General features: G+C 71.8%; 205 protein-coding genes, 1 tRNA gene, 1 pseudogene and 1 riboswitch (2 of these 208 only partly in view). Of the genes and pseudogenes, 124 read left to right on the forward strand and 83 right to left on the reverse strand.

Annotation, left to right across the window (positions count from 1 at the left end):
- From ABZT47_RS15970 to mscL, 4 genes are all read right to left on the reverse strand, one after another.
- Positions 1–1289: the 5' portion of a cellulase family glycosylhydrolase gene (locus tag ABZT47_RS15970; RefSeq protein ID WP_354841641.1), read on the reverse strand. 382 nt of this gene lie to the left of the window's left edge; the window shows 1289 of its 1671 coding nt (coding positions 1–1289); it begins with the start codon at positions 1287–1289; its stop codon lies beyond the left edge, outside the window.
- Between the two features lie 563 nt (positions 1290–1852).
- A complete protein-coding gene (locus tag ABZT47_RS15975; protein ID WP_354841644.1) occupies positions 1853–3325 on the reverse strand; it encodes a serine/threonine-protein kinase in 1473 nt (490 codons plus the stop codon).
- 10 nt (positions 3326–3335) lie between these two features.
- On the reverse strand, positions 3336–4343 hold the full coding sequence (locus ABZT47_RS15980; protein ID WP_354841646.1) for a LacI family DNA-binding transcriptional regulator: 1008 nt from the start codon (positions 4341–4343) through the stop codon (positions 3336–3338).
- A 774-nt stretch (positions 4344–5117) separates the two neighbouring features.
- Positions 5118–5546 carry a large conductance mechanosensitive channel protein MscL gene (mscL, locus tag ABZT47_RS15985; protein WP_354841649.1) on the reverse strand — a complete coding sequence of 143 codons (429 nt, stop codon included), beginning with the start codon at positions 5544–5546 and terminating at the stop codon, positions 5118–5120.
- Positions 5547–5814: 268 nt separating this feature from the next.
- Between mscL and ABZT47_RS15990 the strand changes: the two genes are divergently transcribed.
- Positions 5815–6585 (forward strand): DUF6082 family protein, encoded by a 771-nt coding sequence (locus ABZT47_RS15990; protein WP_354841652.1) that lies wholly within the window; start codon positions 5815–5817, stop codon positions 6583–6585.
- Positions 6586–6614: 29 nt separating this feature from the next.
- Here ABZT47_RS15990 and ABZT47_RS15995 read toward each other — a convergent pair whose 3' ends face one another.
- Together ABZT47_RS15995 and ABZT47_RS16000 are read right to left on the reverse strand one after the other, a co-directional pair.
- A complete protein-coding gene (locus tag ABZT47_RS15995; RefSeq protein WP_354841655.1) occupies positions 6615–6839 on the reverse strand; it encodes a DUF397 domain-containing protein in 225 nt (74 codons plus the stop codon).
- 105 nt (positions 6840–6944) lie between these two features.
- A complete protein-coding gene (locus tag ABZT47_RS16000; RefSeq protein WP_354841658.1) occupies positions 6945–7790 on the reverse strand; it encodes a helix-turn-helix transcriptional regulator in 846 nt (281 codons plus the stop codon).
- 383 nt (positions 7791–8173) lie between these two features.
- Here ABZT47_RS16000 and ABZT47_RS16005 point away from each other — a divergent pair, with 383 nt between their 5' ends.
- The 4 genes from ABZT47_RS16005 (at position 8174) to treZ (ending at position 15071) form a co-directional block, all read left to right on the forward strand.
- Positions 8174–8485: a hypothetical protein gene (locus ABZT47_RS16005; RefSeq protein ID WP_354841660.1), complete on the forward strand. Its 312-nt coding sequence runs from the start codon at positions 8174–8176 to the stop codon at positions 8483–8485.
- A gap of 423 nt (positions 8486–8908) precedes the next feature.
- Positions 8909–11014 (forward strand): glycogen debranching protein GlgX, encoded by a 2106-nt coding sequence (glgX, locus tag ABZT47_RS16010; protein WP_354841663.1) that lies wholly within the window; start codon positions 8909–8911, stop codon positions 11012–11014.
- 54 nt (positions 11015–11068) lie between these two features.
- Complete coding sequence (gene treY, locus ABZT47_RS16015; RefSeq protein ID WP_354841666.1) at positions 11069–13294, forward strand: malto-oligosyltrehalose synthase; 2226 nt, start codon at positions 11069–11071, stop codon at positions 13292–13294.
- Positions 13295–13346: 52 nt separating this feature from the next.
- A complete protein-coding gene (gene treZ, locus ABZT47_RS16020; protein ID WP_354841669.1) occupies positions 13347–15071 on the forward strand; it encodes a malto-oligosyltrehalose trehalohydrolase in 1725 nt (574 codons plus the stop codon).
- A 79-nt stretch (positions 15072–15150) separates the two neighbouring features.
- On the opposite strand, the gene ABZT47_RS16025 is transcribed toward treZ, so the two are convergent.
- Both ABZT47_RS16025 and ABZT47_RS16030 read right to left on the reverse strand, forming a co-directional pair.
- Positions 15151–15690, reverse strand: coding sequence for a sigma-70 family RNA polymerase sigma factor (locus ABZT47_RS16025; protein WP_354841672.1), 540 nt, complete (start codon positions 15688–15690; stop codon positions 15151–15153).
- 164 nt (positions 15691–15854) lie between these two features.
- Positions 15855–16850, reverse strand: a complete 996-nt coding sequence (locus tag ABZT47_RS16030; protein WP_354841675.1) for a MerR family transcriptional regulator — start codon at positions 16848–16850, stop codon at positions 15855–15857.
- Between the two features lie 122 nt (positions 16851–16972).
- Between ABZT47_RS16030 and ABZT47_RS16035 the strand changes: the two genes are divergently transcribed.
- Both ABZT47_RS16035 and ABZT47_RS16040 read left to right on the forward strand, forming a co-directional pair.
- Positions 16973–18259, forward strand: a complete 1287-nt coding sequence (locus ABZT47_RS16035) for a deoxyribodipyrimidine photo-lyase (protein WP_354841678.1) — start codon at positions 16973–16975, stop codon at positions 18257–18259.
- Positions 18260–18562: an MTH1187 family thiamine-binding protein gene (locus ABZT47_RS16040; RefSeq protein ID WP_354841681.1), complete on the forward strand. Its 303-nt coding sequence runs from the start codon at positions 18260–18262 to the stop codon at positions 18560–18562.
- Between the two features lie 46 nt (positions 18563–18608).
- On the opposite strand, the gene ABZT47_RS16045 is transcribed toward ABZT47_RS16040, so the two are convergent.
- The 4 genes from ABZT47_RS16045 to ABZT47_RS16060 all read right to left on the reverse strand — a co-directional run bounded on the left by ABZT47_RS16045 (position 18609) and on the right by ABZT47_RS16060 (position 22375).
- A complete protein-coding gene (locus ABZT47_RS16045) occupies positions 18609–19337 on the reverse strand; it encodes an FMN-binding negative transcriptional regulator (protein ID WP_354841684.1) in 729 nt (242 codons plus the stop codon).
- An 87-nt stretch (positions 19338–19424) separates the two neighbouring features.
- On the reverse strand, positions 19425–20567 hold the full coding sequence (locus ABZT47_RS16050; protein ID WP_354841686.1) for an ABC transporter permease: 1143 nt from the start codon (positions 20565–20567) through the stop codon (positions 19425–19427).
- Positions 20564–21559: an ABC transporter ATP-binding protein gene (locus tag ABZT47_RS16055; protein WP_354841689.1), complete on the reverse strand. Its 996-nt coding sequence runs from the start codon at positions 21557–21559 to the stop codon at positions 20564–20566. The genes ABZT47_RS16050 and ABZT47_RS16055 overlap by 4 nt, the downstream gene beginning before the upstream one ends.
- A gap of 3 nt (positions 21560–21562) precedes the next feature.
- On the reverse strand, positions 21563–22375 hold the full coding sequence (locus tag ABZT47_RS16060) for an ABC transporter permease (RefSeq protein ID WP_354841692.1): 813 nt from the start codon (positions 22373–22375) through the stop codon (positions 21563–21565).
- 64 nt (positions 22376–22439) lie between these two features.
- Here ABZT47_RS16060 and ABZT47_RS16065 point away from each other — a divergent pair, with 64 nt between their 5' ends.
- Together ABZT47_RS16065 and pgm are read left to right on the forward strand one after the other, a co-directional pair.
- Positions 22440–23459 carry a winged helix-turn-helix transcriptional regulator gene (locus ABZT47_RS16065; protein ID WP_354841695.1) on the forward strand — a complete coding sequence of 340 codons (1020 nt, stop codon included), beginning with the start codon at positions 22440–22442 and terminating at the stop codon, positions 23457–23459.
- Positions 23460–23566: 107 nt separating this feature from the next.
- A complete protein-coding gene (gene pgm / locus ABZT47_RS16070) occupies positions 23567–25216 on the forward strand; it encodes a phosphoglucomutase (alpha-D-glucose-1,6-bisphosphate-dependent) (protein WP_354841698.1) in 1650 nt (549 codons plus the stop codon).
- Between the two features lie 261 nt (positions 25217–25477).
- Here the strand turns inward: pgm and ABZT47_RS16075 are convergent, their stop codons facing one another.
- Positions 25478–26125: a hypothetical protein gene (locus ABZT47_RS16075; protein ID WP_354841700.1), complete on the reverse strand. Its 648-nt coding sequence runs from the start codon at positions 26123–26125 to the stop codon at positions 25478–25480.
- A gap of 172 nt (positions 26126–26297) precedes the next feature.
- On the opposite strand from ABZT47_RS16075, the gene ABZT47_RS16080 reads away from it, so the two are divergent.
- Both ABZT47_RS16080 and ABZT47_RS16085 read left to right on the forward strand, forming a co-directional pair.
- Entirely contained in the window at positions 26298–27023 is a 726-nt protein-coding gene (locus tag ABZT47_RS16080) for a response regulator transcription factor (protein WP_354841702.1), read from the forward strand.
- A 10-nt stretch (positions 27024–27033) separates the two neighbouring features.
- A complete protein-coding gene (locus ABZT47_RS16085; protein ID WP_354841704.1) occupies positions 27034–28932 on the forward strand; it encodes a HAMP domain-containing sensor histidine kinase in 1899 nt (632 codons plus the stop codon).
- Positions 28933–29066: 134 nt separating this feature from the next.
- Here ABZT47_RS16085 and ABZT47_RS16090 read toward each other — a convergent pair whose 3' ends face one another.
- The 5 genes from ABZT47_RS16090 to ABZT47_RS16110 all read right to left on the reverse strand — a co-directional run bounded on the left by ABZT47_RS16090 (position 29067) and on the right by ABZT47_RS16110 (position 34977).
- Entirely contained in the window at positions 29067–29744 is a 678-nt protein-coding gene (locus ABZT47_RS16090) for a uracil-DNA glycosylase (protein WP_354841707.1), read from the reverse strand.
- A gap of 103 nt (positions 29745–29847) precedes the next feature.
- Positions 29848–30750 carry a carbohydrate ABC transporter permease gene (locus ABZT47_RS16095; protein ID WP_354841710.1) on the reverse strand — a complete coding sequence of 301 codons (903 nt, stop codon included), beginning with the start codon at positions 30748–30750 and terminating at the stop codon, positions 29848–29850.
- On the reverse strand, positions 30747–32051 hold the full coding sequence (locus tag ABZT47_RS16100) for a sugar ABC transporter permease (RefSeq protein WP_354842354.1): 1305 nt from the start codon (positions 32049–32051) through the stop codon (positions 30747–30749). The genes ABZT47_RS16095 and ABZT47_RS16100 overlap by 4 nt, the downstream gene beginning before the upstream one ends.
- A 257-nt stretch (positions 32052–32308) precedes the next feature.
- On the reverse strand, positions 32309–33634 hold the full coding sequence (locus ABZT47_RS16105; protein ID WP_354841712.1) for an ABC transporter substrate-binding protein: 1326 nt from the start codon (positions 33632–33634) through the stop codon (positions 32309–32311).
- An 83-nt stretch (positions 33635–33717) separates the two neighbouring features.
- On the reverse strand, positions 33718–34977 hold the full coding sequence (locus ABZT47_RS16110) for an ABC transporter substrate-binding protein (RefSeq protein ID WP_354841715.1): 1260 nt from the start codon (positions 34975–34977) through the stop codon (positions 33718–33720).
- Positions 34978–35109: 132 nt separating this feature from the next.
- On the opposite strand from ABZT47_RS16110, the gene ABZT47_RS16115 reads away from it, so the two are divergent.
- The 4 genes from ABZT47_RS16115 to ABZT47_RS16130 all read left to right on the forward strand — a co-directional run bounded on the left by ABZT47_RS16115 (position 35110) and on the right by ABZT47_RS16130 (position 39879).
- Positions 35110–35616 carry a PadR family transcriptional regulator gene (locus ABZT47_RS16115; RefSeq protein ID WP_354841717.1) on the forward strand — a complete coding sequence of 169 codons (507 nt, stop codon included), beginning with the start codon at positions 35110–35112 and terminating at the stop codon, positions 35614–35616.
- A gap of 33 nt (positions 35617–35649) precedes the next feature.
- Positions 35650–36420, forward strand: coding sequence for an ABC transporter ATP-binding protein (locus tag ABZT47_RS16120; protein WP_354841720.1), 771 nt, complete (start codon positions 35650–35652; stop codon positions 36418–36420).
- Between the two features lie 156 nt (positions 36421–36576).
- Entirely contained in the window at positions 36577–38859 is a 2283-nt protein-coding gene (locus tag ABZT47_RS16125) for an FtsX-like permease family protein (RefSeq protein ID WP_354841722.1), read from the forward strand.
- A 165-nt stretch (positions 38860–39024) separates the two neighbouring features.
- The gene (locus ABZT47_RS16130; RefSeq protein ID WP_354841724.1) at positions 39025–39879 is read left to right on the forward strand and encodes an SAM-dependent methyltransferase; all 855 of its coding nucleotides are present in this window, start codon (positions 39025–39027) and stop codon (positions 39877–39879) included.
- A gap of 159 nt (positions 39880–40038) precedes the next feature.
- On the opposite strand, the gene treS is transcribed toward ABZT47_RS16130, so the two are convergent.
- Positions 40039–41727, reverse strand: coding sequence for a maltose alpha-D-glucosyltransferase (gene treS, locus ABZT47_RS16135; RefSeq protein WP_354841727.1), 1689 nt, complete (start codon positions 41725–41727; stop codon positions 40039–40041).
- Between the two features lie 304 nt (positions 41728–42031).
- Complete coding sequence (locus ABZT47_RS16140; RefSeq protein ID WP_354841730.1) at positions 42032–43771, reverse strand: asparagine synthase C-terminal domain-containing protein; 1740 nt, start codon at positions 43769–43771, stop codon at positions 42032–42034.
- A gap of 114 nt (positions 43772–43885) precedes the next feature.
- Between ABZT47_RS16140 and ABZT47_RS16145 the strand changes: the two genes are divergently transcribed.
- On the forward strand, positions 43886–46060 hold the full coding sequence (locus tag ABZT47_RS16145) for a hypothetical protein (protein WP_354841733.1): 2175 nt from the start codon (positions 43886–43888) through the stop codon (positions 46058–46060).
- Between the two features lie 181 nt (positions 46061–46241).
- On the opposite strand, the gene ABZT47_RS16150 is transcribed toward ABZT47_RS16145, so the two are convergent.
- On the reverse strand, positions 46242–46682 hold the full coding sequence (locus tag ABZT47_RS16150; RefSeq protein ID WP_354842357.1) for an ATP-binding protein: 441 nt from the start codon (positions 46680–46682) through the stop codon (positions 46242–46244).
- 598 nt (positions 46683–47280) lie between these two features.
- Between ABZT47_RS16150 and ABZT47_RS16155 the strand changes: the two genes are divergently transcribed.
- The 3 genes from ABZT47_RS16155 (at position 47281) to ABZT47_RS16165 (ending at position 49787) form a co-directional block, all read left to right on the forward strand.
- Entirely contained in the window at positions 47281–48126 is an 846-nt protein-coding gene (locus tag ABZT47_RS16155) for a helix-turn-helix transcriptional regulator (RefSeq protein WP_354842361.1), read from the forward strand.
- A gap of 48 nt (positions 48127–48174) precedes the next feature.
- Complete coding sequence (locus tag ABZT47_RS16160; RefSeq protein WP_354842363.1) at positions 48175–48354, forward strand: DUF397 domain-containing protein; 180 nt, start codon at positions 48175–48177, stop codon at positions 48352–48354.
- A gap of 479 nt (positions 48355–48833) precedes the next feature.
- On the forward strand, positions 48834–49787 hold the full coding sequence (locus tag ABZT47_RS16165) for a hypothetical protein (RefSeq protein WP_354841736.1): 954 nt from the start codon (positions 48834–48836) through the stop codon (positions 49785–49787).
- 29 nt (positions 49788–49816) lie between these two features.
- Here the strand turns inward: ABZT47_RS16165 and ABZT47_RS16170 are convergent, their stop codons facing one another.
- Positions 49817–50449 (reverse strand): Uma2 family endonuclease, encoded by a 633-nt coding sequence (locus tag ABZT47_RS16170; RefSeq protein ID WP_354841739.1) that lies wholly within the window; start codon positions 50447–50449, stop codon positions 49817–49819.
- Positions 50450–50629: 180 nt separating this feature from the next.
- Here ABZT47_RS16170 and ABZT47_RS16175 point away from each other — a divergent pair, with 180 nt between their 5' ends.
- The 4 genes from ABZT47_RS16175 (at position 50630) to ABZT47_RS16190 (ending at position 52777) form a co-directional block, all read left to right on the forward strand.
- The gene (locus ABZT47_RS16175; RefSeq protein ID WP_354841742.1) at positions 50630–50971 is read left to right on the forward strand and encodes a VOC family protein; all 342 of its coding nucleotides are present in this window, start codon (positions 50630–50632) and stop codon (positions 50969–50971) included.
- Between the two features lie 176 nt (positions 50972–51147).
- Positions 51148–51576 carry a hypothetical protein gene (locus ABZT47_RS16180; RefSeq protein ID WP_354841745.1) on the forward strand — a complete coding sequence of 143 codons (429 nt, stop codon included), beginning with the start codon at positions 51148–51150 and terminating at the stop codon, positions 51574–51576.
- Entirely contained in the window at positions 51570–51803 is a 234-nt protein-coding gene (locus ABZT47_RS16185) for a helix-turn-helix transcriptional regulator (protein WP_354841747.1), read from the forward strand. The genes ABZT47_RS16180 and ABZT47_RS16185 overlap by 7 nt, the downstream gene beginning before the upstream one ends.
- On the forward strand, positions 51800–52777 hold the full coding sequence (locus ABZT47_RS16190; RefSeq protein ID WP_354841750.1) for an NAD(P)-dependent alcohol dehydrogenase: 978 nt from the start codon (positions 51800–51802) through the stop codon (positions 52775–52777). The genes ABZT47_RS16185 and ABZT47_RS16190 overlap by 4 nt, the downstream gene beginning before the upstream one ends.
- Before the next feature lie 46 nt (positions 52778–52823).
- Here ABZT47_RS16190 and ABZT47_RS16195 read toward each other — a convergent pair whose 3' ends face one another.
- On the reverse strand, positions 52824–53291 hold the full coding sequence (locus ABZT47_RS16195) for a VOC family protein (RefSeq protein ID WP_354841752.1): 468 nt from the start codon (positions 53289–53291) through the stop codon (positions 52824–52826).
- Between the two features lie 361 nt (positions 53292–53652).
- Between ABZT47_RS16195 and ABZT47_RS16200 the strand changes: the two genes are divergently transcribed.
- Positions 53653–54501 (forward strand): helix-turn-helix transcriptional regulator, encoded by an 849-nt coding sequence (locus tag ABZT47_RS16200; RefSeq protein ID WP_354841755.1) that lies wholly within the window; start codon positions 53653–53655, stop codon positions 54499–54501.
- Between the two features lie 153 nt (positions 54502–54654).
- On the opposite strand, the gene ABZT47_RS16205 is transcribed toward ABZT47_RS16200, so the two are convergent.
- From ABZT47_RS16205 to ABZT47_RS16225, 5 genes are all read right to left on the reverse strand, one after another.
- Positions 54655–58320 carry a S8 family serine peptidase gene (locus ABZT47_RS16205; protein WP_354841758.1) on the reverse strand — a complete coding sequence of 1222 codons (3666 nt, stop codon included), beginning with the start codon at positions 58318–58320 and terminating at the stop codon, positions 54655–54657.
- A 298-nt stretch (positions 58321–58618) separates the two neighbouring features.
- Entirely contained in the window at positions 58619–59047 is a 429-nt protein-coding gene (locus ABZT47_RS16210; RefSeq protein ID WP_354841761.1) for a VOC family protein, read from the reverse strand.
- Between the two features lie 61 nt (positions 59048–59108).
- Positions 59109–60050 (reverse strand): hypothetical protein, encoded by a 942-nt coding sequence (locus ABZT47_RS16215; RefSeq protein WP_354841764.1) that lies wholly within the window; start codon positions 60048–60050, stop codon positions 59109–59111.
- Positions 60051–60181: 131 nt separating this feature from the next.
- Entirely contained in the window at positions 60182–60445 is a 264-nt protein-coding gene (locus ABZT47_RS16220; RefSeq protein WP_354841767.1) for an SDR family oxidoreductase, read from the reverse strand.
- Positions 60446–60513: 68 nt separating this feature from the next.
- Positions 60514–61473 (reverse strand): NADP-dependent oxidoreductase, encoded by a 960-nt coding sequence (locus tag ABZT47_RS16225; protein WP_354841770.1) that lies wholly within the window; start codon positions 61471–61473, stop codon positions 60514–60516.
- Positions 61474–61632: 159 nt separating this feature from the next.
- On the opposite strand from ABZT47_RS16225, the gene ABZT47_RS16230 reads away from it, so the two are divergent.
- The 9 genes from ABZT47_RS16230 to ABZT47_RS16270 all read left to right on the forward strand — a co-directional run bounded on the left by ABZT47_RS16230 (position 61633) and on the right by ABZT47_RS16270 (position 73354).
- Positions 61633–62016: a helix-turn-helix domain-containing protein gene (locus tag ABZT47_RS16230; protein ID WP_354841774.1), complete on the forward strand. Its 384-nt coding sequence runs from the start codon at positions 61633–61635 to the stop codon at positions 62014–62016.
- Positions 62017–62160: 144 nt separating this feature from the next.
- Positions 62161–62682, forward strand: a complete 522-nt coding sequence (locus ABZT47_RS16235; RefSeq protein WP_354841777.1) for an SRPBCC domain-containing protein — start codon at positions 62161–62163, stop codon at positions 62680–62682.
- Between the two features lie 81 nt (positions 62683–62763).
- Complete coding sequence (locus tag ABZT47_RS16240) at positions 62764–64281, forward strand: phosphotransferase (protein ID WP_354841780.1); 1518 nt, start codon at positions 62764–62766, stop codon at positions 64279–64281.
- Between the two features lie 5 nt (positions 64282–64286).
- Positions 64287–65045 carry an anticodon-binding protein gene (locus ABZT47_RS16245; protein ID WP_354841782.1) on the forward strand — a complete coding sequence of 253 codons (759 nt, stop codon included), beginning with the start codon at positions 64287–64289 and terminating at the stop codon, positions 65043–65045.
- 127 nt (positions 65046–65172) lie between these two features.
- The gene (gene lysA / locus ABZT47_RS16250) at positions 65173–66555 is read left to right on the forward strand and encodes a diaminopimelate decarboxylase (protein ID WP_354841785.1); all 1383 of its coding nucleotides are present in this window, start codon (positions 65173–65175) and stop codon (positions 66553–66555) included.
- Entirely contained in the window at positions 66552–67970 is a 1419-nt protein-coding gene (locus ABZT47_RS16255) for a homoserine dehydrogenase (RefSeq protein ID WP_354841788.1), read from the forward strand. The genes lysA and ABZT47_RS16255 overlap by 4 nt, the downstream gene beginning before the upstream one ends.
- Before the next feature lie 135 nt (positions 67971–68105).
- Positions 68106–69380 (forward strand): family 2 glycosyl transferase, encoded by a 1275-nt coding sequence (locus ABZT47_RS16260; RefSeq protein WP_354841791.1) that lies wholly within the window; start codon positions 68106–68108, stop codon positions 69378–69380.
- A gap of 43 nt (positions 69381–69423) precedes the next feature.
- A complete protein-coding gene (locus ABZT47_RS16265; RefSeq protein WP_354841794.1) occupies positions 69424–71334 on the forward strand; it encodes a glycosyltransferase in 1911 nt (636 codons plus the stop codon).
- A gap of 349 nt (positions 71335–71683) precedes the next feature.
- Complete coding sequence (locus tag ABZT47_RS16270; protein ID WP_354841797.1) at positions 71684–73354, forward strand: glycosyltransferase; 1671 nt, start codon at positions 71684–71686, stop codon at positions 73352–73354.
- Positions 73355–73398: 44 nt separating this feature from the next.
- On the opposite strand, the gene ABZT47_RS16275 is transcribed toward ABZT47_RS16270, so the two are convergent.
- Positions 73399–74427 (reverse strand): methyltransferase domain-containing protein, encoded by a 1029-nt coding sequence (locus tag ABZT47_RS16275; protein WP_354841800.1) that lies wholly within the window; start codon positions 74425–74427, stop codon positions 73399–73401.
- A 302-nt stretch (positions 74428–74729) separates the two neighbouring features.
- Here ABZT47_RS16275 and thrC point away from each other — a divergent pair, with 302 nt between their 5' ends.
- The 23 genes and pseudogenes from thrC (at position 74730) to ABZT47_RS16390 (ending at position 100524) form a co-directional block, all read left to right on the forward strand.
- Entirely contained in the window at positions 74730–75788 is a 1059-nt protein-coding gene (gene thrC / locus ABZT47_RS16280) for a threonine synthase (RefSeq protein WP_354841803.1), read from the forward strand.
- A gap of 228 nt (positions 75789–76016) precedes the next feature.
- A complete protein-coding gene (gene thrB / locus ABZT47_RS16285; protein WP_354841806.1) occupies positions 76017–76955 on the forward strand; it encodes a homoserine kinase in 939 nt (312 codons plus the stop codon).
- A gap of 451 nt (positions 76956–77406) precedes the next feature.
- Positions 77407–79470, forward strand: a complete 2064-nt coding sequence (gene rho / locus ABZT47_RS16290) for a transcription termination factor Rho (protein ID WP_354841809.1) — start codon at positions 77407–77409, stop codon at positions 79468–79470.
- 555 nt (positions 79471–80025) lie between these two features.
- Positions 80026–81318 carry a sensor domain-containing protein gene (locus tag ABZT47_RS16295; protein WP_354841811.1) on the forward strand — a complete coding sequence of 431 codons (1293 nt, stop codon included), beginning with the start codon at positions 80026–80028 and terminating at the stop codon, positions 81316–81318.
- A gap of 296 nt (positions 81319–81614) precedes the next feature.
- Entirely contained in the window at positions 81615–82262 is a 648-nt protein-coding gene (locus tag ABZT47_RS16300) for a response regulator transcription factor (RefSeq protein ID WP_354841814.1), read from the forward strand.
- Positions 82263–82816: 554 nt separating this feature from the next.
- Positions 82817–83035: a 50S ribosomal protein L31 gene (gene rpmE, locus ABZT47_RS16305; protein ID WP_354841816.1), complete on the forward strand. Its 219-nt coding sequence runs from the start codon at positions 82817–82819 to the stop codon at positions 83033–83035.
- Positions 83036–83155: 120 nt separating this feature from the next.
- Complete coding sequence (gene prfA, locus ABZT47_RS16310) at positions 83156–84208, forward strand: peptide chain release factor 1 (RefSeq protein ID WP_354841819.1); 1053 nt, start codon at positions 83156–83158, stop codon at positions 84206–84208.
- A gap of 82 nt (positions 84209–84290) precedes the next feature.
- On the forward strand, positions 84291–85145 hold the full coding sequence (gene prmC, locus ABZT47_RS16315) for a peptide chain release factor N(5)-glutamine methyltransferase (RefSeq protein WP_354841821.1): 855 nt from the start codon (positions 84291–84293) through the stop codon (positions 85143–85145).
- 58 nt (positions 85146–85203) lie between these two features.
- Positions 85204–85836: pseudogene (locus tag ABZT47_RS16320) on the forward strand (L-threonylcarbamoyladenylate synthase); the annotation flags it as partial.
- A gap of 653 nt (positions 85837–86489) precedes the next feature.
- Positions 86490–88484, forward strand: a complete 1995-nt coding sequence (locus tag ABZT47_RS16325) for a hypothetical protein (protein WP_354841824.1) — start codon at positions 86490–86492, stop codon at positions 88482–88484.
- A 16-nt stretch (positions 88485–88500) separates the two neighbouring features.
- On the forward strand, positions 88501–88878 hold the full coding sequence (locus ABZT47_RS16330; RefSeq protein WP_354841827.1) for a hypothetical protein: 378 nt from the start codon (positions 88501–88503) through the stop codon (positions 88876–88878).
- A gap of 792 nt (positions 88879–89670) precedes the next feature.
- On the forward strand, positions 89671–90894 hold the full coding sequence (gene glyA, locus ABZT47_RS16335) for a serine hydroxymethyltransferase (protein WP_354841830.1): 1224 nt from the start codon (positions 89671–89673) through the stop codon (positions 90892–90894).
- A gap of 61 nt (positions 90895–90955) precedes the next feature.
- Complete coding sequence (locus ABZT47_RS16340) at positions 90956–92194, forward strand: MraY family glycosyltransferase (protein ID WP_354841832.1); 1239 nt, start codon at positions 90956–90958, stop codon at positions 92192–92194.
- A 209-nt stretch (positions 92195–92403) separates the two neighbouring features.
- Positions 92404–92832: a hypothetical protein gene (locus tag ABZT47_RS16345; protein WP_354841835.1), complete on the forward strand. Its 429-nt coding sequence runs from the start codon at positions 92404–92406 to the stop codon at positions 92830–92832.
- 289 nt (positions 92833–93121) lie between these two features.
- Positions 93122–93913 carry a F0F1 ATP synthase subunit A gene (gene atpB / locus ABZT47_RS16350; protein WP_354841838.1) on the forward strand — a complete coding sequence of 264 codons (792 nt, stop codon included), beginning with the start codon at positions 93122–93124 and terminating at the stop codon, positions 93911–93913.
- Positions 93914–94004: 91 nt separating this feature from the next.
- Positions 94005–94238 carry an ATP synthase F0 subunit C gene (gene atpE / locus ABZT47_RS16355; protein WP_354841841.1) on the forward strand — a complete coding sequence of 78 codons (234 nt, stop codon included), beginning with the start codon at positions 94005–94007 and terminating at the stop codon, positions 94236–94238.
- Between the two features lie 32 nt (positions 94239–94270).
- Complete coding sequence (locus tag ABZT47_RS16360) at positions 94271–94810, forward strand: F0F1 ATP synthase subunit B (protein ID WP_354841844.1); 540 nt, start codon at positions 94271–94273, stop codon at positions 94808–94810.
- Positions 94810–95619 (forward strand): F0F1 ATP synthase subunit delta, encoded by an 810-nt coding sequence (locus ABZT47_RS16365; protein WP_354841847.1) that lies wholly within the window; start codon positions 94810–94812, stop codon positions 95617–95619. Before ABZT47_RS16360 ends, ABZT47_RS16365 begins: the two co-directional genes overlap by 1 nt.
- Before the next feature lie 40 nt (positions 95620–95659).
- A complete protein-coding gene (gene atpA / locus ABZT47_RS16370; RefSeq protein WP_354841849.1) occupies positions 95660–97309 on the forward strand; it encodes a F0F1 ATP synthase subunit alpha in 1650 nt (549 codons plus the stop codon).
- A gap of 3 nt (positions 97310–97312) precedes the next feature.
- Positions 97313–98215, forward strand: a complete 903-nt coding sequence (locus ABZT47_RS16375) for a F0F1 ATP synthase subunit gamma (protein ID WP_354841851.1) — start codon at positions 97313–97315, stop codon at positions 98213–98215.
- 9 nt (positions 98216–98224) lie between these two features.
- Entirely contained in the window at positions 98225–99652 is a 1428-nt protein-coding gene (gene atpD, locus ABZT47_RS16380; RefSeq protein ID WP_354841854.1) for a F0F1 ATP synthase subunit beta, read from the forward strand.
- A gap of 52 nt (positions 99653–99704) precedes the next feature.
- A complete protein-coding gene (locus ABZT47_RS16385) occupies positions 99705–100106 on the forward strand; it encodes a F0F1 ATP synthase subunit epsilon (RefSeq protein ID WP_354841857.1) in 402 nt (133 codons plus the stop codon).
- Positions 100107–100137: 31 nt separating this feature from the next.
- Positions 100138–100524, forward strand: coding sequence for a DUF2550 domain-containing protein (locus ABZT47_RS16390; RefSeq protein ID WP_354841859.1), 387 nt, complete (start codon positions 100138–100140; stop codon positions 100522–100524).
- Positions 100525–100750: 226 nt separating this feature from the next.
- On the opposite strand, the gene ABZT47_RS16395 is transcribed toward ABZT47_RS16390, so the two are convergent.
- The gene (locus ABZT47_RS16395) at positions 100751–101341 is read right to left on the reverse strand and encodes a cob(I)yrinic acid a,c-diamide adenosyltransferase (RefSeq protein ID WP_354841862.1); all 591 of its coding nucleotides are present in this window, start codon (positions 101339–101341) and stop codon (positions 100751–100753) included.
- Positions 101342–101517: 176 nt separating this feature from the next.
- Between ABZT47_RS16395 and ABZT47_RS16400 the strand changes: the two genes are divergently transcribed.
- Entirely contained in the window at positions 101518–101835 is a 318-nt protein-coding gene (locus tag ABZT47_RS16400; protein WP_354841865.1) for an STAS domain-containing protein, read from the forward strand.
- Between the two features lie 144 nt (positions 101836–101979).
- Here ABZT47_RS16400 and ABZT47_RS16405 read toward each other — a convergent pair whose 3' ends face one another.
- The 8 genes from ABZT47_RS16405 to nucS all read right to left on the reverse strand — a co-directional run bounded on the left by ABZT47_RS16405 (position 101980) and on the right by nucS (position 110801).
- Positions 101980–102588, reverse strand: coding sequence for a TetR/AcrR family transcriptional regulator (locus tag ABZT47_RS16405; RefSeq protein WP_354841868.1), 609 nt, complete (start codon positions 102586–102588; stop codon positions 101980–101982).
- Positions 102589–102668: 80 nt separating this feature from the next.
- Positions 102669–104156 (reverse strand): aldehyde dehydrogenase family protein, encoded by a 1488-nt coding sequence (locus ABZT47_RS16410; RefSeq protein WP_354841871.1) that lies wholly within the window; start codon positions 104154–104156, stop codon positions 102669–102671.
- A gap of 289 nt (positions 104157–104445) precedes the next feature.
- Positions 104446–105063: a response regulator transcription factor gene (locus ABZT47_RS16415; protein WP_354841874.1), complete on the reverse strand. Its 618-nt coding sequence runs from the start codon at positions 105061–105063 to the stop codon at positions 104446–104448.
- Positions 105060–106325 (reverse strand): sensor histidine kinase, encoded by a 1266-nt coding sequence (locus ABZT47_RS16420; RefSeq protein ID WP_354841877.1) that lies wholly within the window; start codon positions 106323–106325, stop codon positions 105060–105062. Before ABZT47_RS16420 ends, ABZT47_RS16415 begins: the two co-directional genes overlap by 4 nt.
- 158 nt (positions 106326–106483) lie before the next feature.
- The gene (locus ABZT47_RS16425) at positions 106484–107338 is read right to left on the reverse strand and encodes an ABC transporter permease (protein WP_354841880.1); all 855 of its coding nucleotides are present in this window, start codon (positions 107336–107338) and stop codon (positions 106484–106486) included.
- Complete coding sequence (locus ABZT47_RS16430) at positions 107335–108183, reverse strand: ABC transporter ATP-binding protein (protein ID WP_354841883.1); 849 nt, start codon at positions 108181–108183, stop codon at positions 107335–107337. The genes ABZT47_RS16425 and ABZT47_RS16430 overlap by 4 nt, the downstream gene beginning before the upstream one ends.
- 155 nt (positions 108184–108338) lie before the next feature.
- Positions 108339–109517, reverse strand: a complete 1179-nt coding sequence (locus ABZT47_RS16435) for a glycosyltransferase family 4 protein (protein WP_354841886.1) — start codon at positions 109515–109517, stop codon at positions 108339–108341.
- Positions 109518–110141: 624 nt separating this feature from the next.
- A complete protein-coding gene (nucS, locus tag ABZT47_RS16440; protein WP_354841889.1) occupies positions 110142–110801 on the reverse strand; it encodes an endonuclease NucS in 660 nt (219 codons plus the stop codon).
- 116 nt (positions 110802–110917) lie between these two features.
- Here nucS and ABZT47_RS16445 point away from each other — a divergent pair, with 116 nt between their 5' ends.
- The 4 genes from ABZT47_RS16445 (at position 110918) to ABZT47_RS16460 (ending at position 114431) form a co-directional block, all read left to right on the forward strand.
- On the forward strand, positions 110918–112390 hold the full coding sequence (locus ABZT47_RS16445) for a 3-hydroxybutyryl-CoA dehydrogenase (protein ID WP_354841892.1): 1473 nt from the start codon (positions 110918–110920) through the stop codon (positions 112388–112390).
- Between the two features lie 126 nt (positions 112391–112516).
- The gene (locus ABZT47_RS16450) at positions 112517–112747 is read left to right on the forward strand and encodes an ATP/GTP-binding protein (RefSeq protein ID WP_354841894.1); all 231 of its coding nucleotides are present in this window, start codon (positions 112517–112519) and stop codon (positions 112745–112747) included.
- 165 nt (positions 112748–112912) lie between these two features.
- A complete protein-coding gene (locus ABZT47_RS16455; protein ID WP_354841897.1) occupies positions 112913–113617 on the forward strand; it encodes an alpha/beta hydrolase in 705 nt (234 codons plus the stop codon).
- A 55-nt stretch (positions 113618–113672) separates the two neighbouring features.
- Positions 113673–114431: an SDR family NAD(P)-dependent oxidoreductase gene (locus ABZT47_RS16460; RefSeq protein WP_354841899.1), complete on the forward strand. Its 759-nt coding sequence runs from the start codon at positions 113673–113675 to the stop codon at positions 114429–114431.
- 18 nt (positions 114432–114449) lie between these two features.
- Here the strand turns inward: ABZT47_RS16460 and ABZT47_RS16465 are convergent, their stop codons facing one another.
- From ABZT47_RS16465 to mce, 3 genes are all read right to left on the reverse strand, one after another.
- Entirely contained in the window at positions 114450–115898 is a 1449-nt protein-coding gene (locus ABZT47_RS16465) for an AI-2E family transporter (RefSeq protein WP_354841902.1), read from the reverse strand.
- A gap of 182 nt (positions 115899–116080) precedes the next feature.
- The gene (locus tag ABZT47_RS16470) at positions 116081–117373 is read right to left on the reverse strand and encodes a DivIVA domain-containing protein (protein ID WP_354841904.1); all 1293 of its coding nucleotides are present in this window, start codon (positions 117371–117373) and stop codon (positions 116081–116083) included.
- 275 nt (positions 117374–117648) lie between these two features.
- Positions 117649–118077, reverse strand: a complete 429-nt coding sequence (gene mce / locus ABZT47_RS16475; protein ID WP_354841907.1) for a methylmalonyl-CoA epimerase — start codon at positions 118075–118077, stop codon at positions 117649–117651.
- A gap of 188 nt (positions 118078–118265) precedes the next feature.
- Between mce and ABZT47_RS16480 the strand changes: the two genes are divergently transcribed.
- Positions 118266–119456 carry an acetyl-CoA C-acetyltransferase gene (locus ABZT47_RS16480; RefSeq protein WP_354842366.1) on the forward strand — a complete coding sequence of 397 codons (1191 nt, stop codon included), beginning with the start codon at positions 118266–118268 and terminating at the stop codon, positions 119454–119456.
- Positions 119457–119769: 313 nt separating this feature from the next.
- On the opposite strand, the gene ABZT47_RS16485 is transcribed toward ABZT47_RS16480, so the two are convergent.
- The gene (locus ABZT47_RS16485) at positions 119770–120249 is read right to left on the reverse strand and encodes a MarR family transcriptional regulator (protein WP_354841910.1); all 480 of its coding nucleotides are present in this window, start codon (positions 120247–120249) and stop codon (positions 119770–119772) included.
- A gap of 109 nt (positions 120250–120358) precedes the next feature.
- Here ABZT47_RS16485 and ABZT47_RS16490 point away from each other — a divergent pair, with 109 nt between their 5' ends.
- Both ABZT47_RS16490 and ABZT47_RS16495 read left to right on the forward strand, forming a co-directional pair.
- A complete protein-coding gene (locus ABZT47_RS16490; protein ID WP_354841912.1) occupies positions 120359–121192 on the forward strand; it encodes an alpha/beta hydrolase in 834 nt (277 codons plus the stop codon).
- A gap of 53 nt (positions 121193–121245) precedes the next feature.
- Entirely contained in the window at positions 121246–122358 is a 1113-nt protein-coding gene (locus tag ABZT47_RS16495) for a CapA family protein (protein WP_354841915.1), read from the forward strand.
- 64 nt (positions 122359–122422) lie between these two features.
- Here the strand turns inward: ABZT47_RS16495 and ABZT47_RS16500 are convergent, their stop codons facing one another.
- Entirely contained in the window at positions 122423–122650 is a 228-nt protein-coding gene (locus ABZT47_RS16500) for a hypothetical protein (RefSeq protein ID WP_354841918.1), read from the reverse strand.
- A 177-nt stretch (positions 122651–122827) separates the two neighbouring features.
- On the opposite strand from ABZT47_RS16500, the gene ABZT47_RS16505 reads away from it, so the two are divergent.
- Together ABZT47_RS16505 and ABZT47_RS16510 are read left to right on the forward strand one after the other, a co-directional pair.
- Positions 122828–124099 (forward strand): histidine kinase, encoded by a 1272-nt coding sequence (locus ABZT47_RS16505; protein ID WP_354841921.1) that lies wholly within the window; start codon positions 122828–122830, stop codon positions 124097–124099.
- Positions 124096–124776, forward strand: a complete 681-nt coding sequence (locus tag ABZT47_RS16510; protein WP_354841924.1) for a response regulator transcription factor — start codon at positions 124096–124098, stop codon at positions 124774–124776. The genes ABZT47_RS16505 and ABZT47_RS16510 overlap by 4 nt, the downstream gene beginning before the upstream one ends.
- 36 nt (positions 124777–124812) lie before the next feature.
- Here ABZT47_RS16510 and ABZT47_RS16515 read toward each other — a convergent pair whose 3' ends face one another.
- Positions 124813–125505: a DUF4230 domain-containing protein gene (locus ABZT47_RS16515; RefSeq protein WP_354841926.1), complete on the reverse strand. Its 693-nt coding sequence runs from the start codon at positions 125503–125505 to the stop codon at positions 124813–124815.
- A gap of 31 nt (positions 125506–125536) precedes the next feature.
- Entirely contained in the window at positions 125537–127006 is a 1470-nt protein-coding gene (locus ABZT47_RS16520) for a hypothetical protein (RefSeq protein ID WP_354841929.1), read from the reverse strand.
- Between the two features lie 402 nt (positions 127007–127408).
- On the opposite strand from ABZT47_RS16520, the gene ABZT47_RS16525 reads away from it, so the two are divergent.
- Complete coding sequence (locus tag ABZT47_RS16525) at positions 127409–128029, forward strand: MarR family transcriptional regulator (RefSeq protein ID WP_354841931.1); 621 nt, start codon at positions 127409–127411, stop codon at positions 128027–128029.
- A gap of 100 nt (positions 128030–128129) precedes the next feature.
- On the opposite strand, the gene ABZT47_RS16530 is transcribed toward ABZT47_RS16525, so the two are convergent.
- Complete coding sequence (locus ABZT47_RS16530; RefSeq protein ID WP_354841934.1) at positions 128130–129851, reverse strand: S8 family serine peptidase; 1722 nt, start codon at positions 129849–129851, stop codon at positions 128130–128132.
- Between the two features lie 171 nt (positions 129852–130022).
- Here ABZT47_RS16530 and ABZT47_RS16535 point away from each other — a divergent pair, with 171 nt between their 5' ends.
- Both ABZT47_RS16535 and ABZT47_RS16540 read left to right on the forward strand, forming a co-directional pair.
- Complete coding sequence (locus ABZT47_RS16535) at positions 130023–130982, forward strand: tetratricopeptide repeat protein (protein ID WP_354841937.1); 960 nt, start codon at positions 130023–130025, stop codon at positions 130980–130982.
- A 398-nt stretch (positions 130983–131380) separates the two neighbouring features.
- On the forward strand, positions 131381–132790 hold the full coding sequence (locus tag ABZT47_RS16540; RefSeq protein WP_354841940.1) for an NAD-dependent malic enzyme: 1410 nt from the start codon (positions 131381–131383) through the stop codon (positions 132788–132790).
- A 128-nt stretch (positions 132791–132918) separates the two neighbouring features.
- Here the strand turns inward: ABZT47_RS16540 and ABZT47_RS16545 are convergent, their stop codons facing one another.
- On the reverse strand, positions 132919–133683 hold the full coding sequence (locus ABZT47_RS16545) for a hypothetical protein (RefSeq protein ID WP_354841942.1): 765 nt from the start codon (positions 133681–133683) through the stop codon (positions 132919–132921).
- Positions 133684–133860: 177 nt separating this feature from the next.
- Here ABZT47_RS16545 and ABZT47_RS16550 point away from each other — a divergent pair, with 177 nt between their 5' ends.
- On the forward strand, positions 133861–134439 hold the full coding sequence (locus ABZT47_RS16550; RefSeq protein ID WP_354841945.1) for a YqgE/AlgH family protein: 579 nt from the start codon (positions 133861–133863) through the stop codon (positions 134437–134439).
- Here ABZT47_RS16550 and ABZT47_RS16555 read toward each other — a convergent pair.
- Entirely contained in the window at positions 134432–135169 is a 738-nt protein-coding gene (locus ABZT47_RS16555) for a TetR family transcriptional regulator (RefSeq protein ID WP_354841947.1), read from the reverse strand. The two genes, ABZT47_RS16550 and ABZT47_RS16555, sit on opposite strands and share 8 nt — an antisense overlap.
- Positions 135170–135305: 136 nt before the next feature.
- On the opposite strand from ABZT47_RS16555, the gene ABZT47_RS16560 reads away from it, so the two are divergent.
- From ABZT47_RS16560 to ABZT47_RS16585, 6 genes are all read left to right on the forward strand, one after another.
- Entirely contained in the window at positions 135306–136877 is a 1572-nt protein-coding gene (locus ABZT47_RS16560) for an MFS transporter (RefSeq protein WP_354841950.1), read from the forward strand.
- A gap of 96 nt (positions 136878–136973) precedes the next feature.
- A complete protein-coding gene (locus ABZT47_RS16565; RefSeq protein ID WP_354841953.1) occupies positions 136974–137225 on the forward strand; it encodes a DUF3039 domain-containing protein in 252 nt (83 codons plus the stop codon).
- 239 nt (positions 137226–137464) lie between these two features.
- A complete protein-coding gene (locus ABZT47_RS16570; RefSeq protein WP_354841956.1) occupies positions 137465–138379 on the forward strand; it encodes a zinc metalloprotease in 915 nt (304 codons plus the stop codon).
- A gap of 301 nt (positions 138380–138680) precedes the next feature.
- Positions 138681–139361, forward strand: coding sequence for a hypothetical protein (locus tag ABZT47_RS16575; protein WP_354841958.1), 681 nt, complete (start codon positions 138681–138683; stop codon positions 139359–139361).
- Between the two features lie 237 nt (positions 139362–139598).
- A complete protein-coding gene (locus tag ABZT47_RS16580; protein ID WP_354841961.1) occupies positions 139599–141356 on the forward strand; it encodes a DEAD/DEAH box helicase in 1758 nt (585 codons plus the stop codon).
- Between the two features lie 119 nt (positions 141357–141475).
- Positions 141476–142051 carry a nicotinamidase gene (locus ABZT47_RS16585; RefSeq protein WP_354841964.1) on the forward strand — a complete coding sequence of 192 codons (576 nt, stop codon included), beginning with the start codon at positions 141476–141478 and terminating at the stop codon, positions 142049–142051.
- A gap of 153 nt (positions 142052–142204) precedes the next feature.
- Here ABZT47_RS16585 and ABZT47_RS16590 read toward each other — a convergent pair whose 3' ends face one another.
- Positions 142205–143491 carry a nicotinate phosphoribosyltransferase gene (locus ABZT47_RS16590; RefSeq protein WP_354841966.1) on the reverse strand — a complete coding sequence of 429 codons (1287 nt, stop codon included), beginning with the start codon at positions 143489–143491 and terminating at the stop codon, positions 142205–142207.
- 45 nt (positions 143492–143536) lie between these two features.
- Between ABZT47_RS16590 and clpS the strand changes: the two genes are divergently transcribed.
- The 5 genes from clpS to ABZT47_RS16615 all read left to right on the forward strand — a co-directional run bounded on the left by clpS (position 143537) and on the right by ABZT47_RS16615 (position 146229).
- A complete protein-coding gene (clpS, locus tag ABZT47_RS16595) occupies positions 143537–143827 on the forward strand; it encodes an ATP-dependent Clp protease adapter ClpS (RefSeq protein ID WP_354841969.1) in 291 nt (96 codons plus the stop codon).
- Complete coding sequence (locus ABZT47_RS16600; RefSeq protein WP_354841972.1) at positions 143824–144351, forward strand: DUF2017 domain-containing protein; 528 nt, start codon at positions 143824–143826, stop codon at positions 144349–144351. The genes clpS and ABZT47_RS16600 overlap by 4 nt, the downstream gene beginning before the upstream one ends.
- Before the next feature lie 9 nt (positions 144352–144360).
- Complete coding sequence (locus tag ABZT47_RS16605) at positions 144361–144771, forward strand: M67 family metallopeptidase (protein WP_354841974.1); 411 nt, start codon at positions 144361–144363, stop codon at positions 144769–144771.
- Between the two features lie 229 nt (positions 144772–145000).
- Positions 145001–145279 carry a MoaD/ThiS family protein gene (locus ABZT47_RS16610; protein ID WP_354841977.1) on the forward strand — a complete coding sequence of 93 codons (279 nt, stop codon included), beginning with the start codon at positions 145001–145003 and terminating at the stop codon, positions 145277–145279.
- A 2-nt stretch (positions 145280–145281) separates the two neighbouring features.
- Positions 145282–146229: a cysteine synthase gene (locus ABZT47_RS16615; protein ID WP_354841980.1), complete on the forward strand. Its 948-nt coding sequence runs from the start codon at positions 145282–145284 to the stop codon at positions 146227–146229.
- A 190-nt stretch (positions 146230–146419) separates the two neighbouring features.
- Here the strand turns inward: ABZT47_RS16615 and ABZT47_RS16620 are convergent, their stop codons facing one another.
- Complete coding sequence (locus tag ABZT47_RS16620; RefSeq protein WP_354841983.1) at positions 146420–148066, reverse strand: DUF3352 domain-containing protein; 1647 nt, start codon at positions 148064–148066, stop codon at positions 146420–146422.
- A 181-nt stretch (positions 148067–148247) separates the two neighbouring features.
- Between ABZT47_RS16620 and ABZT47_RS16625 the strand changes: the two genes are divergently transcribed.
- The 6 genes from ABZT47_RS16625 (at position 148248) to ABZT47_RS16650 (ending at position 154344) form a co-directional block, all read left to right on the forward strand.
- Entirely contained in the window at positions 148248–149039 is a 792-nt protein-coding gene (locus ABZT47_RS16625; protein WP_354841985.1) for a thioesterase family protein, read from the forward strand.
- Between the two features lie 197 nt (positions 149040–149236).
- Entirely contained in the window at positions 149237–150097 is an 861-nt protein-coding gene (gene murI, locus ABZT47_RS16630; protein ID WP_354842369.1) for a glutamate racemase, read from the forward strand.
- 204 nt (positions 150098–150301) lie between these two features.
- Positions 150302–151054, forward strand: coding sequence for an MBL fold metallo-hydrolase (locus ABZT47_RS16635; RefSeq protein ID WP_354841988.1), 753 nt, complete (start codon positions 150302–150304; stop codon positions 151052–151054).
- A 4-nt stretch (positions 151055–151058) separates the two neighbouring features.
- Positions 151059–151775, forward strand: a complete 717-nt coding sequence (rph, locus tag ABZT47_RS16640) for a ribonuclease PH (protein WP_354841991.1) — start codon at positions 151059–151061, stop codon at positions 151773–151775.
- Between the two features lie 5 nt (positions 151776–151780).
- Positions 151781–152395, forward strand: a complete 615-nt coding sequence (gene rdgB / locus ABZT47_RS16645) for an RdgB/HAM1 family non-canonical purine NTP pyrophosphatase (RefSeq protein ID WP_354842372.1) — start codon at positions 151781–151783, stop codon at positions 152393–152395.
- Between the two features lie 71 nt (positions 152396–152466).
- Entirely contained in the window at positions 152467–154344 is a 1878-nt protein-coding gene (locus ABZT47_RS16650; RefSeq protein ID WP_354841994.1) for a molybdopterin-dependent oxidoreductase, read from the forward strand.
- A gap of 133 nt (positions 154345–154477) precedes the next feature.
- Here the strand turns inward: ABZT47_RS16650 and ABZT47_RS16655 are convergent, their stop codons facing one another.
- Together ABZT47_RS16655 and ABZT47_RS16660 are read right to left on the reverse strand one after the other, a co-directional pair.
- A complete protein-coding gene (locus ABZT47_RS16655) occupies positions 154478–155140 on the reverse strand; it encodes a response regulator transcription factor (protein ID WP_354841996.1) in 663 nt (220 codons plus the stop codon).
- Positions 155137–156252 carry a histidine kinase gene (locus ABZT47_RS16660; protein ID WP_354841998.1) on the reverse strand — a complete coding sequence of 372 codons (1116 nt, stop codon included), beginning with the start codon at positions 156250–156252 and terminating at the stop codon, positions 155137–155139. Before ABZT47_RS16660 ends, ABZT47_RS16655 begins: the two co-directional genes overlap by 4 nt.
- Positions 156253–156467: 215 nt before the next feature.
- Between ABZT47_RS16660 and ABZT47_RS16665 the strand changes: the two genes are divergently transcribed.
- The 4 genes from ABZT47_RS16665 (at position 156468) to ABZT47_RS16680 (ending at position 160073) form a co-directional block, all read left to right on the forward strand.
- Complete coding sequence (locus ABZT47_RS16665; protein ID WP_354842001.1) at positions 156468–156905, forward strand: DUF6223 family protein; 438 nt, start codon at positions 156468–156470, stop codon at positions 156903–156905.
- A gap of 56 nt (positions 156906–156961) precedes the next feature.
- Positions 156962–157669 (forward strand): sulfotransferase family protein, encoded by a 708-nt coding sequence (locus tag ABZT47_RS16670; protein WP_354842004.1) that lies wholly within the window; start codon positions 156962–156964, stop codon positions 157667–157669.
- A gap of 1370 nt (positions 157670–159039) precedes the next feature.
- Positions 159040–159792, forward strand: coding sequence for a toxin glutamine deamidase domain-containing protein (locus tag ABZT47_RS16675; protein WP_354842007.1), 753 nt, complete (start codon positions 159040–159042; stop codon positions 159790–159792).
- On the forward strand, positions 159789–160073 hold the full coding sequence (locus ABZT47_RS16680) for a hypothetical protein (protein ID WP_354842010.1): 285 nt from the start codon (positions 159789–159791) through the stop codon (positions 160071–160073). Before ABZT47_RS16675 ends, ABZT47_RS16680 begins: the two co-directional genes overlap by 4 nt.
- Before the next feature lie 282 nt (positions 160074–160355).
- Here the strand turns inward: ABZT47_RS16680 and ABZT47_RS16685 are convergent, their stop codons facing one another.
- The 7 genes from ABZT47_RS16685 to bcp all read right to left on the reverse strand — a co-directional run bounded on the left by ABZT47_RS16685 (position 160356) and on the right by bcp (position 167944).
- On the reverse strand, positions 160356–162881 hold the full coding sequence (locus ABZT47_RS16685; RefSeq protein WP_354842013.1) for an FtsX-like permease family protein: 2526 nt from the start codon (positions 162879–162881) through the stop codon (positions 160356–160358).
- A 1-nt stretch (position 162882) separates the two neighbouring features.
- Positions 162883–163644 carry an ABC transporter ATP-binding protein gene (locus ABZT47_RS16690; RefSeq protein WP_354842016.1) on the reverse strand — a complete coding sequence of 254 codons (762 nt, stop codon included), beginning with the start codon at positions 163642–163644 and terminating at the stop codon, positions 162883–162885.
- 355 nt (positions 163645–163999) lie between these two features.
- Positions 164000–164692 carry a response regulator transcription factor gene (locus ABZT47_RS16695; RefSeq protein WP_354842018.1) on the reverse strand — a complete coding sequence of 231 codons (693 nt, stop codon included), beginning with the start codon at positions 164690–164692 and terminating at the stop codon, positions 164000–164002.
- Complete coding sequence (locus tag ABZT47_RS16700; RefSeq protein ID WP_354842020.1) at positions 164689–165870, reverse strand: histidine kinase; 1182 nt, start codon at positions 165868–165870, stop codon at positions 164689–164691. Before ABZT47_RS16700 ends, ABZT47_RS16695 begins: the two co-directional genes overlap by 4 nt.
- A 343-nt stretch (positions 165871–166213) precedes the next feature.
- Complete coding sequence (locus ABZT47_RS16705; RefSeq protein ID WP_354842023.1) at positions 166214–167371, reverse strand: hypothetical protein; 1158 nt, start codon at positions 167369–167371, stop codon at positions 166214–166216.
- Positions 167347–167420, reverse strand: a tRNA-Leu gene (locus tag ABZT47_RS16710). The genes ABZT47_RS16705 and ABZT47_RS16710 overlap by 25 nt, the downstream gene beginning before the upstream one ends.
- A gap of 50 nt (positions 167421–167470) precedes the next feature.
- A complete protein-coding gene (gene bcp / locus ABZT47_RS16715) occupies positions 167471–167944 on the reverse strand; it encodes a thioredoxin-dependent thiol peroxidase (protein WP_354842026.1) in 474 nt (157 codons plus the stop codon).
- A gap of 123 nt (positions 167945–168067) precedes the next feature.
- On the opposite strand from bcp, the gene ABZT47_RS16720 reads away from it, so the two are divergent.
- Positions 168068–168412, forward strand: a complete 345-nt coding sequence (locus tag ABZT47_RS16720; RefSeq protein WP_354842029.1) for a DUF3618 domain-containing protein — start codon at positions 168068–168070, stop codon at positions 168410–168412.
- Between the two features lie 30 nt (positions 168413–168442).
- Here the strand turns inward: ABZT47_RS16720 and ABZT47_RS16725 are convergent, their stop codons facing one another.
- The 4 genes from ABZT47_RS16725 to ABZT47_RS16740 form a co-directional block, all read right to left on the reverse strand.
- Positions 168443–169630 carry an amino acid deaminase/aldolase gene (locus ABZT47_RS16725; protein ID WP_354842031.1) on the reverse strand — a complete coding sequence of 396 codons (1188 nt, stop codon included), beginning with the start codon at positions 169628–169630 and terminating at the stop codon, positions 168443–168445.
- Between the two features lie 33 nt (positions 169631–169663).
- On the reverse strand, positions 169664–171139 hold the full coding sequence (locus ABZT47_RS16730; protein ID WP_354842034.1) for a hypothetical protein: 1476 nt from the start codon (positions 171137–171139) through the stop codon (positions 169664–169666).
- 217 nt (positions 171140–171356) lie between these two features.
- Positions 171357–172901 carry a glycosyltransferase family 39 protein gene (locus ABZT47_RS16735; RefSeq protein ID WP_354842037.1) on the reverse strand — a complete coding sequence of 515 codons (1545 nt, stop codon included), beginning with the start codon at positions 172899–172901 and terminating at the stop codon, positions 171357–171359.
- Between the two features lie 367 nt (positions 172902–173268).
- On the reverse strand, positions 173269–173670 hold the full coding sequence (locus ABZT47_RS16740; RefSeq protein WP_354842040.1) for an ATP-binding protein: 402 nt from the start codon (positions 173668–173670) through the stop codon (positions 173269–173271).
- A gap of 221 nt (positions 173671–173891) precedes the next feature.
- Between ABZT47_RS16740 and ABZT47_RS16745 the strand changes: the two genes are divergently transcribed.
- Both ABZT47_RS16745 and ABZT47_RS16750 read left to right on the forward strand, forming a co-directional pair.
- The gene (locus tag ABZT47_RS16745) at positions 173892–174713 is read left to right on the forward strand and encodes a helix-turn-helix transcriptional regulator (protein WP_354842043.1); all 822 of its coding nucleotides are present in this window, start codon (positions 173892–173894) and stop codon (positions 174711–174713) included.
- Entirely contained in the window at positions 174661–174858 is a 198-nt protein-coding gene (locus ABZT47_RS16750) for a DUF397 domain-containing protein (protein WP_354842046.1), read from the forward strand. Before ABZT47_RS16745 ends, ABZT47_RS16750 begins: the two co-directional genes overlap by 53 nt.
- 120 nt (positions 174859–174978) lie before the next feature.
- Here the strand turns inward: ABZT47_RS16750 and ABZT47_RS16755 are convergent, their stop codons facing one another.
- The gene (locus ABZT47_RS16755) at positions 174979–175185 is read right to left on the reverse strand and encodes a hypothetical protein (RefSeq protein ID WP_354842049.1); all 207 of its coding nucleotides are present in this window, start codon (positions 175183–175185) and stop codon (positions 174979–174981) included.
- Between the two features lie 185 nt (positions 175186–175370).
- Here ABZT47_RS16755 and ABZT47_RS16760 point away from each other — a divergent pair, with 185 nt between their 5' ends.
- Both ABZT47_RS16760 and ABZT47_RS16765 read left to right on the forward strand, forming a co-directional pair.
- Entirely contained in the window at positions 175371–175889 is a 519-nt protein-coding gene (locus ABZT47_RS16760) for a sigma-70 family RNA polymerase sigma factor (protein ID WP_354842052.1), read from the forward strand.
- The gene (locus tag ABZT47_RS16765) at positions 175886–176368 is read left to right on the forward strand and encodes a hypothetical protein (RefSeq protein WP_354842055.1); all 483 of its coding nucleotides are present in this window, start codon (positions 175886–175888) and stop codon (positions 176366–176368) included. The genes ABZT47_RS16760 and ABZT47_RS16765 overlap by 4 nt, the downstream gene beginning before the upstream one ends.
- A gap of 121 nt (positions 176369–176489) precedes the next feature.
- Here ABZT47_RS16765 and ABZT47_RS16770 read toward each other — a convergent pair whose 3' ends face one another.
- Complete coding sequence (locus ABZT47_RS16770; RefSeq protein ID WP_354842058.1) at positions 176490–177323, reverse strand: alpha/beta hydrolase; 834 nt, start codon at positions 177321–177323, stop codon at positions 176490–176492.
- A 96-nt stretch (positions 177324–177419) separates the two neighbouring features.
- Here ABZT47_RS16770 and ABZT47_RS16775 point away from each other — a divergent pair, with 96 nt between their 5' ends.
- Positions 177420–178070, forward strand: coding sequence for a TetR/AcrR family transcriptional regulator C-terminal domain-containing protein (locus tag ABZT47_RS16775; RefSeq protein WP_354842061.1), 651 nt, complete (start codon positions 177420–177422; stop codon positions 178068–178070).
- A gap of 64 nt (positions 178071–178134) precedes the next feature.
- Here the strand turns inward: ABZT47_RS16775 and ABZT47_RS16780 are convergent, their stop codons facing one another.
- A complete protein-coding gene (locus ABZT47_RS16780) occupies positions 178135–179256 on the reverse strand; it encodes a glycoside hydrolase family 11 protein (protein WP_354842064.1) in 1122 nt (373 codons plus the stop codon).
- 541 nt (positions 179257–179797) lie between these two features.
- Here ABZT47_RS16780 and ABZT47_RS16785 point away from each other — a divergent pair.
- Positions 179798–179992, forward strand: coding sequence for a hypothetical protein (locus ABZT47_RS16785; protein WP_354842067.1), 195 nt, complete (start codon positions 179798–179800; stop codon positions 179990–179992).
- Here ABZT47_RS16785 and ABZT47_RS16790 read toward each other — a convergent pair.
- The 7 genes from ABZT47_RS16790 to ABZT47_RS16820 all read right to left on the reverse strand — a co-directional run bounded on the left by ABZT47_RS16790 (position 179979) and on the right by ABZT47_RS16820 (position 187494).
- Positions 179979–181355 (reverse strand): L-serine ammonia-lyase, encoded by a 1377-nt coding sequence (locus ABZT47_RS16790; RefSeq protein ID WP_354842069.1) that lies wholly within the window; start codon positions 181353–181355, stop codon positions 179979–179981. The two genes, ABZT47_RS16785 and ABZT47_RS16790, sit on opposite strands and share 14 nt — an antisense overlap.
- 159 nt (positions 181356–181514) lie before the next feature.
- Positions 181515–181904: a glycine cleavage system protein GcvH gene (gene gcvH, locus ABZT47_RS16795; RefSeq protein ID WP_354842072.1), complete on the reverse strand. Its 390-nt coding sequence runs from the start codon at positions 181902–181904 to the stop codon at positions 181515–181517.
- Entirely contained in the window at positions 181901–182992 is a 1092-nt protein-coding gene (gene gcvT, locus ABZT47_RS16800; RefSeq protein ID WP_354842075.1) for a glycine cleavage system aminomethyltransferase GcvT, read from the reverse strand. Before gcvT ends, gcvH begins: the two co-directional genes overlap by 4 nt.
- Positions 182993–183127: 135 nt before the next feature.
- A riboswitch (glycine riboswitch) is annotated at positions 183128–183225 on the reverse strand.
- Between the two features lie 18 nt (positions 183226–183243).
- Positions 183244–183954, reverse strand: a complete 711-nt coding sequence (locus tag ABZT47_RS16805; RefSeq protein WP_354842077.1) for a gamma-glutamyl-gamma-aminobutyrate hydrolase family protein — start codon at positions 183952–183954, stop codon at positions 183244–183246.
- Between the two features lie 11 nt (positions 183955–183965).
- Positions 183966–184730 (reverse strand): 3-oxoacyl-ACP reductase, encoded by a 765-nt coding sequence (locus ABZT47_RS16810; RefSeq protein WP_354842080.1) that lies wholly within the window; start codon positions 184728–184730, stop codon positions 183966–183968.
- A gap of 66 nt (positions 184731–184796) precedes the next feature.
- Positions 184797–186146 carry an aldehyde dehydrogenase family protein gene (locus ABZT47_RS16815; RefSeq protein ID WP_354842083.1) on the reverse strand — a complete coding sequence of 450 codons (1350 nt, stop codon included), beginning with the start codon at positions 186144–186146 and terminating at the stop codon, positions 184797–184799.
- Position 186147: 1 nt separating this feature from the next.
- Positions 186148–187494, reverse strand: a complete 1347-nt coding sequence (locus ABZT47_RS16820; protein ID WP_354842086.1) for a glutamine synthetase family protein — start codon at positions 187492–187494, stop codon at positions 186148–186150.
- 144 nt (positions 187495–187638) lie between these two features.
- On the opposite strand from ABZT47_RS16820, the gene ABZT47_RS16825 reads away from it, so the two are divergent.
- Both ABZT47_RS16825 and ABZT47_RS16830 read left to right on the forward strand, forming a co-directional pair.
- The gene (locus ABZT47_RS16825) at positions 187639–188361 is read left to right on the forward strand and encodes a GntR family transcriptional regulator (protein WP_354842088.1); all 723 of its coding nucleotides are present in this window, start codon (positions 187639–187641) and stop codon (positions 188359–188361) included.
- A gap of 191 nt (positions 188362–188552) precedes the next feature.
- Positions 188553–189431 carry a hypothetical protein gene (locus tag ABZT47_RS16830; protein WP_354842091.1) on the forward strand — a complete coding sequence of 293 codons (879 nt, stop codon included), beginning with the start codon at positions 188553–188555 and terminating at the stop codon, positions 189429–189431.
- An 18-nt stretch (positions 189432–189449) separates the two neighbouring features.
- On the opposite strand, the gene ABZT47_RS16835 is transcribed toward ABZT47_RS16830, so the two are convergent.
- On the reverse strand, positions 189450–190040 hold the full coding sequence (locus ABZT47_RS16835) for a TetR family transcriptional regulator (RefSeq protein ID WP_354842094.1): 591 nt from the start codon (positions 190038–190040) through the stop codon (positions 189450–189452).
- Positions 190041–190127: 87 nt separating this feature from the next.
- Between ABZT47_RS16835 and ABZT47_RS16840 the strand changes: the two genes are divergently transcribed.
- Both ABZT47_RS16840 and ABZT47_RS16845 read left to right on the forward strand, forming a co-directional pair.
- Positions 190128–191384, forward strand: coding sequence for an FAD-dependent monooxygenase (locus tag ABZT47_RS16840; RefSeq protein WP_354842097.1), 1257 nt, complete (start codon positions 190128–190130; stop codon positions 191382–191384).
- Positions 191385–191508: 124 nt separating this feature from the next.
- A complete protein-coding gene (locus ABZT47_RS16845) occupies positions 191509–191703 on the forward strand; it encodes a hypothetical protein (RefSeq protein WP_354842100.1) in 195 nt (64 codons plus the stop codon).
- 134 nt (positions 191704–191837) lie between these two features.
- Here the strand turns inward: ABZT47_RS16845 and ABZT47_RS16850 are convergent, their stop codons facing one another.
- Positions 191838–192479: an alpha/beta hydrolase gene (locus ABZT47_RS16850; RefSeq protein ID WP_354842103.1), complete on the reverse strand. Its 642-nt coding sequence runs from the start codon at positions 192477–192479 to the stop codon at positions 191838–191840.
- A 295-nt stretch (positions 192480–192774) separates the two neighbouring features.
- Here ABZT47_RS16850 and ABZT47_RS16855 point away from each other — a divergent pair, with 295 nt between their 5' ends.
- Positions 192775–193695 (forward strand): TIGR03620 family F420-dependent LLM class oxidoreductase, encoded by a 921-nt coding sequence (locus ABZT47_RS16855; RefSeq protein ID WP_354842105.1) that lies wholly within the window; start codon positions 192775–192777, stop codon positions 193693–193695.
- A 156-nt stretch (positions 193696–193851) separates the two neighbouring features.
- On the opposite strand, the gene ABZT47_RS16860 is transcribed toward ABZT47_RS16855, so the two are convergent.
- The 3 genes from ABZT47_RS16860 to ABZT47_RS16870 all read right to left on the reverse strand — a co-directional run bounded on the left by ABZT47_RS16860 (position 193852) and on the right by ABZT47_RS16870 (position 198516).
- Positions 193852–195582: a High-affinity nickel-transporter gene (locus ABZT47_RS16860; protein WP_354842108.1), complete on the reverse strand. Its 1731-nt coding sequence runs from the start codon at positions 195580–195582 to the stop codon at positions 193852–193854.
- Positions 195579–196898: a tetratricopeptide repeat protein gene (locus ABZT47_RS16865; protein WP_354842111.1), complete on the reverse strand. Its 1320-nt coding sequence runs from the start codon at positions 196896–196898 to the stop codon at positions 195579–195581. The genes ABZT47_RS16860 and ABZT47_RS16865 overlap by 4 nt, the downstream gene beginning before the upstream one ends.
- Positions 196899–197124: 226 nt before the next feature.
- Positions 197125–198516, reverse strand: coding sequence for a DUF4331 domain-containing protein (locus ABZT47_RS16870; protein WP_354842113.1), 1392 nt, complete (start codon positions 198514–198516; stop codon positions 197125–197127).
- 333 nt (positions 198517–198849) lie between these two features.
- On the opposite strand from ABZT47_RS16870, the gene ABZT47_RS16875 reads away from it, so the two are divergent.
- The 11 genes from ABZT47_RS16875 (at position 198850) to ABZT47_RS16925 (ending at position 212518) form a co-directional block, all read left to right on the forward strand.
- Positions 198850–199695, forward strand: coding sequence for a MurR/RpiR family transcriptional regulator (locus ABZT47_RS16875; protein ID WP_354842116.1), 846 nt, complete (start codon positions 198850–198852; stop codon positions 199693–199695).
- A gap of 26 nt (positions 199696–199721) precedes the next feature.
- Positions 199722–200417: an SDR family oxidoreductase gene (locus ABZT47_RS16880; protein WP_354842119.1), complete on the forward strand. Its 696-nt coding sequence runs from the start codon at positions 199722–199724 to the stop codon at positions 200415–200417.
- A 106-nt stretch (positions 200418–200523) separates the two neighbouring features.
- Complete coding sequence (locus tag ABZT47_RS16885; protein WP_354842122.1) at positions 200524–201870, forward strand: formimidoylglutamate deiminase; 1347 nt, start codon at positions 200524–200526, stop codon at positions 201868–201870.
- A 243-nt stretch (positions 201871–202113) separates the two neighbouring features.
- Complete coding sequence (locus tag ABZT47_RS16890; RefSeq protein ID WP_354842125.1) at positions 202114–203055, forward strand: sigma-70 family RNA polymerase sigma factor; 942 nt, start codon at positions 202114–202116, stop codon at positions 203053–203055.
- A 251-nt stretch (positions 203056–203306) separates the two neighbouring features.
- Positions 203307–204620, forward strand: coding sequence for an ammonium transporter (locus tag ABZT47_RS16895; RefSeq protein WP_354842128.1), 1314 nt, complete (start codon positions 203307–203309; stop codon positions 204618–204620).
- Positions 204617–204955 (forward strand): P-II family nitrogen regulator, encoded by a 339-nt coding sequence (locus ABZT47_RS16900; protein ID WP_354842131.1) that lies wholly within the window; start codon positions 204617–204619, stop codon positions 204953–204955. The genes ABZT47_RS16895 and ABZT47_RS16900 overlap by 4 nt, the downstream gene beginning before the upstream one ends.
- 7 nt (positions 204956–204962) lie before the next feature.
- The gene (locus tag ABZT47_RS16905; RefSeq protein ID WP_354842134.1) at positions 204963–207326 is read left to right on the forward strand and encodes a [protein-PII] uridylyltransferase; all 2364 of its coding nucleotides are present in this window, start codon (positions 204963–204965) and stop codon (positions 207324–207326) included.
- A 169-nt stretch (positions 207327–207495) separates the two neighbouring features.
- Positions 207496–211134, forward strand: a complete 3639-nt coding sequence (locus tag ABZT47_RS16910; RefSeq protein WP_354842375.1) for a nitrate- and nitrite sensing domain-containing protein — start codon at positions 207496–207498, stop codon at positions 211132–211134.
- 40 nt (positions 211135–211174) lie between these two features.
- A complete protein-coding gene (locus ABZT47_RS16915; protein WP_354842378.1) occupies positions 211175–211588 on the forward strand; it encodes a roadblock/LC7 domain-containing protein in 414 nt (137 codons plus the stop codon).
- Positions 211588–211947, forward strand: a complete 360-nt coding sequence (locus ABZT47_RS16920; RefSeq protein ID WP_354842137.1) for a DUF742 domain-containing protein — start codon at positions 211588–211590, stop codon at positions 211945–211947. The genes ABZT47_RS16915 and ABZT47_RS16920 overlap by 1 nt, the downstream gene beginning before the upstream one ends.
- 13 nt (positions 211948–211960) lie before the next feature.
- A complete protein-coding gene (locus ABZT47_RS16925) occupies positions 211961–212518 on the forward strand; it encodes an ATP/GTP-binding protein (protein WP_354842381.1) in 558 nt (185 codons plus the stop codon).
- A gap of 169 nt (positions 212519–212687) precedes the next feature.
- Here the strand turns inward: ABZT47_RS16925 and ABZT47_RS16930 are convergent, their stop codons facing one another.
- On the reverse strand, positions 212688–213671 hold the full coding sequence (locus tag ABZT47_RS16930; RefSeq protein WP_354842139.1) for an SIS domain-containing protein: 984 nt from the start codon (positions 213669–213671) through the stop codon (positions 212688–212690).
- Positions 213668–214807, reverse strand: coding sequence for a hypothetical protein (locus ABZT47_RS16935; protein ID WP_354842142.1), 1140 nt, complete (start codon positions 214805–214807; stop codon positions 213668–213670). The genes ABZT47_RS16930 and ABZT47_RS16935 overlap by 4 nt, the downstream gene beginning before the upstream one ends.
- Before the next feature lie 153 nt (positions 214808–214960).
- On the opposite strand from ABZT47_RS16935, the gene ABZT47_RS16940 reads away from it, so the two are divergent.
- From ABZT47_RS16940 to ABZT47_RS16955, 4 genes are read left to right on the forward strand one after another with little or no spacing between them, the layout of a single operon-like run.
- Positions 214961–216097: a spermidine/putrescine ABC transporter substrate-binding protein gene (locus ABZT47_RS16940; protein WP_354842145.1), complete on the forward strand. Its 1137-nt coding sequence runs from the start codon at positions 214961–214963 to the stop codon at positions 216095–216097.
- Between the two features lie 10 nt (positions 216098–216107).
- Positions 216108–217046 (forward strand): ABC transporter permease, encoded by a 939-nt coding sequence (locus ABZT47_RS16945; protein WP_354842148.1) that lies wholly within the window; start codon positions 216108–216110, stop codon positions 217044–217046.
- Positions 217039–217812 carry an ABC transporter permease gene (locus ABZT47_RS16950; protein WP_354842151.1) on the forward strand — a complete coding sequence of 258 codons (774 nt, stop codon included), beginning with the start codon at positions 217039–217041 and terminating at the stop codon, positions 217810–217812. The genes ABZT47_RS16945 and ABZT47_RS16950 overlap by 8 nt, the downstream gene beginning before the upstream one ends.
- Positions 217809–218873 carry an ABC transporter ATP-binding protein gene (locus tag ABZT47_RS16955; protein ID WP_354842154.1) on the forward strand — a complete coding sequence of 355 codons (1065 nt, stop codon included), beginning with the start codon at positions 217809–217811 and terminating at the stop codon, positions 218871–218873. Before ABZT47_RS16950 ends, ABZT47_RS16955 begins: the two co-directional genes overlap by 4 nt.
- A gap of 47 nt (positions 218874–218920) precedes the next feature.
- Here ABZT47_RS16955 and ABZT47_RS16960 read toward each other — a convergent pair whose 3' ends face one another.
- Complete coding sequence (locus ABZT47_RS16960; protein ID WP_354842157.1) at positions 218921–219535, reverse strand: TetR family transcriptional regulator; 615 nt, start codon at positions 219533–219535, stop codon at positions 218921–218923.
- A gap of 133 nt (positions 219536–219668) precedes the next feature.
- On the opposite strand from ABZT47_RS16960, the gene ABZT47_RS16965 reads away from it, so the two are divergent.
- From ABZT47_RS16965 to ABZT47_RS16990, 6 genes are all read left to right on the forward strand, one after another.
- On the forward strand, positions 219669–220952 hold the full coding sequence (locus tag ABZT47_RS16965; RefSeq protein WP_354842159.1) for a glycosyltransferase: 1284 nt from the start codon (positions 219669–219671) through the stop codon (positions 220950–220952).
- Positions 220953–221026: 74 nt separating this feature from the next.
- Positions 221027–222457, forward strand: coding sequence for an aminobutyraldehyde dehydrogenase (locus ABZT47_RS16970; protein WP_354842162.1), 1431 nt, complete (start codon positions 221027–221029; stop codon positions 222455–222457).
- 309 nt (positions 222458–222766) lie between these two features.
- Positions 222767–225874, forward strand: a complete 3108-nt coding sequence (locus ABZT47_RS16975) for a nitrate- and nitrite sensing domain-containing protein (RefSeq protein WP_354842165.1) — start codon at positions 222767–222769, stop codon at positions 225872–225874.
- 5 nt (positions 225875–225879) lie between these two features.
- Positions 225880–226293: a roadblock/LC7 domain-containing protein gene (locus ABZT47_RS16980; RefSeq protein WP_203968521.1), complete on the forward strand. Its 414-nt coding sequence runs from the start codon at positions 225880–225882 to the stop codon at positions 226291–226293.
- A 143-nt stretch (positions 226294–226436) separates the two neighbouring features.
- Positions 226437–226778: a DUF742 domain-containing protein gene (locus ABZT47_RS16985; protein ID WP_354842385.1), complete on the forward strand. Its 342-nt coding sequence runs from the start codon at positions 226437–226439 to the stop codon at positions 226776–226778.
- Between the two features lie 13 nt (positions 226779–226791).
- Positions 226792–227355: an ATP/GTP-binding protein gene (locus ABZT47_RS16990; RefSeq protein WP_354842388.1), complete on the forward strand. Its 564-nt coding sequence runs from the start codon at positions 226792–226794 to the stop codon at positions 227353–227355.
- 150 nt (positions 227356–227505) lie between these two features.
- On the opposite strand, the gene ABZT47_RS16995 is transcribed toward ABZT47_RS16990, so the two are convergent.
- Entirely contained in the window at positions 227506–228303 is a 798-nt protein-coding gene (locus ABZT47_RS16995) for an ABC transporter ATP-binding protein (RefSeq protein ID WP_354842168.1), read from the reverse strand.
- A 9-nt stretch (positions 228304–228312) separates the two neighbouring features.
- Positions 228313–229021: the 3' portion of an ABC transporter permease gene (locus ABZT47_RS17000; protein WP_354842171.1), read on the reverse strand. 158 nt of this gene lie beyond the right edge of the window; only the last 709 of its 867 coding nucleotides appear in the window; its start codon lies off the right edge, out of view; it ends in the stop codon at positions 228313–228315.

Here is a 229021-nt window from a genome sequence, read left to right on the forward strand (position 1 = left end):
GGAGTGGGCGTGGGCGTCCTGGTCGGCGTCGGAGTGGGGGTCCCGGTGCCGCCGCCGACCGGCGGGATCAGGTAGGGCTGCAGGATGCTCTGCTTGGCCTGGTCGACCGTGGCCCAGTCGTCCTTCAGGATGCCGCCGGTGTCGCCGGAGTTGGGGTTCCAGGACCAGTAGGTGAAGGACATGCCGTTCACCCCGGTGCCGGTGTACTTCATCAGCTCCTGCAGCCACACCTTGTCGGTGTTGCTGGCCAGCGTGGTGCCGAACTCGCCCATCATGATCGGGGCGATGTTCTCCTTGTAGAGGTAGCCGAAGAACTTGTCCCAGATGGCGGGCATGTTGGCCGGGTAGTTCGGGTCGTCGAACCACGTCTGGTGGAACACCGAGGTCGCGTACTCGTGGGGGGAGTAGACCAGCCGGTTGGCCACGTTGAGCCGCACGGGGTAGTCCCTGGCCTTGGAGAGGTTGCCGCCCCACCAGCCGCAGGGCTCGTCGGGGATGTTGTCCCAGGCGTTGGCGTTGCCGCCGCTCGGGCAGCTCACGCCCTCGACGAAGATGAGCCAGTTGGGCTGCACGGACAAGATCGCGTTGCCGGCCCGCTCCGCGGCGAGCCGCCAGTCGCGGGCGGTGTCGCCGCAGCCCCAGCACGAGCCGGTGCTCTGGGGCTCGGTGCCGTCGGCGTGCGGCTCGTTGTGCAAGTCGGCGCCGATGACGGTGGTGTTGCCCGCGTAGTGCTGCGCCAGCGACTTCCAGTCGTTGATCCAGGTGCTCTCGGGGACGGCGCTGGTGTACCAGAGGGCGGTCTGGCCGGCCGAGGTGGGCCGGTGCCGGTCCAGGATGATGCGCATCCCCTTGACGCCCGCGTAGTCGATCACCTTGTCCAGGATCTGGATCGGCGACAGGCCGACCAGGTCGGGGTTGGAGTAGGTGTTCACGCTGGTGGCGACCGCGCCGGGCTTGATGGCGTCGTCGGAGAACGGCACCCGGATGGTGTTGTAGCCCAGGCTCGCCATGAGGTCGAGCTGGCTCTTCCACGGGTTGTTCGCCCACAGGCCGTGGAAGGTCTTGTTGTCGGTCTCCATGCCGAACCAGTTGATGCCGGTCAGCCGGACGGTGGCGCCGGTGCTGTCGACGATCTTGTTGCCGTTGGTGTGCAGGTAGCCGGTGCCGGTGCCGCCCGCCGCCGCGGCGGGTGCGGAGCCGAAGGTGACGGCCAGCACGGTGGTGGCGGCGGCGGTCGCGACCGCGGTGACGGCCGCCTTCCACCTCGTGCCGATCGATCGAGATGTCATCAGGTTTCCTTCACGACTGAGGGGAGCGCGACGGCCGCTTACGGCACGGCCGTTCTGTACGGCCAGGTCGCGCACGTCATGCTTCGGCGCGGTTTTCCGGCCCGTCAACCGGGAGCGGAGAAGGCGCCTCGCTGACCTGCGTAGCCCGTTGTAACTTTCATCGTGGAAGGAGTGCCTCTGAGGGCGAATCGGGGCCCAAGAGGGCCCAGAGTCTTGGGAGCGCTCCCACTTCGCTCCCGCCGTTGCCCCCTTCCAGCGGGCTTCCGGGCGCCGGCCCGGCCCCGTGTTGTCAAGACATCCTTGTCAAGATGGTGAACTCCGGCGGCGGGGCGGTGTTATTGCACACCTCACGGCGCGCGACGCACGGGCTTATCCGGAGAATATTGTTGTCCATAAAAGGCGGCTTTTATGGATTAGCCGGTCTGGTCGCCGAACGGCCGCCGGTGCGCGGGCCCGGCGGCCGTTCGGCGTACGGCGGACCACCCGACGCGGTGGATCACCGTACGCGGGTGACTCGGACGACGCGATGATCCGGAGCGCGGTGGTCCGGTGGACGCGGTGGCTCAGGCGCTGCGCTGGAGGGCGGCGCCGATCAGCGTCAGCCCACGGTCCAGCTCCTTGCGCACGTCCGGCGTGAGGCCCCCTTCGCGTTCCCGGTCGTCCAGCTTTTCGCGGACCTTCGTCAGCCCTCTGACCGGGTCGTCCGGCGACTTCAACAGGTTGTGCACCACCTGCCGCAGGTCGAGGGCGACGTCGGAGCGGATGGCCCCGAGGTACTCCCCGGCCTCCAGCGTGGCGTCGAAGCGTCCCACCGCCTGGGTGAGCGTCGGCGCGGCCGGCCGGGCGCTCGCCGGGACGCCCATACGCTGCCGCTCGGCCGCCGTCGAACGTGCCGGGACAGGCGGCGCCTTCGACGGTGCGGGCGGCTCGGGGGCGAGCCGGGTGAGGGTCGGGACCGGCGAGGCGCCCGCGCCGCGCCCGTCGCCGGAGATCGGCTCGTCGAGCGCGCCGGAGTGCCGGGAGGCGGACGCGCTCGCGGTCGGTGTCGCCGGCGCCGCGTCGGGCGGCCGGGTGGTGATCGACGCCGTGACGGGCGGTCGCCCGTTCGGCTGGATCCACAGCAGGGCCGCGGTCCAGGTGGCCAGCATGACGGCCGCGATGGAGGCCATCCGTGCCCGCCGCACCCAGGTCGCCGTCTCCCGACCGGCGGTCAGGAACGCGCTCAGCGAGGCGGTGAGCGTCTCGGCCACGTAGTGGGCCGTCGGCCGGTCGCCGGGGTCCTGGGCGAGGCAGCTCGCGCAGAGGTCGGCCACCTCCTGCGGCAGGCCGGGCGCGCGCGGGACGGGCGGCGGACCGGTGCGGTGCGCCGCCTCCAGCGCCTCCCACGTCGTCTCCGGGTAGGGGTGCTCGCCGGTGAGCATCGCGTACATCAGCACACCGAGCGCGTACACGTCGACGGCGGGATGGACGCTGGAGCTCGTGAGGCGTTCCGGCGCCACGTAAGGAGGCGTGCCGAAGTCGGCCAGCCTCTGGTCGACCTCCTCCCCGACGAACGCCGCGATGCCGAAGTCCAGGAGCTTGGCGCCCTCAAGAGTGAGCAGCACGTTCTCCGCGGTGACGTCCCGGTGGACGATGCCGCGCTGGTGGGCGGCCGCGAGCACCATCGCCACACGGGCTCCGATGACCGCCGCCTCCCGCCAGGGCAGGGGGCCCTCCTCGCAGATCCGCTCCGACAGCGGCCGCCCGTCGAGCAGGCGCATCACGACGTACGCGGCGAGCCTGCCCCGGGCGGTGACCGTCTCCCCGTAGTCGTACACCTCGATCGCGTCCGGGTGGATGAGGCGGGCGGTCGCCCGCGCCTCCCTCCGGATCAGGTCTCGCCCGCCGTGGTCACCGCCGACGCAGCCGTCGAGAACCTTGATCGCGACGGTACGGTGCAATGACTGGTCGAAGGCCCGCCAGATGGCGGACATCCCCCCGGAGGCGATCTGCTCGACGAGCCGATAGCGGCGCGTGAGCACATCGCCTTCCTGCATGCCCCCCGAATCAAGTTGATTCACGTACCACCAGCTCCGTGGGAAGTATGGGGTTGCCGTGCGGGACGTCATCCTCCGAAGTGATCGACATGAGCAGCATCCTCGCGGCGAGCACGGCCATCTCCTCGACCGGCTGCCGCACGGTGGTCAGCGTAGGCGAGGTGTGCCGGGCGAGGGGAGCGTCGTCGAACCCGACCACGGCCACGTCGTCCGGCACCCGCCGGCCCGCGCGCCGCAGTGCCTGCATGGCGCCGGCGGCCATCGGGTCGGAGGCGGCGAACACCGCGTCCAGGTGCGGCGACCGCTGAAGCAGCCACTGCATGGCGTGCGCCCCAGAGGCGTGGGTGAAGTCGCCGTAGGCGACCGGGACGTCGTTCATCCCCGCCGCGTGCAGCGTCCGCAGGAAACCGTCGAGGCGGTCGCGGGCGCCGGGCAGCGTGGGCGGCCCGGCGATCACGGTGATCGCCCTGCGGTTGGTGAGCAGCAGGTGTTCCGCCGCCTGGCGCGCCCCGTCCATGTTGTCCATGTCGACGAACGGCAGCTCGATGCCGTCCGGTGGACGGCCGGCGCTGCGCACCGCGATGCCGGACGCGGCCAGGGTGACGGCCAGAGGATGTCGCTCGCGGGCGCCCGCGAGCAGGACGCCGTCGAAGGAGCCCGTCACCAGCGGTGGGGCGGCGATCGTCGAGGTGGCCGGCGTGGCGTTCATCACGACGAAAGGCACCCCATAGCTGGTGAACACCTCGTCCGCCGCCGAGAGCAGCCGTGCGTAGAAGGGTTCGGAGAACATGCGCTGGGTGTGTTCGCAGATGACGGCCGCGACAAGCTGGTCGGACCGCCGGGCGGACGTTCCCCGCGGCGCGCGATGCCGTACGTAACCAAGACGTGACATGGCGTCGTGGACCTGACGGCGAGTGGAGGTGCTCACGCGGACGGAGCCGGTGAGCACTCGTGAGGCCGTGGCGGGGGAGACCCCTGCTTCGGCTGCTACCTGGGCAAGCGTGGGCTGGTCAGCCATCCGGCTTCCTCCGCTTTCAAGGTATATCGCGAAGGCGTGGGAGCGCTCCCATTACAATAACAGTGTTTCTTGCGTGTCAACAGATGTTTCCGGTAAATGTTCCACGCCCGGTCTGGAGGCGATGTTACGGACATATTCCATGCGAAGAAAGGTCCCTGTCAGAGATTCCTGTCCGGCAGGGGTCGGACGGGCCGCCCGGCGGGGCGGTGGCGGGGAGCGTCGTAGGCCACAGACCTGCTCAGCCACCCTCGGACATGCCTGTGGCCGCGCGGGCGAGAGGCCCGCGCGGGCGCAAGTGTTACCGCAGCGTTACCTCAAGTCTCTGGTGGGTGGTTGTTCCGTTCCATCCGGCCTGAGACGTCTATCGGCGTTAGTCGCTCTATGGGTGATATGGGCGGTTGGTTGCTCTAAGAGGGCTTTAGTGGCTGATGTCCTTCATGCCGCAGGCATTGGCGATCAGCTCGAAGAGGTCTCGAACGGGTCGCCGGCGGGATGGGCGTCACCGAAGAAGCGCCCGGCCCGGCCGGGCCACCCACAACCGGTGGTGGCCCACTCCTCGGCCCCGCGGGCCGGCTCGGTGCTCCTGCTGCGTGCGTCACCCGGCGTGTCCCCCACTCCAACGGCGCCAGGTACAGGATCGACACAGGGACGCTCGACCCGCCACGGGCGACACCAGGGTCAGATCACTCACAACCCCCACAACCCGCCGGCGATGCCCCCTATTCCTTCGAGGATGGGACGGGTCTCACGCCGATGGGACCACTCCGGCGGGTCTCACGCCGGCGGGCGGTCGTCGGCCGGGACGGTGACGAGTTCGGCGGTGCAGAAGGCGCAGCGGCGCGCCTCGACGGGGATGTCGCTCAGGCACTCGGGGCACTTCTTCTCGGTGCTCGCCTTGTCCCGGTCGAGGTAGGAGATCAGCCGGGTCATCGGCATCACCACGAGCCAGTAGATCACCGCGGCGATGATCAGGAAGGTGAGCAGGTGGTTGACGAAATCCCCGTACTTGAACTGCGCCCCGTTGAGGGTGAAGGAGTACTTGGAGAAGTCGGGGTTGCGTCCGCCGGTCACCGCGCCGATCAGCGGCGTGATCAGGTCGGCCACCAGCGCCTGCACCAGGCCGCTGAAAGTGGCTCCGACGACCACCGCCACGGCCAGCTCGACCAGGTTGCCGCGCATCAGGAACTTCTTGAATCCACCCATCTCAGGGTCCTCCGGGGGAGTGTCGTGAGCCACAGGTATCCGGTTACCCGGAGATCGTGATGCAAACCAAAGGTGATCGGCATTATTGCGAAGGAGGCGATCCCTTCCCGGGCGTAGTGTCATAATCGTCGATGTGCAGAGCGAACCACTAGGGGCGTAAGCGGCTACTCGATAGCATTTCTGTCGAGCGGCCAAGCGGGTAGCAGGATGGCAGGGCGGGATGGTGACGCGTGTGAGCAACATTCGGGCGGTTCGGAGTTGAGTGCGCATGAGTGTTCGCAAGGCGGTGCAGGCGTTCAGTGTGCCTGTCTTATGTGTGGTCGGCCTGCTGCTTGTCGTGGCATCCCCGGTCCTCATCGATGATCTGACCGCTATTGGCTCCATGCAAGAGCTGGACTGGGAGAGACTGAGTGCTATCGGAGAGACGTATGGCACAATTGCTGCATTGTTCTCTGCATTGGCATTTGTGGCTCTGACTATTTCGTTAGTCATTCAGGCCGGAGAGGCCAGAATCAACAGGATCCAAGTGGTGCGGGGCTATCATATGAAGTTGCTGACGATGGCGGCTGATGACACAAGTCTCTATATGACGATGGTTGGTCCATCAAAAGTCATAACCCCAGAGGAGGCTAAGCGACGTATATATGCGGCCCTGCAGATGAACTATTATCGAATGGCTTTCGAATCTCGAATTGTCCATGAGGAATCATTGCGTGGCGAGTGTCTGGCTCCTTCGTTTCGGCGGGAATTCATGCGCGAATGGTGGCGGGCTGGTCGGGATTCGTGGAGGCTGGGGACGCGGGGGACAAGAAGGGAGCGGAAGTTCTTCCGTATTGTCGAGGACGAGTATGCGAAGGCCGTAGCCGAGGCCCTGCAGATGAATCTACGTTCCTCTAGCGGAGGGTACCCGGTCGGTCGACGGCGTCAATCATCGACTTCACGATATGTAGTTTTGATGATCGCTCTCGGGAGTACGTTATACGCGGCGAAGAAGGCGGGAAAACTGCTGATACGAAAGACCGGAGACGGGCCATTGTGACCGCCTCCGGCTGTTTTCGCGATCTTTTGCTAATCGAGGAAGCGTTGCAGGTCGAACTCGCCCTTCTTGGCTCCGTCAATGAATGCCTGCCACTCGTCCTCGGTGTAGACGAGCACCGGACTGCTGGGATCCTTAGAATCGCGAATCGCTATGTGACCGCCGGTGGCGGCGACCTCGACACAATGTTCGGTGTTGCACTGGCTGGCCGAGCGCCATCGGACGCCGGTATCGTGCCATGATGATGAGAACCTCATGGATTCCTCTGATGGTCGTCGAAGTGACAGGATCACCCAAGAGGGCGTCCATATCCGGCATTATGCCATCAGAAGATCATCGAGGGGTCCGTTCGCCCCGCTTGATCAGGATCTGTATTTCTGCGACACTTCCTCGATGAGCGTGCGGGAGCCGTCTTGCCCGAGGCCCACGGTGCTCAGATGGCCGATGAGGTCACGGTAAGCCTGCAGTTCCTTCTCTTTACGGAAGTACTCGATTCGCCCCCCAACTTCCTGATATATGACGTCGGGAATGGGGTCGGCCATTTCTAGCATGGTAAAGGTCTGGTCGAGCCCCTTGTGGGCGCCCGCGCTGAAGGGGATGACCTGCAACGACATGCGGTGGCGCCCCGAGAGCTCCAGCAGGTGCGACAATTGTTCGTACATTACCCTCTCGTCGCCGACCCGGCGGTGGAGGGCCGACTCGTCGACGATGATGTGCAGGCGCGGCGGGTCTTTCTTGTGCAGGATGTCCTGCCGGCGCATCCGCAACTCGACGCGCTTGGCCAGGGTTTCGGCGCTTATTCTGCCCGCCACTCCCTTGATGATGGCGCGGGCGTAGCCGGACGTCTGCACGATGCCGGGAAATATGCCGGTGTCGTAAGAGAAGATCGCGACGGCGTCCGCCTCGTGGCCGATGTAGGCGCGGAATTTCTCGTCGGGGTATTCCTCCCACCACTCCGACGCGCGCGCCTCGCGGGCCATCGCTATCAGGACGGCCGCCTCGGCCGGGTCGGCGCCGTAGATGGCGCACAGGTCGCGCACGTCCCGCGGGATGACGCCGCGCGCGGCGGTCTCCAGGCGGCTGATCTTGGCCACCGAGCACTCGAGCCTCTGCGCCGCCTCTTTCATGGTGAGACCGGCGTCCATCCGCAGCGCGCGCAGCCGGGTGGCGACCTCATGGTGTCGGAGCGACGGATTGATCCCGGCCATGACCTGCTCACCTCGCCTCGGCGCGGTGATCGCCTTCTCGGATGCGCGGTCACCGCTGATGCCGAGTCTCCTCCGTACTGTTAGGGCGCACACTACTCATGCCCTATGGGCAGCAAGGTGTTCGCCGGAGATACTTTCCTGTGGCAATTGCCAATGGCGGTTGCTCTTGGCATCAACCCGGGTAAACGTAAGGTTAGCCCCTACAGAGAGGACGTCACTCCCTAAGAGCCGCCTCCTCGCGGGGTGGCCGTCCCCTGCGGGAGGGGGAGGGCCGGGCCGCGAGGCGGGCGGCGGACGGGTGGCGTTCCCGGGGGCGCGTTGAGGCCGGGTCCGGTGGTGGGGGCATCGACCGGCTCCCGACCACCGCGAGAGGACCGATCCCTATGAATGTGAGCCCCGCCGGGATCGCCACCACCCTGTGGACCCACATGCGCGAACACGCCCTCGCCCGTAACTGGGAGCTCAGCGACGCCTTCTTCGCTGAGATCGACGGCTTCGCGTGGGTGCAGGGATGGGCGATCGTCCGGCGCCGGACGCGCCACACCTACCGCGACCCCCGGTTCGACCGGGTGGTCGTGTGCTGCACCTGCGGGGGGAACGGCAGGGGGGAGAGCGGCCGTCCGTGCCGCACCTGCAAGGGGGAAGGGCTGCTCAACTTCTTCGAGCCGCCTCCGGCCGCCAGGAAGAGCGCCTGACCCGGTACGGCGCGACCGTGCCGGGGGCCTGACGCCGCTCCGGACCGCGCCGCCGGCCCGCCGGGTCGCCGTTCAGTCCGGCCGGATCGCCGCCCGCATGGGCCCTGCGGCGGCCGACTCCAGGTGTTCCTGTGGTCAGGGTTGTTTAATGTGCCGCGCCTGCGGCAGGTCCCCAGCCGTGACCGAGTCGTGTGACCGCCCTGTTACCGCCCGAGTGTCCCCGACGGCCTCGACCTGCGGGTCAAGTAGCCTGGCACGGACTGCGCGGATCGCACGGGTGACAGGGTCGGCGCGGCGTCGCGGACAGCAGGTCACATTCATACAGCGCACGATGTCCTCCTGTGAGAAGTGATCTGGCGCACTGAGCTGCGCTGGTCGGCATGGTCAGGAGAACATGGGGCAAATCCCTATCCGGGTGGTGACATGATCGAGATTTGGCCCGGCGACCCCTATCCGCTCGGGGCTACATACGACGGCGCGGGCACGAACTTCGCGCTCTACACCGAGGTGGGCGAGCGTGTGGAGCTCTGCCTCTTCGACGAGGACAACAAGGAGGAGCGCGTACCCCTCACCGAGTGCGAGGGTTTCGTGTGGCACGGCTACCTGCCCGGCATCGGCCCTGGCCAGCGCTACGGCTACCGCGTCCACGGGCCCTACGACCCGGCGCGCGGCCAGCGCTGCAATCCGAGCAAGCTGCTGCTCGACCCCTACGCCAAGGCGATCGAGGGGAGTGTGAAGTGGGACCAGGCCGTCTACGGCTACCGCTTCGGCGACCCCGACAGCCGCGAGGACACCGACTCGGCGCCGTTCGTGCCGAAGTCCATCGTGGTCAACCCGTTCTTCGGGTGGGGCCACGACCGGCCGCCCGCGACGCCGTACCACGACACGGTGATCTACGAGGCGCACGTCCGCGGCCTGACGATCCAGCATCCGCGCATCCCCGAGCGCATCAGGGGCACCTACGCCGCGCTCGGGCACCCGGAGATCATCGACCATCTGACGGGGCTCGGGGTGACCGCGGTCGAGCTGATGCCGGTGCACCAGTTCGTCACCGACGACACCCTCCAGCAGCGCGGGCTGACCAACTACTGGGGCTACAACACCATCGGCTTCTTCGCCCCGCACAACGCCTACTCCAGCTCCGGCGAGCGGGGCGGGCAGGTGCTGGAGTTCAAGGCCATGGTCAAGGCCCTGCACGAGGCGAACATCGAGGTCATCCTCGACGTCGTCTACAACCACACGGCCGAGGGCAACCACCTCGGGCCGACGCTCAGCATGCGCGGCATCGACAACGAGGCCTACTACCGGCTCGTCGACGACGACCAGCGCTACTACATGGACACCACCGGCACCGGCAACAGCCTGCTCATGCGCTCGCCGCACACGCTGCAGATGATCATGGACTCGCTGCGCTACTGGGTCATCGAGATGCACGTCGACGGCTTCCGCTTCGACCTCGCCTCGACGCTGGCCCGGGAGCTGCACGAGGTCGACCGGCTGTCGGCCTTCTTCGACCTGGTCCAGCAGGACCCGGTGCTCAGCCAGGTCAAGCTGATCGCCGAGCCGTGGGACGTCGGGCCGGGCGGTTACCAGGTGGGCAACTTCCCGCCCCGCTGGACCGAGTGGAACGGCCGCTACCGCGACACGATCCGCGACATGTGGCGCGGCGAGCCGGCCGCGCTGCCGGAGTTCGCCTCGCGGCTCACCGGCTCCAGCGACCTCTACCAGGACGACAGCCGGCGCCCCGCGGCGTCCATCAACTTCGTCACCTGCCACGACGGCTTCACTCTGCAGGACCTGGTGTCCTACAACCACAAGCACAACGAGGCCAACGGCGAGGGCAACCGCGACGGCACCGACGACAACCGGTCGTGGAACTGCGGCGAGGAGGGCGCCGCGGGCGTGGCCGTGGAGGCGCTGCGCGAGCAGCAGAAGCGCAACTTCCTCACCACGCTGTTCCTGTCGCAGGGCGTGCCGATGCTCTCCCACGGCGACGAGCTGGGCCGCAGCCAGCAGGGCAACAACAACGCCTACTGCCAGGACAACGAGATCAGCTGGGTCGACTGGTCCGACATCAAGGAGAACTGGCTGCTGCTGGAGTTCACCCAGCGGCTGGCACGGCTGCGGCGCGACCACCCGGTGTTCCGGCGCAGGCGCTTCTTCTTCGGCCGCGCGGTCCGCGGGTCGGGCGACGACCTGAGCGACATCGCCTGGCTCACCCCCGGCGGCGGCGAGATGGCCGACGCCGACTGGCACAACGGCTACGCCCGCTCGCTGTGCGTGTTCCTCAACGGGGAGGCCATCACCGAGCCCGACCGGCGCGGCCGGCGGGTCGTGGACGACTCCTTCCTGCTGATGTTCAACGCCCATCACGAGACCATCCAGTTCACGATCCCCAAGGACTTCGGCGACGCCTGGGTCCCGGAGATCGACACCGCGGTGCCCATCGCCATCGACACCAAGCTCTACCGCGCCAAGGAGGAGGTGCCGGTGGAAGGCCGATCGGTGCGGGTCCTGCGCCGCGCCTGACCACGCCGCGCCCGCTCCGGCATGCCCGACGAGACACCCGCGAAGGAACACGACGTGACCGAACCGGCCAAGCCCACGGCGACCTACCGGCTCCAGCTCACCCCCCGCTTCGGGTTCGGGGAGGCGAAGGCCCTGGTCGGCTACCTGACCGAGCTGGGCGTGAGCCACCTGTACCTCTCGCCGATCCTGCAGGCGGTCCCCTCGTCCGAGCACGGATACGACGTGACCGACCACACGCGGGTCAGGGCGGAGTTCGGCGGGGTGGAGGGGTTGCGGAGCCTGGCGGCGGCGGGCCTGCCCCTGGTCGTGGACATCGTGCCGAACCACATGACGGTGCCCGTCCCCGAGTCGGGCAACGCCCGCCTCTGGGACGTGCTGGCGCACGGGCCGCAGGCCGGTTCGGCGCGGTGGTTCGACATCGACTGGCAGGGCGGCGGCGGCAAGGTCGCCATGCCCGTGCTGGGCGACGAGACCGACCTGGAGGCCGAGGTGGTGGCCGACGGCGACGTGCTGCGCTACTACGACCACCTGTTCCCGGTGCGGCCGGGCAGCGACGGGCGCCTGGCCGACCAGCACTACCGGCTGGTGCCGTGGCGGCGGCCGCCCGGCTACCGGCGGTTCTTCGACGTTTCCTCGTTGATCGGCCTGCGAGTCGAGGACCCCGAGGTCTTCGAGGCGACGCACGAGGTGATCCTGTCGCTGGTCGCCGAGGGCGTGATCAGCGGGCTGCGGGTGGACCATCCCGACGGGCTGGCCGACCCGCGCGGCTATCTCGCCCGGCTGCGCGAGCTGGCCCCGGTGTGGACGGTCGCCGAGAAGATCCTGATCGACGACGAGCGGCTGCCGGACGACTGGGCGTGCGACGGCACCACGGGGTACGACGCGCTCAACATGGTGACCCGGCTGTTCGTCGACCCGGCGGGCGCCGAGCCGCTGCTGGAGCTGTTCGTCCGGCACACCGCCTTCCCCCGCGACTACGAGACGGTGCGCTACGAGGCCAAGAAGCAGGTGCTGGCCCAGTTCTTCACCGGGGAGGTCGAGCGGCTCACCCGGGAGCACCCCGAGCTGCGCGAGGCGATGGTCGAGCTGCTGGCCGCCATGCCCGTGTACCGCGCCTACGCGGTGCCCGGCGAGCGGCCGCCCGCCGAGACCGTCCGGCTTCTGCGCGAGGCGGGGGCGCGCGCGGCCCGGCACGCCGACCCGGCCGCCGTCGAGCGCGCCGTCGAGCTGGTCCTGTCCGGCCCCGCCGAGACGGTGACCCGCTTCCAGCAGACCTGCGGCCCGGTCATGGCCAAGGGGGTGGAGGACACCGCCCTGTACCGCTGGTACCCGCTGGCCTGTCTCAACGAGGTCGGCGGCGAGCCCGACCGGTTCGGCGTGCCGGCCGAGGAGTTCCACGCCTACTGCGCCGGCATGGCGCCGTACACGATGACCACGCTGTCCACCCACGACACCAAGCGCTCGGAGGACGTCCGCGCGCGGCTCGCGGTGCTGTCGGAGCTGCACCAGGAGTGGGCCGAGGCGGTCGCCGGCTGGTCCGAGCGGGTGTCCTTCGACCCCAAGCTCGACTACTTCGCCTGGCAGAACCTCATGGCGGCCTGGCCGATCAGCGTGGAGCGCTTCAGCGACTACCTGTACAAGGCGGCCAGGGAGGCCAAGACCTCCATCTCGTGGATCAGCCCGGACGCCGCCTACGAGAAGGGCGTGCGCGACTTCGCGGCGCGGGCGATCGACGTCTGCGGGCCGTCGGTCGCGGCCTTCACCGAGCGCGTCGACCGGTACGCCAGGGTCAACTCCCTGGGCCAGAAGCTCGTGCAACTGATGATGCCGGGCATCCCCGACGTGTACCAGGGCAGCGAGACCACCGACTTCTCGCTGGTCGACCCGGACAACCGGCGGCCGGTGGACTTCGCCTACCGGCGATCGCTGCCGGCGGCACCGGACACCGGTAGCTGGGACGCCGCCAAGTTCCTGGTGACCACCTCGGCGCTGCGGCTGCGCAAGCGGCTCGACGTGGCGGCCCCCTACGTCCCGATCTCCACCGGGGAGTCCGGCTCGGGACGCGACCACGCGATCGCCTTCGCCCGTGGTGACCGAGCCGTGGCGGTGGCCACCCGGCTGCCCGCCGGCCTTTCGCGCCGCGGCGGATGGGGTGGCGCCACCCTCACGCTGCCGCCGGGGCGCTGGCGCGACCTGCTCACCGGCGCCCGGCACACCGGCCGCATCCCATTCGCGCACCTTCTGGGGCGTTATCCCGTGGCGTTGCTGGAAAAGGAATAGCAGGCGAGCCCCGCCGATGCGGCGGGGCCGCGCCGAATCCACGGGGAGGAACATGTTCGAGGTCTGGGCGCCCACGGCCGGCCGCGTCGAGGTGGAGATCGACAGGTCCGAACGGCATCCGATGGTCCGCGGCGAGGGCGGATGGTGGTCGGCGGAGGTGCCGGGCGCGGGCCACGGCACCGACTACGCCTTCAGCGTCGACGGCGGCGAGGCGTTCCCCGATCCGCGCACCCGGCGCCAGCCGTACGGCGTCTTCGGGCCGAGCCGCGTCTACGAGCACGACCGGTACACCTGGGGCGACCGGGCGTGGCGGGGGCGCCAGCTTCCCGGTTCGGTGATCTACGAGCTGCATGTCGGCACCTTCACCCGCGAGGGCACCTTCGACGCGGCGATCGGCAGGCTGGACCACCTGGTGGCGCTGGGCGTCGACTTCGTCGAACTGCTGCCCGTCCCGCCCGTTCCCGGGCGCCACAACTGGGGCTACGACGGGGTGGACCTGTACGCCGTGCACGAGGAGTACGGCGGGCCGGACGGTCTCAAGCGCTTGGTGGACGCCTGTCACCAGGCGGGCATCGGCGTGCTGCTGGACGTGGTCTACAACCATCTCGGCCCCTCGGGCAACTTCCTCGCCCAGTTCGGCCCCTACCTCCACGAGTCGGCCTCCTCCTTCTGGGGGCAGGCGGTGAACCTGGACGGCGCGTGGTCGGACGAGGTGCGCCGGTACTTCATCGGCAACGCGGTGCAGTGGCTGCGCGACTACCACATGGACGGCCTGCGCCTGGACGCCGTGCACGCCTTCCACGACAAGCGGGCCGTGCACTTCCTGGAGGAGCTCGCGACCGAGGTGGACGGGCTGTCGGCCGCGCTCGGACGGCCGTTGACGCTGATCGCAGAGTCCGACATGAACGACCCCCGCCTTGTCACCCCGCGCGAGGCGGGCGGGTACGGCCTGGCCGCGGTCTGGGACGACGACGTGCACCACGCCCTGCACTCCGCGCTGACCGGCGAGCGCCACGGGTACTACTGCGACTTCGGGCCCATGGACGTGCTGGCCAAGGTGCTCACCTCGGCCTACCTGCACGACGGCACCTACTCCACCTTCCGCGGGCGCACCCACGGCCGGCCCGTGGACCGCCTGCGCGTCCCCGGGCACCGGTTCGTGTGCGGCCTGCAGAACCACGACCAGATCGGCAACCGGGCCATGGGCGACCGGATGCCGGCCGAGGCGCTCAAGGTCGGCGCGGGCCTGCTGCTGACCTCACCGTTCACCCCGATGCTGTTCATGGGCGAGGAGTGGGGCGCGAGCACGCCGTTCCTGTTCTTCACCGACCACATCGAGCCGCACCTGGCGCAGGGTGAGAGCGAGCGCAGAGAGCGGGAGTTCCTCGGGCACGGCTACGACGACTGGGGGTCCAAGGCGCCCGACCCGCAGGACGAGGCCACCTTCCACCGCTCCAAGCTCGACTGGGACGAGCCGTCGTCGCCGGCGCACGCCGAGTTGCTGGCCTGGTACCGCGACCTGATCGCCCTGCGCAGGTCGTGTCCCGACCTGGCCGATCCCCGGCTGGACCGGGTGGCGGTGGAGGTGAGCGAGGAGGGCCGCTGGATCGTGGTCCACCGCGGCGCGCACCGCGTGGCGGCCAACCTGGGGGACGCCCCGGTCACGGTCCCCGTCGCGAGCGGCGCCGTCCTGCTGGCCTCCGACCCCAAGGTGGGCTTCGCCGACGAGGGCCTGTCCCTGCCGCCGCACACCGTCGCCATCGTCCGTCCCGCCTGACCGGGCGGGACGTGCCGTCCCGGCCGGGCGTGGGGAGCCCGCCGGGCGCCGCGCGGCCCGTCAGGGGGTGGCCGGCGGTTCAGGCGGCGGCCGAGGACAGGATCGTCGACAGGCGGCGCAGGCCGCGCGCCGTGCGGGCCTTGACGGTGCCGAGGGGCACGGCGAGCCGTTCGGCGATCTCGCGCTGGGTGAGGTCGGCGTAGTAGGCCAGCTCGATCGCCTCGCGCTGCGGGCCGGGCAGCACGGCGAGCGCCCTGCGCACCTGGTCGCGGCGGCCCAGCGTGTCGGCCATGTCCCGGCCGTCCCCGCCGGATGGTTCGATCACGCTCTCCAGGGGGACGGTCGTGAGCGTGCGGACCCGCAGGTGGTCGATGGCGCGGTTGCGGGCGATGCCGAGCAGCCACGCCTCCAGGCTGCGGCCGGGGTCGTACCGGTGGCGCGAGCGCCAGACCTCGGAGAAGACCACCTGCCGGACGTCCTCGACGTCCTGCGGGGGGACGAACTTGCGCAGGTAGGAGGCGACCAGCCCGGCATGGGCGCGGTAGCACTCCGCCAGCGCGGCCTCTTCGCCTCGCGCCAGCCGTACGCCGAGCGTGCCCGCCATGACAACCCACCTCACGGTCGAAAACCTATTCATAACTTATTCAATGTGCCCATCGTCGCCCGCACAACCAAGAGCGGGCATGCGCGTTCCACGACTGGGCAAAGCCGGAGCCGCTGCTGTGGAGAGGTGACCCGGTCAGGGCCCGAGGGCGGCGCGGTCAGGGACCGAGGATGGCGGGGTCAGGGGCCGAGGACGGCGCGGATCCGCGCCTGCGCCTCGCGGAGCGAGGCGACGCGGGTGACGCCCGGCGGCAGCCCGCCGTCCCACCAGCCGGGGCCGCCGACGAAGATCCGGCTGGCCGGGCGCAGCGCCGGCAGGGAACGCAGCGGCGCGGGGTCGCCCGTCGTGCCGACCTGGGACCAGACGAACACCGCCAGCGGCCCGACGCGCCGCATCGCCTCGGCCAGCGCGGCGTAGGGGGTGCGGGCGCCGAGGACGCGCGTCTCCAGGCGGTAGGCGGTGGTCAGCGCGGCGGCGAGCGCGTGCACCGGCAGAGTGTGCTGCTCCTCCTCCGCGCAGGCCAGCAGGACGGGACGGGGGTGGATCGGCCGCTCGGGCCGCGCGGACCGCCGGATCAGCGCGCTCAGCAGCCGCTCGGAGAACAGGTGCTCGATCTCGATGCCGGCCCCCGATCTCTCCTGACGCCGGGTGATCGCCGCGAACACCGGCTGGACCAGCCGCTCCCAGGTCCAGACGACCCCCTGCCGATCCAGCGCGGCGTGCAGGCACGCGGTGACCGCGTGGTCGTCAAGGTTCAGCACGGCGCGGGACAGAGCGGTCACGCCCGGGACCGCCGTGTCCCGCGGCGGCGTCTGCGCGGCCCGTTCCTGGGCCGGTACGACCATGCCGGGGTGCCCCGGCGCCTGCGCGGCCCGCTCCTCGGGGGGTGCGGCCGTGCCGGGGTGCCGCAGCGCCGACCGTGCGGCCTCGGCCGGGGGGACGCCCGCCTTGACCAGCCGGCTCATCTCCTCAAGGCGCACCAGGTCGGCGGCGTCGTAGCGGCGGTGCCCGCCGGGGCTGCGGTGGCTCGGGCCGATGCCGTAGCGCAGGTTCCAGGTGCGCAGGGTGGGCGCCGGCACGCCCAGACGCCGGGCGACCGCGCCGATGCCGAAGCCCGGTGACGCCTCTTCCGGCGGCTCGCTCTCGGTGCCCCGCCGGCCGCTCTCGTCGTCCATCCGTCCGCCCGCCTCGCCGCCCGCCGCGGGCGGGGCAGCGGGGCGCCCTCCTCGCCTGGTACTTCGCAACGACGGGTGCCGCTGGACGCAACCGGCCGCGGTGATCGCGCGAAGGCACAGGTGTGGAGACCGTCATCGTGCTGCTCACCAGAGATCTTCGTGTGCACGACCACCCGGCGCTGGCCGAGGCCTGCGCGCGGGCCCGGTCGGTGGTGCCGCTGTTCGTGCAGGATCCGGCGATACGGGCGCGCGGCCGCCAGAGGTTCCTGAACGAGGCGCTACAGGACCTGCGCGCGTCGCTGCGCGAGCGCGGCGGCGACCTGGTGGTGCGCCGGGGCGACCCGGTGGAGGAGACGATGCGACTGGCCGCAGAGCTGGGGGCGGAGGCGGTGTTCACCTCCGCCGACGTCAGCGCCTACGCCCGCCGGCGCGAGCGCCGCCTGGCCGAGGCGTGCGCCGCCCACCGGCTGCTCCTGCGCCTGTTCCCGGGCGTCACCGTGGTGCCGCCCGGCGCGCTCCAGCCCACCGGCGGAGACCACTATCGCGTGTTCACGCCGTACTGGCGGGCCTGGTCGGGCGCCGCCCGCAGGCCCGTCCTGCCGGCGCCGGACGCGGTGAGCCTGGCCCCGGGCGTGGAGCCGGGGGAGCTGCCGCCTCCCGGCCCGCCGCACGGCATGCTGCCGGGCGGCGAGACGGCCGGGCGCGGGCGGCTGGAGCACTGGCTGGCGCACGGCCTGGCCGGGTACGCCGAGGGCCACGACGACCTGCCGCGCGAGCGGACCTCCATGCTGAGCCCCTACCTGCGCTTCGGGTGCGTGTCGCCGTCGGAGGTCGCCGCGCGCGCGGAGGGCCGGCACGGCGGCGACGCCTTCGTGCGGCAGATCTGCTGGCGCGACTTCTACTACCAGGTCGCGCTCGCCTTCCCCGACCTGCCGCGGCGCGACTACCGCGAGCGCCAGGTCGACTGGAACGACGACGGGGAGGCCGCGCAGGCGTGGCGCGAGGGCAGGACCGGGCTGCCGATCGTGGACGCCGGAATGCGCCAGCTCGCGGCCGAGGGATGGATGCACAACCGCGCCCGGCTCATCACCGGCTCCTACCTGACCCGGCGGCTGAAGGTCCACTGGCGCATCGGCGGCGAGCACTTCGCCGACCTGCTCCTGGACGCCGACATCCCCGACAACTGGGGCAACTGGCAGTGGGTGGCCGGCACGGGGAACGACACCCGGCCGAACCGGGTGCTCAACCCCGTCCGGCAGGCCAAGAAGTTCGACCCCGACGGCGAGTACGTCCGGCGGTACGTCCCCGAGCTGGCCGGCCTGCCGGCGGAGGCGGTCCACGAGCCGTGGAAGCTGCCCAGGCCGGTACCCGGCTACCCGGCGCCGCTGGTCGCCCTCGACAATGGATAGATGATCGTAGCCTTCTCGGTGACCCCCCTCGGCGTGGGCGAGGGCGTCGCCGAACCTGTGGCGCGGGCCGTCCGCGTCGTCCGCGAGAGCGGCCTGCCCAACAGCACCGACGCGATGTTCACCACCGTCGAGGGCGAGTGGGAAGAGGTGATGGACGTCGTCAGGCGCGCCGTCGAGGCCGTCGCCGAGGTCGCGCCGAGGGTGAGCCTGGTGCTCAAGGCGGACGTGCGCCAAGGGGTGAGCGACGCCATGACCTCCAAGGTCGCCTCCCTGGAGCGCCACCTGGAGCAGGGCACGGCCTGACGCGGCCTGACGAGGCCTGACGCGGCCGGGGGCGGCCGGGCAGGGGTCAGTCCTGGGCCGCCGCCTCGCGCAGAGCCGCCGCCTCCCGGGTGGTCTCCGCCTCGCGCATGGTCTCCGCCTCGCGCATGGTCTCCGCCTCGCGCATGGCGGCCGCCTCGCGCATGGCCCCGGCCGTCGCGCGGTCGGACTCCGAGCCGTCGAGCAGGCCGGCGACCACGCCCTCGACGTCGTCCCGGCCGCGGTTCTGGTTGAGCTTCCACTTGGCCTCGATGCGGGTGATGACGACCTCGACCCCCACGATGGCCCGCAGTTGCCCCTGGATGTAGGCGTCGGGGGCGTCGTCCACCGACCACGGCGCCGGGCGCCGCGACTCGTGCTCGTCGGTCAGGCGCCTGACCAGCGCCCCGGTCCAGGCGGGGTCGTCGTGGGCGACCAGCCGGCCGTAGACGTGGGCCGTCACGTAGTTCCAGGTGGGCACGACCCGGCCGTGCTCGCGCTTGGCGGCGTACCACGATGGGGACACGTAGGCGTCGGGCCCCCGGACGATCACCAGCGCCTCGGTGCCGCCGCCGGCGTGCCGCCACTGCTCGTTGTTGCGGGCCAGGTGCCCGAGCAGGGCCCCGTGTTCCCCGGCGGAGGGGTCGAACACGAACGGCACGAGGGTGGCGACCATGCCGCCGGGGGTCATGGTGATCAGGTCCGAGGCTCCGGCGCGCCCGAGCAGCTCGGCGACGGCGGCGGGGCCGGGGGCGGCGAAATGCCGGGGGATGTACATGGTCACTCCGGGCGTCGCGGGTGGTCGGGCGGAGCCGGCGGCCAGGGTGCCGGTGGGGGTGGACGGCGCCGATCGCTCTGGCCGCGATCAGAATAGTTTGAGGCGTCCCGTGCGCTGGGCGGTGGCCTCGCCCAGACGCAGCGCCACGACGGCGGCCAGCACCAGCAGCGCCGAGAGCGCGCCCAGCGCCAGCAGGTCGGGCGCCAGGCCGGCCAGAGTGCGCCCGTCGAGCAGGGCGCCTCGCACGACGACCAGGCTGCCGGTGAGCGGGAGCACCGAGCCGGCCGCCCGCACCCATCCCGGCAACGCGAACAGCGGCAGGCGCACCCCGGCGGCGAACCACATCGGGTCGTCCAGCAGCGTGTAGAGGAACGCCGAGTCCCGGGAGAAGATGAGCAGGGAGTTCAGGAAGGCCCCCCAGGCGACGGCCGGCACCAGCAGCGCGAGGAAGACCACGGCGTACATGGCCGGGTGGGCGACGTGGACCACGTCCAGCACGGTGAACATCGCCACCATGAAACAGGTGAACAGCCAGACGTTCTGCACCAGCGCGCCGAAGCCGTTGGCCACGACGATGGCCAGGCGGTTGGCGGGGGACAGGAACAGCAGCTCCAGCGTGCCGGTCACCCGTTCGAAGGAGAAGTGCCAGGCCGACTGCACCAGGGAGAAGAAGAAGGCGAACCCGAGCGTGCCGGTGGCCAGGAACGCCAGCAGCCGTCCGGGGTCGGCGGCGAGCGGCCAGCGCTCGGCGATCCCGGGCGTCGCCGCGAGCGGGCGCACCGTGTAGTAGGTGGCCGCGAGCTGCATCAGCGGCCAGATCAGCATCGAGAACACCACGAGCTTGCTGCCGAAGACGCGGCGGTGCTGCTTGAGCGCCTCGGCGGCGAACACCCTGCCCATGTGCCGGGCCGCCGCCACGGCGGAGATCCTCTCCGAATGGACGGCCTGCCCGTCGGCCGTGGTGCTCCTGAAGGGGGTGGCGTGCCCGTCTGAGGGGGTCTTCGCCGAGGGGCTCGTGGGCTCGTGCGCCGTGATCCTCTTCTGTCGGCGGCGGGGCGCCCGGATCACGGGGTGGCCTCTCTCGTGCGCGGGTCCGGGGTCGCCGGGCGGGCGCAGCCCGTACAGCAGGGCCTCGTGCGGGCGCAGGGCGGAGTGCGGCAGCGCCTCGCGTGGTTCGCGGTGCTCCTCGCGCGGTTCGCGCCGGTTCTCGCGCGGTTCGCGGTCGTTCATGCGGTGACCAGCCCGGCCTCGTCGTTGAGGGTGAGGATGGCGTCCTCCAGGGAGGGCTCGGCCACCTCCAGCCCGGCCAGGGTGCCGCCCGCGTCCACGATCGCCATGGTCAGCGGGCCGGCGATCTCGTCGGGATGGCTGAGCGAGACGGTCATGTCGCCGTTCTCGGCGACCTCGACGTCGGCGCGGGCGCCGAGCCGCCCGGCGAAGGCGGCCACGGCCGACTCCACCCGCGCGGAGTGCCCGGCGACGGTGACCCGCACCCGGCGGTGGCAGCCGGTCCGCGCGGTCAGCTCGGCGGGGCTGCCCTCCGTCAGGTGCCTGCCGTCCCCGATGACGTACACGTGCCGGCACAGCTCCTCGACCTCGGCCAGGTAGTGCGAGGTGAGCAGCACGCCCTTGCCCTCCCGGGCGAGCCGGGCGACCACGCGGCGCAGGTCGCGGGCGATGGGCGCGTCCAGGCCGAGGGTCGGCTCGTCCAGCAGCAGGTAGGCGGGGTCGTTGATCAGTCCGCGGGCGATGGACAGCCGCTGGGCCATGCCGCGCGAATAGCGTTCGACCACGGTGTCGGCGGCGGCGTCCAGCCCGACCAGGGCGAGCAGCTCGTCGATGCGGGGACGCAGCACGCCGCGCGGCACGTCGTAGAGCTGGCCGAAGTACCACAGGTTCTCCCGGCCGGTCATCCGGGCGTAGACCATGCGCTCGCCGCCCGCGATGAGGTTGATCCGGCGGCGCACCGCGTTCGGGTCCCTGAGCGGGTCGAGGCCGTCCACCCGCACGGTGCCGGAGGTCTGACGCAACAGTGTGGCGATGATCTTGATGGTGGTGGTCTTGCCCGCGCCGTTCAGCCCGAGCAGGCCGGTCACCCGGCCCGGCGGGATCGCCAGGGTCAGCCCGTCCACCGCGGTGGTGACGGCGCGGCCGGAGCGGCGGCGCACGATGCCGGCGCGGCCGGCGCGGAACTCCTTGCGCAGGTCCTCGGTCTCGATCATGGATCAGTAGCTCCTCTCCATCGCGCGCCGTTCGGCGCGCGGCAGCCACAGCAGTCCGGCGACGCCGTAGGCGCAGCCGAGGGCGAGGGCGACGGCGAGCCGGCCGGGCGGCGCGCCCGTTCCGCTGGTGAAGACGCCGCGCACGACGTCCATGGCCGCGGTGGTGGGCACCGGCTCGCCGAGCCACTGGAGTGCCGCCGGCAGGTCCTGGCGGGGGAAGGTGAAGCCGGACAGCAGGGCGATGGCGAAGAACACGGTGTTCTGCGTGATGTGCGCCTCGCCCGCGGCGATCATCGCGGCGCTCAGCACCATGGACATGCCGAACACCGCCACGGCCAGGGTGAGCAGCGCGGTCAGGGCGCCCGCGGCGCCGCTCGCCGACGGGCGCACGCCGAGCGCCAGCGCGCAGGCGAGCAGGACGGCCACCTCCAGGACGATGGCGGTGAAGGCGAACGCGGCGAAGCCGAGCAGGTAGGGCAGGCGGGCGGCGGGCGCGACCAGCAGCGCTCCCATCGTCCCCTCGCGCTGCTCCTGGATGAGGGCCTTGGCCACCCACAGGACGCCGTGCGTAGTGAACATGAACGCCGCGGCGCCGACGGTGATGTATCCGAGGTAGTCGGCCGAGCCGGTCGTGGCGGCGAAGTCGCCTGCCACCCGGCCGCCGCCGATGGCCGCGAGGCCGAGGTGGGCGAGGCCGACGGTGAACACGCCGAGCATGAGCGTGCCGACGAAGTACGACCACGGATAGGCGCGCCTGGTGATCGTCCAGGTGCGGAGAAAGGTCGCCCAGAGGACGCGTGCCGGGGGGCTGAGCATATAAGTCTCCTTTAGAAACTGATTAGTTTCTATCAGAGACCCGCTGAGGGCGTAAAGTGGCCGCATGGCACGGGAACCTCGCGGGCACGATCTCCAGTGCGCGATCGCGCAGGCCGCCGCGGTGATCGGCGACTGGTGGAGCCTGCTGATCGTCCGCGAGGTGACGCGGGGCCACCACCGCTTCGAGGAGCTGCTCGCCGAGCTCGGCATCTCCCGCAAGGTGCTGACCGAACGGCTCCGGCATCTCGTCGAGCACCAGGTGCTCGACCGGCGCCCCTACCAGAGCGGCCCGGCGCGGCATGAGTACGTCCTGACCGGCACCGGGCGGGCGCTCGCGCCGGTGCTCATCTCGATGCAGGACTGGGCCGACCGCTGGCTGCTCGCCGACGGCGCCCTCACCGGCACCGCCGAGCCCGACAGCGCCGAGGCCGGCCGCGTCCACGGCTTGCTCGGCTCCCGCGTCCCCCACCCGCTCGCTCTCCCTGCCACCCTCCCACCGCCGGACGCCCGGGTGCCCGCGGGCGCGTCCGGGAGGCCCGGCGGTGAGACGTCCCCGGTGCCGGCGGGTGCGTCCGGGAAGCCTGGCGGTGAGGCGTCCCCGGCGCCGCTCGACGTGGTGGCGGACGCCGCGGCCACGGTGCTGTTCGCCTATCCGGCGACCGGCGTTCCCGCGCCGCTGCCGCCCTACTGGGGCTCGCTGCCGGGCGCGGTCGGCTGCACGCTGGAGAACCGGCTGTTCCGCGACGTCCAGCCGGCCTTCGCCGCCGAGGGCGTCGCCGTCCACGGCGTCAGCACCCAGCGCCCCGACGAGCAGGAGGCCTTCGCGCGGGCCGAGGGGCTGACCTTCCCGCTGCTGTCGGACATGGACGCGCAGTTCGCCGCGGCGCTGCGGCTGCCGACCTTCCGCGCCGGGCAGACCCTCCGCCTCAAGCGCCTGATCCTGATCGTGGACCGCGCCCGGACGGTGCACCACGTGATCTATCCCGTGCTCGACATCCCCGCCGCCGTCGAGGAGGCGGGCCACGCGGCCATGAAGATCGTCTCGGCGGCGCGGGCGGGTGATGGGGCGCCGGGCGGCGCTTGAGTACCATCGGCCGCGAGGCGCCATCCATGAGCGGCGATTCCCGGATGAACGGGATCTCTCGCGGGTAGTGCCCCCCTGACCGTAGAGCGGTGAGACGAGGAGTTCTCATGGTGCACGAGCGCGCTGGGCAGCCGGCGCAGGCATCCGACCTGGTGGACGTGGCCCGTCTCGTGACGGCGTACTACAGCCTGCGCCCCGACCCCGGCCGCGCGGAGCAGCGGGTCTCCTTCGGCACCTCGGGTCACCGCGGGTCCTCACTGGCCACGGCCTTCAACGAGGAGCACATCCTGGCCACCAGCCAGGCCATCTGCGAGTACCGCGCGGCACAGGGCACCGACGGCCCGCTCTTCCTCGGCATCGACACCCACGCGCTCTCCGAGCCCGCCCGGGTCTCGGCCCTGGAGGTCTTCGCCGCCAACGGCGTGACCGTCCTGATCGACGACCGGGACGGCTACACCCCGACGCCCGCGGTGTCGCACGCCATCCTCACCCACAACCGCGGCCGCACCTCCGGCCTGGCCGACGGCGTGGTGGTCACCCCGTCCCACAACCCGCCCGCCGACGGCGGCTACAAGTACAACCCGCCGAGCGGCGGCCCCGCCGACACCGACGCCACCTCCTGGATACAGGACCGGGCGAACGCCCTGATCGCCGACGGCCTGAAGGAGGTCCGCAGGATCCCCTACACGCGGGCCCTGGCCGCCGACACCACCGGGCGGTACGACTTCCTCGGCGCGTACGTCGACGACCTGCCCTCGGTGATCGACGTCGAGGCGATCCGCGGCGCGTCGGTGCGCATCGGCGCCGACCCGCTCGGCGGCGCCAGCGTCGCGTACTGGGGCGAGATCGCCGAGCGGCACGGGCTCGACCTCACCGTGGTCAACCCCGAGGTCGACCCCGCCTGGCGGTTCATGACGCTCGACTGGGACGGCAAGATCCGCATGGACTGCTCGTCGCCGTACGCGATGGCCTCGCTCATCGCCGGCCGGACGGCCTTCCAGGTGTCGACCGGCAACGACGCCGACGCCGACCGGCACGGCATCGTGACCCCCGACGGCGGGCTGATGAACCCCAACCACTACCTGGCCGTCGCCATCTCCTACCTGTGGGCCCACCGTCCCGGATGGCCGTCGGGCGCGCGGGTCGGCAAGACCATGGTCAGCAGCGGCATGATCGACCGCGTGGTGGCCGACCTCGGCCGTGAGCTGTACGAGGTGCCGGTCGGCTTCAAGTGGTTCGTCGGCGGCCTGCTCGACGGCTCGCTCGGCTTCGGCGGCGAGGAGAGCGCCGGCGCGTCCTTCCTGCGGCGCGACGGCTCGGTCTGGACCACCGACAAGGACGGCATCATCCTGGCGCTGCTGGCCTCGGAGATCGTCGCGGTGACCGGCCGGTCCCCGAGCGAGCACTACGCCGACCTGACCGCCCGGTTCGGCGACCCGGCGTACGCGCGGGTGGACGCGCCCGCCACCAGGGAGCAGAAGGCCGTGCTCGCCCGGCTGTCGGCCGGCGACGTCACGGCGGACACGCTCGCCGGCGCCCCCGTCACCGCCGTGCAGACCTCGGCCCCCGGCAACGGGGCCGCCCTCGGCGGGATCAAGGTCGCGACGGCCGACGCCTGGTTCGCCGCCCGCCCGTCGGGGACGGAGGACGTCTACAAGATCTACGCCGAGTCCTTCAAGGGCCCCGACCACCTGGCCGAGGTCCAGGTCGAGGCCCGCGCCCTGGTCGGCGCCGCCCTCGACCGCGCCACCTCCTGAAGGCCCCCCTGGGGGCCCGCCTGAGGACCCGCCCCCCTGGGGGTCCTCACGAGGGTCGGCGCGCGGGCCGGGTGCCTGCCCGCGCGCCGGGTCACGCGGCCGGAAGGGCGCACGCCCGGAACGGGTCACCTGACCTGAACGGCCGCGCGGGCCGGAATTCTCATGGCCTGAACGGCCGCGCGGCCGGATGGGGCGCACGCCTGGAACCGGTCACCTGACCTGAACGGCCGCGCGGCCGGAAGGGTCACGTGGCCGGAGGGGTCACGCCGGGCCGGGGGTGATGGCCGCGCCGCCGCCGAAGCCCTTCGCGCGGCACTCGTTCTGGATCTTGTCGATGTCCACGTCGTCCCCGGGGAGCTCGTCGTAGGTCCAGCCGAGCGCGTTGGGGTCGGAGGCGGGGGCCGGGACCAGGTGGACCTTGAAGCCGTACTCCTGCATGCACTTCACCTGGACGCGCACGGAGGCCGCGTAGTGCGGGTTCTGCTTGGGGTCCAGCTCCGGCGGCAGCAGCGGGACCTTGTCCTGGCACGCCTTGCGCGCGGCCTGGTAGGCGGACTCCTGGGCCGGGGTGTAGGTGCCGGCGCTCTGCGGCATCCCGTTGTCCTTCAGGCACTCCGCGTACGCCTTGCGGTACCTGTACACCTCCTCCGTGGTGCTGTCGAGGCGGAGCTGGGGACGCTCGCCGTGCGCGTCCCCGGCGCGCGGCGCGGCGCTCGACGGCGCGGACGCGGCAGGGGCCGCGGCCGGGCCGGCGGAGGCCGCCACCGGGGCGGGGCGAGGGTCGCGTGCGGCGGCGGAGGCGTCCGCGCAGGCGGCGGTCACCAGGCACAGTCCGGCGAGCGCCGTCGCGGCGAGCGCGCCGCGCCTCGCCGGGCGGCGGCGGAGCTGGGTGGGAGCGGTGTGATTCATGGGGCAGACCCTGCACGCCGGATATGAGGAACCTGTCAGGGACCGATCAGCTTCCGGTGGCGCCGGCCGAATGTCAGGAAGGTGTCAGCAGGTGATGGTCATCCTGTGAGCTGCGGGAGGGCCGTGACGAAGCGGGGGAAGGGCGTGGGCCGGCTCGCCTAAGCTCGGCGATATGTGCGCTTATGTCGTGGTCGCGGAGGACGACGTCAAACAGGCCGAGCTGGTCCGCCGCTATCTCGAACACGAGGGCCACGAGGTCGTCGCCGTGCACGACGGCCGGGCCGCGCTGGACGCCGTCCGCGACCGTGCCCCCGACCTGCTCGTGCTGGACGTCATGATGCCAGGAGTCGACGGGCTCGACGTGTGCCGCGTGCTGCGCGCCGAGTCCGACCTGCCGGTGCTGATGCTGACCGCCCGCGCCACCGAGGACGACCTGCTCCTCGGCCTGGATCTCGGCGCCGACGACTACATGACCAAGCCGTACAGCCCGCGCGAGCTGATGGCCCGGGTCCGCACGCTGCTGCGGCGCACCCGGACGGCGGCCGCCGCCGCGCCCTCGCCGGCCGCCGCCCCGCCGCTGCGCGCAGGCGGGCTCAGCGTGGACCCGGCCCGCCACGAGGTGCGCGTGGACGGCGCGCCCGTCGAGTGCACTCCCGGGGAGTTCCAGCTGCTGGAACTGATGGCGTCCCAGCCGGACCGGGTGTTCACCCGGCAGCAGATCCTCGGCCACCTGCACGGGTTCGACCGCTACATCACCTCCCGCACGGTCGACGTGCACGTCATGAACCTGCGCAAGAAGATCGAGCCGAACCCGCGCGCGCCCGTGCGGCTGGTCACCGTCTACGGGGTCGGCTACAAGCTGGCCGCCGTGGGCGGGCGGTCATCGGGCGATGCCTGAGGCGCCCCGCGTGATCCGGCGAGGCGGCCGGGTGCCGCCGGAGGCGGGACGGGCCGCGCGTGAGGTGCCGTTGCGGCGGAGCCTGCTGGTGCGGCTGCTGGCCGTCTCGGTGCTGGTGTCGCTGTGCTCGATCGCGGCGACCGCCTGGCTCACCGTCCGCAGCACGAGCGTCGCGATCAGGCAGGAGCAGGGCCAGGCGCTGGCCGACGACGCGCGGGTGTACGACGCGCTGCTCGGTTACGCGGCCGGCCACACCTCCTGGGACGGCGCCGGGCCGACCGTGGCCCGTCTGGCGGCGCGCATCGGACGCCGGATCACGCTGACCACCGAGGACCGCAGGACCCTCCTGGACTCCGACCGCGGCCCGTTCACGCTGCCGGCCCGCCCGGCGGCCGTCATCGAGCCGCTCGCCATCGACACCGCCCTCGCCGACACCGCGCTCGCCGCCGGCGCGGAGTCGGGCCGCATCGACCCGCGCGCCGTCGGCCCGTTCCGGCTGCCCGCGGGGGAGCGGCGGCGGCTCCGCGCCGCGGCCGAGCAGCGGGTGAGCTGTCTGCGCACGGTGTTCGGCGCCCCCGCGGAGATCGTGTACGGGCCGAGCGGCCGCCCGCGCGTGGAGACCCACGACGTCGGCCCCGGCCTCGGCACACAGTGCGGCAGCCAGGCGCTGGACAGGCCCACCCCGACCGAGGCCGCGGCGCTCGGCCGGCTCACCAAGCTGGTCAACACCTGCCTGGCCCGCCGCCGGGCGCCGGAGGTGCGGCTGGGCCTGGACTTCACCTGGACCCCGCTGCCCGGCCCCGCCCCGCAGATCCCTCCCGCGCGGGTGGCGGCGGTCGCGCGCGCCGCGTCGAAGGCGGGCGCCGTCCCGGTGTCGGGCGAGTACGTACCCGGGTGCATCGCCGCGAGCCGCCGCGAGCAGCTCGCGCCGTACGTGGCGCCGACCGCCCTGCTGTTCGTCAGCAGCCGCGGCGCGGACGCCTCGACGATCTTCGATCTGTCCCCGGCCAACCAGACGCGCATCGCCGGGGTCGCCGCGCTGGTGCTGCTGACCACCGTGACCGTGACCGCGCTGGCCGGCGTCCGGCTCGTCCGGCCGCTGCGCGCGCTGACCGGCGCGGCGCGGCGCATGGAGGAGGGGGACGTCACCGCCCGCGTCGCGGTGACCGGCGGGGACGAGATCGGCGCGCTCGCGGCGGCCTTCAACGCCATGTCCGAGCGGCGCGAGCGGCTGGAGGAACTGCGCACGGCGATGGTCAGCGACGTCGCCCACGAGCTGCGCACCCCGCTGAGCAACATCCGCGGCTGGCTGGAGGCGACCCAGGACGGCATCGCCGACCCCGACGGGGCGCTGGTGTCCTCGCTGCTGGAGGAGGCCCTGCTGCTCCAGCACGTCATCGACGACCTGCGCGACCTCGCCGAGGCGGACGCCGGCGAGCTGGCGCTGCACAAGGAGCCCATCGAGCCGGTCGAACTGCTGGAGCAGGTGGCCACCATGCACCGGGAGACGGCGAGGGCGGCGGGCGTCACGCTGTCGGCCGAGGTGGACGGCGAGCCCGCGCTGGTCGCCGACCCGGTGCGGCTGCGCCAGGCGGTCGGCAACCTGGTGTCCAACGCGGTGCGGCACACCCCCGCCGGGGGAACGGTCGGCCTGCGCGCCCGCGGCGGGGACGGGCAGGTGGTGATCGAGGTCGCCGACACCGGTTGCGGCATCGCGCCGGAGGACCTCGCGCGGGTGTTCGAGCGGTTCTGGCGCGCGGACAGGTCGCGCAACCGGCGCACCGGCGGCAGCGGGCTCGGCCTCGCCATCGTCCGCAAGCTCGCCGAGGCGCACGGCGGCTCGGCCACCGTCGTGAGCGAGCCGGGCGCCGGCTCGGTCTTCACCCTCCGGCTCCCGGCCGGAGGCTGACCCGGACGAACCCCGCCCGCCGTGGCAGGCGGGACGGAGGTCACCCGGCCGGATGGCTGAGGGCAGGGGCGGTCAGGGCGGTATCGCCGAGGTCCGGGGCGGTCAGGTGGCGGGATCGCGGGAAGGCGTGGCCGTCAGGGGAGCTTCCACTCGACGGGGGTGGCGCCCTGCTGCTCCAGGAGCTGGTTGGCGCGGCTGAAGGGCCGGCTGCCGAAGAAGCCGTTGCGGGCCGACAGCGGGCTCGGATGCGCGGACTCCACGCACGGCACCGGGCCGAGCATCGGCTTGAGCGAGCGGGCGTCGCGGCCCCACAGGATGGCGACCAGCGGAGTGCCGCGGGCGACCAGGGCGTGGATGGCCTGCTCGGTGACCTGCTCCCACCCCTTGCCCCGGTGGGAGGCGGGCTTGCCGGGGGCGACGGTGAGCACCCTGTTGAGCAGCAGCACCCCCTGCTCGGTCCAGGGCGTGAGGTCGCCGTTGGAGGGCTGCGGGTGGCCGAGGTCGGCGGTGTACTCCTTGAAGATGTTGACCAGGCTGCCCGGGATCGGGCGCACGTCCGGGGCCACCGAGAAGCTCAGGCCGACGGGATGGCCCGGCGTCGGGTAGGGATCCTGCCCGACGATGAGCACGCGCACCTGGTCGAAGGGCTGCTGGAAGGCCCTGAGCACGTTCTGCCCGGCGGGGAGGTACTGCCGGCCCTCGGCGATCTCCTGGCGGAGGAAGTCGCCGAGCGTCGAGATGCGCTGGGCGACCGGCTCCAGGGCGGAGGCCCACCCGGACTCGACGACTTCGGTTAATGGACGAGCGGTCATGCCGGGATCTTAGCCGCGTGGCGGCGCCCCCGAGTGCCCTTCCCGGCCGACCGGCGAGCCCGGGTGCCCATCTGCCCCCGCGAGACGGGCACCCGGAGGGCGGTTACTTCACCGAGCCGGCGAGCAGGCCCTGGACGAAGTACCGCTGGAAGGAGAAGAACAGCACCAACGGGATGATCAGCGACAGGAAGGCGCCCGGCGCGAGGATGTCGACGTTGGTCCCGAACTGCCGCATCTGCGACTGCAGCGCCTTGGTCATCGGCTGGGCGTCGGTGTCGGCGAAGACCAGCGCGACGAGCAGGTCGTTCCACACCCACAGGAACTGGAAGATGCCGAGGGAGGCGACCGCCGGCTTGGCCAGCGGGAACACCACCGTCGCGAAGATCTTCCACTCCGCCGCGCCGTCCATGCGCGCGGCCTCCAGCAGCTCCTTGGGGATGCCGACGAAGAAGTTGCGCAGCAGGAAGATGGCGAACGGCAGTCCGAACGCGACGTGGAACAGCACCACGCCCGGGATGGAGCCGAAGATGCCCACCGCCCCGTACATCTTGGCGATCGGGATCAGCGCGATCTGGATCGGCACCACCAGCAGGGCGATGACCACCATGAACAGCGCGTCGCGCCCGGGGAACTCGATCCAGGCGAACGCGTACCCCGCCATGGCGGCGAACCCGATGACCAGGATGGTCGCGGGCACCGTGATCGCCACGGTGTTCCAGAACGACGAGGTGAACCCGGTCGCCAGCAGGTTGCTGTAGTTCTCGAAGGTGAGCTGTGCGGGCTTGGTGAAGAAGGTCCACCATCCGCTGGAGTTGTTGTCGGTGTCGCCGCGCAGCGACACCACCAGCAGGCCCAGCGTGGGCAGCAGCCAGAACAGGGCGAGCACGATCAGGACGAGCTGGACCAGCCCGCCGCCGGCCCGGTCGATGATCCGGGAGAGCATCCCGCGCCGGAGCGCGCCGGCGTTGCTGGTCGTGCCAGGCTGGGACGCGGTGAGGGTCGTCATGCCTGCTCCCTCCGGAACCGCCGGATATTAATGATCATGAATGGCAGGACCAGCACGAGCAGGAAGATCGCCAGCGCGCTCCCCAGTCCCTGGTTCCCGCCGCCGCCGAAGGAGACCCGCCACATCTCCAGCGCGATGACGTTGGCGTTCGGCTGCACCGATCCCGGGGCGATGACGAAGACCAGGTCGAAGACCTTCAGGGTGTTGATGATCATCGTGACCAGGACGACGAGCAGCACCGGGGACAGCAGTGGGATGGTGATGCGGCGGAACACCTGCCACTCGGTCGCGCCGTCGATGCGGGCCGCCTCCAGGGCGTCACGCGGGATGGCCGACAGGCCCGCCGCGATCAGCACCATGGCGAACCCGGCCCACACCCAGATGAACGCGCCGATGATGGCCGGAGTGATCAGTGCGGGGCCGAGCCAGGTGAGCCCGCCGAACGGCTGGGCGAAGTTCGACTGCGGCAGTCGCACCTGGTAGGAGCCCGCGGGGAGCCCGGAAAAGTGGAAGGTGCCGTCGGCCGCCGTCGTGGCGGTGGCCTTGACCGCGCCGCCCGAGACCGCCTCGACGGTCACCTCGGGCATGCCCTTCTCGTTGCCGTCGATCTGGTTGACCGTCCCCCCGCCGGGGGTGAAGTCCAGCCAGACCGTGCCGGACAGCTCTCCGGGCGCGGCGGCGGCGGGCTTGGCCTTGGCGGCGCCCGCGGGCAGGGCGTCCGGCTTCATGCCCACCAGCGGGATGATGACCTGCTGCCCCGCCTGGGCGGGCTGCCGGGTGAGCACCGCGCCCTTGTCCGCCACCACCGGCGCCTGGTCGTTCTCCCGGGGACGCGCGCCGGGGTAGCCGCTGCTGGAGGCGAACACGTCGTGCACCGAGGTGATGATGGCGTTGGCGACGCCCTTGTCGGGGTCCTGCTCGTAGACCAGGCGGAAGATGACGCCGGAGGCGAGCAGCGACACCGCCATGGGCATGAACACGACCAGCTTGAACGCGGTCGCCCAGCGCACCCGCTCGGTCAGCACCGCGAAGATGAGGCCGAGGACGGTGACCAGGCTCGGGGCGACGACGACCCAGATCAGGTTGTTCCTGATCGTGGTGAGGGTGCCCGAGTCGCTGAAGATGGCGCCGTAGTTCGAAAGGCCGACGAACGTGCCGCCGTTGGCGTCGTACAGGCTGCGGATGATGGAGTAGATGATCGGGTAGACCACCCAGGCGCCGAGCAGGACGAACGCCGGGAGCAGGAACAGCGCGGCCGCCTTGGGCGAGGGGCCGAGGTTGCCCGAGCGGCCGTAGGCCACCTTGGGCGCGGCGTTGCCCGTGGCGAGCTCCGGCGGCGCGGCGCTCGTCGTGCCGTCCTCACCGGAGGCCACGTCCTCGAGCGCGGGATGCGCTTTCCCGGCCTGCGCGGCGGGACCGGTCAGGTCGTTCGCCGTGGTCTGTTCCCTGGTCTCTTCTGGGGTCTCTTCTGGTCCGGGGGAGGCCCCGCGGGCGACGACCTCGTCGTCGCCGCGCGGGGTCTGCGGGCCGTCCAACCGTTCGGTCACGGCCTGCGTCCCTACTTCTTCCAGGCCTTGGCGGCGTCGGCCTCGAGCTTCTCCTGCGCGCCCTTGATGTCCTTGGGGTCGCGCAGGAAGTCCTGCAGGTCCTTCCACTCGCCCTTGCCGTCGGTGCCGCCGAAGGCGCTCGGCGCCAGGTCGGACATGTCGTACCGGACGGCCTCGCCGGCCGAGATGATCGTCTGCGCGAGCTGCTTGGTCAGCGGGTCAGGGTAGTTGTCGGGCGAGACGTTGCGGTTCGGGGACAGGTAGCCGGGGTTCTTCGCCCAGATCGAGCCGCCCTCGGCGGAGGCGAGGTACTCCAGCAGCGCCATGGCGCCCTTGGAGTCCTTCATCGCCACCGCGACGTCGCCGCCGAGCACCACCGGGGCGGTGTCGCCGGCCTTCGGGAACGGCATGATCTTGGCGTCCTCGCCGACCTTGGCGCCGGACTGGACGGCCGAGGAGGCGACGAAGTCGGCCTCGATCACCATGGCGGCCTTCTTCTGGCCGTAGACCTGGGTGGCGCAGGTCGGGAAGTCGGTCTGCAGGGCGCCGGAGGAGCCGCCGAGCATGAACTCCTTCTTGCCGAAGATCTGCGCCATCTTCTCCAGCGCGGTGGTCACCGAGGCGTCGGTCCACGGGATCTCGTGCTTGGACAGCTTGTCGTAGTTGTCCGGGCCCGCGGTGGAGAGGTAGACGTTCTCGAACAGGTCGGTGAGCGTCCAGCCGGAGGCGGCGCACAGCGCGAACGGGGCGGTGCCGGAGTCCGCCAGCGTCTGGGCGGTCTTGGTGATCAGCTCGTCCCACGTGGTCGCGGGCTGGGCGCCGGCGTCGTCGAAGGCGGGGGCGCGGTACCAGATCATGGACTTGTGCGCGGCCTTGACCAGCACGCCGTACACCTGGCCGCCGGCCGAGCCGAGGCTCTTCCAGTACGGGGTGTAGTTCTGGTCGATCTGGGCCTGCACCTCGGTCGACAGCGGCTTCAGGGCCTGCTGGTCGGCGTACTGCTGCACCAGGCCGGGCTGCGGCAGGACCGCGACGTCCGGCGGGTTGCCGCCCTGGATGCGCGGGCCGAGGTAGGCGCCGGTGTCCTCACCGGTCGAGGCGTAGGTCACCTTGGCGCCGGTCTTCTCCTCGAAGGCGGTGAGCACCTTCTGGAAGTACTTCTGCTCGTCGCCGGTCCACTTGGCCGCGATCTCGATCGTCGTCCCCGCGAGGGACTTGGCGGCCGGGGCGCTGCTGCCGCCGGCGCTGGCGGAAGGCGTGGTCTCGCCGGACTGACCGCCGCACGCGGTGGCCGCGAGCATGAGCCCGGCCACCACCGCAGTCGTCTTGGCACGCATGATGGTGCTACCTCCTGTTGAGGCCCAGAAAGCGAATATCGGATTTTTGGGATGAAGGGATGCGCGGGGGGATCGCCCTCGCTCTATGGGGTGCGAATGATCTCGCTGAGCTGTTGCTTCAGGGTCGCGACGGTCTCGTCGCTGGGTTTCCTGAGGTTGAGCGCGTCGGAGACGGCGCTCGAGATCACCAGGCTGACCTGGTCGTATTTGGAGGAGACCGGCCGGGGCCGGGCGGACATGATGCTCTGCTTGAGCACCGGGAGATACGGATAACGCCTGATGAGGGCCGGGTCGTCGTACAGCTCGGCCCACACCGGGGGGAAGGAGCCCTCGGTGAGCACGCTGCGCTCGTTGGCCAGGCCGGTGAAGTAGCGGATGAAGTCCAGCGCCGACTTCTGGTGCTTGGAGTAGGCGCTTATGGCCAGGTTGAGCCCGCCGAGCGTGCTCGACCCCGGCCCGTCGAGGCCGGGCAGCCGGGTCACCGCGAACTTGCCGGCGATGCCGGACCGGGTGGCCGGCCCGTAGGCGTGCGGCCAGTTGCGGGCGAACAGCAGCTTGCCCTGCTGGAACGCCAGCCGGGACTCCTCCTCCTTGTAGGAGAGGGACTCCTGCGGGATCCAGCCCTGGCGCAGCCCGCCGACCAGGAAGTCCAGCCCGGTGGCGGCGGTACGGAGGTCGAGGGTGACCCTGGTGCCGTCCGGGCTGAGGATCTCGCCGCCCGCCGACTGCACGGCTTCGGCGAAGTTGACGGTGAGGCCCTCGTAGGGCAGGAACTGGCCGGCGTAGCCGTCCAGCTTGTACTTCCTGCCGAGGCGGACGGCCTGCTCGCGCAGCTCGGCCCAGGTCTTCGGCGGCTTGAGGTGCTCGGCGGACAGGATGTCCTTGCGGTAGTAGAGCAGCCCCGCGTTGCTGGTGTAGGGCACCGCGTAGAGCTTGCCCTGGTACAGGGCGGTGTCCACGACCGGCTGCAGCAGCTTGTCCAGGGGGAACATGCTGCGGTCGAGCGGGACGATCCAGCCCGCGTCGGCGAACTCCGCCGTCCAGACCACGTCGAGCCCGAGCACGTCGTAGCGCTCGCTCCTGGCCTGGAGGTTGGCCACCATCTGCGCCCGCTGCTCGTCGGCGGCCTCGGGCAGCTCCAGGAGGCTGACCTGCTCCTTGGGGTGCTCCCGGTTCCACTTGTCGATGAGGGGCTGCATGTAGCCGGTGGTGTCGCGCCCGGTGGCGAAGGTCATCGGCCCGGTGCCGTCGGTGCCCCCGGTCTGCACCGCGTCGCCCTCGCCCAGCCCGGCGCAGCCGCTGACCAGCAGCGCTGCGACGAGTACAGGGGCCAGGCGGCGCAACGTGTCCTCCGGATGTTGATTGGGTTACATGCGTGTTATGTAGATGCATGCATGTTATGCATAGCGATAATGTGGACGTCAACGGATTGGTCCGTAACACATAGGTAACGCGAGGCCCGAGGGAGGTGGGGCGTGCGGCTCCAGCTGCTGGCGCTCCTGGCGAAGGAACCTGCCCACGGGTACGAGCTGAAACAGGCGCTCGAACAGATCTTCGGCACCGCCTACCCATCGCCCAACATCGGGCAGATCTACGTCACCCTCGGCAGGCTCGAGAAGGACGGCCTGATCCGCAGCGTCGACGTCGAGCAGTCCAACCGCCCGAACAAGAAGGTCTACTACTGCACCGCCCAGGGCCGCGAGGCGCTGGACGAGTGGGTCGACTCGCCCACCGAAGGGCCGCGGGTGAGGGACGAGTTCTTCATGAAGCTCGTGCTCGCCCCCATGACCGGCATCGCCGACCGCATGGCGCTGATCAACCGGCAGCGCCGGCATTACCTCGCTATCATGCGCGATCTGGTAGAACTCGCCGAACAGACCGATCAGGACAACCGCCCGGCGCACCTGCTGATCGAAGGCGCCATGCTCCATCTCCAGGCGGATCTCGACTGGCTGGAGCGCTGCCAGGAGGATCTGCTCTGACGAAGTGAACCAAGGAAAAGTGGTGAGTGACCAGTGACCACCGCGCCCCCCGGCCCGCCCCACCCGGCGACGCCCGCGTTGCACACGGTCAACCTGGTGAAGATCTACCAGACCGGCGGCCTGCCGGTGCCCGCCGTACGGAGCGTCGACCTGCGGGTCGAGCGCGGGGAGTTCGTGGCCATCATGGGGCCGTCAGGCTCGGGCAAGTCGACGCTGGTCCACATGCTCGGCGGCCTGGACACCCGCACCAGCGGCGAGATCTGGATCGACGGCCAGCGCGCCGACACCCTCAACGAGAGCGCCTGGGCCATCCTGCGCCGCCAGAAGATCGGCTTCGTCTTCCAGTTCTTCAACCTCGTCGACAACATGACCGTCGCCGACAACGTCGAGCTTCCCGCCCTGCTGGCCGGCGCGTCCCCCAAGCACGCGCGCGAGCGCAGGGAATACCTCCTGTGCGAGCTGAACCTCACCGACAAGGCCGACTCCGCGCCGGGCCGGCTGTCCGGTGGCGAGCAGCAGCGCGTCGCCCTCGCCCGCGCGCTCGCCAACCAGCCGCAGGTCCTGCTGGCCGACGAGCCCACCGGCAACCTCGACAGCCGCAACACCCGCGACGTGCTGCGCCTGCTCGGCCAGGTCCACCGGCAGGGCCAGACGATCGTCATGGTCACCCATGACGCCCGCGTCGCCGGCCTGGCCGACCGGGTCGTCACCCTCCTGGACGGCCAGGTCGTCGACGACGGCGCCATCGCCCCGGTGCGCCGCCGCAAGGGCGGCCCCGGCGACGTCGTGGAGCTGCGCGGATGAGAGAAGATGGGGTCTCTCCTTTCGCCCGAGTGAATGATCGCCATGAGCACGGGCGAGGCCGCGCCGGTGATCTAAGGGAGGAAGGCGGAAGTGCGAGGAACGAGTGCTTTCGGCTGACGACCGCAGATCGCCGGCTCAAGGGCGGTCTCGCCCCGCGTGAGCGGAGCGAGCGCCATTAACACGGCCGAGAGGCGGTGGATCAGGGCCGATCTGCGGGCGCGGCGGGCGCAGGCGGTGCTCACCGTGCTGGTGGTCGCCGGCATCGTCACCGCGCTGATCACCGCCGCCACCCTGCTGGAGGACGGCACCAATCCCTGGCGGGGCCTGTTCACGCGGGGCAACGGCGCGCACGTCTGGCTGCACACCAGGGACGCCCCGGACCCGGCGGCGCTCAAGGCGCTGGACGGCGTCACCGACGTGGCGGGCCCGTACCGCAGCGCGCCCGCGACGCTCGTCCAGGGCGGGAAGAAGACGCCCGTCGCCCTGCAGGAGATGAGCGCCGTCCTGCCCTCGGTGGGCCGGCCCGTCCTGCGGGAGGGCCGCTGGCTCGACCCGGGAGACGCCAACGGCGTGGTCGTCGAGCGCTCCTTCGCCCGCGCGGCCGGGCTGCGCACCGGCGGCCCGTTCACGGTCATCGGCCTGAACGGCGCCACGCACGGCCTGCGGGTGATCGGGCTGGCCGAGAGCGGCGACCAGGGCTTCTACCCCGAATGGACGCCGGGCGTCGCCTGGACCCTGGCCGCGACGCTGGAGCAGGTCGAGCCGGCGCTCGGCCGCAGCGAGTCGGTGACCGGTCTTCGCCTGGCCGACCCGGACGACACCTCGCTCATCGTCCAGCGCACGATCACCAAGCTGGCCGGCCAGGTGCAACGCGTGTCGACCTGGCGTGAGGTACAGGCGTCGATGGAGCTGGACAACCGGCTGCTGGGCGTGCTGCTGGCGCTGTTCGGCGTCGCCGGGCTGGTGGCGGCGGCGCTGGCCATCGCGAACGCGACCGGCGCGCGGGTGCTCACCCAGCGGCGCGACATCGCGACGCTTAAATCCCTCGGGTTCACCCGCCGCCAGGTCGTCCGCATGCTCGTCGTCGAGCACGGCACGCTGGGGATGGCCGGCATCGCGGCCGGGGTGCTGATCGGCCGGCTGATCACCGCCTACGCGCTGGCGGACACGGTGGTGGTGCCGCTGTCCTCGGCGCCGCTGCTGGCGATCGCCTTCGGCACGGCGCTGGTGGTGCTGGTCGCGGTCTGGCTGCCCGCCTGGCGCGGCGGCCGCACGCCGCCGCTCCCGGCCGCGCCGGTGACCCCGCCGCGCGGCCATCTGTCGCGCATGGCCCGTCTGGCGCTGCTGGTACGGCTGCCGCCGGCGCTGGTGCTCGGAGCCAGAGACGCCTTCACCCGCAGGCTGCCGGCGCTGCTGACGGCGTTCGGGCTGGCCATCCCGATGATGCTGATCACCATCGGCCTCGGCGTGTGGGCGACGCTGGACGGCTTTAAGGCCCATCCGGAACAGGTCGGCCAGGCCGCCGTCCTGACCGTCCGGCCGGGGAGCGTGCCCGCGACGGACGCCGGCCGGCGCGCGCTGGCCGACGCCGACGTGGTGGCGGCCTATCCGGGGACGGAGGTCGACGCGCTGGTCCCCGGGCAGACGCGCACGGTGCGCACCCGCGCGCTCGGCACGGTCACCGACCCCTACCCGTACTCGGTGGTCGAGGGCCGGCTGTACCGCGACCGGGGCGAGGCCGTGGCCGGGCAGGGCCTGCTCGACCTGCTGCACGTGCGCATCGGCGACCGCACCCGGCTGACCATCGGCGGCACCCCGCTGATCGTCCGCATCGTCGGGCGGGTGCTGGAGCCCGAGCAGGACGGCGAGGTGCTCTCGGTGCCGCTGGACACCCTGGCGCCCAAGGACGCGCTGCCGCCGCAGTACTACAGCCTGGCGCTGCGGCACGGCGCCGACCCGGCCGGCGTGCGCGCCCGCCTGCAGGAACAGGGCCTTGAGGTGTCGCAGGCGGTGAATCCGGCCGACCGGCTGTCGGTGATCCGGGTGATCATCGTGGCGCTCGTCGCGGTGCTGGCGTTGCTGGGACTGGCCAACCTGCTGACGGCGAGCGCCGTGGGGCTGCGCGACCACGCCCGGGACCTGGCGGTGCTGAAGGCCATGGGCCTGACCCCGCGCCAGGTCATGGGCACGCTGGTGACCGGCACGGGGCTGCTGGTGGCGCTCGGCGTCGGCGTGGGCGCGGCGGCGGGGGCGCTGGTCTCCTCCGGCCTGATCGACCTGCAGGGCGCGGCCAGCGGCATCGGCGCGGGCATCGGACGGGCGCCCGGGCCGGCGACGCTGCTGCTGACCATGGTCACAGCCATCGGGGCGTCCCTGCTGGTGGCCCTGATCCCCGCCCGTAAGGCCGCCCGCGCCAGGGTCCCGGTGACCCCGCGTTAGAGCGGGTACCGCGATTCAACCGCCGGTGGCCATCCATTCTTCCCCGACGTCAGGGTGTTATCGGTGACTCAGTGGCGATATCCAGATAAATCTAGTTGTGCGCGCTAACATATGCCTCGATCCTGGTGCGTTTCGCGGGCCGGTGGAGACAGGGTGGGGATGAGCGTGTCCGATCGTGAAGACTGGAACTGGGCCAAGAGCGACGATGCCGGGCTGCCGCCCGAAATAGACACCTCCAAGCCGAGTATCGCCCGTGTTTACGATTTCTTCCTGGGCGGCAAGGACAACTTCGCCGTCGACCGGCAGATCGGCGAGATGACGCTGAGCATCGTCCCCGACGCCAAAGAGGCCGGCCAGGCCAACCGGCGGTTCCTGCGACGGGCCGTGCACTACTTGGCCGCGGAAGAGGGCATCCGCCAGTTCATCGATCTCGGATCCGGCCTGCCCACCCAGGGCAACGTCCACCAGATCGCCCAGGAGGTCGACCCGGCGGCGCGCGTGGTCTACGTGGACAACGACCCGATCGTCCTCGCGCACGGCCGGGCACTGCTGGCCACCAACGACACCACCACCGTCATCCAGGCCGACGTCCGTGAGCCGGAGGCGATCTACGCCAACGCCACGCTGCAAAGGTTCATCGACTTCAGCGAACCGGTCGGCCTGCTGCTGTTCAGCATCCTGCACCACCTGAACGACGACGAGGACCCGTGGAGCATCGCCGCCCGGCTGCGCGACCCGCTCCCGTCGGGCAGCTTCCTGGCCATGTCGAACTTCTTCGACGCGCAGGACGAGCACCCTGAGTCGCACAAGCAGGCCGAGGTCATGGAGAAGGTCTTCAACGAGCACCTGGGCACCGGAAGGTGGCGCACCCGCGAGGAGCTCATGGGCTTCATCGGCGACTTCGAGCTGCTGGAGCCCGGCCTGGTGCCGCTCGCGGACTGGCGCGCCGACCCCGGGGAGTCCTGGGAGCGCTCGGCCACCTACTACACCTTCAGCGGCGCCGTCGCCCGCAAGCCGTAACCCGCCGCATCCTGGGACGAAGCCGGCGCCCTCGCGCCGGCTTCTTCTTCGACGATCGCGGGGCCGGAGCCGTCACCCCGCGGGCCCGGCGCCCGAGGCCGGTCCGCCTCGGAGTGGGAGAAGCCGTCGGCGCTTCCCCCACTCTTCCAGGGCCGTCTTCTAGGGGCGGGTGAGCGAGAACCAGTAGAAGCCGTGCCCGGGCAGCGTCAGCAGGTAGGGCAGCTCGCCGATGACCGGGAAGCTCACCCCGCCCCGGCACTCGACCGGCGTCATGCCCGTGAACCGGCGCAGGTCCAGCTCGACCGGCTGAGGGTGCTTGGAGAGGTTGTTCACGCACAGCATGCGGTCGTCGCCCTCCTCGCGGACGAAGGCCAGCACGCTGTAGTTCGGCGACCACAGCTCGGTGTAGGCGCCGGTGCCGAACACCGGGTGCTCCCGCCGCACCGCCAGCATCTTCCTGGTGAAGTGCAGCAGCGACGAGCCGCTCTTCATCTGGGCCTCGACGTTGACGGCCTGGTAGCCGTAGATCGGGTCCATGACGGCCGGCAGGTACAGCCGTCCGGGGTCACCGCCGGAGAAGCCGGCGTTGCGGTCCGGGCTCCACTGCATCGGCGTGCGGACCGAGTCGCGGTCCTCCAGCCAGATGTTGTCGCCCATGCCGATCTCGTCGCCGTAGTACATGACGGGGGAGCCCGGCATGGACAGCAGCAGCGCGGTGAACAGTTCGATCTGGTCGCGGTCGTTCTCCAGCAGCGGCGCGAGGCGGCGGCGGATGCCCAGGTAGGCGCGCATGCGCGGGTCCTTGGCGTACTCCGCGTGCATATAGTCGCGTTCTTCCTCGGTCACCGTCTCGAGGGTCAGCTCGTCGTGGTTGCGGAGGAAGATGCCCCACTGAGCGTTCTCCGGGAGCTTGGGGGTGCGCGACATGATCTCGGAGATCGGCTCGCGCGACTCGCGGCGCACCGCCATGAAGATGCGCGGCATCAGCGGGAAGTGGAAGGCCATGTGGCACTCGTCGCCGCCGGTCGTCGGGTCGCCGAAGTACTCCACGACGTCCTCGGGCCAGCCGTTGGCCTCGGCCAGCAGCACCCGGTCGGGGTACAGGCGGTCCACCTCGGCCCTGACGCGCTTGAGGTAGATGTGGGTCTCGGGCAGGCCGGAGCAGGCCGTGCCCTCGCGCTCGAACAGGTAGGGCACCGCGTCCAGGCGGAAGCCGTCGATGCCCAGGTCGAGCCAGAACCGCAGGACCTCCAGCATGGCGTCCTGGACGGCGGGGTTCTCGTAGTTCAGGTCGGGCTGGTGGTGGAAGAACCGGTGCCAGTAGTACTGCCCGCGCACCGGGTCGTAGGTCCAGTTGGACTCCTCGGCCCCGACGAAGATGATCGGCGCGTCGGGGTAGCGCGTGGGGTCGTCCGACCAGACGTAGAAGTCGCCGTAGGGGCCGGTGGGGTCGTGCCGGGACGCCTGGAACCAGGGGTGCTTGTCGCTGGTGTGGTTCATCACCAGGTCGGTGATGATGCGCAGGCCCCGCTTGTGCGCCTGCTCGATCAACTCCACGAAGTCGGCCAGGTCGCCGAACTCCTGGAGGATCTTCATGTAGTCGGCGATGTCATAGCCGCCGTCGCGCAGCGGCGACTCGTACAGCGGCAACAGCCACAGGCAATCGACGCCCAGCCACTGCAGGTAGTCGAGTTTCTCGATCAACCCGCGCAGGTCGCCGGTGCCGTCGCCGTTGGAGTCGCGGAAGCCGCGGACCAGCACTTCGTAGAAGACGGCTCTCTTGTACCACTGGGGGTCGGATGAGATGAAGTCTTCAGAAACGGATTCCGGGCATGGTGAAGCGCTCATAGGTATCGCTCGCATCAAGGGAGTAGGGCGGTACAACACAGGGGCTCGCGCCGACGGAGCCGTCATCCCTGCGGCTCCCGCCCGACGCCGTCACCGAAGGGGTGGCTCGGTGCTCAGCGTGTTTCGGCGCTGTTTCGCCGAAGACTAGCAGGCCATTAGGGTCCCTCGGAGTCGATCAGTGGAGGTCACCCAGCGTGCCAACCGCGTAATCGACCGCACTCCCTCGAATGCTCGCGTATTTCGGCCGCCACCCTCCGTGTCCCCGCTGATGGGACGCGGAATTCGCCGGTATTGGTGAAACGGTTCACAATGTCTGCGCCCACGGTGGCGTGAGGTCGCCCAGCGCGTCCTCGTAGTCGGTCAGCCAGGAACCGAAAAGCACCAATCCACGGAGCCAGAACCGCGAGTTCCACGACCCGAACGCCGTCAGGGCGTCCGGGCCCCGCTCGACCGCCTCCAGCATCGGGCCCGACATCAGCCCCGGCACCGTCGCGGCCTTCACCAGCATGCGGTGGTTCCACTCGCGCGCGGCCGGGCCGTTCGAGCGCAGCGGCACCCGCCGGTGCGGCAACGCCCCGTTGGTCGACGGCAGGGCGGCGACCCGCCGGTTGGCCGCCGTCAGGATCTCCCGGTAGAACCGCCCGCCCTCCTTGCGGTCCACCGGCACCGACAGGGCGGCGTCGAAGAACTCCGGGTGCAGGAACGGGAAGACCGGAGTGATCTCCGGGCCCACCAGGTTTACCGGGGAACGGGCGATGCCGCGCGCGGTGCGGGTGTGCAGCACGCTCAGCGGCAGCTCCGAGCGGTGCCCGCGCAGCATGGACGTCGCCTGGCCGAACGCCGCGCCCACCCGGTCGTCCACGAAGGCCAGCGCCCGGTCCGACAGCATCGGGACGTGCGGCTCGCCGGTCGCCAGCGCCGACAGCAGGGCGGCCTGCCGGTCGGCCGAGGTGCCCGCTCCCACGGCGTCGGCGGTGATGAGGAAATTCTTCATCAGCGGCCCGCCCGCCAGCCCGTCCACGACCGCCCGTCCCGCCTGGTGCACCTCGCGGGCGAAGGGGGAGTACCAGGCGTGGTGGCTGGTCAGGTACTCCAGCCTGCGCGCCGCCCACCGCGCCTCGCCGGGGTAGGCCGCGGCGTCCTGCGGGACGACCCGGTGCGGGATGCCGAGCTCGCGGGTGACGTGGCGGGCGAAGTCGATGTCGTTGTCCAGCCCGTCGTCCGGGCTCGTCGTCCAGGACACCACGTCCATCTTGCGGGCCACCGCCACCGAGGCGAGCAGCCGCGAGTCGTACCCGCCGCTCACCGGCACCAGCAGCGGCCGGTCGTCGAAGGGCTTGAGCGCCTCGTGCAGCAGCGCGACGATGTCCCCTCCGGTGACGCCCCGGTCGAAGGGCTCCTCGCGCACCCAGCGGGGGGCGCGCCTGTCCACGCCGATCCTGCGCGCGGAGCGGGACCACACCAGGGCGGTCGCGCCGGGCAGCCGCCTGACCTGCCGGTAGGGGGTGTCCTCCAGCAGCGGATAGGTCAGCTTGAAGATGGCCGCCCAGGCGTCCCAGTTCACCTCGTGCGGCCGGCGGGCCAGGGCCAGCAGCGGCTCGATGTTGCCCGCGAAGTAGACCGCGTCGCCCTCCGGGCCCGGCTCGGTCAGGTAGTACACGTCGATGAGCCCGAAGGCGCCGGTGTGCAGGGTCACCGTGTCGGGCTCGTCGATCAGGCCGGGCGTCTCCCACGTCTCGGCCACCGCCCACCACGGCATGGCGCCGGACGGCCGGCCCTCCGCCCACGCGAACCGCGCCCCGCCGCTCGCCGGGTGTCCCAGGGCGGCGTCCTGGCCGGCGTCGTGGTCGGTGGGCGGTCTCGGCGGGGCCGCGTAGGGGGCCACGGGGGCCGAGCTCAGCAGGGCGGCCCCGGCGGCCCGGTACACCTCGCGCACGGCCGGGCCCGCGCCGGCGAGCAGTCGCAGCCGGTCGGGGTCGTAGGCGCCGATGGCGCCGCAGACGTACGGCCGCGCGGCGTACTCCGGCCACTTCCCGTTGCGCACTGTGACGTCTCCCCTCAGCGAGTACCTGCCGAGTGTACGGACTTGCGGCGGTTCGAGATGGTCGGGCCGGATCTGCGATTATTCTTGCTCGACGTCTGGGGACACGGTGATGGCATGAGTGAAGAGTTGGAGAGCACCCGTCGGGCCCTCGAAGCGGCCGTGGCGGCGGCTTCGGGCGCGGCCGAGCTCACCCGCCTGCTGGCCGACTACCAGGAACGGCTCGCCCGCGCCGCCGTCTCGGAGGCCGAGGCGCTCACCCGCCTGCGCGAGACCGAGGCCAGGCTGAAGACCGCCGAGCGGCAGGTCGCCCAGCTCGCCAAGAACCTCGCCGAGCAGCGGTACCAGACCGAGGTCGCCCAGTGGCGCCTTGAGTCGGTGCAGGCCAGCCGGTGGTCCAAGCTCGGCGACGCCATCCACACCAAGAACCCCGGCGAGGTCGCCCGCACCTTGCGCGCCCCCGTCGGCAAGCGGCCCGCGCCCAGGCGCTCCGACTTCGCCCCCACCCCGCCCGCCGTTGAAACCGCGCCGGTGGCGGCGGTCACGCCGCAGACCGCCGGCCCCGAGGTCTCCACGGCGATGGCCGAGGGCTTCGTCGTGCCCAAGGGCCCGCTGACCCGGCCGTACCTGACCGTCGCCGCCATCGTGGACCGGCAGTCCGAGGCCCTGTTCCGGTACGAGTGGCGGCAGGTCACCAACTTCGGCCCGGACAACTGGCAGGCCATGCTCGACCAGCACCGGCCGCACCTGCTGTTCGTCGAGTCCGTCCAGGCCGGGCCGCGCCAGGGCAACGGCGGCCGGTGGCTGGAGGAGCTCGCCGGGCGCTCCCGCGGGCTGCGCGACCTGGTCGAGGAGTGCTCCCGCAGGGGCATCCGCACGATCTTCTGGCACTCCGCCGGCCCCGTCTCGACCGCCGTCCCGATGGCCTCCTACTTCGACCACGTGCTCGCCACCTCCGAGGCCAGGGCGCGCGAATGGCGCGCCGCGCTGCGCCACGACCGCGTCGGCATCCTGCCGCACGCCGTGCAGCCGCGCGTCCACAACCAGATCTCCGCCGCTGAGGGACGGCACGGGGTAGGTCTGCTCGGCACGGCCACCCAGGCCGCGGAGGTGCCGCCGGAGGCCGGGTGGCGGCCGCTGGTCACCCCCAAGGCCACCTACGACGACCTGCTGACGGCCTACCGCTCCGTCTCGATGGTGCTCGCCGGGCCGGACGCCGACGCGCGGACCGTCGAGGAGGTCTCCGCCTGCGGCACGCCGATCATGCAGCTCACCGCCCCGGTCGACCAGGCGTCACTGCCGGCGGCGCTCGACTCCGTCCGCGACTACCTCGCCGCCGAGGCCGAGTGCGCCTCCGAGGCCCACCTGGCCTGGCGCTCCACCGTGCCGGTGACCCCGCTGCTCGACCCGATCCTGCACACCGCCGGGCTCGCCTCGGTGCGCAACTCCGCCGCCGTCACCGCCATCGCCGCCGTCTTCGGCGCGGCCGAGCTGGACAACCTGCTGGCCCAGCTCGAACGCCAGGCCCACGCCCCCGGTCAGCTCGTCATCGTCACCGACGGCCTGGACACCGCCGTCGTGGAAAAGGCCGTCCGCGACCGCCTCTCCGGCATCCAGCGGTCCGGACACCCCTTCGGCGACCCCCCGGTGACCGGCTCTCCCGAGACGGCGCACTCGCCCGGAAAGACGGACCTGTCCGAGACGGCTCACTCGCCCGGCAAGGCGGGCCTGTCCGAGACGGCCCACTCGCCCCGGAAGGCGGGCCTGTCCGGAGTGGCCGGCTCGCCGGGATTCGAGGACCTGATCGTCCGTGCGGCCGGCTCGCCCCTGACCCGGGGCGCCGCGCTCGACCGCGCACTGCGCCTGGCGGACGGCGACCTGGTGGCCGTCCTTGACCCCCGCGACCTGTACGGCGAGCACTACCTGGCCGACCTGTCGCGGTACTTCGCCGCCGTCGACGCCGAGATCGTCGGCAAGGCCTCCTTCTACGCGCACATCGCCGACACCGGCGCCACCCTGCTGCGCCAGCCCGGAGCCGAGCACCGCTTCCTGCCCGAACTCGGCGGCGCCACCCTGCTCGCCCGCCGTCCCGCCCTGGTCGAGCTCGGCATCGCCGACATGTCAGAGGAATGGGACGAGGTCCTCATGCGGCAGTGCCGTACCGACGGCGTCCGCGTCTACTCCGCCGACCGCTACTCCTACCTCTGCCGCCGCCCGTCCACCGAAGGCCGCCTCCTCACCTCCGCCCACTTCGAAGGCTACGTACAACCCCACCCCCTGGCCCTGATCTAGCCGCTTCCAGGCATAAGGTCCCCGCCTACGCGCGCTGCGCGCACTCCGGCTCGGCCTGTGTTCCCCAGGGAGCTCCGCCCCCTTCGACCCCCGATCGAGGGGCTCCGCCCCTCGAGCTCCCCCGACCGGGGATCTTCGGCGGACGTCGCAGGGCGCACGCGGCCCGTGCGGTAACCGGCCATCACGACCTGCCGTCTTGAGGGAGGTGGGCGGTCCTCTCGGTGAAGGTCGCCTGCTGCGCGCGGTGCAGGGACCAGCGAGCCCAGACGGTCTTGCCGGGTCCCGAGGCGAGGGGGACGATGCCGAAGTCGTGGGTGAGTGCCGCGATGATGGGTAGTCCCCGGCCGTGCACCGCCTCGGTTTCCAGGGCCAGGTGACGCGGCCGCCCCGCGCCGTGGTCGGTGACCCGCACGCAGAGGTCCTCCGCCGTACCCCAGAGGGACAGGCGGATCGGCGGAGCCCCGTGCGTGATCGCGTTGCCGAGGAGCTCTCCGACCACCAGGACGACGTCGTCCGCGAGGCCGCCCAGACCCCACGTGTCCAGCACCTCCCTCACGAGCTTCCGGGCCCCGCTCACGGCCGCCGGGTCATGCGCGACATCCCAGCAAACGGTACGGACCATTTCACTCACTGGTGCTCCTTGGGTGGAAAGGCGGGGTGGGGGACAGGGCCCGGCCGTGTCGTGCCGGATTTCCACGCTGGCGGAGGACGATTTCATCGACTCGGCCTCGCGCATCGACTCGCGAAGTTCAATGAGAGTGGATGCCCGTAATATGAGCGGCTCCTGCCTCTTCCAGGTAGGCACCGCGAAGAACCGGCGACTGCCCACGCCGTACCACACGGTCCATGCGGGCTCCAGTTGGTCGATCTGCTCGGCGGCGGAGCGCTGGGCGGCGTCCCAGAGCCTTGGCCGAACATGCGCGATGACGGTGCCGCGTCGATGTCGGCCGTTCGCATAGCGCCGTCCCGCACCGAACCGGCCGCCGATTCCTTCCCAGCTTCCATCCGTTCGCATCGAACACACCCCTTGGAGCGACTGGCCCGTTCCGCTCGCAATTCGCTGACGATCCACCCTTGAATGGCGAGCGCGCTATGTAGTCTCAGCATCACGTTGTGTAGGTGGGTGGCGCAACTGGATCCGCAAATTGCGTCCGAGTTCTGCCGTACATGCGTTATGTGGAGATGTGGCTGATCGAGCGGAAAGGGTGCATGTGAAGCAAATGGGCAGTCCAACGGTGCGGAGGCGTCGCTTGGCGTCCGAACTCCGACAGTTAAGGGAACGCGCCCAGCTGACGTTGGAACAGGTGGCTGAAAGGCTGGGCTGGTCGATCACCAAGGTCTCCAGGGTCGAGACTTGCAAAGTGGGGGTGACGCCCAAGGACGTCGAGCGGCTTCTCGGCCTGTATGAGGTGACCTCATCGAAGCGGGAAGAGATCGTGGGGCTGGCTCGAGACGCTCAGAAGAAGGGCTGGTGGCATGCTTATGGCGATCTGCCCACCGAGTACGCCACGTACATCGGACTGGAGGCCGAGGCCGCTTCCGTGCGCTGTTTCGCGTCCGAGATCATCCCTGGTCTGCTCCAGACCGAGGACTACGCGCGCGCCGTCATCCGCGCCGCCCTGATCACCTCTCCGCCTGGCGAGATCGAACGGCGGGTGCAAGTCCGCATGGCCAGGCAGAGGCTGTTGTCGGAAGTACCGCCGCTGCGTCTCTGGACCATCATCGATGAAGCGGCGCTACGCCGTGCCGTCGGTGGCCCTGATGTCATACGCGATCAGATGCGGCGACTGCTTGACGTGGCGGATGTACCGACCATTGCCGTCCAAGTCCTTCCCTTCGGCGCCGGAGCTCATGCGGCAACCTGTGGTGCCTTCGAACTGCTGGAATTTCCCGAGAGAGCGGATCCGGACGTCGCGTTCCTGGAGAACCTCACCGGCAGTCTTTACGTGGAGGACGAGAGAGACGTATATCGGTATACGTTGGCATTTGACCATCTCCGTGCTAAGGCGCTGGACCTGGGAGAGTCTTGCGAACTGATCGCGGAGATCCTGGGGCGAGCGGGATGAACTCCACGAGAAGGAGGAGGAGTGTCCCTGTCAGATCTTCCGTCCAAGGTGTGGCGTAGAAGTTCGCATAGCGGCAATGGCCAGAACTGTGTTGAAGTGGCCGCCCTACCAAGTGACATAAGGGGTGTCAGAGATAGCAAGCGACCAGAGGGACCCGTCTTGAGGTGTGCTCGCCCAGCATGGGATGCGTTCATCGTCGGAGTGAAGGACGGTGCTCTGGTGCGCTGAGAGGCGCTCCGCGCAGCGGCCGTCATGCGCCGCCTTACCGGCGTTCGGCGTGCGGCGAGGAGCGCCGGCCGGGCCGTTCTTGAGGGAGTGGATCAGGTCGGCCGGCTTGTTCGGCCGGTATCCGGAACGCGTCTCAGCCCGGCGCCGCCGTGTGGAGTTGAGGACGGGTCGCCGTCGCCGCTCGGCGCCGGAGGCCCGGCGCCGTCAGCCGCGTGCACGATCGCGGCACTTCTAGAGCGCGATGTCGGGCCGCCGGTTCACGAGCGGCAGGGCCCTCCCCAGTGCAGCCACATCGGGGTTCGACGTGCCCATGCCACTGTGTGCTGCGGACGCCACATCTACGGGCTGGTGTTGTTCCGCCCTTTCACGAGTATGCCTTGAGAGCTCCGTCCTTCGACGATGTCGTCCTCGTGCCTTGTTGTATAGCGGAGGTGCCCATTCACCTTCTCCGACGGCTTCGAGGTGATACATGAGAAGACATGGTGAACTTGGGCAGGCTGGAATCCGTGCCGTTACGCTCGATCTGGCCGAACGAGGCGAAGGACTTCACTCCGTGGCTCGCCGACAACCTCGACGTCCTGGGTCAGTCTGTCGGGCTCGCGCTCGATTTTCGACACAGGGAGTACGCAGTCGGCCGGTACGCCCTTGATCTTCTGCTGGAGGATGCTCAAGGGCGGGTCGTCGTGGTTGAGAATCAGCTCGAGTCGACGGATCACGGGCATCTGGGGCAACTCCTCACGTACTGCGCCGGAACGCAAGCAGAGGTCGTGATCTGGGTCGCTCAGACCGTGACCGAAGAGCACGCCGCCGCGCTCGAGTGGCTCAACGACAACACCGTCAGCGGAACCGGATTCTTCGGAGTGGAGGTCGAGGTGCTGCGCATCGGCGACTCCGCTCCAGCGCCGAACTTCAAGGTCGTTGTCAGGCCCAACGACTTCACCAAGGACACTCAGCGCAACCGTGCACAGGCCACCTCGTGGACCTGGGAGGCATACGTGGAGGACCTGCGGGTCCCTGCGGAAAGGGTCGCGGTCGGCAGGCTCCTTCTCCAGGCGATCAGCGATGAGATCGAGAAACGCGAGCTGGCCTGGCAGGCGGTCATGAGGAAGGGGTACGCCGCTATCCAGCGCTCCGGCGGTTACAACGTGTTCGTGATCGACGTGTACTGGAATCGGGTGCCGCGCTTGGCAGTGAAGCTGCCGGACCCGCCAGCCGAACTCGGTCTCACCAACCCCTATCCGCACTTGCAAGACGTGTGGACCCCCGCCGAGCGTGAATGGGGTGGACAGTTCCGCCAGGCAGCGAGATTCCTGACCTCGATCCGCTGTTCGACCTCGTGCGGCCTTACCATCCCGCGGCCGGTCCGATGCAAGCTCCCTTGCCTGCTCAGTCGCCTGCCACTCACCCCTGAGAGCTGTGCTCAAGGGTTCTGAGAGGCGGGTACGGGTCGTCGTCCTGGCGTTCAGAACTGGAGGTCCGTCCAGTTGATGACCATGGGGATGGGGTTGGTCACCCTAGGAGCCTCGCCGAACTCGGACTCGTCCCTCATGAAGGTGCCGACGTGCTTGTACAGCATGGCCGCGCGGTCCAGGCGGTAGCGTTCGATGATCGATACGCCCGTTCGGTCCAGGCGGACGATCCAGTAGTGGGGAATACCTGCTTTGGCGTACTCACCCAGCTTGTCGGTCGCGTCCTGAGTTTCCGATCCGGGAGACACGATCTCCACGACCAGCAGAGCATGGTCGGCGCGCAGCCGTTCGCCCCGCTCTCTGTCGAGGCACCTGTAGAGCGCGACGTCAGGCCGCCGATTGAGCAGTGGCAGATCACGCAGGCGTAGATCCACGTCATTGTTCACGGTCAGCCACTCGTAGCCCGCGTCCATCGCGGATTTGGCGTGACGTTCCAGCAGGTTGGCCAATCGCCTGCCGGCGGTCTGGTGATCAGGCGCCGGCGCCGCGCAGTAGACCACGTAGCCGTCGACGATCTCGATGGCTCGGGCGATCTCTTCGGGCAGCGCGTCGTACTCTTCAGCGGTGACCCGCGCTGGTTGCGGGCGGATGCTGAGAAGCCAACTGTCCTCCGGCAGGGCTGGCATCCGGCGTCTCCTCGTCACTGTCCGCGTCTGACGACGCAAGACTACGGTTACGGCCGGCGCTGCCCTCTGTGACGGACGACGACCCCGCTTCCGCGTCGCTCCGCCGCGAAGCAGGGACCGCCGAGTTCGGCCGTGTTTTCAGGGGGACGGAGTGTCGTAGTCGGTTCGTACCATCGCGGCATGGCTCTCGACTTGTTCGCCGGAATCCCGGTCACCCACTACGCGGCGGCGCTGGAGTGGTACGAGCGACTGCTGGGCTCCCCGCCGGCGTTCTTCCCGAACGACACCGAGGCCGTGTGGGAACTGGCGGAACATCGCTACGTGTACATCGAGGCCCGCCCGGAGCACGCCGGGCACGCCAGGAACACGCTGTTCGTCGACGACCTCGACGCGCGCGTCGCCCAGATCGCCGGACGAGGGCTCGATCCCACGGCCCGGGAGACCTACTCCAACGGTGTCCGCAAGATCACCTATCGCGACCCGGACGGCAACGAAACAGCCTTCGGCGGCGCCTCCACCTGAACGACCGGACCACCGGGCGGCGTGGCGAGACGCTCTCGGCGAGTCGCCATCCTTGCGACTCTTCACGCACCTGCCAGTGTCGGTGCGGGTCTCGTGTGTAAAAAATTCTGTACATGAAGTCTAGGATGGCTTACATTGGAGGTGTCAAAGATTCTTAACATCTGGGAGGGCTGATCATGACGCTCGAGGAGAAGCGCGCGTGGATCCGGTTGTTCGCCGCCGTGATCTCGTACGCCGTGTACCTGGTCATCGTGCTGGGACGCGTGGACGGGCGCGCCTTACCCGACGTGCCCTACGCCACCGTCCTGCTGTGGACGGTGGGCGCGAGCATCGCCGGGGCGATCGTGGCCGAGATCGTCCTCGGCGCCCTGACGCCGGGCGCGTCACGCGCCAAGGACGTGCGCGACCGCGAGATCGGCCACCGCGGTGACCACATCGGCCAGTCGTTCGTCGTCATCGGCGGGGTCGCGGCGATGCTCATGGCGATGGCCGGATGGCATCAGTTCTGGATCGCCAACGTCATCTACCTCTGCTTCACCCTCTCGGCCGTCCTCGGCAACATCGCCAAGATCGGCCTGTACCGCGGGGGTTTCCCCCAATGGTGAAGGCGACCCGTGTCACCAACCGCATCCGCGCACTGCGCTTCGAGCACGGCGAGATGACCCAGGCCCAGCTCGCCGAGCGCATCGGCGTGACGCGGCAGACCATCCTCGCCATCGAGCAGGGCCGCTACTCGCCGTCCCTGGAGATGGCGTTCCTGATTGCGCGGGTGTTCGGCGTTCCGCTCGACGACGTGTTCCAGTACCCCGACTCCCCGGAGGAGACGTCATGAAGGCGATCACCCAGGACGTGTACGGCTCGGCCGACGTGCTGGAACTGCGTGACATCGACCGCCCGTCGCCCGCCGGGGACGAGGTGCTCGTCCAGGTGCGTGCCGCCGGCGTGGACCCGGGCGTGTGGGTCTGCATGACGGGCAGGCCCTACGCCGCGCGTGCGGCGTTCGGGCTGCGCGCCCCCAAGGTCGGGGTGCGGGGTCTCGCCGTGGCCGGGGTGGTGACGGCGGCCGGTTCCGGCGTCACCCGATTCCGGCCCGGACAGGAGGTGTTCGGCACCTGCCGCAGCGGCTCGTTCGCCGAGTACGCCACCGCGAGTTGCGGACGGCTGGCCGCCAAGCCGCCCGGCATGTCGTTCGAGCAGGCGGCGGCGGTGCCCATCTCGGGGATGACGGCACTGCAGGGTGTGCGCGACGCCGCCGCCGTGCGACCGGGGCAGCGGGTGATGGTCATCGGCGCGGCGGGCGGCATCGGGTCGTTCGCGGTGCAGATCGCCAAGGCGTTCGGCGCGCGGGTGACCGGCGTGTGCGGCGCCTCGAAGGCCGACCTGGTCCGCTCTCTGGGCGCCGACGACGTCATCGACTACACGCGTGAGGAGGTCGACCGCGACGGCCCGCGGTACGACGCCATCATCGACACCGCCGGATGCCGGCCGCTGTCGCTGCTGTGCCGCGCCCTCACGGCGCGCGGGACGCTCGTGCTGGCCGGCGGCGGCCACGACGCCGGCGGGCTGCTGGGCGGCTACACGCGTCAGCTCCGCGCGCCGCTGGCGTCGGTGTTCACCCGCCGGCGGCTACGCGGCCTGATCTCCAAGGAGCGCGCCGAGGACCTCGCGGAGCTGGCACGTCTCATCGAGTCCGGCGCGGTCACCCCGGTCATCGACCGCACCTACCCCCTCCCCGGTGCCCCCGACGCCATCCGCTACCTCGCCCAGGGGCATCCGGCGGGGAAAGTCGTGGTCACCGTCCCCTGACCGCCGGACCATGACGATCACTCCGCTTCGACGGAGGCCGCCGGGGTCAGGCTCCGGCGCCGGGCAGCGTCTCCGACAACTCGAACATGTTGCCCCACGGGTCGCGGAAGAACGCCAGGCGGCGGCTGATCTCCTCCACCACGAACGGTTCGCCGACCAGGTCGACGCCCCGGCGGGCCAACTCCGCACGAGTCTGGTCGACGCTGTCGACGTGGAGGCACACGTGCTGGTAGCCGCCGTGCCTCAAGCTCACTTCCAGGTCGTCGAGGACCTCTTTGGGGAACTGGACCGGCCCCGCGAGGATCTCGACATGGAAGTCGTCGTCGTTCGGCGGGCTCAGGTAGGCCAGGCGAAGCTCGCCGTACGGCCACTCGTGCAGGACGCGGAAGTCCAGTTTCTCGGTGTACCAGGTCTTGGCGGCGTCGAAGTCCGGCACCCGGATCCCGACGTGGTGGCCCCCAAGTGAGGCGAAGGGGCTGGTGGGGGCTTTGGGTGGGTTGACCGGCATCGGCATGACGAACTCCTGGAGCCTTCGAGTGAGGGAGATCCCGTCCCGCGGCGGTGTGACCCGTTCGGCGGATCAGGCGGTCGACGGGGGCATGTGCCAGTCAATGGCAGCCGTTCCGCGGTGACAACGGAGTACCTGGCCCCGCTCGGCCCAGTTCTGCCCGACCTGGTTCTGGCGGGACCACCCTCGCGCGCGATGCCTCCCCATGCGCGTGCGGCGCGGTGCGGATCACGCCGCCACACCGTGACAGCGGCGGGCGCCTGCCAGAGAGCGGCGATCTGGCGGGCGGTGGGAGTGGTTTCAACCCAGATCGCCCGAATCCTGGGCCTCTCGGTCCTGTGGGGGGAGGAGTCCCGGATAATGAGGTGTGGCCACTACTGCGGAGCTTCGTGAATTCCTGCGCTCCCGGCGTGCCCGTCTCAGTCCCGCCGATGTGAACCTGCCGGTGCGGGACGAGCGTCGGCGCGTGCAAGGTCTGCGCCGCGAGGAACTCGCCCTGCTGGCCGGCGTGAGCGTGGACTACTACACCCGGCTGGAACAAGGTCGTGCCTCCAACGTCTCCAGCCAGGTGCTGGCCGCGGTCGCGGAGGCCCTCCACCTCGATCCGCTGGAGCGGCGGCATCTGTTCGACCTGGTCAGGACCGCCTCTGGGCCCGCCGTCGATCTCGGCTCGGCCGAACGCCCACGAGCCCGGCCCGCGCTGCGCATGATGCTCGACGCCCTCGATCCCGTTCCCGCCGTGCTCCACGGTCCCTGTCTGGACGTCGTCACGATCAACCGCATGGGCAAGGTCCTGCTGGACGACTTCACGGCTCCGGACGTCGGCCGCAACATGCTCCGCTGGATGTTCCTCAACCCCAAGGCCCGGCAGGTCTACCCGGACTGGGCGACCATCGCCGAGCAGATGGTCGCGATCCTGCGCGTCACCGCCGGTCAGGGCATGCACGACCCGTACCTCGGCCGGTTGGTCGACGACCTCGGCGCCCGGTCGCCGGAGTTCGCACGATTCTGGGCGGACTACAGGGTCTACCAGCACACCCACGGGACGAAACGCATGCACCACCCACAGGTGGGCATCATGACTCTCAACTACGAGTCGCTGGTTCCGCCGACGGACCCGGGCATGTGGCTGATCCTCTACTCGGCGGCGACCGGGTCGCCCTCGGAGGACAAACTCAAGTCCCTCTCCGAGTGGGCGGACGGCACGATCCGATAGGTCTCACCCCGCGTCCCGGGGAACGCGCTCCGGCCTCCGTTGTTGATCTGCCGCTTTCCGTTCAGTCGCCTTGGGCGGTCGGATCGGATGGCGGGTGGGCAGGGCCCGCCTCTTCGGGGATGGCGGGCCCTGCCGGTGTGTTCCGTTCCGGCGTCAGTGGAGGCCGGTGGCTCGGGTGATGGTCTGGGTGACGGCGTTGCCGGCGGAGTCTTTCGCGCCGGCTCTGAGGGACATGAAGGACGCGGTCCTGGGGGCGGACAGGCGGTAGCGGCCGTCGTGGTCGCAGGTGACGCGGTGCCAGGTCCTGCCGTCGTCGTAGGACAGGTCCAGGGTGACCGGGCCGATGCGCCCGGCTCCGGCGGCGCGTGGCAGTGCGGTGGCGGAGACGGACAGCGTGGCGTTACGCGCCGCCCTGCCGGCGTCGTCGGTGGCGATCTCGTAGTCGAGCTGGATCAGCGGCAGGACCGCCTGGGCGTCCTGCTGCGCGGGGGCCTGCGAGGTGAAGGTCCAGTCGGTGTGGGTGGTGGAGGAGTACGGGCTGAACGCCGCGTCGCGGCTGTTGTCCACGACGAGCCGGTAGGGCAGCAGGCCGTCCGCGGGCGCCGTCCCGCCGACGACGGTGCCCGTCCCCTGAGCCAGCCGGGTCTCGCCCTGGTAGAGGGTGAGGGTCTGCCGGCTGAGCTGGTAGTCCATGGACATGCCGACGTGGTCGGCGCCGCCGTAGCCGGGGACGTCCAGGCTGAGCCAGTTCCCGCTGCGGCTGGGGAGCTTGTAGTTGTCGTTGAGGTGGGGACGCTCGATCGGCTTGAACCACTCCTGCGACCGGGTGCTGCCCGGCCGGTAGGTGGCCCGAGGCTCGATCTCGTAGATCAGCCCGTCGACGTACGCCTCCTGTCCCCAGGCGTTCGCGGCGCCGGTGGAGACCCAGTCGACGCGCCGGCCCTTGACCGGTTCGCGCATGGTGGTGCCGATGCCCCACTCGGAGTAGGACGGCCAGTCGAAGCGGTACTCGCCGCCTCCCCGCTCCGGGCCGGGCCCGGCGAAGGTGACGTCCACTCTGGCCAGGTTCTTCGGACCGCCCTGCACGACCAGGTCGGAGGGGATCTCGTTGTGCCAGGTGCGCATGAGGTCGTACACGTACGGGCTGACCGGCCGCGACTCGACCGTGAGCGTCGCCCTGCCGTCGCGGACCTGCTGGATGAGCCTGTCCCCTTCGTCGGTGCTGAGCAGCGCGACGTCGATCGGGGCCGGGGTGAGCGGATCGGCGTTGTAGGGACGGACGCGCCGTCCCGGCTCGTCGTTGCGGACGAGCAGGAGTTCCGCGCCCGCGCGCGCGGCGGCCGCCGCCTGGTCGGCGTCGGCGACCGCGCTGGTGCGGCGCACCACCACGGCCTTGCCGCGCGCGTCGAGGCCGGCGTAGTCCGCGCTCGCGCCGTCACCGGCGTAGACGGCGGGCAGCTTGTAGCGGCCCTCGGGCAGCGGGGTGACCGAGTCCTGCCGCAGCACGTCGGTGAAGTCGGTCGTACGGCTGGAGACGCTCAGCGCGGGCAGTTCCTTACGCCACCGGGCGGCCAGGTAGAAGTCGCCGTGGGTGACCTCGTCGGTCGTCGGCTGGGCCCAGAGGCTGTCGTAGCTGGTCTGGACCTCCATGTAGTCGCGCCACGACCAGCCGCCCATGGAGCGGAAGTACTCAAGGCGCTGGTAGGTCACCTCCGCCTTCTGCGGGGTGGTCATGTCCACCCGGCGGATCTTCTCCGCGTCGAGGGTGACGGTGGTGTCCTGGTCCATTTTGACCTCGGGGTCGCCGAGCAGCGCCATGCCCTGCGAGCTCGGGCCGTGCACGCCCTGGACGGCCTTGAAGGCCAGCACCGAGTACACGTCGTTGGGCAGGTACGTCTCGGCCGTGCCGGATTCGTCGATGACCCAGAACTCGGGGAAGTCCTGGCCCGACCTGAGAAGCTGGACCACCCCCGGCATCGGCTCGCCGTGCGCGTCCTTGAGGACCATGGTGAGCTTGTGCGCCACGTCGCCCAGGGACACGGCGGTGTGCGCGGCCACGTGCCCGTCCGCGCCGGTCGCCAGCACCTGGCCGCTGTAGCGCTCGTTGCCGCTCGCCCGCGAGCCGTCGATCGTGACCGTGACCGCGGCGGTTCCGTGCGCGGGCACGACCACCCGGCCGGCCGACAACCGGAACATGCCATCGGGGGCGCTCGGCGCCGCGACGGCGAGATCGAGGGTGACCGGGGTCGCGGTGGTGTTGGTGTAGGTCACCGGACGGTCCACCGCGCCGGATGCTCCGGCCTTCACCTGCCCGGCGAAGGCGGTGGCCGAGGCGAAGACGCCCGCGTGCGCGGCCGCCGCGACGTCCAGCCGGCCGCTGCCGCCCTGGAACGCGTCGTACGACGGAGTCGGCCGGGAGGTGCTGGTGAGCAGGTCCTTCAACTGGCGGCCGTCCAGCTCCGGGTGGGCGGCGGCCAGCAGGGCCGCGGCGCCCGCCGCGTGCGGCGTGGCCATGGAGGTCCCGCTGAGCGTCTGGTAGTCGCCCTCGCCCTCGGAGGCGTACCGCGAACGCGCCGCGAGGACGTCGACGCCGGGGGCGGTGATCTCGGGCTTCAGGGCCCCGTCGCCGACGCGCGGACCCTGGCTGGAGAAGGACGCCACCGCGTCGGTGGAGTCGACCGCGCCGACGGTCAGCGCCGCGTCCGCCGCTCCGGGGCCGCTGATGCTGTAAGGGGCGCCGGTGTTGCCGGCGGCGACCACGAACAGCGCTCCGGTCTGGGCGCTGAGGCGGTCGACCGCCGCGCTCAGCGGGTCGGTGCCGTCGGAGGGGACGTCCGAGCCGAGGCTCATGTTGATCACCTTGGCGTGCTGGTCGACCGCGGCCCACTCCATGCCGGCCAGCACCCAGGAGTCCATCCCCGAGCCGCCGTTGGACAGCACCTTGCCGATGTGGAGCTCGGCGCCGGGCGCCACGCCCTTCTCCCGGCCGTCGGAGGCGGCACCCGTGCCGGCCACGGTGGAGGCGACATGCGTGCCGTGCCCGTTGTGGTCCTCCACGTCCTCCTCCGGCACGAAACTGCGCGTGGCGGCCAGGCGGCCGGCCAGGTCGGGGTGGCCGGTGTCGACGCCGGTGTCCAGGACGGCGACGTCCACGCCCTGCCCGGTGTCACCGCCCGCCCACACCTCGGGGGCGCCGATCTGGGCGGTGGTGTCGGCGAGATCGGCCTTCACCACGCCGTCCAGCCAGATGCGCGTGATGCCTCCGGCGAAGGGCGAGCTCGCACGCGCGGCCTTGGGAGCGGCGGTGACCGCACTCCAGAAGTCGGCCGAGCGGGCGCGGTCCTGCGAGAGCGCGGCGCCCTGGACGCCGGCGAGGTCCCGCACCCGGGTGGCGCCCGGAGGCGGGCCGCTCGCGCGAAGACCGGAGGCGTCCTGCGCGTAGGCGACGATCAGCGGCAACCGCGGCCGGTGCGCGTCGTCGTAGCCGTCGGCGACCAGGTCGGTGATGTTGAACAGCCGCCGGTCCAGGATTCCGCCGGCCACGTACGGAAGGGCGGACTCGGGGTAGACGTAGAGGTCGCCCCCCGACTCCGTGACCCGGGCCTGCGCGGGGGACCCGCCGGGCCCGCGGACGACGACCGTGCCGCCGGATCGTCCAGGCTCCGGGGACGGGCGGGTGGTGACGACGTCCCCGGTGATCAGCGTGACCGAGTGGGTGCCCGGCGGCACACCCTCGGAGACCGTGCCGGTGGGGGAGGAGGGGGCGCGGGAGGCGTCCGCCGAAGCGGTGACCGGGCTCGACAGCGCCAGAACGGACACGGCGGCGATCGCCGACACGCTCCAGCGTCGATGTGGTTGTTTCAAGGGGGTCCCTGCAGTTGATCAACAGTGCGGGGACGATTGTCTCGAATGACCAGGCATCACACCATATGTGGATAATGCCGGATTTTTTAGCGTTCCCTCCCAAGTTCCCCGGGTGTCAGTCGGACAGGCGTGACGCCGGTTCGGCCCGGCGCGGTCGGCATGGTCCTCCTCGACGGCCATGGGGCCATTGGATCGAGATCACGCACGACGGGCGACAGGTCTCCGCCGGAGGGCGCGAGCGTCGACGGGCGGCTCAGGTGACCTGGAGGGAGCCGTCGTCGTTGAAGGGGAAGGCGCCCCAGGCGACCTCCCACAGGTAGCCGTCGGGGTCGGTGAAGTAGCCGGAGTAACCACCCCAGAAGGTGTCCTCCGCCGGTTTGACGATCTCGGCGCCGGCGGCTGCGGCGAGGGCCAGCACCTCGTCGACCTGGTGGCGCTCGCGGACGTTGTGCGCCAGGGTGATGCCGGAGAACTTCGACCGTGGCACCTCCCAGCCTGGGCCGACGTCTTTGGCCAGCTCGTCGTACGGGAAGAGCGCGAGCGTCGCTCCCGAGGTCCGGAAGAAGACGATGCCCTCCTCGGGCGTGCGGCTCGTCGGCAGGCCCAGGCCGTCCTTGTAGAACCGGTAGGACCGCGCGAGGTCGGCGACGCCGAGGGTGATGAGAGAGATCCGGGCTTCCATGCCCCGCAGTATGCCCACCGCCACCGACAACTCCGCCCCCGGGCGGCACTCGCCCGCCTCGTCACTCGGAGGGGAGGAGGTATCGCCAGGAGAGGGCGTAGGTGTGGTCGTGGTGGTCGCGGTAGAGGGGCCAGGCGCCCTTCTTGGGGTCGCGGTGGACGAGGCGCACCACGGCGCGGGCCTTCGCGCCGGACAGGTGCCTGATGGCGATCGATTCGTTCGTGGCCGAGGGCTGGGGGACGGGACCCGGCCACGGCGCGCCGCTCTCGCCCGGACGAGGCTGGGCCACCAGCAGGACCCGGCCGGCGGTGTAGGGCGACGAGGTGCGGGCCACCCGGGCCGCCAGGCCGTTCATCGTGTCGAGCGCGTGGTAGAGGGCGGCGGGATAGTCGTGCTGGGAGCGGGTCTCCTGCAGGGCGTAGGCGGTGACCGACCGCATGGTGCCGCCGCTGCGGACCGCCAGCACCGTCGTCATGGCGTCGGAGACCCGCGGGCCCGCGGTGGGGGACGGGGTGGCGGCCTGGCCGCCGAGATCGCGGCGAAGGGTGCGCACCAGGGCGGTCACCTCGGCCGGCTTCACGGTCACCCGCCGCTCGGCGCCGGCGACCACCAGTCCGTCGCCGTAGACCGCGATCTTGGGTGGGGTGAGGTCCCTGCGGGTGCCCGCGAACCCTCCGAACGACTCCCACTGCGCCACCAGCCGGCGGGGCTCGCCCTTCGAGTCGGTGGAGGCGGCGTCCCGGCCGCCGGTCGAGGAAGGTCCGCCGGTCCTGGAAGCGCCGACGGTGCCTGAAGTGCCGGTGGCCGCGGCAGAGCCGTCCGGGGGAGAGGGCGACCCGCCCTGCGGGCCGTCCGCGGGGTACGGCGCGGATGAGCGCGGGGCGGCGGGCATGGGGACGGCACTGGCGGCGGCTCCGGTCGTGGTGGCGCCGCATCCGGCGAGGGCCGCCGCCAGGAGGGCGGCCGGTATGACGGACGCCGTTCTCGTGAGCGGGCATCTCATCGCGACCACTCCTTGTCCCCGGCTCCAGGCACGAGGCTATCGCGGCGGCGCCGAGGGGTCCCCTGTCTCCCCGGCCAGGCTCGGGACCCGCGCCCGCCAGGTCTCCCACAGGCTCGGACTTCCCGGGCGGTTCACGAAAGGACGCCGGCCGCTCCCCGCCGATCTTCCGGTTCTCCCGGAAAGGCGGTCCTGCGCTTCAGCGGCGGACGGCGGGACGTCCCCGTCAGCCCGCGGTCATCCCCCCCGTCGATCGCGAGCGCGGCTTCGGTGATGAAGCGCGCTTCGTCGCTCAGCAGGAACGCCGCGAGCGCCGCGATCTCCTCGGGTCGGGCGATCCGTCCGGCCGGGTGCATCGCACCGGCCGCGCGCAGCGAGTCCTCCGGCGAGGGGCCCATGTTGGCGATGACCTTCTCCGCGAAACGTGCGGACATGGTCGGTGAGAGCCGGTGAGAGCCGGTGGAGGTCAGAAGGTGAGCACGAGCCGGCCGCGGACACCGCCGGCCTCCAGCGACCGGTGCGCGTCGGCGGCCTGGGCGGCGGGGAGGGTCGCCGCGACCCTCGGGGTCAGCACACCCGACTCGGCGAGCCGGCGGATCTGGTGCAGTTTGTCGGTCCGCCCCGCGTAGTCGGGGACGAAGACCGCCCGCACGGAGACCGCACCGCCGTCGTCGAACCGGTGCCCGCCGGGTTCGTCGCCGCTGCGGAACCGGGCGTAGGCGCCACCGTCCCGTACGGCGTCCAGCAAGCGCGGGCCGATCAGCGCCGTGTCCGCCACGGCGTCCACGCCATCGGGGTACCGGGCTCGGATGCGTTCGGCGACATCGGCCCCCCTGGCCACGACGTCGGCCGCGCCGGACCGGCGGACCAGGGCCTCGTCGGCGGGCGCGGCGTCGGCCACCACGGTCAGCCCCGCGTGCCTGCCCATCTGGACCAGGTACCCGCCGAGGGTGCCGGCGGCCCCGGTGACCGCCAGGACCGAGCCGGGGGCCAGTGCCAGCAGGTCGAGCGCCAGCAGCGCGGTGAGCCCGTTCATCGGCAGCGTCGCGGCCGCCGGGTGGCCGACGCCCGCCGGTGCGGGGACGACCCAGCCGGCGGGCAGGACCACGTACTCGGCATAGCCGCCCGCGGCCGGCGGCAGTGGATCCACCATCGCCATCACCGGCTCGCCCATGGACAGACCGGTCGGGGTCCCTGGGCCGATCTCGTCGATCACCCCGGCGATGTCCATCCCGAGGACGTACGGGGCCGGCGTTCCGGCGAACGCCCCCGCGTGCACGCCCGAGCGCAGCAGCGTGTCCGCGGGATTCACCGCGGCGGCGTGCACCCGTACCCGGACCTGACCGGGCCCGGCATGTGGTTCCGTCAGGTCGACGACCCGCAGCACGTCGGGTCCCCCGAACTCGTACACCCCGATCGCTCGCAAAGTCCCAGCTCCCTTATGGTTCTCGATGTATACCTGGTCTGCTATTCGTACCGTTGCATCGATGCGGCGAAGGCGGCAAGAAGGCACTTCGCCATGACCTGGTATCGCCGGGAGAACCGTTCAGGAGCGGAACCTGGTACCTCTCGTATACTGCTGGTCATGGCACATCCGATCACCCGGGCGGACGACGCCGCCCTGTCCGAGCACACCCGCCGCGCCTTGATCCGCGACGTGCTCGAACGGATCGGTGACAAGTGGTCGGTCGTGGTCATCTGCCAGCTCGGCGACACCACCCGGCGGTTCAACGAGCTGAGCCGGATGAGCGAACCCATCACCAAACGCATGCTCAGCGCGACACTCCAGGGGCTGGAGCGCGACGGCCTGGTGACGCGGACCGTCTACGACACCAAACCCCCGCGGGTCGACTACGCGCTGACCGCGCGCGGGCACAGCCTGCTCGAGGTCGTCCGCACCCTGGCCGGGTGGGCGGAGGACAACGCCTCCGGCATCCTTGAGTCGAGGACGGCCTACGACGCCCGATGACCCCGGTCACGGGTTCGCCGTGCGGCCGGTCACGGCGGCCGGCATCAGTGGAGATCCGGCCGGTCCACGACAGGTGGCCGACAAGTACACCGGGCGTCTGGTGACGGCGCTCGTCGATCGCAACGCGGAACCGGAGGACCGGGCATGACCACCCCCACGCCCGGCGCGGCGGACACCCAGGTCTACCGCGTCTACATCAAGGCCACCCCCGAGCGCATCTGGGAGGCCATCACCAGGCCCGAGTGGACCGCCCGGTACGGCTACACCGGCCTGGCCGACTACGACCTGCGCCCCGGTGGCGCGTACAAGGTGCGCGCCACCGAGCAGTTCAAGGCGGCGGGCGCGGCCGGCGGCCGGGAGGTCCCCGACGTGGTCATCGAGGGGGAGGTCGTGACGGCCGACCCGCCCCGCAAGCTCGTCACCACCTTCCGCATGCTGATGGACCCCGAGATCGCCGGCGAGCGCGCCACCGTGATCACTCATGAGATCAAGGAACTGCCGGGCGGGGTCTGCTCCCTGACCCTCACCCACGAACTGGCGGGCGCCCCCAGGCTCGCGGCGCTGGTCGCCGGTCAGTGGGAGGACCACGGCGCGGGCGGCGGCCACGCCTGGGTCCTCAGCGAACTCAAGACCCTCCTGGAAACCGGCAAGACCTTCGCCGAGTGACCGGCCCGCCGCGCCGTCCGGCGGGCGCCGTGCCCCGATATTCGGTCGCCGTGCGGGCGGGGAGAAGGTCAGACTGGCCGGATGGGACGGACGGTCAGCGCGTGGGTGACCTCGGGCGAGGAGGTTCTCGGCCTGGCAGGTCCCTTCGCCGCGGACATCCCCTGGTGGGCTGAGGTCGAGCAGCTCCTCGGCGACCTGCGCAGATTGCTCGGGGCCGAGGTGGCGGTGCTGCGCCTGCTCCGGGTCGAGGGCGGAGAGGGCGGCCGTGACGGCCACGCCGTCTACCATGCGGAGGCACTGGAGCGGCCGGCCCACGCCCCGGCGCCGCCGCGGGTCGCGCGTGGGGAAGGCGGGTGGGTGCCCGGGGCCGAGGCCCGGCGGCGTACCGGGCGTGACGAGACGCCGGCCTCGGCGCCCGCCTCCGCCTCCGCCTTCGGGCAGGGGTCGGTACGCGCGGATCTCGCCGCGATCGCCGGGGAGCACGAGCTGCGCGCGCCTTGGGCGCGGGCCGAAGGGCTGCGCGAGGCGTTCGCCTGGGCCGCGGACGCGCTGGCGCGCGCCGGTCGTCCGCTGAACGGGCCGATCCGGCAGCGCCGCACCTGGAACCTGGCCGGGCTGTTCCGCCTGCCCACCGATCGGGGCCCGGTCTGGCTGAAGACCACCCCCCGATTCGCCGCCGACGAGGGCGCCGTGATCGCCGCGTTCGCCCGCCACGACCCCGGCCTGGTCCCCGCCGTCATCGCGGCGGACCGGGGACGCGTCCTGCTGGACCACGTGCCCGGTGAGGACTGCTGGGACGCCGGTGAGGACGTCGTCATCAGCGCGGTGGCCCGTCTGGTCGCCGCGCAGGCGGCCCTCGCCCGGGAGGCCCTCGCCCGGAAGCCTCGCGCCGGGGAAACCCGCGCCGGGGAGGACCGCGCCAGGGAAACCCGCGCCGGGGAGGACCGCGCCAGGGAAACCCGCGCCGGGGAGGACCGCGCCGGTGATGCGGCAGGGCCTTCACGGGTCGCCTGGGACGACCGGCTCGTTCTCGACGACCGGCGCGGGCCGGTGGTCGCCGGGCTGGTGCGCGACCTGCTCGCGGGAGACGTGGGCCGCGAGCTGACCGCCGAGGAGGTCGGCCGCGCGCTGGAGCTGGTCGAACGCTGGCCGCTGCTCGCCGAGTGCGGCCTGCCCGCCACGATCGTGCACGGCGACTTCCACCCGGGGAACCTGCGCGGAGACGGCGGCCCGCCACGCGTCCTGGACTTCGCGGACGCGCACTTCGGCGATCCGGTGCTGGACGGGCTGCGCATCCGCGACTTCCTGCCACGGGCCGCACGCCCGGCCGCCGCCCGGGCGTGGGCGGACGCGTGGGCGTCGGAGGTGCCCGGGTGCGATCCGGCCAGGGCGCTGGCCCTCGCCGAGCCGCTGGCGCACCTGGTCTATGCCGTGCGCTACCAGGAGTTCCTGGACGGCATCGAGCCGTCCGAGCGCGTCTACCACCTCGGCGACCCGGCCGCGGTGATCCGCAAGGCGTTGCGCCTGGCGGCGCCGCCCGCCACGGACGCCCCGGCGGCGGCGGTGGCGGGGAGCGCCGGTGGCGGCCCCGTAGCCTGAGCTCTGTGCGACCTATCGTGGCGGCGCTGCGTGCCGTGCTCGGCACTCCACCCGTGCCTGAAGGGTCCTGGGAGCGCGAGGCGGTGTACGTCTCGACGACGGCGCTCCGGCGGGCGGCGGGGCGGCCCGTGCCGGAGGTGGCGGAGGAGCTGGCGGCGCGGCTGCGGTCGGTGCCGGGCGTGCGGGCGGTCCAGGCCCGGCCGAACGGCTTCCTGGTGATCGAGCTGGCGGTGCCCGGGATGATCGTCCCGGAGATCCTGGCCGAGCCGCCGCCCCCGGCGCCGGCGCGTGGGGGTCCGCTGACGGCGCCGTGGCCGGACCGGCCGCGCGGCTGGAGCAATCCCGGCTTCGCCGTCCGGTATGCCTACGTGCGCGCGGGCTCCGTCCAGCGCTGGGCCCGCGACCTCGGCCTGGGCGCCGCCCTGTGGCCGGAGCCGGGCCTTGCGGGGGTGCCAGGGGAAAGTCAGGGGGCGCCGGCGGCTTTCCGGGGTGAGTCGCTCGACGATCGGCGTGACCGGACGGTGCTGCGGGTGCTGGCGGAGCTGCCGAGCAGGCGGGCGGGGCGCGACTCCGGCCGGCCGGCGTACCTGGAACGGCTGGCGTGGGCCTACCACGAAGCGTTCGAGCACGCTCCGGCGATCCCGATGGGCGACCAGGCGCCGACCGGCACGCATGTCGCGCGCCTGTGGATGGCGCGAGCCGTCCGCAAGGTGCTCGGGGAGGAGCTCGCGGAACTCGGGCAGACCCCACCGGGCAAAATATGACTAAAAGCGGCAAATGGCCGGAAGTGGTACGCCTTGCGGCCTGCTGCGCGGAAGATCTTCCTTATCGCCGTCTCGCCAGGTGGGCACAGGGCGCGGTGGGATCACAGGGTCGGATAGCCTCGTTCGGGTGAGTCGATTCGCCCATCCCGCCGGTGACCGGCACGCCGAAGTGCTGCCCGAGGAGCGCCCTCCGCAGGCCCCCGCCGACCTGAACACGCTCGCCCCCACCATCTGGCCGCGAACGTCCGGCCGCGCGGACGGGGCCGTCACGATCGCCGGCGTGGACGTCCGCGACCTGGCCCGTGAGTACGGCACCCCTCTCTACATCGTGGACGAGGACGACTTCCGCTCCCGGTGCCGCGACTACAAGGCGGCCTTCCCCGGCGACGACGTCTACTACGCGGGCAAGGCGTTCCTGTGCAAGGAGGTCGCCCGCTGGGTCGACCAGGAGGGCCTGGGCCTGGACGTCTGCAGCGGCGGCGAACTGGCCGTGGCGCTCAGCGTCGGCTTCCCGCCCGAGCGCATCGCCCTGCACGGCAACAACAAGTCCTACGCCGAGCTCAAGCGGGCGCTGTCGGCGGGTGTCGGGCACATCGTCGTCGACTCCTTCCAGGAGATCGCCCGCGTCGGCTATCTCGCCGAGGAGCTGGGCGTCCGTCCCAAGATCCAGGTCCGGGTCACCACGGGCGTCGAGGCGCACACGCACGAGTTCATCGCCACCGCCCACGACGACCAGAAGTTCGGCCTGTCGCTCAACAGCGGCGCGGCGGCCGAGGCCGTCCGCCGCATCCTGGCCCTGCCGCAGCTCGAACTGGTCGGCCTGCACTCCCACATCGGCTCCCAGATCTTCGACACGGCGGGCTTCGAGGTGGCGGCCCGGCGCCTGGCCATGCTCCTGACGCAGATCAAGGACGAGCACGGCGTCGTCCTGCCCGAGCTCGACCTCGGCGGCGGCTACGGCATCGCCTACGTCGACGGCGACGACGCGCCCGACATCAAGGTCGTGGCCGACAACCTTCGCATGATCGTGACCCGGGTCTGCGAGGACGCCGGCCTGCCCGTCCCCCGGCTCACCGTCGAGCCGGGGCGTGCCATCTCAGGGCCGGGCGGCATCACGGTCTACGAGGTCGGCACGGTCAAGGACGTCGAAGGGCTGCGGTCCTACGTCAGCGTCGACGGCGGCATGAGCGACAACCTGCGCACCGCCCTGTACGGGGCCGAGTACACCTGCGTGCTCGCCTCGCGCGCCAGCGACGCGGCCCCCATGCTGTCGCGCGTGGTCGGCAAGCACTGCGAGAGCGGCGACATCGTGGTGCGCGACGTGTGGCTGCCGAAGGACGTCGCCGCCGGCGACCTGCTCGCGGTGCCGGCGACCGGCGCGTACTGCCGCTCGCTCGCGCACAACTACAACTACCTCCTCAAGCCCGCCGTGGTGGCGGTCAAGGACGGCGAGTCACGCGTCATCATGCACAGGGAGACCGAGGACGACCTGCTGAGGGGGCAAGTATGAAACCGGTCGAGCCCGAGGGGCCACAGGGATCCGGCGCGGCGGCCACGCCCGGCGCGGAGGTCCCGGCCGCCCCGGGGGCCCGGGGCAGGCACGAGAGGCCGGGCGATCCCGGCGAGCCGCGCACGCCGCTGAAGGTCGCGCTGCTCGGCTGCGGCGTCGTCGGCTCCCAGGTGGTGCGGCTGATGCACGAGCAGGCCGACGACCTCGCCGCCCGCATCGGCGCGCCGCTCGAACTGGCGGGCGTCGCGGTCCGGCGGCTCGCCCGCAAGCGCGACGGCGACGTCGACCCCGCCCTGCTCACCACCGACGCCGAGGCCCTGGTGGCCAGGGACGACATCGACATCGTCGTGGAGGTGATCGGCGGCATCGAGCCGGCCCGGTCGCTGATGCTGGCCGCCATGTCCGGCGGCAAGTCGATCGTCACCGCCAACAAGGCCCTGCTCGCCGAGGACGGCGCCACCCTCCACGGCGCGGCCGGGCGGCACGGCGTCGACCTGTACTACGAGGCCAGCGTGGCCGGGGCGATTCCGCTGCTCCGGCCGCTGCGCGAGTCCATGGCGGGCGACCACGTCCGCCGCGTGCTCGGCATCGTCAACGGCACCACCAACTACATCCTCGACAAGATGGACTCCACGGGCGCCTCGTTCAGCGACGCCCTGGACGAGGCCCAGTCGCTCGGGTACGCCGAGGCCGACCCGACCGCCGACGTCGAGGGCTTCGACGCCGCCGCCAAGGCCGCCATCCTGGCCGAGCTGGCCTTCCACAGCCGCGTGACGGCCGCCGACGTGCACCGCGAGGGCATCACCGAGATCACCGCGACCGACGTCGCGAGCGCCAAGGCCATGGGCTACGTCATCAAGCTGCTGGCGATCTGCGCCAGGTCCGACGACGGCCGCTCGGTCGGCGTGCGGGTGCACCCGGCGATGATCCCGAGGAGCCACCCGCTCGCCGGGGTCCGCGAGGCCTACAACGCGGTCTTCGTGGAGGCCCGCTCCGCCGGACAGCTCATGTTCTACGGCAAGGGCGCGGGCGGCGCGCCGACGGCGTCGGCGGTGCTCGGAGACCTGGTCGCCGTGGCCCGCAACCGCCTGGCCGGCACCCACGGCCCCCAGGCGTCCACCTACGCCGACCTGCCGGTCCACCCGATGGGCGAGACGGTCACCCGCTACCACGTGTCGCTGGACGTCGCCGACAAGCCCGGCGTGCTCGCCACGGTCGCCGACATGTTCGCCAAGCACGACGTGTCCATCCAGACCGTGCGCCAGGAGGGGCACGGCGACGACGCCCAGCTCGTCCTGGTCACCCACCGGGCCAGTGACGCCGCGCTTTCGGCCACAATAGACGGGCTGCGCGAGCTCGACATCGTCAGAGGCGTGACGAGCGTGATGCGCGTCGAGGGCGACGACACGCCCTGACCCGGGCCCGCCCGGGGACGCCGCTCCGCGCATCCTCGCGGGACCTCGGCGCCGTGCGGCGCCCCTGTCCCGCGCGGTCCTGGGCGTCTTTCCCCCGCCGCCCCCCGGCGGGGCCGGCAGTTGAAAGGTGAGGCCTTGGCAGAGGGCGACCCGACACCGCTCGGCTACGTGCGGACGCCGACGGCCGATCCCGGCGAGCTGTCGTTCTCGGGGGCCCGGCCGGTGCTCGCCGGACGGCCCGCCGACGCGCCGCTGACCGCGGCCGACATCGTGCCGCTCCGCGCCCTCCCGGGCCTGCGCGTCCGCTGGCCGCAGGCCGTGGGCACCGCGGAGGCGTCCGCGACGGGCCCGGCCACGGCGTCCGGGCCGCCGGGCGCGACCGAGGCCGCAGGAGTGCTGGAGACGATCCGCGCGCTGGCCCGCGCGGGCGTGCCCCTCCACGCGGACGACGCGCCCGCCTGGATGAAGCAGGCCGATCCCGGCCTCGCCGCGCTGCTCACCTCCTGGGCACCGGGCCCGCGCGACCCCTCGGTGGGCTCGGTGAGCGATCTGCGCAGGGAGGAGCACAGCCTCCGCCTGCGGCGCCACGCCCTGCGCCACGGCAACGACGGGACGGCGGGGGCGCGCGGCTCCGCGCCCACGGCGCCGGCCGCGTCGGCCGCCCTCGCGATGCCGCCCGCGCCGGCCGTCCCTGCAGCGACGACCGCGCCGGCTCTGCCGACGGTGAGCGTCGTGATGTCGAGCAAGCGGCCCGCCCTGCTAGCCTCCGCGCTCGCCCAGATCGCGCGTCAGCGGCACGTCCAGGTCGAGGTCCTGCTGGGGCTGCACGGCGTCCCCGCCTCCCACCAGGACGTGCGCCGCGCCGTCGCCGGGTTCCCCCTGCCGCTGACCCTGGTGGAGGCCGACGAGGCCACGCCGTTCGGCCAGGTGCTGCACGAGGTGGCGGCCAAGGCGGGCGGCGACGACATCGCCAAGTGGGACGACGACGACTGGTACTCCCCGGAGCACCTCGCCGACCTGCTCATGGCCCGCGCCTACAGCGGGGCCGACATCGTGGGCACCGCCGCCGAGTTCTTCTACCTGGAGCCGCTGAAGGTCACCGTGCGCCGCACCGACTACACCAGCGAGGTCTGGTCGGACCACGTGGCCGGCGGTACCATCTTCCTCGCTCGTGAGAAGTACCACGAGATCGGCGGGTTCGAGGGGGTGTCGCGGGGGGTGGACGCCCAGCTCCTCAAGACCGCCCACGCCGCCGGAGCCCGCATCTACCGCACCCAGGGGCTCGGCTACGTCCTGCGCCGCGCGCTCGCCGCCGGCCACACCTGGCAGCTGCCCCTCGCGCACTTCCTGCGCGTCTCGGCGAACCAATGGCGCGGCTTCCGGCCGAGCCGCATCCTGGAGACGCAGTGACCCGTCCCGGCGGCCCCGTGCCCCGCCACTTCCTGGGAACCCGATGAGCGGCCAGACCCTGCGCCCCGACGACACGGCGCCCGCGGCGGCCGGTCCGGCGGTCCCGCGCGTCCGCGGCAACGACTACACCGTGCTCGACCCGCCCGCGCTCGGCGCGTGGACGCCGAGCCTTCGCGTCAGCGTCGTCGTGCCCGCCTACAACGGCCAGGACAAGCTCGATCTCGTCCTCGCCGGGCTGGCCGCGCAGACCTACCCCGGCGACCTCACCGAGGTCGTCGTGGTGGACAACGGCAGCAGCCCGCCGCTGCGCCTGCCGGAGATCCGTCCGGGCGACACCCGGCTGGTCGTCTGCGAGGTCCCGGGCCGGGCCGACGCCCGCAACGCCGGCCTTGCCGCCGCCACCGGCGACGTCGTCCACTGGCTCGACTCCGACGTGGTCCCGGACCGGCACGAGGTGGAGGCGCACATGCGCTGGCACCACCTCGCCCCCTACATCGTCGTCACCAGCTACCTCAGGTTCACCACGGCCCCGCTGCCCGATCCCGGGGCGGTGGCGGCCACCGCCGACCTGTCCGCCCTGTTCGAGCCCGCCGAGCCGCACGAGTGGCTGGTCGATCTGGTGCAGCGCACCAATGGGCTCACCGACACCCCCAACCGGGCCTTCAGCCTGCACGTCGGCGGGGCGACCTCGGTGGCCCGCCGGCTGATCGACGCGGCCGGCCCCATGGACGAGGAGCTCATCCTCGGCCAGGACACCGAGATGGGATACCGCCTCGCGCAGGCCGGCGCGGTGTTCGTCCCCGAGCCGCTCGCCCGGGGCTACCACCTCGGCCCGTCGATGCGCATGCGCGACAAGCAGCCCATCGACCGGGTCAGCCACGCCCTGATCGGCGACCGCATCCCGCAGTACCGCTGGCTCCGCGCCCACCCCGCGCGCCAGTGGAAGGTGCCGTACCTGGAGGTCGTGGTCGAGGCCGCCGGGTACGAGGACACCCGCGCCACCGTGGACGCCGTCCTGTCCGGCACCCTGCCGGACGTGTCGGTGCTGGTCACCGGGCCGTGGGACACGCTGGAGCCCGAGCGCCGCGCGCCGCTCACCGATCCCCGCCTGGACCTCGCGCTCATCCTCGGCCACTACGCCCATGACGGCCGCGTGCGGTTCGCCTCGGGCGGCGCCCCGCGCGTGGCGCCGTTCCGGCTGTGCCTGCCGGCCGGGTGGGTGCCGGAGGAGGACACGCTGGCCAAGCTGCTCGACCTGGCGGTGGACGACGGGCACGGCCTGGTCGGCGTGCTGCTCGCCGAGACCCCCGAAGAGCTGGCCACGGCACGCCTGGAGCGCCGCGCCGCCTTCGCCCGCGCCGCGCTCGTCCTGGCCGCCGAGCCCTCCTCCACCCTCGCGGGTCCCGCCATGGACGACCTGGTGGACGACCTGGTGGACGAGGTCTACGGCGCGCTGTGGATCGACGGCGAGACGCTCGGGTTCGTCCCCGCGTCCCAGGCCGTGCCCGCCAAGGGACGCCGGATGGCCTACCGCGCCCGGCTGGAGACCGAGGCCGAGGTGGTCAGGCTGACCAAGGAGGCCGAGCGGCTGCGCGGGCAGGTCGCCAAGTGGCGCGAGGAGGCGGGACGCTGGCGCAAGAGCGCCGTCGACCTGCGCAGGGAGGTCGGCGGGCTGCGCCGGGAGGTGGCCAGGCTCAAGGCGGGCCGGCTGCGCACCATGATCAAGCGCATCTCCGTGCGCCGCGCCGCCCAGGCCCCGAGCGAGCCGCTGAACGGCCCGTCGTCGCCCGTGACGATCCCCGACGAGCCCCCGAACTGCACGGGGAGCGAACAGGCGGGCGGCGCTTCGGGCGTGCGGGGGAAGACCGATGGCGTTCCTGGCACAGGCGTGAAGGCGAACGGCGCCGCGGATGCGAGCGGCAAGACCGACGGCGCTACGGGCGCGGGCGGGTAGCCGGACGGCGCGTCGGCCGGGTGGGCGGACTGCGCTTGGGGGGAGCGGCTGGGTGGGCGCTTTCAGGGCGAGCGGGAGGCGGACGGCGCGTCGGGTGGGGGAGCGGATGGCGGGCCGGGTCGCCGCGATCGGCCGGAGGCTGCCGACGCGACGAGGGTGGCGCCCCGGAGGTCCACTCGGAGGCGGCCAGCGTGGTAAGGGCGCATGTCAGATGGCGCGAGGCGCGCATGATCCGCGCAGGCGGGGAAGACCGGCAGGTGACCGCGCCACGGGCCTCTCATGAACCTCCCAGCTTGTTTGGGTAATGTCGGCTCCGGCGGCGAACGGAACCGACGAAGGAGCGATCATCTTGACCGCCTCCACGAACGTGACCGGTGATGGCGGTGAAGGCTCGGCCTCCCCGAAAGGCGCCGGCGGTCCCGCGCGGCCGGTGATCCGGCACAACGACTACTCGCCGCTCATCCCGCCGCCGCTCGGCGCGTGGACGCCGTCCCTGCCCGTGAGCGTGGTCATCCCCGCGTACGGCGGGCAGCACCGGCTCGATCTGACGCTCGCCGCCCTGGCCGCGCAGACCTACCCGTCCCACCTGATGGAGGTCGTCGTCGTCGACGACGGCAGCGAGCCGCCGCTGCGCCTGCCCGGCATCCGCCCCGAGCGCACCCGCCTGGTGCCCGGCGCGCCCGGCGGCTGGGGCATCGCGCACGCCATCAACACCGGCGCACGCCTGGCCGAGGGCGAGATCGTCCAGCGCCTCGACTCCGACATGGTGATCTGCCGCGAGCACATCGAGGCGCTCATGCGCTGGCACCATCTGGCCGACTACGTGGTCACCATCGGCGCCAAGGTCTTCGTCGAGGAGCAGGCGCGCACCCCCGAGCAGGTGCACGCCGCCGTGCGCGACGGCGACTTCGACGGGCTGTTCGACCTGTCCACGGCCGTCCCGAGCTCCACGGAGGCGACGATCAGGCGGCTGGACGGGCTGCGGACCAGCAAGAACCCCTATCACGTCTGCACCGGGCCCACCGTCTCCTTCCGTCGGGCGTTGTTCGCGCGGGCCGGGGGTTTCGACGCGCGGGTCCTCAGGGGCGAGGACACCGAGTTCGCCTACCGGCTCGCCATGACCGGCGCCGTGTTCGTGCCCGACATGGAGGCGCGCGCCGTCCACCTGGGGCTGCCGGCCCAGCGCGTCGACACCGACACGACCGTCCGCGTCGTGGCCCCCTATCTGGCCCAGCGGGTCCCGCTGCGCCGCGACCTGCGCAAGGAGCCGGGCCGGCGCTGGCTGGTGCCCTACGTCGAGGTCGTCCTCCAGGCCGAGGGGCACGCCGAGCCGCGGGTGCGGGCCGCCGTGGCCTCGGCGCTCGGCGGCAGCCTGCCGGACGTGCGGGTCACGCTCGTCGCGCCGTGGGACCGGCTGACCGAGGGCCGCCACCGCGTGCTCGACGACCCCGACCTGGAGCTGCGGCTGGTCCGAGAGCAGTTCCGGCACGACGAGGGGGTGCTCCTCTCGCCGGGCCCGGCGCGGGACGCCGCGCCTGTCCCGTTCCGCTACACCGGGCCGGTGGAGGTGCCGCTGCACCGCCGCTCGCTCGAGGTCATGATCAGGATGATCAACGACAAGCGGGCCGGGCTGCTGGTCGTGGAGTTCCCCGACGGGAGAACGGCGCGCTTGGAGCGCACCGACGCCGTCAACCGCGCCCGCCTGCTCGCCGGCCCCGGCGACGACCTCGACGCGGTGATCGAGCGGACGCACGGCGTGCATCGCGCTCCCGCGGCCAAGTTCTGGCCGCCGGCGCCGGGCGATCGGCCGAGGACGCAACCCGGGAAGGCGGCCCCTTCGAGCGTCCCGGCGGACTCGTCCGCCCCGGCGTCATCGCCGTCGTCCCCTTCCGGGCCCCTGCCTTCGCAGGCCGCCGAGAAGCCGCCGTCCGGCGCTCAGCCGGCGAGCGCTCAGCCGTCGTCCCCGCCTCCGGCCGCGCGGAAGCTCGTCAACCGCATCCGGTCGCTCCGCGGCCGATGAGATCTTCGGTGCGGGGACGCCGGCCCGCGGACGCGCGGTACGGCTCAGGGTTCCGTCCGGCCGGGCAGGGCGCGCCGGGCGGACGGGGGAGAGCCGATCGCCACGGGGTGCTGCGCGGCCGGCGGGGCCTCGCGAACGGAGGAGTAACGCACCCGCCGGTAGGCCGTGATCAGGCGCCATGCCCGCGAGCGGCGCAGGCGCGCGATCAGTTCGCGGTACTCGGCGAGGCGGCCTTCCAGATGCCGCATCCGCTGCAGCAGGCGCGTCGCCTCGGCGCGCAACTGGGCGTTGCGGCCGAGCAACTCCTGCCCGGCGCGGGTCAGGGTGGCCTCGCGGTCGCTCAGTTCGGCGCACAGGGCGCGCAACTCGGCGATCTCGCCGTGCAGGTGCCGCTCGCGCTGGAGGAACGCGGTCTCGGCCCGGCTCAGCGCGAACCCCGGGGTGCCGCGCGGTTCGTCCCTGCGGACGGCGACCCCGGCGAGGTGGTGGCGCAGCACGGTCAGCTCGCGGATCTCGAACAGCGGTTCCACCAGGTGGCGCAGGCTGCCGTGGTAGAAGACCCGCCGCCGCTCGGCCTCGTCCTCACCGGTGTCGCCCGGGTCCTCGGCGTGGTCGCCGACGGCGCGGGCGAGGCGCAGGACGGCCTCGTTCACGCCGTAGGGCACCGTGAAGACGAGCGTCGCGGCCGGGCGGAGGGTGCGGTGGAGGGCTTCGAGCACCTGGACGGGGTCACCGACGCGGTCGAGGATCTCCCCGGCCACGGCCGCGTCGAAGCTCTCGTCGGGAACGCCGTCCAGCGCGTGCCCGTCCCCGACCTCGAACTCGACGCGCGCGGCGACGTCGGCGGACAGCCGGCCGGCGTGCCGGCGCGCTTCGGCGACCAGTCGCGGGTCACGGTCGACGCCGGTCACCTTGTCGCCCCGCTCGGCGAGCAGGAACGACAGCTCGCCCTCGGCGCAGCCCAGGTCGAGGACGGAGACCGGGCGGCCGGGACGGCTCGCGGGCAGGTGGTCCAGGAGCCAGTGCAGGCGGTCGCGGTCGTCCCCGGCCCGGATTCTGCTCGCGGCGGTCACGGCGACGTTTTCCTTCCGGCATGGCGGGTCTTGCCCCAATTGTGAGGCAAAAGAGGTTAAAGAGACAGTGAGCTTTCCGGGGTTCTTCAGGGATGCGATATTGACCGCTACCCGGTGTATCCCTGGCGCACCTTGCCCGAGTATGGAAAGTGCGGCCGCCGGAGTGGTCCACCCTGTGGACAACAGGCGCGGGGGCGCCCGGCGCCTGCGTAGACTCGGTGCCTGATACCGCTGGTAGCGGGACCCCATGGTTACGCGCCGTCGTGCCCGCTCGACCCGGGCCGGGCGCGGGAGGAGTGACGATGCTCAGGGCTTGGCGTGGCCTTATCGAGGAATACCGTGACCGGCTCCCCGTGACCACGACGACGCCCGTCGTCACCCTGCTGGAGGGCGGCACGCCGCTGGTCCCGGCCAGGCGCGTCTCCGCGCTCACCGGCTGCGAGGTGTATCTCAAGGTCGAGGGCCTCAATCCCACCGGCAGCTTCAAAGACCGCGGCATGACCGTGGCCATCAGCAAGGCCCTCGAAGAAGGCGCCAAGGCCGTCATCTGCGCCTCCACCGGCAACACCAGCGCCTCCGCGGCCGCCTACGCGGTCCGGGCCGGGCTCACCTGCGCGGTGCTCGTGCCGCGCGGCAAGATCGCCATGGGCAAGCTGGCGCAGGCCCTCGTGCACGGCGCCCGGCTGCTCCAGGTCGACGGCTCCTTCGACGACTGCCTCGAGATGACGTGCAAGCTCGCCGAGAACTACCCGATCGCCCTGGTCAACTCGGTCAACCCGCACCGCCTCCAGGGGCAGAAGACCGCGGCGTTCGAGATCGTGGACGCCCTCGGCGACGCGCCGGACGTCCACTGCATCCCGGTGGGCAACGCGGGCAACATCTCCGCCTACTGGATGGGCTACCGCGAGTACGCCGAGAGCTCGGCGGCCACCCACACCCCGCGCATGCTGGGCTTCCAGGCCAAGGGGGCGGCGCCCATCGTCGATGGCGCCCCGGTCACCCATCCGCAGACGATCGCCACGGCCATCCGCATCGGCAACCCGGCCTCCTGGCATCTCGCAGAGGCCGCGCGCGACGAGTCCGGGGGCGACATCCAGGCCGTCACCGACCGCCAGATCGCCGCCGCGTACAAACTGCTCGCCCAGGAGGAAGGCGTGTTCGTCGAGCTCGCCTCGGCGACGAGCGTCGCGGGCCTGCTGCAGGCCCACGAGCAGGGGCTGGTCCGCCCGGGCCAGCGCGTCGTGTGCACCGTCACCGGCAACGGCCTGAAGGACCCCGACTGGGCGATCTCCGGCGCGCCCACCCCGCTCACCATCCCGGTCGACGCCTTCGCGGCGGCCGCCGCGCTCGAACTCGCCTGACACACCGGGCGCCGCCCCGAGACCCACCCGCCGGTGATCCGGCGGGTGGACTCCTCCGTCCACGTGGACCGGCCCCGCGAAGGGGCCGTTCCCATGCGACCCGCCGAGCGGTGACCGCACGGCCGCCCCAGCGGCGACCCGGCGGCGACCCGCGGCGGCCCCGCGGCGCATGACGCGCGGCGCGGTCGTATGATCGGCCGAGATCGACCCCATCCCTTGAGGAAACGCATGTCACCGAGCAGCACCGTCGTGGTCCGCGTGCCCGCCACCAGCGCGAACCTCGGGCCGGGCTTCGACTCTCTGGGGCTCGCCCTGACCCTGTACGACGAGGTCGAGGTCTCGATCCTCGACGACGCGCCGGGCGCCGAGGGGAACGGCCCGGGCGTCGAGGTCCACGTCGAGGGCGAGGGCGCGGGCGAGCTGGACACCGGCGAGGGCCATCTGATCGTCAGGGCCGTCCGTGCCACGCTCGATCTCGCGGGCGCGCCGCAGCCGCGGCGCCTGAGATTGCGGTGTCACAACCGCATCCCGCACGCGCGCGGCCTCGGATCCTCCTCGGCGGCCATCTGCGCCGGCATCCTCGCCGCCCGTGCGCTCGCCGCGCCCTCGCTCTCCGACGACGACGTCTTCGCGCTGGCCACGCGCATGGAGGGGCATCCCGACAACGTGGCGCCCTGCCTGTCCGGAGGACTCACCATCGCGTGGAGCGACTTGTCCGGAACACCGCATAAGCTGGAACTGAGCCCGCATGGGGGCGTCCGACCTGTGGTGTGCGTGCCGAGAACCCGGCTCTCCACCGAGGAGGCGCGCGGGCTTCTGCCGAAGGACGTGCCGCACGCCGACGCGGCGGCCAACGCCGGACGCGCGGCCCTGCTGATCGCGGCGCTCACCCAGCGACCCGAGAGCGGACTGCTGCTCGCCGCCACCGAAGACCGTCTCCACCAGGCCTACCGCGCGCCTGCGATGCCGGGCACCGCTGATCTGGTAGAACGTCTCCGCGTGGCAGGGGTTCCCGCCGTGGTCTCCGGAGCCGGTCCTACGGTTCTGGTGTTCGGAACGGCGGATACCCATGATTTGATCGCGTCGGAAGTGGGTAGTGACTGGCACATCCAGCCATTGGACGTCGATCGGTCCGGCGCGAGCGTTGAATCTCCCGAGACACGCTGATGCATCTTCGACCTTCAGGGAATAGCAGTGTGCGCTGGTGATGTTAGGCTGATAGCCGCACCAGATGCCCCCGTTGCGGGTGCGTGCTTGTCAGCCATACATCGCTGGATCGCGCCTTGGGTCGCAAGACACAGGCCGCACAGCGGGCTTCCCGAATTCATCGCCTCCGGTTGCTCCACATCCGGTTGGTGCGTCGAGGAGCGGCGTAATCGGGGACATGCGCGTTCGACTGACATCGACATCTGGTCGGCGGTAACCAGCCGGGGGGCGACCCCCGGGCCCCCAACGGCTCACGAATCTCGACGGTGACGGCCACGGGCCGGTTCGACGCACCGGTTTACCGACACCTTAGAGCTTCGTCCAGCCCGACCCGGTCTGTCCCGCCGGGTCGCACCACCGGGACGCCTGGCTGATCGTGGCCGACGCCCGACCCCTGGGAAGGACCTTTTAGTTGAGCGACACCACCGAACTCCTCTCCGACGCCCCCGGCGCAGCGCCGTCGGCCGCCGGCGACACCCCCACCCGCGCCGCGGCCAGGCCGCGCCGTCGCTCCGGCACGGGCCTCGCGGCCATGGTGCTGCCCGAGCTGCAGGCTCTCGCGTCGAGCCTCGGCATCAGCGGGACCGGACGGATGCGCAAGAGCCAGCTGATCGCGGCCATCCAGGAGAAGCAGGGCGTTTCTGCTGAGGGTGCCTCCACCTCCGCCCCCGCCGAGCCTGTCGCCGCCCCGGCTCCCACGGTCGCCGCCGAGCCGGTGGCCGAGCGCCCGGCCCGTACCCGTCGGGAACGTTCCCGCCCCGCGCCGGTCGAGGCCGCCGTCGAGACCCGCGAAGAGCGCGCTCCCGTCGCCGAGACGCAGGCTCCCGAGCAGGCCCCCGCCGCCGCGGCCGCCACCTCCACGCCGGTCGAGGCTCCGCAGGCCGAGGGCCGTCCCGAGCGCGGCGAGTCCCGTCGCGAGCGCGGCGAGCGCCGCGGGCGTGGCGCCGACCGTCGTGAGCGCGGCGACAACCGCCCCGACAACCGCAACGACAACAGCCGTCCCGAGCAGCGCGCCGCCGACGCGGGCGAGGCCCAGGGCCGCCGCGAGCCGACCCGCGATCAGGGGCGCGACCGCGACCAGTCCCGTGACCGCGACCAGACCCGCGACCGCGACCAGTCGCGTGACCGCGACCAGACCCGCGACCGCGACCAGTCCCGTGACCGTGACCGCGACCAGGGACGCCAGCAGACGCGCGACCAGGGTCGTGACCAGGGCCGCGATCAGGACCGTGACCTGCAGGGCGACGACGACCGCCGCGGACGCCGCGGCAGGTTCAGGGAGCGCAACCGCCGCGGGCGCGACCGTTTCGACAGCAACGAGCCCGTGATCGGCGACGACGACGTCCTGATCCCGATCGCCGGCATCCTCGACATCCTGGACAACTACGCGTTCGTCCGCACCAGCGGCTACCTGCCGGGCACCAACGACGTGTACGTCTCGCTCGCGCAGATCCGCCGCAACGGCCTGCGCAAGGGCGACGTCATCACCGGAGCGGTGCGCCAGCCCCGCGACGGCGAGCGCCGTGAGAAGTTCAACGCCCTGGTGCGGCTGGACACCGTCAACGGCATGGACCCCGAGCAGTCGCGCAACCGCCCCGACTTCTCCAAGCTCACGCCGCTCTACCCGCAGGAGCGCCTGCGGCTGGAGACCGACCCCAACATCCTGACGACGCGCATCATCGACATGGTGGCGCCCATCGGCAAGGGCCAGCGCGGTCTCATCGTCTCCCCGCCGAAGGCCGGCAAGACGATGGTGCTCCAGGCGATCGCCAACGCGATCACCCGGAACAACCCCGAGTGCCACCTGATGGTCGTCCTGGTGGACGAGCGTCCTGAAGAGGTCACCGACATGCAGCGGTCGGTGAAGGGCGAGGTCATCCACTCGACCTTCGACCGTCCCGCCGAGGACCACACCACCGTCGCCGAGCTCGCCATCGAGCGCGCCAAGCGGCTGGTGGAGCTGGGCCACGACGTGGTCGTCCTGCTCGACTCCATCACCCGCCTCGGCCGCGCCTACAACCTGGCGGCCCCGGCGTCCGGGCGCATCCTGTCCGGTGGTGTCGACTCCACCGCCCTGTACCCGCCCAAGCGGTTCTTCGGCGCCGCCCGCAACATCGAGAACGGCGGCTCGCTGACGATCCTCGCCACGGCGCTGGTCGAGACCGGCTCCAAGATGGACGAGGTCATCTTCGAGGAGTTCAAGGGCACCGGCAACGCCGAACTGAAGCTCAACCGCTCCCTGGCCGACAAGCGCATCTTCCCCGCGGTGGACGTCGACGCGTCCGGCACCCGCAAGGAAGAGATCCTGATGTCCAGGGACGAGCTGCAGATCGTCTGGAAGTTGCGCCGCGTGCTGCACGCCCTCGACATGCAGCAGGCTCTGGAGCTGCTGCTGGAGAAGATGCGCGAGACGCAGTCCAACGCCGAGTTCCTGCTCCAGGTCCAGAAGACCACGGTCAGCTCCGACCGCGACTGACCCGGCCCGCCCCGCCCAGGCACGCCCACGTCACAGCCCCGTCCCTGTCCGGCCCCGGCCGGGAGGACCGGCCTGCCGACCAGGGCCTCCCAGGGCGGGCGCGGCAACCGGCCGGACCACCCACCTCCGCCGCCCCGGAAACCTTCCGAGGGCGGCGGTCGTGTTCTCCCGCTCCCTCAGGTCCGTGCCGGTGACCCGATCCACCCGAGGGCGGCGGTGGTGTTGCCTCGCTCCGTCCGTGGCGGCGACCCGGTCAACCCGTCAGCCGAGGATGGCGGTGGTGTTCCCCGCTCCCTCCGGTCGTACCGGCTATCCGGTCCGCCCCTCAGCCCGAGGATCGCGGTCGTGGTCTCCGGGCCCTGCGCCCATGCCGCTACCGGCTCACTCATCCGCCTCATCGCCGATCGGCGCTCAGGTGCAGGGCCGTAGGTAGGGCTGGCCACACCCCACTCCTGGTGCCATCTCCATGGCGCCGAGCCCGCGGGCTTGGCAGGCTCTTTCCGTACGGCTGGACGGGCCGTCGCCGATGACGCGATTCGGATCGGAGGGCATGCCATGGCCGGCGAGACGGCGTCCGGGCGCCCGCCGTTGCGGCTGAGGGTGCCGCTCGGCCCGCGTGGCCCGCTCGGACTGCTCGTCGATCCCCTCACCTGGCGCGCGGTGCCCTATCTGCTGCTCAGCATGTTCTGGGGCGTCACCTGGTTCGTCATCCTCCTGACCGGTCTGGCGCTCTCCTTCGCCACGGTGGCCATCTGGGTCGGCCTGCCGCTGCTGGTGCTCACCATGCTCGTCTGGCGGGGCGGTGCCATGCTCGAACGGCGGCTGCTCCGCCTGGCGTTCGGCGTGACCATCCGCGATCCCTACCAGCCCATGGCAGGCGGGGGCGTCCTGGCTCGTCTGCGCCGGCTCTTCGCCGACCCCGCCACCTACAAAGATCTCGGCTATCTGTTCCTGCTGTTGCCCCTCGGGCTGGTCGAGTCGCTGGCGACGTTCACGCTGGGCGTCGTCTCCGGTGCCCTGATCACGCAGCCGATCCTGGTGCTGTTCGGCGTGCCCACCCGCGTCAGCGAGCGCCTTCTGATCGACACCCTGCCCGAGGCGCTGCCCTGGGTGCCGGCCGGGCTCGCCCTGCTCTGCGTGACGCTGTACGTCGTGCGGGGCATGGCGTGGATCCACGGCATGCTGGCCGGGGCGCTGCTCGGCGCGGGCGACGAGGCGCGGGTCAGGCACCTGCAGGCCAGCCGGGCCAGAGGTGTGGACGCCGCCGAGGCCGAGCGCCGCCGCATCGAGCGCGATCTGCACGACGGCGCCCAGCAGCGGCTGCTGGCGGTGGTGCTCGATCTCGGCAGGGCGCAGGCGAAGTTCGACACCGAGCCCGACGAGGCACGCGGGCTGCTCGCGCAGGCCCACGCGGGCACCAAGGCCGCCATCGCCGAGTTGCGCGACCTGGCACGCGGCATCTATCCGGCCATCCTCACCGACAGAGGCCTGGACGCCGCGCTGTCGGCGCTGGCCGCCCGGGCCCCGGTGCGGGTGACGGTCTCGGTGGACATCGCCGATCGCCCGCCCGCGGCCGTCGAGAGCATCGCCTACTTCATCGTCGCCGAGTCCCTGGCGAACATCGCCAAGCACTCGATGGCGACGGAGGCGTCGGTCTCGGTGGGGCGTCAGGAGCAGCGGGTGGTGGTCGAGGTGCGCGACAACGGGGTGGGCGGTGCCGGGGCGCGGCCGGGCGGCGGCCTCGCGGGCCTGGCCGACCGCGCGGCCACCATCGACGGCACGCTGACCGTCGAAAGCCCGCCGGGCGGCCCCACTCTCGTCCGCGCGGCCTTACCCTGCGAATGGTGACCTCCCCACCGATCAGTGCGGTCTACCGATCAGTGCGGTGCACCGACCGGCGCGGTGCACCGACCGGCGCGGTGCACCGGCCCACGCGGTCCGGTGGCCGGCGCACTGGCGCCGGCAGAGCCGGGTGGTACGTCACGAAGCGGGCGCGCGGGTTCGGCGCGGCGGGCCGGCCGGCATGGCGGTGCGGGTCACTGCGGTGATCTCGGCTGCGGCGCCGCCAGGGCCGCCGCGGCCGCGGCCGGCGCCCCTTGAGGGGTCGTGCGGTCTGAGGTGAGGGTGAGGATGGAGGTGGACGGGTGCGGGTGGTGATCGCGGAGGACTCCGTGCTGCTGCGGGAAGGCCTGGTCAGGCTGCTCGGTGACGGCGGCATCGAGACCGTGGCCGCCGTGGGCGACGGGCCCGGGCTGGTGGAGGCGGTACGCGCGCACCGGCCCGATCTCGCGGTGGTCGATGTCCGCATGCCGCCGAGCCACACCGACGAGGGCCTGCGCGCGGCGCTGGAGGCCCGGTCCGTGCTGCCTCGTCTTCCGGTGCTCGTGCTGTCGCAGTACGTCGAGGAGCGGTACGCCGCCGAGCTCATCGGGCGGAACGCCGCCGCGGTGGGCTATCTGCTCAAGGAGCGTGTCGCCGATGTGACCGAGTTCCTCGAGACCGTCCGCCGGGTGGCGGATGGCGGGACGGTCATCGACCCGGAGGTCGTGATCCAGTTGCTGAGCCGCCGGGGCGGCCACGAGCCCCTGGACTCGCTCACCGCCAGGGAGTCGGAGGTGCTGGCGCTGATGGCGGAGGGCCGGTCGAACAACGCGATCGCCGTGCGTCTCGGCATCAGCGACGGTGCGGTCGAGAAGCACATCTCCGGCATCTTCGGCAAGCTGGGCCTCGATCCCGCCCCCGATGACCATCGCCGCGTCCTCGCCGTCCTCGCCTACCTCCGCCGAGTCTGATCCCGGCGACCACCGCCACGCCGCTGCAGTGCTCGCCTTCTCCCGCGGGTCCGATGTCGGTGATCCCGTCGCCGTGTCCTTGGTCAGCCCTTTGAACTCGGCGATCGCCGCCACGCTGTTGCCGTGCGCGCCTTCTCCTGCGGGTCCGATGCCGGTGATCCGCCGCGGTGTCGTCGGCCACTCCTTACCTTGGGCGGACCTCATCCTGGCGGTTACGTTGCTCTTCGTTCGCCTGTCTTCGTCGTGTCCGGGGCCCATGTGTGAGGGGTGACGGGGGCTGCGCTCGGCACTGTTACCGAACTTTTGCGGTCCTGTGGGGGATTTGTGGGCGGCGGCGGTGTCCGGGGGCCTAGGCTCGGCGGGTCACCTGGGCCGCCCGGGGACAGGTGCCGGGTCCGGCCCTCGCCGGGGAATGCGCGATGGCCTGGCGAGGTTGGAGGATCTGGCACACTGGTAGCCGACCCAGTTCGGCGGTTCCGGTTCCCGCCCGTCCGCGTGTCACCTGACCGCGAGAGACCAAGGCGACCCGGCGGCCGCGCCAGAGAGGATTACAGATGAAGCCCGACATTCACCCGGACTATGTCACCACCCAGGTGACGTGCAGCTGTGGCAACAGCTTCACCACCCGCAGCACCGCCAAGAACGGCGTGATCCACGCCGACGTGTGCTCGGCCTGCCACCCCTTCTACACGGGCAAGCAGAAGATCCTGGACACCGGCGGCCGGGTGGCCCGCTTCGAGAAGCGTTTCGGCAAGAAGCCCGCGAGCAAGTAGCTCCGCGCCCGACGCCGGCTCGGCATTGCTCCCGCTCGCGGGAGCGATGCCCGGGTCGGCGTTCTTGGTAGAGGGCCCAGGTGGTGCAGCAAGCCGGTGGTGAAGGAAGAAGGACGCACGGTGAATCTCGACGAGTTGCTCAACGAGTATGCGGAGCTTGAGCAGAGGCTCGCCGATCCCGCTGTGCACGCCGACCAGAACCAGGCGCGCACCCTCGGCAAGCGCTACGCGCAGCTGACCCCCATCGTGTCGGCCTACCGCGAGCTCGGGAGCGTCCGCGACGACCTGCAGGCGGCCAAGGAACTCGCCGCTGAGGACGCCGCGTTCGCCGAGGAGGCCGTGCAACTGGAGGGCCGCGTCGCCCCGCTCGAAGAGCGGCTCAAACATTTGCTCATCCCGCGTGATCCCAACGATGACAAGGACATCATCATGGAGATCAAGGCGGGGGAGGGCGGCGAGGAGTCGGCGCTTTTCGCCGGCGACCTGCTCCGCATGTACCTGCGGTACGCCGAGCGCATCGGGTGGAAGGCCGAGATCATCGACGCCCAGCACTCCGATCTCGGCGGCTACAAGGACGTCACGGTCGCGGTGAAGGGCAAGGGCTCGGACGGCGTCTGGTCCCGTCTGAAGTACGAGGGCGGCGTCCACCGGGTCCAGCGCGTGCCGGTCACCGAGTCGCAGGGCCGCATCCACACCTCCGCGGCCGGCGTCCTCGTGTACCCGGAGGCGGAGGAGGTCGACGTCCAGATCGACCCCAACGACCTGCGCATCGACGTGTTCCGCAGCTCCGGCCCCGGAGGCCAGAGCGTCAACACCACCGACTCCGCGGTGCGCATCACCCACGTGCCGACCGGTGTGGTCGTCTCCTGCCAGAACGAGAAGAGCCAGCTCCAGAACAAGGAGTCCGCGCTGCGCATCCTGCGGGCGCGGCTGCTGGCGATCGCACAGGAGGAGGCCGACGCCGCGGCCTCGGCCGAGCGTAAGTCGCAGGTGCGCACCGTCGACCGCTCCGAGCGCGTCCGCACCTACAACTATCCCGAGAACCGCATCTCCGACCACCGCGTAGGTTTCAAGGCGTACAACCTCGACCAGGTGCTGGACGGTGACCTCTCCGCGGTCATCCAGGCCCTCACCGACGCCGAGATGGCCGAGAAGCTCGCGGCGCACTCCTGACCACGTGACCTCGCCCGCCCCGCCCCCCGGCACGCAGCCGGACGCGACCACGACACCGCCGACGCCCTTCACGAAAACTCCCATGACGCTGCTGATGGACGAGATAGCCCTCGCCACCGCCCGGCTCGCCGAGGCGGGGGTGCCCTCACCGCGCACCGACGCCGAGGAGATCGCCGCGTTCGTCCACGGCGTGCGGCGCGGTCAGCTCCACACGGTGCCCGATTCGGAGTTCGACGCGCTCTACTGGGAGGGCATCGCGCGGCGTGAGGCCCGCGAGCCGCTTCAGCACATCACCGGCCGGGCCTACTTCCGCTACCTGTCGCTTGAGGTGGGCCCAGGGGTGTTCGTGCCGCGTCCCGAGACCGAGGTGGTGGCGGGCTGGGCCATCGACCGGCTCCGCGAGATGGACGTGGCATCGCCCCTCGTCGTCGACCTCGGCACGGGGTCGGGCGCCATCGCCCTGTCGATCGCGCAGGAGGTCGCCCTCGCGCAGGTGCACGCCGTCGAGGTCGATCCCGTGGCCTACGGGTGGGCGAAGCGCAACATCGTCGAGCACGGGCAGGGGCGGGTCTCCCTGCACCCGGAGGACCTCGCCGACTGCCTCCCCGAGCTGAACGGCCAGGTGGACCTGGTGGTCTCCAACCCGCCCTACATCCCGCCGGGGGCTGTGCCGCGCGACCCCGAGGTGCGCGACTACGACCCCTCGCGGGCCCTGTACGGCTCGGGGGAGGACGGACTGGACGAGGTCCGGGCCGTCGAGCGCACGGCCCGGCGCCTGTTGCGCCCGGGTGGCCTGGTCGCGGTGGAGCACGCCGACCAGCAGGGGTCGGCCGTCTATCTGGAGTTCTCGGAAGACCGCGGCTGGCGCGACGCGCGCGACCACGCCGACCTGGCCGGCCGCGACCGGTTCGTCACGGCCCGCTACGGCCAGGAATGATTGCGGGGCGGGGGATCCCGGCTCGGACCGGCCCGCCCACGTGGGAGGATGACAAGTCGTGAGCCGACGTTATGACTGTTCCACCGCCGAGCAGCGCGCCGCGGGCATCGCCGACGCCGCGTCCGCCATCCGGGCCGGTGAGCTGGTGGTGATCCCGACGGACACCGTCTACGGCATCGGGGCCGACGCCTTCACGCCCTTTGCCGTCAATGCCCTCCTCGAGGCCAAGGGCCGCGGCAGGGACATGCCCGTTCCCGTCCTGGTCGGCACCGTACGCGCCGCCACCGCCCTCATCGAGGACCTCGGCACCTACGGGCAGGACCTCATCGACACCTTCTGGCCCGGGCCCCTGACGATCATCTGCCGGGCGAGCCGCTCGCTCAACTGGGACCTCGGCGAGACCAAGGGCACCGTGGCGGTGCGCATGCCGCTGGACGTCGTCGCCCTTGAACTGCTCAAGGAGACCGGTCCGATGGCGGTCAGCAGCGCCAACCGGTCGGGCGCGCCGCCCGCGACGACCGCGGCCGGCGCCGAGGAGCAGCTTGGAGAGTCCGTCGCGGTCTACCTGGACGGCGGCGCCTGCGCCGACACCACGCCCTCGACGATCATCGACCTGACGACGGCCGTCCCGCGGGTGCTGCGCCAGGGCGCCATCCCGGTGGAGAAGCTGCGCGGCGTCATCGGGTACGTCGCCACCGACGCGGCCCCTGACACCGACGTCTCCGGCCTGACGGGCGCGCGGCAGGCCCTCGCCGAGGCCGCCGGGCCCACCGGCGATGCCGAGCCGGAAGACACGGCCAAGCCCGGCGAGATCGTCACATCCGACAAGACGGCGAAGCCCGACGCCGTCACGTCCGACGACGTCACCGCCGCGTCCGTTGAGACCGAGAAGCCCGACGAGACCGTGAAGCGGGACGAGATCGCGAAGCCGGACGAGACGGTGCGGCCGGGCGACGGCGCCGAGGTCGAGGCGGCCATCAGGCCGGAGGAGACCGTCGAGCCCGCAGAGACGGCCAAGTCCGGCCTGACCGCCAAGCCCGACGACACCCTCAAGGGTGACGACACCGCCAAGAGCGACAGGGCGATCACGGGTGGCGTGGAGACGCGCACGGGCGACGAAGGTCGGTCCGACAAGCGTCCGTGATGGCGGTAGCCGGGTTGTGACCGCTGTGACTCATGCCGTATGGCTATCGTGCGGGCTCGGGGTCGAGATGCCTCAGTAGCGTGAGGTGCGTCTGTGCTCTTGAGCGACGGCCGATGGCGAGAGAGCATGGCTGCGAGCGGGCGCGAGCCTTCTCTGGAGGCGCACCAGAGGAGCGGCGGTCACGACCACGGGAGACGCCCATGGGCAAGCTGGACGGAATGGACCCCAAGCTGGTCCGTGAGCTGTTGGCCGAAGTGGGGCGCGCGGGCAAACAGATGCGCGGCGTCGAGGGCCGTGTCACCCAGCTGACCAGCGCCGCCGGCCTTTCCGTGCCGACCACGTACCGGCCGGCCCAGGTGGCGGACGCCGGCGAGGCGTTCGTCCGTGATGTCAGCGCCCGGGTCGTCCTGCTCGAAAAGAAGGTGAAGCAGAACGACACGGTGACCGGGCCCAAGAACATGGGCCAGAAGGCTCCCGACAAACACGACGACAAGAACGACAAGGGCGACAAGGGCGACAAGGGCGACAAGACCCATACCGCCGACCAGGACGGGCATCCCACGTCCGACAAGGGCGACAAGGACGACGCCCCCAAGGCCAAGAACGAGAAGGGCGACCCGCCGAAGGTCGAGAAGATCGACAAAGACGACGCCCTCAAGCACGACAAGCACGACAAGCACGACGCGCCCAAGGCCGACAAGCACGATGCGCCGACGTCCGACACCCAGGACAAGACTCACAAGGTCGACACGCTCCCCGACCAGCAGGACAAGACCGAAAAGCAGCAGCCGCCAAAGGCCGAAAAGCCCGACGCCACCCCACGGCACGACCCTGCGCCCAAGCACGACCCCGCGCCGAAACACGACCCTGCGCCCAAGCACGACCCCGCGCCCAAGCACGACCCCGCGCCGAAACACGACCCTGCGCCCAAGCACGACCCTGCGCCTAAGCACGATCCCGCGCCCAAGCACGATCCCGCGCCCAAGCACGACCCTGCGCCCAAGCACGATCCCGCGCCTAACCACGACCCTGCGCCTAAGCACGACCCGACGCCCCGTGTGGATTCGGGGCCTCAGGGAGGCGAGCCGCAGTACATCGAGCCCACTGACGGCAACCCGCAGGCCGGCCCGGACAGTCAGTCTCCCCTTACTCTTCCCGAGCAGCCCGACACCCCCGACCAGCAGCCGCACGCGGTCGATCAGCGTCCCGACGCGCCGCAGCAGCAGTCGCCTGTCCCGGATCAGCCGCCCTCGACCCCCGACCAACAACCGGGTGCGCCGGACCAGCAGCCGCACGCGGTCGATCAGCGTCCCGACGCGCCCCAGCAGCAGCCGAGTGCGCCGGATCAGCAGCAGCCGTCGGCTCCGGATCATCAGCCGAACGCGGTGGATCAGCGGCCTGACGCGCCGCAGCAGCAGTCGCCTGCTCCTGACCAGCAGCCGAATGGGGCGGATCAGCAGCCATCGGTTCCTGATCAGCACCAGCCGTCGGGCCTTGATCAGCAGCCGCATGGAGTGGATCAGCGGCCTGATGGGCCGGTACAGGGGCCGGATGTGGGGGATGGGCAGCTTGATACGCCTAAGGTGGACAATCCTCATGACATCGACACCTCGCAGGAACGAACGCGGGTGATCGACGTCGACGGGGTGCGTGTCGTCGAGGTGACCATGAAGCCGCCGAGTGGGGAGTACCTGCGCTGGCTGGTGCAGAACATGGACAAGATCCCGCCGATGGACCAACCGGTGATCGTGCCGCCGGACGGGGCACACCCAGGGCATCCGCACCCGGATGGTCCTGTCGGCCACATCCAGCCCCACGAGCCGTCAGGTACGGCCAAGCCGTCGGCGCCGCTTCCGCCGGACTCGCCCGACTCGTCCGCCGACGCCGCTTCGTCGGCGTCCGCCGGCAATCCCGGTCCGGTGGGTTCCGGGGTCGCCGAGAGTGGCCATGCGGCTCTACAGGGGCACGTGGAGCCGGGTGAGCATGTCCGGTCGGGTCTGTATTCCCCGTCGGAAGGTGAGGCCCGTTACGGCCATTTCAGCGCCCACGGAGGGCACGCCGCCACGTTCGCGGCCGGTGACCCGTACGAGAATGGGGCTGGTGACCCGTATGAGGACCAGGCCGGAGGCCCGTACGAGGACGGGGAGTCCGGTTCGTCGTCGCGGGGCAGGTTCGATCCGTCGTCCGGTTCGTGAAGGAGGGCCGCCAGAGATGTACGCCGATCCCCCGGCTCCGCAGCCGCTCCAGCCCGGAGAGAGCCCGCCCGGCTCGGCCGACCCGTTCAGCCCGGACGGGCAGGCGACGAGCTGGCGGTTCAACCCCGAGTACCAGAAGCTCATCGACCTGTGGCAGCAGGTGATGCCGATGCTGGAGCAGCTCACCACCTCGCTGGACAAGGCGCAGCAGATGGCCCGCAGCAGGGATGTCTGGGACGCGCCGGTCGCCGAGCGCTACGTCCAGGACATGAGCGAGTGGCGCAACCGCCTGAGCATGTACCGCCAGTCGGTGCTCTCGGCGATCAGCGACCAGGCCGCGGACACTCCGCGCTGGGTCCCGGTCGCGGCCGGCGCCCCCCACGCCTACAGCTGACCCGCTCAGTAGCCGACCCGCTCGGTAACCGACCCGCTCGGTCATTGCCCCGAGCATGCGTTCGATCCGGGCGTCGAATGACGCGGAGGCATGTGTCGCTCCGAGGCATGGGCTGATCGAGTCGGCGGTCCGTGCCGCGGCATCGGCTGATCCTGGTTGCCGGCCGATCCGCACTGCCGGGTGATTCGGAGTCGCCGGCGATTCGGACCATCCGCCGGCCTACGCCATCGACCGATCAGAACCGCCGGCCGATCTGAACCGGGGCCGATCCGAACCGCCGGTCGGTCGGGACGGCCGGCCGGTCCGGGCTCGTGGCCGGTCGGGACGAACGCCGATCGTCGGTGGGTGCGGATGGCGATGGGGGCGGGCTTACAGTGGGGAGATCGGTGTCCTTACCACGCACGGGTCCGTGCGAGGGGAAGGAGTGGTGAGCCAGCCATGCACGCGAGACGGCCTGACCACGAATCGCCCGGCCGGGGCGACCGCCCCGACCGCGGCTCCGCACCGGATGCGCGCCCTGTCCAAGACTTCGCCGCGAATGCGCGTCCGGATCGCGCCCCCGCCGGCGACGCGCGTCCAGAGCGCGCTCCCGTCGAGGACGCGGGCCTTGGCCGGGACCTTGTCGAGGATGCGGGCTCTGGCCGTGACTCGGCCGCGGATGCGCCTCCCGGTCGGGCCCCAGCCGACGATGCGCGTTCTGAGCGCGATCCGTCGCAAGGGGGAGGTGGCTCTCGCGCTTCTGCTCAGGGTGGACGGGGTGATGGGGAGTTCTACGGGCCCGACTTCGGGGAGTTGCGGCGGCGCGATCCGGAGATGGCGCAGGTGCTGCTCGACGAGCTCGACCGGATTCGCGGCGGGCTGCAGCTGATCGCCAGCGAGAACTACGCCTCGCCCGCCGTCATCGCGGCCCTCGGGTCCACGCTGACCAACAAGTACGCCGAGGGCTACCCGGGCAGGCGGTACTACGGCGGCTGCGAGGTGGTGGACCGGGCCGAGCTGCTGGCGATCGAGCGGGCGAAGGCGCTGTTCGGGGCCGATCACGTCAACGTCCAGCCGCATTCGGGCGCGTCGGCGAACCTCGCCGCGTACGCCGCGCTGCTCCGACCGGGGGACACGGTGCTGGCGATGGCGCTGTCGCACGGCGGCCACCTCACCCACGGCTCCAAGGTGAACTTCTCCGGCCGCTGGTTCGACGTGGTGGCCTACGGGGTGCGGCGCGACACCGAGATGATCGACTACGACGAGGTCCGCGATCTCGCGCTGCGGCACCAGCCGAAGATGATCATTTGTGGCGCCACGGCCTACCCGCGGCTCATCGACCACGCGGTGTTCCGCGGGATCGCCGACGAGGTGGGCGCGTGGCTGCTGGTGGACGCCGCGCACACCATCGGCCTGGTGGCCGGCCGGGCGGTGCCCTCGCCGGTGCCGCACGCCGACGTGGTGACGTTCACGACGCACAAGGCGATGCGCGGGCCGAGGGGCGGCGGCATCCTGTGCACCTCCGAGCTGGCCTCGCGCATCGACCGGGCGGTCTTCCCCTTCACCCAGGGCGGCCCGCTGATGCACGCGGTCGCGGCCAAGGCGGTGGCGTTCGGGGAGGCGCTGCGGCCGGAGTTCCGGGCGTACGCCGCGCAGGTCATCGTGAACTGCCGCGCGCTGACCGACGCGCTGGCGGCCGAGGACATGCGCCCGGTGTCCGGCGGCACCGACACCCATCTGGCGCTCATCGACCTGCGCGGCGTCGGGGTGACCGGGGCGGCGGCCGAGCAGAGCTGCGCGCGGGCGGGCATCATCCTCAACCGCAATGCGATCCCCTACGACCCGGAACCGCCGACGGTGACCTCGGGCATCCGGGTCGGCACACCGTGCGTGACGACGCAGGGCATGGGGGTCAGCGAGATGAAGGAGATCGGATCGATGGTGGCGCAGGCCGTGCGTCATCCGGGTGCGATAGCGTCGGTGGCCGAGAGGGTGACGCAGCTCACGCGGGGTCACCCGGCATATCCACGTGGTTAATGTGCAGTTCTGTGTAATTTTTCGGTCACATCTGACCGAACAATCCGGGAAACTGGGGTCTGTGCGCGAATACCTCCTCATGGCGTCGGTGGCAGCGGTGGTCACCTACCTGCTGGTCCCGCTGGTCAGGGTTTTCGCCCTGCGCATCGGGGCCGCGCCCGAGATCCGCGAGAGAGACGTGCACACCGTCCGCACCCCTCGGCTGGGCGGCCTGGCGATGTACGCCGGCATGCTCGCGGGGCTGTTCGTGGCGAGCCGGCTGGACCACATCGGCGAGAAGCTCGCCGACCCGCGCATGGGCGACGGCCACACGGTCATCGCCCTGGCCCTCGCGGGCGGGGTCATCGTGGTCATCGGCTTCCTGGACGACTGGTGGGGCATGGACGCCTTCGTCAAGCTCGGCGGCCAGATCGCCGCGGCGGGGCTGCTGGTCGCCTTCAAGCTGACCCTGCTGTGGATCCCGCTGCCGAACGGCCAGACGGTCAGCCTGGACAACACGCTGACCACGATCATCACGATCATGGTGGTGGTCGTCGCCATCAACGCGGTGAACTTCGTGGACGGCCTGGACGGCCTGGCGGCGGGCATCGTGTGCATCGCGGCGATGGCGACCTTCGCCTGGACCGTCGCGCTGACCGACAGCCTCGACCAGGGGCGCCTCAGCATCACGGCGGCCATCACGGCCATCCTCATCGGCATGTGCCTGGGCTTCCTGCCGCACAACTTCCACCCCGCCAAGATCTTCATGGGCGACACCGGGGCGATGCTGATCGGCCTGGTGCTGGCGACCTCGGTCGTCACGGTGACCGGCACGGTCGACTACAACGGGGCGGCCGGTGACATCAACCGCTTCCCCGTCGTCCTGCCCATCCTGCTCCCGCTCGCGGTGATGGTCCTCCCGCTGGCCGACCTGATCATGGCGGTGGTGCGGCGCACGTCCTACGGCAAGTCGCCGTTCGCGCCCGACCGCGGCCACCTGCACCACCGTCTGCTGCAGATCGGCCACTCGCACCGGCGCACGGTGCTGATCATGTACGCGTGGACGTTCCTGTTCGCCGCGACGGTCGTGGGTCTGTCGGTCGGCGGCGTGCCGCTGATCGTCTTCCCGGTCGTCGTGCTGCTGGCGCTGGCCGTGCTGGTGATGATGGGCCTTCCCCTGTGGCGGTCCGGCCGGGGCGGGCGCGGTGGCGGCGTCCACGCCACGCGCCGGGGACCGGCTCCCGACGCCGGGCCGGCGGCCGAGGACCCATCGGTGCCCGGGACGGCAGGCGCCTCCCACGTCACGGCCACCAGCGGCTGACCCGGCCCGCATCCGGGCCTGCATCCGGGCCCGCGCGCAGATCATCTTCTGCTCTCGCCCGGGCGCTCACCTGCACGAAAGCGCAGGTAAAGGCGGCACTCCCTGAGCTTGTGATATCTTTCACTAGCAGTGGGCCCGGCAAGGCCCGGGCAACGCCAGCCCTGTAAGGTAGCAATCGCTCGCTTGACAACTGATGCCCTGGAGCACCGATGCAGGACAACGATCTCCGAATACTCAGAGCAGCCGTGATCCCGACGGCTCTGGTCGGCCTGATCGCTGTGGTGGCCGCCGCGTTCCTCGCGGGCTCCAAGGGTGCGCTCGGCTCGGGCATCGGGGTCCTCGTCGTGGTCGCCTTCTTCACCATCAGCCTGATCGCCGTCGCCTACGCCGCGCGCATCTCTCCGACGATCATGATGGCCGCGGCGATGGGCACCTACCTGGTGAAGATCCTGCTGCTCGCGGTGCTGCTCGAACGCTTCGCCGACGCCACCACGTGGGATCCGCAGTCGTTCAGCCTGACCGTCATCGCCTGCACCATCTGCTGGACCATCGGCGAGGCGCGCGGTTTCCTGCGTCTTCGCATGCTCTATGTCGATCCCGAGGTCAAAGTTCCCGGCCAGGTCGAGGAGAAGAGGTGAGCCGTCATGCTCCGCACCGCCGCTTCCCTTACACTCTCATCGGCAGACGAGGTTCGACCGCTCACCGTCGGGCCCCCGAGATGACGATCTCTCGAGGCTGGCTCGATATGACTAGTCACAGCCGCGCCTGCTATTGTCGCGTGCGCGGTAAACAAGGTTGGGGAACATCTGTCGGAGCCATCGAGCCCTGGCCTCCTCGCCCTCTTTCTACTTCTCATCCGGTCCGCCCGTCCGTGGCGACGTCACCGGATGGCCACTTGACCGATCAACACGACGAAGGGAATGACGAGTGAGCGCCACGCTGACGCCTCTCGCCTCCGATGAGTTCCAGGCTCCGGGGCTCGGCATTTTCGACTGGCCGCCGCTCGTCGAAGGTCAGGCCTGGTTCAACAAGCCGGCCCTCCTCGCGCTGGTCGGCACGCTGCTGGTCATGGTGCTCACCTACTTCGCGTTCTCCCGGCCGAAGCTCGTGCCGCGAGGGTTCCAGAACGCCGGTGAGCTCGCCTACCAGTTCGTCCGCGAGCAGATCGCCCGGCCGAACCTCGGCAAGGACAGCGACCGCTGGATGCCGCTGCTGTTCACCCTGTTCCTGTTCGTGCTGGTCATGAACCTGTTCGGGTCGGTCATCTTCATCCAGTTCCCCGTGATGTCGCGCATCGGCTACCCGGCGATCCTGTCGATCTTCGTCTGGCTGCTGGTGATGTACCTGGGCATCAAGCACCAGGGGCCCATCGGCTTCTTCAAGAACGTGATGTTCCCCCCCGGGCTGCCCGGCTGGATCTACGTGCTGGTCGCGCCCATCGAGTTCATCTCGACCTTCTTCCTGCGCCACATCACCCACGCGGTCCGGCTGTTCGCCACCATGATGGCCGGCCACCTGATCATCGCGCTGTTCTCCGAGGTCGGCTGGCACTTCCTGGCCACCAACCTGACTCCGCTCGGCGCGCCGCTCGGCATCCTGGGCGTCGCGATGACCATCCTGCTGACCGCCTTCGAGATCTTCATCCAGGCGCTGCAGGCCTACGTTTTCGCGCTGCTCGCGGCGATGTTCATCAACGACGCGCTGCACCCGGCCCACTGAGACCCGCCCTCTGCGGCACCCCTTCCGTTAGCCCCGCCCGACACCTCCGGTGGGCACACACCCACTGGTCGATAGAAAAGGAAAACCACGCATGTCTGCTGCTGTTCTCGCCGAAGTGACCGGCAACCTCGGTTCCATCGGTTACGGCCTGGCGGCGATCGGCCCCGGCATCGGCATCGGCATCATCTTCGGCCAGGGCGTGCAGGCCATCGCCCGCCAGCCGGAGGCCTACGGCCTGATCCGTCAGAACATGATCCTGGGCTTCGTTTTCGCCGAGGCGCTCGCGCTGATCGGTATTGCGCTCGCGTTCGCCTTCCGGGCCTGACAGACGACCGGCTCTGAAGGAAGGCGGCATTCATGTACGCGCTAGCGGCAGAGGAAGCGACCAACCCACTCCTGCCTGACCTGGCCGAAATGGTCATCGGCGGGGTGTCGTTCCTGGTCGTTCTGTTCTTCATCGGCCGCCTCCTTGTGCCCCGCATCCAGAAGACCCTGGAGATGCGGACCGAGGCCATCGAAGGCGGCCTCAAGAAGGCCGAGGAGGCCCAGGCCGAAGCCCAGCAGACGCTGGAGGACTACCGGGCCAAGCTGGCCGAGGCCCGTCACGAGGCCGCCCGCATGCGCGAGGAGGCCCGCGAGCAGGCCGCGCAGATCAAGGCCGAGCTGCGCGAGGAGGCCCAGGCCGAGGCGCGCCGTCTCATCGAGGCGGCGCACGCCCAGATCGAGGCCGACCGCCAGCAGGCCTTCACCCAGCTGCGCGCCGAGCTCGGCCGCCTGTCCATCGAGCTGGCGAGCCGCATCGTCGGCGAGTCGCTGGAGGACCAGGCCCGGCAGAGCGGCGTCGTGGACCGCTTCCTCGATGAGCTGGAGTCCGCCGGCGAGGCGGCGGTGCGCTGATGAGGGGCCTGAGCCGTAGTTCGTTCGCCGAGGTCGAAGAGCGCTTCAACGCGGTCGCGGCCTCGGCAGACCTCGGCCGGCTGGCGCAGGATCTCGGCGCGGTCGCCGTCCTGCTCGACAACGAGCACGGGCTGCGGCGCAACCTCGCCGACCCGGCCCGCCCGGTGGAGCGCAAGGCCGAGGTCGTCCGCGGCCTGCTCGGCGGCAAGATCGCCGACGCCGCGCTGGAGACCGTCATCGCGGCCGTCTCGGCGCGGTGGTCCAGGTCGCCCGACCTGTCGGACGCCCTGGAGCGGCTCAGCGTCATCGCCTCGGCCGCCGAGGCCGAGTCGGCGAGCAGGCTCGACGACGTCGAAGACGAGCTGTTCCGCTTCGGCCGCATCGTCGAGGCCAACCCCGCGCTGCGCATGGCGCTGGTCGACCCCGCCGTCCCGGCGGACGCCAAGCGGGGGCTGGTCGCCGACCTGCTGCGCGACAGGGTGGCGCCGACGTCCCTGCGCCTGGTCACGCAGCTCGTGCTGCACCCGCGAGGACGTAGTTTGGAACGTGGGCTGGAGGAGTACGGCCAGCTCGTGGCGGAGCAGCGGCAGCAACTTGTCGCCGTGGTGCGCAGCGCGGTCCCGCTGACCGACGCGCAGAAGCAGCGCCTCACCGCCTGGTTGCGCACCACCTACGGACGGGACGTCCACCTCAACACCGAGGTGGACCCGCGGGTGCTCGGTGGGTTCTCGGTCCGGCTCGGCGACGAGCTGATCGACACCACGATCGCAGGACGTATTGAAGAAGTCCGCCGCCGGTTGGCCGGCTAGCAGTGTCAGGGCGGCCGATGATTAGGGAGACTGAAGAGAGATGTCGGAGCTGACGATCCGGCCGGACGAGATCCGGGACGCGCTTGAGCGCTTCGTTCAGGCGTACGAGCCGGAAGGCGCCGCGCGCGAGGAGATCGGGACCGTCGTGGACGCCGGCGACGGCATCGCCCACATCTCCGGCCTTCCTTCCGCGATGGCGAACGAGCTGCTGGAGTTCGAGGACGGTACGCGCGGTCTGGCGCTGAACCTGGATGTCCGCGAGATCGGCGCGGTCATCCTGGGCGAGTTCAGCGGCGTCGAGGAGGGCCAGTCGGTCCGCCGGACGGGCGAGGTCCTGTCCGTGCCGGTCGGCGACGGCTTCCTCGGCCGCGTGGTCGACCCGCTGGGCAACCCGCTCGACGGCAAGGGCGCCATCGAGGCCGAGCGGCGTCGTCCGCTCGAGCTGCAGGCCCCCTCCGTCGTCCAGCGCCAGCCGGTGAAGGAGCCGCTGCAGACCGGCCTCAAGGCGATCGACGCCATGACGCCGATCGGCCGCGGCCAGCGCCAGCTGATCATCGGCGACCGCGGCACGGGCAAGACCGCGATCGCCGTGGACACCATCCTCAACCAGCGCGAGAACTGGGCCACCGGCGACCCGACCAAGCAGGTCCGCTGCGTCTACGTCGCGGTCGGCCAGAAGGGCTCGACGATCGCGCAGGTCCGGGCACGCCTGGAGGAGGCGGGCGCGATGGAGTACACCACCATCGTCGCCGCCCCGGCCTCCGACCCGGCCGGCTTCAAGTACCTGGCGCCCTACACCGGTTCGGCCATCGGCCAGCACTGGATGTACCAGGGCAAGCACGTGCTCATCGTGTTCGACGACCTGACCAAGCAGGCCGACGCCTACCGCGCCGTGTCCCTGCTGCTGCGCCGTCCGCCGGGCCGCGAGGCGTTCCCCGGCGACGTCTTCTACTTGCACTCCCGTCTGCTGGAGCGCTGCGCCAAGCTGTCGGACGACCTCGGCGCCGGCTCGATGACCGGTCTGCCGATCATCGAGACCAAGGGCAACGACGTCTCGGCGTTCATCCCGACCAACGTGATCTCCATCACCGACGGTCAGTGCTTCCTGGAGACCGACCTGTTCAACTCGGGCGTCCGCCCGGCGATCAACGTCGGTGTCTCGGTGTCCCGAGTCGGCGGCTCGGCGCAGATCAAGGCGATGCGCAAGGTCGCCGGCACGCTGCGCCTGTCGCTGTCGCAGTACCGCGACCTGGAGGCCTTCGCGGCCTTCGCCTCCGACCTGGACGCGGCCTCCCGCGCCCAGCTCGAGCGCGGCGCCCGTCTGGTCGAGCTGCTCAAGCAGCCCCAGTACACGCCGTTCCCGGTGGAGAAGGAGGTCGTCTCGGTCTGGGCCGGCACCAGCGGCGAGCTGGACGACGTCCCGCTCGAGGACATCCGGCGCTTCGAGACCGAATTCCTGGAGACCCTCTCCACCTCCTACAAGGGCGTCCTGGACGCCATCCGGGAGACCAGGGAGCTCGGCGACGACACCGTCACCACCCTCAAGGACGCGATCACCGAGTTCAAGAAGGGCTTCCAGACCTCCTCCGGTGAGATGCTGGTGCAGGACGAGCCCGTCGAGGCCCTGAGCGCGGACGAGGTCGGCCAGGAGAAGATCGTGAAGCACGTCCGCCCGACCGAGAAGAAGTAGCCCATGGGTGCCCAGCTAAGACTGCTGCGGCGGCGGATCCGGTCGGTCAGGTCCACGGCGAAGATCACGCGCGCCCAGGAGCTCATCGCCTCGTCCCGCATCATCAAGGCGCAGCAGCGCATGGAGGCGGCCGTCCCGTACGAGCGCGAGATCACTCGCGCGGTGTCGGCCGTCCTGAGCAACAGCGCCGACATCGACCACCCGCTGACGGTCGCCAAGGAGCGGCCGTCCACGGCGGGCGTGCTGATCGTCACCAGCGACCGCGGCTTCGCCGGAGGCTTCAACGCCAACATCCTGCGCGAGGCCGAGGCGCTGGCCGGTCACCTGCGCGGCCGCGGCATCGAGATCAAGCCGTTCGTCGTCGGGCGCAAGGGCATCACCTGGCACCGCTTCCGCAGCCGGGAGATGAGCGGGGAATGGTCGGGCTTCTCCGACAGCCCCGCCTACGCCCACGCCAAGGAGATCGCCGGCGCGCTGGTCTCGGCCTTCGAGGACGAGAACGGCATCGACGAGATCCACGTCGTCTACACCGGGTTCGTCTCGATGCTGACGCAAGAGGTGCAGGTCAAGCGCATCCTGCCGCTCGAGGTGGAAGAGACCACCGAAGAGCCGGCCGAGGGTCCGCTGCCGTACTACGAGTTCGAGCCGACCGCGGGCGAGGTGCTCAACCAGCTCCTTCCCCGCTACATCGAGTCGCGCATCTTCAACGCGCTGCTGCAGTCGGCCGCCTCGGAGCACGCCTCGCGTCGCCGGGCGATGAAGTCGGCGACCGACAACGCCAACGAGCTCATCCGCGCGTTCACCCAGCAGATGAACCAGGCTCGTCAGGCCGAGATCACCCAGGAAATCAGCGAGATCGTCGGTGGAGCGAACGCGCTCGCCGACGCCTCTGCGGGGAAAGAGTGAGAAACCACAATGACTGTTGAGACCGTCGCGACCGCCGTAGGTCGTGTGGCCCGCGTCACGGGTCCCGTCGTCGACGTGGAGTTCCCCGTCGAGGCCATGCCGGAAATCTACAACGCCCTGACCACCGAGGTCGCCCTCGGCGAGCAGTCCAGGACGCTGACCCTGGAGGTCGCCCAGCACCTCGGCGACAACCTGGTCCGCGCCATCTCCATGCAGCCCACCGACGGCCTGGTGCGCGGCGCCGCCGTCACCGACAGCGGCGGCCCCATCTCGGTGCCGGTCGGCGACGTCGTCAAGGGCCACGTGTGGAACGCGCTCGGCGAGCCGCTGGACACCGACAAGGCGTCCCTGCAGGTCAGCGAGCGCTGGGGCATCCACCGCCCGTCGCCCGCCTTCGACCAGCTCGAGTCGCGCACCGAGATGCTGCCCACCGGCATCAAGGTCATCGACCTGCTCACCCCGTACGTCAAGGGTGGCAAGATCGGCCTGTTCGGCGGCGCCGGCGTCGGCAAGACCGTCCTCATCCAGGAGATGATCCGCCGCGTCGCGCTGAAGTTCTCCGGCACGTCGGTGTTCGCCGGTGTCGGCGAGCGCACCCGTGAGGGCAACGACCTGTGGCTGGAGATGGACGAGGCGGACGTCCTGAAGGACACCGCCCTGGTGTTCGGCCAGATGGACGAGCCGCCGGGCACCCGCCTGCGCGTCGCCCTGTCGGCCCTCACCATGGCCGAGTACTTCCGCGACGTCCAGAAGCAGGACGTGCTGCTGTTCATCGACAACATCTTCCGGTTCACCCAGGCCGGTTCCGAGGTGTCGACGCTGCTCGGCCGCATGCCCTCCGCCGTGGGTTACCAGCCGACGCTGGCCGACGAGATGGGCGTTCTCCAGGAGCGCATCACCTCGACCCGCGGTCACTCGATCACCTCCATGCAGGCCATCTACGTCCCCGCGGACGACATCACCGACCCGGCCCCGCACAACGCGTTCGCGCACCTCGACGCGCAGACCGTTCTGTCCCGGCCGATCTCGGAGAAGGGCATCTACCCCGCGGTGGACCCGCTCGACTCCACCTCCCGCATCCTCGACCCGCAGGTCGTCGGCGAGGAGCACTACCGGGTCGCCCAGGAGACCAAGCGCATCCTGCAGAAGTACAAGGAACTGCAGGACATCATCGCCATCCTGGGCATCGACGAGCTCTCCGAAGAGGACCGCGTCACCGTGCAGCGGGCCCGCCGCATCGAGCGCTTCCTGTCCCACCCGATGTACGCCGCCGAGGCGTTCACCGGCCAGCCGGGAGAGTTCGTGCCGGTCGAGGAGACCATCCACTCCTTCAAGGGTCTGTGCGAGGGCGAGTACGACCACCTGCCCGAGCAGGCGTTCTTCATGGTCGGCGGCATCGACCAGGCCATCGCCAAGGCCAAGGAACTGGCCCGCTGACGACGGAATGCCGGTACGGCCGCGCCGTACCGGCATTCGAGGAAGGTGTGTGATGGCAAAGCTCCGCATCGGAGTGGTGTCGCCGGAACGTGAGATCTGGTCCGGCGAGGCCGACATGGTGATTGCCAAGACCGTGGACGGCGAGATCGGTATTATGCCGAATCACGCGCCCGTGCTCGGTGTCCTCGTCGAGGGCGGCGTCCTGCGCATCCGGCGCGGCGACGGTGACGACGTCATCGCCGCCGTGCACGGCGGTTTCATCTCGGTGGCCAACAACGACGTGTCGGTGCTGGCCGAGACGGCCGAGCTCGGCTCCGAGGTGAACGTCGCGTCGGCGCGCGACGCGCTCCAGCGGGCGCTCGCCTCCGTCGAGGCCGACAACGAGGACGCCGAGGCCCAGATCGAGGCCAAACGTGCTCGGGCCCGGCTGCGTGCGGCCGGCGAAGAGGTCTGATAAATACACCGACATGAACGTGGGGGCGGCAATGGCGGCGCTTGACATACTGGTGAGCGTTGTGGTCATCGCCGCCCTGATCGTTCTGCGCGGGGTGCTGCTGGCACGATCCCGCGGGAACGTCGTATGTAGTCTGCGGACGAAAGACCGCGCATGGAGGAGTGGAGTGGCCCGCTACGCGGGCGGAGAGCTCCATTGGATCCCTTTCCTGGGACTGCGACTGAGGCCGCGCCACGCTATCGCGAGGCGCGGCCTCACCGTTTCCACCCGCCGCCCCCTCGCCGGCGACGAGGGCCCCGCCGGCTACTGGACCGTCGACTGCGCGGGCGTGTCCCTCGCCATGAGCGAGGACGCCCTCACCGGCTTCCTCGCCTGGGTCGAGTCCGCCCCTCCCAGCGCCCACCTCGACGCTGCGTAGTCTGGCTGTGCTCATTGGCCTCGCTCCGCTCGGCGGCTCGGGGCGCCTTTGAGGCGGCGCTGTTCGTCGTCGTTCACGAGCGCTCGTACCTCGCACTCGCTCTCTCCTCCTCACAGCACCGCCGCGCCCCGAGCGAGTCCTTGTGGCCGATCCGCTGGAAGCGCTCGATGGGCTCGGAGTGCCTTGAGGGATGCGGCTGTGGTTCGTCTTGACGGGAGGGTAGGGGTCAGCGGGTGGCGCCGGGTTTCCAGAGGAGTTCGGTGCCGTCCGCGGCGATGCGGCACAGGATGAACATCAGGTCGCTCAGGCGGTTGAGGTAGGTCGCGGTCAGCGGGTTGACGTCGTCGTGGGCCGCGAGGGCCGCCCAGGCCGTGCGCTCGGCCCGCCGGACGACGGTACGGGCGACGTGCATGAGCGCCGTGCCGGGGGTGCCGCCGGGAAGGATGAAGCTGCGCAGGGGCTTCAGCCGCTCGTTGAACCGGTCGCACTGGGCTTCCAGCCACTCCACGTACGACGGCTCGACGCGCAGCGGCGGGAACTCCGGGTCGGGCGTGACGGGCGTGCACAGGTCCGCTCCGACGTCGAACAGCTCGTTCTGCACGCGGGACAGCACCTCGGCGACCTCGGCGGGCAGGTTTCCCATGGCCATGGCGACGCCGATCGCGGCGTTGGCCTCCTCGACGTCGGCGTAGGCGGCGAGCCGGGGGTCGGTCTTGTGCGTGCGGCTCATGTCGCCGAGGTTCGTGCTGCCGTCGTCTCCAGTGCGCGTGTAGATCTTGGAGAGGACGACCGGCTTGTCGTTGTCAGCTCGCGTCATGCCGCCCAGCGTAATCCGGGTGCCCGATCCGCCTGCCCGCGCGGGCCGCGCGCGTGCGGCGGTGCTCGGCCGGACGCCCGCGACGTGCGGTTTGACCAGGATCGAGGCATAGGGCGCGTCGAAGCGGGCAGGGAGACGACGCGGCCTCGACAGGTCGCCGGACATGAGGAGGCGGCATGCGAGGCCGGATGGCTGCGGGTTGCCAGGAGGTCCATGTCGGGTCCCGGCTCGATGTGGGTACCGTCGCGGAGCTGCGGCCGCGCCTGCACGAGGCGGTCGAGAGCGGCGAGGGTGACATGTTCGTCGATCTCTCCGGCCTGGAGATGATCGACTCGGCCGGCCTGGGGGTTCTCGTCGGCACGCATCGCCGTGCGCTTCGCGCGGGTCGCCGCCTTGTCCTGCGGGGAGTGCCGCCGCGGGTCATGCGGGTCCTCGCCATCACCCGGTTGCACCGGGTCCTGCGAGTCGAGCTGCCCGTGGCCGCGGTGGCCTAGTCGCGCGTCGGTGGCCTGGTCGCGCGTGGGTGGCCTGGTCGCGCGTCCGCCGCGCGCCGGGGCCGACGGGCCCGGGCCCGGGCGCATGGGCAAGAGCGCGGGTCGGGGGGCCGGGCGGGTACGGCTCGGGCGTTCGCCGGGCGCTCAGGTGCCGAACGAGCGGCGGAAGATGTGGACGGCCGTCTCGATGAGGTGGTCCAGGGGCGGGCGTTCCTCGGCCAGCACCCACTCGATCAGCAGCTCCTGCAGCGCGCCCACCACCCCGAGGGCGAGCAGGTGGGTCAGGTTCGGCAGGCCGTCCGGCAGGTCTCCCAGGCTCTGTTCGATGATCTCGGTGAAGCCCTTGACCGCGCGCTGCCGGTGGGCGGTGAGGATGTCGCCCGCCCGCCGCACCTCAAGGTGCATGATGCGGGCGCGGCGCAGGTCCCGGGTGACGAAGGTGATGTACTCCCTGATGCCCGCGCAGATCCGGCTGTCGGGGTCGGGCGGCGCCTCGCCGATGGCCTTGGAGACCGCGAGGATGGTCTCCTCGACGCAACGGTCGTACACGGCGCGCATAAGATCTTCGCGTCCCGTGAAACATTCATAGAAAGCACGGTTGGAGATGCGCGCCGAGGCGCACAGCCGCTCGATCGTGGTCGCGGTGAAGCCCGCGCCGGCGAACAGCGTGTAGGCGGCGGTCAGCAGCCGTTCTCTGCGGTCGGCTAATCGCTGCTCCGCTGTCATTCCGCGGTAGTCGCGTCCGGTCGCCACTGCTCACCTCGCGTCCTGCTGGCCCCGTAGGAACCCATCATTATGGACGCAAGATCGTTTTTCTGGAAGTATCAGGACAACTACCTTCTGCGTCGACCATGCAGGAATGTGATCAGCTTCACAAGGCGGTCCATCTCCGCGGGGGTCCGGCGGAAGGAGGTGATGGTCATCCCGGGCAACGGGAACCGCTGGCGGGCGATGGCCTTGGGCCGGGCGAACTCGCGCAGCCCGTCCGCGCCGTGGATGCGCCCGAACCCCGAGTCGCCCACGCCGCCGAAGGGCAGCGACGGCACACCCGCGAACGAGATGACCGAGTTGATCGCCGTCATCCCGCTGAGCATCGCCCGCGCCAGCTCCATGGCCCGCCGCGCGTTACCCGAAAAGACCGTGCCTCCCAGTCCGTAGGAGACCGCGTTGGTCCTGCGCATCGCCTCCTCGGCGCTCGCGACCTTGCGCACGGTGACCGTCGGCCCGAACGTCTCCTCGCGCACCGCGCTGGAGTCCTCCGGCACGTCCGTCAGCACCACGGGATCGACGTAAGGGGGCCGCACGGACGCGGCGCCGCCGACGACGGCCGTGCCGCCCTTGGCGAGGGCGTCGTCGACGTGCCGCCGGATCACCTCGGTCTGGGCCGGCATGGTGATCGGCCCGTAGTCCTCACCGGTGCGCACCGCCCGCGCCCGCTCGGTGAGCTCGCGCATGAAGGCGTCGTAGACCCCCTCGACCACGTACACGCGCTCGACGCCCACACAGGTCTGCCCGGCGTTGGACATCGCCCCCCACAGCGCGGCGTCGGCCGCGGCGGCGACATCGGCGTCCGCGTCCACGATGAGCGCGTCCTTGCCGCCGCACTCGGCCACCATCGGCGTGAGGTTGGCCGCGCAGGCGGCCATGACCCGCTTGGCGGTGGCCGTCGAGCCGGTGAAGGCGATCTTGCGGACGCCGGGGTCGGCGGCCAGCGCCGCTCCGGTGTCGCCGAGCCCGGTGACCACCTGGAACACCTCGTGCTCGGGCACGCTCTGGCGGAACAACTCGGCCAGCAGCACGCCGACGCCGGGGGTGAGCTCGCTGGGCTTGAACACCACGGCGTTCCCCGCGGCGAGCGCGTAGGAGATCGACCCCATCGGGGTGAAGACGGGGTAGTTCCACGGCCCTATCACCCCGACCACGCCGAGGGGCAGGTACTCCAGGGTGGCGGCGAGGTTGGCGCCGAGCAGGCCCGGCGAGACGCGGCGCCGGCCGAGGACCTTGCGGGCGTTGCGCGCCGCCCAGTCGAGGTGGGTGATCGTCAGCACCGTCTCCAGCGTGGCGTCGCCGATCGGCTTGCCGGTCTCCTGGTGGACGAGGTCGGCGATGCGGCCGAGGTTGGCGACGAGCACCGCCTTGTAGTCGAGCAGCCGGCGCCTGCGCGCCTCGAAGCCCAGCCCCGCCCACCAGCGGGCCGCCTCTCCGGCGCGCTCCACGGCCGCGTGGACGGCCTCGGCGTCGTGCCGCGGGTGGGTGCCGACGATGGCGCCCGTAGCGGGGTTCAGTGAGTCGAAGGCGGCCTGCTCGGTGGCGGTTGTCATGGCGTCTCCTCCTCGGGCCTCACGGCCGCGCTCGCGCCCGGATGCGCCCGTCCGGGACCACGCTGGTCCCTACCCGGGACCTGTGGTCACCTTAGCCGCGCCGCCACACCGGATACCATCTGCCCCGAACATTGTTCCGCGTCCGTGTCGCTCCTGTGCCCGGCCGGATCCGCGCCAGCGCCCGGGTCGGCTCCGCGTCCGTGTCGCCCCCATCCCGGTCGGCTCCGCGTCCGTGTCGCACCCGTGCCCGGGCGGCTTCGCGCCTGTGCCCCAAGGGGCCGGTGCGGGGCTAGAGGAGGCCGCGGGTGAGCGCGGTGGTGACGGCGGCGGTGCGGTCGGAGACGCCCAGCTTGCCGAAGATCCGCAGCAGGTGCGTCTTCACCGTCGTCTCGCTGATGAACAGCTCCCTGCCCACCTCGGCGTTGGTGAGGCCGCGCGCCACCAAGGCCAGCACCTCGGTCTCCCTGGGCGACAGCGACTCGGCGGCCGGCGCCCGCATGCGGGTCACCAGCCTGGTCGCCACGGCCGGCGACAGCACGGTCTCGCCCCGGGCCGCGCCGAAGACGGCCGCGACCAGGTCGGCCCGCGAGGTGTCCTTCAGCAGGTAGCCCGCCGCGCCGGCCTCGACCGCGCGCACGATGTCCTGGTCGGTCTCGTAGGTCGTCAGGACGATCACCCGGGTCTCCGGGCGGGCGGCCAGGATCGCCGGGATGGCCCCGGCGCCGTCGCCGCCCGGCATGCGCAGGTCCATGAGGATCACGTCCGGGGACAGCTCGCGGGCGCACACCACGGCCTCGCGACCTGAGCCGGCCTCGCCAGCCACCTCGATGCCGGGATCGGCCTCCAGCATGCCCCGCAGGCCCTCACGGACCACAGGGTGGTCGTCGACGATCAGCACGCGTATCACTCGATGCCGCCCTTCTGGGGGAGCCGGACGGTGAGCGTGGTGCCGCGCCCGGGAGCGGTGTCCAGGTCCACGGTGCCGCCCGCCTGCTCGACGCGGCCCCGCATGGCGCGCAGGCCGAACCCGGCGGAGGGGGACAGGCCGTCGAACCCCGCCCCGTCGTCGCTCACGCGCAGGACCACCTCCTGGTCGAGGTAGGTCAGACCGAGCGCGGCCGACGCGGCCCCGGCGTGCTTGCGCACGTTGGCCAGCCCCTCTTGCGCCGCGCGGATCAGCACGACCTCCGCGCCGGGCGGCAGCGCCCGTGAACGGCCCTCGACGCCGAAGGACAGCGGGATGCCGAGCTCTTCGCCGACGCGCGAGGCGATGCGGCCCAGAGCCTCCTCCAGGCTCGACCCGTCAAGCGGAGGCGGCCGCAGGACGGTGATCAGCCCTCGCGCCTCGTCCAGGCCTTCCTGCGCGGTGCGCATGGCCAGCGCCAGGTGCCGGGAAGGGTCGGGCTGCGCCTCCGCCGCCTGGAGCAGCATGATGATGCTGGTGAAGCCCTGCGCGAGGGTGTCGTGGATGTCCCCGGCCAGCCGTTCGCGCTCGGCCAGGGCGCCGCGCTCGCGCGAGAGCCGCTCCACCTCGGCCCGGCTGGCCGACAGCTCCTCGATCAGCTCGGCCCGGTCGGCGCTCTGGTTGACGATGCGGGTGATCCACCGCCCGGCGATGATCGAGAAGACCGCCGCCACCACGCCGGAGGCCACGAAGCCGACCAGGTCGTCCATGCGGACGCCGGGCGTCATGACGAAGCGGATCGCCGGAGCCGTGTTCAGCAGCAGCACGGTGGTGACCGCCCACCGCACGGGCAGCGCCATGAACATCTGCGGGCACAGGGCGAACAGGGCGAACGTCGACGGTGGGGCGATCACCGTGGCGGGGACGAACGTCACGATCGCGAAGCCGGCGTAGAGCAACCCGAAACGGCCGTAGTGACGCTGGGCCTTGAGCGCGCGCCGCCCGACCAGCACGTAGGCGACGGCGCACGCGCACAGGGAGCCTATGGCCACGGCTTTGGCGGCGTCCCCCGCGCGCCTGTCCATGATCACCAGTGCGAGGGTCACCACGAACGCGAGCAGGTAGAGCGCCTCCCACCCGCGCAGGATCTGCCAGGCGTTGGCCACCGGCCCGTTCGCGCCGCCCGACGCGCCGGGTCTGGGGCCGGCCGTGACCGCCGGCCCGCCCGGGGCCGTGACCGCGCGGCCGCCGGGGGATGTGTCCACGGGGCGGCCGGGGGATGTGTCCACGGGGCGGCCGGGGGATGTGTCCACGGGGCGGCCGGGGGATGTGTCCACGGGGCCGCCGGGGAGCGGCATCGTGAGGCGGTCAGGGGGCGGGCCGCCCGGGCGGGTGGGGAGAAGGCCGGTGAGAGTCCGTCGCGTCATCCGTCGCGGCGGCCCTTCCAGCGGAACGTCATCAGGCACAGGGCAAGACCTCCGACGACCCACGCTGCCAGGACCATGGCCACGCGGTCCAGTTCGTAGGTGCCCGTGATCTCCAGGGCGGCCCCCGAATCGCCCAGGAAGACCGATCTGAAGCCCTGGCACATCCATTTCAGCGGGAAGAAGGAGGAGATTCCGACCAGCCACTGCGGCAACTGCGTGAAGGGGATGTAGACCCCTGAGATGAACTGCAGCACCACGAACGGCAGGCTGATCACCGCCGAGGCGCTGCGGGCCGAGCGCGGCAGGCCGCTGACCGCGATGCCGAGCAGCGAGGAGGCGGTGATGCCGAGCACGAAGACCCAGGCGAAGGTCGCCCAGCGGACCGGGTCGGAGGGCAGGCGCACGTCGTAGGCGGCCACGCCGATGGCCAGCAGGATCGCGACCTCCAGGAAGGCCACCAGGAGCACCTGCAGGATCTTGCCGACGAAGTAGGCGCTGTGCGGGATGGGAGTGCCGGACAGGCGCTTCAGCGTGCCGTCGTCGCGGTCGACGGCGATGCCGATGCCGAGGTTCTGGAAGCTCGCGGCCATGACCCCCGCGCCGATGAGCCCCGCGGTGTAGAGCTGGGAGGCGGTGATGGAGGTGCCCCCGAGCCGGTCGGAGAAGATGGAGCCGAAGATCGCCAGCAGCACGATCGGGAAGGCGAAGGTGAAGACGACGGCGTCCCTCTCGCGGAAGAACATCCGGGTCTCCACGCCGGCCCTGGACCAGCCGAGCGCGAGCGCCGAGGGCAGGCGAGGCGGTGCGGCCGGGGGAGCGGCCGCGGCGGGGGCGGTGACGGCGTCGGTCATCGGGTCGTCTCCGCGATGAGGTTCATGTAGACGTCCTCCAGGGACGGTCGGGTCACGGTCAGCTCGGGGACCTCGCCGCCGAACCGGCCGGTGAGCTCCAGAATGGTCGCGGTCGGCGTGCCGGTCTCCAGGTGCCGGCGCTCGCCGTCCTCCAGCCAGCCCACCGTCGCGCGGGCGGCGGCCCGGCCGCCGAGGGTGGAGGGGCGGTCCTGCGCCACGATGCGGCCCCTGGCGATCACCGCCACCCGGTCGGCCAGCGCCTCGGCCTCGTCCAGATAGTGGGTGGTCAGCACGATCGTCGTGCCGTCGCGGGCCAGGTCCTCGATCAGCTCCCAGAACGTGCGCCGCGCCTCGGGGTCGAAGCCGGTCGTCGGCTCGTCGAGGAACAGCAGCTCCGGGCGGCCGACGACGCCGAGCGCCACGTCGACGCGGCGCCGCTGGCCGCCGGAGAGCTGCCTGATGCGCTTGCCGGCCTGCTCCGCCAGCCCGACCCGGGCGATCACCTCGTCGGGGTCCCGGGCGCCGGGGTAGTAGCCGGCGAAGTGGCGGACGGTCTCGCGCACCGTCAGCTCGGCGGTGTCGTTGGAGGTCTGCAGGACGATGCCGACCCGGCTCCGCCACTGCCGGGTGGGATGGCCGGGGTCGGCGCCGAGCACGGTGACCTCGCCCGCGTCCCGCTTGCGGTACCCCTCCAGGATCTCGACCGTGGTGGACTTGCCCGCGCCGTTCGGGCCGAGGATGGCGAACACCTCTCCCGCGGCGATGTCCAGGTCGATGCCGTCCACCGCCCGGACCTCGCCGTAGCGCTTGGTCAGCCCGCGGACCCTCACAGCTGTCTGCGTCATGCCCTCGATCATCGTCCGCCCGGACCCCGCGCGGCACCACCGGACAACCGACCCCGTGTCCTCCGTTCGGTGGACACCGCCGCGCTACGCCGGTGCGCTACGCCGGTGCGCGACGCCGGCGCCCGCGGGGCCGGTTCCGGGGCGTCAGGGCGGGGTCAGACCGGCGTGCCGAGGGAGCACTCGGGCTGCGGCCGGCGCTCGTCCAGCTCGGCCAGCAGGGCCGTCCACTGGGCGCCGATCACCTCCATGTCGTAGGACGCGGCGGTCTTCAGCGCGTTGGCGCCCATCTCGCGCCGCAGTTCCTCGTCCTCGATCAGGCGGCAGATGCCGGCCGCCAGCGCGGCGGCCTTCTTGGACCGGACGAGAAGCCCGTCGTGGCCGTCGGTGATGATCTCCTTGGGGCCGTGCGGGCAGTTGAAGCTGACCACCGGCACGCCCTTGCTCATCGCTTCCAGGATGGTCATGCCGAAGCCCTCGTAGCGGGAGCTGACGGCGTAGATCGACGCCTTGGACAGCTCGACGCCGATCTCGGGGGTGCTGCCCATGAGGAAGACCTTGTCCGACAGCCCCGCCGCGTCGATGCGGTCGCGCAGCTTCTCCTCGCGTTCGGGGGTGCCGCCGCCGTAGATGCGCAGCACCCAGTCGGGGTGGGTCTCGGCGACGCTCTTCCAGGCGTTGACCAGGCGGTCGAAGCCCTTGGCCCACACGACGCGGCCGATGCCGACGACCACCTTCTCCTCAAGGGAGGACACCTCGCCGGCCAGGTCGGGGATGGCGTTGGGGATGCGCAGCAGACGCCCGGGCGGGTTCCCCTTCAGTAACCTGGTGTACTCCTTCAGATCGGCCCTGGTGAGCGTGGTGAAGGCGTCGAGCTTGCCGTAGCGCCTCTTGATCTGGGTCTGGAGCTGCGGGCCGTGCGACTCCAGGGTGACGTGTTCCTGGCCGATGGTGAGCACCTCCGGCGGCGCGAACAGGCCCATGGCCAGGTTGAAGGCCGGCCGCGTGCCGATGACCACCCCGCCCCGCAGCGAGCGCAGGTAGCGGGCCAGCCGCAGATCGGTCAGAAGGCTCATGTTGAGGTAGGCCTTCTCCTCCTCGGGGACCAACCTGCTCGGACGCCGGGCGAGGAACTCGGCGAGCCGTCCTCGGGGGGCGATGCGGTCGTCCAGGAAGCGCAGCCGCACACCGGGCGGCATCGGGAAGAACGGCTCCTCGTTGGTGCGGGTCAGGCTGACGATCTCCACGTCGTGCTCGCGCGCCAGGTAGGCGGCCAGGTTGAGCACGGTGCGGATCGTGCCGCCCATCCCGTAGGCGTGCAAAAGCAGGATGTGCACCGATCGAGTGCTCCGTGGCGGAGCCTTCCGCGCCCGCCGCGCGTTCACCAGGTCGAGCAGCTTCACCGCCCCACGTGCGACGGCCTTGCGTCCCCTCGTCAACACCCCGAAGACCCCTCAAATCATGCGGTCATGGACATGCCCCTCGTATCCCATGTGCCATCTCGGCCGGGAAGCATCCGTGACCGCGGGTGAGAATAATGAACTACCCCGTGGAAGGTAAGGATTGCGTTAGCGCGGCCCTTACCTTGCCCTCACTCGCATGATCTAGACGCTCTCAAGGGGTGCTTCCGTTGCATCTGGTTCACAGGTAATTCACCGAGTAATGCACCGATAGCGGAACGTATGGCCACAGGGCCGGCGTGGGGTGCGGTGTCCGGTTCTGTGAAGGTGAACGGCCTTACGGTGCGGACCTCTGGCAAGGCCGGGCGGGATGTGGAGGAGGGGACTGGTCGTTCTGCGCCATTCCTTCTATGAACTGTCCCGACAAATGGCGGCGTTCTGGGTGAATGACGGGTTTCGCGATATATGTACAGATTTGGGGTTTAGTTCCGTCCGGTCGGGCGCAACCGGAACAGGGCATGGCTCCGCCCGGACGCGACCGACGGTGACGAACGGCGCGGGTCAGAAAAGGGTGTCGGTGCGCTCGATGCCACGCAGGGCGTCGTAGTCGAGCGTGACGCAGTCGATGCCGCGGTCGGTGGCCAGCACCCTGGCCTGCGGCCTGATCTCCTGGGCGGCGAAGATGCCCTTCACCGGCGCCAGCAGGGTGTCGCGGTTGAGCAGCTCCAGATAGCGGGTGAGCTGCTCGACGCCGTCGATCTCGCCGCGCCGCTTGATCTCGACGGCGACGGTGCCGCCCAGATGGTCGCGGCACAGAATGTCCACCGGCCCGATGGCCGTCGGGTACTCACGGCGGACCAGCGTCCAGCCGGAGCCGAGCGTGGCGATGTTGTCGGCCAGCAGCTCCTGCAGGTGAGCCTCGACGCCGTCCTTCCGCAGGCCGGGATCGACGCCCAGCTCGTGCGAGGAGTCGTGCAGGATCTCCTCGATCGTCAGGACGAGCTGCTCGCCGGTCTTACCGTGGGTGACCGTCCACAGCCCCTCCTCCTCGCGCAGCTTGCACGGGGGGTTCATCCAGTTGAGCGGCTTGAACGCCCGGTCGTCGGCATGGATCGACACCGAACCGTCCGCCTTCAGCAGGATGAGCCGGGGCGCCATCGGGAGGTGCGCCGTGAGCCGTCCCACGTAATCCACGCTGCAACGCGCGATGACCAGCCGCATGACGGCCAACCCTACCGCCCGTCCCGCCGTGGGGGGCGCGTTCTCGGGGCCGTCGGACGGGCGAGGGGACGCCTCTGGGAGACTTGCGGCCAGAACAGGGACGGCAGGAGGGCAGGATGGCACGCACGTTCCACACCGTCGGCGTCGTCGGTCTCGGCACCATGGGCGCGGGCATCGCCGAGGTCTTCGCCCGGGCCGGGCTGAGCGTGATCGGCGTGGAGGTGGACGCCGCGGCGCTCGAGCGCGGCCGGGACAACCTCCGGCGGTCCACCGAGCGGGCCGTCGCCCGCGGCAGGATGACCCCCGGGGAGCGTGACGACATCCTCGCCAGGGTCGGCTTCACCGGCGCCCTCGCGGACCTGCGCGACGCCGACCTGGTCGTCGAGGCCATCCCCGAGGTGATGGACTACAAGCGCGCCCTGTTCGCGGACCTCGACCGCGTCTGCCGGCCCGGCGCCGTCCTGGCCACCAACACCTCCTCGCTGTCGGTCACCGCGATCGCCGCGTTCACCTCCCGGCCGGGCCAGGTCGTCGGCATGCACTTCTTCAACCCGGCCCCGGTCATGCGGCTGGTCGAGGTCGTCGGCACGGTGGTCACCGAGGACGGGCTGACCGCGGACGTCGCGGAGCTCGCGCGGCGCGTCGGTAAGACGCCGGTCACCGTGGGCGACCGGGCCGGGTTCGTGGTCAACCGGCTGCTGCTCGGCTACCTCAACCACGCCGTCACGCTGCTGGAGCGTGGAGTGGCGGCCAAGGACGACATCGACACGGCCATGAAGACCGGAGCCGGCCTGCCGATGGGCCCGTTCACGCTGCTCGACCTGATCGGCCTGGACGTCTCCCACGAGATCTGCGAGGTGCTGTTCCAGGAGACCCGCGACCGGGTGCACGCCCCCGCCCCCCTGCTCAGGGAGCTGGTGACCGCCGGGTTGCTCGGGCGCAAGAGCGGACGGGGCTTCCACGACCACGCCGGCGCCGCCCGGCCTCCCGCCTCCGCGCCGGCAGGGCCGGGGGTCGGGTCGGTCCACGTGCTCGGCGACGGCGCCGGGGATCTGGCCACCCGGCTCGCGGCCGCGGGCGTCAAGCACGCCGAGGCGGAGGAGGCCGACGTGGTGATCGCGCTGTCCGGCACCCCGGTCGTCGAGCACGCCGCGCGGCTGCCGCGTCCCGAGCGCCTGGCGGGGCTCCACCTGGTGGGCGACCGGGTGGCCGAGGTGGTCTCGACGGCGATCACCGCCCCCGAGACGGCGCGCGCCGTCGCCGGCCTGATGGAGGCTCTCGGGCGCACCCCGGTGCCCTGCGCCGACCGCGCCGGGTTCGTGGTCGACGCGCTGCTCTACCCCTACCTCAACGACGCCGTCCGGATGTACGACTCCGGCTACGCCTCCATCGAGGACATCGACACCGCCATGCGCCTGGGCTGCGGCTACCCGGCCGGGCCGTTCGAGACCCTCGACGCCATCGGCCTCGGCACGGTACGCGACGGCCTGCGGGCGCTGTACGCCGAGTACCGCGAGCCGTTCTTCGCGCCCACGCCTCTGCTCGACCGCCTGGTGACCGCCGGTGTGACGAGCATCCGGGGCCGGTGACGGAAGAACACCCGCCACACCGACGTTCGTGCCGATATGAGCCCCCGCCGCGCCCGCCGTCCCGACCCGAGAGACAAGGGTCGCGGATCCGTCGCGCCACGCCCGCTCGACGGAGTCCTGCGCGGCATGGAGCGGGTGGAGGAGGGACCTGACGGGGAGTGGAAGGTCCGCAACGTCTCCGGCGCGGGCTCTGACAAGATGTACCGCTGCCCGGGGTGCGACCAGGAGATCCGCGCGGGGCTGCCCCACGTGGTGACCTGGCCCAACTGGAGCGGCGGAGAGGGGGAGCGCCGCCACTGGCACACCGCCTGCTGGCGCAAGCGGGTGGACCGCGGCCCCGGCCGCTCACGCTACTAAGCCCGCACCGTCTTCCCCGGCTCCCGCGCCGCCTGAGACGCCCCGTCCGTCACGCCCTGTCCCTCACGCACCGTCTGACATGTCCCGCCCGTCACCGCCCCGACGGAGATGCATCGCCCGTCGCCCGCCCGGTCGGCCTCCCGACCGCTACCTGAGGAGTACGCATTGGAGATCCGCTCGTCGACGGTGCTGCCCGCCGTGCGGGAGGACATCGAGCTGCACACGGCCGACGGCCTGACCCTGGTGGGGGAGCTGGCGCTGCCCCCCGAGGGGCGTCCTGCGGCCACGCTCATCTGCCTGCACCCGCTCCCGACGGCCGAGGGCATGATGGACAGCCACGTGCTGCGCAAGGCCTCCTACCGGCTGCCCGCGCTGGCCGGTGTCGCCGTGCTGCGCTTCAACACCCGGGGGACCTCCTCCGCGCGCGGCACCTCGGAGGGCGCCTTCGACGAGGGCGAGGGCGAGCGGTACGACGTGGCCGCCGCGCTGGAGTACGCCGAGTTCCACGACCTGCCCGCTCCCTGGCTGCTCGGCTGGTCGTTCGGCACCGAACTGGCGCTCAAGTGGGGCCACGACCCGCTGGTCCAGGGCGCGATCCTGCTGTCGCCGCCGCTCAAGCGGGCCGGTGACGCCGACCTCGCGGCGTGGGCGGAGTTCGGCCGTCCCCTGGTCGCGCTGGTGCCGGAGTTCGACGACTACCTGCGCCCGGAGGAGGCCCGCCGGCGCTTCGCGGCCGTCCCGCAGGCCGAGGTGGTCGGCGTGGAGGGGGCCAAGCACCTCTGGGTCGGCGAGCCGTACGTGCGCATCGTGCTGGACGAGATCGTCAAGCGGGTCAACCCCTCGGCCTTCCCGCTGCCGACCGAGGCGTGACGCCGGGCGCGCCCGCCCCATAGAATCTTGTTCGGTTCGAGCAGAGGAGGCGGTCGTGCGGGCGTTCGATCTATCAGGGCGGAAGGCGTTCGTGACCGGGGCGTCGCGGGGCATCGGCAGGGCGATCGCCCTGGCCTACGCCGAGGCGGGCGCCGACCTGGTCCTGGTCGCGCGCTCGCCCGAGCCCCTGGCCCAGGTCGCCAAGGAGGTCGAGGCGCTGGGACGGTCGGCGCACGTCATCCCGGCCGATCTGTCCGACCGGGACGCCGCCGCCGCGGCCGTGCGGCAGGCGCTCCAGGCGTTCGGCCACCTGGACATCGTGGTGAACAACGCCGGCGGCTCCAACTTCATCGTCCCGTTCAAGGACCTGCGGCTGTCCGGCTGGGACAAGATCATGAAGCTCAACCTGGACTCGGCGATGGCGGTGTGCCACGCCGTCGCGCCGCACCTGCTGGAGCGCGGGAGCGGCTCGGTGATCAACGTGGCGTCCATCGCCGCCCAGGGCGCCCCGTTCATGGCCCCGTACGCCGCCGCCAAGGCCGGACTGGTGGGGCTCACCAAGACCCTGGCGCTGGAATGGGCCGGCAGCGGGGTGCGGGTCAACGCCCTGTGCCCGGGCTGGACGGCCACCGACCTCAACCGCAGCCTCCGCGAGGACGAGAACGCCGGGCGGGCCATGGTGGCGAACGTCCCCATGGCCCGCTGGGGCACGCCGGAGGAGATGGCCGGGCCTGCGCTGTTCCTCGCCGCGCCCGCCTCCTCCTACATGACCGGGCAGGCGCTCTTCGTCGACGGCGGGCTCACCACCGCCTGAGCCGTCCAGGGGCGGCCGCTACAACCGGGCCTGGCGGGGGAGGACGACCTCCCTGATGATCAGGGCCACCGCGGCCGCCACCGGGATCGCCAGCAGCGCGCCCACCGCGCCGAGCAGCGCGCCCCCGAACAGGGCGGCGATCACCGACACCGCCGGCGCCACGTCGACCGAGCGGCTCATCACGCGCGGGTAGATGACGTAGTTCTCGACCTGCTGGTAGACCACGAAGAAGATCACGCAGGCGATGCCCAGCGGAGCGGACTGCAGGAACCCGACCGCCGACACCAGCACCGCGCCCACTGTCGCGCCGACCAGCGGGATCAGGTCGGTCACGGCGACGACCAGCGCGAGTGCCAGCGCGTACTTGGCCCCGGCGACCGTCAGGAACAGCCACGACAGCCCGCCCGCGATCACCGAGATCAGCACGTTGCCCGCGACGTACCCGCCGATGCCGTCGAGGATCTCATCGCCGATGGCCCGCGTGCGGGGGCGGCGGCTCGACGGCACCAGCAGGAGCAGGTACTCCTTGATCGTCGGCAGCGACCCGAGGAAGTAGAGCGTCAGCACCAGCAGGGTGAAGCCGGAGAAGAACGCGTCCAGCACGACCGCACCCGCGCCCAGGATGCCGCCGGCCACGGTCGCGCCGAGACCTCCGCTGGTGATGTAGCTCTGCAGGTTGGCGAGGATCTGGTAGTCGGCGTCGAGCTGCTTGATCGTCGGGTTGGCCAGCAGGCCCTGCACGTACCCGGGCACGGCGCCGACGAAGTCGCTGGTCTCCTGGCTGACCGGCGGGACGATCGCCAGGCCGAAGAGCGCGAACAGCACGATCACGCCCAGGAACACCAGCGAGATGGCCCAGCGCCGGTGCATGCCGCGCCGTTGCAGCGCCTCCACGACGGGGTTCAGCCCCACCGCCAGGAACGCCGCCACCACGATCAGCACGATCACGCTGCGCGAGCTGACCAGCGCCTGCGCCAGCCCCCAGGCCGTGAGCACGCCCAGCGCCGCCGTCAGGCCCCACAGGAACGGGCCCCGGGTGAGCGGCTTGCCCGGCGCGCCGAACGGCAGGTCGGGCCCCGTCATGCCGTCGTCCGCGCCGTCGGCGGCGGCCATCTCGCGTCCCCGCCGCCCGGGCGACGCCACGGCCCGCCCCGGCGACGCCATGCCCCGCCCGGGCGCCCCCTCGCGCGCGGAGAACGACTCCCGCGAGAGGGACGACTCGCGCGCGGAGGACGACTCGCGTGCGGGAACCGACTCGGGCGAGGGGGACGCCGTGCGGCGTGGCGGGGCGTACTCGCGTCCCGGGGACGCCATGCTCTGCGCGGACCGTCCCCTGCGGCCGCCGGACGGCGCCGCCGCGGGCATGATGTCGGTCACCTCCGAGGCGTCGGCACGGGCGTCACGCGCGCCCTGGGCCCTCCCTGGAACATCGGACGCCGACCTCGCGTCCGGAGGAAGGTCACGCACGGTCTGCTCCTTGCCGTCGGGGGAAGTCGGGGTCGTGGAAACGGGCGGACAACAAAGGAGAGCCTAGCGACCCGTGATCGCCAGGCTCTCCTGCACCGTCCTGCATCCCCTTCGCCGGCCTCGCCCCGCTCGGCGGACTCGGGCGCCTTACCCGAACCGCCGGTCTCGGCCAGGTGGGCTGGTTACTCCTGCCACCACTCGGAGTCGTCCTCGGCCGGGGCCGCGGCGCGCTGAGGAGCGGGGGCCGGGCTCGGCTTCTCGCTCACGGAAGGCGTGGCCGCCAGCGCCGGCTTGGGCGCGGGGGCCGCGACCGCCGGGGCCTCGTCCATGCCCGGCAGGGCGGCGCCGCCGAGGAGCTGGCGGAGCTGGGCGAGGTGGCTGGTGATGCTGTCGCGCTGGCGGGTCAGCTCGTCCACCTGGCGCTGGGCGACGGTCCGGTTGCGCTCGGCCTCGGACTTGGCCTCAGACACGATGGAGTCGGCGCTGGCCTTGGCGTCGGAGACCATCTGGTCGGCGTTCTTGCGCGCGTTGGCGAGCAGCTGCTTGGCGTGGGTGTCGGCCTCGCGGCGGGTCTGCTCGGCCTGCTGGGTGGCCTTGCTGGCGCGCTGCTCGGCGGTGGCGGCCCGCTGCTCGGCCTCGGCCACCATCTTCTGGGTGTTGGCCTGGGCGGTGGCGTGACGCTCGGCCTCCAGCCGCTCGGCCTCCTCGCGGCGGGCGGCGAGCTGGATCTCGAACTCGGCCTCGTCCTGGGCGCGCTTGGCCTCGGACTCCTCCAGGACGCGCTGGGCCTGCGCCCGCATCTCGTCGGCCTGGCGCTTGGCCGTGGTGAGCACCTCGTCGCGCTCGCGCTTGGTGGAGGCGCGCAGCTGGGCGACCTCGCGCTCGGTGGTGGTGCGCAGCTTGGCGATCTCGCGCTCGGCGTCCGCGCGCTTCTCGGCGACCTCGTGGTCGGCCGTGGCGCGGAGCTTGGAGACCTCGCGCTCGGTGGTCGAGGTGAGCTCGTCGGCCTCGCGCTTGGCGGTCGAGCGGATCTCCTCGGCCTCCCGCTCGGCCATGGTGCGCATCTCGTCGGTCTCACGGGTGGCCAGCGCGCGCTTCTCGGCGGCCTCGTGCTCGGCCGCCGCCCGGACGTCCGCCGCGTCCACCTTCGCCGCGGCCTTGATCTCGTTGGCCTCGGCCCGCGCGGCCTGGACGAGCTCGGTGGCCTGCTCCTCCGCGAGACGCAGCAACTGCTCGATGCGGGCGCCGAGACCGGAGTAGGTCGGGCGCTCCTGCTCCTGCAGCTGCCGCTGGGAGTCGGACAGCTCCCGTTGCAAGGCGGAGAGCTGCTCACGAGTCTGCCGCAGGTCGGTGTCGAGCTGCTTGAGGTGGTCGTGAACCTGGTGCCGGTCGTAGCCACGGAGAACCACGTCGAATTCCCGCGTGGGGGCGTCTTCAAAGAAATTGTTCAGCTGGGCGTCGATGTCGGACTGCATGAGGCTCGATCCTGGGTTGTCGAGACGGCTACACGGGCCGGACGGGGGGCGGACATCCGATGCGGGGGCCGGTGCCGGCGGGCGCGCGCGCCCAGGCACTCGCTCGCAAGGGCGCGCTGCCGCTCGCCCCTGATGTCCTCGTGCCCGGCTCGCCCGTCCACGGCGGGTCCACGTACCGGATGGTAGGCCAGCGTACTCCGGTGTTGCCGAATTGGAGGTCCCGTCCGACTTTCTGCGCTACTTGTTACGAATAAGCCATTGTTAAGTTTCGTCAGCTAGGACGGACGAGGAGGGGACTCGACCAGCTCTGTCAAGACTCCTCCCACATCTTTCGGATGAAGAAACGCGATTGACGTGCCCATTGCGCCGTGCCGCGGGTGCAGGTCGATCAAACGCACCCCCGTGGCGCCGATGGCCTCCAGTGCGGCCGTGACATCGCTCACACCATAGGCGACATGATGGATGCCCTCACCCCGCTTGGCCAGGAACTTGCCGACCGGCGTCCCGGCGTGCAGCGGTTCGAGCAGCTGGATGTAGGACCCCCCGCCCTCGCCGTCCGCCACGTGCAACATGGCCTCTTTCACCCCCTGCTCCTCGTTGACCTCCCGGGCGACCACGGTCACGCCGAAGGCCGACTCGTAGAACGCGATCTTCTCCTCGAGATTCTCGCAGGCTATGCCCACGTGGTCGATTCTCAGCAGCATTGCGTGTCCTCCGTCCGTGACCGGCCGCGAAAGCCGGAATGCCCGGCGGGTCTCTCGCGAGCCGCGCGGCGCGCGCTCCGAGAGACCTGCCTTGGGGGCGGGTGGTGCGTCGTAGGTATGGTGGCAAAGTCGCCGAAGACCCCATCATGGAGGCCCTGGTGTCCAGTTCTCCCGCCACCCCGCCCGGCATGTCGCGATCGGTCATCGTCGCGGGGGCCCGCACGCCCATCGGCCGCCTGCTCGGTTCCCTGTCCGGCCTGTCCGCCGTCGAGCTGGGCGGCCTGGCGATCAAGGCGGCCCTGGAGCGTTCCGGCGTGGCGCCCGAGCAGGTCCAGTATGTGATCATGGGCCAGGTGCTGCAGGCGGGGGCCGGCCAGATCCCCTCGCGCCAGGCGGCGGTGAAGGCCGGCATCCCGATGAGCGTGCCGTCACTGACGATCAACAAGGTGTGCCTGTCCGGCCTGGACGCCATCGCGCTGGCCGACCAGCTCATCCGGGCCGGCGAGTTCGACATCGTGGTGGCCGGCGGCATGGAGTCGATGACCAACGCCCCGCACCTGCTCCCCGGCCTGCGCAAGGGCGTCAAGTACGGCGGGGCCGACATCGTCGACGCGATGGCGTTCGACGGGCTCAGGGATGTCTTCGACCAGGTGTCGATGGGGGAGTCCACCGAGCGGCACAACACCCGCCTCGGCATCGGGCGCGAGGAGCAGGACGCCTTCTCGGCGCGCTCCCACCAGCTCGCGGCGGCCGCCGCCAAGGACGGCACGTTCGACGACGAGATCGTCCCGGTGACCCTGCCCCAGCGCAAGGGCGACCCCCTGGTCGTCTCCGCCGACGAGGGCGTGCGCGGCGACACCACCGTGGAGACACTGGCGCGGCTGCGGCCCGCGTTCACCAAGGACGGCACGATCACGGCCGGCTCGGCGTCCCAGATCTCCGACGGCGCCTGCGCGGTCGTGGTGATGTCCCGGGCCAAGGCCGAGGAGCTGGGCCTGACCTGGCTGGCCGAGATCGGCGCGCACGGCAACGTCGCCGGCCCCGACAACTCCCTGCAGTCGCAGCCGGCCAACGCCATCCGCCACGCCCTGGGCAAGCAGGGGCTGACCGTGGACGACCTCGACCTCATCGAGATCAACGAGGCGTTCGCGGCGGTCGTGCTCCAGTCGTCCAAGGAGCTCGGCGTGGCCGAGGACAAAGTGAACGTCAACGGCGGCGGCATCGCGCTGGGCCACCCCATCGGCGCATCGGGCGCGCGCATCGTGCTGGCCCTCGCCCACGAGCTGCGCCGTCGCGGCGGCGGCACGGGCGCGGCCGGCCTGTGCGGCGGCGGCGGCCAGGGCGACGCGCTGATCATCACCGTCCCCGCCTCCTCCTGACCTCCCGCGGACGCGGCGGACGCGGACGTCGATCGGCGGCCCGGGCAGGCGTGGGCCGTCCGTCCCGTCGCCGCTCGAGGTTTCGGCGGTTCTCGATGCCCCGGCCGCTTGAGAGATGAGCCATCTTTAAGGTGTCTTGCCGGGCGCAGTGAATATGGGAGTCAAGTCTCGCGGGTGCGCGCGCATTGCGCGTGGGATGCCGCGCCGGGCCCGTCCTCGCCGTGTTTCCGCGTGTCCGTGTTCGCGCTCCGGCGCACGCGGCGTGGGCGGCCCCGGCCGCGACGGCCGGGAGTGACCTCCTCGGCTGGGGGCGTCAGGCCTTGCGGGCGGCGTACGCGCTCGCCGAGGCCGTGACTTGGCGCAGGGTGCGCTGAAGGACGGCGATGGTGGCGGCGTCGATGCCCACGGCCTCGCCGATGGCGGCCGGGATGTGGCGGACCGCGGCCCCCAGGGCGCGGCCCTCGTCGGTGAGCGCGAGCTCCACCGTGCGCTCGTCGTCGGCCCGGCGCCGCCGGGTGAGCAGGCCCCGCGACTCCAGGCGCTTGAGCAGCGGCGAGACGGTGTTGTAGTCGAGCTGGAGCTGGTCGACGATGTCGCGGATGGTGCTGCCGTCGTGCTGCCAGAGGACGACCATCACCAGATATTGCGGGTAGGTGAGTCCTAGGGGCTCCAGCAGCGGGCGGTAGACGGCGGTGAGGCTGCGCGAGGCCGCGTAGAGGTCGAAGCACAGCAGCTCCGACAGGGCGCCCGGCGCGGTGTCGGCCGGTGCCGGGCCCGGTGTGCCTGGTGTCATGGAAGCAGTTTACGCCAGGCCCGGCGTTCCCGATTATCTCGTGCGCGAGGTAATCGTGTACGATGCGATGACAGGCGAATGGAACAGCATCTACCCCGAAGGAAGCGTCATGGCGTACATCACCGTGGGCAACGAGAACTCGACCCCGATCCAGCTCTACTACGAAGACCACGGCTCCGGGCAGCCGGTCGTGCTCATCCACGGGTACCCCCTCGACGGGCACTCCTGGGAGAAGCAGACCGCGGCGCTGCTCAAGGCGGGCTACCGCGTCATCACCTACGACCGCCGCGGCTTCGGCAGGTCCAGTCAGCCCACCACCGGCTACGACTACGACACCTTCGCCGCCGACCTGGACATCGTGCTCAGTGAGCTCGACCTGGACGACGCCGTGCTCGTCGGCTTCTCGATGGGCACCGGCGAGGTCGGCCGCTACCTCGGCACCTACGGCTCCACGCGGGTGAGCAAGGCCGCCTTCCTGGCCTCGCTCGAGCCGTTCCTGCTCAAGACCGACGACAACCCGACCGGCGTCGACAAGTCGGTCTTCGACGGCATCCTCGCCGCCGTGACCGCCGACCGATACGCCTACTTCGATGCCTTCTACGCCGACTTCTACAACACCGACGAGAACCTCGGCACCCGGCTGAGCGAGGCCGCGCTCAAGGCGAGCTGGAACGTCGCCGCCGGCGCGTCGGCGTACGCCTCGTCGGCCTGCGTGCCCACCTGGCTCACCGACTTCCGCGCCGACATCGCCAAGATCGACGTGCCCACCCTGATCCTGCACGGCACCGCCGACCGCATCCTGCCCATCGACGCCACGGCCCGGCCCTTCCGCCGGCTGCTGCCGCAGGCCACCTACGTGGAGATCGAGGGCGCCCCGCACGGCCTGCTGTGGACCCACGCCGACGAGGTCACCGAGGCCCTGCTGGCCTTCCTCAAGAGCTGACCCGTTCCCAGCGGGAGCCGAGTCCTTCACGCGGCGCGGATAGCATGGAAGACATGCGACGTCGATCTTTGACGTTGTTCCTCTGCGGTGACGTGATGCTCGGCCGGGGCGTCGACCAGATCCTGGACCACCCCGGTGATCCGGCGCTGCGGGAGGCGTCCGTCCGGGACGCGCGCGACTACGTCGGGCTGGCCGAGGCGGTCAACGGCCCGGTTCCCCGCCCCGCCGGCGACCGCTGGCCGTGGGGCGACGCCCTGGCGGTCCTTGAGGAGTCGTCGCCCGGCGTTCGCATCGTGAACCTGGAGACCAGCGTCACACGCAGCGATGACTTCTGGCCCGGCAAGGCCGTCCACTACCGGATGAATCCCGCCAACCTTTCCTGTCTCGCCGTCGCCCGTCCCGACGTCTGCGCGCTGGCCAACAACCATGTGATGGACTTCGGCCGCCGAGGCCTCGCCGAGACGCTGGACGCCCTGACCGGCGCGGGGTTCCGCGCCGCCGGGGCCGGGCGGGAGATCCGCGAGGCACGGCGGCCCGTGGTGCTCACTCCGGACGGAGGCGGACGGGTGCTGGTCTTCTCCTGCGGAATGGAGTCCAGCGGCGTTCCCGCGAGCTGGGCGGCGACCGCCGACCGCTCAGGCGTCGACCTGGTCCCCGAGCCGGCGCACATCGGCACGGCGGAGATCGCCGGCCGGGTGCGCCGGGCCAAGGGCCCCGGTGACCTCGTGGTCGTGTCGCTGCACTGGGGTTCCAACTGGGGCTACCACGTTCCCCCGGCGCAGCGGCGCTTCGCGCACGCGCTGGTGGACGCGGGCGTGGACGTCGTCCATGGGCACTCCTCACACCACCCCCGCCCGGTGGAGGTGTACCGGGACCGGCTCGTCCTGTACGGCTGCGGCGACCTCATCGACGACTACGAGGGCATCGCCGGCTACGAGCGCTACCGGGACGACCTGAGACTGCTGTACTTCGCGTCGCTGGACGCGGACACCGGAAGCCTGCTCGGCCTCACCATGATCCCCATGCGGGCTCGCCGCCTGCGTCTCGACCGCGCCTGCGACCAGGACGCCGAGTGGCTCAGGGCCGTCCTCGATCAGGAGAGCCACGCCTTCGGCGCCGCCGTGGCCCACACCCCGGACGGCACCCTCACCCTCCACCCCCGATAGGCCTGCCTCGCCTCCCGTGCCGCGCGCTCGCCTGATCGTGCATGGCCTCCAGCGTGCGGAGCGCTCACGGTGAGCGGGGAGCTGCGGCGATGACGACCATGATCCCGAGCGCGGCCAGCGCCAGGTTGGCGTACAGCTCGTAGCCGGTCAGGAAGCCGATGCGGGGGACCACCACGCGGTTGAAGAAGTTCAGGAAGATCGCCATGAAGGGCTGCACGGCCACCCGGTCGATGGCCCCGCTGATGCCCTCGGCCGCCAGCACCAGCCCGGCCACCTCGATGTTGTTGCGCATGACGGAAAGCTATGGAGCCGCCGGCCCGCCCCGTAACGGCCATGCGGATCGCCGTCCCGGACCGCCGTATCCGGCCTCGGTGCTCTCTCCGGCGAAAGTCTCGTCCCCGCTGACTTCCGTATCGCCCGGTTCGCGGGGATGGGCGGTGCGCAGGGTCCGGTCGTAGGCTCGCGGCAGATGAACCGATCAGCCATCGCCTCCGCGCCACGGCGGCCCGTCCGCGACGCCCTCGTGGACATCGCCGTCTTCCTGCTGGCGGCGGGCTTCGGCCTGCTGACCATGGCCGAGCGCCTCGACGCGGTCATGCCCTCACCGGCGTGGCTGTTCACTCTCGACCAGGTCATCGGCGCGATGAGCTGTGCCTCGCTGTGGCTGCGCCGCCGATGGCCGGTGGAGCTGGCGCTGGTGCTGGTCGTCCTGTCGGCGTGGTCGGAGATGGTCGCGGGCGCGATGCTGGTGGCGCTGTTCACCGTCGCCGTCCACCGGCCTCCGCGCGTCTCCGGCGGCGTCTTCGCCCTCAGTCTGGTGTCCGCCCTCATCTACACGTTCCTGCGTCCCGAGCCCGACCTGCCCTTCCCGCTGCTGTTCGTGCTGGGGCTGGCCATCCAGGGCGCGGTGGTGGGCTGGGGACTGTTCATTCACCAGCGGCGCAGCCTGGTGCTGTCGCTGCGCGACCGCGCCGTCCGCGCCGAGACCGAGGCCCACCTGCGCGCCCTGCAGGCCCAGCACCAGGCGCGCGAGGCGATCGCGCGGGAGATCCATGACGTGCTCGGCCACCGGCTGTCGCTGCTGAGCGTCCACGCCGGCGCCCTGGAATACCACCCGGGCGCGTCCCCCGACGACGTCGCCAGGGCGGCCAAGGTCATCCGCGAGAGCGCCCACCAGGCGCTCCAGGACCTGCGCGAGGTCATCGGCGTACTGCGCGCCCCCGTCGGTGAGCTGGCCCCCCTGGGCCTGGCCGACGTGCGCGACCTCGTCGCCGAGTCGCGCCTGGCCGGGATGCGGGTGAAGTTCACCGAGGAGCTGCCGGGCCCGGCCCCCGACCGCGCGGGGCGCACCGCCTACCGCATCGTCCAGGAGGGCCTCACCAATGCCCGCAAGCACGCGGTGGGCGCCGAGGTGCGCGTCCGGGTGCACGGCGCGCCCGGACGCGGGCTGGAGGTGGAGATCCGCAACGCCCTTCCGGCGCCGTCCGCGCGACCGGCCCCGTCAGGAGCGGGACAGGGGCTGGTGGGGCTGGCGGAGCGGGTCGCCCTGGCGGACGGACGGCTGGAGCACGGGCCCGCCCCCGGAGGCGACGGGCGGCTTGAGCATGGGCCCGCCGCCGGAGGACTCGCCGTCGAGGGGCCCGCCGCCGAAGGACCTGCCGCCGACGGTGACCGGCCGCTGGGGCACCGGGCCACCGGAGGTGACTGGCGGCTGTGGGCCTGGTTACCGTGGCCGCCATGACCTCGATCGAGTCGTCCCCGGTGCGCGTGCTCATCGCCGACGACGATCCCTTGGTACGGGCCGGGCTGGTGATGATGCTGGGCGGCGCCCCCGACATCGCCGTCGTCGGCCAGGCCGGTGACGGCGCGCAGGTGATGCCCCTGGTCGACCGGCACGCTCCCGCGGTGGTGCTGATGGACATTCGCATGCCGGTGATGGACGGGCTGGCCGCCACCAGGGCGCTGCGGGCCCGGCCCATGGCGCCGGAGGTCATCGTCCTGACCACCTTCGACGCCGACGACCACGTGCTCGCCGCACTGCGTGCCGGGGCCGCGGGCTTCCTGCTGAAGGACACTCCGCCCGCCGAGATCGTGGCCGCCGTGCGCCAGGTGGCGCAGGGGCGCCCGGTGCTGTCGCCCGGGGTGACCCGGCGCCTCATCGCCCGGGTGGCCGAATCGGGCCACGACCGGCGGCGTGCCCAGGCCAGGGAGCGCCTGACGTCGCTGAACGACCGTGAACGCCAGGTCGCCCTCGGAGTCGGCCAGGGGAGCTCCAACGCGGAGATCGCCGCCGCGCTCTACCTCGGCGTCCCGACGGTCAAGACCCACGTCTCCGGCATTCTCACCAAGCTGGGCCTGAACAACCGCGTCCAGATCGCGCTCCTCGTCCACGACGCGGGGCTGCTGGACGAGGAGTGAGACCCATGCCGCGGCCTTCGGCGTGTGGCGGCCGGGTCAGGGCTCGTCGGTGTAGGCGACGGTGACCTTGGTGAAGCCCAACGACTTCAGCATGCCCTCCAGCATGAGCTTGGTGTTCTGATCGGCGCGGTTGCGCAGGTCGCTGGCCTGAGCGGCCTCGGCGATCTTCTGCTCGGCCAGGACGTACAGCTCCTGCTGGTTCTGGGGGGAGTTGGAGAGCATCTCCTGCACGCGGTCGAGCAGCCCACGCTGCTGGGCGTAGACGTAGGACTTCTTGTTGTCCAGGTTCGGCTTCTCCAGTTGCGCGTGCGGGATGCGCACGGTGACCTCGGTGCGGTCGGCGGAGACGGTGATCGCGTCCTTGGGCAGGCGCGAGAAGTCGACGTAGGCGTTCACCCCGCCCGCGCCGACGAACAGCGTGCGCGATCCTTTGACGGCGTCCGGCAGGAACGGCGCGTCCTTCTCCAGGTCCACGATGACCTGGAAGTTGCCGGTGGCGGACTGGAATCGGCTCATGTTCTGGATCGACTGCAGCAGCACCGGCTGGCTGCGGTCGATGGTGGTCTCCCCGAACGGGTTGAGGTACGACCAGGTCAGCTTGGCGCCCACGGTCAGCAGCACGAGCACGGTGAGAACCCCTGCCAGGATGCGCCAGCCGCGGCGGGATCGGCGTGGTGCCGGTTCCGCCGCCTCGGCGGCCGTCCGGGGGGTCGACGTCTGGCGGTTCACGGCCGTTCTCCTTCCCGGGATGCGAGGTTTCTCACCTTGCCGAGGCCACCGACGTCCGTGCGGGCGAAGCAGGACCGGACGAGGAAGGACTGGACGAGGAAGGACCGGACGTGGAAGGGCCGGGCATGGTCGGGTACGGCGAGCCGGGGACCGGCGACCGGTCGGAGTAGAGCGTGGCGCCGGCCGGCCCGGCGGGCGGAGTGGCGTCCCCGCCGCGTGACATCCGCCGCGTCGCCGCCCCGCCGTCGCCGCCGTCTCTGCCGCCCCTGCCGGGAACGGCCGGCGTGCCGCCACCGCCCGCGACGGCCACCCCGCCGCCGCCGAAGTGCGACGCCTTCAGCCGGCAGGTGGCGAAGTCGGTGTAGAACATGCGCAACCAATCGCGGCGCTGACTCTCGCTGAGCGCGGAGAACCACGCGGCGGCCGCTTGATGGCCCGGCAGCGGCCCGCTCGGCAGCGGCTCGCCGCGCAGCCAGGCGCTCACGATGGCCCGGTAGCCGTCGGCGCGGGCCTCGCCGCACCGCGGGGCCAGGCGCTCGACGAACTCCGCGGCGGCCCTTGACGCGTAGCCGGGGGTGAGGTCGTCCACATGGATGGCGACCGCGCCGGCCGCGCCCCCGGGGGCCGGGCGGACGTCGTCACGCGGCCGCTGCTCGACCCGGGAGAAGGCGGCGGGCGTGCCGGTGAGCCGGGCGGCGATCGTGGTGAAGGCGGCTCCCAGCTCGGTCAGGCCGCTGCGCATGCCGGGGTGGACGCACACCGTGATCGGCCACTCCTGGCAGCTGTAGACCATCGTCTCGGTGGCGGCGACGGCCTGCGGCTCGCCGAGGACCCGTGCCATGCCCGTGCCCGCCGCGAGCACCGCCAGCAGCGCGAAGGCCAGTGCGAGCGCCCTGCGGGTCACAACGGTGGTCCAGATGAGCAGCAGGGCGGTGGTCAGCCCGAGCAGCCACAATGACTGGTCGGCGAACGCCGCGCGGCTCAGCCCCTCGAACGGGTCGTACGGCTCGGGCGTGGCGGGCGCGAGCTTGACGATCCAGCCCGACCCCGCCGACAGCGACGCGAACAACGCGTAGCTGCCGACGCCCGCCGCGAACGGGGCGAGCGCCCAGGGCGCGGCCCAGCCCGTGACCCAGCCGATCACCGCGTACAGCGCGAGACCTGCGGCGCCCACGGCGAGGCCGCTCGGCGCCAGGTGGCCGGCCTGCTCGGTGAGGACGGCCTTCATGGCGAGCATGGTGACGGTGGCGCCGAACGCGCCCACCACGACCGCCAGCACCGCCAGCGGCGCGCGCAGCACCCGCCAGCCGCCCGGCAGCCGGCCGCGGGCGGCGCGGCGCTTGCGCACGGCGACCCACGCGGCGAACGCGGCGGCCACCGGCCCGGTCAGCCGGAGCGACCCGATGACCGCGACGACGATGTTCTCCCATGCGGAAATGCCCGGTACAAGGACGCTCCACGCCGCGAGCAGGCCCAGCGCGAGCAGCATCCCTACCGCCACCAGCGCGCTGTGCTTCAGCTCTTCGCGCGAAACGCCCCTTTGCTCAAGCACGGCCCCGCGCGGGCCGGAGACCCGGCCGCGCGGCCCGTGCCGTCGCGCACATGCTCTTCATTTGAAAAACCCCCGTGCCTGGATGAGCGGCGCGTTTCGGCACCGGTGCCGGCCCCTTGGCACCCGGTACCCGACCCTGCTCGCCACGCCGCACACCCGCGGGGATCGCGTAGCCGCGCCTCGCGTCGTACGGCGCGGCTTTTCCCCTTGCTTTGGGTCGGGCTTTGCCGCGCCTCACCTCTTGACATGCACACCATAACGGAGCGTGATGTTTGGCGTCCCGGTTCTTGGGTATGCGATGGAACTCAGTGACCCTGCGTCAATGGCGGCGACAGGCGCTAGCGTAGCGTTGTGTCCATCGGTGTACCGAAGCCGCTTAACCTGCCGTTCGACCCCATCGAGCGTGCCGCTGAGACCTGGCGCGTCCGTTTCGGGCCGTCCTCCGCCATGGCCGCCGTCACATCGATCATGAGAGCGCACCAGATCCTCATCGGGCAACTGGACACGCTGCTCAGGCCGCACGACTTGACCTTCGCGCGCTACGAGGCGCTGGTCCTGCTCACCTTCAGCAGGACCGGCGCGCTGTCGCTGTCGCGCATCGGCGAGCGGCTCATGGTCCACCCGACGAGCGTGACCAACACCATCGACCGGCTCGAGCGCGCGGGGCTGGTCCGCCGCATGCGCAACCCCAAGGACGGCCGCGGCGTCCTGGCCGAGATCACGGCCAAGGGACGCGAGGTGGTCGAGCGGGCGACCGCCGATCTGATGGGCGCCGACTTCTGCATGACGATGTACGGCGACGGCGAGAAGACCGAGATCTTCGGCCTGCTGCGCACCATGCGCGTGGCCGCCGGCGACTTCCCCGCCTTCGAGGAGGAGGACGAGGTGCTGGTGCCGGAGCGGTCCGGTGCCGGACCGGCGCGCCGCGGCGGCGACGCGAAGGGGCCCGCCCCGAAGGACGGGCCCCTGTGAACCGGCTGACGCCGGGCGTGCCGTCACCCGTGCGGCCCCATGGCGGGGGGCGATCTACGGGCGCGGCGCTCCAGCTCCAGCGCTGGTTCTGGTTCCGGCTCTAGCGGCCGACGGCGCGCAGGGCGTCGACGATGCCCTTGCCGTAGAAGCCGTTGGACGCCGTGGTGCCCTCGCACACGTGAGTGGCGGTCACCGTGCTGCCGGTCGGCAGGATGCGGGTGTAGGTGTAGGCGGGCGGGTTCGGGCAGGCCGTCTTGGTGGCGGTCGCCTTCAGGATGCTCTCGACCAGGTCGGGCGAGAGGGTCTTGCCGCCGTTGCGGAAGTCCCGGTGGCCGTACTTGCTGACGATCAGCGCCGCGACCCCGACCGCGCGGGGCGAGGCCATCGAGGTGCCCTGCAGGTACTGGTAGTACGCGCAGGTGGCGCCGGCGCAGTCCTTGACGACGTAGTTCACGGTCGGGTTCCCGTCGGCGTCGATCTCACCGTTGGCCACGGCGAGCGACTTGGGATAGGCCGACAGCGTCGCCTTGGTGATGTCGCGGGTGTTGTCCGGGGTGTCGTAGACGTCGCCGCCGGGGGAGGCCACGTCGATGTACCCGTTGCCGTGGTCGGAGTAGTACGCCTTGCGCTTGCTGATGCCGGTGGAGGACACCGAGATCACGTGCTGGCCCTCGCTCGGCATCGAGACGCAGCTCGGGGGGATGGTGCGGGTGCGGGGCGCCTCGCCGGGCACGTCGGCGAAGTCCGGGCTGGTGGCGTCGACGAACGTCTTGGTGTAGTCGCTGGCCTGGTTGCCGGCCGCGGAGATCAGCGTCACGCCGCGCCGGTGGGCGTAGTCCAGGGCCCGCTGGGTGGCCTTGATGATCGTCGCCTGCTCCATCTGGTCGGAGGGCGAGTCGGCCGGGTTGTCGACGCAGTTGAACAGCCACGGGTCGATGTAGTAGCTCATGTTGACCACGTCGACGCCGATGTCGCCCGCGTACGTCAGGGCGTCCACGGTGGGCTGCAGGAAGAAGTAGCCGGAGTCCTGGCCCGCGCGCAGGTTCACCAGCGTGACCTTGGGGGCCACGCCCGCGATGCCCAGCTTGTTGATCGGCGAGGCGATCGAGGAGGCCACGTGCGTGCCGTGTCCGTCCTCGTCCACGTCGTTGGGGTCGTTGCAGGACTTGTCGGGCTCGTCCTCACAGGGGCCGTCGATCGGCTCGCCGTTGGCGTCGGCGGGGACGTCGACGGTGAAGTTGCGGCTCAGCGCCTTGTCGAAGTTCGGGGCGATGTCGGGGTGGGAGCCGTCGATTCCCGTGTCGAGCACGCCGACCAGGACCTTGGGGTCGCCCTGCTCGTACTTGTGCGCCTCTTCGGCGTGGATCTGCTTCATGTCCCACTGCAGGTCCGAGAGCGGCTCGGCCTTCACCGCATGGCCGTGCTTGAACGGCCCGCCGCCGCGGCCCTCCTTCTCGACGGCCTTGGCGTCCTTGGCCGCCCGCCCGGTGAGGGCGGTCCTGGCGGCGGTCTTGGGAACGCTGCCGACGGCGCGGTCGCGGGCCACGCCCTCGATCGCGGCGGAGCTCGTCACCGCGGAGACGAAGCCGGCGTTCGTGGTCGTGACCGTGGCCAGGCCCACGGCCTGGTTCACCTTGACCACGCTGCCGCCCGCGGCCTCGACGGCCTTCTGGGCGTCCGCCGGCGCGACGCCTTCCTTGTACAGGACGACGTACTGGGTCGCCGTCGCGGGTTCGGCCGTCGTTCGGACGGCCTGCGCCGGGAACGCCAGGGTCGCGGCGATCACGGCTGCTGCGGCGGAAACGACGATGACGCGTCTCACACCCACCTCCAAGTGAGCTGAATTCATGCCGAGAGCCATCGTTCGGGATATCCGTGATTTATGACAGATCCGTGCGAATTCGCGATAAAGGCGTGACATAACAGGGCCGAGTCTTCCGAGGGGTGCGCCCGCCGACCATGAGCACACGCCGGATGCGGCAGGATTGGACGTATGAGCCCAGCGGACTTCACTCGACCGGCTTCGTTGCAGGGGGCCGTGGATCTCGGTGCGCGCAAGCAGGCGCTCGAAGCCCAGGCCCGTCGCGAGGCGGCGGCGCAACAGGCCGCCGCGGGAGGCGCCCCCGCGGCGCCGGCGGCCGGCACGGTCATCGACGTCACCGACGAGACCTTCGCCACCGACGTCATCGAGCGCTCCATGCGCACCCCGGTCATCCTCGACCTGTGGGCCACCTGGTGCGAGCCGTGCAAGCAGCTCAGCCCGATCCTTGAGAAGCTGGCCGCCGAGGCCGCCGGCCGCTGGGTGCTGGCCAAGGTGGACGTCGACGCCAGCCCCCAGATCAGCGGCGCGCTCCAGGTGCAGAGCATCCCCACCGTCCTGGCCGTCTTCCAGGGCCAGGCGGTGACCGGCTTCCAGGGCGCGCTGCCCGAGGCGCAGGTGCGCCAGTGGCTCGACCAGCTCATGCAGGCGCTCGCCCAGTACCTCCCGCCCACCCCGGACGCCCCTCAGGACGAGCAGGGCGCGGAGCCCCAGCCGCAGACCGACCCCGACCTGCTCGCGGCCGAGAAGGCCATCGAAGAGGGTGACCTCGACGCGGCGGCGGCGGCCTACGAGCGGCTGCTCGCCCGCTCGCCGGCCGACCCGGACGCCAAGATCGGCCTGGCCGGCGTGGGGCTGGTCCGCCGCACGCAGGACCTGGACGCCGGCGCGGTCCTCCGGCGGGCCGCCGAGAACCCGTCCGACGTCGAGGTCCAGAACCAGGCGGCCGACATCGAGATGCTCAGTGGCCAGGTCGACGAGGCCTTCGAGCGGCTGGTCCAGACCGTCCGCCGCACCTCGGGCGACGACCGCGACCGCGTCCGCCGCCACCTCCTCGGCCTGTTCGACGCCCTCCCCGCGAGCGACCCCTCCGTCGCCAAAGCCCGCCGCAGCCTCGCCAGCGCCCTCTTCTGACCCCTCGCCCCCCTCAAGGCACCCCGACCCCTCCCAGGCCCGTCAAGCCATTTCCCGCGGATCGGCCCCAAGGCCCCGCTCGGGGCGCCGCCTCAAAGGCGCCCCGAGCCCGCCGAGCGCAGCGAGGCAAAGAAGCACAGCTCGGGGCGCGGCGGTGCTGTGAGGAGGAGAGAGCGAGTGCGAGGTACGAGTGCTCGTGAACGACGACGAACAGCGCCGCCTCAAAGGCGCCCCGAGCCCGCCGAGCGCAGCGAGGCAAAGAAGCACAGCATGAGGCGGAACAACCTGCTCGGGTCTGGCACGATGGATGTCCCGGAAGGGGAGCAGGCGAGCCGGGATGCACCAACAGCGGCACCCGAGCGAGCGCGACCACCACACCCGCAAAGGAGCGGATCGACGTGGCCACCGTGCCGAGCGTGTCGTACTCCATCACCGTCCGTCTTGAGGTCCCGGCGGGCGGTAAGGCCGTCAGTCAGCTCACCCATGCCGTGGAGACCGCCGGCGGCGTGGTGACCGCCCTTGACGTGACCAACGCCGGTCACGAGAAGCTGCGCATCGACGTGACCTGCGCGGCCAAGGACACCGACCACGCGCAGACGATCGTCGACAGCCTGGACGCCGTCGAGGGCGTCGTCATCCACAAGGTCAGCGACCGCACGTTCCTCATGCACCTCGGCGGCAAGATCGAGATGCAGTCGAAGGTGCCGCTGCGCAACCGCGACGAGCTGTCGATGGCCTACACGCCGGGCGTGGCACGGGTGTCGCTCGCCATCGCCCGCAACCCCGAGGACGCCCGCCGCCTGACCATCAAGCGCAACACCGTCGCGGTGGTCACCGACGGCTCGGCAGTGCTGGGCCTGGGCAACATCGGGCCGGCGGCGGCGCTGCCGGTCATGGAGGGCAAGGCGGCCCTGTTCAAGCGGTTCGCGGGCATCGACGCCTGGCCCATCTGCCTGGACACCCAGGACGTCGACAAGATCGTCGAAGTGGTCCAGGCCATCGCCCCCGGGTTCGGCGGCATCAACCTGGAGGACATCTCGGCGCCGCGCTGCTTCGAGGTGGAGCGGCGGTTGCGCGACCTGCTGGACATCCCGGTCTTCCACGACGACCAGCACGGCACCGCCATCTGCGTGCTGGCCGCGCTCACGAACGCGCTGCGCGTCGTCGGCAAGTCGCTGCCGGACGTGAAGATCGCGATGGCGGGCGCGGGGGCGGCGGGCACGGCCGTGCTGCGCCTGCTGATGGCCGCGGGCGCGCGCAACGTCGTCGTCTGCGACTACCTCGGGGCCGTGCACCAGGGCCGCGACGACCTGGACGCGTCGCTGCGGTGGATCGCCGAGAACACCAACGCCGAGGGGTACGCGGGCGACCTGCGCGGGGCGGTCAAGGGCGCCGACGTCTTCATCGGGGTCTCGGCGCCGGGCATCCTGACCGGCGACGACATCGCCGCCATGGCCGACCGCGCCGTGGTGTTCGCCCTGGCCAACCCCGAGCCGGAGGTCTCGCCGGACGACGCCCGCGAGCATGCGGCCGTCGTGGCCACCGGCCGCTCGGACTACCCGAACCAGATCAACAACGTGCTGGCCTTCCCGGGCGTGTTCCGCGGCCTGCTGGACGCGCAGTCGCGCATGGTCACCGAGGGCATGCTGCTGGCGGCGGCCAACGCCCTGGCCAACGTCGTGGCGGTGGAGGAGCTCGGCCCGAACTACATCATTCCGAGCGTGTTCCACCCCGATGTCGCCACCGCGGTCGCCGCGGCCGTCCGCGAGTCGGCCGGCGGCCGGGCACGAGGCTTCACCGAGGCGTGACGCCGCGGACTCACACCGACCCGCGCCCGTGGCGTTGTGAAGGCGTGGGCCGTCACCCTGACGTGAGGGCGTAGGCCATCACCCCGACGTGGGGCGCGGGCCGTCAGCGGGGTGTGCTGGCGCCGGCGTCAGCTTGGCGTGAGCGGGCGGCGGCCGGTGGCGTAGAGGGGGCGGGGGCGCAGCAGGGGCTCGACGGGGGCGCGGTGGGGCCAGATGACGGCGATGCCCCACAGCATGCCGCCGAAGATGACCATGCCGACGGCGGTGGCCATCTTGCCGTACAGGTCGGCGGGCGGGCCGGTGTAGGGAAGGCGGTCGATGCCCTGCCGGCGCAGCAGCGGGTTGTACCGGTGGGCGCGCAGGCCGTTGACGTGCCGCGCGCCGTGCTCGCCGCTGGAGTGGGAGGCGCTGTCGCCGTCGCTCTCGCTGTAGACGCTCTCGCGGTACTCGCCGTAGGACTCCTGTGAGTCGCGGGAGGCCGGGGTGGCCGTCGAATCGCTGGAGCCGGTCGGGGCGTCGTCCTCGCAGCCGGAGTAGACGCGGAAGGTCGTGGTGCCCTGGCCCTGGATGGTGACGGTGACCCGTTCGCTGGTGCGCGGTTCGAGGTAGACCGGGATGTTGCGCTGGACGCCGGGCCACAGCACGCCGTTGCGCACCAGCGAGCCGCCTCGGTAGACGGAGTACTCCACGACGTCGCGGTGGCGGGGGGCGGTCATGATGACGTCGGCCCGCCCGGACGGGCATTCGACCTTGGACATGGTCACCTCGACGCGCCCGTCGCGTAGGTCGCGCGCCTCACGCCCGGTGACGCCCGCGGCGTACGAGGCTCCGGCGGCCGGGACGCCGGCGGCCACGCCCGCCGCCACGAGAGCCAGCATCATGAGGCGGTACATGAGGCCCCTTCCTTTCCTCCCGTGCGCGGTGTTCGCGAGCCGATCGGATCCTCCAGTCATCGATACTACATACCGACAGTGCCCGGTTGAACGCGTTGAGTAACATATCGCGAGGTGGCGGCCCTGTCTGCCCGGGGGCGGGCGCGCGTTCCCCACATCACGCGTCATGATGGATGCATGGCGGAGGCGATCTACGTCGGCGGGCTCCTCGTGGCGACGCCACTGCTTGACGACCCGAACTTCCGGCGCGGCGTCGTGCTGATCCTCGAGCACGACGAGGACGGCGGCACCCTCGGCGTCATGCTGAACCGGCCGAGCGAGGTCACCGTGACGCAGGTGCTCCCTTCCTGGGACTCTCTGGTGTCCGGCCCTCCGGTGCTCTTCGAGGGCGGGCCGGTGCAGACCGACAGCGCGCTGGCCCTGGCCTCGGTGCCGAGCGGGCAGGAGCCGCTCGGGTGGCGCAGACTGCACGCGGGCTCGTCGGCCGTCTCCAAGCTCGGCACGGTCGATCTGGACGCGCCTCCGGAGATCCTCGCGGGCGAGATCACGCAGATGCGCATCTTCGCCGGGTACGCCGGCTGGACGGCGGGCCAGTTGGAGAGCGAGATCCGTGAGGGCTCGTGGTACGTCGTCGAGGCCGAACCGGGCGACACCTTCGACTCGCGGCCGGCCAACCTGTGGCGGTCGGTGCTGCGGCGTCAGCCGGGCGAGCTGGCGTTCGTGGCGACCTGCCCGGACGACCCCAAGCTCAACTGACCGCGGCCGCGGGCGGCTCGGCGCCCGGGTCCTGGCCGGCGGCGCCGGGGTCCTCGCCTGCGCACGGCTCGCGGCCGGTGCGGTGGCCGGAGGGCGGTGCCGCCGACGGCGCCGCAGGCGGGCGGTCCCAGCCGGGACGCAGCGCCTGCTCGGCCAGGTCCAGCGCGTGCTCGACGTTGGCGACCAGGCTGTGGAGATAACTGTCGTCGTCCACCGAGCAGTCCATCCCGACGCGGACGGCCGAGGTGGCGAAGGCCACCAGCAGCCGGGGGCGCGGGTCGGTGGCGGGGTCGGTGCCCTGGCGCCTGGCGATCTCGACGGTGAGCTTCTGTTCGATGTCGGCCATGCGGGCGAAGCTCGTGCACAGCAGCGCCGGGTTGGCGTCGACGACGCGGCGGTGGCGCAGGAAGCGCTCGGTCTCCTCGGCGGCGTCGCTCTCCATGGCGTGGACGAACTCGCGGAAGGCGCGGGTGAGGGCGGTGAACGGCGGCTCGTCCTCGGGCCTGGCGGCGAGGGCGGCGTTGATGCGCTCGTCGTACTCGAGGGTGAAGTCCAGTGCCAGGTCTTCCTTGCTGCCGAAGTAGCGGAAGAACGTGCGCGGGGAGACCTCCACCGCGGCGGCGATCTGGTCGACGGTCGTGGCCTCGTACCCCTGGGCGAGGAACAGCCGGAAGCCCGCGTCTATCAGCGCCAGCCGGGTCTGGTGCTTCTTGCGCTCCCGAAGACCCATGCCGGTCACCTCCTCGAAATGTTCACTTCACATTGTGCCACAAGTCATGATCTGTCGTATAAAACCGTTTGTCATCTGTCATGCTCTGCCATAAATTACTAGAAGTCGACTAATCTTTCGAAACGGGGGATCTTCCATGGCACAAGCGCTGGCCGCGCCCGCGGACGCGCCGGTCCGACGCGGGCACGGCCATCCTTGGCTCACATTGCTCGCCGTCGCGCTCGGCGTGATCATGGTGATGCTCGACGGCACGGTGGTCTCCATCGCCAACCCGGTGATCGGCAAGGACCTCGGGGCGTCCCTGTCGGACCTGCAGTGGATCACCAGCGGCTACCTGCTCGCCCTGGCCGTCTTCCTCATCACCGCCGGCAAGCTGGGCGACCTCTTCGGCCACAAGCGGGTCTTCCTGGTGGGCATCGCCGGCTTCGCCCTCACCTCGCTCGCCATCGGCCTCACCTCCTCCATCGGCGTCCTGATCGCCCTGCGGGTGCTCCAGGGCCTGTTCGGGGCGCTGCTCCAGCCGGCCGCCCTCGCCCTGCTGCGCGCCGCCTTCCCCGCCGAGCGCCTGAACATGGCCATCGGCATCTGGGGCGCGGCGATCGGCGTCTCCAGCGCCGCGGGCCCGATCATCGGCGGCCTGCTCGTCGAGAACGTGAGCTGGCAGTCGGTCTTCTTCATCAACGTGCCGGTCGGCGTGGTCGCGCTGCTGGTCGGGCTGTGGGTCATCAAGGAGAGCAGGTCCGAGGCGCTGTCCAAGGTGGACGTCCCCGGCGTGGTGCTCCTGTCCGGCGCGATGTTCTGCCTGGTGTGGGCCATCATCAAGGCGCCGGGCTACGGCTGGGGGGACGCCCGGACGATCGCGTTCTTCGCCGGCGCCGTCGTGCTGGGCGCCGCCTTCGTGTTCTGGCAGACCCGGGCCACAGAGCCCCTGCTGCCGCTCACCCTGTTCCGCAACGCGTCGGTCTCCATCGGCACCGTCCTGATGGTGCTCATGGCCTTCTCGATGTTCGGCGCGATGTTCTTCCTCACGTTCTACTTCCAGGGCGTGCACGGGCTGTCGCCGCTGGAGTCGGGCATGCGCATGCTGCCGATGAGCGCCGGCATGATCGTCGCCTCCCCGCTGGCGGGCGCGGCGCTGAGCAGGTTCGGGCCCAAGGTGCCGATCGCCATCGGCATGCTGATCACCGCGATCTCGATGTTCCTGCTCTCGCGCCTCGGGCTGGAGGCCGGCTACCTCGACACCGCCGTCCCCTTCGCGCTGCTCGCGTTCGGCCTGTCGCCGGTCATGGTCGGGGCGACCGAGGTCATCGTCGGCAACTCGCCCGAGGAGTACAGCGGCGTCGCCGGAGGCATGCAGCAGTCGGCCATGCAGGTGGGCGGGTCCCTCGGCACCGCGGTGCTCGGCGCGCTGATCACCGCCCGCGTGGCGGACGTCCTGCCGGGCAATCTCGCCGCCGCGCACATCCCCGCGACCCCCGCGCAGGTCGAGGCGATGAAGAACCTCGTCGCGATCGGGGTCGCTCCGGTGCAGCCGGGCACGCCCAAGCCGATCGCCGACGCGTTGACGCACGCGGCGCACAGCTCCTTCCTTTCGGGCATGCACTTCGGCTTCACCGTGAGCGTCATCGTCGCCGTCCTGGCCGCGATCCTCGCCCTGTTCGTCCGGGCCGGGCGCAAGACCTACGACGCCGCCGTCCACGTGGGCTGAGGCCCGCTCCCGGCCGGCCCGCGCCGCGAGCGAGGGCCGGCCGGAACACGGGTTCGTCCGCCGCGCCGCTCCTCGGCGCACGTAGACTCGGATGTCGTGAGCACGAAGATCCTTCCCGAGAGCGAAGTACGGCCGAACCTCTCGCACGGCGACGAGGGAGACCACGAGCGCTTCTCGCACTACGCGGACAAGAACAAGATCACCGAGAGCATGGTGACCGGCACGCCGATCCGGGCGCTCTGCGGCAAGGTCTGGGTCCCGAGCCGTGATCCCAAGAAATACCCGGTGTGCCCCGAGTGCAAGGAGATCTACGAAGGTCTTCCCCTGGGCGGCGGCCCCAAAGAGTGACCCCGCGAGGCCGCGCGTCCGCGTCCTCGTACCTCGCGCCGGGCGATGAGCCGTTCAGGCTCGCGCGCGACGGTTCCGTGACGCCGTAACGCACGTCCGGGTGGGCGCGTGAGCCGTTCATGCTCGGGCGGGCGAGGCTGGGTGAACCCTTGGCCGGGGAGCGAGTGTTGCTCCCCGGCGATCGGCGCGGCGGCGGCTAGCGTCAGCACTCTGACCTGATCGAACCGGGGGAGTGCATGGTGCGGCGCACGGTTGCCGTGTCTCTGGGGTCTCTGGCGTCTCTGGCGTGCCTGTTCACGATCGCGGGCGCGCCCGGCGTGCCGGCCCGTGCCGCCGCCGCGCGCCCGTGCGGCGGGCACGCGGGTCCCCCGCGCATGGACGGGCGCGGCCCGGAGCCGTACGCGCCCGACCGCCGGGACACCGAGCGCATGCTCTCGGAGATGCGGCGCCGGCTCGGCGCCCTGCGTCCCGGTCTCCGGGCCCACACGGTCACCGTCCCCTTGTGGGTCCACGTGATCACCGACGGGCAGGCGGGCGCCCCGGAGGCCGCCGTCACGGCCCAGGTCGAGACGCTGAACGCCGCCTACGGAGGACGGCTCGGCGGCGCCGACACCGGCGTGCGGTTCGCGCTGCGCGGCGTCACGCGCACCGACAACCAGGTGTGGTTCCACCAGCCGCTCGCCAACGAGGCCGCCATGAAGCAGCGGCTGCGCAAGGGCGGCGCCGAGACGCTGAACCTCTACGTCGCCCAGTTCGGCGAACTGGTGCTCGGCTACGCCACCTATCCGCACTGGTACCAGAGCAACCCCAAGTTGGACGGCGTCGTGGTCGACTGGCGCAGCCTGCCCGGCGGCAGCCTGCGCGACTTCGGCAAGGGGTACACCGCGGTGCACGAGATCGGCCACTGGCTCGGGTTGTTGCACACCTTCGAGAACGGCTGCGGCTCGCCCGGGGACTCGGTCGACGACACCCCGCCCGAGGCCACCTCGACCCAGGGGTGCCCCGATCGCAAGGACACCTGCCCCGACCTCGGCGACGACCCGGTGCACAACTACATGGACTACTCCCACGACCGCTGCATGTCGGAGTTCACCGCCGGCCAGGCCGCCCGCATGCGCGACATGTGGACCGCCTACCGCGCCCCCACTCCCTGACCGCTTACCGCGTCTCCGCCCCCTGGCCGCCTGCCACGCCTCCGCCCAATGGCCGCCTGCCGCGCCCCCGCCCTGACCACGGTGCGCCGGATCGCCGTTCCCGCGGTGGTGTCAGGAACCCGGTGACCTCGCGGCCCTGACGCCGGATCGCCCGCGCTTCGGTGCGCCCCCACATCCGCCCGGGCCGGTCTCCGGCGGGGCGTCCGGACGGCCCGTTGCGGTCATCGGCGTCATTATTCAAATGTTTCGTTGACGGAAGGGCCGCCCTGGAACGGATACTCGGTGCACGGGAGGAGGCGCTGTGGACAAGTACCGCACCGGGCGACGGCCTTACGGCGAGCCCGTGTGGCCTCCGCGGGAGGAGGAAGGGCTGCCGCCGTCGGCCCGGCTGTACGGCGCTCCGGCCGCCCCCTCGCGGGTCAGGGTGCCTTCCTGGGCCCGCCGGGTGCTCCTGTTCGTCGTGGCGGTGGTCGTGGGCGCCGCCCTGGTGGCCGGAGTGGTCGCCTTCGCCGTGAGCCGCCTGAACGCGAGCCCGGGCCCCGTCCCGGTGGACGACGGCGTCGCCGGAGTCGGCTACACGCTGCCGTCCGGCTGGACGCCGGGAACGGTCCCGCCGGTCACCGGGTTCACCTCGGTCGCCACCGCGGGCGACTCCGCGCTCGTCATGGCCCGCCCGGCCGGCCCGCTTCCGGCCACGGGCCCGCGTGCGGCCACGCTCGACCTGGCCGAGCTGTACGGGCGGCTGCTGTTGCACGGCGACGAGGTGGAGGTGGTGGACGACCGCCCGGTCGCGCTGAACGGGTTCACCGGTCACACCCGAGCCCTCCGCGCGACCTACACCGACGTGGTCAACCAGCCGGCCTATCTGCGTGTGACACTTCTCACCAAGAACGGCGAGAGCGTCGTCCTGCTCGCCGTCGCGCAGCCGGACACCCCCCGGCGGCGTGCCGAGATCGACGCCATCATGCGCGGAGTCACCTAGCCCGGCCGTCCTCCGCCGGCGTCCCTCTGGACGCCTCAGCGCTGTGCCGCCGGTCCCTGGACGGGGCGATAGCACGGGAGGGGCGCGATGGCGAGCATCCTCGGGGGCGGCACGTCCTGTCGGTGTCCCCCGCTATCGTGGCTTCACTGTGAGGGAGCGAAGCGAGCGCGACGACAAGATCATCAGTGTGGGGCACCGCCCCGAGGTCCGGAAAGGTCCTCTGACAAGGAGGTCGGCGTGAGCTCGTTTGCCGCGTCCCATCTGTCACCTTCCTATCCCGACCGAGCCGCGTGGGGCACCGCGCCCAAGCTCCGCGCGTGGCAGCAGGAGGCGCTCGACCTCTACTTCCGGCGCGAGCCGCGCGACTTCCTGACCGTGGCGACCCCCGGCGCCGGCAAGACGACGTACGCGCTGCGCATCGCCAGCGAGCTGATCAGCCGGGGCATCGTGCGAGCGGTCACCATCGTGTGCCCCACCGAGCACCTCAAGCGCCAGTGGGCCGACGCCGCGGGCCGGGTCGGCATCGCCATCGATCCGGAGTTCAAGAACAGCCAGGGCGCCACCTCCCGCGACTACGTCGGTGTCGCGGTGACCTACGCCCAGGTGTCGATGCACCCCGCGCTCCACCGCGCCCGCACCGAGGCCCGCAAGACGCTGGTCATCTTCGACGAGATCCACCATGCGGGCGACGCCAAGTCCTGGGGCGACGGCGTGCGCGAGGCGTTCGAACCGGCCGCGCGGCGCCTGGCCCTCACCGGCACCCCCTTCCGGTCCGACACCAACCCCATCCCGTTCGTCACCTACGCCGAGGACGGCGAGGGCGTGCGGCGCAGCGTCTCCGACTACTCCTACGGCTACGGCCCCGCGCTCGCCGACGGGGTCGTCCGCCCGGTGATCTTCCTCGCGTACGCCGGTGAGATGCGCTGGCGCACCCGCGCCGGTGACGAGATCACCGCCACGCTCGGCACGCCGCTCACCAAAGACCAGATGGGCCAGGCGTGGCGCGCCGCCCTCGACCCCAAGGGCGACTGGATCCGCCAGGTCCTGCGGGCGGCCGACAAGCGCCTCACCGAGGTGCGCAGGCACGTGCCCGACGCCGGAGCCATGGTCATCGCCACCGACCACGAGACGGCGCGCTCCTACGCCAGGCACCTGCGCGCGATCACCGGCGAGGGCGCCACGGTCGTGCTGTCGGACGACCCCGGCGCCTCCGACAAGATCAAGCAGTTCAGCGCCTCGGAGGAACGCTGGCTGGTCGCCGTCCGCATGGTCTCCGAGGGCGTCGACATCCCGCGTCTCGCGGTGGGCGTGTACGCCACCAGCGTCTCGACGCCGCTGTTCTTCGCCCAGGCGGTGGGGCGCTTCGTCCGTGCGCGCAGGCGTGGCGAGACGGCCTCGGTGTTCCTGCCCTCGGTGCCCACCCTCATGGGCCTGGCCGGTGAGATGGAGGCCGAGCGCGACCACGTCCTGGACCGCAAGCTCCCCGAGGAGGGCCTGGACGACTTCCTCGTCGAGGACGCCCGGCAGAAGAAGGACAGCCCGGACGTCCTGGGCGACGAGCTGCCGTTCGAGACCGTCGAGGCGTCGGCGACCTTCGACCGGGTGCTGTTCGACGGCGGCGAGTTCGGCACCTCGGCCGAGCCCGGCTCCCCCGAGGAGGAGGACTTCCTCGGCCTGCCGGGGCTGCTGGAGCCCGACCAGGTGGCGGTGCTGCTGCGCAAGCACCAGGCCGATCAGCAGGCCGCCCGGCGGCGCAAGGTGGCCGACGCTCCAGCCCCGGTGGCGCTCGCGCCGCACGAGGAGATCGCGGCCCTGCGCAAAGAGCTGAACGGCCTGGTCGGCGCCTGGAACCACCGCACCGGCCAGCCGCACGGCGTCATCCACGCCGAGCTGCGCCGCGCCTGCGGAGGCCCGGCCATCGCCCAGGCCTCCGCCGACCAGATCCGCGCCCGCATAGAGACCATCCGCAAATGGGCCACCCAACGCTCCCGCTGACTCCGCACCGCTGACTCCGCACCCGCCCGGGTGACCGGCACCACCATGAGCACGCGGCGCACCGGCGCTCCGGCCCGAGCGTCCGACATTCCCGTCCCGTCATCTCCAGGGAGACCGGCTTGAAGAGCGCGCTTGTCATCGTCGATGTGCAGAACGACTTCTGCGAGGGCGGCAGCCTCGCGGTGGGCGGCGGCGCCGAGGTCGCCGCCGCCATCGGTCCGCACGCCGCCACGGGCGGGTACGACCACGTCGTGGCGACCCGCGACTACCACGTCGACCCCGGCGACCACTTCGCCGAGCACCCCGACTACCAGCGCACCTGGCCCGCCCACTGCGTCGTGGGCACCTCCGGGGCCGACTTCCACCCGGCGCTGGACACCTCCGCCGTGGAGGAGGTGTTCAGCAAGGGCCGGCACAGCGCGGCCTACAGCGGCTTCGAGGGCGCCAGCGACGCGGGCACCGGGCTGGCCGAGTGGCTGACCACGCGCGGGGTCGAGCGGGTGGACGTGGTCGGCATCGCCACCGACCACTGCGTGCGGGCCACCGCGCTCGACGCCGCGAACAACGGCTTCGCCGTGCGCGTTCTGCTGGATCTCACGGCCGGCGTCGCCCCTGCCACCACCGAAGCGGCCCTCACCGAACTCACCACCGCCGGCGTCGCCCTGACAGGCACCCCCATCCTCCGAACGGCCTGACCCGGCCCGGGGCGCTCCGGGCCGGGCGCCGTACAACGGCGCCGGCTTCGCCGTACCCCACCCCGCCGACCCGGCGCCGATGAAGCACGCCCGGTCGGGCGGAAGGCTCCGCCGGCGGTGAGGTGAGACGGGAGGTCGTGGTAGGGCTGCGGGTCAGGAGAAGAGGGTGGGGATGACGGGGTCGCCTTGGGAGAGTTGGTGGGCGAGGACGGGGAGTTCGGCGACGGAGGTGCGGTGGCGCTCGCGGGCGGCCTCCAGCGGTTCCCCTCCGACGATCTCGCCGCCGCGCACCAGCGTGTGCAGCAGCGGCCGCGCGCCCTCAGGAGCGGGGGCGCCGGGCGCGGTGGTGACCAACTCGGCGGCGGCGACGCCGTCCTCGACGACGCGGAAGGCGTCCTTCCTGCCGCCCCGGCTCGGCTTGCCGACCGACTTCTTGGCCACCGGCCGCAGCACGCCCTCGCCGTCCTCGCGGGCGACGAGCTTGTAGACCATGGACGCCGTGGGGGCGCCCGACCCGGTGACCACCGAGGTGCCGACGCCGTACCCGTCGACGGGCGCGGCGGCGAGCGCGGCGATGGCGTATTCGTCCAGGTCGCTGGTGACCACGATGCGCGTCTTGGTGGCGCCGAGCCCGTCGAGGAGCTTGCGCACCTCGCGGGCGACCACCGCGAGGTCGCCGGAGTCGATGCGCACGGCGCCGAGCCCGGGCCCGGCCAGCTCCACCGCCGTGCGCACGGCCTTGGCGACGTCGTAGGTGTCCACCAGGAGCGTGGTGTCGTGGCCGAGGGAGTCGATCTGCGCCTGGAAGGCGTCGTACTCGCTGCCGTGCAGCAGGGTGAAGGCGTGCGCGCTGGTGCCGGCCGTCGGCACGCCGTACACGCTGCCGGCCATCAGGTTGGAGGTGGAGGAGAAGCCCGCCAGGTAGGCCGCCCGCGCCGAGGCGACGGCGGCCCGTTCGTGCGTGCGCCGCGAGCCCATCTCGATGATCGGCCGGTCGCCCGCGGCGTGCGTCATGCGGGACGCCGCCGAGGCGACCGCGGAGTCGTGGTTGAGTATCGACAGGATCAGCGTCTCCAGCAGCACGGCCTCGGCGAACGTGCCGTCCACCACCATGATCGGCGAGCCGGGGAAGTAGCACTCGCCCTCCCGGTAGCCGTACACGTCGCCGGAGAACCGGTAGGAGGCGAGGAAGTCGAGCGTGCGGTCGTTCACCACCCGCCGCTCGCGCAGGAACGCCAGCTCGGCCTCGCCGAAGCGGAAGTCCGCGAGGGCGTCCAGCACCCGCCCGGTGCCCGCGACGACGCCGTACCGGCGACCCAGGGGCAGGTGGCGGGCGAAGACCTCGAACACCGCCCGATGGTGCGCCGCCCCGCTGTCCAATGCCGCCTGCAGCATCGTCAGCTCATAGTGATCGGTGAGCAACGCGCTGCTCATGGCCATCTTCACAAGTCGAAGACTACGACTGGCGTAGGGCAGGATGGGAACGTGGGTAGTACCGCTCCAGCCGAGGTCGAGCGTCCGTCGACGGACGTCCGTCCCGACCTTCCGTGGCTGACGATCGTGTGGAACGACCCGGTCAACCTCATGTCGTACGTGACCTACGTCCTGCAGACGGTCTTCGGCTACCCCAAGGCCAAGGCCGAGAAACTGATGCTCGACGTGCACCACAAGGGCAAGGCCGTCGTGGCCAGTGGTGCCCGTGAGGAGATGGAACGCGACGTGCAGATCCTGCACTCCTACGGCTTGTGGGCCACCGTCCAGAGAGATTCGGCGTGAGCACGGGCTTCAGCGCGACGCGTGGCGGTGGGGTCGCCATCCTGCTGGACGCCGGGGAGGCCTCGATCCTGCGCTCGCTGGTGTCGCAGGTGCTCGGGCTGGTGGAGCCGGGCGCGACGGGGGACGACCCGCTCGAGCGGGCGCTCGGCATCGGCTCGGCGACGGCGCCGTCCGATCCGGTGCTGGCCCGGCTGTTCCCCTCCGCCTACGCCGACGACGACGAGGCGGCCGCCGACTTCCGCCGCTACACCGAGGCGACGCTGCGCGAGGGCAAGCGGGCCGACGCCGAGGTGCTGCTGAAGACCGCCGAGCAGGGCAAGGTCGAGCTGACCGGCGAGCAGGCGCAGGCGTGGCTGCGCGCGCTGAACGACGTGCGCCTGGCGCTCGGCGTGCGGCTGGAGGTCACAGAAGAGGTGCACGAGGAGCTGGCCGGGATGGCCGAGGACGACCCGCGCTACCCGGCGTACGTGACCTACGACTGGCTGACCTACCTCCAGGACACGCTGGTCCGCGCCCTTTGGTAACTTCCAGGCATGCTCACGATCTCACGGGAACTGGTCGACAAGATCATCGCCCACGCCTGGGCCGATCACCCGGACGAGGCCTGCGGGGTGATCGCCGGTCCGGCGGGCTCCGACCGGCCCGAGCGTTTCATCCCCATGGAGAACGCCGAGCGGTCGCCGACGTTCTACCGCTTCGACTCGATGGAGCAGTTCCGCGTGTGGCGCGAGATGGACGACCGCGACGAGGAGCCGGTGGTCGTCTACCACTCGCACACCTCGACCGAGGCGTACCCGTCCCGCACGGACATCAGCTACGCCTCCGAGCCGAACGCCCACTATGTGCTGGTCTCCACGGCCGATCCCGACGATGTGCAGTTCCGTTCGTTCCGCGTGGTGGACGGGGTCGTGACCGAGGAGCAGGTGGAGATCGTCTCCTCGTGAGGCTCGCAGGGGAAGCGGTAGAGTTGGGAACATGCTGATGACCGATCCGGTGTCGCCGAGCGCCCGCGTGCGCCCCGGCCGGTCGTCACCCGTGCAGAACCATCTTTTCGCGCACACTCCGTTCACCGTCGTCTACGACTGTTCCTGAACGCAGGAATCCCAGCCCCGCCCCGCGTGTTCGCACACGTTGGGTGTCCCGTGACGACCACTGACCAAGGAGAAACACGCGATGGCCATCGAGGTTCGCATTCCGACCATCCTCCGCACCTACACCGACGGCGCCAAGTCGGTGAACGCCGCGGGTGCGACTCTCTCCGACCTGATCGGCGACCTCGAGTCCCGCCACCCCGGGCTCAGGGAGCGCATCGTCGACGACTCCGGCCTGCGCCGGTTCGTCAACGTCTACCTCAACGACGAGGACGTGCGGTTCCTCGGCGGCCTGGACACCCCCGTCGCCGACGGGGACACCGTGACCGTCCTGCCCGCCGTGGCCGGAGGCATGCGCTAGTCATGCGCTTCGACTCGCTGATCGACTCGGTCGGGAACACCCCTCTGGTGGGTCTGCCGCGCCTGTCTCCGTCCGCGGACGTCCGCGTCTGGGCCAAGCTGGAGGACCGCAACCCGACCGGGTCGGTCAAGGACCGCCCGGCGCTGTGGATGATCGAGCAGGCCGAGAAGGAGGGCCTGCTCACGCCCGGCTGCACGATCCTGGAGCCCACCTCCGGCAACACCGGCATCTCGCTGGCGATGTCGGCCCGGCTCAAGGGCTACAAGCTGATCTGCGTGATGCCGGAGAACACCTCCGAGGAACGCCGCCAGCTGCTGCGCATGTGGGGCGCCGAGATCATCCCCTCGCCGGCGGCGGGCGGGTCCAACGAGGCGGTGCGGGTGGCCAAGCGGCTGGCCGCCGAGAATCCGTCCTGGGTGATGCTCTACCAGTACGGCAACCCGGCGAACTGGCGCTCCCACTACGAGTCGACGGGGCCGGAGATCCTGCGGGACCTGCCCTCCATCACCCACTTCGTGGCCGGTCTCGGCACCACGGGCACCCTGATGGGCGTCGGGCGCTACCTGCGCGAGCACGTGCCCGGCGTGCAGATCGTGGCGGCCGAGCCGCGATACGGCGAGCTGGTGTACGGGCTGCGCAACGTGGACGAGGGGTTCATCCCCGAGATCTACGACGCCGACGTGCTGACCACGCGTTTCTCGGTGACCTCGGCGGACGCGCTGCGCCGCACGCGTGAGCTGCTCGGCTCCGAGGGCATCTTCGCCGGCATCTCCACCGGCTGCGCCCTGCACGCCGCGCTCGGCATGGCGGCCAAGGCGGTCAAGGCCGGGGAGCGCGCCGACATCGTGTTCATCGTGGCGGACGGCGGCTGGAAGTATCTGTCCACCGGCGCCTACGAGGGCACGCTGGACCAGGCGGAAGACCGCCTGGAGGGTCAGCTCTGGGCCTGAGGCCCGATCTTCTCGCTCACGAGTGCGGGCCCCCTCTCCCTGGAGAGGGGGCCCGCGTTCGTCTTCCCGCCCCCGCGTCGGACCGTCCCGGCCCGGACCGCGTCCTGGCCGGACCGGCGTCCCACCGGGTCGGTCCGGCTTTCCTGGTCGGCAGGGCACCGCGGTCCCGGAGGTGCCGCGGTCCCGAGGCTCAGTTGAACAGGACGCGCAGGCTGAAGGACGTGATGTCGCCGGACCGCCGGGCGCTGAGGCCCACCGCGCGCAGCACCTGGGCGTTGGCCCGCTCCTCGCCGCTCAGGTCGTCCAGGTAGTACTTCTCGATCTTGTCCAGGTCGATGTAGAGCGCGGCCGCCGCGGAGTCCGCGTCCGGGACCGCGGTGGTGAAGGTCTCGCTGTCGCCGAGCGCGCCGTCCTTGGCGAGCTCGGCGGCGTACTCCTGGGAGCTGGCCAGGACGAGCCGCCCGTCGGCCGCGACCTTGGCGATCTGCGGCGCCGCCGTCCCTGAGTCGGCGACGAACTTCTCGATCTTGGCGACGACCGCCTGCGCCTTGGCCGGGTCGGTGGTGAGCACGGCGCCGGCCTTGGGCAGCTCGCCGTCCAGGCCGCGCTGGTCCACGGCCACGGTGAGGTTCTGGCCCAGCAGCGTCACCAGGTCCTCGGGGAGGGAGATGCCGTAGGTCTGCCGCGCCTGCTGGACGAAGTCGGAGAACGACCGGCCGCCCGAGGCGCCGTCGGCGGCCTCGGTGATCTGCGGCCACTGGCCGGCCAGCAGCTCGCCGAGGCCGGACACCGACAGCGCGCCCACGGTCGAGGCGGGCAGCCGCGACAGCCGCGCGCCTTCCACGGTGGCGGGGGCCTGCATCGTCCCGCCGCGGGAGATGCCGGTCAGCTCGGCGTACCCGCCGTCGAAGCGCAGCGCCCCGGCGAAGCGCACGTTCTTCACCATGTCCAGGGTGCCCGCGGGCGGGGTGGCGCCGGTGGCCTGCGCGGCCCTGGCGATCCGGCCGGCGTCGCCCCAGAACGACAGCACGCCCGGCTCGCCCACGGCCTCACGGTCGGCGGCGAAGGCGGCCTCGCCCGAAAGCGGCGCGGCCGTGGCGTAGGCGTCGGCCTCCGCCTGCGTCTCGGCGAGGATCGCGTAGCCCTCCCGGAACGCCAGGCCCTTCAGCTCGCCGCCGGTGTTCAGCTTGCGCACCCCGGCGCGGGCCTTGTCCTCGTCGGTGACCTGCACGGCCGCGACCACCCGCGGCGTGCCGGAGCCCGCCTTCGGCGCCAGCACGCCGAGGCCGACGCGGTCGCCGAGCCACGGGGCGACGTCGCGGGCGTAGTCCACCTCGGCCAGGCCGGAGTCCCCCTGGCGCAGCAGCTCGAACAGCGACCGGCGCGGGTCGTCGCCGGTGAACGCGCCCCGCGTCGCGGAGAACTTCCGCGCGAGCTGGAACAGGGCGAGCTTCTGGTTCGCGGCCGGGTCGAGGTCGAGCCGCACGTAGGCCATGGTCCCCGCGGGCAGGACGTCCTCCGGCTGGGCGCCGCCGCCGCTGAGCAGGGTCATCGCATACACGCCGCCGCCCCCGACCAGCGCCACGACGACGGCGGCGACGATCGCCAGCAGCCAGCCCCGCCCTCGCCTGCGGGCGGGCGGTGGCGGCGGCGCGCCGATCTGCACCTGCTGCCACGCGGGCTCCCCGGCCTGCGGCGGCCCGGCGAGGGGCGGCGCGGCGTAGGTGAAGGACTGGGTCCCCGGAGCGGCGTGCCGGCCGGGCGATGGGTGCCGGTAGGACACCGTCCGGTCGGGGTCCTCGTTGAACGGGTACGGGGGGAGGGGTTGGCCTGCCATGGCTCCGCTTTCGATGGATAGGGGGATTGTCCTCAGGTGGGAAGGGATCCGCCGCGAGGCTAGATCACCGCGGTAGCGAAGCACTTGCAGGCCGCTTTCCACCGGCTTTGCGGACCTCGGTAGGGTGAGGCTTCCAGAACGAAATTCGGTTCGTTTCGCGCGGGACGGGGCCAGGGAGCAGATGACGAAGTTCGACGAGGCGACGCAGGCGATCAGGGTCGACGCGACCACCTACGACGTCTGCCTCGATCCCGGCTACGCGATCGGCGGGCCGCTCAACGGCGGGTACCTCATGGCCGCCGTGCTGCGGGCCGTCGTCGACGCCTCCCCGTACGAGCACCCGGTGTCCACCGCCGCGCAGTTCCTGCGGGCCCCGAGGCCCGGGCCCGCCCGCGTCCGGCTGGAGCAGCTCAAGGCCGGCCGGACCGCCGCGATGACCCGGGCGACCCTGGTCCAGGACGATGTCTCCTACATCGAGACGCTGGTGACGACCGCCACCCTCGGCGACGGCCCGAGCGAGTGGATCGGCGAGCCCGCGGTCGCCATGCCTGCGGTGGAGGAGTGCTTGCCGCTGCCGTCCCCCAAGGACGAGTCGAACATGACGTTCAACGCCCAGATCGAGACCCGGTTCGACCCGCCCACGATCGGCTGGTTCACCGGCTCACCGACCGGGCGGCCGGAGTCGCGCGCGTACTTCCGCATGGCCGAGCCGCAGGACCCCGACCCCTACATCCTGGCGATGGCCGTGGACGCGCTGCCGCCGGTCGTGTTCTCCGCGGGCGCCAGGGGATGGGCGCCGACGGTCGAGCTGACCTGGCACCTGCGAGGGCTGCCCGTCCCCGGCTGGCTGAAGGTCGTCGGCCACGGACGCCTGATCAGGGACGGATGGTTCGACGAGGACGTCGAGATCTGGGACTCCGCGGGCAACCTGGTCGCCCAGTCGCGTCAGCTCGCCCGGCTCGGCCGTGGCTGAGCGGCGGGCGGGCCGCACGACGGCCGAGCGGCACGCGGGCGGTGCGACGGTGGGCGTGCGCGGGGCCCGCCGGGACGGACGGCCCGGTGAGGGATTACTCCAATGTGAGCATTCTTACCAAGAGCGATTGTCCACGGTCCCCTAATGTTGGGATCATGGTGGACATCGGGAGCGTCGCCCACGCGCCATGGGTCAGCATGATCGACGCCGTGGAAGAGCAGAGGGACGGGCACGGTCCCGCGATCGGGATCTTCGACAGCGGCGTCGGGGGCCTCACCGTCGCCCGGGCGATCATCGACCAGCTCCCGAACGAGTCGATCCTGTACGTCGCCGACACCGCGCGCCAGCCGTACGGGCCCAAGCGCATCGCCGAGGTGCGCGCGTACGCGCTGGAGGTCATGGACCACCTCGTCGAGCACGACGTGAAGATGCTGGTGATCGCCTGCAACAGCGCCAGCGCGGCCGTGCTGCGCGACGCCCGGGAGCGGTACGACGTCCCCGTGGTGGAGGTCATCCAGCCCGCGGCCCGGCGGGCCGTCCGCGCCACGAGGAACGGCCGGGTCGGCGTCATCGCCACCCGCGCGACCATCGAGTCCATGGCCTACCACGACGCCTTCGCGGCGGCCCCCGACGTGCGGCTGACCGGAGTGGCCGCCCCCCGGTTCGTGGAGTTCGTCGAGCGGGGCGAGACGATGAGCGACGAGCTGATCGAGGTCGCCCGCGAGTACCTCCGGCCGGTGGTCGACGACGGCTGTGACACGCTGATCCTCGGCTGCACCCACTACCCGCTGCTGACCGGCGCGATCTCCTACGTGGCCGGCAACGGCGTCACACTCGTGTCCAGCGCGGACGAGACGGCCAAGGACGTCTACCGTGTCCTGCACGACCGCGGCCTCGCGGCGCGGAGCGGGACGCCCCGGCACAGGTTCCGCGCGACGGGCGACGGCGCCATGTTCGCCCACCTCGGACGGCGGTTCCTCGGACCGGAGATCGTCGACGTCGAGCGCGCGCTGGTGGGCGACATCTCCGGTGAAGGGGCGCTCGCCGCGCCCAACTGAGACCACACGCGCCCCGATGGGACGGGGCGCGGACGGCGGGCGGGGCCGGCAGGGCCCCGCCCGGCGCCCGCCGTGCCGGGTGCGGCGCCCGCCGTGCCGGGACACCCTGGGCCGGGACCCCCGTGCCGGGGCGCGCGAACGAACAGTGCTGACCGCGTCGCGTCAGTGTGACAAGGCGCTACCGCGCCGAGTGAGGAGGCCGCCGTGAGATTGACGATCGTGGGCTGTTCCGGGAGCTTCCCCGGCCCTGACAGTCCCGCGTCCTGCTACCTGCTGGAGGCCGAGGGGTTCCGCCTGCTCCTGGACTTCGGCAACGGCTCCCTGGGAGCCCTGCAACGCCACATCGGCCTGTACGACGTGGACGCCATCTGCCTGTCGCACCTGCACGCCGACCACTGCCTGGACATGTGCTCCTACCACGTCGTGCGGACCTACGCGCCGTCGGGCCCGCTGCCGCGCGTCCCCGTCCACGCCCCGAAGGACGCCCCGCGCCGCCTGGGCGCCGCCTACGGCATGGACGACGAGCCGGGACTGGAGACCGCCTTCGACTTCTCGGCGCTCGCGCCCGGCACGTTTCCCGTGGGGCCGTTCGAGGTGACGGCCGCCCAGATGAACCACCCCGTCGAGACCTACGGCTTCCGCGTCGCGCACGGCGGCCACGCGGTCGCCTACTCGGCCGACACCGGGGAGTCCGCCGAGCTGGTCGAGCTCGCCGCCGGGGCCGACGTGCTGCTGTGCGAGGCGTCGTTCCTCGACCGGCCCGGCAACCCGGAGGGCCTGCACATGAACGGCCGCCAGGCCGCCGAGCACGCCGCCCGCGCCGGCGCCGGCACGCTCGTTCTCACCCATCTGGTGCCCTGGAACGACCCGGAGCAGATCCTGCGGGACGCCGGGCGCGGAGGGTTCGAGGGGCAGGTGGAACTCGCGCGGAGCGGGGCCGTGTATGACCTAAGGTGAGCCCATGGCACGTGATGATGGACGCAGTCCCGACCAGCTCCGGCCGGTCACGATCACCCGCGACTGGCTCGCCCACGCCGAGGGCTCGGTCCTGGTGGAGTTCGGCGGCACCCGAGTGCTGTGCGCCGCCACGGTGCAGGACAACGTGCCGCGGTGGCGCAGGGGCAGCGGTCTCGGCTGGATCACCGCCGAGTACGCCATGCTGCCCCGCTCGACCAACACCCGCAGCGACCGCGAGTCGGTGCGCGGCAAGATCGGCGGCCGCACCCACGAGATCTCACGGCTGATCGGCCGCTCGCTGCGCGCCTGCGTCGACTACAAGGCCCTCGGCGAGAACACCATCGTGCTCGACTGCGACGTGCTGCAGGCCGACGGCGGCACGCGCACAGCCGCCATCACCGGGGCCTACGTCGCCCTCGCCGACGCCATCGCCTGGATGCGCAAGCGCAAGATGTGCCCCGGCGACCCGCTGGTCAACTCCGTCGCCGCCGTCTCGGTCGGCATCGTCGGCGCCACCCCGCTGCTCGACCTGTGCTACACCGAGGACGTCGCCGCCGAGACCGACATGAACGTCGTCATGACCGGTTCGGGGGAGTTCGTCGAGGTCCAGGGCACCGCCGAGGGCATCCCCTTCGACCGCTCCACCCTCGACTCCCTGCTCGACCTGGCCGGCGCGGGCTGCGCCGAGCTCACCGCCCTCCAGCGCCGGGTCCTGTCGTGAGCGTGGTGCGCACGGTGGTCCTGGCCACCCGCAACGAGGGCAAGATCGTCGAGCTGCGGCGCATCCTCGCCGACGCCGACGAGAAGATCGAGCTGATCGGGCTCGAGCGGTTCCCCGAGATCGGCGAGATCGCCGAGACCGGGCTCACGTTCGCCGAGAACGCCCTGATCAAGGCGCACGCCGTCGCCTCGGCGAGCGGGCTGCCCGCCATCGCCGACGACTCCGGGCTGTGCGTCGACGCGCTCAACGGCATGCCCGGGGTGTTCTCCGCCCGCTGGTCGGGCTCCCACGGCGACGACGCCGCCAACCTGCGGCTGCTGCTCGCCCAGGTGTCGGACGTGCCGGACGGCCGCAGGGGCGCCCACTTCGCCTGCGCGGCGGCGCTCGCCCTGCCCGGCGGCGACGAACGCGTCGTCGAGGGCACGCTCGCCGGCACGCTGATCCGCTCCCCGCGCGGGTCCAACGGGTTCGGGTACGACCCGATCTTCGTCCCCGATGGCGAGGACCGCACGACCGCCGAGTTGTCCCCGGCCGACAAGGACGCCGTCAGCCACCGGGGCCGGGCCTTCCGCGCCCTGGTGCCCGTCCTGCACGAGCTGCTCGCGGGCAAGGCCCCGTGACCACTCGCGGGGAAGGCCCCGTAACCGGGGCGTAAGATCCGGGCGACCGGTTCAGGCGTAGCGTTCGTCCTGTGAACCTCAACCAGACGCGCCCGCGCGGGCAGGCATGGGCGGCGGCGCTCATCGGCCTCGTGGCGGGCGCGGTGGCCCTGGGCATCGGCCAGCTCGCCGCCGGGCTGCTCGACCCGAAGGCGTCTCCGGTCATCGCGGTCGGCGACGCGGCCGTCGACCGCACGCCGGCCGCGCTGAAGGAATGGGCCATCCGCACCTTCGGCGCCAGCGACAAGTTCGTCCTCATTTCCGGCATCGTGGTGGTGCTCGCCCTCGTCGCCGCCGGTCTCGGCCTGCTGGCCCGCCGTCGCGCGGGGTACGCCACGGCCGGACTGCTGGCCTTCGGCGTGGTCGGCGCGGTCGCCGCGGTCACCAGGCCCGACGGCGCGGTGCTCGACGTGCTGCCCTCGGCGGCCGGCGCGGCGGCCGGGGCCTGGGCGCTGCGCATCCTGGTCCGGCGGGCGTGGCCCGACGCCGAACCGGGGTACGGCTTCCCGCGCTACGACGACCCCGCCGCCCCCTCGGGCGCGGCCACGATCCGGGAGCGGGACCCGCAGGACCTCCACGGGGGCGAGGACCTGCGTGACTCTTCCGCGGCCGGTTCTCCGGCGGGCGCTTCCTCGGCCACCGGTTCCGCCTGGGCCGGTGGCTCGGCCACCGGTTCCGGCGGGGCCGGTCGCTCCGCCACGGGTTCCTCCGCGACCGGTGCCGGGGTCGGCGGTGCGCCGGCGGCGTCCGGCGCGGCCATGGAGCCGGGGGAGCCGCAGGACGCCGAAGCGCGGCCGGCCGGGCGTCCCGCCGTCATGCGGGGAACCGCCGAGGAGCCCGAGTTCGACCGGCGCGCCCTGCTCGGCGGGGTCGCCGCGGGCGTCGTGGTGGCCGGGGCGGGCGGGCTGATCGGACGCGCCCTCGGCGGCCGGCTCGACGTCTCCACCGAACGCGCCAAGCTCGCCCTGCCCAGGGCGGCGACGCCGGCCAAGCCGCTCCCCTCCGGAGTGGACTTCCGCCTGGACGGCCTGTCGCCCTTCACGACGCCCAACCGCGACTTCTACCGCGTCGACACGGCTCTGGTCGTCCCGCAGGTGGACCCGAAGACGTGGACGCTGAAGATCCACGGCATGGTGGACCGGCCCGTCGAGATCACCTTCGCCGACCTGCTCAAGCGGCCCCTCATGGAGGCCGACGTCACGCTGACCTGCGTGTCCAACGACGTGGGGGACAACTACGTCGGCAACGCGCGCTGGCTCGGCGCCCGCCTGGCCGACGTGCTGCGCGACGCCGGCATCCGCTCCGGGGCCGACATGCTGCTGTCCACCTCCTCCGACGGCTGGACCTGCGGCACGCCGGTGGACATCGTGATGGACGGCCGGGACGCGCTGCTCGCCGTCGCGATGAACGGCGAGGCGCTCCCGGTCTCCCACGGCTTCCCGGTGCGCCAGGTCGTCCCCGGACTGTACGGCTATGTCTCGGCCACCAAGTGGGTCACCGACATCAAGGTGACCCGCTTCGACCAGGACGAGGCGTACTGGACGCCGCGCGGCTGGGCGCCCAAGGGCCCGATCAAGACCGAGTCGCGCATCGACCTGCCGCGGGGCGGGTCCACGATCCCCGCCGGCCGCACGGCCATCGCCGGCGTGGCCTGGGCGCAGCACCGGGGCGTCGACGCCGTCGAGGTCCGCGTGGACAAGGGGACGTGGCGGCAGGCGCGGCTGGCCGCGGTGCCCGGCCCGGACACCTGGCGGCAGTGGGTGGTGGACGACTGGGACGCCACCCCCGGCAAGCACACCATCGAGGTGCGCGCCACCGACGCCACCGGCCGGACCCAGACCGCCGACTACGCCCCGCCCGCCCCCGACGGTGCCACCGGCTGGCACTCCATCCTCGTCGTCGTCAAGTGAGACCCATCCGGAATCCGGGCGCGGCGGGATCGGTGAGCAGGATCTGGCGTCAGCAGGGACCGGCGACCACGTCTCTGGAGAAGGACGACGATCCGGCGCCGCGCTCGGACCACGGGCCGGTGAGGAGGAGATGTCAGGAGCCGCCCGGGGCGACCAGGCCGGATTCGTAGGCGAGGACCACGAGTTGGGCACGGTCGCGGGCGTGGAGCTTCGCCATGGCCCGGTTGATATGGGTTTTCGCGGTCATCGGGCTGATCACCATGCGGTCGGCGATCTGGTCGTTGGACAGCCCCTGCGCTACCAGAGCGACGGCCTCGCGTTCGCGGTTGGTCAGCTCTTCCAGCCCCGTGCCGGTGCCGGTGTTGATCGGCTGGGTGAGGTATCTCTTGATGAGCATGCGGGTGATCGAGGGCGCGAGCAGCGCGTCGCCACGCGCGGCGACGCGTACGGCGTGCAGGAAGTCTTCCGGCACGACGTCTTTGACGAGAAACCCGGCCGCGCCGGCACGCAGGGCTTTGAAGACGTGTTCGTCCAAGCCGTAGTTGGTCAGGATGACGACGTGCACCCCGGCCAGAGCCGGGTCCGCGGCGATGCGCCGGGTCGCCTCGATGCCGTCGACGAGCGGCATCTGGATGTCGATGAGCGCGACATCGGGCAGATGTTCCTTGGCCAGAGCCAGGCCCTCCATCCCGTCGCCGGCCTCGGCCACCACCTCGATGTCGTCTTCGAGGTCGAGGAGCGCGCGGAATCCGCTGCGCAGGAGCGGCTGGTCGTCGACCAGCAGGACACGGATCAAGGCGTCCGATCCACGGGGAGTTCCGCCTGGACGGTGAAGCCGCCCTCACCGCGCGGCTCCGCGCGCAGGCGGCCCCCGAGGGCGGTGACACGTTCGCGCATCCCGAGCAGCCCGACACCGGGCACCGGCGCGGTGTCCGGTGTGGCCTTGCCGTCGTCTTCGACGCGTATCTCCAGGGCGCCTGGGCGGTAGTGGACCCGGACCGACGCGGTGGCGGCCGCGGCATGCCGGACGATGTTGGTGAGCGACTCCTGAACGATCCGGTAGACGGTCCGGTCCACCGCGGCCGGCAGACCGTGCCGTCGCCCTTCGATCGTCAGCGTCGCGTCCAGGCCGCTCCTCCGGGCCCGTTCCACCAGCTCCTCAACGTGGTCGAGCCCACGCGGCGGGGTCGTGTCGTCGTCGCGCAGCGCTTCCAGGGTCGCGCGCAGCTCCCGGGTCGCCTCACGCCCGGCCTCCTGGATCGCCAGCAGGGCCTCCGGCACCTGTTCGCCCCGCCTCCGGGCCACATGGACGGCGACCTCGGCCTGCACCTTGATGACCGAGATCTGGTGGGTGAGCGAATCGTGCAGCTCCCGCGCGATGTGCAACCGCTCCTCGTCGGCGCGGCGTCGCGCGGTCTCCTCCCGGGTGCGCTCCGCTTCCTCCGCCCGCCGCTCGGCCTGTCGCAGCGCCTCACCCGCGGCGCCTGCCGCGACCAGCCAGGCCAGCTCAAGAGCGCCCCGGGCCTGCGCGAACGCCTCGCCCGTGTCGTGCAGGCCCGAGGCCAGGGCCGCGATGGGCAGCGCGGCCAGCATGGTCACGCTCGCCGCCACGGTGATGACGCGGTGTCCCGCCCGTACGGCGGCGTACACCGCGAACAGGTACGCGACGGCGGGTACGTCGAATCCGGCCGCCTGGTAACCCACCGCGCACAGCCCGGTGACGGCCAGGACCGGAACCGGAGCCCGGCGGCGCACGGCCAGCACGAGCCCGCCGACCCCCAGCAGCCCGTATCCGAGCAGGTCGAGGTAGGCGGCGGAGCCCTGCCCTGACAGCCCGGTGACCAGCAGCGCCGCCGTCACGCCGACGGCGACCACCCAGTCCGTGACACCGGCCCGTCCTGTGCTCATGGGCGCACCCTAGCCGGACGTCCGCGTGGGCGAGTCCTGCACCGGGATGATCGACCGGCTACCGCAGGCGCGGTACCTTCACGGCTCCTGCGACATCCGCTGTAGCCGGCTGCGGCATCGGCGGCAGCGCGGATCGCCATCGTCCGCTGGACGACCGGCGGTAGGTCCGGCGGACATGATCGGGCGACGTCCAGTCGCAGGAGAAGGAGCACCTCATGTCAGTCCGATTCGTGCTTGCCGCCGCCGCGGCCGCGCTGCTGTCGGGGTTCGGGCTCGCCACACCGGCGGCCGCGCACGTCTTGGCCCAGCCGGACCCCGTCAGTGCCTACGCCTTGACCGCCGGGCGTCTCTGGTCCGTCGTGGGTGCGCTGCTGGGGCTGGCGGGCGTGGTCATCGGCGGGCTGGCTCTGGCCCGCTCCGCCGGTCGTATCGGCAGCGGCGACGGGAGGAGAGGGGCCATCGTGGCCCTGATGGCGGGGCTGGGGGGCGCGGTCATCGGCGGGCTGGTCGTGGCCGCCGCCAAGGGTGGTCCCGGCACCGGCTACGGAATAGTCGGGGGCTACGTGGCTCTGGTGGTGGGACTGATCGCCATGCTCCTCGGCGGGCTCGCTCTGACCCGCTCCCGCCGCACCACTCGCCGACCGACCGGCTGACCGCGTGGCCTCACGTAATGCCGACACGTAATGCCGACACGTAATGGAGGAGCGACATGCTGACCGTGATCGGCGCGGGGTTTCCGCGCACCGGCACGAGCTCGATGAAGGCGGCACTGCAACGGCTGGCCCTCGGGCCCTGCCATCACATGTTCGACGTCATGACGAACCCCGGCCTCACCCAGAAGTGGGCCGCCCTGGCCACCGGCGACACGGCGGACTGGGAGCACCTGTTCGAGGGGTTCCGGTCGGCGGTGGACTGGCCGGCCTCGCACTTCTGGCGTGAGCTGGCGGCGACGTACCCGGCGGCCAAGGTGATTCTCACGGTCCGCGACCCGCACGCCTGGTACGCGAGCATGCAGACGCTCATCGCCAACGGCCCGGCACGGCAGCTGTCGGAGAACATGCCGCCGGAGGCCGCCGACCTGTACAGGTCCATGGTGACCATGAGCCCGCTGCTCGACCGCATGGTGCGGGAGGCGTTGGACAGCGACCGGCCCTTCCGTGAGGGCCTGCCCGACGAGAAGGCCGCCATCGCGGCGTTCGAGCGGCACACGGCCACGGTGAAGGAGAGCCTGCCGCCGGAGCGGCTGCTGGTGTTCGACGTGCGCGAGGGGTGGGAGCCGCTCTGCCGGTTCCTGGGCGTGGACGTCCCCGCCGGCGAGCCGTTCCCGCATCTGAACGACGGCAAGTCGATGCGGGAGGCACTGGAGAGGGTGTTGTCAGGGGGCGGCATCGTGTCGCCGTTCGCCCCGAAGGACTGAACCCTCCCCCACACGGGTGATCGCGCTGATTATCCGCTTTCCTTCGCCTTTCCCGCGCCGCCCGGCCCGGCGTGTGATCCCAGGTGAATGCCGCAATCGGCACGCCGGGTCCGCGCGGCGCCCCTACGATCGGCCTCTGACCGGGTCGGTGCGGAACTTGGGGGAGCACAATGACCGGAACCAGTCACGGGGGTCAGTCGCGCGCGGGGGCGTCGCGGCGCAGGCCCAGCGACGGCCACGACGCCCCGGGGCCCCCTGGGCCGCCGGGACTAGCGGGACCATCGGAGCTACCGGGCCTACCGGGACTATCGGAGCTACCGGGGCTACGGCCGTGGCCGCCGATGGCCTCGGAGCCGCCGCTGGCCTCGGAGGCGGGGAGGTCCGTGGGGACGCGGGTCGCCGAGGTGGGGTACAACCCTGTCGTCACCTCCGACGGCGTCCGCTGGCGTGACTACGAGCTGGCCGCGGAGATCCCCGCGGACGAATGGCGGCCGTCGTCGGCCGATCCGCTCACCACCCGGCAGGAGCCCGTTCCGGCGGTTCTCCGGGGCTACGAGATGGCTCCTTCGCCGGGGCAGATCCAGATCCCTGGCCTGGCCCGCGCCCCGGAGGGCCCACCGGAGAGCCGGACGCCTGATGGCCATGTCTCGCCGTGGGAAACGCCGCAGGCCCGAGCGCCGGGCGAACGGCCGCCGGCCCATGCGAGCGGAGCGGGGAGCACCACGCCGCTGGACACCGACGGGTTCCGGCGGCAGCCCCGCGAGACCGCTCCGGTCCCCGCGCCGGACACCGCTCTCTGGCAGGACGGGTTCACCCTCCCACCATGGAAACCCGCCTCCCCTCCGCAGCCTGCACCCGCCCAGCCCCTGTCGGCGCAGCCTGTGTCCGCCCAGTCGGTGTCGGCGCAGTCCATGTCCGCCCAGCCCGTGTCAGCGCAGCCTGCACCCGCCCAGCCCCTGTCGGCGCAGTCCATGTCCGCCCAGTCGGTGTCGGCGCAGCCTGTGTCCGCCCAGCCCGTGTCAGCGCAGCCTGTGTCCACCCAGCCTGTGTCAGCGCAGGCCGTGTCGGCGCAGTCTGTGTCCGCGTCGTTCATGTCCGCGCAGGGCGCGCCCGCGCGACTCGGGCCCGCGTCCGGTCGTCACCACCTCGTTTCCACGCAGGACGCTCCGGCTCGCGGACGCCGCCACCCGGAGCGCGCCGGGCACGGCCCGGCCCACGTTCGACGCGAGTCCGCGTATGAGCAAGGGGCGTCCGCTCATGGTGGTCCAGGCGGGGCGAGCGGCGATCCTGATGTGCCGGGCGGTCCACGTGTGTCCGGCGGTCCCGGTGTGTCGGTCGGCGGTCCCGTTGTGTCGGGCGGGCATCCGGGTGTGCTGTGCAGCGGTCCCGCTTCGCTGGGCGGTGGTCCCGGTGTGCTGGGCGGGCATCCGGGCGTGCTGGGCGGCGATCAGGAGGTGCTGGGCGGGGGTCTCGGTGATGGGGGGTGGCCGGGGGTGGTGGCGGGCGACTGGTTCGACGGTCCCGGCCGTCCGCCCCGGCTCGACCTCGCGCGCCCGTACGGCACGTCGGGCGGGCTGGCCTGGCCCGATCCGCAGGTGCAGCGCGACCTGTGCCAGGCGGTGCCCGAGGGGGCGCGCTTCGCCGACCCGCGCGGCACGTGGATCCGTCTGATCAACGGCGAGGGCCCGTCCGACGATCCCTTCCGGGCGACGAACTCGCTCGACTGCGCGCTCGCGGTGATCTCCACCTGGCACGGCGAGCCGGTGGTGGCCGCGCCGCGGCAGCCGGAGTACGACCGCCTGGGCCGGCCCTCGCTCGGCGGCGAGCCCGGCGGCGTGGCCCGCGCCGAGCGCTGGCTCGGGCACCGCTTCGAGTACGTCGGGCAGGGCCGCCGCGCGTACGCCCTGGTCGCCGAGCGGCTGGGCGCCGGCGGCCATGGTGCGGCGGCCGTGCTGGTCACCCGCTGGCCCTCCGGGGGCAACCACGCGTGGAACGCCGTCAACGCCGCGGGGGAGGTCGTGTGGGTGGACGCCCAGCGCGGGCACACCTCCGTGGATCCACCGCCCGGCCCGGTGGCCGGGGTGTTCTGCGTGGCGCTCGACCGGCGGGGGAGGCGGTTGTGAGCGGGCACGGGATGTCGGCGGAGCAGGCGCGGGTGGTGGCCGAGGAGTACTTCAACGGCCCGCTGCCGGCCGAGCGGGCCACGGAGGTCGGGCTCTACGCCTTCGACGAGGGGTACGTCGCCTGGCCGAGGCCGTCCGAGCCGCAGGATCCGAGCGCGCTGCCGGCGATCGTGGGCGGCGGGTGCGTGGTCATCGACCGCGCCACCGGCGAGGTGTCCATCCGCCCCCTGCTCACTCCGGAGGCCGTCGCCGAACAATGGTCGGGACGCCGCCCCCGGTAGGCCCGGCGCCGCCGGTACGCGGCCGGGCCCACCTGGCGGCAGGCACGGCCGCAGGGGCTCGGCCGTGGGGAGTCGGCCCGACCTGGCGGCGGGCTCGGTCGCGGGGGCTCGGCCCGATCCGGCGGCGGGCTCTGCCTCGGGGGCTCGGCCCGACCTGGCGGCGGGCCCGGGCGCAGGGGCTCGGCCCGCGCACGTGACTCGCGGGGGTGGGCTCGCCCGCGGGTGGGCCCGGTTCGCGCGGGTGGCCGGCGCTGTCCGGGGCCACCCGCGGCCTGGCCGGGTTCAGTCGGCGGCGAGGGAGCCGACGATGGAGGCGCGGGCGGCGCGGCGGCCCGGCAGGACCGCCGCCAGCACGCCCGCCGCGCCCGACAGCAGGACGAACAGCAGCACCTGGGTGACCGGGACCCGGAACAGCACGCCCTCCATCAGGGTCCGCGAGGCGGCCCAGCCGTACGCGACGCCGAGCACCGCCCCCACCAGGGCCCCGATGAGGCCGAGGATCAACGCCTCGACCGACAGCATCCGGCGCAGTTGCGCCCGGGTCAGCCCGAGGGCGCGCAGCAGTGCCGACTCGCGGGTGCGTTCGTGCACCGACAGGCTGAGGGTGTTGGCGATGCCGAGCAGCGAAATCAGGACCGCCAGGCCCAGCAGCCCACTGATGATCATCAGGGCCATGTCGAGCGCCTCGTCGAACTGCCCGCGGGCTTCGGTGGCGCTGAGCACCCTGGCCGTCGGGTACGGCTCGGTCGCGGCCTCGACGGCGCGCCGGGAGACGTCGGGGGTCACGCCGTCCTTGACGTTGACGATCAGCCGGCTGTCGCCGAGCGGGCCGAAGTACCGGTCGAACTCGGTGTCGGGCACGGTGACGGCCGGCAGCGGGGTCGACTCCGGGTCGAACAGGCCGAGCACCTTCAGCCGTACGGCCCCCGCCTTGGGCGTCCTGACCGTGATCGAGCCGCCCGGCCCGGTGCCGAGCCGCTTGGCCAGGTCGTCGGCGATCACCGCCGAGCCCGGGGCGAAGCCCCGCATGGAGCCCGCGCTGAGCGACGGCTGGTACGGGCCGCTGAACGCGCCCACGTCGTTCGTGCGCCCGGTGTCGCCGATCCGGGCTGCCGCCTGCCGGAACTCGACGGTCGAGGCGAGCTCGGGCCGGGCGCGCAGGCCCTCGGCGAGCGCGCGGGGGAGCGCCGCGTCGGCATTCGAGGTCAGGTCCTCCTGCGGCGAGATCATGTAGTCGATGGGGAACTGGTCGTCCAGCTTGGCCGTGTACGTGGCGCGCGTGGTGGCGGTGATGACCGAGATGAGCGTCATGAGCGTCACCCCGATGGTCAGCGCGACCGTCGTGGTGGCCGAGCGCTTGGGGTTGCGCTGGGAGTTGTCCAGGGCGAGCCTGCCCGGGACGCCGAACAGCCGGGCGGGCGCCCATCCGGCCAGCGTGCTGAGCGGCCCGACCATCAGCGGGCCGAGGATGAGCACGGCGAGGAAGGTCAGCACGCCGCCGCCCATGACGATGAACAGGGCTTGCTGCCCGGGCGAGGAGATGACGCCGTAGGCGGTGACCCCGGCGCCGCCCAGCAGGAACAGCATGGCGAACACGACGCGCAAAACCCCGGTCCGGAAGGCGTGCTCGTCGCTCTGGGTGCGCAGCGCCGCGACCGGGGCGACCTTGGTGGCCGTGCGCGCGGGCAGCAGCGCGGCCCCGACGGTGACGACCAGGCCGACGGCGAGGGCGAGGGCCATGGTCCGCGGCGCGAGCGAGACGCCGCCTCCGGGCGCGTCCATGCCGAGCGTCCTGAGCAGGGCGAGCGCTCCCGCGCCGAGCCCGAGCCCGGCCAGCAGGCCGAGGGCCGACGACAGCAGGCCGACGACCGCCGACTCCAGCAGAATGGACCCGAAGACCTGGCGGCGCGTCGCCCCGATGCAGCGCAGCAGTGCCATCTCCCTGGAGCGCTGAGCCACCAGGATGTTGAAGGTGTTGTAGATCACCAGGGCGGCCACGAACATCGCGACCAGGCCGAACATCAGCAGCGCCGTGCCGATCACGTCGATGTCGGCGCCGCTGCTCTTGGCCAGCTCCTGCGCGAGCTGGTGGCCGGTGTAGAGGCGGGCGCCGTTGCCGGTCACGGCGGCCGACACGGCGTCCTTCAGTCGTTCGGGGGTGACGCCCGGTGCCGCGACGACGTCGATCTCGACGAAGCCCTTCTGGCCGGTCATCGTCTGCGCGGTCGCGGGGGCGAAGCCCACCGCGCCGGTGACGGCGAGCTGCTGGTCCACCCCGACGTCGAACAACCCGACCAGGCGGAAGGGATGCGGCCGGCCGTCGCCGTCGAGCACCCGGACGGTGTCGCCGACGGCGAACCCGCGGGTCTTCGCCGTGTTCTTGTCGATGACGACCTGGTCGGGAGCGGACGGCGCGGTGCCGGCGGTGATCTCGGTGCGGTTCAGCCGGCCGCCGACCACCGAGACGCCGGTGGTGGCGAAGTCGCCGACGGCCTTGCCGTCCTTGCCGAGCAGCGCGGCGCTGCCCTGGACCAGCCCCTGCGCCTCGGCGACGCCGGCCACGCCCTTGATCGCCGCCAGGTCGGCCGCGGTCAGCCGCGGCTGGTTCTCGCTGGTGCTGACCGGCGGGAGCACGGCCACGTCCACCTTGTCGGCCGAGGCGGCGATGCGCTGCGACAGGCCCGCCTGGATCGTGTCGGTCAGCACGAACGTCCCGGCGATGAAGCCGACCCCGAGGGTGATCGCCAGCGAGGTGAGCAGGAGCCGGAGCTTGTGCGCCAGCAGCCCGGCCAGCGTGGTGCGGAACACCTCAGCCCTCCAGCTTCATCAGGGTGTCGAGCACGTTCTGCGGCGACGGCTGCGCCAGTTCGGTCACCAGCATCCCGTCGCGCAGGAAGACCACCCGGTCGGCGTAGGAGGCGGCGACCGGGTCGTGGGTGACCATGACGATGGTCTGGTCCAGCTCGCGGACCGAGGTGCGCAGGAACGACAGCACCTCGGCGCCGCTGCGCGAGTCGAGGTTGCCGGTCGGCTCGTCCGCGAAGATGACCTGGGGCTTGCTGATCAGCGCGCGGGCGACCGCGACGCGCTGCTGCTGCCCGCCGGACAGCTCGCTCGGCCGGTGCTTGAGCCGGTCGCCGAGCCCGACCGTGCGGATCACCGCCTCGAACAGCTCCTGGTCGGCCTGGCGGCCGGCGATGTCCAGCGGCAGGCGGATGTTCTGCTCGGCGGTGAGGGTCGGCAGCAGGTTGAACGCCTGGAAGATGAAGCCGACGCGTTCGCGCCGCAGCAACGTCAGGCGCTTGTCGCTGAGCCGGGTGATGTCGACGTCGCCGATGCGCACCTCGCCGTCGGTCACGGTGTCCAGGCCGGCCAGGCAGTGCATCAGGGTGGACTTCCCGGAGCCCGACGGGCCCATGATGGCGGTGAACGCACCGGTCTCGAACCGGACGTCCACCCCGCGCAGCGCGTGCACGGCCGCGTCCCCGTGGCCGTAGACCTTGCTCACGCCACGGGCGACGACCGCGGCGGGCGCGGTCCGCAGGACGGCTTCCTCTCCGATGACGGTCACGGCTGGCTCCTCAAGCGGTAGGGGATCGATCTGCGGAGATTCCGCGAGATCAACGCTATGGCCGCCGATCTCGCCCGCCATGACCCTAGGGAAGGGACTTCGAGTAGGCCTGGAGGGGCGTCACAGACGGGCGGTGCGACCCTCGAGGTACCCGCGCCTCCCCCTTTCGGCCGACCCGCCGCCGCCGGAGGCGCACACCCACCGCACACCCGCACCGCACACCCGCACCGCACACCCGCACCGCACACCCGCACCGCATGGACGGCCGCGGCCGCCCGGCTCGCGGCAGCGGCCGGCGGTCATCGGCCAGCCGTCAGCGGTGGGCAGTCAGCGGTGAGGGGTCAGCGGTGAGCGGTCAGCGGTCGGAGGGCTTGGCCAGGGGGGTGATCAGGCCGGTCTCGTAGGCGTACACGACGGCCTGCGCGCGGTCGCGGACGCCGAGCTTGGCGAGGACCCGGCCCAGGTGGGTCTTCACCGTGGCCTCGGCCAGCGTGAGCCGCCGCGCGATCTCGGCGTTGGACAGCCCGCGCCCGACCAGCACGAGCACCTCGCGCTCGCGCGCGGTGAGCTGCCCCAGCGTCTCCGCCTGTGGCGCCGTCGCGCCCGGCAGGTGGGCGGTGAAGCGCTCCAGCAGCCGCCTGGTCGTGCTGGGCGCGACCACCGCGTCCCCGGCGTGCACCGAGTGGATAGCGCTGAGCAGATCGGACGGAGGCACGTCCTTGAGCAGGAACCCCGAGGCCCCGGCCTTGAGCGCCGCGAAGGCGTAATCGTCGAGGTCGAAGGTGGTGAGGATGAGCACTTTGGGAGGGTCCGGCATGGCGCGGATCAGCCGGGTCGCCTCCACGCCGTCCACGCGGGGCATGCGCACGTCCATCAGCACGATGTCGGCGCGCACCGTGCGCATCAGCTCGACCGCGTCGGCTCCGTCCGCGGCCTCGCCGACGATCTCGATGTCGGGCTGGGCGCCGAGGACCATGCGGAAGCCGGCGCGCACGAGCTGCTGGTCGTCGACCAAGACCACCCTGATCTGGTCGCCCGGGACGCTCACGCGGCCCGTGCCACGGGGAGTCGTGCGGTCACCTGGAACCCACCTCCGGGGCTGGGGGAAGCGTGCACGCTGCCGTCGTACATCGCGACCCGCTCGCGCATGCCGATGAGCCCGTGCCCGTCGATGCCGCGGGGCGCCGCCGCGCCCCGCCCGTCATCGGTCACCCGCAAGTGGACCTCCCGTGGACCGTACTCCATCTCGACCCGCGCGTGCGTGCCCGGTCCGCCGTGTTTGAGGGTGTTGGTCAGGGCTTCCTGGACGATGCGGTAGATGACGAGCTGGACCCCCTCCGACAGGTCGCAGGCCGTGCCGGTGACCGTGTACTCGACCGGGAGGCCGGACTGCCGGATGTGCAGCAGGAGCCCGTCCAGGTCGGCCACGCCCGGCTGCGGCGCGTACTCCTCCTCGCTCCCGTCGTCCTGCCGGAGCACGCCGACCAGGCGGCGCATCTCGGCCAGGGCCTGCCGCCCGGTGCTGGAGATCGTCCTCACGGCCCGCCGCGCCTGCTCGGGGTCGGCGTCGATGGCGTACCCCGCCCCGTCCGCCTGGACGATCATGACGCTGACGTTGTGCGCCACCACGTCGTGCAGCTCGCGGGCGATGCGGGCCCGCTCGGCCGCGGCGGCGATGCGTGCCTGCTGGTCGCGCTCGCGTTCGGCGCGCTCGGCGCGTTCCTCCAGCCCTTCCAGGTAGCGCCGCCGGGTGCTGGCGTAGATGCCGGCGATCCAGGTGGCGACCATGAACACCGACGCGGAGACCAGGGAGAACGCCGACATCGTGCCATAGCGGAGCAGCAGCAGCACGATGCCCAGCTCCACGATCGCGCCCGCCGCGAGGGACCACCGCAGCGCACAGCCGGAGACGACGCTGTACAGCGCCACCAGCACGGCGATGTTGGCGGGAAGCGGCTGGACGGGGGCGAGCCACTGGAAGAAGGACAGCAGCGCGATGATCGCGAACACCGGGACGGGGTGGCTGCGGCGCCACAGCAGCGGCACGAGCAGCGCGGCCGACATCGCCGTGTACTCGAGGTAGTTCAGACCGTGCGCGCCCGGCGGATGGGAGCCGTTGGCGATGTTGCCGGCGGCGGCCAGGCACAGCAGCAGGAGCGGCGCCACGAACAGGACATCGACCAGCTTGCCCTTGCCGGAACCCCACGCGCGCAGTCTGCCGAACACGTATGCAACTCTACGTTCGCCCACTTCACCCGCCCTTCCGCCTGGAGAGGGATCTGCTTCTACGACCCAGGTCGTACAGCCCCGGAAGGCTTACACCGGTCTTACGGGCCGTGGGGGATAGTTCTTATTGGGAGCACCCCTTCGGGGGAGTAAAGGGAGAAGTGAGATGTCGGGCTTCAAAGACGACGGGTCGCGTGGCTGGGGGGACTGTCACGCGACCCCGGGAATCCCGACCTCGTCTCCTACCCACGCTTGACGCCCTCTGCCCAGCGGGCTGACGCGGAAAGAGCCGCCTCCACGACGTGGAGGCGGCTCTCGTCGTCTCGACGTCTTTCGTGCCGCCTCAGCGGACGTGCCTGGCGGCCTTGCCGGTGGCCTCCTCGGCGTAGGCCCAGTTGCCCGCCACGGTGCGCAGCGCGGGCAGCCACTTCCCGGGCTCGTCCCGTCCCGCCGTGAGATGGCGCACCGCGGTGTCGCGCATGCCGGCGCAGACATAGGCGAGGTGCACGCCCGCCGCGCCGAACCCGGGCACCCCCACCTCGTTGCCCCGCGCCAGCTCGCACGCCTTGTCCAGCGTCCCGGACGCGCTCGCGTCGAGGTCGCGGCCGAGGGCCTCGAGGGAGCGGTGGTCGATGCGCTTCATGTCGCCGAGCTGCGCGGCCGTCGCCCCGTGGTACCCCTTGGGCGGGGTCTCACCGTCCCGCAGGTGGGTCGGCCATGACACCGGACTCACGCTCTCGCGCATGGTCGGCGCCGCGCGCCAGATGGTCTGGTACCCGCCGATGCCGCCTGCCACCGTCGCGGTCCCCGCGGCCGCCGTCCCCGTCAGCGCCCCCTGTGACACCCCGAGCCGGACGGCGAGCCCGGACAGCATCGAGGCCACCGTGCCGTTGACCTTGGCCATGCTCGCCACCATCCCGCGGACGACGACGCCGGCCTCGACCATGGCCTTGTTGGCCACGTAGGTGGTGCTGGCGCCGATGCCCGGCACCACCGCGGCGGCGAGGTAGGGCGCCACGAAGCTGAGCAGCGAGGACCCGATGATCGCCGAGGACATGCCGAGCCCGGTGTAGGACAGGGCGCTCGCCTTCAGCGCGCCGTCCATCTCGTCGTACATGCCGGCCGCCTGGTCGAGCGCCATCTGGTAGGGCCGCAGCCGGTTGGCCATGAAGGCGTCGCGGCCCTTCTCCACCCAGTGGTCGGCGTGGGCGCGACGGGTCACGGCGTCGGTCATCTGCTCACCGGCCTGCCGGACGAGCGTGGCGACCTCGGCGTACCGGTCGCCCGCGTGCCACATCTGGGCCGGGTCGGACACCACCGACAGCAGCAGCAGGGCGACGGGCCAGCCGAGGGGGAACACGATCGCGGCGCTGGTGGCGTTCGCCGCACCCCACGTGCTCGGCGCGGAGGTGACGACGTCTGCGAAAGTGGCGCCCATGGTGATCGTTCCCCCGGGGAGGTGGACGAGCGACGGGGTGGGGTCGGTGGGATTCGAACCCACACTGTCAGGTACCTAAAACCTGTGCCTCCTGCCGTTGGGCTACGACCCCGTGCCTGCGGCTGGCGCCATCCTAGTTGAGCACGCGCCCGGCCGTGCCGGTCAGGCCAGACCGAGATCTTTTCGCAGGCGCGCGACGTGACCCGTGGCCTTCACGTTGTAGAGCGCCTTCTCGACCTTGCCGTCGGCGTCGATGACGAAGGTCGAGCGCAGCACGCCGACCGTCGTCCTGCCGTACATGGTCTTCTCCCCGTACGCCCCGTACGCCTGGTGGACGGCCAGCTCGGGGTCGGAGAGCAGCGGGAAGGTGAGCGCGTCACGTTCGGCGAACTTCGCGAGCTTCTGCGGGGTGTCCTTGGAGACGCCCAGCACGACGAAGCCCGCGGCGGTCAGCGAGGCGAGGCTGTCGCGGAAATCGCACGCCTGCTTGGTGCACCCAGGCGTCATCGCCGCGGGGTAGAAGTAGAGGATGACCCGCTTGCCGCGGAAGGACTCAAGGCTCGTGGCCTCGCCCTCGGAGTCGGGCAGGGTGAAGTCGGGTGCGGCGTCGCCGGGCTCGAGTCTCGTCTGCGTCACGGGAACAACCTACCGGCACGCCCAGCGTGCCGGGCGGTCACCCGACCTGACAGACTGATCGCTGCAATGTAGCGGCGAGCCGGGCGAGGGCGGCTCGCCCGGGAGACAGAGAAGGGGATCGTCATGGCCGACACCGATCCCGAGGCGCTCGAGCGGGAAATCGAGCGCACCCGGGCGGAGCTTGCTGTCACCGTTGACGCCATCGTGGACCGCGTCAGCCCCAAGCGGGTCGCCGGGCGCGGCGTCGCCAGGATCAAGGCCAATGCCGAGCACCTGGTCACCACCGCCCGCGACATGATCGGCGGCGCCGGTCACCCGCGGGGGTACGCCCAGTACGGCGCCTACGGCGAGGACGACGGCTGGCAGGACGAGCCCCCGGCCCGCAACCTGGCCCCGATCCTCATCGGCGTCGGCGCCATCGTCATAGCCGGCGCCGCCTACACCCTCTGGCGCCGCACCCGCCGCTGACCCCTGGGCCGTAAGCGGTTCGCGGGCCGGTCAGAGGAAGGTCTTGCCGTCGCCTCGGTAGGTGGGGACGGTGTCGACCAGGCGGTCTCCCTCGATCAGGTGCAGGGCGTCGAAGCGCTCGCACAGTTCGCCCGCCTTGGCGTGGCGGAACCACACGCGGTCGCCGATGCGAAGGTCGTCTGCCGCGCGGCCGAGCAGCGGGGTCTGCACCTCGCCCGCGCCCTCGCGCCCGTCGTAGCTCAGCCCGGCCGGCAGGTACGGCTGCGGGAGCCGCGACACGCCGGGGGAGCCGGAGGCGTGGTACCCGCCGCCGAGCACGGTGACCACCCCGGGGGCGGGCCGGCGCACGACGGGCAGCGCGAACAGCGCGGCCGGGCGGCCGGTGAAGCCGCGGTAGAAGTCGAACAGGCGCGGGTGGTAGAACCCCGACCCGGCGGCGATCTCGGTCACCGCCTTCTCCCTGGTGGTCTTCTCCACCGAACCGGTGCCGCCGCCGTTGACGAACTCCAGGTCGGCGACCTGCCGGACGGCCTCGACGACGCGTCCCCTGCGGACGATCAGCTCGCGCCGCGACCTGGCCTGCACCATACGCAGCGCACGGCCGTAGGGGCCCGGCACCCGGTCGCCCACTCCGGCGATCTGTGCCTCGTACGCCATCAGGCCCACCAGCCGGAACCCCGGACGCTTGGCCACCTCGGCGGCCAGGTCGGCGGCCTGCCCGGGCTCCCGGACCGGGGAGCGCAGCACGCCGGCGCGCATCCGGCCGGCGAACGCCACGAAGCTCGCGTCGATGTCCAGGCAGAGGCGGATCTCCTGGCGGGACGGCACGCCGGCCGTCGCCGCCTCGATCAGGTCCAGATGTTCCGGGCAGTCGATCATCACGGTGACCTCCCGTGCGGCCCGGGGATCGCCCGCCAGGGCCGCCAGCGCCTGCCGGTCGGCCGTCGGATAGGCCACCAGGATGTCGGAGAACCCTTCGCCGGCCAGCCACAGTGCTTCGGGCAGTGTGAACGCCATGACGCCGGCGAAGCCGTCCATCTCCAGGACGCTCCGCAGAACCGCCCGGCAGCGGATGGACTTGCTGGCCACCCTGATCGACTTGCCCTTGGCGCGGCGGGCCATCGACGCGGCGTTCTCCCGCAACGCCGCGAGGTCGAGGATCGCGAACGGCGGGTCGAGTTCGGCGGTGGCGCGTTCGTAACGCTGGCGCTCGTCCATGCCGGAAGCATAAGTGCGCCGACATAGATGAGCCTAGGTCACGTTAGCCTCCCTATCTCCCGCACGCCGGACGCGGAGGTTCTGGAAGGCCAAGCCGGCCGCCAGGCACGCGACGGGGATGACGGGCACGACGTAGCGATGGTCGAACGCCGCGATCAGCGGCGGCAGCAGGAGCAACGTCATCGCCACCGCCCACGGCAGCAGCACCGGACCGCCCAGCCGCCGCCATCGCGCCAGCACGCCGAACAGCCCGGCCAGCAGGATGACTGCCAGGAACGGGCCTCGCAGGAACCCCTGCGACTGATAGGCCCGCAGCAGCCCCGCGTACGGTTCGACGAGCCGGGTGTCGGCCCTGCCGCCCTGGTAGGCCGCCGTGAGTTGCGGAGCGCTGCGCCCCGACGAGGCGATCTTGCTGGTGAACGGCTTCACCGAGTCGGGGAAGACGTAGGCGCTCTGCGGGCCGGGGGTCGGATAGACCCGGCGGGTCCACTCGAAGCTCCACAGCGCGTCTCTGAGGCCGGTCACCAGGAAGTCCACCGGCTGCGCCATGATGGCCTCCTTGGCGAACGCGCCGCTCAGCCGCTCGCGGTCGGCGTCCTTGCGCACCTTGGCGAGCGGTGAGCCGGCCTCCCAGATGTAGGACGGGGGAGCGGGCCGCCGTCCGGGAGGATCGGACGGGCACAGCACGCGCTCTTCCCCGGCCGGGTGGATGCGCGCGCAGTCGGCGAAGCTCATCGTGCGCGCCCAGAGCCAGACGTTGCTCTGGCCCAGACCGTAGACGCCGTGCTCGCTGTGGTGCCACACGGCGTAGCCGCCGATGCCGGCCATCGCGGCGAGCGCGCACGCCACCAGCGGACGCCACCCGGCCCGGGCGATGAGCATGCAGACGAGCACGACGATGAGCACGGGAAGCCCGACGGTGCGGGTGAGGGTGGCCGCCATCAGCAACAGCCCCGCCACGACGGCCGTCCCCACCGTGGGCCGTTCTCGCCACAGCAGCGCCGTCACCGCGGCCGTCACCAGGAAGGTGAACAGCAGGTCGGCCATGACGAGGTGCTCAAGCTGGGCCATGTGCACGTCCAGCAGCACAGGGACGGCGGCGAGCGTCGCCCCCCAGCCGGGCAGCCGGGCGCGGCGTCGCAGCACGGCGTACACGCAGACCGCCATCGCCAGCCCGAGCAGGTGCTGGACGGCGATCACGGCGGCGAAGCCCTGCAAGGGACGCAACGCCCACAGGAACAAGGAGTAGCCGGCGGGGCGGGACTCCAGCGGCTGTAGACGGACCGCCGCGTTCACGTACACGAAGGAGTCGGCCCAGAACCACAGCGCCGGGCGGTAGCCCAGCATGGCCATCAGCCGGAGCACGGCCCCGGCGGCGAGGGCGAGCAGGAAGACCCAGTGGGCCCGCGCGGCGGAGACCACCCGGCGGATGCGCGTGGCCGGCCCCGCGGATGCCGGACGGCCTTCGGAAGCCGTCGCGGCCGTGGACCCGGCCGTGCTCGAAGCCATGCCCGGCAGCACCGGCACCTCCTCAGGCGGACAACGGGTTCTTCATGCTAGGCCGCTCCCCGAACCGCCCTCGCCGGTTGTCCACATCCCGACCCGGCGGGCGCGCCTGGCCGACCCGATCGTCGGCTCCACCGCCACGGTGCCGACGAACGGCATATAAAGTTACGATTGACACCTCGCCGCGATCGGAGCCGGACCCGGATCGACGGGCTCGGTGTCAGTCGTAGTGCCGGAGGCGGGGCCACAACCGGGACCAGGGGAGGCGGAGCCCGGTGCAGACGTAGACGTGGCCGCCGGCCTCGATGTTGCGGACGCCGTACGGGTTGGACACGGTGGCCACCTCGCGCACGCTGGTGAAGAAGCCGCCGAGGTAACCGGCGTAGCCGGGACCGCTGCTGCCGGACGCGACGGCGACGACGGTGGTGGCGTCGGGGTTGCCGGGCCCCCACCACCACACGCTGTTGTGGCCGCTCACGGCCGTGGGCAGCCCCGTGCCCCTGCCCAGTTCGTTGATGGCGCCCGCTTCGCTGTAGTTCTCGGTGAAGATCACGGCCTGGGCCCGTTGGCCGGGCGGCAGGGCGGTCCATACCTCGCGGACGGCGTCGACGAGTTCGGGCCATCCGACGGTCTCGGCCAAGGTGGAGTCGATGGTTCGGCCGGAGCCGGCGCGGGGGAGCGGGAGAATCGGTAACAGCCCGAGCGCGAGCACGACGGTGAGGAGCGCGGTCGCCACGGCGACGGCACCGATGCGGAGCCGCCGGGCGTACAGCCATCCGTCGACGGCGACGGCGCCCGCGGCGAGCAGATAGACGTACGCACCGGCCAGGTAGTAGATCTTCGAGCCGGTCGTGAGGGCGTAGAGGACGAACAGCAGCCCGTAGGCCCACACGAGCGCCCGCCACAGCGGCCGTTCGGAGCGCCACAGCAGGCGCAGCCCGGCCGGCCAGACCCACACCAGGGCCAGGCACACCAGCAGCAGTTGGCCGATCACCCAGACGGGGATGTTGAGCAGGCCGCCGTTCTCCCGGTTGAGCTGACGGGTCATGGCGATCGTCGCCCACTCGTGCTGCGACTGCCACCAGATGTCGGGAACGACGAACGCCACCGCGATCGTGGCGCCGACCGCGAACCAGCGGTTGAGCACGAGCCGGCGGCCTCCGCCGAACAGTGCGCCGACCACGAGCGCCACCGCGAAGAAGCCTGGCTGGTGGTTGTCGGCGACGCCGAGGCCGAGCGCCAGCCCGGCGACCGGCCACCAGCGGGGGTCGCCGGTGCGTCCGATGCGGACGACGACGAGGGCCAGCGCGGCCAGTGCCAGCACGGCGTACGGGGTGGTGTTCGCCACGTGGTCGGCGGCCCACAGGACCGGCATGGTCGCCACGGCCACCGCCGCCAGCAGTTGCGGCCGCCGGCCGCCGCCGAGCTCGCGGGCGGTGAGCCCGCCGACCACGACCGTGGCCCAGGCGGCGAGCGCGGGCCACACGCGCAGGCCGGGCAGCGACACGCCGAACAGGTCCAGGGACACCCGGGCCAGCAGCGGCGCCAGAACAGGCTGGTCGACGTAGCTCGCCTGCAGATGCCGGGCGGCGTCCAGGAAGTACAACTCGTCGCGCTGGAAGCCGTATCGGGACGAAAGCGCCATCAGCACGGCGAAGACGACGCCGCCGACCGCGATCACCCGCCGGTCGAATGGGACGAGACCGGTCGGGACGGCGCCGGCGTCCGCCCGCACCCCGGAATCGTGTGCGCGGCCGTCAGCCATCGACCCGCACCGTGACACAGGCGTCCTCGCACGCACGGCCGCAACGTCCGCGCGACGCCCGGAGGCATACGCACACCGTGGCATGCTACATCGTCGGCCGCGTGACCGGCCGATCACCGCATATTTCGCGCGGCCTTTCCTGAGCCGGCCGATCGGCGCGGGCCTTTCTGGTCGATGTCGCTCGTGCCGATCGGAGAAAAGCCGTCCCCGCCGGGGGCAATGGGGACGGCCGTTCGTGACCCTCTGATTCGTATTGAACGACCGTTACGCGCGCACGGAACGGCGGTACGGCCGACGCATTCCATTTAGGACCGTAAGAGTGGTCGCAGGGGACCTTGAGAGCGTTAGGGGAAAAGTGGAAACGCCGTCACTCGTGCGTGCGGGTATATCTCACCTGGAACCAGACCGTGCGCCCGGCCGCGTCCTCGTGGACATCCCAGCGGTGGGACAGCGTTCCGACGAGCATCATTCCGCGTCCGCCCTCGGCGCACAACTCTCCACGGACGTGTGGCACCGTGTCGCCGCCGGCGTCCACCACGTCGACGTGGACCAGATCGTGGCAGTCGGCGATGGCCAGCGTGACCGTCCCGCCGTTTCGCGAGTCCGAATGAACGACGGCGTTCGTGACGACCTCGGAGACCAGGAGCGTCACGTCATCAAGAGCCGGGTGGCCGTCGCCGAGCTTATCCCGGACGTACTCGCGGGCCAATGAGGCCGACTCAGGGATACCGGCCAGCTCGATGACGCCCAGCAGGTTTCCTATCCTCATGCGCTCGCCTTTTCGCTTTCCGGCGGGAAATTCCGCGCTTCCTGGCGACTTCGCTTCACCAGGCTGTCAACGAGGACCTACCATCGGTAGCGGAACGGGGGAACACCCCGTCCACACTTCAGGTGAGGGAAATCGTTGGTCGCCGGAACAATCCGTTCTGCATGGGTAGGTGAGATTTGTCCCCCCAAAAAGAAATAGACCCGCACGAGTCTCCGCGCGCGGTGTTCGCATTCGAACTGCGCCGTTACCGGCAGGCCGCCGCCCTGACGCAGGCCCAGCTCGGCGACCGCATGGGCTTCTCCGACTCCATGGTCAACATGATCGAGCTGGCCAAACGCCCGCCGTCCCGCCGCTTCGCCGAGCTCTGCGACCAGATCTTCGGCCTCGACGGCACCATGGTCCGGCTCTACACCGCCACGACCTGGAGCAAGGCCCCCGAATACCTCCGCCCCTGGCTGGAGGAGGAAGAACAGGCGACCGGTCTGCGAACCTGGCAGCCCACCATCGTCCCGGGGCTGCTACAGACCCAGGCGTACACTCGCGAGATCCTCGCCGCCACTCCAGGGATCACGGATGAGGAGTTGCAGAAACGACTGGCGAACCGGATGCAGCGGCAGGCGATTCTGCAACGTGACCGGCCGCCCGTGCTCAACGTGGTCATGGATGAGGCCGTGCTCCACCGGATGATCGGTGATATAGAGGTCATGCGAGAGCAGCTCAGGCACCTGCTTGAAATCGCCCGGCATCCTCGAGTGACCATCCAGATCGTGCCCAGCGCGGTCCGGGCGCATTGCGGACTGGCGGGCGGGTTCATCATCGCCGAACGGAATGGGTCTCCCTATGCCGCCTATACGGACGCCCAGCCCTTCGGGCGCACCTTCGACGACCGGCTCTTGATCGCTGAACTCGTCCTTCGGTACGACGCGCTCCGGGCGGAAGCCCTCCCGTTCAGCCAGTCGCTCCGGCTTCTAGAGGAAACGGTGAAGCAAAATGATCCAGAAGCTCCAAGATGCACAGTGGCGCAAGAGCAGCTACAGCGCTGACCAGGGAGAGTGTGTCGAGGTGGCGTCGAATGTTCCCCGGCTACGGGCGGTTCGCGACAGCAAGAGATCTACTGCCCCGGCATTGGTCGTCAGTCCTGGGGAGTGGGCGGCCTTCCTGGCCGGTGTGAAGAACGGCGAGGTGTGAGCGTCGTCCATCGGCGGTGAAGAGTTCGCGGTGGGCGAGTGTTCGTGGGGGTGAGTAAGGCCAGCCGCGTGCGTGCTGGGGCGGGCTGGCTGGCCCTACCTTGCGACGGAGGTCGGTCGCCTACTTCATGCTGTCGGCCAGGTCCACCAGAGCGGTGGCCGCGCGGAAGAACTTGTTGCGTCCCAGGTCGCCGACCGTCTTGATGCGGAAGGCCTCCTGCAGCAGCTTCGCGTCGTTCTCGCTGACGCCGGACAGCGCGGATACGGGAGCCTTGACCAGATCCGCGAGGCTCTTACTCTCGTACTCCTTGTCGAGCAGCTTCGACATTTCTGCGGTGACCGCCATGGTTCCCCCCGTTGATGTGGCTTTCGAGTGATTCGCCGAGCACTCCAGACCTTCCCCCCAGCGGCACCGGTCATGGTCATCCGCCGACAAGGCGCGGTCAAAGTGCTTCCTCGCCGGTATGAACCTCCGCGGCCCGGGCGCCGACTGAACGGGCGAAGGGAGGGCGGATGAGCGATGAACTGCTGGTGGTGCGCTGCCAGCTCGGCGAGCGCGAGGCGTTCGCCGAGCTGGTACGGGCCTGGCACGGCGCGGTCGAACGGTACGTCGGGCGGATGCTCGCCGGCCACGACGATGACGTGGTGCAGGAGGTCTGGCTGGCGGTCTTCAAAGGGCTGCCGCGACTCCGGAGGCCGGACCGGTTCGCGCCGTGGCTGTTCACCATCGCGCGCCGCGCGGTGATGAACCGGCTGCGGGACGCGTACGCGCGGTCGGAAGCCGAGCAGGTGGACGACCTGCCCGGCCGGGACGAGGCGCAGGACGTCGTCGACCGGGAGACCCTCGGCGGTGCGCTGGCGGCGCTTCCGCTGCGAGAGCGGGAGGTGCTCCTGCTGTTCTACCTCCAGGACCTGTCGCTGGACGCGTGCGCGCAGATCTGCGGCGTCCCGGTCGGAACGGTCAAGTCACGGCTCAACCGGGCGCGGAGGTTGTTGCAGGAGGAACTCGTGAGGAAGGGGTACGAGGGATGAGGCCGGAGGACGTGCTCAAGCGGCTGGACGCGCCCCTGTCGCTGCGGCGGCGCATCGGATACGTGACCCTGGCCTGCGCGGGACTCGCGGGGAGCGGGCTCATCGGCGTGCTGTGGGCGACCGAGCCGGGGCTGCCGCCGCGGACGAAGGTCGCCTTCGCGGTGCTGGTGGCGATCGGGCTCTGCTGGGCGGCGTTCGGCGGCTGGGCGGTGACGCGCCGGGCGCCGCTGTTCGCCCGGGACCGCGTCGTGGCGGGTTGGATCGGACTGGGCGCGTGGCTGACGCTGACCTTCGGCGCGCTGGTCATCACCACCCTGCGGCACAAGATCGATCCCTCGGCGATCGCCATGCTGCTGGTCCTCGGCGTCCTCGCCGTGGTCAACCTCCGCGCCGCCCGCCGCGCGAGAACGGCCCTCCTGCGCCGCAAGGACGAACTGACGCAACGCCACGCCCCGGACGGCGACGACGCGGAACGATGACGGCAGGCGAGCCGCGACATCACGGTCGGGCCTTCGCCGTCGTGGCGGGCGGTGACGAATGCGCCGTCTGGCGGGGCCGTGACGGAGAACCGGGGGGTGCGCTCGAGTTCTCCGTGCAGCGTCAGCCCGTCGAGGGGTGGAGCACCTTGTCCGCGAGCCGCTGGATGATCCCGGCGACCTGTTCGTGGTCTCTCAGGTCGGCGCCGTGGTCGCGGCCGCGCATGATGACGCGCTCGGCGTGCGGCATGACGCGTTCGATGGCGTCGAGCCGCTCGCCGAGGTGAGCGGGGCTGCGGTCGCCGCCGAGCAGCACGGTCGGCACCTTGATCGTCGCGTAGGTGCCGAGCCGCACCCCGAGCCGGTCGAGTGCGTCCAGAGAGTCGAGCTGGCCGGGGATGAGCCTGCGGTACCTGGGGATCAGCGCCACCGCGAGCCCGGCCAGTGAGGCCTGCCGGCCGGGCATCCCCACCGAGCCGCGCAGGAAGACGGCCATGGCCTTGCCGGGCCGCCCCGCCGCGAGGGCGGCCCGGGCCTGCGTGAGGATGTGCCCGTCCTCGCCGCTCAGCGGCGGCCCTATGACGGCGGCGGGCTCGTAGACGACCGCCCCGGCGAACGACGATGGTGAGGCGGCCAGGGCTTCGAGGGCGACGACGCCGCCGTCGGAGTGGCCGTAGAGGACGACCGGTTCGCCGACCGCTCGCACCAGCGCCATGACGTCCTGCACCTCCTCGGCGATCGTGCAGGGGGAGCCGCCGAGCCGGGGGTCGGGCTTGAGGTCCATGCGGTACTGGCGGCGGTGCGGGCGCAGGACGCGGAAGCGGGTCGCCAGGACGCCGGCGAGGCGCCGGCAGCGCGTGCCGTCGTCCAGACCGGGGCCGAGCAGCACGACGGCCGGACCCTTGCCCTCGTCGTAGGCGCGGACGTCGGTGCCGTCCGCCGATGTCGTGACGAGCACGGTGCCTCCTCAAGCTGGGGGAGCGGGGCGCTCCTTAGCAGTGCTCAGTTCTCCTTAGCAGCGATAAGGTAACTTAGCGCTGCTAAGGTGTCAACGATGCGAGCGAACGACAAACGGCCCGGCCTGAGCCGTCAGACGTTGGTCGAGACAGGGCTGCGCCTGCTCGACGAGGTGGGGCTGGACGGGCTGACGGTGCGCCGGCTCGCCGCCGAGCTGGGCGTCCAGTCACCGGCTCTGTACTGGCACGTCCGCACCAAGCAGGAACTGCTGGACGCGATGGGGGACGAGATCATCCGGGCGGCGGGCATGGGGCCGCCCCGGGAGGAGGAGTCCTGGCAGGACTGGCTGGACCGCCGCGCCCGCGCGTACCGTGCCTCACTGCTGTCCCACCGCGACGGCGCGCGCATCGTCGCAGGCGCTCGGGGGAGGTCCCCGGTGACGCTCCGGCTGTTCGAGGAAGAGCTGTCCGGCATGGTCGCCCGGGGCTTCACCCCGGCGCTGGCCCTGCACACCATCACGGCCTTGAGCCACTACGTCATCGGCTCGGTCCTGCAACAGCAGACCGAGCCCGAGCGGCCGGCCGCGGCCGCCGATGCGACGGAGGACGACATACCGGCCATCCTGCTGGCGGCCGTCCGGGACGGCGGCGGCCCGTTCGGCGAGCGCGCCTTCGACCACGGGCTGCGCGCGTTCATCGACGGCACCGCCGCCGCCCTGGCACGCCGGAACACCGCCTCTCCGTCGTGAAAACCGCGTGGGGAGCGGGCTCCACCGCCCGCTCCCCACGTTCGTCTTGCTGAGGCCGTTCAGGTCAGCCGGTGGTGCAGGCCGAGCCGTTGAGGCTGAAGGCCGTCGGGTTGGGGTTGCTGCCGGTGTGGGTGCCCTGGAAGCCGAACGTGGTGTTCGCCCCGGGGGCCAGTGAGCCGTTGTAGGACACGTTGCGGGCGGTGACCGTCGAGCCGCTCTGGCTGACGTCGGCGTTCCACGAACTGGTGACCTGCTGTCCGGCGGAGAAGGACCAGGTCACCGTCCAGCCGTTGATCGCGCTGCCGCCGGTGTTGGTGACGGTGAGGTTGGCGGTGAAGCCGTTGTTCCACTCGTTCTTGGTGTAGGACACGCGGCAGGGGCCGCTCCCGCCACTGGGGGAAGGCGAAGGCGTGGCCGAGGGGGTGGGGTTGGGCGTGGGAGTGCGCGTCGGCGTCGGCGTCGGCGTGGGAGTCGGCGACGGGCTGGAGCCGTCCAGGGTGATGTTGGAGTTGCCGCTGCTCTGGTAGCCCTCGGTGGCCAGGATCTGGTAGTCGTGGCTGCCGAGGTTCATGCCGTAGCGGGCCCAGGCGTCGAAGTGGTTGCCGGTGGTGATGGTGCCGCCGGTCTTCTTGGACTGGCGGACGCTCCAGTACTGGTTGAAGGTGCTGTTGTTGCCCTCGATGGAGGGGGCGTTGTACCGGGTGGTCTCGTAGATGTCATAGGTGCCGCCGTCGGTGGTGACGGTGCCCTTGAAGCTGCCGGTGGGCCGGTAGGTGCCCCAGTTGTCCAGGATGTAGTACTCCACCAGCGGGTTCCTGGTCCAGCCGTACAGCGCCAGGTAGGCGTTGCCGGAGGGGTTGAAGCTGCCGGAGTAGGTCACCGTCCTGCGCGCGCCGGGCTTCCACCCCTTGCCGGCGACGAAGTTGCCGACGTTGCTCCAGGAGGTGCTGTAGTTCCCGCCGTTACCCAGGGTCATGGACGACGATCCACTGCCGTTGGTCCAGAACGAGTAGAAGTAGCCGTTGTTGGTGCCGGTCTGGTTGCTGGTGATGGCCGCGTGGGCGGTGCCCGGCAGGAGCAACGTCATGGCGGAGACGAGCGAGAGCACCATGGTGCAGGCACGGCCGATGAGCACTCTGGTGTGGCTACGGTGACGGACCGGCGGGCGGATGGGGACGTCGTTCATGTGCGCGCTTCCTCCTCGTTAAGGCTGGCGCGGGCCAGGCGGCGTGGCAGGACCCGGCGGGGACGCCGCCGGTGACCGGGATGACGGCCACGGCGCGCGGCGTCGTACGACGCGGAGGTCGGCCGGTCATCGTCGGCCGACGACCGGAAGCCCTGGTCGTGGCAGGCGACCCGGATCGACAGCGGTTGAGCCTGTCAGCGGCGACAGTGTTCGCCCGATCCCGCCGCCCTGTCAACGCCCACCGAAAGCTTCCGAAAGTCGCCACCTTGCCAGGCAAGGCCTATGGCTGCTCAACGGCCATATCCCACTGATCACGGTCAGGCCCACCAGATGAAAATTTCGGAGAAACGCCGAATCAATTTCGGCGCCCTGGCCGCCGCTCTGCGACCACACCGTTCATCGCAGGTCGGTCAGAGGACCCGCGCCTTCTTGGAGTCGCGTGTCGTCACGCCTTGGCCCTGACCCGGAGGATGAAATGAAAAAGAGGGGCAGTGGCCGCTCGGGCGGTGCCCCTCTAAGTGTGTACAACAGGCTAACACGGGTGGCCTTGGAAGCCTCGCTACGGACGGCCGCGCCGTTGGTCGGCGCCGGACTGGATCGCATCGTGCACGCCGACCAGGTGGAGCGGCTGGCCCCTCTGGATCTCGCCGCGCGGGCGGAGGTCGCGCTGAGACTGGTGGGTGGGGAGACCGGGCTTTCCGTGGTCGATCTTCTGCAGCCCATCAGCATTCGATGACGTTGACGGCGAGGCCGCCTCGGCTGGTTTCTTTGTATTTGTCGAGCATGTCGCGGCCGGTGTCGCGCATGGTCTTGATGGCCTTGTCGAGGGCGACGAAGTGGCGGCCGTCGCCGCGCAGGGCGATGCGGGCGGCGGTGATGGCCTTGATCGAGGCGACCGCGTTGCGCTCGATGCACGGGATCTGCACCAGGCCGCCGATCGGGTCGCAGGTCAGGCCGAGGTTGTGCTCGATGCCGATCTCGGCGGCGTTCTCCACCTGTTCGGGGGTGCCGCCGAGCGCCTCGGTCAGGCCCGCCGCGGCCATGGAGCAGGCCGAGCCGACCTCGCCCTGGCAGCCGACCTCGGCGCCGGAGATGGAGGCGTTCTCCTTGAACAGCACGCCGATCGCGCCGGCCGTGAGCAGGAAGCGGATGACGCCGTCGTCGTCGGACAGCGGCGTGAAGCGGTCGTAGTACGTCAGCACGGCGGGGATGATGCCGGCCGCGCCGTTGGTGGGGGCGGTGACGACGCGGCCGCCGGCGGCGTTCTCCTCGTTGACGGCGAGGGCGAACAGGGTGACCCAGTCCATCGTCTGGAGCGGGTCCTTCTCGGGGGACTCGCTCTGCAGGCGCCGCAGCATCTGGTTGGCCCGCCGCTTGACCTTGAGGCCGCCGGGGAGCACGCCCTCCTTGGCGGTGCCGCGGCGCACGCACTCGGACATGACGTTCCAGAGGTTCAGCAGGGCCGACCTGATCTCCGCCTCGGTGCGCCCGAAGGCCTTCTCGTTCTCCAGCATGAGCCCGGAGATCGACAGCCCGGTCTCGGAGCACAGCCGCAGCAGCTCGGCGCCCGAGGTGAACGGGTGGGGCAGCTCGGTGTCGTCGGCCTTGATGCGGTCGGCGCCGGTGGCGTTCTCGTCCACCACGAAGCCGCCGCCCACCGAGTAGTAGACCTTCTCGCGGACCTGCTCGCCCTCGGCGGTGAAGGCGGTGAAGCGCATGCCGTTGGGGTGGCCGGGCAGGGAGATCTTGCGTTCGAACACCAGGTGCTCGCCGACGACGAAGGGGATCTCGCGGGTGCCGTACAGCTCGATGGTGCCGGTGTCGCGCATCTTCGCCAGGCGCTCATCGACGGTGTCCACGTCGACCAGCTCGGGCTTCTCGCCGGACAGGCCGAGCAGCACCGCCTTGTCGCTGCCGTGTCCCTTGCCGGTCAGGCCGAGCGAGCCGTAGAGGATCGCCTCGACCCGGGCGGTCTTCTCCAGCAGGCCGTCCTGGTGCAGGCCGCGGGCGAACTTGTGCGCCGCCGCCATCGGGCCGCCGGTGTGCGAGCTGGACGGCCCGATGCCGATCTTGAACAGGTCGAAGACGCTGATCGCCATTGATCATTCCGTCCTTGGAAGCGATGTCGTGCGAGGGATGCCCCCATACGCGCCGGGTACGCGCGGGACAGGTCATGCGGTGGTGGCGCCGGCCGGTCCGGGCGGCCGGCCGGCGAGAGTCGTCGTGGGTGGACGGGGATGGTGAACGGACGGCAGGACTCAGGACTCGGCGGTGGTGACCGTGGTGTACTCCTCGGCGGTGAGGAGGTCCTCGTGGGGGCCCTCGACGCGCACGCGGAACAGCCAGCCGTCGCCGTAGGGGTCGGAGTTGACCAGCGACGGGTCGTCCACGACGACCTGGTTGACCTCCACGACCTCGCCGGTGAGCGGGGCGTAGATGTCGCTCACGGACTTGGTGGACTCCACCTCGCCCACCGCGTCGCCCGCCTCGACGGTGCCGCCCACCTCGGGCAGCTGCACGAAGACCACGTCACCCAGCGCTTCGGCGGCGAACGCCGTGATGCCCACGGTCACGGTGAGGCCGTCGTCGAGGCCGGCCACCCACTCGTGCTCCTTGGTGTAGCTGAGCTCCTCGGGAATGCTGCTCACTTGCTCCTCCGGTAAAAAGGCAGGTCAATCACGTCGACCGGTTCATGGGTACCACGGATGTCGACCGCGAGCCCATCGGACACGTTGGTGTCCACGTAGGCCATCGCGATCGGCTTGCCGAGGGACTGGGACGGCGCGCCGCTGGTGACCTCTCCAACGACGGTGCCGTCAGTCAGCAGCACCACGGGATAGCCGTGGCGCGGCACTCGGCGGCCCCGCGCGACCAGGCCGCTCAGGCGCCGGCGCGGAGGGACGTCCTTGAGCGGCGCGAGCGCCGCGCGGCCGACGAAGTCGCCGGCCTTATCGAACCGTACGACCCGGCCGAGGCCGGCGTCGAAGGGGGTCAGCCCGGCGTTCAGCTCGTTGCCGTACAGCGGCATGCCGGCCTCCAGGCGCAGCGTGTCGCGGGCGGACAGCCCGGCGGGGCGCAGGCCGTGGGAGTCGCCGGCCTTGGTGAGCTCCTGCCACAGCGTGACGGCGTCGCCCGCGGCGACGAACAGCTCGAAGCCGTCCTCGCCGGTGTACCCGGTGCGGGCGATGAGCGCCTCGACGCCGGCCACGGTGCCGGGCAGGCCCGCGTAGTACTTCAGGCCGGGCAGGTCGGCGTCGGTGAGCGTGGCGAGGATCTCCTGCGCGCGGGGCCCCTGGACGGCGATCAGCGCGTACTCGGCGGACCGGTCGCGCACCTCGGCCTGGAAGCCCTCGGCGCGCTCGGTGAGCTCGGCCGCCACCTGCTCGTAGTTGGAGGCGTTGGCCACGACGAGGTACTCCTCGGCGGCCAGGCGGTAGACGATCAGGTCGTCGAGCACGCCGCCGTCGGGCGCGCAGATCATGGTGTAGCGGGCCCGGCCGGGCTCCAGCGTCGACAGGCTGCCCACCAGCGCGTGGTCCAGCGCCTCGCCCGCCTGCGGCCCGGTGAGGAAGATCTCGCCCATGTGGGAGAGGTCGAACAGCCCGGCGGCCGTGCGCACCGCGTTGTGCTCGGCGGACTCGCTGCCGTAGCGCAGCGGCATCAGCCAGCCGGCGAAGTCGGTGAGCGTCGCGCCGAGGCTCTCGTGCACCTCGCGGAGCGGTGTGGGTCGGGACATGATGCGCACCTCAGACAGGGTTGGATGAGAGCATCCTCCCCCTCTGTCATCGGTGCCTGAGAGTTTCGCCCGGGTTTTACCGGACTTTCACCTTCGGCGAGGCCCCACGGAGAGGGCCTGCTTTCCAGAGATCACCTGGCCCGCGCGGTCCTTTGCCTTGTGAGGTTCGCGGGGAGGACTTGCTCCTTCAGGGGTCCTGACCGGATGTCAGGACGCTCTCCCGCACGGGATCATCGGTGTTCCCGCCCACCCTACCAATGCCGATCGCCCGCCGTCGCGGCGGCGACGAGCGCCTCGAACAGCGGGCCGTCCTCGCCCGCCTCGGGGTGCCACTGGACGGCCAGGGCGAAGGGGTGGCCCGCCAGCTCCACGGCCTCCACGGTGCCGTCCTCGCAGGTCGCCGCGACCGTGAGGCCGTCGCCGAGGCGATCGGCGGCCTGGTGGTGGTAGTGGGCGGCGGCGACCTCGCCGTCCCCGAGGACCTTGGACAGGGCGGTGCCCGGCACCGGGCGCACCGGCAGGTGGCCGAACTCGCCGGGGGCCGGAGAGTGCCCGTCGTGCCCGACGACGTCCGGCAGGTGCTGGTGCAGGGTGCCACCCAGGTGGACGTTCAGCACCTGCATCCCCCGGCACACCCCGAGGAAGGGGAGCCCGGCCGAGAGCGCCGCCCCGACCAGCCCGAACTCCGCCTCGTCGCGGGACTCGCGGACGTAGCCCGTCCGCGGGTGCGGGCGCTCGCCGTACCTGGCCGGGTCGACGTCCCCGCCGCCGGCCACGATGAGGCCGTCCAGCCGGCCGGCCAGCGACGCCGGGTCGCCCGCCGGAGGCAGGATGACCGGCTGGCCGCCCGCCCGTTCGACGTGCTCGACGTAGGTGTACGGCAGCAGCGCCGCCGGCATCCGCCAGACCGTGAAGGCGGCGGGCTCGACGTAGCAGGTGATGCCGATGACGGGTCGCGACATGGTCGACCAGGCTACAGCGGGGTCACGTAGGCGCCGGAGATGCCGCCGTCCACGAGGAACTCCGCGCCGGTGATGAAACTCGCGTCGTCGGAGGCCAGGAAGGCGACCGCGGCGGCGATCTCGGACGCCTCGGCGAACCGGCCGAGCGGGATGTGCACCAGGCGCCGCTGCGCCCGCTCGGGATCCTTGGCGAACAGCTCCTGCAGCAGCGGGGTGTTCACCGGTCCCGGGCACAGGGCGTTGACCCGGATGCCCTCGCGGGCGAACTGCACGCCGAGCTCGCGGGACATGGCCAGCACGCCGCCCTTGGAGGCGGTGTAGGAGATCTGGGAGGTCGCCGAGCCCATCACGGCGACGAACGACGCGGTGTTGATGATCGAACCCTTGCCCTGCCGCCGCATGTACGGGATGGCGTGCTTGCAGCACAGGTACACGCTGGTCAGGTTGACGTCCTGAACCCGCCGCCAGGCGTCCATGCCGGTGGTCAGGATGGAGTCGTCGTCGGGTGGTGAGATGCCGGCGTTGTTGAAGGCGACGTCCACCGAGCCGTAGGTGTCGAACGCCGTGCGGAACATCTCGGCGACGTCGTCCTCGCTGGTCACGTCGGTCCGGACGAAGATGCCCCCGACCTCTTCGGCGATCTTCGCGCCGCCCTCCTCGTCGAGGTCGGCGCACACGACCTTGGCGCCCTCCTCGGCGAAGCGGCGGGCCGTGGCGAGGCCGATGCCCCCCGCCGCGCCCGTGATGACGGCGACGCGGTCGCGCAGACGTTGCATGGTGAGGTACTCCCTGGTGCTGGTGGACTCCCGTGGCCCCCGGCCGGGGCGGTGGGACGGCGGCGGTCAGTGGGCGATGAAGACGTTCTTGGTCTCGGTGAAGGCGGCCAGCGCGTCCGGGCCCAGCTCGCGGCCGAGCCCCGACTGCTTGAACCCGCCGAACGGCGTCCAGTAGCGGACCGAGGAGTGGGAGTTCACCGACAGGTTGCCGGCCTCGATGGCGCGGGCGACCCGCAGGGCCCGCCCGACGTCCCGCGTCCAGATCGACCCCGAGAGCCCGTACCGGGTGTCGTTGGCGATCTGGACGGCCTCGGCCTCACCTTCGAAGGGGACGACGCTGACCACCGGCCCGAAGATCTCCTCGGTGTAGGCGCGCTCGTCCAGCGACTCGTGGGTGAGCACGGTCGGCGGGAACCAGAAGCCCTTCCCGTCCGGGCACGTCCCCTGGAAGTGCGGCGTGCCGGTCACGAACGAGGCCACGCGGTCGCGGTGCTCGGCGCTGATCAGCGGCCCCATGGCGGTGCCGGGGTCGCGCGGGTCGCCCACGACGAGGCCGCCGACCGTCGCGACCAGCCGGTCGAGGAACTCCTCGAAGACCGGACGCTCCACCAGGATGCGCGAGCGCGCGCAGCAGTCCTGCCCGCTGTTGTCGAACACGGCCGAGGGGGCGGTGGCGGCGGCCCGCTCGATGTCGGCGTCGGCGAAGACCACGTTGGCGCTCTTGCCGCCGAGCTCCAGCGTCACCCGCTTGACCTGCTCGGCCGCCCGGGCGGTGATGAGCTTGCCCACCTCCGTCGACCCGGTGAAGACGATCTTGTTGACGCCCGGGTGGTCGACCAGCCGGGCCCCCGCGACCTCCCCTGCCCCAGGCAGGACCTGGAGCACCCCCTCGGGGAGGCCGGCCTCCAAGGCCAGCTCGGCCAGCCTCAGAGCCGTGAGCGGGGTCCACTCGGCGGGCTTCACGATGACCGTGTTGCCCGCCGCCAGTGCCGGGGCCGCCCCCCAGGTCATGATGACCATGGGGAAGTTCCACGGCACGATCACGCCCACGACGCCGAGCGGTTCGGCGAAGGTGATGTCCACCCCGCCCGGCACCGGGATCTGCTTGCCATGGTTGCGCTCCGGGGCGCCCGCGTAGAAGTGCAGGACGTCGCGGACGTTGCCGGCCTCCCAGCGGGCGTTGCCGATCGGATGCCCGGAGTTGGCCAGCTCCAGCTCGGCCAGCTCCTCGCCGTGCCGGTCGACCAGGTCGGCGAAGCGCCGCAGCAGGCGGGCGCGGTCGCCGGGGGAGACCTCCCGCCAGGCGGGGAAGGCCTTTCTGGCGCGCTCCACCGCGCGGTCGGTCTCGGCGACGTCGGCCAGCTCGACGTCGGCGAGCACGGTCTCGGTGGCAGGGTTGATGATCTTCATGGTCATGTCACATCCGCTCGAAGCCGCGGAACAGCTCCCAGTCGGTCACCGCCGCGTCGAAGGCGGCCAGCTCGACCCGGGCGTTGTTGGCGTAGTGCTCGACGACCTGCTCGCCGAGCGCGTCCTTGGCGATCTTCGACCCCTCCCACAGCGCCAGGGCGTCGCGGAGCGTCGACGGCACGGTCTCGGCGCCCGCCGTGTAGGCGTTGCCGGTGCAGGCCTCCTCCAGCGGCAGCTCGTGCTCGATGCCGTACAGCCCGGCCGCGATGAGGCCGGAGACCGCCAGGTAGGGGTTGACGTCGCCGCCGGGCACGCGGTTCTCCACGCGCAGCGAGGGGCCGTGCCCGACCAGGCGCAGGGAGCAGGTGCGGTTGTCCACGCCCCACTTGACCGCCGTCGGGGCGAAGCTTCCGGGGACGTACCGCTTGTAGGAGTTGATGTTCGGCGCGTACAGCAGCGTCAGCTCGCGCATCGCGGCGAGCTGCCCGGCGATGAAGTGCTCGCCGAGCCGGGACAGCCCGTGCGGCCCGTCCCCGGCCATGACCGGCTCGCCGTCCTCGCCGCGCAGCGAGATGTGGATGTGGCAGGAGTTGCCCTCGCGCTGGTTCGGCTTGGCCATGAAGGTGACCGACATGCCCTCCTGGGCGGCGATCTCCTTGGCGCCGTTCTTGTAGATGACGTGGTTGTCGCAGGTGGTCAGCGCCTCGGCGTACCGGAAGGCGATCTCGTGCTGACCGAGGTTGCACTCGCCCTTGGCCGACTCGACGTACATGCCCGCGCCCTCCATGCCGAGCCGGACCCGGCGCAGCAGGGGCTCGACGCGCGCGCCGCCGAGCAGGGAGTAGTCGACGTTGTACTGGTTGGCCGGGGTCAGGTCGCGGTACGCCTTGGACCACGCGGTCTCGTAGCCGTCGTTGTAGACGACGAACTCCAGCTCGGTGCCCACGTAGGCCGCCCAGCCGCGCTCGGCCAGCCGGGCCGTCTGCCCGCGCAGGATCTGCCGGGGCGAGGCCGTCACGTCCGAGCCGTCCTCCCAGACCAGGTCGGCCATCAGCATGGCCGTGCCCTCCTGCCAGGGCACCCGGCGCAGGGTGGACACATCCGGGCGCATCACGAAGTCGCCGTACCCCCGCTCCCAGGACGACATGCTGTAACCGTCGACGGTGTTCATGTCGATGTCCACGGCGAGGAGGTAGTTGCATCCCTCGGCGGCGTGGTGCAGCACCTCCTCGAGGAAGTAGCGCGCGGACAGCCGCTTGCCCTGGAGGCGTCCCTGCATGTCGGCGATGGCAAGGAGCACGGTGTCGACCCGCCCGGCGGACACCTCTTCACGCAGTTGGTCGACGGTGAGCACCGTGTCCCCTTCCGGCAAAAGTCTGGAAACAGACCATTGGAGGCATGCAAGCACCAGCGGCGGCCCCCCGTCAACGGTCCGCCCCGCCCCAGCAGCGGAATGGACTAATCTCGAACCATTGGGACCGTTTCAGGGGAGGGCGTGATGGACGGGCACCAGCTCGTCGCGCTCCTGCGGCCCGTCCGCGCCGGCAACGCCTTCGAGGAGACCGTCGAGCGGCTGCTGCAGGCCATCAAGCTCGGCGTCGTCGCGCCCGGCGACAAGCTTCCCCCCGAACGCGAGCTGGCCGCCCGGCTCGGCATCAGCCGGGTCACCCTGCGTGAGGCCATCCGCGCCCTGCAGGAGGCCGGCTACCTCGACGTGCGCCGCGGCCGGTACGGCGGAGCGTTCGTCGTCTACCAGCCCCCGCGCCCGCGCCAGGGCGACCTGCGCAGGGCCGTCAAGCAAATGGGCGCGGACGAGCTGGACGACGCGCTGACCTTCCGCATGGCCATCGAGTGCGGCGCCGCCCAGGTGCTGGCGGCCACCGAGCTCACCGGCGAGCAGCGCGAAACGCTGCGGCGCAGGCTGGCCGGCGTCAACGACGCCGCTCCGGCCGACTACCGGCGGCTGGACACCGCCTTCCACCTGTCCATCGCCGAGCTCACCGGGTCGGCGCTGCTGGCCTCGGCCGCCGCCGACGCGCGGCTGCGGGTCACCGACCTGCTGAACGCCATCCCGGTGCTCGGCCCCAACATCGACCACGCCGCCGCGCAGCACGCCGCGATGGTCGCCGCCATCCTCGCCGGGGACGCCGAGGCCGCGCGGCGGGCCGTCGTCGAGCACCTGGAGGGCACCGCCGCCCTCCTGCGCGCCTTCCTCGCCTGAACGCCCCCGGCGGCGATCGGCTGTGAACGCCGCGCCCGGCCGCCGGAACCGGCGCCGCTCCGGGCACCGCGCCGCCCTCCCGATCGTCGAACAGAGGGCCGGCCGAGAGCGGGAACGACGGCCGGCGGAGCGGACGGCACGGCCCGGTGGATCAACGACCCCGGGACCGTACGTAGCATCGGTACTGGGGGATGCCTGTGGGAGTCTGGTTTCACGAACGGATCATCGACACCGGACGGCTGCCGCTCTTCTGCTTCCTGTCGGCGCTGATCGTCACGTTCGTCTTCACGCGCGTCAACGTGCGGCTGATCCGGGCCAAGGTCGGCTGGTTCCGCGACGTCAACGTCGGCGACGTCCACGTCCACCACGTCGTGTTCGGCGTGGTCCTCATGATGTTCGGCGGGGTCGCCGGGCTGGTCACCGCGGGGCTGTCCCCCGGCTGGTACGCCTGCACCGCGGCGGTGTTCGGGGTCGGCGCGGCGCTGGTGCTGGACGAGTTCGCGCTGATCCTGCACCTGCGCGACGTCTACTGGTCGGAGGAGGGGCGCACGTCGGTCGACGCGGTGTTCGTGGCCGTCGCGGTGACGCTGCTCCTGCTGCTGGGCCTGCGTCCTTTCGGCTGGGAGGAGCCCGAGCCCTCGCCGGCCGGCCGGTGGTCGGCCGGCCTGTTGCTGCTGCTCAACCTCGCGCTCGCCGTGGTCACGCTGCTCAAGGGCAAGATCTGGACCGGCCTGGCGGGGCTGTTCGTCCCCGTCCTGCTGATCGTCGGCGCGGTGCGGCTCGCGCGTCCCGGGTCCCCATGGGCGCGCTGGTTCTTCGCCCCCGGCTCGCGGCGGCCGCGGGCGTCCAAGATGGCCACCGCGGTGCACCGGGAGATCCGCTGGCGCCGTCCGGTGATCAGGGCGAAGATCGCCGTGCAGGAGTTCGTGTCCGGCCGGCACGACCTGCCCTCGGTCTGGAGCGGCAAGGCCGCCGAAGCGGTGAAGAGCGGCAAGGCCGCCGAAGCGGTGAAGAGAGGCGAGCCGGCGAAGAGGGGCGAGACGGCCGCGCGGCCGCACCGGCACCCGTGACGGCCCCTCTCGCTCCGGTCACGGGCGCAGGTGGGCCACCAGACGCCTGACCTGGTCGGCGTAGTGGTCGGTGAACTCCGGTGAGGCCGGGTCGGCCTCGCACAGCACCCGCACCAGATGCGGGAAGGCCACGCCCGCGCTCGACAGGGCGAACAGGGCCAGCATCAGGCACGCCGGGTCGATGTCGGCGGGGAACTCGCCGTCCGCCTGGCGCCGCCGCATGTCCGCGAGATCGCGCCGCAGGTCTTCGCCGAGCTCGGGCGTGACGGCGCCGCCCTCGGTCAGGCCCTCCCACACCATCATGCGGCCGAAGTCGCGGTTGGCGGCGTTGGCCCGGACGTAGGCCGCGGCCAGGTCGGGGAGCGGGGCGGCGGGGTCGGCGAAGCCGCTCTCGGCGCTCTGCCAGCGGTCGGTGAGCTCGCGGTACAGGCCTTCCTTGCCGCCGAAGTAGTACGAGATGAGCTGCTTGTTCACCCCGGCTCTGGCCGCGATCTCACTCACCCGGGCGCCGGCGAACCCTTTGGCGCCGAACTCCTCGATGGCGGCCCGCACGATGCGCTCTTTGGTGCGCTCGGGGTCGCGCCGTCGTTCGGCGGGGGCACGTCTCATGGGATCACGCTAGCACTCTCATCCTCAAGGATGAGATTTCCATCCGTGCGGTTGACACAATCATCCGTACGGTTGATAGTTGGGGACATGAACCCACGCATAGCGGTGATCGGAGGCGGCGTCGGCGGCCTCTGCCTGGCACAAGGACTACACAAGGCGGGCGCCCAGGTGACCGTCTACGAACGCGACCGCACCCCCGGCGACCGGCTGCAGGGGTATCGCGTCCACATCGACCCCAACGGCGCGCGGGCCCTGCACGACTGCCTGCCGCCATGGCTCTGGGAGAGCTTCGTCGCCACCACCGGCGCGCGCGGCCAGGGCTTGGCCTTCCTCACCGAACAGCTCGAAGAACTGCTGCTGATGCAGGTGCCCGAGGTCGACGACCCCGTCGACGACCACCACTCGGTCAGCCGCATCACGCTCAGGCAGATCCTGCTGTCCGGGTTGGAGGAGGTGGTGCGCTTCGGCAAGACCTTCGAGCGCTACGAGCGGGAGGACGACGGGCGCGTCCGGCTGTTCTTCGGGGACGGCACCAGCGACGTCGCCGACATCGTGGTCGGCGCGGACGGCGGCAACTCGCGGGTCAGGAAGCAGTACCTGCCGCACGCCCAGCGCGTCGACACCGGCATCCTCGGGGTGGCCGGCAAGTTCCCGCTCACCGCGCGCACCCGCGACCTGATCGACCCGGGCCTGGTCCAGCGGCCTAGCAACGTCATCCCGCCCAAGGGCGCCGGCCTGTTCTGCGCCCCGCACGACCTCGGCGAGGCCCCCGCCCCGCCGCGCGGCGTCATCGGCGGCACCGACAGGGAGGGCGCCCTGTACGACAACACCGGCAGCTACGTCCTGTGGGCGTTCGCCGCGCAGCAACGGCGCTACCCGCGAGACCCGTCCGCCCTGTCCGGTGAGGAACTGCGCGACACCGTCGCCGGCATGATGACGGGCTGGCACCCCGACCTGCGCCGGCTGGTCACCATGTCCCACCCCGACACCGTCTCGCTGCTGCCGATCCGCACCTCGGTGCCCGTCGGCCCCTGGCCGGCGACCACGGTCACCCTGCTCGGCGACGCCGTCCACAGCATGACGCCGATGCGCGGAGTCGGGGCCAACACCGCCCTGCGTGACGCCGGCCTGCTCTGCCGGGCCCTCACCAGCGGGCAGGACCCGGTCGAGGCGATCGCCGGCTACGAGGAGCGGATGCGTGAGTACGGCTTCGCCGCCGTCCGCGACTCGCTGCGCGCGGCCCGGCAGTTCGTCGGCGGCGGCACCGTGACCAGGCTGGCCTTCAAGACCTTCCTGCGCACCGCCCGCCGCTTCCCCGCCGTCCGGCGGACGATCTTCTCCTGATCCGGGCCCCTCCGGCCGTCTCCTGAGCACGGTGGTCCTCCGCGCCGTCCGCGACCACGCATAGCCCGCCGATTACGGGGGAGTGAGCGGGGACGAACGTTGATCGGGTGAGGAGGCAAGCGCGATGAAATTCATGGACAAGTGGAAGATGCGCCAGCTCAAGGCCCGCGCGAAGCGGCAGATCGGCGCGCAGACCGGCAACCGCGCCATGGCCGCCGAGGCCCGCACCGAAGAGGCCGAGGCACGGCTGCTCCAGACCCGCGACCGGCTGGAGGAGGTCGCCCGGGAGATCCGCCGCGAGTACGGCGTCCGCCACTGACGCTCCGGAGCGGCCGCCGGCCGCCGCGCGCCGAGCCGCGTCCGCGGCGGGCGTGGCGGCCGGTTTCGTGCCCGTGGCCCTCGCCCCGTGAGGGGCGCCGCTCAGGGGCTCAGCGGGGAGGGCCGATCAGGGGCTCAGCCGGGGAGGCGGGCGAGGAACGAGGCGACGACCTGCCGGACGTCCTCGCGGCCGAGGTCGTCGTCGTGGCCTCCCGCCGTGAGGTAGGTCGTCACGGGGTGGCCCGAGGCCAGCAGGGCGTTGCTGAGGTCCAAGGTCTGCGTCGCCGGGACGACGTCGTCCTCCCGGCCGTGCAGCAGCAGGACGGGCACCCCGTTGCCCACGTGGTTGGCCGGCGTCACATCGGCGGTGGCCTGGTCGCCGGGGGCCGGGACGTGGCCGAGCAGCCGCGCCCACGGGCTGCCGGCGTCGCGGCACTCCGGCCAGTCGGCCGCCAGCGGGTCCAGCGGAGGAGCCCAGGCGATCACCCCGGCCACGTCGTCGGGCGCGTCCACGCCCCGCAGCGCGATGTGCAGGGCCAGATGGGCGCCCGCCGAGGTGCCGGCGACCAGCAGCGGCACGCCGGGATGATCGGCGCGGACCTTGCGCGCCGCCTCGCGCACGTCGTCGAGCTGCGCCGGCCAGGTGGCCTCATGGCTCAGCCGGTAGGTGGCCGGGTGGACGTCGAGCCCGTGGGCGGCCAGGATGCCGCGCGAACGCTCCCCGGCGTCGCGCTGCATCCACGCCCCGCCGTGCAGCCAGATCAGTGCCCGCCTCATGCCGTGATCCTATGGCTCGCGGCGGCTTGCCTCCGCGGCCGCCGGCGTCCTGTACGCCTCGCAGCGGGGAGGAGTGGACGTGCCATCCGGAGGCCCGCCCGTCCTCTCCCGAAGTGTAGTGAGATCGTGACCGTGCGTAGCAGGCGTCGCCGGTGGGGAGGCTTCAGCGTGACGCGGCCCGCACCACCATGGGCGGGCCCGCGGCGCCGGCGGACCACCCGATCACGTGTCGACGGATCACGATCGAGCAGGCCGGCGGGCAGGCGGACCAACGGATGGACGTGGAGAGGCGAGCATGCACAAGGACACCTCGGCGGTTCCGGACCCGGCGGAGCTCAGGCGGCGGCTCGGCAGGAGCGGCGTGTGGCTCGGCACCCTCGGCCGCCTGGACGCGGAGAGCACCCGCAGGGCGGCCGGCGCGATCGAGGACCTCGGATACCGGTCCCTGTGGATCTCCGAGGTCTACGGCGCCAAGGACTCCCTGGTGAACTCCGGCATCCTGCTCTCGGCCACCGACCGCCTCATCGTCGCCACCGGCATCGCCAACCTCTACGCCCGGGACGCGGCCTCGGCGGACGCGGGCGCCAACGCCCTGGCCGAGGCGTGGTCGGGACGGTTCATCCTCGGCCTCGGCGTGAGCCACGTGCCGCTGGTCGCCGTGCGCGGCCACGACTACGGCAAGCCCGTCTCGACCATGCGCGCCTACCTCGACGCGATGGACCAGGCCCCCTACCAGGCTCCGCTGCCCGAACGGCCCGCCCGCGTCCTGGCCGCGCTGCGCTCCGGCATGCTGAGGCTCGCGGCAGAGCGCACCCAGGGCGCGCACACCTACTTCGTCGGCCCCGACCACACGGCCAAGGCCAGGGAGATCCTCGGCCCCGAGCCCCTGCTCGTCCCTGAGCAGGCCATCGTCCTGGACACCGACGCCGACCGGGCCCGTGCCACCGCGCGCGAGTACATGGCCCTGTACCTGACGCTGCCGAACTACCTCAACAACCTGCGCGAGATGGGGTGGGGCGACGCCGACTTCGCGGACGGCGGCAGCGACGCGCTGGTGGACGCGATCGTGGCCTGGGGCGACGCCGACGCCATCGGCGAGAGGGTCCGCGCCCACCACGACGCCGGAGCCGACCACGTCTGCGTCCAGCCCCTCACGTCCACGATCGACGAGACCCTCACCCACCTGGGCGTCCTGGCCGCCACCCTCACCACCTGACCAGCCCACCAGGCGGGCGAGGAGATGCGCCCGGCCCCGCGCAGGATGCCGTTCGCACCGGAGCCGCGGTCGCACGGCGCTGGTCGCGGACGGCGCTGGTCGGACCGGCGCCGCTCAGACGGTGCCGCTCAGACGGTGCTGGTCAAATGGTGCCGCTCAGATGGCGCCGGTCAGACCGCGGACGGCGAGGCCGGCGCCGAGCAGGACGACCGTCGCGGCGGTGCCGATGGGCGTGAGTCCGGCGAGGCGGCCCGCCAGGCCCTCGCGTTTCGCGGCGAGCGCGTCCAGCCGGCTCGCCAGCCTCACCAGCAGCAGGCCGGTCGCCGTCAGGGTGGCCGCCATGCCCAGGCCGTAGGCGGCGACCAGGGCGACGCCGAACCACGTACGGCCGAGGGCGGCGGCGCCGAGCAGCACGATCAGCGCCGACGGGCTCGGCACCAGGCCGCCCGCCACCCCCAGCCCGATCAACCCGGCCCGCCCGCCGCCCCCACGCGCGTGTCCGTGCCCGTGCCCGTGCCCGTGCCCGTGCCCGTGCCCGTGGCCGTGGCCGTGCCCGTGGCCGTGCCCGTGCCCGTGGCCGTGGCCGTGCCCGTGTCCGTGCGGGTGTCCGTGCGGGCCTCGGTCCGCGACGCCGTGTTCGCCCGCGTCTTCGTCTCCCGGCGCATGCCCGGAACCGTGCCCGTGGCCGTGCGCGTGTCCATGGTCGTGGCCGTGGCCGTGTCCATGGTCGTTCTCGGGGGAGCCGCGGTGGGCGCGGGCGGCGGACCACAGCAGGCGCAGGCCCACGGCGACGATGAGCAGGCCGCTGGCGATCCCGAGCCAGGACAGGACCGACTCCCCGGCCACGGCGGAGAGCGCGCTGATCAGCAGGCCCACGACGAGCACGCCCGCGGTGTGCGTGGCGGTGACCGTGGCTCCGACGACCAGGGCGTCACGCGGGCGGCCCCGGCGTCCGGCCAGGTAGGCGGCCATGACGGTCTTGCCGTGCCCGGGGATCAGCGCGTGCCCGGCGCCGAGCGCCACCGCAAGCAGCACGGCCAGCAGGCCGAGCGGCACGGTGAGGGAGGAGGCGCCGATGAGGCCGGTGAACGTGCGGTCCAGGCCGGCCAGCCAGTCTCCGATCGGCCCGGGAAGGGACGGCCCCGCCAGGGAGGCGAGCGGCCGGCCCCCGGCCCCGTCGCCCGGCGCGGAGCCGGAGGCGGGCGCCGGTGCCCCCGACCCGGATGCCGGTGCCCCCGACCCGGATGCCGGCGCCGCCTGGCCGGAAGCCGACGTCCCCGATCCGGAAGCCGGCGCCGCCTGGCCCGGGTTCGCGGAGGTGGTGCGCAGGGTGGCCGAGCGCTGGTCGAGGGGGGCGGTGAGCAGGTCGGCAGGGTAGGAGCGCAACCGGTCGCTCACGCTCGTCGCGGGCACGGACGGCTGGTCGAACCGCACTCCCTCGGGGACCGCGGTGATCTCGCGCCAGCCGATGCGGTCGCCGAGGAAGGAGTCGGTGAACACGATCGAGGACGCGGCGGAGACGGCGGCCGGAGCCGACAGGTCACAGGTGAGGCGGCTGGTCCGCAGGCCGCCCTGCCCCGGGGCGTAGGCGTAGGAGGCGGCGCCGACCTGCCAGGGCAGCGTCCTGCCGTCCACCGTCAGACGCTGCGCGCGGGACAGCTCCGCGCACGCCGCGGCGGCGTACGCGGCCCGCTCGGCGGGGGAGGCCGCGCCGGAGCCGTCGGCGTCGACCCGCGCCGCGCTCTGCAGCGTCGGCAGTTCGGCGTAGTCGACGATGGCCGTGTTCCCGACCCGCTGCGGGGTGACCCGCAGCCCGTCGTAGTGGTTGACCGTGAAGTTGCCGAGCGGGTGGGCCGCCACGACGGCGGCCAGGACCAGGGCGATCATGAGGGCCTCGCGAGGGCTGGGAGGTCGGGGGAGAAGCGCGGGCCGGCGGACGCGGCGGGCGGGCGGGCGGCGGAGCCGCGTCCGAGCGCGTGCTCGATCGTGGCGCGGTGGTAGCGGGCCAGGGCGTTGCGCCACCCTCGGGCGGTCGCCTTCCTGGCGTACGGAAGAGCCTCGCGGGACCGGCCCGCCTTGTGCAGCGCCCAGGCCAGGGCGTCGGCGGCGGCCATGTTGGGGTTCCTGCCGTACTCGGCCTTCGCGTGCCGCACGGCCTCGGACGCGGACCCGTGGTCGGCCTCGAACTCGGCCCAGGTGAGGTCGTCGCGGACCCCGCCCGCGGCCATCAGCCGCTTCTGGGCCCTCAGCAGCTCCCACTGCGGGGCTGGGTCCCTGCCGAGCTTCCGCAGGACCTCGCCGTACTCGACGATGTACTGGGCCAGGGGGAGGCGCTCGACCACGGCGGCGTACCCGGCGGCGGCGTCGCCGAGCCGCCCGCCGAGCGCCTCGGCGCGGGCCCGGCCCGCCAGGGCGGGGACGAAGCCGGGCAGGGCGCGGAGCGCCTCCTGGTACATCCGCCCGGCCCGCGCCAGGTCGCCCGCGCGCAGCGCCAGTTCACCCAGGTAGTAGCGGCAGTAGGCGACGTCCTCGGGGGCGAGCGCGTCGTCCAGGGCCGCCGACAGCATCCGCCGGGCCTCGCGGAGGTCCCCGCGCAGCTCGGCGTCGTAGGAGGCGCGGGTGAAGGAGGCGACGCCGGGCCGCAGGTCCATCATGCGCCGCACGGCGGCGGTGGCGCCCGCGTAGTCGCCGAGCTGGGTGCGGGCGTCGGTCAGCACGCCGTAAGCGGCGGCGCCGTATGGGTCGGCCGCGATCGCCCGCAGTGCCAGGCGGGCCGCGTCGGTGAAGTCGTGGCGCCCGGCGGCGAGCGCGGCCCGGCCGGTGAGGACGGCCGGGTCGCCCGGCGCCAGGGCGGTCGCGCGGGCCAGCGCCCGCTCGGCCCTGACGTAGGACGAGGGGTCGGCGGTGACCCGGGCCTGCTCCACGTAGGCGACGCCGAGCGACGCCCACGCCTGGTGGTCCTCGGGCAGCCTCCTCAGCCGCACCGTCAGGGTCTTCACGGCCGCGGCCGCCTCCGCGGGCGAGCGCGGCGCCGCGGCGAGCGCGGGGGCCTGGGCGGCGGGAGCGGCGGGGGCGGCGGGCGAGGCCGGCGACGGGGGCAGCAAGGTCGCCGCGGCCGTGACCGCCAGGGCCACCGCGAGGGCACCAGCCCCCGTGAGGGCCGCCGCGCGCAGGCCGCCGCGATGGCGATCGAGATGGGACATGGTGATTCTCCTGGTGTTCCCGTGATCGTTCCTGGACGGCCGTGGCGGTCCCCACCGGCCGTGGAGGCCGGTGAAAGGACTGGAGGAGGCGGCGGCGCCGGGGGACGCGGCGAGGCGGCGGGGGGTCGCCGGCCTCGTCGCGAAGGGGTTTGGTGCGCCGGGGCGCGGTCAGCGATATGGCGCGCGCCGGGGCGCGGTCAGCGGTGTGGCGCGCGCCGGGGCGCGGTCAGCGCTGGTTGACGGCGGCGGAGCCGGGCAGCGGGATGTAGGGGAAGTGCGGCTGGGACGGCTTGTCGTTGGCGTCGACCTTGTCGCCCGCGGCCAGGGCGTCGACCAGCTTGCCGGTCAGCGCGGCGCCTTCGACGGCCTGGAGCGAGATGTCCACGACGTCGTCGCCCAGACGGCGCCCGTTCGGGAAGCCCTGCAGGTCGCCCGCGAGGACGCCGAGCCGGTTGGGGTCGCGCGCCGGCGGCACCGCCATGTTCAGCCGCAGCATCTCCGAGGGCCGGAACGCCCTGGGGTCGGCGTCCCTGTTCAAGATCTGCGAGTTGAGGTCGGCCTTGATGGGGCCGTTGGCCTTGGCGATGCCGGTCAGGAAGATCTCGACCAGGTCGGCGCGGGGCGTCTTGGGCGCGGGGATCTTGTAGATGCCCTCGACGAGCTTGGGCAGCTCGGGGTGGGTGACCCGCTTGACGACCGCCGGGATGCCGGCGTCCTTGTCCGGGCTGATCGCGTTGAAGGTGTCCTTCAGGGCGGCGGGCACGACGACCTCGTTGACCAGCGGGTTGCCGAGCCGCGACACCTGCCGGTACCCGCCCGGGCTCCACTTCTCGGTGGTGGACCACACGCCGATGACCGGGTTGCGCCGGGCGTCGCCCTTCAGCGCCACCTCGTCCTTGGGCACCTGGATGGCGATGCTGTGGACGTTGTAGCCCCTGGTGGTGTCCTGGCCGACCTCCGACAGGTCGCCGCCGTACAGCAGGTCGAAGACCCGCAGGTCCACGAAGAACGCCTCGTCGGCCTGCCCGGCGAAGCTCTGGCCGCCGCCGGGCAGCCGGCGCAGCGACTGGGCGCGCAGCCTGCCGTAGTCGGGCATCGACGCGGCGCCGGTGTTGCTCGGCGCGACCACGCCGTCCTTGACCACCGTCGTCCACCCGTCGCGGGCCGTGAACTTCTTGAGCGTGTAGCGCTGGCGGAACAGCAGGTTCTCGTCGCCGATCGAGGTGACCGGGCCGTTGTTGTACAGGAAGGTCGACGCGCCGCGGCGGTCCTCGTCGCGGAAGGTCCACTGGTAGGTGACGTCCGGCAGCCCGTTGCCGTTGTTGTCGATCTTGATGTTGTAGCGCGACCTGGTGTCGAAGGTGTAGAAGTTCGGCCCGCCGGCCGGCTCCTCGAACGGGATCCAGTTGGCGATGAGCGTGACGGTGTCGGGCCTGTCGGGGCTGACGAAGGCGTACACGTCGGTGTTGTCGTTGCGCGGGTCGCCGGCGATGAGCGGCGCCTCGCGGTGGGAGGAGGCGCCGCCGGCCTCGGGGCGCAGCAGGGTGAGCGAGGAAGCGGCCACCACCCCGGCGACGCCCAGGGCCAGCAGGGCTCGCCGGTTGATCCGGAGCTCCATGTCGTCGAAATCCTTTCGGCCACCGGTCGCGTCGCGACCGGGTGTCGGCTGTGTGGAAGAGGTCCGGCCGGGTCCTCACGACGAGATACGGGGCCGCGGCGACTTCGGATTGGCCGTGGACGCGGAATCGTGAAAACGGTTCCGGCGGCGGCCCGGCCGCGCAGGCGCAGGGACGGTCGGGCGTAACGGGGTTCCCTGGCGGGCCGATCCTGATCGGCGGGGATGAGGACGGCGCTCTCGTGCGTTGTTGATCGCGGGGGCGCGCCCCGGGGGCTGGAGGTGACGGTGGCGGACGGGCTCGGGCAACTGATCGGGGACAGGCGTCTTTCACCCGTGCAGCAGCGCATCGCGCACTACTTGAGCGAAAACCTCCCTGACGCGATCTTCCTGTCGAGCGTCGAGCTGGCCGAGCGCGCAGGGGTGAGCCAGCCGTCGGTGACCCGGTTCGCGATGGCCCTGGGCTTCGCCGGGTACCCGGAGTTCCGCCACGCGCTCCGTCCGCTCGTGCTGAACGGCGACGGTCCCGCCGACGCCGTGCCGCCGCATGCCGCGGGCGACGGGGCCGCCGTGGGACGCTCCCTGCTGGAGATGATCGACCGCGAGATCCGCAACCTCGCGGCCGTCCGCGACCGCCTGGCCGGCGGGGTCCCGTCGCCCGGCCGGCCCGCCGACGGCCTGTCCGGGCGCATCCGGGGGCTCGGCGCGGCGCTCGCGGTGTGCGAGCCGCTGCCGGTGGTCGGGCTGCGGGTGTCCTCCGGACCGGTCATGACCTTCGCCTACTACGCCCGGCGCATCCACCCCGACGTGCGGCCGCTCGTCCACGGCGGCTCCGAGCTGACCGACGGGCTGCACGCCGCCCGCCGGGCGGGTTCTGAGTGGCTGCTGGCCGTCGTCCTGCCCCGCTATCCGCTGGAGGTCGTGCAGGCGCTGGAGTACGCCGCCAAGCTGGGCCTGCGCACGGCGGTGATCACCGACCGCGCCGAGGTGCCTTTCCCGGCGGACGTGGTGCTGCACGCGCCGGTGGGGGAGGAGCCGGTCTGCGGTTCCCACGCGGCGCCGCTGACGGTGGCGATGCTGCTGCTCGCGGCGATGGCCGAGGCGGCGCCGCTGCGCACCCGGGCCCGGCTGGAGGAGGACGAGCGCATGAGCGGCCAGACCGGGGTCTTCCTCCAGCCCTGAGCGCTCCTGCGCCTAAGGTGAGGCGCATGACGGCACGACCCATCGCACTGATCACCGGCGGCTCCCGCGGCGTGGGCGCGGCCATCGCCCGGGCCCTGGCCCCCACGCACGACCTGATCCTCGGCGGGCGCGACGGCACCGCGCTGCGCGCCGTGTGCGACGAGCTCGGCGCGCGGCCCTGGTCGGTGGAGCTGACCGACGAGCGCGCCGTGGCCGAGGCGGCGGCGGACGTCCAGCGCCTCGACCTGCTCGTGCACAGCGCGGGCGTGGCGCGGCTCGGCACGGTCGCCGAGCTGCCGGTGCGGGCGTGGCGCGAGACGATGGAGGTCAACGTGATCGCCGTCGCCGAGCTGACGCGCCTGCTGCTGCCGGCGCTGCGGGCCGCCCGCGGGCACGTGGTGCTGGTCAACTCCGGGGCCGGCCGGCGGGCCAACCCCGGCTGGGCCGCCTACGCCGCCAGCAAGTTCGCGCTGCGCGCCCTCGCCGACGCGCTGCGGCAGGAGGAGGAGCCGCACGGCGTGCGCGTCACCTCGGTGTACCCGGGGCGGGTGAACACCGACATGCAGCGGGACGTGCGCGAGCAGGAGGGCGGCGCGTTCGAGCCCGAGCGCTATCTGGTGCCCGAGTCGGTGGCGCGGGCCGTCCTCGCGGCCGTGACGGCGGGCGGGGACGCGCATATCACCGAGATCGACATACGCCCCTCCGCGGGACCGGTCGCCTGAGCGTCATCTCTTCCCGGCATCCCCCTTCCCGACATTTCATATGACGCAAATGAATTGATTCATATATCGGGACATACGTTGACTTTTTCCTGGACAGATGGGGGGAGTGTCCGACCTTAGCTACTGGTGCGAGCTGGCCTGGTTGCATCCCGGCGAGGTGGTCGCCGGGGTCCTGGTCCAGGTGGAGGGCAGCCGCATCTGCGAGGTCTCACGCGGCGTCCCCGCGCCCCGGGGAGTCGTGCGCCTCACCGGCCTGACGGTGCCCGGCCTGGCCAACGCCCACTCCCACGCCTTCCACCGCGCCCTGCGCGGCCAGGCCCAGGGCGGCACCGAGAGCTTCCAGGCCTGGCGCGAGCGCATGCACGCGGTGGCGGCGCGGCTCGACCCCGACACCTACCTCGACCTGGCCAGGGCGACCTTCGCCGAGATGGCGCTGGCCGGCATCACCTGCGTCGGCGAGTTCCACTACCTGCACCACGGCGTGGGCGGACGGCCGTACGCCGACCCCAACGCGATGGGCCACGCTCTCATCCGGGCCGCGAGGGAGGCCGGCCTGCGCATCACCCTCCTGGACGCCTGCTACCTGACCGGCGGCATGGGAGCGACGCCGAGCGGCCCGCAGCTGCGCTTCGGCGACCGCGACGTGGACCGCTGGGCCGAACGGGTGGACGCCCTGGCCGGCGAGTACGCGGGCAGCGGCGACGTGGTGGTCGGCGGGGCCGTGCACTCGGTGCGCGCCTGCCCGCCCGAGCGGATGCCCGTGGTCGCCGAGTTCGGCCACCGCAGGGCCGCTCCCGTGCACGTCCAGGTCTCCGAGCGGCGCACCGAGAACCGTCACTGCGTCGAGACCTACTGCGCCACGCCGGTCCAGGTGCTGTACGAGCACGGCGTCCTCGGCCCCCGCACGACGGCCGTCCACGCCACCCACCTGTCGGACGTCGACGTGGCCCTGCTCGGCGGGTCCTCCACCCACGTGTGCGTGTGCCCCACCACCGAGCGCGACCTGGCCGACGGCATCGGCCCGGCCCGCCGGCTGCACGACGCGGGGTCGCCTGTCACCCTCGGCAGCGACAGCAACGCCATGATCGACCTGCTGGAGGAGGCCCGGGCCGTCGAGCTGGGGGAGCGCCTGACGACGGGCGAGCGGGGCCACTGGACGGCCGCCGACCTGCTCAGATCGGCCACGATGGTCGGGCAGGCCTCGCTCGGCCACCCCGACGCGGGCTTCATCACCCCCGGCGCCTGGGCCGACCTGGTGTCGGTGCGGCTGGACTCGGTGCGCACCGCGGGCGCGGGCAGCGGCTGCCCCGCCGAGACCGTCGTCTTCGGCGCTTCGGCCTGCGACGTCCACTCGGTCGTCTCCGGCGGCCGCAGGGTGGTCGTCGAGGGCGGCCACGTTCTCGGCGACGTCGGGCCGATGCTGGCCGACGCCATCTCCGCGCTACGCGAATGATCCCATTTGTCGCTGTTTGACGGTCGGTTATCCGGGCATCCGTGTGTCTCTCAGGTGCGAAGTCATCCTTGAGGAGGAGCCCGGAAACCATTCTCCGGTCGTATCTCTTTAGGGAATCTTTGCCTTGGACTGAACGTTGATCCGGCAAAGAGGGGGAAGCGCGTCGCACCGGTCACTGGACGGCCGGCACGACGGGCTCACCCGCACACCAGGGCGGGCGCGGCGAGACGAGGTGCCATCAGGATGGCAAGGCCGACGGGGATTCGGACGCAGGACCAGCAGGCCGCTGAGAGGGACCTTCTCGGCACCTACCTGGCCGAGATCGGGCGGGTGCCACTGCTCAGCGCGGACCAGGAGGTCGAGCTGGCCAAGCGCATCGAGGCGGGGCTGTTCGCCGAGCAACTGCTCGACAGCGGGGAGCCGGAGCCCAAGATCGCCGGCGCCCTCGACGAGGAGCTCGAACGGCTCGCGGTCTCGGGGCAGCGGGCCAAGGACGAGTTCATCCAGGCCAACCTCCGGCTCGTGGTGGCCGTCGCGCGCAAGTACTCCGGCAGGGGGATGCCGCTGATCGACCTGGTCCAGGAGGGGAACCTGGGCCTGGTCAGGGCCGTGGAGAAGTTCGACTACCGCCGGGGCTACAAGTTCTCGACCTACGCCACCTGGTGGATCCGCCAGTCGGTCGGCCGCGCCATCCACGAGCAGGCCAGGCCGGTACGCCTGCCCACCCACGCCGGTGAGCAGATGACCCGCCTGATGCGCGTGCGCCGCGACATGATGGCCGAGCTGGACGCCGAGCCGACCGACGCCGACCTCGCCGAGGTCCTCGACCTGCCGATCGAGCGGGTGCGCGAGCTGCGCCGCTGGGCCTCCGACCCGGTGTCGCTGCAGCTCGGCGTGGGCGACGAGGACGAGACGGAGCTCGGCGACATGATCGCCGACGACACCTGGGCCGACCCCGAGCAGCAGGCGATGGACACCCTCGAGCGCGAGCGCCTGGACGACTGGCTGCAGGGCCTGGAAGGCCGCACCCGCGAGATGTTGCGCTGGCGTTACGGCCTGGTCGACGGGCGTGAGCACACCCTCACCGAGGTCGGCGAGCGGTACGGCATCGGCCGCGACCGCGCGCGGCGCATCGAGCGCGACGCCCTGGCCCGCCTGCGCAAGATGGCCCAGGCGGCCGCCTAGCGCTTTTCTGGAACACCCGCATCGGCGCGTCCTTTTGGGACGCGCCGATGTCGTTCTGGCGACCCTCCGAAACGTGGCCGAAACATCGATGTCGTGAGTTTCACGTACGTGAAACACGCCAGGTCCAGACCTGAAACGGCAGAAGAACACGCTTTCGCCCAACGTCAGTGTGCAGCCGGTCAATGAAGCCCTGGAGCGCCCACTGCGGGAGAAAACGGCCACACGCCATTTGTAAGGGAGGGTCGCATCGAATGAAGATCGATAGCGGCACCACAGCCTGGATGCTCGCGGCCACCGCGTTGGTGCTGCTGATGACTCCGGGCCTCGCGTTCTTCTACGGGGGCATGACCAGGGCCAAGAGCGTCCTGAACATGATGATGATGTCGTTCGTCAGCATCATCACGGTAACCATCGCCTGGGTCATCTACGGTCACTCGCTGGCGTTCGGCACGAACGGCAACGACTTCCTCAACAAGTTCGTCGGCGGGCTCAAGGAGGTCGGGCTGCAGAGCCTGGTCGACACCGCCACCAAGGACGACGGCACCGGCATGCCGAGCCTGGTGTTCTCCGCCTTCCAGCTCACCTTCGCCATCATCACCGTCGCGCTGATCAGCGGTGCGATCGCCGACCGGGCCAAGTTCGGCGCCTGGGTCGTCTTCTCCATCGTGTGGGCGACGATCGTGTACTTCCCGGTGGCCCACTGGGTCTGGGGCGGCGGCTGGCTGACCCAGCTCGGCATCGAGGACTTCGCCGGCGGCACGGTGGTCCACGTCAACGCCGGTGCGGCGGGTCTCGCGCTCGCCCTGGTGATCGGCAAGCGCAGCGGCTGGCGCAAGGACCCGATGCGTCCGCACAACCTGACCCTGGTGCTGCTGGGCGTCGGCCTGCTGTGGTTCGGCTGGTTCGGCTTCAACGCCGGCTCCGAGCTGGCCGTCGACGGCACCGCGGGCCTGGCCTTCATGAACACCCAGGTCGCGACGGCGGTCGCCGCCGGTGCGTGGATCCTGGTCGAGAAGCTCCGTGACGGGCACTCCACCACGCTGGGCGTGGCCTCCGGCGCCGTCGCCGGTCTGGTCGCCATCACCCCGGCCTGTGGTTTCGTCGACCCCTGGGCGGCGATCGTCATCGGCGCCATCGCCGGCGCGGTCTGCGCCTACGCCGTGGGCCTGAAGTACAAGCTCGGCTACGACGACTCGCTCGACGTGGTCGGCGTCCACCTGGTCGGCGGCGCGCTCGGCGCCATCTCCCTGGGCTTCCTCGCCGCCTACCCCTTCCTGGACCCGCAGGCCAAGGGTCTGTTCTACGGCGGAGGGTTCACCCAGCTCGGCCGCCAGATCCTGGGCCCGGTCGTCGTGGGCCTCTACTCCTTCATTCTCGCCTGGATCATCGGCAAGATCATTGACAAGACGATGGGCTTCAGGGTCACTGAGGAGGACGAGGTCACCGGCATCGACATCACCACCCACGCCGAGACCGGCTACGACCTCGGCTCCGTTCACGCCTCCGGCGTCGCCGCCAAGGTGAACGGCCCAGTCCCATCAGTGGCGAAGAAGGTAGACGCATGAGGCTCATCACAGCGGTGATCAAGCCCTTCAAGCTCGACGACGTCAAGGCCGCTCTCGAGCAGTTCGGGGTCAAGGGCATGACCGTCAGCGAGACCAGCGGTTACGGCCGGCAGCGCGGCCACACCGAGGTCTACCGCGGCGCCGAGTACCAGGTCGACCTGGTGCCCAAGGTGCGCGTCGAGGTGCTCACCGAGGAGGAGGACGCCGAGGACGTCATCGACGTCATCGTCAAGGCGGCCCAGACGGGCAAGATCGGCGACGGCAAGGTCTGGTCCGTGCCCGTGGAGACCGTGATCAGGGTCAGAACGGGAGAACGCGGACCGGAGGCCCTCTAACCGGATGATGAGAGGCGACGCTCGCTCATATGCCGCGGCCCGCAAGGAGCGGGCCGCGGACATCGACCGCTGGCTGGCCGACCTCTTCCGCACGGCGTATCCACAGCCGCACGGAGGACGCGAAGGCCGGATCGGGCTCGGGGGGGCCAAGAGCGGGTTCTCCTCCGGAGACGAACGCGGCGCCGGCATCTCCCTCGGGGGGACCGGCGCACCGTCCGCGGGGGCCGGCGCGGCCCTGACGGGCACCGGCATCGCGCTGGTGGCCGTCGGAAGCCTGGGCCGCGCCGAGTTGGCCCCCGGCAGTGACCTCGACCTGGTGCTGCTGCACAACGGGCAGGACGACATCGGCCGCATCGCCGATCGTCTCTGGTACCCGATCTGGGACTCCGGCCTCGGGCTGGACCACTCGGTGCGCACCGTCGAGGAGGCCACCAAGGTGGCCCGCGAAGACCTCAAGGCGGTGCTCGGGCTGATCCAGGCCCGGCACATCGCCGGCGACCCCGAGCTGACGCGGGCCGCCCGCGAGGCCGTGCTGGCCGAGTGGCGCTCCGACTCCCGCCGCAGGCTGGCCGAACTGCACGAGTCGGCCGACAAGCGCGCCGAGTCCTCCGGCGAGCTGGCCTTCCTGCTCGAACCCGACCTCAGGGACTCCCGCGGGGGACTGCGCGACGTGCAGGCCATGCAGGCCGTGGCCGCCGCGTGGGTGGCCTCCGCGCCCGGCCCGCGGGTCCGCGAGGCCTACGAGTTCCTCCTGGACGTGCGCCACGGGCTGCACCTGGTCACCGCCCGCGGCGCCGACCGCCTGGTGCTGCAGGAGCAGGACGCCGTGGCCGGGGCGCTCGGCCTGCTGGACGCCGAGGCCCTGATGCGCCGCATGGCCGAAGCGGGCCGCACGATCTCCCATGCCTTCGACGCCACCTGGCGCACCGTGGACCGCCTGCTGTCCGGGCCGGCTCCGCGCGGGCGGCGCCCGCTGGCCGACGGCGTGGTCGAGCACGGCGGGGAGGTCGTCCTCGCGCGCGGGATCAACCCCAAGAACGACCCCATCCTGGTGCTCAGGGCGGCGGCCGCCGCGGCCGAGGCCGGGCTGCCGATCGCCCCCGCCACCGTCTCGGTGCTCGCGGCCCAGTCGCCGCCGCTGCCGGTGCCCTGGCCCGACGAGGCCCGCGACGCGCTGGTCGCGCTGCTCGGCGCCGGGCGCGCGGCCGTGCCGGTGTGGGAGGAGCTCGACCAGGCCGGCGTCATCGTCCGGCTCATCCCCGACTGGGAGCGGGTGCGGCACCGCCCGCAGCGCAACCCCGTCCACCGCTTCACCGTCGACCGGCACCTCATCGAGGCGGCCACGGGCGCGGCGTCCTTCACCCGCGAGGTGTCCCGGCCCGACCTGCTGCTGATCTCCGCCCTGCTGCACGACATCGGCAAGGGCTGGCCGGGCGACCACTCGACCACCGGCGAGATCGTCGCCAGGGACATCGGCGCCCGCATGGGCCTGGTTCCCGCGGACGTCGACACCCTGGCCACCGTGGTGCGCCACCACCTGCTGCTGCCCGAGACCGCCACCCGCCGTGACCTCGACGACCCGGTGACGATCTCGCGGGTCGCCGAGGCGGTCGGCACCCGCGAGGTGCTGGAGCTGCTGGCCGCCCTCGCGGTCGCCGACGGCAACGCCACCGGGCCGGCGGCCTGGAACACCTGGAAGGCGTCCCTGGTCTCCGAGCTGGTGCGCAAGGTGCGGTCGGCCCTGTCGGGCAGCCCTCCGGCGCCCGCGCCCTCGCTGTCGGCGCAGCAGGCGTCGCTGGCCAGGCACGGCGGCGGCGCGGTGCGCGTCAACGGCGGCGCGGTCACCGTGGTCGCGCCGGACCGGCCGGGCCTGCTCTGGCGGGCGGCCGGCGTGCTGGCGGCGCACCGCATGGTCGTGCGCTCGGCCTCGGCCGCGTCGGCGTCCTCCACGGCGGTGATCGAGTTCGCGGTCATCCCCGAGTACGGCACGCCGCCCGACCCCGCCACCCTGGAGGCCGATCTGCGCCTGGTGCTGGCCGGGCGGCTGGACATCGAGCAGAGGCTGGCGCGGCGCACCCGGTCGGTGCGCCCGGCGCGGGTTCCGGTGGCCCCGCCGCGGGTCAGCCTGGTCGACGACGCCTCGCAGACGGCCACGGTCGTCGAGGTGCGGGCGCACGACCGTCCGGGACTGCTGTGGCGCATCGGGCGCGCCTTCGGCGAGTGCAACCTTGACGTGAGGGCGGCTCGCGTGGAGACTCTGGGCGCGGAAGCGGTGGACGTCTTCTACGTGGTCGACCGATCGGGGCAGCCCATCATGGACGCCGCGCAGCGGGTGCAGGTGCGCGAGCACGTGCTCGCCGCCCTGCGCTGAACCCGCAGGTCAGCCGACCAAGATCGCTCCCCGATTCATAACAATTACGTTGGGTGTGCCGGTTCGGTCCTCGGCAATGGTGACCTTGTGGTCGAATTGTCCCGGTTATGTCCTTATCAGCCATGCCGTCATCCATGCATGGAAGAGCGCAGGGGGTGGCGCGGTGAGCATGATGGATCCCGAGACCAAGGCGGCACACCCGGGGGCCCACCCGGAGGCCGGCACGGGCGCCAAGCGGCGCAGGCACGGGGGCGGGCAGGCAGGCCAGAGCGGCCCCGGCGGCCAGCACGGGGCACACGGCCAGCACAGCCAGCACAGCCAGCATGGTCAGCGTGCCCGTCGTGGGCCGGGGCGCCTCGCGCCGCGCAACTGGCGGGTGCCCGCGCGCCTGACGGCGCTCATCCTGGTGCCCACGCTCGTCGGCGTCCTGCTGGCGGGTCTGCGCGTCGTGTCCTCGATCGACGGCGTCGCCGCCTACCAGCGCAACGCCGCCGAGGCCACGATCGCCGCCCATCTGCGCGAACTCAGCCTGCAACTGGGGTTGGAACGCGACAGGTCGGTCTGGTTCCAGACCACCCGCCAGCAGCGCGCCGCCCTGCTCGACCAGCGCGGCGCCGTCGACGCGGCGATGACGAAGGTGCGCGGCGACCTCGGCACCATCGACTCCGAGTACGGCGTGCGCGCCGTCCAGGACGCCCAGCAGGTCAAGAACCGCCTGGACACCATGCCGGTCATCCGCAAGGGCGGCCAGGCGGCCAAGTACACCGACATCGTGTCCTCGCTGCTGCGGCTGCACGACGAGATCATCCAGAGCAGCGAGGACCCGCAGCTCGTCGGCGACCTGCGTGGCCTGAGCGCCCTCGCCCACGCCAAGGAAGAGGCCTCCCAGCAGCGCGGCACGCTCATCGGCACCCTGGCGCGCGGCCAGCGGTTCACCGCGGACAAGCTGGAGGACTTCATCGCCGCCCGGTCGCGGCAGAAGAGCGCCGTCGCCACCTTCAGCGGTGAGGCCGGGGCCGACAACGGCCGGCTGCTGTCGTCCACGCTCGTGGGCGAGCAGGCGATCAGGGCCGAGCTGACCAAGTCGTGGGCGATCGCCCTGGCCTCGCGGAACCTGCCGGTGCAGGCGAACGGGGCGCGCGGGCCCGCGGCGGTCAAGCAGTGGTTCGACGACAGCACCAAGACCATCGACCTGTTCCAGCGGGTGGAGAACCAGGTGGCCGCCACGGTCGCGGCCCGCGCCTCCGCGCTGGAGTCGGCCGAGCGCCGCAACGCGATCATCGCCGGGGTGCTCATCCTCGCCCTGATCCTGCTGGTGCTGGCCACCACGGTGCTCATCGCCCGCTCGCTGGTCCGCCCGCTGCGGCGCCTGCGCTCGGAGGCGCTGGAGATCGCCGGGTTCCGCCTGCCGGCCGTCGTGCGGCGCATGCGCGAGAGCGGCGACGTCGCCGAGGCCTCGGACGTCCAGCCGATCGTGGTGGGGACCAACGACGAGATCGGCGAGGTGGCGTCCGCCTTCGACGAGGTCCACCGGCAGGCCCTGCGGCTGGCCGCCGAGGAGTCCCAGCTTCGCGGCAACGTCAACGCGATGTTCGTCAACCTCTCACGGCGGATCCAGACGCTCGTCGAGCGGCAGATCTCCCTCATCGACGGCCTTGAGCGCGGCGAGCAGGACGGCTCGCGCCTGGCCGACCTGTTCAAGCTGGACCACCTGGCCACCCGCATGCGGCGCAACAGTGAGAACCTGCTGGTCCTGGCCGGGCACGAGGCCGCGCGCAAGCGCAGCCAGCCCGCCAAGCTGGTGGACGTGGTCCGCGCGTCGCTGTCGGAGGTGGAGGACTACGAGCGCGTCAGCGTCAAGGTCCACCGCAACGCGGCCATCGCCGGGCACGCGGCCAACGACGTGGTCCACCTGGTCGCCGAGCTGGTCGAGAACGCCCTGGCCTTCTCGCCGGGCAACACCCGCGTGGTGGTGTCCAGCAGCATGATCGAGGGCGGCGGCGCGCTGCTGGCCGTCAGCGACTCCGGCATCGGCATGACCGTCGAGGAGATCACCGAGACCAACCGCAAGCTGGCCGACCCGCCGGTCGTGGACGTCTCGGTGTCACGCCGCATGGGCCTGTTCGTGGTCGGCCGCCTGGCCTTGCGCCACGACATCCGCGTGCAGCTCCGGCGCGGCGACGCCGCCGGCCTCATCGCCATGGTCCTGTTCCCGCCGCAGCTCATCTCGGTGTCCGCCGGGCGCGGGCCGGTGCTCCCGCAGCGCGGCGCGGCGCAGGAGACCCCCTCGCCCGCGTTCGGCGGCTCCGACCTGGCCGCCAACGGCGCCTATGGCGGTGGCGAGCCGTTCGCCGCCTTCAACGGGCGCGGCGCGCAGCCCGCCGCCGGCGCCGGCCCGCTCACGAACGGCGCCACGCCGCCGCCGAACGGCGGCGGGCCCACCCCGGTGCCGAACGGCACCGGGCCGTACTCCTCGCAGAGCCCGTTCCAGCCGTTCCGCACCGGCGCGGGCGCGGCGCCGGTGGGCGGCGACACCCCGGCGTCCGGGTCGCGCCTGAGCGCCTTCGGCGGTCCCGCGCCCGCCGCCGCCCCCGGAGGCGCCGGCCCGGTCCCCGCCGGCCCCGGACGCGGGCAGGGCGCGCGGGGTGACGAACCGCTGTTCGGGGCCGTGCGCGGCGACGAAGGGGCCTTCGGCGCCGGCAGGGGCGACGACGCGGCGTTCGGGCCCGTGGGCCCCTCCACGGGGCCCTCCGGGCCGTCCGGACCCGTCACGCCGCCCGTGTGGCCCACCGAACCCGCGGGCTCCGCCGAGCAAGCGGGCCCGTCCACCGATTCCTCCGGTCGTTTCGCCGCCTCGGCCGGTCCGTCCACCGGCGCCGCGGGCACGACCGCCGGTCCGGCGACCGGTCCCGCCGGTTCCGCGGGTCCGTTCGGGTGGCCGGCCGGTCCGTCCGCCGGGCTGCCCGTGCGCGCGCCCGGCCGGTACACCCAGGCCGACCCGCCGACCGCGCCCTTCTCGCCCGGCCTCCCGCCCGCTGACGCCTCCGGGCCGCGGACGGGCGCCGGCGCCTCCGGCGCGCACGCGGGCCCGGCGGGCCCGCGCACCGGCCCTCTGGAGCCGGACACCGGCCCCGCCGGCCCGTCCGGCCCGTCCGGCCCGTCCGGCCCGTCCGGCCCCTCCGGCTCGTCTGCTCCGGCCGGTCCGCGGACGGCGCCGCCGGTGCCCGCCGAGTCGCTGCTGGAGCATGGCGACGAGTTCCTGCCGATCTTCGCCGCCGTCGAGTCGGCGTGGTTCCGCCGTCCCGACCCGCACGAGATCGCCGCCGCCCGGGGTCAGGCCCCGGCCGGCCAGGCGGCGGGCGCGGAGACGGCTCGCCCCGAGGACGTCGAGGAACCGCTCGGCTACGCCGAGCAGGAGTCCGGGACGTGGGAGCCCGAGGCGCGCGAGCCCGAGCGCCGGGAGGCCGTGCTCCGTGAGGCCGGGCCGCGTGAGACCGAGCCGCCCGCGGCGGGCGCGGCGGCATGGGGTTCCACGGCCGACTCCGGATGGCAGGCCGCCGACGCGGCGAAGGAGCCCTCCCTCGGCGGCGTCACCGCCGCGGGCTTGCCGAAGCGGACGCCGAAGGCCAACCTTGTCCCGGGATCGGTCGCCGGTCCGTCCGCTTCGGCGGCCGCGCCTCCGCTCCCGTCGCCGCAGGTGTCCGCCGACCAGGTGCGCGCCAGGATGTCGCGGTTCCAGCAGGGCATCCAGCGCGGCCGCGCCGACATCACCGAGGCGTCCCGCACCACCGACAACGACAACCCCTGACCACTTGACGCGGTACTGATGAGGAGGGCTCGTGATCGACCTGAGTCACGAGGCACGCAGGTTCGACTGGCTGATCACCGAGTTCGTCAGCGGGACACCGGGCGTGGCGCACGCGGTCGTCGTCTCGGCCGACGGACTGCGGCTGGCCAACTCCGAGGGGTTCCCGCCGGACCGGGCCGACCAGCTCGCCGCGGTGGCCGCCGGCCTGCTGAGCCTGACGGTGGGCGCGTCCCGCGTGTTCGACGGCGGCGGTGTGACCCAGACCGTCGTCGAGATGCAGTACGGCATCATGCTGGTCATGGCGATCAGCGACGGCTCCTGCCTGGCCGTGCTGGCCTCCCCCGACTGTGACATGGGCCTGGTGGCCTACCAGATGACGCTGCTGGTGGAGCGCGCCGGGCAGGTGCTGACGCCCGCGCTGCGCGCCGAGTTGCAGACCTCCAGGATCCGGTGATGCTCGAGGGTGACGGGACCGAGGACGAGCCCCTCTTCCGTCCGTACGCCGTCACCGGGGGCCGTGCCGAGCCGAGCTACCACCTCGCGATGGAAACTCTGGTCTCATCGGCCCCCATAATGGGCGATGATTTGTCCCTGCTCACTCCCGAGCAAGAAGCGATCATCGTGCTCTGCCACTCCGTGCGTTCGGTCGCCGAGATCTCCGCGCTGCTGCGGGTGCCGCTCGGCGTGGCCCGCGTGCTGATCGCGGACATGGCCGACGAAGGTCTGGTACGCCTGCATCTGCCGCGGCTCAACCAGGGACAACCAGACCACAACCTGCTTGAAAGGGTTCTCAGTGGACTTCGCAGGCTCTAGCCGCGGCCCGGCGCTGACGTCGACGAAGATCGTCGTCGCGGGCGGGTTCGGCGTCGGCAAGACCACCTTCGTTGGAGCGGTGTCGGAGATCCTCCCGCTGACCACCGAGGCGGTCATGACCGACGCCAGCGCGGGCATCGACGACCTGGGTCTGACCCCGCACAAGACCACGACCACGGTGGCGATGGACTTCGGCCGGCTCTCGCTGGACCAGGACCTGATCCTGTACCTGTTCGGCACGCCGGGTCAGCACCGGTTCTGGTTCATGTGGGACGACCTGGTGCGCGGCGCCATCGGCGCGGTCGTGCTGGTCGACACCCGCCGTCTGGCCGACTGCTTCCCGGCGATCGACTACTTCGAGGAGGCAGGGCTGCCCTTCGTGGTGGGCATCAACGGCTGGGACGGGCACTACCCGCACGTCGAGCAGGAGGTGCGCGAGGCGCTCACGCTCGCCCCGCACATCCCGATCGTCCGGACCGACGCCCGCTCGCGGGACGCCGTGAAGTCCACCCTGATCACGCTCGTCGAGTACGTCCTGACCCTCAGGTCGGCCTACGGCCGCACCAGTTAGTGCTCCGTCCAGGAACGTTCACCGGCTCGGGCGCCGCAGCGGGCGCCGGCATCGCCGCACCGCGACCCGCCGACCCCGGCGCCTTTCATCTCCAGCACACGGCGGGATGAAGAGCCGCTCCCGGTGGACGTAGGTGGGTCACCGCATCAGCGGCCAAGCGGCCGGGGTGTCAGGCGGCCGAGCCGGACCACCAGGTCGCGGCGACCAGCTCGGCGACGAGGGTCTCGGTGAGCAGGGCCACGTCGGCGTCCTCGTCGCCCGCGTACCTGAGCGTGCGCGCCCCCTCCAGCGCCCCCTTCACCGCGCCCTCCGTCGCACCGCCGACGGCGAGCACGGCCGAGCCCCGCTGCCGCACCCACTCCATGGCCTGGCCGTCGTAACGCGAGCCGGGGAACAGGATGGCCCGGTAGTCGAGGGTCTTGGTGAGGTACACGTCCACGTGGGCCCAGTCGCCGGTCTCGCACGCGTCGGCCGGCCGGCGCGGCCCCTCGCGGACCATCAGCGCCGACTGCTCGGCCGAGGACAGCCGCTCGGCGGGGGCGATGGCGTAGACGCCGTGCGGCCCGTCGAGCAGGGTCAGCGCGTCGTCCAGCCAGACGCCGCGACGGTCCAGCAGGTCGGCGTTCGCCTCCGCGGCCCGGCGCACCAGGCCGGGGACGTCGGCCTTGACCCCGGTCAGCCTGGCCTGGAGCGCGAGCAGCAGCGCCAGCGTGTGCTGGAAGGTGCGGCAGGAGACCCCGCCGCGCTCCTCGCCCGCCGCCATGTCCACCACCAGGTCGGCCCCCTCGGTCACCGGGGAGCCCGCGGTGTTGGTGAGGGCCAGGACGGTGGAGCGCCCGCGATGGCGGGCGAGGGCGTCCAGGGTCTCCCGGCTGCCACCGGTCGCGGAGATGGCGACGACCAGCGTGTCGCGCGACGGCGGGTGCCCGAGCGCGGCCGAGGCGTACTCGGCGACCGCGTCCACCCCGGCGGAGCGCAGCCGCAGCGCCGCGACCCCGGCGGCGTAGCGCGAGCTGCCCATGCCGAGGAAGACCACCCGCCGCACCTCCCGCGGGATGTCCTCGAACGGGTCGCGTTCCTCCAGCGTGGCGGCCAGCGCCGCGAGCGCGGCGGGCTTGGCTTCCAGGTCGGCCAGGAACAGTTCGGGGTTCACGCGGTCTCCTCGGTGCGGTGCGGGAAGCGGGCGCGCAGGACGCCCATGGGGGCGTAGCGCCAGCGGGGGAGGTGCAGAGCGGCGTAGATCAGCTCGCGGCACTCCTGCTCGATCTCGAACGGGCCGAGCAGCGACTCCTCCAGCAGTTCCGGCCTGCCGTGGGCGGCCAGGCCTTCACGGTAGGCGGTCAGCAGGACGGCGCGCGCCTCGGCGGCCCAGGCCAGTGCCTGCGCCGGGTCGGCGCCGCGCCGCAGGATCGCCACCTGCGCCACGTGTTCCAGGCTCGTCCCGAGCTGGGCCAGGTCGCGAGCGGCCGGTTGGAACGGGTCGGCGCCGGTCACGGTCGGGTTGCCGTCGAAGTCGATGACGGCGTACCCCTCGCGCCAGCGCAGCGTCTGTCCGACGTGCAGGTCGCCGTGGATGCGGATGAGCGGGGTGCCGGCCGCCCGGCCGAACCCGCGCAGGCCGGCGGCCAGCTCGAAGGCGTGCCGCGCCAGCCAGGCGCCGTCCTCGCCGCAGGTCAGCTCGAGCGCCCGCGCCAGGGCGTCGCGGGCGCGGGCCGCCCACCCGTCGTCCGCGTCGCCGTCCGCGACCCGGACCGGCTCGGGGAAGGCGGGGGAGGGGGTCGCCATCGCGGCGTGCAGGCCGGCGGCCAGCCGGCCGAGGTCGGCGGCGAAGGCGGTGCGCCCGGCCACCGCCTCCTCCACGCACCACTCCCACCCGTCGGCGGCCTCGGGCAGGTAGGCGGTGACCAGGGCGACCAGCGTCTCGGCCCCGCCGGCGGAGCGCCCGGTCAGCGCCGCGTAGGGCAGGGCGGTCGCGGTGAAGCCGACCGAGGTGAGGTGGGCGAACATCTGGGGCGCGGGCTGGGGGAGCGGCAGGGGCGGCGTGAGCCACTTGACCACCACCCGTTCGTCCACGACCACCGAGTTGTTGGTCTGGTCGACGTCGATCCCGCGCTCGTGCGCCGTGGCCCGCACCGGCGGCAGGGGATGGAAGCGCGCGACCGCCTGGCCGCCGGGCGGGTCGTCGTCCCGCGACAGGGCCGCGACGAGCGCCGCCGTGGCGCCGTCCCCGGCGACGGGCGTTCTCTCCGGCGACGGCGGGCCGTCAGGTTCTGTTGAACTCGGATTCAACTCGGCAACCAAACTACGAGCTAACAATGTCCGGGAAAGTCTTGCTCATGTTGATATTCGCTGCAACACTCCTGCTTTGGTCTGCCGTGCGAAGGTCAGGCACCGCGGTCTTTCTCGTACCACAGAACCTTGAGAACCTAAGGAGTAGCGGCCGTGTCCCGAACCCGGTACACCCGTCATCTTCCGGCTGCGGCGGTCGCCGCCGGTCTTGTGCTCGCCCTCGCGGCGTGTGGCGGTAGCAGCTCGACCAGCGCCGACGGCGCCGCGCCGAGCGCGGCGGCCGACGAGCTCAACCCCAACGCCGATCTGAGCAAGCAGTCGCTCACCATCACCATCTGGGACGGCTACAGCCCGAAGGACCTGCCCCAGCAGGTGGAGCAGAAGCTGAAGTTCCCGCTGAAGATCGCGATCCACGACACCAACGAGACGGCGATGGCCAAGCTGACGGCCGGCGCCGACAGCGGCGTCGACGTAGCGTTCGTCTCGGGCCAGTACGCGCAGGCGCTCAACGAGCAGGGCCTGCTCGAACCGCTGCACCCCGAGCTGATCCCGAACCTGGCCAACCTCTACCCCGAGGCCTCCCAGCTCTCCTTCGACAAGGGCACCAAGTTCTCGGTGCCCTACACCTGGGGCACGACGGGCATCTGCTACCGCACCGACATGGTGAAGACCCCGCCCACGAGTTGGAACGATCTTTTGAACCCGGCTCCCGACCTCAAGGGCAAGGTCACGATGATGACCACCGAGCGCTGGCTGGCGCTCCCCGCCCTGAAGGCCATGGGCGCCTCCATCAACACCACCGACGACAAGCAGCTCGCCCAGGCCAAGGACATGCTCCTTAAGGCCAAGCAGGCCGGCATGCTCTACGACGACACGACCTTCGGCGCCAAGCTCGACAAGGGTGAGGCCGCGCTGGTGGAGGCGTGGGACGGCTGGTGCCCGACCACCAACCCGAAGATCAAGTTCGTGGTGCCCAAGGAGGGAAGCGACCTCTGGTCGGACACCATGGTGATCATGAAGACCTCCAAGAACAAGGAGGCCGCCCACGCGTTCATCAACTTCATCCTCGACCCGCTCGTCCACAGCTGGGTGGCCGAGAACATCCTCTACAAGGTGCCGAACAAGGCCGCCATGGACCTGGTCGCCAAGAACGACAAGAAGCTCATGCAGGACAACGCGCCGCTGCAGATGACCCCGGCGGAGCTGCTGAAGGGCGAGTCGATCGTCGACCTCGGCGAGGCGTCGACCAAGTACACCCGTCTCGCCACCGAGATCTCCGCCAACCAGTGACGGTTTCGCGTTGACCACCGAGCACGACATCGCGCGTCCCGGCGCGGCGCCCCGCCCCTCCACAGGGCGGGCGCCGCGCCGTTCGCGCGCCCTCGGCGGGGCCGCCGCGCGCCTGGCGTTCCTCGGCCCCGGCCTCGGCTACCTGATCGTCCTGCTGCTCGTCCCGCTGGCACTGATCCTGAGCTACACGGTGTTCCGGCGCGGGCGGTTCGGCGGGGTGGTGTACGAGGCGACGGCCGAGAACTTCGCCCGCCTGTTCGATCCCCTCTACTTCGACATCGTCGTCGGCTCGGTGAAGACCGCGACGCTGACGACGCTGGCGGCGCTGCTGATCGGCTACCCCACGGCGTACGTGATCGCCGGGCTGCCGCGCCGCTGGAAGACGCTGGCGCTGGTCGCCATCGTCCTGCCGTTCTGGACCAACTTCCTCATCCGCGTCTACGCATGGGTGATCCTGCTCAGCGGGCCCGGCCTGGTGAACAAGGCCCTCACCGGCATCGGCCTCATCGACGAGCCCCTGCGGCTGCTCTACAACCAGGGCACGATCGTCACCGGACTGCTGTACTCCTACCTGCCGCTGATGATCCTGCCGCTCTACGCGGCGATCGAACGGCTGGACCCGCAACTGCGCGAGGCGTCGGCCAACCTCGGGGCGCGGCCCGCGCGCACGTTCTGGTCGGTGACGCTGCCGCTCACCGTGCCCGGTGTGCTGACCGGGTGCGTCTTCGTGTTCGTGCCGTGCCTGGGCAACTTCGTGATCCCCGAGATCCTCGGCGGCGGGCGCTCGATCATGGTGGGCAACCTGATCAGGGACCAGTTCCTCAAGGCGCGCGACTGGCCGTTCGGCTCCACCCTCGCCCTGGCGGTGATCGCGGTGCTCGTCCTGCTGCTGTTCCTGCAGGCGTGGGCTTCGCGCGCGTACGGCGGGACGGAGGGCCGTCGTGCCTAGGCGCCGCCTGATCTACGTGCCCTTCTGGGCCACCTACGTGTTCCTCTACACGCCGATCGTCGTGCTGGTGGTGATGTCGTTCAACTCCGGCAAGTCGCCGTACGTCTTCCAGGGCGTCAGCCTGAAGTGGTACGGCGAGCTGGCCGCGGACGCGACGGTCCGGCAGGGGCTGGTCAACACGCTGATCGTCGCGGCCGGCACCACGGTGCTGTCCACGGTGCTCGGCACCCTGCTCGCGGTGGGGATGGCCCGTCACACCCGCTCGCGGCTGCTGGACGCCCTCGGGCTGCTGCCGGCCGTGCTGCCCGACCTGGTGCTCGCCATCGGGCTGCTGGTGTTCTACTCCACCGTCCGGATGACCCTCGGCCTGCACTCGGTGATCCTCGCCCACACCGTGTTCGGCATGGCCTTCGTCGCCGCGGTCGTGCGCACCCGGCTCACCCACGCCGACACCTCGCTGGAGGAGGCCTCCCGCGACCTCGGCGCCTCGCCGCTGACCACGTTCACGCGCATCACCCTGCCCACCCTGGCGCCGGGCATCGCCGCCGGGGCGCTGCTGGCGTTCACGCTGTCCATCGACGAGTTCGTGATCGCCTTCTTCACCGCGGCCCCGACCGAGCCGACCCTGCCCATCGTGATCTACTCGATGGTGCGCTTCGGGGTCACCCCTGAGATCAACGCGCTGGCGACGATCCTGCTCGCGGTGAGCTTCACCGTGGTCATCGTCGCCCAGCGGATGACCCGACTGACGGAGTCCCTCTCATGAGCGCTGTATCCGACGCCCCTGCCGTGCCGCGGACGCTGGTGGGCATCGAGGGCGTCTCCCGGCGGTTCGGCGCGGTCACCGCCCTCGACGAGGTGTCACTGGACATCCGCCAGGGCGAGTTCTTCGCCCTGCTCGGCCCGAGCGGGTGCGGCAAGACCACGCTGCTGCGCATCCTGGCCGGGTTCGAGTCGCCGGACGCCGGCGCCGTCACGCTGGACGGCGCCGACCTGCTGGCGCTGCCGGCCCACCGCCGACCCGTCAACCTGATGTTCCAGTCCTACGCGCTGTTCCCGCACATGAGCGTCGCCAGGAACATCGCCTACGGGCTGGAGCGCGAGAAGCTGCCCCGCGCCGAGGTCAGGACCCGGGTGGCGGAGGTGCTCGCCACCGTCGGCCTCACCGAGCAGGCCGCCCGCCGGCCCCACCAGCTCTCGGGGGGCCAGCGGCAGCGGGTCGCGCTCGCCCGGGCCATCGTCAAGCGTCCCCGCCTGCTCCTGCTGGACGAGCCGCTGTCCGCGCTGGACAAGAAGGTGCGCGCCGAGATGCAGCTGGAGCTCAAGCGCCTGCAGCACGAGGTCGGCATCACCTTCGTCGTGGTCACCCACGACCAGGAGGAGGCGATGTCGCTGGCCGACCGCATCGCCGTCATGCAGGACGGCCGCGTCCAGCAAGTGGACGCGCCGGTGCGGCTGTACGAGCGCCCGGCGACGCCGTTCGTCGCGGGGTTCATCGGCGCCAACAACCTCTTCGAGGGCACGGTCGCCGGCGACGGCCTGTCGGTCGCGGGCCTCGGCACGCTGCCCGCGCGGGGCGGCTTCGCCGCGGGCGCGCCGGCGCTGCTCGGCGTGCGTCCGGAGTCGGTCCGCCTGGGTGAGAACGGCATCCTCACCGGGGTGGTGGCGGACGTGAGCTTCTACGGGGGCGTATCGCACATCGCGGTGCGGGTGCCCGGCCACGACCGGCCCATCCTGGTCGCGGCGCAGGGGCCGAGCCAGGTGCGGGCCGGCGCCGAGGTGGGTCTCGGCTGGTCGCCGGACGACGCCGTGCTGATCGCCGGATGAGCACGGTGACCCACGTGAGCCCGTGGCGGGGGCGGCCGCCGCGGGCGTCAGGGAGCGGCGGGCGCCAGCTCGTTGCCGGTGACGGTCCTGGCGTAGCTCATGATGAGCTCGGCCGCCTCGGCGGGGCCGATGACCGGATGGCGCGCGGTGATGCGGTAGCCGTAGGCGTCCTCGAGCGCGACGAGGTTCCTCGCGATCGTCAGCGAGTCGCCGACCAGGGTGAACACCCCGAGCGCCCCCCCGGTGTCCAGGATCGACTGGTACATCGCCACCTGGCGGTCGTACAGGGTGGTCAGCAGCACGGCGTACACCCTGTTGCGCGCCGCCGCGCCGCCCAGCTCGTTGAGCAGCCGCACCCCCGGGTCGTCCGGCCCCACCGGCAGCCCGGAGCGGATGGTGACCACGAGCTTCTGCGCGGGGTCGGTGCACTGGGCGACGCGCTTGACGCGCAGCTCGTAGAAGCGCTCCATGCCGGCGTGGTGGGCCTCCACCAGCAGCTCGCTCAGGTCGGGGTAGTGGTAGAGCACCGCGCCCGACGTCAGCCCGGCCTCCTCGGCGACGTGGTTGAGATGGACCCCCTGGGTGCCGTGACGCAGGATCGCCCGGCGGGCGGCCTCGATGAGGTCGACCCGCCGGTCCGCACGGCTCTTGCGCGAGCTCATACCAGCCTCCCTGTGCCCCGTTGTTGAACCTGGAGTCTAAAGCCCAGCACCGCCTTCAGACCATGAAAACCCGGCTGTTGACCCACCTACCCGTCAAGCATTTGAATCAGTCTTCAAAACCGTTGGAGTACCGATGGCCACCATTCTGTTCATGCCGGAGAGCGCCTACGGGCCGACGAACAACTGCGTCGGCATCGGCGACATCCTGCGCCGCCGCGGCCACCGCGTGGTGTTCGCGGCCGAGGCGTCGTGGAAGGGCAAGCTGACCGCGCTCGGCTTCGAGGAGGACCTGGTCGACCTGGCCCCGCCGGCGGAGGAGGAGCAGGACGCGGGCCAGTTCTGGAAGGACTTCATCCGCGACACCGCGCCCGAGTACCGCAAGTCCACCCGCGAACAGCTCGAGACGGTCACCAAGCCGATCTGGGACGCCCTCATCGACGGCGTTAAGTACTGCGAGCCGCAGCTCAAAGCGATCATCGAGCGGGTGCGGCCCGACGTCATCGTCGAGGACAACGTCATCACCTTCCCCGCGCTGCTGACGGCCGGCAAGCCGTTCGTGCGCATCGTCTCGTGCAACCCGCTGGAGGTGAAGGGCGAGGACGTGCCGCCGGTGTTCAGCGGCCTGCCCTCCGGCGACCGCGCCGAGTGGGAGGCGTTCCGCGCCGAGTACGACCGCACCCACCGCGACGTCTGGGCGGCGTTCAACGAGTGGGTCGTGGAGCAGGGCGCCCCCGCGCTGCCCGAACTCGAGTTCATCCACGAGGGCGATCTGAACCTCTACGTCTTCCCCGAGATCGCCGACTACACCGGCGCGCGCCCGCTCGGCCCGTCCTGGCGCCGCCTGGACTCCTCGGTGCGCGAGACCGACGAGGCGTTCGAGGTGCCGGCCTCCCTGGCCGGCGGGGAGGGGGCGCTGGTCTACTTCTCCCTCGGCTCGCTGGGCTCGGCCGACGTCGAGCTGATGCAGCGGGTGATCGACGTGCTGGCCACCACGCCGCACCGGTACATCGTCTCCATGGGCCCGCTGCACGAGGAGATCAAGCTGGGCGGCAACATGTGGGGCGCGGAGTTCGTGCCGCAGACCAAGATCATTCCGCTGGTCGACCTGGTGATCACGCACGGCGGCAACAACACCACCACCGAGGCGCTGCACTTCGGCAAGCCGATGATCCTGCTCCCGCTGTTCTGGGACCAGTACGACAACGCCCAGCGAATCGACGAGCTGGGGTACGGCGTGCGCCTGTCCACCTACGCCTTCGCCGACCAGGAACTGGTCGCGGCCCTGGACCGGCTGCTCGGCGACACCGCGCTGCGGGCCCGCCTGGCCGAGGCCGGCGAGGAGATCCGCCGCCGCGACGGCCTGCGCAGGGCCGCCGACCTCATCGAGGCGACGGCCGCGCCCGCGGCCTCCGCCTGACGTTCCACCCGCCGGCCCCGCCCCCGCGCCGTGCGCGGGCCGCGGGCCGGCGGCCCCGCCGGAGAGAGAAGCACATGAACCACACCCCCATCGACCCCGCCACCGGAGCGCCGCTGGCCACGGTGCCCGACAGCTCCCCCGAGCAGGTGGCGGGCGCCGTGCGCGCGGCGCGGGAGGCCTACCAGCAGTGGTCGCAGGCCACGCCCGCGGAGCGCTCGCGGGTTCTGCTGCGCCTGGCCGACCTGGTGGAGTCCGACGCCGAGGAGCTGACGCGGCTGGAGGTGGCGCAGACCGGCAAGCCCGCCGCCGTCTTCCGGGACGGCGAGCTGCCGTTCGCGGTGGACAACCTGCGCTTCTTCGCCGGCGCGGCCAGGTCGCTGGACGGGACGGGCGCGGGCGTGCTGAGCGCCGGCTACACCTCGGTGCTGGTGCGCCGCCCGGTCGGCGTGGTCGCCTCCATCGCGCCGTGGAACTTCCCGCTGGTGATGGCGGTGTGGAAGATCGGCCCCGCGCTGGCCGCGGGCAACGGGGTGGTGATCAAGCCGGCGCCGCAGACTCCCGGCACGACGCTGCGCCTGGTGGAGCTGGCCGCCAAGGCCGGCCTCCCGGACGGGCTGCTGCGGGCCGTCACCGGCGACGCCGAGGTGGGAGAGGCCCTGACCGGCGACCCGGGCGTGGACATGATCAGCGTGACGGGCTCGACGGCGACCGGCCGCTCGGTCATGCGGGCCGCGGCCGGCGACCCGGCGGACGGGCGCTCCGGCCTCAAGCGGGTGCACCTGGAGCTCGGCGGCAAGGCGCCGGCGCTGGTGTTCGGCGACGCCGACCTGGCCGAGATGGCGAGGGGCGTCGCCATGGGCGCCACCTACAACACCGGGCAGGACTGCACGGCGGCGACGCGCGTCTACGTGGAGCGTGAGGTCCACGACCAGGCGGTCGAGGCGCTGCGCGAGACCCTGGCCGCGATCGTCGCCGGCGACCCGTGGGACCCCTCGACCGACATCGGGCCGCTGATCTCGGCGGGGCACCGCGAACGCGTGCACGGGTTCGTCCGGCGGGCCGTGGCGGGCGGGGCCCGCGTGGTGACCGGCGGCGCGGTGCCGGAGGGCCGGGGGTTCTTCTACCCGCCCACGCTGATCACCGGAGCCGCCCAGGACAGCGAGGTCGTCCAGGGGGAGATATTCGGTCCGGTGGTCGTCGTGCTGCCGTTCTCCGGCGAGGACCAGGCCGTGCGGCTGGCCAACGACACCCCCTACGGCCTGGCGTCCTCGGTGTGGTCGCGTGACGTGGCGAGGGCCCTTCGGGTGTCGCACCGGTTGGATGTGGGTGTCACCTGGGTGAACGATCATCTTCCGATCGCCTCGGAGGCGCCGCACGGCGGGGTGAAGGGCAGCGGCTTCGGCAAGGACATGAGCCAGGAAGCGGTGCAGGAGTATTCCGTGACGAGGCACCTCATGATCAAACACGCGCCGTCCGAGACCCGTGAGGGCTTCCGTCCCGCATAGTTACGGAAGCGAGTCGACGGTTTTATCCCTAGAAGTACCAGTTTGAGTTGATTGTCCATACATGTTCTGTTGGCCGATCTGGTAGGGGTGTGCTGCAATTACCATCGCCTGATGGATGTCTCGGACGTCTCATGCGCCTCGCGCGTGACGTACCCCCCTGCACGCCAGGCTCGGTGAGAGGTTGCGAAATCAGTGAGGAACCCAGAACCCCGGGGCAACCCGGGGCGAAATGACCGTGTGGAGCGGTCCGAGCCGGCCATGACGGGCACTCCGAAGACGGGAAGCCGTCTGAGGCTGAAGAACTGGCGTGTGCGGTCCCGCCTGATCGCCCTCATCATCGTCCCGACGATCGTCGGCGTCATCCTCGGCGCGGTGCAGCTCACCAACGCCGTCGGAAACTCCGCCGAGTACAGCCGCCTCAGCGAGGTGGCCGCGCTCGTGCAGAAGATCGACGTCCTGGTGCACGAGGTCGACCGCGAGCGCGACCTCACCGCCTGGTACCTCGCCGAGGGACGCCGCCAGGCGCGCCTGAAGAAGGTGCGCGCCCAGCAGGCCGTCGTGGACCGCGCCAGAGAGCCCGTGCTCGCCGCGGTGTCGACGCTGGACGACACCCACACCGCCCGTGTCCGCGCCGAGGCCGCGCAGATCCGCAGATGGCTGGAAGGCCTGCCGGGCCTGCGCACCCGTATCGCCGCCGGCGTGCCCTCGCGAGCGGCGCTCGGCATCTACTCCAGCCTCATCAACGTCCTCACCTCCATGCAGGGCGAACTGGGCGCCTCCGGCAAGGACCAGCGCCTGTTCGGTGACACCATCGCCCTCGGCGCGCTGAGCCGCGCCAAGGAAGAGGTCTCGCGCCAGCGAGGCCTGATGACGGTCGGGCTCACCACCCTCGGCACCCTGGGCGGCGGCTTCGACTACGACGACTTCGTCGACTTCCCCGGCTCCTGGAGCCGTCAGCAGAGCGAGACCGCGACGTTCCTGTCCGAGGCCCAGCCCGCCGACGTCAAGTTCTACAACGACACCGTCCGCGGGCAGCAGATCGACAAGGCCGACTGGATGCGCGCCCTGGCGCTGGCGCAGCTCCGACAGTTCAAGGAGATCCAGGACCTCGACCCGATCCGCCGCGACGACACCACCATCTGGTACACCTCCACCAGCGCCGTCGCCGACCGCATGCGCAAGGTCGAGGAGCGGCTGGTGGACTCGGTCGTCCAGCAGAGCCAGGCGCTCCAGCAGGAGGCCGGGCGGCAGGCGTTCATCTCCGGCGCCGTCATCATCCTCCTGCTGCTACTCGTCCTCATCATCACCGCCGTGGTCGCCAGCTCGCTGACCCGTCCGCTGCGCCGCCTGCGCGCCGAGGCCCTGGAGATCGCCGGCAGCCGCCTCCCGCAGACCGTCCAGCGGCTGCGCGAGAGCGGCGACGCCGCCCCGGCCGCCGACGTCGTGCCCATCGGCGTCAACTCCAGGGACGAGATGGGAGAGGTCGCCCGGGCCTTCGACGAGGTCCACCGCGAGGCGATCCGGCTGGCGGGCGACGAGGCCCGCCTGCGCAGCAACGTCAACGCCATGTTCGTCAACCTCTCCCGGCGCAGCCAGACCCTCGTCGAGCGCCAGCTCAGCCTCATCGAGGGCCTGGAGCAGGGCGAGGAGGACGAGACCCGGCTCGGCAACCTGTTCAAGCTGGACCACCTGGCCACCCGCATGCGGCGCAACAGCGAGAACCTGCTGGTCCTCGCCGGTCAGGAGACCGCGCGCAAGTGGAGCGACCCGGTGCCGCTGGTCGACGTCTGCCGCGCCTCGCTGTCGGAGGTGGAGGGCTACGAGCGCGTCGACGTGCGCGTCCAGTCGGCCACCGCGGTCACCGGCCAGGCCGTCAACGACGTCGTCCACCTGATCGCCGAGCTGGTCGAGAACGCCGTCTCCTTCTCCCCGCGCGAGACCAAGGTCGTCATCACCAGCAACCGCGTCGACGGCGGCGGGGTGATGGTGTCGGTCAGCGACACCGGCATCGGCATGACCGCCGAGGAGGCCGCCGAGGCCAACTGGCGCCTTGCCAACCCGCCGGTCGTGGACGTCTCGGTGTCGCGCCGCATGGGCCTGTTCGTGGTCGGCCGCCTCGCGCTGCGCCACAACATCAAGGTGCAGCTGCGCCAGCAGGACGGCGGCGGGCTCACCGCGATGGTGATGATCCCCGAGTCGCTCCTGTCGGTCCCCGGCGGGCCGCGGATCCCCGGCGCGCCCGCCGAGACCGCCGCCGGCCAGTTCGGCGCCACGACGCAGGCCGCCTCGTTCGGCGCGGGAGGCTTCCCGGCCCCGGCCGGCTTCGAGGCACCCGCCTCGCGCGGGATGCGCGCGCCGGTCTTCGGAGCCGACGACCCCGGGGTGGCCGCGGCCCCCGGTCCGCAGAAGCGCGGGCCGTTCGAGCGCGGGCCGTTCGAGCGCGACCCCTTCGAGCGTCCCCCGCTGCCCACGCGCGACCCGTTCGAGCGCCCGCCGGCGGGGCAGGGCAGCGCGTTCGCCGCCACGCCGTCGCCCGGCGACCGCGGGCCGTTCGACCGGGACCCGGCCTCCATGGACGACCTGTTCGACCGCTACTTCGACCCCAACCCGCCGATCGACACCCCCTGGCCGGCCGACGTGCCGGCTCCCGGCACCACCGGCGAGGGCGCGGCCCCCTGGTCGTCGGACCTGGCCGACCAGGACACCGCCTCATGGCCGGCCGTCCCCTCGGGGCCCGGCGGGATGACCGGGCCGCTGACCGGAGGCGGGCCGGTGACCGGCGGTCCTGGCGGCCCCGTCACGGGCGGCTCCGTCACGGGCGGCCCGGCCGGTCCGATCACCGGCGGGGCGGCCGAGGCCCCGAGGCGCGGCTTCGGGGCGATCCCCGACGACCACACCGGCCCGCTGCCGGTGGTCCACACCTCGGCCCTCGACGACGGGCCGGAGGAGTTCCTGCCGATCTTCGCGGCGGTCGAGTCCGACTGGTTCCGCCGCACCGACCTGGAGCCGGCCCCGCGCGAGAGCGCGCCCGGACTCCCGCAGGAGCCGGCGCTCCCGGTGGAGCGCGAGGCCGAGCAGGCCGTCGTCGTGCAGCCGGCCGAGGGCAGAGGCTGGTCCTCGCCCGCCGACGCCGGCTGGCAGGCCGCCCGGGCGGCCAGCGATCCCTCTCTGGGAGGCGTCACCCCCTCCGGGCTCCCCAAGAGGGTGCCCAAGGCGAACCTGGTGCCGGGGTCGGCCGACCCCGGGCCCTCGGTCTTCACCCCGCAGCCCTCGCTGTCGCCCGACCGGGTGCGCAGCCGCCTGTCGAGCTTCCAGCAAGGCGTGCGGAAGGGGCGGGCCGTCGCCCGCGGCGAGAGCGAGCAGAACGACGACTTTGCCCCCAACTGGAACGTTGACCGCAACAAGGAGGACTCGTGAGGGAGCTGAGCCAGGCCGCCCGTGGAGTCAACTGGCTTATCACAGACTTTGTGAACAATGTCCCCGGTGTGGCGCACACGGTGGTCGTGTCGGCCGACGGGTTGCCGCTGGCCTACTCGGAGGGGTTCCCCAAGGACCGGGCCGACCAGCTCGCGGCGGTGGCCGCGGGTCTGATCAGCCTGACCCAGGGCGCCTCCCGGGTGTTCGAGGGCGGCGCGGTCACCCAGACCGTGGTGGAGATGCAGCGGGGCCTGCTGCTGATCATGTCGATCAGCGACGGGTCCTGCCTGGCCGTGCTGGCGGCGGCCGACTGCGACATGGGCCTGGTCGCTTATCAGATGACGTTGCTGGTGGAGCGTGCGGGTCAGGTGCTGACCCCGGCCGTGCGTGCCGAGCTGCAGGCGTCTCAACCCAGGTGAGGGGCCGATGACAGGAGGACGCTGTGGCACGCCGCGGCTGGACAGATGACGGCGATCCGCTGAGCGGCGGATCGCCGTACCCGCCCATCGAGGACGTCCGCCGGTTCTCCGGCGCGGCGGCCCCGCTTCCCAACCCCGAACCGGTGGAACGCAGTTCCCTGGTCCGGCCGTACGCGGTGACCGGGGGCCGTACCGCCCCCCGGACCTCGCTTGCCATGGAGGCGCTCGTCTCCTCCTCCACATCGTCACATCAAGATCTGTCGACTCTCACTCCGGAGAAGCAGGCGATCAGTACGCTGTGCCGTCAGGTGCGGTCGGTCGCCGAGATCGCCGCGATGCTGCGCATGCCCCTCGGCGTGGCCCGCGTCGTGATCGCCGACATGGCGGCAGAGGGCCTGGTCCAGGTGCACCACCCGCAGCTGGAGACGGGTAAGCCGGACCTCAACTTGCTTGAAAGGGTTCTCAGTGGACTTCGCAGGCTCTAGCCGCGGCCCGGCGCTGACGTCGACGAAGATCGTCGTCGCGGGCGGGTTCGGTGTCGGCAAGACGACCTTCGTCGGGGCGGTGTCGGAGATCGTGCCCCTCACCACCGAGGCCGTGATGACCGACGCCAGCGCGGGCATCGACGACCTGGGGCTGACGCCGCACAAGACCACGACGACCGTCGCCATGGACTTCGGGCGCGTCTCCCTGGACCAGGACCTGATCCTGTACCTGTTCGGCACGCCGGGTCAGCACCGGTTCTGGTTCATGTGGGACGACCTGGTGCGCGGCGCCATCGGCGCGGTCGTGCTGGTCGACACCCGCCGTCTGGCCGACTGCTTCCCGGCGATCGACTACTTCGAGGAGGCAGGCCTGCCGTTCGTGGTGGGCGTCAACGGCTGGGACGGGCACTACCCGCACGCCGACGAGGAGGTGCGCGAGGCGCTCACGCTCGCCCCGCACATCCCTATGGTGCGCACCGACGCCCGCTCACGCGACTCGGTCAAGGGCACCCTCATCGCGCTGGTGGAGCACGCCCTGACGATGCGGGTGGCCGTTCCCGGCTGGGGAGGCCGCTGAACCGGCCGGGCCGCCCGGGCGCGTCCCGGCCGCGCCGCCGTCACGGCGGTGGCGCGTGCTGTACGGGCGACCGTCGCACCGGCCGGCGGAACGTGAGAAGGGGGACGCGGTCCCGGTGAGCCGGGCCGCGTCCCCCTTCCATGTGCGCCTCTAGGCGTCCGCGGGCCGGCCCCCGGCCCCCATGGCGTGGTCCTTGCCGCGAACCAGCCGCCCGACCTCGGCGCGCAGGTGCACGAACGCCGGAAGCTCCCGGGTCGCGATCTGGTCGCGCGGGAACGGCAGGTCCACGCTCAGCTCGCCGGCCACCCGCGCCGGCGACTTGCCGAGCACGACGACACGGTCCCCGACGTACACGCTCTCGTCGATGTCGTGGGTGATCAGCAGGATGGTCATGCGGTGGTCCTCGCGGACCCGCAGCACCAGGTCCTCCAGGTCCTCGCGGGTCTGGGCGTCCACCGAGCCGAAGGGCTCGTCCATGAGCATCAGCGCGGGACGGTAGGCGATCGCCCGGGCGATCGCCACGCGCTGCTGCATGCCGCCGGACAGCTCCCATGGGTACTTGCCCGACGCGCCCGGCAGACCCACGGCATCCAGCGCCTCCGCCGCGGCCGCCCGGCGCGCCGCGCGGTCCTTGCCGCGCCGGCGCAGCGGCAGGGCGACGTTGTCGCCGACCGACATCCAGGGGAACAGCGACCGGCTGTAGTCCTGGAAGACGACGGCCAGGTCACCGGGGGTGTCCGCGATCTCGGTGTCGCGGATGCGGATGTGGCCCTCGGTGGGCTTGATCAGTCCGGCGATGGAGCGCAGCAGGGTCGACTTGCCGCAGCCGGAGGGTCCGACGACGCTGACCAGCTCGCCCTCGGAGACCTTCAGGTCGATCCCTCCAAGGGCCTGGTGGGCCTTCGGGCCTTCGCCGTACGTGTGACGCAGGTTGACGACATCGAGCACGATGGTTCCTCAGGTTGTCTGCCGGGCACGCCGGTGCCAGGAAAGGACGCGGCGCTCGATCATGATGAAGGACGCGTTCAGCGTGTAACCGAGGATGCCGAGCAGGACCACGCCTCCCCACATCCCTGGCAGGTCGAAGCTCTGCTGCTTGAAGAGGATCAGAAATCCGATGCCGTTGACCGCGCCGACGAGCTCGGAGACCACCATGAGGATCACGGCGATCGACAGGCTCACCCGCATCCCGGCGAAGATCTTGGGAGCCGCCGCGGGCAGGATGATGCGGAAGAAGCGCTGCGCCCGGGTCAGCCCGAACACCTTGGCGGTGTCGGCGTGGACGCCGTCCAGGTAGCGGGCCCCGTCCACGGTGTTGATCAGGATGGGCCAGATCACCGTGTAGACGATCGTGGCCAGCTGCATCGGCGTGCCGATCTTGAAGATGATGATGAACAGCGGGATCAGCGCGGGCGGGGGAGTGGCCCTGGCGAACTCCACGATCGGGTTGATGTAGTCGTACAGGGCGGAGGACCGGCCCAGGGCGATGCCCAGGGTGATCCCGACGACGCAGGCGATGATCCATCCGCCGAACAGCCTGCCGAGGCTCGGGCCGAAGTTCTCGGCCGCCTCCTCGGTGAGGAACAGGTGGCTCGCGGGCCCGGAGAACCACAGGTCGTACATGCGCACGACGATCGCCGACGGCGGCGGGAAGTAGAACGACTCG

Source organism: Sphaerisporangium sp. NPDC005289 (assembly GCF_040607455.1).
In the GTDB taxonomy this organism is placed as follows: domain Bacteria; phylum Actinomycetota; class Actinomycetes; order Streptosporangiales; family Streptosporangiaceae; genus Sphaerisporangium; species Sphaerisporangium rhizosphaerae.

Excerpts from the sequence above, each read along its gene's own strand:
- ABZT47_RS16080 (WP_354841702.1), top strand. The coding sequence starts at position 26,298 with ATGTGCGCTTATGTCGTGGTCGCGGAGGACGACGTCAAACAGGCCGAG.
- ABZT47_RS16865 (WP_354842111.1), bottom strand. The coding sequence starts at position 196,898 with ATGTCCCATCTCGATCGCCATCGCGGCGGCCTGCGCGCGGCGGCCCTC.
- murI (WP_354842369.1), top strand. The coding sequence starts at position 149,237 with ATGATCGACGCCGTGGAAGAGCAGAGGGACGGGCACGGTCCCGCGATC.
- ABZT47_RS16845 (WP_354842100.1), top strand. The coding sequence starts at position 191,509 with ATGAAATTCATGGACAAGTGGAAGATGCGCCAGCTCAAGGCCCGCGCG.
- ABZT47_RS16045 (WP_354841684.1), bottom strand. The coding sequence starts at position 19,337 with ATGTACATCCCCCGGCATTTCGCCGCCCCCGGCCCCGCCGCCGTCGCC.
- ABZT47_RS15990 (WP_354841652.1), top strand. The coding sequence starts at position 5,815 with ATGAGTGTTCGCAAGGCGGTGCAGGCGTTCAGTGTGCCTGTCTTATGT.
- ABZT47_RS16590 (WP_354841966.1), bottom strand. The coding sequence starts at position 143,491 with ATGGCCATGAGCAGCGCGTTGCTCACCGATCACTATGAGCTGACGATG.
- ABZT47_RS16880 (WP_354842119.1), top strand. The coding sequence starts at position 199,722 with ATGACGGCACGACCCATCGCACTGATCACCGGCGGCTCCCGCGGCGTG.
- ABZT47_RS16075 (WP_354841700.1), bottom strand. The coding sequence starts at position 26,125 with ATGAATCACACCGCTCCCACCCAGCTCCGCCGCCGCCCGGCGAGGCGC.
- mscL (WP_354841649.1), bottom strand. The coding sequence starts at position 5,546 with ATGGGTGGATTCAAGAAGTTCCTGATGCGCGGCAACCTGGTCGAGCTG.
- ABZT47_RS16605 (WP_354841974.1), top strand. The coding sequence starts at position 144,361 with ATGCTCACGATCTCACGGGAACTGGTCGACAAGATCATCGCCCACGCC.
- ABZT47_RS16065 (WP_354841695.1), top strand. The coding sequence starts at position 22,440 with ATGGCACGGGAACCTCGCGGGCACGATCTCCAGTGCGCGATCGCGCAG.
- ABZT47_RS16385 (WP_354841857.1), top strand. The coding sequence starts at position 99,705 with ATGGCAAAGCTCCGCATCGGAGTGGTGTCGCCGGAACGTGAGATCTGG.
- ABZT47_RS16955 (WP_354842154.1), top strand. The coding sequence starts at position 217,809 with ATGAGCGCTGTATCCGACGCCCCTGCCGTGCCGCGGACGCTGGTGGGC.
- ABZT47_RS15980 (WP_354841646.1), bottom strand. The coding sequence starts at position 4,343 with ATGGCTGACCAGCCCACGCTTGCCCAGGTAGCAGCCGAAGCAGGGGTC.
- ABZT47_RS16830 (WP_354842091.1), top strand. The coding sequence starts at position 188,553 with ATGCCTGTGGGAGTCTGGTTTCACGAACGGATCATCGACACCGGACGG.
- ABZT47_RS16870 (WP_354842113.1), bottom strand. The coding sequence starts at position 198,516 with ATGGAGCTCCGGATCAACCGGCGAGCCCTGCTGGCCCTGGGCGTCGCC.
- ABZT47_RS16665 (WP_354842001.1), top strand. The coding sequence starts at position 156,468 with ATGTCAGTCCGATTCGTGCTTGCCGCCGCCGCGGCCGCGCTGCTGTCG.
- ABZT47_RS16425 (WP_354841880.1), bottom strand. The coding sequence starts at position 107,338 with ATGACCGACGCCGTCACCGCCCCCGCCGCGGCCGCTCCCCCGGCCGCA.
- ABZT47_RS16850 (WP_354842103.1), bottom strand. The coding sequence starts at position 192,479 with ATGAGGCGGGCACTGATCTGGCTGCACGGCGGGGCGTGGATGCAGCGC.
- ABZT47_RS16805 (WP_354842077.1), bottom strand. The coding sequence starts at position 183,954 with ATGTCGCGACCCGTCATCGGCATCACCTGCTACGTCGAGCCCGCCGCC.
- ABZT47_RS16550 (WP_354841945.1), top strand. The coding sequence starts at position 133,861 with ATGGCGGAGGCGATCTACGTCGGCGGGCTCCTCGTGGCGACGCCACTG.
- glgX (WP_354841663.1), top strand. The coding sequence starts at position 8,909 with ATGATCGAGATTTGGCCCGGCGACCCCTATCCGCTCGGGGCTACATAC.
- ABZT47_RS16755 (WP_354842049.1), bottom strand. The coding sequence starts at position 175,185 with ATGTCGAAGCTGCTCGACAAGGAGTACGAGAGTAAGAGCCTCGCGGAT.
- ABZT47_RS16155 (WP_354842361.1), top strand. The coding sequence starts at position 47,281 with ATGGGCAGTCCAACGGTGCGGAGGCGTCGCTTGGCGTCCGAACTCCGA.
- ABZT47_RS16255 (WP_354841788.1), top strand. The coding sequence starts at position 66,552 with ATGAAACCGGTCGAGCCCGAGGGGCCACAGGGATCCGGCGCGGCGGCC.
- ABZT47_RS16000 (WP_354841658.1), bottom strand. The coding sequence starts at position 7,790 with ATGGCCGGGATCAATCCGTCGCTCCGACACCATGAGGTCGCCACCCGG.
- ABZT47_RS16905 (WP_354842134.1), top strand. The coding sequence starts at position 204,963 with ATGAGAGGCGACGCTCGCTCATATGCCGCGGCCCGCAAGGAGCGGGCC.
- atpA (WP_354841849.1), top strand. The coding sequence starts at position 95,660 with ATGTCGGAGCTGACGATCCGGCCGGACGAGATCCGGGACGCGCTTGAG.
- ABZT47_RS16095 (WP_354841710.1), bottom strand. The coding sequence starts at position 30,750 with ATGACGACCCTCACCGCGTCCCAGCCTGGCACGACCAGCAACGCCGGC.
- gcvT (WP_354842075.1), bottom strand. The coding sequence starts at position 182,992 with ATGTCCCGACCCACACCGCTCCGCGAGGTGCACGAGAGCCTCGGCGCG.
- ABZT47_RS16265 (WP_354841794.1), top strand. The coding sequence starts at position 69,424 with ATGAGCGGCCAGACCCTGCGCCCCGACGACACGGCGCCCGCGGCGGCC.
- ABZT47_RS16175 (WP_354841742.1), top strand. The coding sequence starts at position 50,630 with ATGGCTCTCGACTTGTTCGCCGGAATCCCGGTCACCCACTACGCGGCG.
- ABZT47_RS16330 (WP_354841827.1), top strand. The coding sequence starts at position 88,501 with ATGTACGCCGATCCCCCGGCTCCGCAGCCGCTCCAGCCCGGAGAGAGC.
- ABZT47_RS16810 (WP_354842080.1), bottom strand. The coding sequence starts at position 184,730 with ATGCAACGTCTGCGCGACCGCGTCGCCGTCATCACGGGCGCGGCGGGG.
- ABZT47_RS16960 (WP_354842157.1), bottom strand. The coding sequence starts at position 219,535 with ATGAGCTCGCGCAAGAGCCGTGCGGACCGGCGGGTCGACCTCATCGAG.
- ABZT47_RS16730 (WP_354842034.1), bottom strand. The coding sequence starts at position 171,139 with ATGGCTTCGAGCACGGCCGGGTCCACGGCCGCGACGGCTTCCGAAGGC.
- ABZT47_RS16170 (WP_354841739.1), bottom strand. The coding sequence starts at position 50,449 with ATGCCAGCCCTGCCGGAGGACAGTTGGCTTCTCAGCATCCGCCCGCAA.
- ABZT47_RS16815 (WP_354842083.1), bottom strand. The coding sequence starts at position 186,146 with ATGACCATGAAGATCATCAACCCTGCCACCGAGACCGTGCTCGCCGAC.
- ABZT47_RS16910 (WP_354842375.1), top strand. The coding sequence starts at position 207,496 with ATGATGGATCCCGAGACCAAGGCGGCACACCCGGGGGCCCACCCGGAG.
- ABZT47_RS16360 (WP_354841844.1), top strand. The coding sequence starts at position 94,271 with ATGTACGCGCTAGCGGCAGAGGAAGCGACCAACCCACTCCTGCCTGAC.
- ABZT47_RS16740 (WP_354842040.1), bottom strand. The coding sequence starts at position 173,670 with ATGAGGATAGGAAACCTGCTGGGCGTCATCGAGCTGGCCGGTATCCCT.
- ABZT47_RS16040 (WP_354841681.1), top strand. The coding sequence starts at position 18,260 with ATGATCGTAGCCTTCTCGGTGACCCCCCTCGGCGTGGGCGAGGGCGTC.
- ABZT47_RS16055 (WP_354841689.1), bottom strand. The coding sequence starts at position 21,559 with ATGATCGAGACCGAGGACCTGCGCAAGGAGTTCCGCGCCGGCCGCGCC.
- treS (WP_354841727.1), bottom strand. The coding sequence starts at position 41,727 with ATGAGCGCTTCACCATGCCCGGAATCCGTTTCTGAAGACTTCATCTCA.
- ABZT47_RS16615 (WP_354841980.1), top strand. The coding sequence starts at position 145,282 with ATGCGCTTCGACTCGCTGATCGACTCGGTCGGGAACACCCCTCTGGTG.
- ABZT47_RS16775 (WP_354842061.1), top strand. The coding sequence starts at position 177,420 with ATGCGAGCGAACGACAAACGGCCCGGCCTGAGCCGTCAGACGTTGGTC.
- rph (WP_354841991.1), top strand. The coding sequence starts at position 151,059 with ATGGCACGTGATGATGGACGCAGTCCCGACCAGCTCCGGCCGGTCACG.
- ABZT47_RS16210 (WP_354841761.1), bottom strand. The coding sequence starts at position 59,047 with ATGGAAGCCCGGATCTCTCTCATCACCCTCGGCGTCGCCGACCTCGCG.
- ABZT47_RS16505 (WP_354841921.1), top strand. The coding sequence starts at position 122,828 with ATGAACCGATCAGCCATCGCCTCCGCGCCACGGCGGCCCGTCCGCGAC.
- atpE (WP_354841841.1), top strand. The coding sequence starts at position 94,005 with ATGTCTGCTGCTGTTCTCGCCGAAGTGACCGGCAACCTCGGTTCCATC.
- ABZT47_RS16560 (WP_354841950.1), top strand. The coding sequence starts at position 135,306 with ATGGCACAAGCGCTGGCCGCGCCCGCGGACGCGCCGGTCCGACGCGGG.
- ABZT47_RS16345 (WP_354841835.1), top strand. The coding sequence starts at position 92,404 with ATGCAGGACAACGATCTCCGAATACTCAGAGCAGCCGTGATCCCGACG.
- ABZT47_RS16625 (WP_354841985.1), top strand. The coding sequence starts at position 148,248 with ATGACGAAGTTCGACGAGGCGACGCAGGCGATCAGGGTCGACGCGACC.
- ABZT47_RS16450 (WP_354841894.1), top strand. The coding sequence starts at position 112,517 with ATGGAGCGGGTGGAGGAGGGACCTGACGGGGAGTGGAAGGTCCGCAAC.
- mce (WP_354841907.1), bottom strand. The coding sequence starts at position 118,077 with ATGCTGCTGAGAATCGACCACGTGGGCATAGCCTGCGAGAATCTCGAG.
- ABZT47_RS16030 (WP_354841675.1), bottom strand. The coding sequence starts at position 16,850 with ATGGACGACGAGAGCGGCCGGCGGGGCACCGAGAGCGAGCCGCCGGAA.
- ABZT47_RS16490 (WP_354841912.1), top strand. The coding sequence starts at position 120,359 with ATGGCGTACATCACCGTGGGCAACGAGAACTCGACCCCGATCCAGCTC.
- ABZT47_RS16735 (WP_354842037.1), bottom strand. The coding sequence starts at position 172,901 with ATGGCTGACGGCCGCGCACACGATTCCGGGGTGCGGGCGGACGCCGGC.
- ABZT47_RS16760 (WP_354842052.1), top strand. The coding sequence starts at position 175,371 with ATGAGCGATGAACTGCTGGTGGTGCGCTGCCAGCTCGGCGAGCGCGAG.
- rpmE (WP_354841816.1), top strand. The coding sequence starts at position 82,817 with ATGAAGCCCGACATTCACCCGGACTATGTCACCACCCAGGTGACGTGC.
- ABZT47_RS16895 (WP_354842128.1), top strand. The coding sequence starts at position 203,307 with ATGAAGATCGATAGCGGCACCACAGCCTGGATGCTCGCGGCCACCGCG.
- ABZT47_RS16545 (WP_354841942.1), bottom strand. The coding sequence starts at position 133,683 with ATGTACCGCCTCATGATGCTGGCTCTCGTGGCGGCGGGCGTGGCCGCC.
- ABZT47_RS16660 (WP_354841998.1), bottom strand. The coding sequence starts at position 156,252 with ATGAGCACAGGACGGGCCGGTGTCACGGACTGGGTGGTCGCCGTCGGC.
- ABZT47_RS16970 (WP_354842162.1), top strand. The coding sequence starts at position 221,027 with ATGAACCACACCCCCATCGACCCCGCCACCGGAGCGCCGCTGGCCACG.
- ABZT47_RS16190 (WP_354841750.1), top strand. The coding sequence starts at position 51,800 with ATGAAGGCGATCACCCAGGACGTGTACGGCTCGGCCGACGTGCTGGAA.
- prmC (WP_354841821.1), top strand. The coding sequence starts at position 84,291 with ATGACGCTGCTGATGGACGAGATAGCCCTCGCCACCGCCCGGCTCGCC.
- ABZT47_RS16890 (WP_354842125.1), top strand. The coding sequence starts at position 202,114 with ATGGCAAGGCCGACGGGGATTCGGACGCAGGACCAGCAGGCCGCTGAG.
- ABZT47_RS16215 (WP_354841764.1), bottom strand. The coding sequence starts at position 60,050 with ATGAGATGCCCGCTCACGAGAACGGCGTCCGTCATACCGGCCGCCCTC.
- treZ (WP_354841669.1), top strand. The coding sequence starts at position 13,347 with ATGTTCGAGGTCTGGGCGCCCACGGCCGGCCGCGTCGAGGTGGAGATC.
- atpD (WP_354841854.1), top strand. The coding sequence starts at position 98,225 with ATGACTGTTGAGACCGTCGCGACCGCCGTAGGTCGTGTGGCCCGCGTC.
- ABZT47_RS16835 (WP_354842094.1), bottom strand. The coding sequence starts at position 190,040 with ATGAGACGTGCCCCCGCCGAACGACGGCGCGACCCCGAGCGCACCAAA.
- ABZT47_RS15975 (WP_354841644.1), bottom strand. The coding sequence starts at position 3,325 with ATGCAGGAAGGCGATGTGCTCACGCGCCGCTATCGGCTCGTCGAGCAG.
- ABZT47_RS16195 (WP_354841752.1), bottom strand. The coding sequence starts at position 53,291 with ATGCCGATGCCGGTCAACCCACCCAAAGCCCCCACCAGCCCCTTCGCC.
- ABZT47_RS16840 (WP_354842097.1), top strand. The coding sequence starts at position 190,128 with ATGAACCCACGCATAGCGGTGATCGGAGGCGGCGTCGGCGGCCTCTGC.
- ABZT47_RS16430 (WP_354841883.1), bottom strand. The coding sequence starts at position 108,183 with ATGACGCAGACAGCTGTGAGGGTCCGCGGGCTGACCAAGCGCTACGGC.
- ABZT47_RS16410 (WP_354841871.1), bottom strand. The coding sequence starts at position 104,156 with ATGACAACCGCCACCGAGCAGGCCGCCTTCGACTCACTGAACCCCGCT.
- ABZT47_RS16860 (WP_354842108.1), bottom strand. The coding sequence starts at position 195,582 with ATGATCGCCCTGGTCCTGGCCGCCGTCGTGGCGGCCCACCCGCTCGGC.
- ABZT47_RS16720 (WP_354842029.1), top strand. The coding sequence starts at position 168,068 with ATGGCCGACACCGATCCCGAGGCGCTCGAGCGGGAAATCGAGCGCACC.
- ABZT47_RS16145 (WP_354841733.1), top strand. The coding sequence starts at position 43,886 with ATGAGTGAAGAGTTGGAGAGCACCCGTCGGGCCCTCGAAGCGGCCGTG.
- ABZT47_RS16005 (WP_354841660.1), top strand. The coding sequence starts at position 8,174 with ATGAATGTGAGCCCCGCCGGGATCGCCACCACCCTGTGGACCCACATG.
- ABZT47_RS16480 (WP_354842366.1), top strand. The coding sequence starts at position 118,266 with ATGTCGCGATCGGTCATCGTCGCGGGGGCCCGCACGCCCATCGGCCGC.
- ABZT47_RS16620 (WP_354841983.1), bottom strand. The coding sequence starts at position 148,066 with ATGGCAGGCCAACCCCTCCCCCCGTACCCGTTCAACGAGGACCCCGAC.
- ABZT47_RS16765 (WP_354842055.1), top strand. The coding sequence starts at position 175,886 with ATGAGGCCGGAGGACGTGCTCAAGCGGCTGGACGCGCCCCTGTCGCTG.
- ABZT47_RS16495 (WP_354841915.1), top strand. The coding sequence starts at position 121,246 with ATGCGACGTCGATCTTTGACGTTGTTCCTCTGCGGTGACGTGATGCTC.
- ABZT47_RS16230 (WP_354841774.1), top strand. The coding sequence starts at position 61,633 with ATGGCACATCCGATCACCCGGGCGGACGACGCCGCCCTGTCCGAGCAC.
- ABZT47_RS16240 (WP_354841780.1), top strand. The coding sequence starts at position 62,764 with ATGGGACGGACGGTCAGCGCGTGGGTGACCTCGGGCGAGGAGGTTCTC.
- ABZT47_RS16105 (WP_354841712.1), bottom strand. The coding sequence starts at position 33,634 with ATGCGTGCCAAGACGACTGCGGTGGTGGCCGGGCTCATGCTCGCGGCC.
- ABZT47_RS16750 (WP_354842046.1), top strand. The coding sequence starts at position 174,661 with ATGATCCAGAAGCTCCAAGATGCACAGTGGCGCAAGAGCAGCTACAGC.
- ABZT47_RS16325 (WP_354841824.1), top strand. The coding sequence starts at position 86,490 with ATGGGCAAGCTGGACGGAATGGACCCCAAGCTGGTCCGTGAGCTGTTG.
- ABZT47_RS16790 (WP_354842069.1), bottom strand. The coding sequence starts at position 181,355 with ATGGCGATCAGCGTCTTCGACCTGTTCAAGATCGGCATCGGGCCGTCC.
- ABZT47_RS16920 (WP_354842137.1), top strand. The coding sequence starts at position 211,588 with ATGCTCGAGGGTGACGGGACCGAGGACGAGCCCCTCTTCCGTCCGTAC.
- ABZT47_RS16965 (WP_354842159.1), top strand. The coding sequence starts at position 219,669 with ATGGCCACCATTCTGTTCATGCCGGAGAGCGCCTACGGGCCGACGAAC.
- ABZT47_RS16725 (WP_354842031.1), bottom strand. The coding sequence starts at position 169,630 with ATGGACGAGCGCCAGCGTTACGAACGCGCCACCGCCGAACTCGACCCG.
- ABZT47_RS16470 (WP_354841904.1), bottom strand. The coding sequence starts at position 117,373 with ATGCAGTCCGACATCGACGCCCAGCTGAACAATTTCTTTGAAGACGCC.
- ABZT47_RS16900 (WP_354842131.1), top strand. The coding sequence starts at position 204,617 with ATGAGGCTCATCACAGCGGTGATCAAGCCCTTCAAGCTCGACGACGTC.
- ABZT47_RS16555 (WP_354841947.1), bottom strand. The coding sequence starts at position 135,169 with ATGGGTCTTCGGGAGCGCAAGAAGCACCAGACCCGGCTGGCGCTGATA.
- ABZT47_RS16185 (WP_354841747.1), top strand. The coding sequence starts at position 51,570 with ATGGTGAAGGCGACCCGTGTCACCAACCGCATCCGCGCACTGCGCTTC.
- ABZT47_RS16295 (WP_354841811.1), top strand. The coding sequence starts at position 80,026 with ATGGCCGGCGAGACGGCGTCCGGGCGCCCGCCGTTGCGGCTGAGGGTG.
- ABZT47_RS16485 (WP_354841910.1), bottom strand. The coding sequence starts at position 120,249 with ATGACACCAGGCACACCGGGCCCGGCACCGGCCGACACCGCGCCGGGC.
- ABZT47_RS16780 (WP_354842064.1), bottom strand. The coding sequence starts at position 179,256 with ATGAACGACGTCCCCATCCGCCCGCCGGTCCGTCACCGTAGCCACACC.
- ABZT47_RS16180 (WP_354841745.1), top strand. The coding sequence starts at position 51,148 with ATGACGCTCGAGGAGAAGCGCGCGTGGATCCGGTTGTTCGCCGCCGTG.
- ABZT47_RS16390 (WP_354841859.1), top strand. The coding sequence starts at position 100,138 with ATGGCGGCGCTTGACATACTGGTGAGCGTTGTGGTCATCGCCGCCCTG.
- ABZT47_RS16855 (WP_354842105.1), top strand. The coding sequence starts at position 192,775 with ATGCACAAGGACACCTCGGCGGTTCCGGACCCGGCGGAGCTCAGGCGG.
- ABZT47_RS16510 (WP_354841924.1), top strand. The coding sequence starts at position 124,096 with ATGACCTCGATCGAGTCGTCCCCGGTGCGCGTGCTCATCGCCGACGAC.
- ABZT47_RS16445 (WP_354841892.1), top strand. The coding sequence starts at position 110,918 with ATGGCACGCACGTTCCACACCGTCGGCGTCGTCGGTCTCGGCACCATG.
- thrC (WP_354841803.1), top strand. The coding sequence starts at position 74,730 with ATGCTCAGGGCTTGGCGTGGCCTTATCGAGGAATACCGTGACCGGCTC.
- ABZT47_RS16060 (WP_354841692.1), bottom strand. The coding sequence starts at position 22,375 with ATGCTCAGCCCCCCGGCACGCGTCCTCTGGGCGACCTTTCTCCGCACC.
- ABZT47_RS15995 (WP_354841655.1), bottom strand. The coding sequence starts at position 6,839 with ATGAGGTTCTCATCATCATGGCACGATACCGGCGTCCGATGGCGCTCG.
- ABZT47_RS16825 (WP_354842088.1), top strand. The coding sequence starts at position 187,639 with ATGGACGGGCACCAGCTCGTCGCGCTCCTGCGGCCCGTCCGCGCCGGC.
- ABZT47_RS16235 (WP_354841777.1), top strand. The coding sequence starts at position 62,161 with ATGACCACCCCCACGCCCGGCGCGGCGGACACCCAGGTCTACCGCGTC.
- ABZT47_RS16400 (WP_354841865.1), top strand. The coding sequence starts at position 101,518 with ATGCGAGGCCGGATGGCTGCGGGTTGCCAGGAGGTCCATGTCGGGTCC.
- ABZT47_RS16535 (WP_354841937.1), top strand. The coding sequence starts at position 130,023 with ATGAGCCCAGCGGACTTCACTCGACCGGCTTCGTTGCAGGGGGCCGTG.
- ABZT47_RS16670 (WP_354842004.1), top strand. The coding sequence starts at position 156,962 with ATGCTGACCGTGATCGGCGCGGGGTTTCCGCGCACCGGCACGAGCTCG.
- ABZT47_RS16500 (WP_354841918.1), bottom strand. The coding sequence starts at position 122,650 with ATGCGCAACAACATCGAGGTGGCCGGGCTGGTGCTGGCGGCCGAGGGC.
- ABZT47_RS16365 (WP_354841847.1), top strand. The coding sequence starts at position 94,810 with ATGAGGGGCCTGAGCCGTAGTTCGTTCGCCGAGGTCGAAGAGCGCTTC.
- ABZT47_RS16050 (WP_354841686.1), bottom strand. The coding sequence starts at position 20,567 with ATGAACGACCGCGAACCGCGCGAGAACCGGCGCGAACCGCGCGAGGAG.
- ABZT47_RS16395 (WP_354841862.1), bottom strand. The coding sequence starts at position 101,341 with ATGACGCGAGCTGACAACGACAAGCCGGTCGTCCTCTCCAAGATCTAC.
- ABZT47_RS16150 (WP_354842357.1), bottom strand. The coding sequence starts at position 46,682 with ATGGTCCGTACCGTTTGCTGGGATGTCGCGCATGACCCGGCGGCCGTG.
- pgm (WP_354841698.1), top strand. The coding sequence starts at position 23,567 with ATGGTGCACGAGCGCGCTGGGCAGCCGGCGCAGGCATCCGACCTGGTG.
- thrB (WP_354841806.1), top strand. The coding sequence starts at position 76,017 with ATGTCACCGAGCAGCACCGTCGTGGTCCGCGTGCCCGCCACCAGCGCG.
- ABZT47_RS16090 (WP_354841707.1), bottom strand. The coding sequence starts at position 29,744 with ATGACCGCTCGTCCATTAACCGAAGTCGTCGAGTCCGGGTGGGCCTCC.
- nucS (WP_354841889.1), bottom strand. The coding sequence starts at position 110,801 with ATGCGGCTGGTCATCGCGCGTTGCAGCGTGGATTACGTGGGACGGCTC.
- ABZT47_RS16165 (WP_354841736.1), top strand. The coding sequence starts at position 48,834 with ATGGTGAACTTGGGCAGGCTGGAATCCGTGCCGTTACGCTCGATCTGG.
- ABZT47_RS16220 (WP_354841767.1), bottom strand. The coding sequence starts at position 60,445 with ATGGGCCCCTCGCCGGAGGACTCGCTGCGCGCGGCCGGTGCGATGCAC.
- ABZT47_RS16610 (WP_354841977.1), top strand. The coding sequence starts at position 145,001 with ATGGCCATCGAGGTTCGCATTCCGACCATCCTCCGCACCTACACCGAC.
- ABZT47_RS16375 (WP_354841851.1), top strand. The coding sequence starts at position 97,313 with ATGGGTGCCCAGCTAAGACTGCTGCGGCGGCGGATCCGGTCGGTCAGG.